207 protein-coding genes and 2 pseudogenes (2 of these 209 cut by a window edge) are annotated in these 230,686 nt (G+C 49.1%); 116 read left to right on the plus strand and 93 right to left on the minus strand.

Annotated elements, in window-relative coordinates:
- The 7 genes from NC981_RS06780 to NC981_RS06810 form a co-directional block, all read left to right on the plus strand.
- Window positions 1–1,604, plus strand: the 3' portion of a protein-coding gene (locus NC981_RS06780; RefSeq protein ID WP_348242175.1) for an iron uptake porin. 301 nt of this gene lie to the left of the window's left edge; 1,604 of the gene's 1,905 nt are visible here — the last part of the coding sequence; its start codon lies beyond the left edge, outside the window; its stop codon occupies window positions 1,602–1,604.
- 436 nt (window positions 1,605–2,040) lie between these two features.
- Complete coding sequence (locus NC981_RS06785) at window positions 2,041–3,267, plus strand: response regulator (protein WP_348242176.1); 1,227 nt, start codon at window positions 2,041–2,043, stop codon at window positions 3,265–3,267.
- Between the two features lie 16 nt (window positions 3,268–3,283).
- Window positions 3,284–3,649: a response regulator gene (locus NC981_RS06790; RefSeq protein ID WP_190379699.1), complete on the plus strand. Its 366-nt coding sequence runs from the start codon at window positions 3,284–3,286 to the stop codon at window positions 3,647–3,649.
- A gap of 14 nt (window positions 3,650–3,663) precedes the next feature.
- On the plus strand, window positions 3,664–4,233 hold the full coding sequence (locus tag NC981_RS06795) for a chemotaxis protein CheW (RefSeq protein ID WP_348242177.1): 570 nt from the start codon (window positions 3,664–3,666) through the stop codon (window positions 4,231–4,233).
- 31 nt (window positions 4,234–4,264) lie between these two features.
- Window positions 4,265–8,515, plus strand: coding sequence for a GAF domain-containing protein (locus NC981_RS06800; protein WP_348242178.1), 4,251 nt, complete (start codon window positions 4,265–4,267; stop codon window positions 8,513–8,515).
- 281 nt (window positions 8,516–8,796) lie between these two features.
- Window positions 8,797–11,814, plus strand: coding sequence for a hybrid sensor histidine kinase/response regulator (locus tag NC981_RS06805; RefSeq protein WP_348242179.1), 3,018 nt, complete (start codon window positions 8,797–8,799; stop codon window positions 11,812–11,814).
- Window positions 11,815–11,818: 4 nt separating this feature from the next.
- Entirely contained in the window at window positions 11,819–12,289 is a 471-nt protein-coding gene (locus tag NC981_RS06810; RefSeq protein WP_348242180.1) for a chemotaxis protein CheW, read from the plus strand.
- A gap of 2 nt (window positions 12,290–12,291) precedes the next feature.
- Here NC981_RS06810 and NC981_RS06815 read toward each other — a convergent pair whose 3' ends face one another.
- On the minus strand, window positions 12,292–12,534 hold the full coding sequence (locus tag NC981_RS06815; RefSeq protein ID WP_348242181.1) for an Asr1405/Asl0597 family protein: 243 nt from the start codon (window positions 12,532–12,534) through the stop codon (window positions 12,292–12,294).
- Between the two features lie 151 nt (window positions 12,535–12,685).
- Window positions 12,686–12,922 (minus strand): annotated as a pseudogene (locus NC981_RS06820) (IS1 family transposase); the annotation flags it as partial.
- 274 nt (window positions 12,923–13,196) lie between these two features.
- Here NC981_RS06820 and NC981_RS06825 point away from each other — a divergent pair.
- Window positions 13,197–13,727 carry a Dps family protein gene (locus tag NC981_RS06825; RefSeq protein WP_348242182.1) on the plus strand — a complete coding sequence of 177 codons (531 nt, stop codon included), beginning with the start codon at window positions 13,197–13,199 and terminating at the stop codon, window positions 13,725–13,727.
- A gap of 289 nt (window positions 13,728–14,016) precedes the next feature.
- Here NC981_RS06825 and hpsE read toward each other — a convergent pair whose 3' ends face one another.
- From hpsE to NC981_RS06845, 4 genes are all read right to left on the minus strand, one after another.
- Complete coding sequence (hpsE, locus tag NC981_RS06830; protein ID WP_348242183.1) at window positions 14,017–14,967, minus strand: hormogonium polysaccharide biosynthesis glycosyltransferase HpsE; 951 nt, start codon at window positions 14,965–14,967, stop codon at window positions 14,017–14,019.
- 119 nt (window positions 14,968–15,086) lie between these two features.
- Window positions 15,087–15,458 carry a hypothetical protein gene (locus tag NC981_RS06835; RefSeq protein WP_190379707.1) on the minus strand — a complete coding sequence of 124 codons (372 nt, stop codon included), beginning with the start codon at window positions 15,456–15,458 and terminating at the stop codon, window positions 15,087–15,089.
- Window positions 15,459–15,744: 286 nt separating this feature from the next.
- Window positions 15,745–16,593: a type II CAAX endopeptidase family protein gene (locus NC981_RS06840; RefSeq protein WP_348242184.1), complete on the minus strand. Its 849-nt coding sequence runs from the start codon at window positions 16,591–16,593 to the stop codon at window positions 15,745–15,747.
- A 38-nt stretch (window positions 16,594–16,631) separates the two neighbouring features.
- Window positions 16,632–17,045 (minus strand): AbrB family transcriptional regulator, encoded by a 414-nt coding sequence (locus tag NC981_RS06845; RefSeq protein ID WP_190379709.1) that lies wholly within the window; start codon window positions 17,043–17,045, stop codon window positions 16,632–16,634.
- Window positions 17,046–17,462: 417 nt separating this feature from the next.
- Between NC981_RS06845 and NC981_RS06850 the strand changes: the two genes are divergently transcribed.
- Both NC981_RS06850 and NC981_RS06855 read left to right on the plus strand, forming a co-directional pair.
- Window positions 17,463–18,452 carry a succinate dehydrogenase/fumarate reductase iron-sulfur subunit gene (locus NC981_RS06850; protein WP_348242185.1) on the plus strand — a complete coding sequence of 330 codons (990 nt, stop codon included), beginning with the start codon at window positions 17,463–17,465 and terminating at the stop codon, window positions 18,450–18,452.
- A gap of 15 nt (window positions 18,453–18,467) precedes the next feature.
- Complete coding sequence (locus NC981_RS06855; RefSeq protein WP_190379711.1) at window positions 18,468–18,641, plus strand: chlorophyll a/b-binding protein; 174 nt, start codon at window positions 18,468–18,470, stop codon at window positions 18,639–18,641.
- A 63-nt stretch (window positions 18,642–18,704) separates the two neighbouring features.
- On the opposite strand, the gene NC981_RS06860 is transcribed toward NC981_RS06855, so the two are convergent.
- Together NC981_RS06860 and NC981_RS06865 are read right to left on the minus strand one after the other, a co-directional pair.
- Window positions 18,705–19,400, minus strand: coding sequence for a Ycf66 family protein (locus NC981_RS06860; RefSeq protein WP_348242186.1), 696 nt, complete (start codon window positions 19,398–19,400; stop codon window positions 18,705–18,707).
- A 171-nt stretch (window positions 19,401–19,571) separates the two neighbouring features.
- Window positions 19,572–19,691 (minus strand): photosystem II reaction center X protein, encoded by a 120-nt coding sequence (locus NC981_RS06865; protein ID WP_348242187.1) that lies wholly within the window; start codon window positions 19,689–19,691, stop codon window positions 19,572–19,574.
- Window positions 19,692–19,841: 150 nt separating this feature from the next.
- Between NC981_RS06865 and NC981_RS06870 the strand changes: the two genes are divergently transcribed.
- The gene (locus tag NC981_RS06870; protein ID WP_190379714.1) at window positions 19,842–20,126 is read left to right on the plus strand and encodes a YggT family protein; all 285 of its coding nucleotides are present in this window, start codon (window positions 19,842–19,844) and stop codon (window positions 20,124–20,126) included.
- Between the two features lie 58 nt (window positions 20,127–20,184).
- On the opposite strand, the gene accC is transcribed toward NC981_RS06870, so the two are convergent.
- On the minus strand, window positions 20,185–21,540 hold the full coding sequence (accC, locus tag NC981_RS06875; protein ID WP_190379715.1) for an acetyl-CoA carboxylase biotin carboxylase subunit: 1,356 nt from the start codon (window positions 21,538–21,540) through the stop codon (window positions 20,185–20,187).
- A 72-nt stretch (window positions 21,541–21,612) separates the two neighbouring features.
- Window positions 21,613–22,302, minus strand: a complete 690-nt coding sequence (locus NC981_RS06880; protein ID WP_348242188.1) for a DUF2459 domain-containing protein — start codon at window positions 22,300–22,302, stop codon at window positions 21,613–21,615.
- A gap of 20 nt (window positions 22,303–22,322) precedes the next feature.
- Between NC981_RS06880 and NC981_RS06885 the strand changes: the two genes are divergently transcribed.
- Window positions 22,323–22,973 (plus strand): Uma2 family endonuclease, encoded by a 651-nt coding sequence (locus NC981_RS06885; RefSeq protein WP_348242189.1) that lies wholly within the window; start codon window positions 22,323–22,325, stop codon window positions 22,971–22,973.
- A gap of 23 nt (window positions 22,974–22,996) precedes the next feature.
- On the opposite strand, the gene mutY is transcribed toward NC981_RS06885, so the two are convergent.
- Together mutY and NC981_RS06895 are read right to left on the minus strand one after the other, a co-directional pair.
- Complete coding sequence (mutY, locus tag NC981_RS06890) at window positions 22,997–24,121, minus strand: A/G-specific adenine glycosylase (protein WP_348242190.1); 1,125 nt, start codon at window positions 24,119–24,121, stop codon at window positions 22,997–22,999.
- Entirely contained in the window at window positions 24,099–24,395 is a 297-nt protein-coding gene (locus tag NC981_RS06895; protein WP_347273460.1) for a DUF760 domain-containing protein, read from the minus strand. The genes mutY and NC981_RS06895 overlap by 23 nt, the downstream gene beginning before the upstream one ends.
- Window positions 24,396–24,786: 391 nt before the next feature.
- On the opposite strand from NC981_RS06895, the gene NC981_RS06900 reads away from it, so the two are divergent.
- The 3 genes from NC981_RS06900 (at window position 24,787) to NC981_RS06910 (ending at window position 26,947) form a co-directional block, all read left to right on the plus strand.
- Window positions 24,787–24,966 carry a hypothetical protein gene (locus tag NC981_RS06900; RefSeq protein ID WP_190379719.1) on the plus strand — a complete coding sequence of 60 codons (180 nt, stop codon included), beginning with the start codon at window positions 24,787–24,789 and terminating at the stop codon, window positions 24,964–24,966.
- A 134-nt stretch (window positions 24,967–25,100) separates the two neighbouring features.
- Window positions 25,101–25,745: a DUF3318 domain-containing protein gene (locus NC981_RS06905; RefSeq protein ID WP_190379720.1), complete on the plus strand. Its 645-nt coding sequence runs from the start codon at window positions 25,101–25,103 to the stop codon at window positions 25,743–25,745.
- Between the two features lie 122 nt (window positions 25,746–25,867).
- Window positions 25,868–26,947 carry a peptidoglycan-binding protein gene (locus tag NC981_RS06910; protein WP_348242191.1) on the plus strand — a complete coding sequence of 360 codons (1,080 nt, stop codon included), beginning with the start codon at window positions 25,868–25,870 and terminating at the stop codon, window positions 26,945–26,947.
- 112 nt (window positions 26,948–27,059) lie between these two features.
- Here NC981_RS06910 and NC981_RS06915 read toward each other — a convergent pair whose 3' ends face one another.
- The 6 genes from NC981_RS06915 to msrB form a co-directional block, all read right to left on the minus strand.
- A complete protein-coding gene (locus tag NC981_RS06915; protein ID WP_348242192.1) occupies window positions 27,060–28,787 on the minus strand; it encodes a succinate dehydrogenase/fumarate reductase flavoprotein subunit in 1,728 nt (575 codons plus the stop codon).
- A 69-nt stretch (window positions 28,788–28,856) separates the two neighbouring features.
- Complete coding sequence (locus tag NC981_RS06920; RefSeq protein ID WP_348242193.1) at window positions 28,857–29,420, minus strand: hypothetical protein; 564 nt, start codon at window positions 29,418–29,420, stop codon at window positions 28,857–28,859.
- A complete protein-coding gene (locus tag NC981_RS06925; RefSeq protein WP_348242194.1) occupies window positions 29,401–30,609 on the minus strand; it encodes a sulfite exporter TauE/SafE family protein in 1,209 nt (402 codons plus the stop codon). Before NC981_RS06925 ends, NC981_RS06920 begins: the two co-directional genes overlap by 20 nt.
- A 14-nt stretch (window positions 30,610–30,623) precedes the next feature.
- Window positions 30,624–31,397: a class II glutamine amidotransferase gene (locus tag NC981_RS06930; protein ID WP_348242195.1), complete on the minus strand. Its 774-nt coding sequence runs from the start codon at window positions 31,395–31,397 to the stop codon at window positions 30,624–30,626.
- 109 nt (window positions 31,398–31,506) lie between these two features.
- On the minus strand, window positions 31,507–35,073 hold the full coding sequence (locus NC981_RS06935) for a response regulator (RefSeq protein WP_348242196.1): 3,567 nt from the start codon (window positions 35,071–35,073) through the stop codon (window positions 31,507–31,509).
- 117 nt (window positions 35,074–35,190) lie between these two features.
- Entirely contained in the window at window positions 35,191–35,598 is a 408-nt protein-coding gene (gene msrB / locus NC981_RS06940; RefSeq protein WP_190379726.1) for a peptide-methionine (R)-S-oxide reductase MsrB, read from the minus strand.
- A gap of 124 nt (window positions 35,599–35,722) precedes the next feature.
- On the opposite strand from msrB, the gene NC981_RS06945 reads away from it, so the two are divergent.
- Window positions 35,723–36,814: an HhoA/HhoB/HtrA family serine endopeptidase gene (locus NC981_RS06945; protein ID WP_348242197.1), complete on the plus strand. Its 1,092-nt coding sequence runs from the start codon at window positions 35,723–35,725 to the stop codon at window positions 36,812–36,814.
- Between the two features lie 252 nt (window positions 36,815–37,066).
- Here the strand turns inward: NC981_RS06945 and NC981_RS06950 are convergent, their stop codons facing one another.
- The 4 genes from NC981_RS06950 to NC981_RS06965 all read right to left on the minus strand — a co-directional run bounded on the left by NC981_RS06950 (window position 37,067) and on the right by NC981_RS06965 (window position 42,190).
- Window positions 37,067–37,711 (minus strand): PIN domain-containing protein, encoded by a 645-nt coding sequence (locus NC981_RS06950; protein ID WP_348242198.1) that lies wholly within the window; start codon window positions 37,709–37,711, stop codon window positions 37,067–37,069.
- Window positions 37,689–38,129 (minus strand): hypothetical protein, encoded by a 441-nt coding sequence (locus NC981_RS06955; RefSeq protein WP_348242199.1) that lies wholly within the window; start codon window positions 38,127–38,129, stop codon window positions 37,689–37,691. Before NC981_RS06955 ends, NC981_RS06950 begins: the two co-directional genes overlap by 23 nt.
- 214 nt (window positions 38,130–38,343) lie before the next feature.
- Entirely contained in the window at window positions 38,344–40,026 is a 1,683-nt protein-coding gene (locus tag NC981_RS06960) for an AarF/ABC1/UbiB kinase family protein (RefSeq protein WP_348242200.1), read from the minus strand.
- Window positions 40,027–40,117: 91 nt separating this feature from the next.
- The gene (locus NC981_RS06965) at window positions 40,118–42,190 is read right to left on the minus strand and encodes a GAF domain-containing protein (RefSeq protein WP_348242201.1); all 2,073 of its coding nucleotides are present in this window, start codon (window positions 42,188–42,190) and stop codon (window positions 40,118–40,120) included.
- Between the two features lie 365 nt (window positions 42,191–42,555).
- Here NC981_RS06965 and NC981_RS06970 point away from each other — a divergent pair, with 365 nt between their 5' ends.
- Complete coding sequence (locus NC981_RS06970) at window positions 42,556–44,241, plus strand: DUF87 domain-containing protein (RefSeq protein ID WP_348242202.1); 1,686 nt, start codon at window positions 42,556–42,558, stop codon at window positions 44,239–44,241.
- 19 nt (window positions 44,242–44,260) lie between these two features.
- On the opposite strand, the gene NC981_RS06975 is transcribed toward NC981_RS06970, so the two are convergent.
- A complete protein-coding gene (locus NC981_RS06975; RefSeq protein ID WP_348242203.1) occupies window positions 44,261–45,100 on the minus strand; it encodes a hypothetical protein in 840 nt (279 codons plus the stop codon).
- Between the two features lie 148 nt (window positions 45,101–45,248).
- On the minus strand, window positions 45,249–45,989 hold the full coding sequence (locus tag NC981_RS06980) for a histidine phosphatase family protein (RefSeq protein ID WP_348242204.1): 741 nt from the start codon (window positions 45,987–45,989) through the stop codon (window positions 45,249–45,251).
- 118 nt (window positions 45,990–46,107) lie between these two features.
- Here NC981_RS06980 and NC981_RS06985 point away from each other — a divergent pair, with 118 nt between their 5' ends.
- The 7 genes and pseudogenes from NC981_RS06985 to NC981_RS07015 form a co-directional block, all read left to right on the plus strand.
- Window positions 46,108–46,443, plus strand: coding sequence for an NAD(P)H-quinone oxidoreductase subunit M (locus tag NC981_RS06985; protein WP_348242205.1), 336 nt, complete (start codon window positions 46,108–46,110; stop codon window positions 46,441–46,443).
- 195 nt (window positions 46,444–46,638) lie between these two features.
- A complete protein-coding gene (locus NC981_RS06990; protein WP_348242206.1) occupies window positions 46,639–48,015 on the plus strand; it encodes a cytochrome P450 in 1,377 nt (458 codons plus the stop codon).
- A gap of 102 nt (window positions 48,016–48,117) precedes the next feature.
- The gene (locus tag NC981_RS06995; RefSeq protein WP_348242207.1) at window positions 48,118–49,524 is read left to right on the plus strand and encodes an isochorismate synthase; all 1,407 of its coding nucleotides are present in this window, start codon (window positions 48,118–48,120) and stop codon (window positions 49,522–49,524) included.
- Window positions 49,521–50,186 (plus strand): Uma2 family endonuclease, encoded by a 666-nt coding sequence (locus tag NC981_RS07000; protein ID WP_348242208.1) that lies wholly within the window; start codon window positions 49,521–49,523, stop codon window positions 50,184–50,186. Before NC981_RS06995 ends, NC981_RS07000 begins: the two co-directional genes overlap by 4 nt.
- A complete protein-coding gene (menD, locus tag NC981_RS07005; RefSeq protein WP_348242209.1) occupies window positions 50,183–51,910 on the plus strand; it encodes a 2-succinyl-5-enolpyruvyl-6-hydroxy-3-cyclohexene-1-carboxylic-acid synthase in 1,728 nt (575 codons plus the stop codon). Before NC981_RS07000 ends, menD begins: the two co-directional genes overlap by 4 nt.
- A complete protein-coding gene (gene menB / locus NC981_RS07010; RefSeq protein ID WP_348242210.1) occupies window positions 51,907–52,740 on the plus strand; it encodes a 1,4-dihydroxy-2-naphthoyl-CoA synthase in 834 nt (277 codons plus the stop codon). Before menD ends, menB begins: the two co-directional genes overlap by 4 nt.
- Before the next feature lie 444 nt (window positions 52,741–53,184).
- Window positions 53,185–53,448, plus strand: a pseudogene (locus NC981_RS07015) (hypothetical protein); the annotation flags it as partial.
- A gap of 364 nt (window positions 53,449–53,812) precedes the next feature.
- On the opposite strand, the gene NC981_RS07020 reads toward NC981_RS07015, so the two are convergent.
- Window positions 53,813–54,319 (minus strand): pyridoxamine 5'-phosphate oxidase family protein, encoded by a 507-nt coding sequence (locus tag NC981_RS07020; RefSeq protein WP_190379740.1) that lies wholly within the window; start codon window positions 54,317–54,319, stop codon window positions 53,813–53,815.
- Between the two features lie 380 nt (window positions 54,320–54,699).
- Between NC981_RS07020 and NC981_RS07025 the strand changes: the two genes are divergently transcribed.
- The 4 genes from NC981_RS07025 to NC981_RS07040 all read left to right on the plus strand — a co-directional run bounded on the left by NC981_RS07025 (window position 54,700) and on the right by NC981_RS07040 (window position 63,211).
- Window positions 54,700–55,341, plus strand: a complete 642-nt coding sequence (locus tag NC981_RS07025) for a hypothetical protein (protein ID WP_348242211.1) — start codon at window positions 54,700–54,702, stop codon at window positions 55,339–55,341.
- Between the two features lie 48 nt (window positions 55,342–55,389).
- The gene (locus tag NC981_RS07030; protein WP_348242212.1) at window positions 55,390–57,414 is read left to right on the plus strand and encodes a hypothetical protein; all 2,025 of its coding nucleotides are present in this window, start codon (window positions 55,390–55,392) and stop codon (window positions 57,412–57,414) included.
- Window positions 57,415–57,484: 70 nt separating this feature from the next.
- Window positions 57,485–61,309 (plus strand): S8 family serine peptidase, encoded by a 3,825-nt coding sequence (locus NC981_RS07035; RefSeq protein ID WP_348242213.1) that lies wholly within the window; start codon window positions 57,485–57,487, stop codon window positions 61,307–61,309.
- Window positions 61,310–61,333: 24 nt separating this feature from the next.
- Entirely contained in the window at window positions 61,334–63,211 is a 1,878-nt protein-coding gene (locus NC981_RS07040; RefSeq protein ID WP_348242214.1) for a hypothetical protein, read from the plus strand.
- A 99-nt stretch (window positions 63,212–63,310) separates the two neighbouring features.
- On the opposite strand, the gene NC981_RS07045 is transcribed toward NC981_RS07040, so the two are convergent.
- The 5 genes from NC981_RS07045 to NC981_RS07065 form a co-directional block, all read right to left on the minus strand.
- Window positions 63,311–65,254, minus strand: a complete 1,944-nt coding sequence (locus tag NC981_RS07045; RefSeq protein WP_348242215.1) for an AAA family ATPase — start codon at window positions 65,252–65,254, stop codon at window positions 63,311–63,313.
- A 31-nt stretch (window positions 65,255–65,285) separates the two neighbouring features.
- Window positions 65,286–66,584: an ATP-binding protein gene (locus tag NC981_RS07050; protein ID WP_348242216.1), complete on the minus strand. Its 1,299-nt coding sequence runs from the start codon at window positions 66,582–66,584 to the stop codon at window positions 65,286–65,288.
- A gap of 231 nt (window positions 66,585–66,815) precedes the next feature.
- Window positions 66,816–67,772: a methylenetetrahydrofolate reductase gene (locus tag NC981_RS07055; protein WP_348242217.1), complete on the minus strand. Its 957-nt coding sequence runs from the start codon at window positions 67,770–67,772 to the stop codon at window positions 66,816–66,818.
- A gap of 129 nt (window positions 67,773–67,901) precedes the next feature.
- On the minus strand, window positions 67,902–68,912 hold the full coding sequence (gene trpS / locus NC981_RS07060) for a tryptophan--tRNA ligase (protein WP_348242218.1): 1,011 nt from the start codon (window positions 68,910–68,912) through the stop codon (window positions 67,902–67,904).
- Window positions 68,913–68,968: 56 nt separating this feature from the next.
- Window positions 68,969–69,556 (minus strand): Uma2 family endonuclease, encoded by a 588-nt coding sequence (locus NC981_RS07065; RefSeq protein WP_348242219.1) that lies wholly within the window; start codon window positions 69,554–69,556, stop codon window positions 68,969–68,971.
- 183 nt (window positions 69,557–69,739) lie between these two features.
- On the opposite strand from NC981_RS07065, the gene trxA reads away from it, so the two are divergent.
- Window positions 69,740–70,057 (plus strand): thioredoxin, encoded by a 318-nt coding sequence (trxA, locus tag NC981_RS07070; RefSeq protein WP_190379960.1) that lies wholly within the window; start codon window positions 69,740–69,742, stop codon window positions 70,055–70,057.
- Here trxA and NC981_RS07075 read toward each other — a convergent pair.
- The 4 genes from NC981_RS07075 to uvrC form a co-directional block, all read right to left on the minus strand.
- On the minus strand, window positions 70,054–75,063 hold the full coding sequence (locus NC981_RS07075; protein ID WP_348242220.1) for a translocation/assembly module TamB domain-containing protein: 5,010 nt from the start codon (window positions 75,061–75,063) through the stop codon (window positions 70,054–70,056). The two genes, trxA and NC981_RS07075, sit on opposite strands and share 4 nt — an antisense overlap.
- Window positions 75,064–75,384: 321 nt before the next feature.
- Window positions 75,385–76,128 carry a choice-of-anchor R domain-containing protein gene (locus NC981_RS07080; RefSeq protein WP_348242221.1) on the minus strand — a complete coding sequence of 248 codons (744 nt, stop codon included), beginning with the start codon at window positions 76,126–76,128 and terminating at the stop codon, window positions 75,385–75,387.
- Window positions 76,129–76,321: 193 nt separating this feature from the next.
- Complete coding sequence (locus NC981_RS07085; RefSeq protein WP_348242222.1) at window positions 76,322–78,076, minus strand: tetratricopeptide repeat protein; 1,755 nt, start codon at window positions 78,074–78,076, stop codon at window positions 76,322–76,324.
- 116 nt (window positions 78,077–78,192) lie between these two features.
- Window positions 78,193–80,139 (minus strand): excinuclease ABC subunit UvrC, encoded by a 1,947-nt coding sequence (uvrC, locus tag NC981_RS07090; RefSeq protein ID WP_348242223.1) that lies wholly within the window; start codon window positions 80,137–80,139, stop codon window positions 78,193–78,195.
- 121 nt (window positions 80,140–80,260) lie between these two features.
- On the opposite strand from uvrC, the gene NC981_RS07095 reads away from it, so the two are divergent.
- Window positions 80,261–80,461, plus strand: coding sequence for a hypothetical protein (locus tag NC981_RS07095; RefSeq protein WP_348242224.1), 201 nt, complete (start codon window positions 80,261–80,263; stop codon window positions 80,459–80,461).
- A gap of 38 nt (window positions 80,462–80,499) precedes the next feature.
- Here the strand turns inward: NC981_RS07095 and NC981_RS07100 are convergent, their stop codons facing one another.
- The 7 genes from NC981_RS07100 to NC981_RS07130 all read right to left on the minus strand — a co-directional run bounded on the left by NC981_RS07100 (window position 80,500) and on the right by NC981_RS07130 (window position 87,240).
- Window positions 80,500–80,898 carry a response regulator gene (locus tag NC981_RS07100; protein WP_348242225.1) on the minus strand — a complete coding sequence of 133 codons (399 nt, stop codon included), beginning with the start codon at window positions 80,896–80,898 and terminating at the stop codon, window positions 80,500–80,502.
- Window positions 80,899–81,082: 184 nt separating this feature from the next.
- Complete coding sequence (locus NC981_RS07105) at window positions 81,083–83,164, minus strand: cation:proton antiporter (protein WP_348242226.1); 2,082 nt, start codon at window positions 83,162–83,164, stop codon at window positions 81,083–81,085.
- Between the two features lie 60 nt (window positions 83,165–83,224).
- Window positions 83,225–83,887: an HAS-barrel domain-containing protein gene (locus NC981_RS07110; RefSeq protein ID WP_348242642.1), complete on the minus strand. Its 663-nt coding sequence runs from the start codon at window positions 83,885–83,887 to the stop codon at window positions 83,225–83,227.
- A 113-nt stretch (window positions 83,888–84,000) separates the two neighbouring features.
- Entirely contained in the window at window positions 84,001–84,195 is a 195-nt protein-coding gene (locus NC981_RS07115) for an NAD(P)H dehydrogenase subunit NdhS (protein WP_348242227.1), read from the minus strand.
- A gap of 110 nt (window positions 84,196–84,305) precedes the next feature.
- Window positions 84,306–85,583: a rod shape-determining protein RodA gene (gene rodA / locus NC981_RS07120; protein ID WP_348242228.1), complete on the minus strand. Its 1,278-nt coding sequence runs from the start codon at window positions 85,581–85,583 to the stop codon at window positions 84,306–84,308.
- Between the two features lie 16 nt (window positions 85,584–85,599).
- Entirely contained in the window at window positions 85,600–86,670 is a 1,071-nt protein-coding gene (locus NC981_RS07125; protein WP_348242229.1) for an Mrp/NBP35 family ATP-binding protein, read from the minus strand.
- Between the two features lie 63 nt (window positions 86,671–86,733).
- Window positions 86,734–87,240, minus strand: a complete 507-nt coding sequence (locus tag NC981_RS07130; RefSeq protein WP_348242230.1) for an SRPBCC family protein — start codon at window positions 87,238–87,240, stop codon at window positions 86,734–86,736.
- Between the two features lie 336 nt (window positions 87,241–87,576).
- Here NC981_RS07130 and hemF point away from each other — a divergent pair, with 336 nt between their 5' ends.
- The 4 genes from hemF (at window position 87,577) to NC981_RS07150 (ending at window position 91,883) form a co-directional block, all read left to right on the plus strand.
- Complete coding sequence (gene hemF / locus NC981_RS07135) at window positions 87,577–88,632, plus strand: oxygen-dependent coproporphyrinogen oxidase (RefSeq protein ID WP_348242231.1); 1,056 nt, start codon at window positions 87,577–87,579, stop codon at window positions 88,630–88,632.
- A gap of 171 nt (window positions 88,633–88,803) precedes the next feature.
- Complete coding sequence (locus NC981_RS07140) at window positions 88,804–89,196, plus strand: anti-sigma factor antagonist (RefSeq protein ID WP_190379963.1); 393 nt, start codon at window positions 88,804–88,806, stop codon at window positions 89,194–89,196.
- A 161-nt stretch (window positions 89,197–89,357) separates the two neighbouring features.
- Complete coding sequence (locus NC981_RS07145; protein WP_190379761.1) at window positions 89,358–90,692, plus strand: hypothetical protein; 1,335 nt, start codon at window positions 89,358–89,360, stop codon at window positions 90,690–90,692.
- A 3-nt stretch (window positions 90,693–90,695) separates the two neighbouring features.
- Window positions 90,696–91,883, plus strand: coding sequence for an MFS transporter (locus tag NC981_RS07150; RefSeq protein ID WP_348242232.1), 1,188 nt, complete (start codon window positions 90,696–90,698; stop codon window positions 91,881–91,883).
- 32 nt (window positions 91,884–91,915) lie between these two features.
- Here NC981_RS07150 and NC981_RS07155 read toward each other — a convergent pair whose 3' ends face one another.
- On the minus strand, window positions 91,916–92,503 hold the full coding sequence (locus NC981_RS07155) for a shikimate kinase (RefSeq protein WP_348242233.1): 588 nt from the start codon (window positions 92,501–92,503) through the stop codon (window positions 91,916–91,918).
- Between the two features lie 2 nt (window positions 92,504–92,505).
- On the minus strand, window positions 92,506–93,033 hold the full coding sequence (locus NC981_RS07160) for a hypothetical protein (protein ID WP_348242234.1): 528 nt from the start codon (window positions 93,031–93,033) through the stop codon (window positions 92,506–92,508).
- Between the two features lie 328 nt (window positions 93,034–93,361).
- Between NC981_RS07160 and NC981_RS07165 the strand changes: the two genes are divergently transcribed.
- Together NC981_RS07165 and NC981_RS07170 are read left to right on the plus strand one after the other, a co-directional pair.
- Window positions 93,362–94,975 (plus strand): iron uptake porin, encoded by a 1,614-nt coding sequence (locus tag NC981_RS07165; RefSeq protein WP_348242235.1) that lies wholly within the window; start codon window positions 93,362–93,364, stop codon window positions 94,973–94,975.
- 76 nt (window positions 94,976–95,051) lie between these two features.
- Window positions 95,052–97,127 (plus strand): thioredoxin domain-containing protein, encoded by a 2,076-nt coding sequence (locus NC981_RS07170; RefSeq protein WP_348242236.1) that lies wholly within the window; start codon window positions 95,052–95,054, stop codon window positions 97,125–97,127.
- Here NC981_RS07170 and NC981_RS07175 read toward each other — a convergent pair.
- Genes NC981_RS07175 through hisH form a run of 3 tightly spaced genes read right to left on the minus strand, consistent with a single transcriptional unit; the run spans window position 97,111 to window position 98,584 of the window.
- Window positions 97,111–97,416, minus strand: coding sequence for a hypothetical protein (locus NC981_RS07175; protein ID WP_348242237.1), 306 nt, complete (start codon window positions 97,414–97,416; stop codon window positions 97,111–97,113). The genes NC981_RS07170 and NC981_RS07175 overlap by 17 nt on opposite strands.
- Entirely contained in the window at window positions 97,413–97,946 is a 534-nt protein-coding gene (gene rsmD, locus NC981_RS07180; RefSeq protein ID WP_348242238.1) for a 16S rRNA (guanine(966)-N(2))-methyltransferase RsmD, read from the minus strand. The genes NC981_RS07175 and rsmD overlap by 4 nt, the downstream gene beginning before the upstream one ends.
- Window positions 97,943–98,584 carry an imidazole glycerol phosphate synthase subunit HisH gene (gene hisH, locus NC981_RS07185; RefSeq protein ID WP_348242239.1) on the minus strand — a complete coding sequence of 214 codons (642 nt, stop codon included), beginning with the start codon at window positions 98,582–98,584 and terminating at the stop codon, window positions 97,943–97,945. The genes rsmD and hisH overlap by 4 nt, the downstream gene beginning before the upstream one ends.
- A 34-nt stretch (window positions 98,585–98,618) precedes the next feature.
- Between hisH and NC981_RS07190 the strand changes: the two genes are divergently transcribed.
- Both NC981_RS07190 and NC981_RS07195 read left to right on the plus strand, forming a co-directional pair.
- Window positions 98,619–99,119 (plus strand): peptidase C15, encoded by a 501-nt coding sequence (locus NC981_RS07190; RefSeq protein WP_348242240.1) that lies wholly within the window; start codon window positions 98,619–98,621, stop codon window positions 99,117–99,119.
- Window positions 99,120–99,199: 80 nt separating this feature from the next.
- On the plus strand, window positions 99,200–100,972 hold the full coding sequence (locus tag NC981_RS07195) for a family 10 glycosylhydrolase (protein ID WP_348242241.1): 1,773 nt from the start codon (window positions 99,200–99,202) through the stop codon (window positions 100,970–100,972).
- A gap of 130 nt (window positions 100,973–101,102) precedes the next feature.
- On the opposite strand, the gene NC981_RS07200 is transcribed toward NC981_RS07195, so the two are convergent.
- From NC981_RS07200 to petG, 3 genes are all read right to left on the minus strand, one after another.
- Window positions 101,103–101,924 (minus strand): hypothetical protein, encoded by an 822-nt coding sequence (locus tag NC981_RS07200; protein WP_348242242.1) that lies wholly within the window; start codon window positions 101,922–101,924, stop codon window positions 101,103–101,105.
- A 32-nt stretch (window positions 101,925–101,956) separates the two neighbouring features.
- Window positions 101,957–102,670, minus strand: a complete 714-nt coding sequence (locus NC981_RS07205; protein ID WP_348242243.1) for a DUF1361 domain-containing protein — start codon at window positions 102,668–102,670, stop codon at window positions 101,957–101,959.
- A 130-nt stretch (window positions 102,671–102,800) separates the two neighbouring features.
- A complete protein-coding gene (petG, locus tag NC981_RS07210) occupies window positions 102,801–102,914 on the minus strand; it encodes a cytochrome b6-f complex subunit V (protein ID WP_017286270.1) in 114 nt (37 codons plus the stop codon).
- Window positions 102,915–103,148: 234 nt separating this feature from the next.
- Between petG and NC981_RS07215 the strand changes: the two genes are divergently transcribed.
- Window positions 103,149–103,523 carry a cytochrome c gene (locus NC981_RS07215; protein WP_348242244.1) on the plus strand — a complete coding sequence of 125 codons (375 nt, stop codon included), beginning with the start codon at window positions 103,149–103,151 and terminating at the stop codon, window positions 103,521–103,523.
- On the opposite strand, the gene NC981_RS07220 is transcribed toward NC981_RS07215, so the two are convergent.
- On the minus strand, window positions 103,518–104,417 hold the full coding sequence (locus NC981_RS07220) for a peptidoglycan-binding domain-containing protein (protein ID WP_348242245.1): 900 nt from the start codon (window positions 104,415–104,417) through the stop codon (window positions 103,518–103,520). The genes NC981_RS07215 and NC981_RS07220 overlap by 6 nt on opposite strands.
- Before the next feature lie 104 nt (window positions 104,418–104,521).
- Here NC981_RS07220 and radC point away from each other — a divergent pair, with 104 nt between their 5' ends.
- On the plus strand, window positions 104,522–105,247 hold the full coding sequence (radC, locus tag NC981_RS07225; protein WP_348242246.1) for a DNA repair protein RadC: 726 nt from the start codon (window positions 104,522–104,524) through the stop codon (window positions 105,245–105,247).
- 41 nt (window positions 105,248–105,288) lie between these two features.
- On the opposite strand, the gene psaK is transcribed toward radC, so the two are convergent.
- The 9 genes from psaK to glyA form a co-directional block, all read right to left on the minus strand.
- The gene (gene psaK, locus NC981_RS07230) at window positions 105,289–105,528 is read right to left on the minus strand and encodes a photosystem I reaction center subunit PsaK (RefSeq protein WP_348242247.1); all 240 of its coding nucleotides are present in this window, start codon (window positions 105,526–105,528) and stop codon (window positions 105,289–105,291) included.
- Between the two features lie 119 nt (window positions 105,529–105,647).
- Window positions 105,648–107,030, minus strand: coding sequence for an AtzE family amidohydrolase (locus NC981_RS07235; protein ID WP_348242248.1), 1,383 nt, complete (start codon window positions 107,028–107,030; stop codon window positions 105,648–105,650).
- Window positions 107,027–107,203, minus strand: a complete 177-nt coding sequence (locus tag NC981_RS07240) for a DUF4089 domain-containing protein (RefSeq protein ID WP_348242249.1) — start codon at window positions 107,201–107,203, stop codon at window positions 107,027–107,029. The genes NC981_RS07235 and NC981_RS07240 overlap by 4 nt, the downstream gene beginning before the upstream one ends.
- Window positions 107,204–107,587, minus strand: a complete 384-nt coding sequence (locus NC981_RS07245; protein WP_348242250.1) for a gamma-glutamylcyclotransferase — start codon at window positions 107,585–107,587, stop codon at window positions 107,204–107,206.
- Between the two features lie 10 nt (window positions 107,588–107,597).
- Window positions 107,598–108,038 carry a type II 3-dehydroquinate dehydratase gene (aroQ, locus tag NC981_RS07250; protein WP_348242251.1) on the minus strand — a complete coding sequence of 147 codons (441 nt, stop codon included), beginning with the start codon at window positions 108,036–108,038 and terminating at the stop codon, window positions 107,598–107,600.
- A 27-nt stretch (window positions 108,039–108,065) separates the two neighbouring features.
- Window positions 108,066–108,203: a hypothetical protein gene (locus tag NC981_RS07255; protein ID WP_190379782.1), complete on the minus strand. Its 138-nt coding sequence runs from the start codon at window positions 108,201–108,203 to the stop codon at window positions 108,066–108,068.
- 162 nt (window positions 108,204–108,365) lie between these two features.
- Window positions 108,366–109,613 (minus strand): competence/damage-inducible protein A, encoded by a 1,248-nt coding sequence (locus NC981_RS07260; protein ID WP_348242643.1) that lies wholly within the window; start codon window positions 109,611–109,613, stop codon window positions 108,366–108,368.
- A complete protein-coding gene (locus NC981_RS07265; RefSeq protein WP_190379783.1) occupies window positions 109,610–110,641 on the minus strand; it encodes an MraY family glycosyltransferase in 1,032 nt (343 codons plus the stop codon). Before NC981_RS07265 ends, NC981_RS07260 begins: the two co-directional genes overlap by 4 nt.
- 235 nt (window positions 110,642–110,876) lie before the next feature.
- On the minus strand, window positions 110,877–112,154 hold the full coding sequence (gene glyA / locus NC981_RS07270) for a serine hydroxymethyltransferase (RefSeq protein ID WP_348242252.1): 1,278 nt from the start codon (window positions 112,152–112,154) through the stop codon (window positions 110,877–110,879).
- 341 nt (window positions 112,155–112,495) lie between these two features.
- On the opposite strand from glyA, the gene glmU reads away from it, so the two are divergent.
- Window positions 112,496–113,860 carry a bifunctional UDP-N-acetylglucosamine diphosphorylase/glucosamine-1-phosphate N-acetyltransferase GlmU gene (gene glmU / locus NC981_RS07275; RefSeq protein ID WP_348242253.1) on the plus strand — a complete coding sequence of 455 codons (1,365 nt, stop codon included), beginning with the start codon at window positions 112,496–112,498 and terminating at the stop codon, window positions 113,858–113,860.
- A 143-nt stretch (window positions 113,861–114,003) separates the two neighbouring features.
- On the opposite strand, the gene NC981_RS07280 is transcribed toward glmU, so the two are convergent.
- Entirely contained in the window at window positions 114,004–114,549 is a 546-nt protein-coding gene (locus tag NC981_RS07280) for a response regulator (RefSeq protein ID WP_190379785.1), read from the minus strand.
- A gap of 298 nt (window positions 114,550–114,847) precedes the next feature.
- Between NC981_RS07280 and lipA the strand changes: the two genes are divergently transcribed.
- From lipA to NC981_RS07295, 3 genes are all read left to right on the plus strand, one after another.
- Window positions 114,848–115,774, plus strand: a complete 927-nt coding sequence (lipA, locus tag NC981_RS07285; RefSeq protein WP_348242254.1) for a lipoyl synthase — start codon at window positions 114,848–114,850, stop codon at window positions 115,772–115,774.
- 573 nt (window positions 115,775–116,347) lie between these two features.
- Complete coding sequence (locus tag NC981_RS07290) at window positions 116,348–117,394, plus strand: PEP-CTERM sorting domain-containing protein (protein WP_348242255.1); 1,047 nt, start codon at window positions 116,348–116,350, stop codon at window positions 117,392–117,394.
- 232 nt (window positions 117,395–117,626) lie between these two features.
- Window positions 117,627–118,286: a hypothetical protein gene (locus NC981_RS07295; RefSeq protein ID WP_348242256.1), complete on the plus strand. Its 660-nt coding sequence runs from the start codon at window positions 117,627–117,629 to the stop codon at window positions 118,284–118,286.
- On the opposite strand, the gene NC981_RS07300 is transcribed toward NC981_RS07295, so the two are convergent.
- Complete coding sequence (locus NC981_RS07300; protein ID WP_348242257.1) at window positions 118,283–118,861, minus strand: Npun_F5749 family FMN-dependent PPOX-type flavoprotein; 579 nt, start codon at window positions 118,859–118,861, stop codon at window positions 118,283–118,285. The genes NC981_RS07295 and NC981_RS07300 overlap by 4 nt on opposite strands.
- Window positions 118,862–118,918: 57 nt before the next feature.
- Between NC981_RS07300 and NC981_RS07305 the strand changes: the two genes are divergently transcribed.
- Entirely contained in the window at window positions 118,919–119,620 is a 702-nt protein-coding gene (locus tag NC981_RS07305; protein WP_348242258.1) for an alpha/beta hydrolase, read from the plus strand.
- Window positions 119,621–119,669: 49 nt separating this feature from the next.
- On the opposite strand, the gene NC981_RS07310 is transcribed toward NC981_RS07305, so the two are convergent.
- Window positions 119,670–120,332, minus strand: a complete 663-nt coding sequence (locus tag NC981_RS07310) for a hypothetical protein (RefSeq protein ID WP_348242259.1) — start codon at window positions 120,330–120,332, stop codon at window positions 119,670–119,672.
- Window positions 120,333–120,512: 180 nt separating this feature from the next.
- The gene (locus NC981_RS07315) at window positions 120,513–121,025 is read right to left on the minus strand and encodes a L,D-transpeptidase (protein WP_348242260.1); all 513 of its coding nucleotides are present in this window, start codon (window positions 121,023–121,025) and stop codon (window positions 120,513–120,515) included.
- Between the two features lie 171 nt (window positions 121,026–121,196).
- Between NC981_RS07315 and NC981_RS07320 the strand changes: the two genes are divergently transcribed.
- The 8 genes from NC981_RS07320 to NC981_RS07355 all read left to right on the plus strand — a co-directional run bounded on the left by NC981_RS07320 (window position 121,197) and on the right by NC981_RS07355 (window position 128,787).
- Window positions 121,197–121,490, plus strand: a complete 294-nt coding sequence (locus NC981_RS07320; protein WP_190379793.1) for a DUF2470 domain-containing protein — start codon at window positions 121,197–121,199, stop codon at window positions 121,488–121,490.
- Between the two features lie 122 nt (window positions 121,491–121,612).
- Window positions 121,613–122,722, plus strand: a complete 1,110-nt coding sequence (locus NC981_RS07325; protein ID WP_348242261.1) for a glycosyltransferase family 4 protein — start codon at window positions 121,613–121,615, stop codon at window positions 122,720–122,722.
- Window positions 122,723–122,797: 75 nt separating this feature from the next.
- Window positions 122,798–123,820: a formamidase gene (locus tag NC981_RS07330; protein ID WP_348242644.1), complete on the plus strand. Its 1,023-nt coding sequence runs from the start codon at window positions 122,798–122,800 to the stop codon at window positions 123,818–123,820.
- 5 nt (window positions 123,821–123,825) lie between these two features.
- Entirely contained in the window at window positions 123,826–124,509 is a 684-nt protein-coding gene (locus tag NC981_RS07335; protein ID WP_348242645.1) for an isochorismatase family cysteine hydrolase, read from the plus strand.
- 75 nt (window positions 124,510–124,584) lie between these two features.
- Complete coding sequence (locus NC981_RS07340; RefSeq protein WP_348242262.1) at window positions 124,585–125,784, plus strand: BMP family ABC transporter substrate-binding protein; 1,200 nt, start codon at window positions 124,585–124,587, stop codon at window positions 125,782–125,784.
- Between the two features lie 49 nt (window positions 125,785–125,833).
- Entirely contained in the window at window positions 125,834–126,649 is an 816-nt protein-coding gene (locus tag NC981_RS07345; RefSeq protein ID WP_348242263.1) for a HAMP domain-containing sensor histidine kinase, read from the plus strand.
- Window positions 126,650–126,670: 21 nt separating this feature from the next.
- The gene (locus NC981_RS07350; protein WP_348242264.1) at window positions 126,671–128,308 is read left to right on the plus strand and encodes a serine/threonine-protein kinase; all 1,638 of its coding nucleotides are present in this window, start codon (window positions 126,671–126,673) and stop codon (window positions 128,306–128,308) included.
- A gap of 227 nt (window positions 128,309–128,535) precedes the next feature.
- Complete coding sequence (locus tag NC981_RS07355; RefSeq protein WP_348242265.1) at window positions 128,536–128,787, plus strand: hypothetical protein; 252 nt, start codon at window positions 128,536–128,538, stop codon at window positions 128,785–128,787.
- Window positions 128,788–128,904: 117 nt separating this feature from the next.
- Here NC981_RS07355 and NC981_RS07360 read toward each other — a convergent pair whose 3' ends face one another.
- On the minus strand, window positions 128,905–129,204 hold the full coding sequence (locus NC981_RS07360) for a WGxxGxxG family protein (protein WP_348242266.1): 300 nt from the start codon (window positions 129,202–129,204) through the stop codon (window positions 128,905–128,907).
- Between the two features lie 245 nt (window positions 129,205–129,449).
- On the opposite strand from NC981_RS07360, the gene hemE reads away from it, so the two are divergent.
- The 3 genes from hemE to NC981_RS07375 all read left to right on the plus strand — a co-directional run bounded on the left by hemE (window position 129,450) and on the right by NC981_RS07375 (window position 132,633).
- On the plus strand, window positions 129,450–130,514 hold the full coding sequence (gene hemE, locus NC981_RS07365) for a uroporphyrinogen decarboxylase (RefSeq protein WP_348242267.1): 1,065 nt from the start codon (window positions 129,450–129,452) through the stop codon (window positions 130,512–130,514).
- Between the two features lie 119 nt (window positions 130,515–130,633).
- Window positions 130,634–131,575 (plus strand): NAD(P)-dependent oxidoreductase, encoded by a 942-nt coding sequence (locus NC981_RS07370; RefSeq protein WP_348242268.1) that lies wholly within the window; start codon window positions 130,634–130,636, stop codon window positions 131,573–131,575.
- 116 nt (window positions 131,576–131,691) lie between these two features.
- Window positions 131,692–132,633 (plus strand): ParA family protein, encoded by a 942-nt coding sequence (locus tag NC981_RS07375; RefSeq protein ID WP_348242269.1) that lies wholly within the window; start codon window positions 131,692–131,694, stop codon window positions 132,631–132,633.
- On the opposite strand, the gene NC981_RS07380 is transcribed toward NC981_RS07375, so the two are convergent.
- Entirely contained in the window at window positions 132,591–133,082 is a 492-nt protein-coding gene (locus NC981_RS07380; RefSeq protein WP_348242646.1) for an AAA family ATPase, read from the minus strand. The genes NC981_RS07375 and NC981_RS07380 overlap by 43 nt on opposite strands.
- A 10-nt stretch (window positions 133,083–133,092) precedes the next feature.
- Window positions 133,093–134,388, minus strand: coding sequence for a glucose-1-phosphate adenylyltransferase (locus tag NC981_RS07385; RefSeq protein ID WP_348242270.1), 1,296 nt, complete (start codon window positions 134,386–134,388; stop codon window positions 133,093–133,095).
- Between the two features lie 205 nt (window positions 134,389–134,593).
- Between NC981_RS07385 and gcvT the strand changes: the two genes are divergently transcribed.
- From gcvT to gcvP, 3 genes are all read left to right on the plus strand, one after another.
- Window positions 134,594–135,676 (plus strand): glycine cleavage system aminomethyltransferase GcvT, encoded by a 1,083-nt coding sequence (gene gcvT / locus NC981_RS07390; RefSeq protein WP_348242271.1) that lies wholly within the window; start codon window positions 134,594–134,596, stop codon window positions 135,674–135,676.
- Between the two features lie 32 nt (window positions 135,677–135,708).
- Window positions 135,709–136,098 carry a glycine cleavage system protein GcvH gene (gene gcvH, locus NC981_RS07395; RefSeq protein WP_190379805.1) on the plus strand — a complete coding sequence of 130 codons (390 nt, stop codon included), beginning with the start codon at window positions 135,709–135,711 and terminating at the stop codon, window positions 136,096–136,098.
- A 203-nt stretch (window positions 136,099–136,301) separates the two neighbouring features.
- Entirely contained in the window at window positions 136,302–139,232 is a 2,931-nt protein-coding gene (gene gcvP, locus NC981_RS07400) for an aminomethyl-transferring glycine dehydrogenase (RefSeq protein ID WP_348242272.1), read from the plus strand.
- An 88-nt stretch (window positions 139,233–139,320) separates the two neighbouring features.
- Here the strand turns inward: gcvP and NC981_RS07405 are convergent, their stop codons facing one another.
- Entirely contained in the window at window positions 139,321–139,836 is a 516-nt protein-coding gene (locus NC981_RS07405) for an SRPBCC family protein (protein WP_348242273.1), read from the minus strand.
- A gap of 142 nt (window positions 139,837–139,978) precedes the next feature.
- On the opposite strand from NC981_RS07405, the gene NC981_RS07410 reads away from it, so the two are divergent.
- Together NC981_RS07410 and NC981_RS07415 are read left to right on the plus strand one after the other, a co-directional pair.
- Window positions 139,979–140,158, plus strand: a complete 180-nt coding sequence (locus NC981_RS07410) for a hypothetical protein (protein WP_190379808.1) — start codon at window positions 139,979–139,981, stop codon at window positions 140,156–140,158.
- A 143-nt stretch (window positions 140,159–140,301) separates the two neighbouring features.
- Window positions 140,302–140,721, plus strand: coding sequence for a DUF2294 domain-containing protein (locus NC981_RS07415; RefSeq protein ID WP_190379809.1), 420 nt, complete (start codon window positions 140,302–140,304; stop codon window positions 140,719–140,721).
- Here the strand turns inward: NC981_RS07415 and NC981_RS07420 are convergent.
- Window positions 140,687–141,184: a response regulator gene (locus NC981_RS07420; protein WP_348242274.1), complete on the minus strand. Its 498-nt coding sequence runs from the start codon at window positions 141,182–141,184 to the stop codon at window positions 140,687–140,689. The genes NC981_RS07415 and NC981_RS07420 overlap by 35 nt on opposite strands.
- Window positions 141,185–141,660: 476 nt before the next feature.
- Here NC981_RS07420 and NC981_RS07425 point away from each other — a divergent pair, with 476 nt between their 5' ends.
- Both NC981_RS07425 and NC981_RS07430 read left to right on the plus strand, forming a co-directional pair.
- The gene (locus NC981_RS07425; protein ID WP_348242275.1) at window positions 141,661–143,028 is read left to right on the plus strand and encodes an NAD-dependent succinate-semialdehyde dehydrogenase; all 1,368 of its coding nucleotides are present in this window, start codon (window positions 141,661–141,663) and stop codon (window positions 143,026–143,028) included.
- An 80-nt stretch (window positions 143,029–143,108) separates the two neighbouring features.
- Window positions 143,109–144,746 (plus strand): acetolactate synthase large subunit, encoded by a 1,638-nt coding sequence (locus NC981_RS07430; protein WP_348242276.1) that lies wholly within the window; start codon window positions 143,109–143,111, stop codon window positions 144,744–144,746.
- Here the strand turns inward: NC981_RS07430 and NC981_RS07435 are convergent.
- Complete coding sequence (locus NC981_RS07435) at window positions 144,743–145,171, minus strand: hypothetical protein (RefSeq protein WP_348242277.1); 429 nt, start codon at window positions 145,169–145,171, stop codon at window positions 144,743–144,745. The two genes, NC981_RS07430 and NC981_RS07435, sit on opposite strands and share 4 nt — an antisense overlap.
- Before the next feature lie 7 nt (window positions 145,172–145,178).
- Between NC981_RS07435 and NC981_RS07440 the strand changes: the two genes are divergently transcribed.
- The 4 genes from NC981_RS07440 (at window position 145,179) to NC981_RS07455 (ending at window position 149,787) form a co-directional block, all read left to right on the plus strand.
- On the plus strand, window positions 145,179–145,838 hold the full coding sequence (locus NC981_RS07440) for a class I SAM-dependent methyltransferase (protein WP_190379813.1): 660 nt from the start codon (window positions 145,179–145,181) through the stop codon (window positions 145,836–145,838).
- Window positions 145,835–146,980 carry a cobalt-precorrin-5B (C(1))-methyltransferase CbiD gene (gene cbiD / locus NC981_RS07445; protein WP_348242278.1) on the plus strand — a complete coding sequence of 382 codons (1,146 nt, stop codon included), beginning with the start codon at window positions 145,835–145,837 and terminating at the stop codon, window positions 146,978–146,980. Before NC981_RS07440 ends, cbiD begins: the two co-directional genes overlap by 4 nt.
- 184 nt (window positions 146,981–147,164) lie before the next feature.
- A complete protein-coding gene (gene guaA, locus NC981_RS07450; RefSeq protein ID WP_348242647.1) occupies window positions 147,165–148,712 on the plus strand; it encodes a glutamine-hydrolyzing GMP synthase in 1,548 nt (515 codons plus the stop codon).
- A 145-nt stretch (window positions 148,713–148,857) separates the two neighbouring features.
- Window positions 148,858–149,787, plus strand: a complete 930-nt coding sequence (locus NC981_RS07455; protein WP_348242279.1) for a cation diffusion facilitator family transporter — start codon at window positions 148,858–148,860, stop codon at window positions 149,785–149,787.
- 73 nt (window positions 149,788–149,860) lie between these two features.
- Here NC981_RS07455 and ftsH3 read toward each other — a convergent pair whose 3' ends face one another.
- Window positions 149,861–151,702, minus strand: coding sequence for an ATP-dependent zinc metalloprotease FtsH3 (ftsH3, locus tag NC981_RS07460; protein WP_190379816.1), 1,842 nt, complete (start codon window positions 151,700–151,702; stop codon window positions 149,861–149,863).
- A gap of 176 nt (window positions 151,703–151,878) precedes the next feature.
- On the opposite strand from ftsH3, the gene NC981_RS07465 reads away from it, so the two are divergent.
- From NC981_RS07465 to NC981_RS07475, 3 genes are read left to right on the plus strand one after another with little or no spacing between them, the layout of a single operon-like run.
- A complete protein-coding gene (locus NC981_RS07465; protein WP_348242280.1) occupies window positions 151,879–153,063 on the plus strand; it encodes a glycosyltransferase in 1,185 nt (394 codons plus the stop codon).
- Window positions 153,057–153,851, plus strand: coding sequence for an aminotransferase class IV (locus tag NC981_RS07470; RefSeq protein ID WP_348242281.1), 795 nt, complete (start codon window positions 153,057–153,059; stop codon window positions 153,849–153,851). The genes NC981_RS07465 and NC981_RS07470 overlap by 7 nt, the downstream gene beginning before the upstream one ends.
- A gap of 53 nt (window positions 153,852–153,904) precedes the next feature.
- Window positions 153,905–154,771: a universal stress protein gene (locus NC981_RS07475; RefSeq protein WP_348242282.1), complete on the plus strand. Its 867-nt coding sequence runs from the start codon at window positions 153,905–153,907 to the stop codon at window positions 154,769–154,771.
- On the opposite strand, the gene NC981_RS07480 is transcribed toward NC981_RS07475, so the two are convergent.
- The 3 genes from NC981_RS07480 to NC981_RS07490 form a co-directional block, all read right to left on the minus strand.
- Entirely contained in the window at window positions 154,768–156,315 is a 1,548-nt protein-coding gene (locus NC981_RS07480; protein WP_348242283.1) for a serine/threonine-protein kinase, read from the minus strand. The genes NC981_RS07475 and NC981_RS07480 overlap by 4 nt on opposite strands.
- Before the next feature lie 79 nt (window positions 156,316–156,394).
- Window positions 156,395–156,853: a hypothetical protein gene (locus tag NC981_RS07485; protein WP_190379821.1), complete on the minus strand. Its 459-nt coding sequence runs from the start codon at window positions 156,851–156,853 to the stop codon at window positions 156,395–156,397.
- 45 nt (window positions 156,854–156,898) lie between these two features.
- Window positions 156,899–158,014, minus strand: a complete 1,116-nt coding sequence (locus tag NC981_RS07490; protein WP_348242284.1) for an anhydro-N-acetylmuramic acid kinase — start codon at window positions 158,012–158,014, stop codon at window positions 156,899–156,901.
- A 195-nt stretch (window positions 158,015–158,209) separates the two neighbouring features.
- Here NC981_RS07490 and NC981_RS07495 point away from each other — a divergent pair, with 195 nt between their 5' ends.
- On the plus strand, window positions 158,210–158,665 hold the full coding sequence (locus NC981_RS07495) for a PepSY-like domain-containing protein (RefSeq protein WP_348242285.1): 456 nt from the start codon (window positions 158,210–158,212) through the stop codon (window positions 158,663–158,665).
- 60 nt (window positions 158,666–158,725) lie between these two features.
- Here the strand turns inward: NC981_RS07495 and argJ are convergent, their stop codons facing one another.
- Window positions 158,726–159,982 carry a bifunctional ornithine acetyltransferase/N-acetylglutamate synthase gene (argJ, locus tag NC981_RS07500; protein ID WP_348242286.1) on the minus strand — a complete coding sequence of 419 codons (1,257 nt, stop codon included), beginning with the start codon at window positions 159,980–159,982 and terminating at the stop codon, window positions 158,726–158,728.
- Between the two features lie 347 nt (window positions 159,983–160,329).
- Complete coding sequence (acnB, locus tag NC981_RS07505; RefSeq protein WP_348242287.1) at window positions 160,330–162,921, minus strand: bifunctional aconitate hydratase 2/2-methylisocitrate dehydratase; 2,592 nt, start codon at window positions 162,919–162,921, stop codon at window positions 160,330–160,332.
- Between the two features lie 199 nt (window positions 162,922–163,120).
- Here acnB and NC981_RS07510 point away from each other — a divergent pair, with 199 nt between their 5' ends.
- Window positions 163,121–164,047: a LysR family transcriptional regulator gene (locus NC981_RS07510; protein WP_190379826.1), complete on the plus strand. Its 927-nt coding sequence runs from the start codon at window positions 163,121–163,123 to the stop codon at window positions 164,045–164,047.
- A 51-nt stretch (window positions 164,048–164,098) separates the two neighbouring features.
- Window positions 164,099–165,169, plus strand: coding sequence for an anthranilate phosphoribosyltransferase family protein (locus tag NC981_RS07515; protein ID WP_348242288.1), 1,071 nt, complete (start codon window positions 164,099–164,101; stop codon window positions 165,167–165,169).
- Here NC981_RS07515 and NC981_RS07520 read toward each other — a convergent pair.
- A complete protein-coding gene (locus NC981_RS07520; protein WP_348242289.1) occupies window positions 165,166–166,491 on the minus strand; it encodes a histidine phosphatase family protein in 1,326 nt (441 codons plus the stop codon). The two genes, NC981_RS07515 and NC981_RS07520, sit on opposite strands and share 4 nt — an antisense overlap.
- Before the next feature lie 126 nt (window positions 166,492–166,617).
- Between NC981_RS07520 and NC981_RS07525 the strand changes: the two genes are divergently transcribed.
- On the plus strand, window positions 166,618–168,123 hold the full coding sequence (locus NC981_RS07525) for a CPBP family glutamic-type intramembrane protease (protein ID WP_190379829.1): 1,506 nt from the start codon (window positions 166,618–166,620) through the stop codon (window positions 168,121–168,123).
- Here the strand turns inward: NC981_RS07525 and NC981_RS07530 are convergent.
- Window positions 168,120–168,542, minus strand: coding sequence for a hypothetical protein (locus NC981_RS07530; RefSeq protein ID WP_242027248.1), 423 nt, complete (start codon window positions 168,540–168,542; stop codon window positions 168,120–168,122). The two genes, NC981_RS07525 and NC981_RS07530, sit on opposite strands and share 4 nt — an antisense overlap.
- A gap of 154 nt (window positions 168,543–168,696) precedes the next feature.
- On the opposite strand from NC981_RS07530, the gene NC981_RS07535 reads away from it, so the two are divergent.
- From NC981_RS07535 to NC981_RS07550, 4 genes are all read left to right on the plus strand, one after another.
- Window positions 168,697–168,960, plus strand: a complete 264-nt coding sequence (locus NC981_RS07535) for a TM2 domain-containing protein (protein ID WP_190379830.1) — start codon at window positions 168,697–168,699, stop codon at window positions 168,958–168,960.
- A gap of 105 nt (window positions 168,961–169,065) precedes the next feature.
- A complete protein-coding gene (locus tag NC981_RS07540) occupies window positions 169,066–169,248 on the plus strand; it encodes a hypothetical protein (RefSeq protein ID WP_190379831.1) in 183 nt (60 codons plus the stop codon).
- An 89-nt stretch (window positions 169,249–169,337) separates the two neighbouring features.
- The gene (locus tag NC981_RS07545) at window positions 169,338–171,686 is read left to right on the plus strand and encodes a heavy metal translocating P-type ATPase (protein WP_348242290.1); all 2,349 of its coding nucleotides are present in this window, start codon (window positions 169,338–169,340) and stop codon (window positions 171,684–171,686) included.
- 169 nt (window positions 171,687–171,855) lie between these two features.
- Window positions 171,856–172,284, plus strand: a complete 429-nt coding sequence (locus tag NC981_RS07550; RefSeq protein ID WP_190379833.1) for an FHA domain-containing protein — start codon at window positions 171,856–171,858, stop codon at window positions 172,282–172,284.
- A 50-nt stretch (window positions 172,285–172,334) separates the two neighbouring features.
- On the opposite strand, the gene NC981_RS07555 is transcribed toward NC981_RS07550, so the two are convergent.
- The gene (locus tag NC981_RS07555) at window positions 172,335–172,682 is read right to left on the minus strand and encodes a hypothetical protein (protein WP_190379834.1); all 348 of its coding nucleotides are present in this window, start codon (window positions 172,680–172,682) and stop codon (window positions 172,335–172,337) included.
- Between the two features lie 285 nt (window positions 172,683–172,967).
- Here NC981_RS07555 and tmk point away from each other — a divergent pair, with 285 nt between their 5' ends.
- Both tmk and NC981_RS07565 read left to right on the plus strand, forming a co-directional pair.
- The gene (tmk, locus tag NC981_RS07560) at window positions 172,968–173,603 is read left to right on the plus strand and encodes a dTMP kinase (RefSeq protein ID WP_348242291.1); all 636 of its coding nucleotides are present in this window, start codon (window positions 172,968–172,970) and stop codon (window positions 173,601–173,603) included.
- Complete coding sequence (locus NC981_RS07565; protein ID WP_348242292.1) at window positions 173,603–174,088, plus strand: nucleoside deaminase; 486 nt, start codon at window positions 173,603–173,605, stop codon at window positions 174,086–174,088. The genes tmk and NC981_RS07565 overlap by 1 nt, the downstream gene beginning before the upstream one ends.
- A gap of 10 nt (window positions 174,089–174,098) precedes the next feature.
- Here NC981_RS07565 and NC981_RS07570 read toward each other — a convergent pair whose 3' ends face one another.
- Entirely contained in the window at window positions 174,099–174,458 is a 360-nt protein-coding gene (locus NC981_RS07570) for a cupin domain-containing protein (protein WP_348242293.1), read from the minus strand.
- Between the two features lie 3 nt (window positions 174,459–174,461).
- Window positions 174,462–174,734: a hypothetical protein gene (locus NC981_RS07575; protein ID WP_348242294.1), complete on the minus strand. Its 273-nt coding sequence runs from the start codon at window positions 174,732–174,734 to the stop codon at window positions 174,462–174,464.
- Window positions 174,735–174,862: 128 nt separating this feature from the next.
- Here NC981_RS07575 and NC981_RS07580 point away from each other — a divergent pair, with 128 nt between their 5' ends.
- From NC981_RS07580 to NC981_RS07605, 6 genes are all read left to right on the plus strand, one after another.
- Window positions 174,863–176,335: an HlyD family efflux transporter periplasmic adaptor subunit gene (locus NC981_RS07580; protein WP_190379839.1), complete on the plus strand. Its 1,473-nt coding sequence runs from the start codon at window positions 174,863–174,865 to the stop codon at window positions 176,333–176,335.
- Window positions 176,336–176,580: 245 nt separating this feature from the next.
- Window positions 176,581–177,954, plus strand: coding sequence for a 30S ribosomal protein S12 methylthiotransferase RimO (gene rimO, locus NC981_RS07585; protein WP_348242295.1), 1,374 nt, complete (start codon window positions 176,581–176,583; stop codon window positions 177,952–177,954).
- Window positions 177,955–178,154: 200 nt separating this feature from the next.
- Entirely contained in the window at window positions 178,155–179,588 is a 1,434-nt protein-coding gene (locus NC981_RS07590) for a DEAD/DEAH box helicase (RefSeq protein ID WP_348242296.1), read from the plus strand.
- Between the two features lie 75 nt (window positions 179,589–179,663).
- Complete coding sequence (locus NC981_RS07595; RefSeq protein ID WP_348242297.1) at window positions 179,664–180,440, plus strand: 3'-5' exonuclease; 777 nt, start codon at window positions 179,664–179,666, stop codon at window positions 180,438–180,440.
- Window positions 180,410–180,547 (plus strand): hypothetical protein, encoded by a 138-nt coding sequence (locus NC981_RS07600; protein ID WP_348242298.1) that lies wholly within the window; start codon window positions 180,410–180,412, stop codon window positions 180,545–180,547. The genes NC981_RS07595 and NC981_RS07600 overlap by 31 nt, the downstream gene beginning before the upstream one ends.
- A 232-nt stretch (window positions 180,548–180,779) precedes the next feature.
- Window positions 180,780–182,264 carry an N-acetylmuramoyl-L-alanine amidase gene (locus tag NC981_RS07605; protein ID WP_348242299.1) on the plus strand — a complete coding sequence of 495 codons (1,485 nt, stop codon included), beginning with the start codon at window positions 180,780–180,782 and terminating at the stop codon, window positions 182,262–182,264.
- Window positions 182,265–182,349: 85 nt separating this feature from the next.
- Here the strand turns inward: NC981_RS07605 and gndA are convergent, their stop codons facing one another.
- From gndA to NC981_RS07625, 4 genes are all read right to left on the minus strand, one after another.
- Window positions 182,350–183,867 carry an NADP-dependent phosphogluconate dehydrogenase gene (gene gndA / locus NC981_RS07610; protein WP_348242300.1) on the minus strand — a complete coding sequence of 506 codons (1,518 nt, stop codon included), beginning with the start codon at window positions 183,865–183,867 and terminating at the stop codon, window positions 182,350–182,352.
- 125 nt (window positions 183,868–183,992) lie between these two features.
- Window positions 183,993–185,636 carry an ATP-dependent DNA helicase RecQ gene (locus tag NC981_RS07615; RefSeq protein ID WP_348242301.1) on the minus strand — a complete coding sequence of 548 codons (1,644 nt, stop codon included), beginning with the start codon at window positions 185,634–185,636 and terminating at the stop codon, window positions 183,993–183,995.
- Window positions 185,637–185,766: 130 nt separating this feature from the next.
- Window positions 185,767–186,783, minus strand: coding sequence for an SDR family oxidoreductase (locus tag NC981_RS07620; protein ID WP_348242302.1), 1,017 nt, complete (start codon window positions 186,781–186,783; stop codon window positions 185,767–185,769).
- A 15-nt stretch (window positions 186,784–186,798) separates the two neighbouring features.
- Window positions 186,799–187,299, minus strand: coding sequence for a DUF6335 family protein (locus NC981_RS07625; RefSeq protein ID WP_190379847.1), 501 nt, complete (start codon window positions 187,297–187,299; stop codon window positions 186,799–186,801).
- 243 nt (window positions 187,300–187,542) lie between these two features.
- On the opposite strand from NC981_RS07625, the gene NC981_RS07630 reads away from it, so the two are divergent.
- The 5 genes from NC981_RS07630 (at window position 187,543) to NC981_RS07650 (ending at window position 192,431) form a co-directional block, all read left to right on the plus strand.
- The gene (locus NC981_RS07630; RefSeq protein WP_348242303.1) at window positions 187,543–188,640 is read left to right on the plus strand and encodes a DJ-1/PfpI/YhbO family deglycase/protease; all 1,098 of its coding nucleotides are present in this window, start codon (window positions 187,543–187,545) and stop codon (window positions 188,638–188,640) included.
- A gap of 62 nt (window positions 188,641–188,702) precedes the next feature.
- A complete protein-coding gene (locus NC981_RS07635) occupies window positions 188,703–189,416 on the plus strand; it encodes an SRPBCC family protein (protein WP_190379849.1) in 714 nt (237 codons plus the stop codon).
- A gap of 202 nt (window positions 189,417–189,618) precedes the next feature.
- Window positions 189,619–190,788 carry a zinc-dependent alcohol dehydrogenase gene (locus NC981_RS07640; RefSeq protein ID WP_190379850.1) on the plus strand — a complete coding sequence of 390 codons (1,170 nt, stop codon included), beginning with the start codon at window positions 189,619–189,621 and terminating at the stop codon, window positions 190,786–190,788.
- Between the two features lie 2 nt (window positions 190,789–190,790).
- Window positions 190,791–191,261: a hypothetical protein gene (locus NC981_RS07645; RefSeq protein WP_190379851.1), complete on the plus strand. Its 471-nt coding sequence runs from the start codon at window positions 190,791–190,793 to the stop codon at window positions 191,259–191,261.
- On the plus strand, window positions 191,262–192,431 hold the full coding sequence (locus tag NC981_RS07650) for a zinc-dependent alcohol dehydrogenase (RefSeq protein ID WP_190379852.1): 1,170 nt from the start codon (window positions 191,262–191,264) through the stop codon (window positions 192,429–192,431).
- Between the two features lie 251 nt (window positions 192,432–192,682).
- On the opposite strand, the gene NC981_RS07655 is transcribed toward NC981_RS07650, so the two are convergent.
- The gene (locus tag NC981_RS07655; RefSeq protein ID WP_348242304.1) at window positions 192,683–193,639 is read right to left on the minus strand and encodes an aldo/keto reductase; all 957 of its coding nucleotides are present in this window, start codon (window positions 193,637–193,639) and stop codon (window positions 192,683–192,685) included.
- A 135-nt stretch (window positions 193,640–193,774) separates the two neighbouring features.
- On the opposite strand from NC981_RS07655, the gene glyS reads away from it, so the two are divergent.
- On the plus strand, window positions 193,775–195,916 hold the full coding sequence (glyS, locus tag NC981_RS07660; protein WP_348242305.1) for a glycine--tRNA ligase subunit beta: 2,142 nt from the start codon (window positions 193,775–193,777) through the stop codon (window positions 195,914–195,916).
- Between the two features lie 147 nt (window positions 195,917–196,063).
- Window positions 196,064–196,597 carry a late competence development ComFB family protein gene (locus NC981_RS07665; protein ID WP_199298786.1) on the plus strand — a complete coding sequence of 178 codons (534 nt, stop codon included), beginning with the start codon at window positions 196,064–196,066 and terminating at the stop codon, window positions 196,595–196,597.
- 47 nt (window positions 196,598–196,644) lie between these two features.
- Here the strand turns inward: NC981_RS07665 and NC981_RS07670 are convergent, their stop codons facing one another.
- Window positions 196,645–197,988 (minus strand): ATP-binding protein, encoded by a 1,344-nt coding sequence (locus tag NC981_RS07670; RefSeq protein WP_348242306.1) that lies wholly within the window; start codon window positions 197,986–197,988, stop codon window positions 196,645–196,647.
- An 87-nt stretch (window positions 197,989–198,075) separates the two neighbouring features.
- On the opposite strand from NC981_RS07670, the gene NC981_RS07675 reads away from it, so the two are divergent.
- From NC981_RS07675 to NC981_RS07700, 6 genes are all read left to right on the plus strand, one after another.
- Window positions 198,076–199,713, plus strand: coding sequence for a cyclic peptide export ABC transporter (locus NC981_RS07675; RefSeq protein WP_348242307.1), 1,638 nt, complete (start codon window positions 198,076–198,078; stop codon window positions 199,711–199,713).
- 183 nt (window positions 199,714–199,896) lie between these two features.
- Window positions 199,897–202,488, plus strand: coding sequence for a GAF domain-containing protein (locus tag NC981_RS07680; protein WP_348242308.1), 2,592 nt, complete (start codon window positions 199,897–199,899; stop codon window positions 202,486–202,488).
- 287 nt (window positions 202,489–202,775) lie between these two features.
- Entirely contained in the window at window positions 202,776–202,958 is a 183-nt protein-coding gene (locus NC981_RS07685; protein WP_348242309.1) for a hypothetical protein, read from the plus strand.
- A gap of 252 nt (window positions 202,959–203,210) precedes the next feature.
- Complete coding sequence (locus tag NC981_RS07690) at window positions 203,211–203,900, plus strand: pentapeptide repeat-containing protein (RefSeq protein WP_348242310.1); 690 nt, start codon at window positions 203,211–203,213, stop codon at window positions 203,898–203,900.
- Window positions 203,901–204,224: 324 nt separating this feature from the next.
- Complete coding sequence (locus NC981_RS07695) at window positions 204,225–206,465, plus strand: FdhF/YdeP family oxidoreductase (RefSeq protein WP_348242311.1); 2,241 nt, start codon at window positions 204,225–204,227, stop codon at window positions 206,463–206,465.
- Between the two features lie 5 nt (window positions 206,466–206,470).
- Window positions 206,471–208,060, plus strand: coding sequence for a glycosyltransferase family 39 protein (locus NC981_RS07700; RefSeq protein WP_348242312.1), 1,590 nt, complete (start codon window positions 206,471–206,473; stop codon window positions 208,058–208,060).
- On the opposite strand, the gene NC981_RS07705 is transcribed toward NC981_RS07700, so the two are convergent.
- The gene (locus NC981_RS07705) at window positions 208,053–209,039 is read right to left on the minus strand and encodes an RNA polymerase sigma factor, RpoD/SigA family (RefSeq protein WP_348242313.1); all 987 of its coding nucleotides are present in this window, start codon (window positions 209,037–209,039) and stop codon (window positions 208,053–208,055) included. The two genes, NC981_RS07700 and NC981_RS07705, sit on opposite strands and share 8 nt — an antisense overlap.
- Before the next feature lie 794 nt (window positions 209,040–209,833).
- On the opposite strand from NC981_RS07705, the gene NC981_RS07710 reads away from it, so the two are divergent.
- A complete protein-coding gene (locus tag NC981_RS07710; RefSeq protein WP_348242314.1) occupies window positions 209,834–210,523 on the plus strand; it encodes a Bax inhibitor-1 family protein in 690 nt (229 codons plus the stop codon).
- Window positions 210,524–210,561: 38 nt separating this feature from the next.
- Here the strand turns inward: NC981_RS07710 and NC981_RS07715 are convergent, their stop codons facing one another.
- A complete protein-coding gene (locus NC981_RS07715) occupies window positions 210,562–211,584 on the minus strand; it encodes a LysR family transcriptional regulator (protein WP_190379863.1) in 1,023 nt (340 codons plus the stop codon).
- A 340-nt stretch (window positions 211,585–211,924) separates the two neighbouring features.
- Here NC981_RS07715 and NC981_RS07720 point away from each other — a divergent pair, with 340 nt between their 5' ends.
- From NC981_RS07720 to NC981_RS07785, 14 genes are all read left to right on the plus strand, one after another.
- On the plus strand, window positions 211,925–212,155 hold the full coding sequence (locus NC981_RS07720) for a hypothetical protein (protein WP_348242315.1): 231 nt from the start codon (window positions 211,925–211,927) through the stop codon (window positions 212,153–212,155).
- A gap of 17 nt (window positions 212,156–212,172) precedes the next feature.
- Complete coding sequence (locus NC981_RS07725; RefSeq protein WP_348242316.1) at window positions 212,173–212,658, plus strand: 2Fe-2S iron-sulfur cluster-binding protein; 486 nt, start codon at window positions 212,173–212,175, stop codon at window positions 212,656–212,658.
- 51 nt (window positions 212,659–212,709) lie between these two features.
- Entirely contained in the window at window positions 212,710–213,183 is a 474-nt protein-coding gene (locus tag NC981_RS07730) for a phycobilisome protein (protein WP_348242317.1), read from the plus strand.
- Window positions 213,184–213,357: 174 nt separating this feature from the next.
- Window positions 213,358–214,038, plus strand: a complete 681-nt coding sequence (locus NC981_RS07735) for a V4R domain-containing protein (protein WP_348242318.1) — start codon at window positions 213,358–213,360, stop codon at window positions 214,036–214,038.
- Window positions 214,035–214,349: a hypothetical protein gene (locus NC981_RS07740; protein ID WP_348242319.1), complete on the plus strand. Its 315-nt coding sequence runs from the start codon at window positions 214,035–214,037 to the stop codon at window positions 214,347–214,349. The genes NC981_RS07735 and NC981_RS07740 overlap by 4 nt, the downstream gene beginning before the upstream one ends.
- A gap of 16 nt (window positions 214,350–214,365) precedes the next feature.
- Entirely contained in the window at window positions 214,366–214,860 is a 495-nt protein-coding gene (locus NC981_RS07745; protein ID WP_348242320.1) for a hypothetical protein, read from the plus strand.
- Between the two features lie 2 nt (window positions 214,861–214,862).
- Window positions 214,863–215,519 (plus strand): V4R domain-containing protein, encoded by a 657-nt coding sequence (locus NC981_RS07750; RefSeq protein ID WP_348242321.1) that lies wholly within the window; start codon window positions 214,863–214,865, stop codon window positions 215,517–215,519.
- A gap of 145 nt (window positions 215,520–215,664) precedes the next feature.
- Complete coding sequence (locus NC981_RS07755; RefSeq protein WP_348242322.1) at window positions 215,665–216,291, plus strand: hypothetical protein; 627 nt, start codon at window positions 215,665–215,667, stop codon at window positions 216,289–216,291.
- Window positions 216,292–216,313: 22 nt separating this feature from the next.
- Window positions 216,314–216,586 carry a hypothetical protein gene (locus NC981_RS07760; RefSeq protein ID WP_348242323.1) on the plus strand — a complete coding sequence of 91 codons (273 nt, stop codon included), beginning with the start codon at window positions 216,314–216,316 and terminating at the stop codon, window positions 216,584–216,586.
- Window positions 216,587–216,617: 31 nt separating this feature from the next.
- On the plus strand, window positions 216,618–217,331 hold the full coding sequence (locus tag NC981_RS07765) for an NnrU family protein (RefSeq protein WP_348242324.1): 714 nt from the start codon (window positions 216,618–216,620) through the stop codon (window positions 217,329–217,331).
- A gap of 47 nt (window positions 217,332–217,378) precedes the next feature.
- On the plus strand, window positions 217,379–217,717 hold the full coding sequence (locus tag NC981_RS07770) for a thioredoxin family protein (protein ID WP_348242325.1): 339 nt from the start codon (window positions 217,379–217,381) through the stop codon (window positions 217,715–217,717).
- Between the two features lie 313 nt (window positions 217,718–218,030).
- Window positions 218,031–220,958, plus strand: coding sequence for a PAS domain S-box protein (locus NC981_RS07775; RefSeq protein WP_348242326.1), 2,928 nt, complete (start codon window positions 218,031–218,033; stop codon window positions 220,956–220,958).
- A 191-nt stretch (window positions 220,959–221,149) separates the two neighbouring features.
- A complete protein-coding gene (locus tag NC981_RS07780; protein WP_347273425.1) occupies window positions 221,150–221,590 on the plus strand; it encodes a histidine kinase in 441 nt (146 codons plus the stop codon).
- 51 nt (window positions 221,591–221,641) lie between these two features.
- On the plus strand, window positions 221,642–222,499 hold the full coding sequence (locus tag NC981_RS07785; RefSeq protein ID WP_348242327.1) for a Tab2/Atab2 family RNA-binding protein: 858 nt from the start codon (window positions 221,642–221,644) through the stop codon (window positions 222,497–222,499).
- A gap of 11 nt (window positions 222,500–222,510) precedes the next feature.
- Here the strand turns inward: NC981_RS07785 and NC981_RS07790 are convergent, their stop codons facing one another.
- The 4 genes from NC981_RS07790 to NC981_RS07805 all read right to left on the minus strand — a co-directional run bounded on the left by NC981_RS07790 (window position 222,511) and on the right by NC981_RS07805 (window position 226,163).
- Window positions 222,511–224,403, minus strand: coding sequence for a S9 family peptidase (locus tag NC981_RS07790; protein ID WP_348242328.1), 1,893 nt, complete (start codon window positions 224,401–224,403; stop codon window positions 222,511–222,513).
- Between the two features lie 92 nt (window positions 224,404–224,495).
- Complete coding sequence (locus tag NC981_RS07795) at window positions 224,496–224,795, minus strand: hypothetical protein (protein WP_348242329.1); 300 nt, start codon at window positions 224,793–224,795, stop codon at window positions 224,496–224,498.
- Between the two features lie 67 nt (window positions 224,796–224,862).
- Window positions 224,863–225,798 (minus strand): RluA family pseudouridine synthase, encoded by a 936-nt coding sequence (locus NC981_RS07800; protein WP_348242330.1) that lies wholly within the window; start codon window positions 225,796–225,798, stop codon window positions 224,863–224,865.
- On the minus strand, window positions 225,795–226,163 hold the full coding sequence (locus NC981_RS07805) for a Lin0512 family protein (RefSeq protein WP_190379975.1): 369 nt from the start codon (window positions 226,161–226,163) through the stop codon (window positions 225,795–225,797). The genes NC981_RS07800 and NC981_RS07805 overlap by 4 nt, the downstream gene beginning before the upstream one ends.
- A gap of 145 nt (window positions 226,164–226,308) precedes the next feature.
- On the opposite strand from NC981_RS07805, the gene NC981_RS07810 reads away from it, so the two are divergent.
- Window positions 226,309–227,160 (plus strand): alpha/beta hydrolase, encoded by an 852-nt coding sequence (locus NC981_RS07810; RefSeq protein WP_348242331.1) that lies wholly within the window; start codon window positions 226,309–226,311, stop codon window positions 227,158–227,160.
- A gap of 181 nt (window positions 227,161–227,341) precedes the next feature.
- On the plus strand, window positions 227,342–229,537 hold the full coding sequence (locus NC981_RS07815) for an EAL domain-containing protein (RefSeq protein WP_348242332.1): 2,196 nt from the start codon (window positions 227,342–227,344) through the stop codon (window positions 229,535–229,537).
- Between the two features lie 22 nt (window positions 229,538–229,559).
- Here the strand turns inward: NC981_RS07815 and mutS are convergent, their stop codons facing one another.
- Window positions 229,560–230,686 carry the end of a DNA mismatch repair protein MutS gene (gene mutS / locus NC981_RS07820; protein WP_348242333.1) on the minus strand. The gene runs 1,546 nt beyond the window's last position, so 1,127 of the gene's 2,673 nt are visible here — the last part of the coding sequence; the start codon falls outside the window, past its right edge; its stop codon occupies window positions 229,560–229,562.

Genomic DNA, 230,686 nt, shown 5'->3' on the forward strand with positions numbered 1-230,686 from the left:
GTCAAGTGACTTCCGTTTCGCAGCTATCGGATGTGCGACCAACCGACTGGGCATTTCAAGCATTGCAATCTCTAGTTGAGCGCTATGGGTGTATCGCTGGGTATCCAGACCGAACCTTTCGCGGCAATCGAGCCACCACTCGCTACGAATTTGCCGCCGGATTGAATGCGTGTCTCAATCGAATCAACGAGCTGATCGCCGCTTCGACCGCTGACCTGGTAAAGAAAGAAGACCTCAACACACTGCAAAAGCTGCAAGAACAATTTGCCACAGAGTTAGCAGCCCTGCGCGGACGAGTGGATGCCCTAGAAGCCAGAGCCACAACCCTCGAACGGCAGCAATTCTCAACCACCACAAAGCTAACCGGAAACGTCTTTTTTAACTTAACTGGGGCTTTTCCTACAGGCGATATCACCGCAGAGCGTAACCCCGCGACTCCTGGAAATGCGATCGCGCCCCCGGTTCGCCAAGGTGGAGCGCGAATTCCCTCAAGAGTGCTGCGTGGGCAGCCGAATATTACCTTCAGCTACTATGCATTTTTGAACCTCAACACCTCGTTCACAGGACGAGATCAGTTAGTCACACAGCTCGTCTCTGGAAACGGCAACTCTCCAGCAAACCAGCTTGTCTCTGCCGGATTTTTTAACTCTTGGGGAACTCCCTTTCTCGATCAGACCGGAGTGCTGACCACCGGATCGGTTTCAGTGCGTGAACTCTTCTACTCGTTTCCAGTCAATAACAGCGTTCGCATTGCTTTCGGGCCACGCTTGAATTTTTATCGCTACTTTGATCAAAACCGCTTTACCTTTTTTCTCACTGGTGCAGGCAGCTTTAACTCAAATGGCAGTACCCTCTCGAACGCAGTCGATCGAGGTTCCGGTGCCGTTGTAATTTGGAATATTACGCCCCAACTCCGCTTCACGACCGCATATCTTGGAGAAAACACCGAGTTTCTCAACCCCGCCGCCGGATTCAACACCTCAAGCGATCCAGCGCGAGGACTGTTCCGCGCCACAAACACGATTAGTGCAGAACTCGCCTACTCACCCACACCGAGCTTCAACTTCCGATTCTTATATACTCGATCGAACCTCAATCCCACCGCTGCTGGATTTATCGGGGGTTCGCCCGGCGAACCTGTGCCTTACGGCTATGTGGATGATGGATTTGGTGGAGCCTTGCAAGAGTCGGCATCGGATGCGTTTATTGCCAATTTTGACTGGTTGATCACACCCAGATTTGGCGTGTTTGGGCGCTACTCCTACGGGCGTACCGATGTGAATCCGGTCAACCCAGTCAGAGCAGGTGGAGATGTGCGAGTGCAATCCTTCCAGGTGGGTTTAGGATTTCCCGACTTGGGTAAAAAAGGTGCCTTGGGTGTCATTTCCTTCGTAATGCCATACGACTATATCGGCGGGCGTGAGTTTCTGCTCTCTGGTGGCGGCGATTGGGGAACGCAGTATGACTTAGAACTGTCTTATTTCTATCCCCTCAGTCCGAACGTCGCGATCGTGCCTTCGTTCTACACCATTTTCAACGCCAATAACTTTAACAGCAATTCCACTGTGTTTATTGGCAATATTCGGACGCAGTTTACCTTCTAGTGCTGCTGTCATTTCGGCAGTTTCCCCTTCTGATTTCCTAGAGCACCAGGAGGGGTTTTCCTGCGAGTTCTTTCTCTGGGCAGTATGCGAGCGAAGCAGTGCTTCTCGCAATTTTATTCTTCAAGAAGACCAGAACAGCGGGTATCTCTGCCGGACATTAATGTAATTTTGCTCAAATGTATTTTTCACTAGAATTGAATTTTTTAAAGAAGCCGAAATATCAGCCGCATTCACAAATCACTGTGTAACATTCACAAATCAAATTCAAGATTAATCACATAATTCTTATCTCTGCCTTTAGATAGATGCAAATTGAATCCTCCTCTGTCTTTCGGATGTTTCGTTTAACGGGAGTAAGTTTATTGCGGCGCTTGGGAAACCTATATAGAGAAAGCTTTGGGTATATGGTAAGACCCTGAATATGGGGAAGTCAGGTATGTTAGTTGATGATTCTTCAACCGATTCTCCTAGCGGTTTGCTTGGCATTCGCAGCCGAATGCACTTTAGTGGACGGTTAGATGTTTTTGGTAGTGGGCAACAGTGGAGTCTATACCTCTATATGGGGCGATTAATCTGGGCAACGGGTGGGCCACATCCTCACCGTCGCTGGCATCGCTATCTCACCCAGCATTGTCCCCACCTCAGTCCTAGCGCGATCGCGCTTCCCTCCACCACAGATACGCTCTGTCAGGACTATCAAGCTTTGAATATCCTGGCAAAATGCCAGCAAATCAATCCAGAACAAGCGGTTGCGCTGATCCGCAGCACCGTCAAAGAAATCCTATTCGACATCATTCAGCAGGAGGAAACCCGACCCGTCACCTTCAAAACCGATGCTCAAGACATGCCAGAAGCATCGTTGGCACTGCTCAACGCTGAACATCTTCTCAATGAAGTGCAGCAACAATGGAATACTTGGCGATCGCTGGGATTTGCAGATCATTCTCCCAACCTTGCACCTGTTCTGCGCCATCCGGAGCAACTGCAAGAACACACCCCAGAAAAACTCTATAAAATGCTCATTTCGCTCATCGATGGTCGGCGGACTCTGCGGGATCTGGCAATGTTGACCAAGCAAGACTTGCTGCAATTCATGCGCGTGCTTGTGCCCCTGTACCGCAAAGGACTGGTTGCCCTGATCCAAATTCCCGATCTGGCGCTTCCGGGAACAGCCCAACCGAGTACACCAACTTCTGGCTCTATCCAATCCAACCCCTCTAGCAACAGCGCACCCCAAAAAAGCCAACCCCAGCGGATTATCTCCTCACCGCCGATCGCAGGCTCAAACCGCGCCCCGCTAATCGCCTGCATCGACGACAGCAAGCGAGAATGCCAGCTCATGGAGCGCATTCTTACGGAGGCAGGCTATCAGTTTGTCGGCATCCAAGACTCGATTCAAGCATTGCCCGTCCTGCTGGAGAAAAAACCTGGCTTAATTTTTCTGGATTTGGTCATGCCGATTGCCAACGGATACGAGATTTGCGCTCAAGTCCGTCGGGTTTCTGCCTTTAAAGATATCCCGATTGTTATTTTGACGGGCAGTGACGGAATCATAGATCGAGTCCGGGCAAAGTTTGTCGGGGCATCAGGATTTTTAGCCAAGCCAGTTGATGCCGATCGGGTGTTAACCGTGGCGCGAAAAGCCCTGCCGATTGATAGTTAACGATGCGGAGAAGCGAATGAAAACGGTACTGCTAGTTGAAGATAGTGTGACTGAGATGCAGCTTTTGACGGTTTACCTGCAAAGGGCGGGACTGACCGTAGTGAGCGCTCAAAGCGGTGAAGAAGCCCAAACCAAACTGACGGCTCAAACTCCTGATTTAATTGTGCTGGATGTGATCTTGCCTGGACAAAGCGGCTTTGAACTCTGCCGCGAACTCAAGTCCGACCCTAAAACGAAGCAAATTCCTGTCGTGATTTGTTCAACCAAAGATACTGAAGTCGATATGATTTGGGGCAACCTGCTCGGCGCAAATGCCTATCTTCCCAAACCCGTTAATCCCGCTACACTGCTCAGCACGATTCGCGACCTCAAGGTAATTTAACGGAGGCGCGCAGTATGGTTGGTATGGCTGCTCCTTTGGAATGGGCACCATTGCGTGTCCCACAGCCCGCTTCGATCGCCAGCCTGGAATCGTTGCTGAATCCACCTGTCGAGATCAAACCGCTTGAGAAATTTTTGCGGTTTCACCTGAACCAATCTCACTCGATGCTGCTACCGCTAGAAGACATCATTGCCGTACAGGCCATTTCAATTCTGGATGTCTTGCCTGTACCGCAAATGAGCGCTTGTGTGTTGGGATTGTCAAACTGGCGCGGCGAAGCGCTTTGGCTTGTCGATCTGCTTTACCAGCTTGGATTCGACGAGATCTTACAGCCCGCACAATCCCTGACTATCTTGAACGCGATCGTCGTGCAGTTCCAAGGCAAATGGCTCGGTTTAACGGTTCAAGCGATCGGTGAAATTGAAGAACATGATCCAGAGAAACTGGTGCATCCCTCTCCGGATCTGTTTGCTCAGCCCCTCGCTGCTTTTATCAAGGGATATTTTGGGCATGACCATAGCATTGTCTTAAGCACTGCTGCCATTTTGCAAGATCCAGCTTTACATTCACAGGCTTCAATCTAACTTTTCTACCCCTAGCCTCCGGAGTCTTTCTATGTCTGCATCGCATCGTTCTGAACCTACCCTGGATTTGTCTTCCATGTTTTCCGCAGAACCCACGCTCGAAGAATTTACAGCTTTCCTCTCAGAGACTCCCGTTGAGGTGAATGGGATGAGCGGTAGAAATGCTGCGATCGAGCCTGCGCCAATGCCCGAATCCGTCGCTACCTACACAAACGGCAATGGCGCAAGTCAAACCAACTCAGAGGAGACAGGACGCGATCTCCAACAAGTTGTAACGGCGCTGACGGGATTGAAATCGGAACTCAAGCGGGCAGGACTCCTTGAGAAACCTAACATTCAAAATTTATTTCGCCAGGTTGCAGAATTTGCGGCGGTTCAGCCCAAGCAGCAGGGCGGGGTAAGAGAACTGCGCGATCACCGCAAGCAGCTTACGACGATCGCGGCTCAGATGCGCCTGATCACTGACATGGACGCTTTAATGAAGGTCTTTGTCAAAGTTGCCCGCGAAACCCTGCAAGCCGATCGCGCCCTAATCTATCGGTTCAACACTCAAGACACAGGATCGATCATTGCCGAATCGGTAGTGCGAGGATGGACACCCGCGCTAGGAGCAACCCCTTCACTGACTTGTTTTTGTTTTGATCAGCCCGAAGACTATGTGACGCATCAAGTGGTCGTTGTTGAAGATGTCAATCGTGTCGATTTGATGCCGTACCAACATCAACTGCTCGAACAACTGCAAGTCAAAGCAAGTCTAAGCTTACCGATTCGGGTGTCGGGTCAAGCTTGGGGTTTACTGATTCTGCAACAATGTTCCCGCTCCAGAGTGTGGCAAGAAGTTGAGATTAACCTCCTGCACCAGCTTTGTTTGGAACTCACGATCAATCTACAGCAGTCAGAGTTTTCCTCAAAGCTGACGCAGCAAAATGAAGCGGAAAAAGCGATCTTCAAAGTAATCGATCGCATTCGTCGATCGCTTGATCTCGACACTGTATTTCGGACGACCACGCAAGAAATCCGTCAGCTTCTCAAAGTCGATCGCGTCAGCCTTTATCGCTTTGAACCGGACTGGAGCGGTGAATTTGTGGCAGAATCGACTGCTCCGGGTTGGACTTCGCTGCTTCAAGAACAAATCGATAGTCCCATCCTCAAACAGAACATCAGTGAATGTAGCGCTAAGCAGCTAGGCAATAGTTCAGCCCGCACTACCGATACCTATTTCCAGCAAACGCAGGGCGGCAAGTTGTCGAATCCCACTGCTTTTCGAGCCGTAAGCGATATCTATGAGGCGGGCTTCTCACCTTGCTACATTGAGATGCTAGAACGCTATCAAGCAAGAGCTTATGTGATTGTCCCCATCTTGCAGAATCAGAAGCTTTGGGGCTTGTTGGCGGCGTATCAGAATTCGGCTTCTCGCGATTGGCAAGATGCAGAAATTTCGCTGATGTCCCGGTTGGGATTACAGTTAGGCGTGGCGATTCAACAAGCACAAAATCTTCAACAGCTACGATCGCAGACCGAGCAACTTGCAAAAGTATCTGAGCGTGAACGCGCTGCGGCACGAGTGATTGATAAGATTCGTACATCGCTCGATCTCAATACAATCTTTAAAACTGCAACTCAAGAAGTTCGACAGTTTCTCAACACCGATCGCGTCTGTGTGTATCGGTTCAGCCCGGATTGGAGTGGTGAATTTGTGGCAGAATCGGTTGTACCAGGCTGGATTTCACTGATGGAAGAGCAGCTTGAGAACGCCGTCTTCAAAGAAAATGCCAGCGACTGTGATATCAAAACAATAGGTAGAGCCAAATCGATCGACACCTACTTACAACAAACTCAAGGGGGTGCATACGCAAAAGGCACAAACTTTAGAGCCGTTTCGGATATCTACAAAGCTGGATTTTCGCCGTGTTATCTCGGTGTGCTAGAACGCTACCAAGCAAAAGCCTACATCATTGTTCCGATCATGCAAGGAGAAAAGCTGTGGGGCTTGCTAGCAGCCTATCAAAATTCAGGAGTCCGGCACTGGGATGATTCTGAAGTTAGCTTGATGATTCAGATTGGAACTCAGCTAGGGGTGGCGATTCAGCAAGCAGAATATTTAAAGCAGGTTGAAGCTCAAACGGAACAACTGAAAAAAGCAGCAGCACGGGAACGCAACTTCATTCGTGTGATCGACCAAGTGAATAAGTCAGTGCTGGAGCGGATTCGCCAATCGAGCGACATTGAGACAATCTTTGGACAGACCACTCAGCAGATTCGACAATTTTTGCAAACCGATCGCATCGCAATTTATCGCTTTAATGAGGACTGGGGCGGTGTATTTGTCTCAGAATCGATTACACCAGGCTGGTCGCGGTTAGTTGGGGCTGATTTTCAAACAACTTGGGATGACACGCATTTGCAGGAGACTCAGGGCGGACGATACCGCAACAATGAAAGCATTGCAGTCGATGATATCTATAAAGCGGGGCACTTGCCGTGTCACACCGAGAAGCTGGAACAATTTCAAGTTAAGGCGTACATGATTGTGCCCATTTTTGCAGGGCAGAAGCTTTGGGGACTAATGGGGGCGTATCAGAACAACGCTCCACGTCATTGGGAAGAGTCAGAGATTAATTTGCTGGCTCAACTTGGGGCACAGCTAGGGGTCGCAATTCAGCAGTCTGAGTATCTCTCGCAGATTCAACGGCAAGCTGAACGGGAAAAAATTCTGTCAAAGATCAGCGATCGCATTCGCCAGCCAATCGATTTGGAGCATCAGTCCTCGGATGTCAATTCGATTTTTCAGGCGATCACTCAGGATATTCGGCAATTTCTTAAAGTCGATCGAGCTGCTCTCTATCGCTTTAATCCAGACTGGAGCGGTGATTTTGTCTATGAATCGGTATCCGCAGGATGGAGCAAGCTGGTTGGCAGCGAGATTGGAACAAACGTGCAAGATACTCATCTGCGCGACACCAAAGGCGGGCGATACCGCAACCGGGAGAGCTTAGCGATCGATGATATTTACAATGCAGGTCACGATCCTTGCCACGTTGAGCTTTTAGAGAAGTTTGAGGCGCGGGCATATGTCCTGGTTCCCGTTTTTAGCAAACAAGAACTCTGGGGAATTCTAGCGGTTTACCAGAATAACGGCCCTCGTCAATGGGAAGACGCAGATGTCGCCTTACTCAATCAGATTGCTGGGCAGCTTGGCGTGGTACTAGAGCAAGTTAACTCCCTCGAAAGGCTGAGAATCCAGTCTGAACAACTTGCCGAAGCAGCACAGCGCGAGAAAATGGCAAAAGAACAACTGCAAACCCAAGTCATTCAACTTCTGACCGCAGTGAGACCTGTGTTCTCTGGGGATTTAACGGTTCGGGTTCCAGTCGTTGAGAACGAAGTGGGAACGATCGCCGACGCTTACAACAACACCATTCAAAGCTTACGCAAAATCGTGACTCAGGTGCAGACTTCTGCAACTCAGGTGACGAACACCTCTCATAGCAGCAGCACTGCGATTGCAAAGCTGACTGAACAAGCCGAGGAACAGCTACAGGAAGTGACACGCGCGCTCGATCAGCTTCAAGCGATGGTGAGTTCAACGCAAGCAGTCGCGGCAAATGCTCGACAGGTTGAAACGGCACTCCAGCAAGCCAACCAAACTGTGCGATCGGGCGATGCAGCGATGAACCGCACGGTTGATAGCATTCTGGCGATTCGAGAGACGGTAGCGGAAACGAGCAAGAAAATTAAGCGCCTGAGTGAATCCTCGCAGAAGATCTCGAAAGTGGTGAGTTTGATTAGCAATTTCACGACGCAAACGCAGTTACTCGCATTAAACGCTTCGATCGAGGCAACCCGCGCTGGTGAGTACGGGCGAGGCTTTACGGTGGTGGCAGATGAAGTGCGATCGCTGGCGCGACAATCGGCTGAGGCAACCCGCGAAATCGAAAAACTATCGCAGGAGATTCAGTCTGAAACAAGCGCGGTCGCAACTGCAATGGACACAGGAATTCAGCAAGTCGTCAACGGAACTGGACTCGTTAACGAGACTCGCCAACAGTTAAACGAGATCATCAACGCGACTGCGCAGATTAGTCAATTGGTCTACGCAATCACCGAGGCAACGCAAGCGCAAACTCAACAATCGAAATTAGTGACGCAGGCGATGACAGATGTGGCAGATTTAGCAAATAAGAATTCTGAACAGTCGAATCAAATCTCGACCTCGTTCCAGGAGTTGCTAAACACAGCTCAGCAGCTCCAAGTCAGCGTGACACAGTTCAAGGTGAGTTAGGGAGTGGGGGATAGCGTGCAGATGCCGCACGCTATCCCTTTAACGCTAGTTCGACGGATTTTTTCGTTTCGTTGATGCTCAGTCGTGCCCCCTAAATTCCCCATTTTGGGGAACTCTGAAGGTCGGAGAACTCCCCCAGATTTGGGAATGGCTTTGCTCTAAGTTCCCCATGAATGGGGGATTTAGGGGGCGACCCGCAGATTCAAACGCAGCCAAAAACTTTTGTCGAACTCACTTCCCTTTAGCATTCTGTTGCCCAACTTTAGTGCTTTGAGTTCCCTATGATGTCTGATGCTAAACTCCGTGAACAAACTTACTCGTACTTTCTGACAGAAGCGCAGGATTTACTGCAGTCGATCGAGCAACATTTATTCTCGCTGCGTCAAGATCGCTCTGCCGCTAAAGTGCATGAACTGATGAGAGCGGCTCACACGCTCAAAGGAGCCGCCGCCAGCGTTGAATTTGAGAGTGTCAAAACGATCGCGCACTCGTTTGAAGATGTTTTTAAGGCGTTGTTTAAGCCGGAGGTCACGATCGATGCAGAGCTAGAAGCTTTGCTATATGAAGGGTACGACTGTCTACGAATGCCCATAACGGCAGCGATCGCGGGAGTGAGTTGTCAAGAAGCAGAGGTACTAAATCGAGCAGAGGCAATTTTTTCTCAGATTCGCAAAAAGCTGGGTCGGCATTTTGATGCAGATGCTGCGATACCAACCTCGGCAGAGTTGGGGTTTGATCTCGTTCAGTCGATGTTTGAAACTGGAGTACAGGAACGGCTTGAGCAATTAGAAAGTGTACTCGCAGCAGGAAACTCAACCGCGATCGCCGAAACCCTACAAACGCAGGCAGAAGTATTTTTAGGATTAGCAGAATCGCTCAGTTTAAAGGGATTTGGCGCGATCGCTCAAACAGCTTTAACCGCACTCAAACGCCAACCCGATCGAGTGCAGGACATTGCTAAAGCGGCACTGATCGATTTTCGCCAAGGACAGAGTGCGGTTCTCAGCGGCGATCGAGTTTCAGGCGGTGAAGTGTCAACTGCACTCAAGCAGTTTGCAGGACTGAGCCAGAAGCCGAATGACTCTGTCCCCAGCGCTTGGACAAGATTAAAGCGGTTTCTCCGACGATCGCTGCTCAATCCTCCCACAGTCAAACCCGAACCTTCTCAAAATATTCCTGAGTCAAATGACCTCTTTACCGTTGATCCTGCCTTTGAACAACTTGCCACCGAGTTTGCGGCACAGGCCGAACTTCAGGATTTAGGCTTTCAGGATTTGAACTTCCAGGATTCAAACCTCCAGGATTCAAGTTCAAACATGGAATTCTGGGACGCAGAACCCGCTCTAAACGATGCGTCAAACCATGCTGCCCTAACCGTTTCTCCGCCTGTGGTAGCGGCTCCCCCGCAGTCCGTTGCTCAAAAAGCCACGCTCTCAGATACCATTCGGGTTGACCTAGCCAATTTAGAGTCGCTGAACTTGATTGCCAGTGAACTCCTGATCTATCAGAATCAGCAATTGCTTCAAGATGAACAGTTGCAAGTGATGCTGGTCGATTTGGTCGATCGGCTGAATCGGCATCAGCAGATGCTATCGCAGTTGAAAGACTGGGCATCTATTGCTCCGGAGCGCTTCGCTAGAGGAGGTCATTCTCTCGCAACAAACAGCGATTTGAAGCAGAAATTCGATCCGCTTGAACTCGATCGATACAATGAGTTTTATGTGCGCCTACAGAGAGCTGTGACAGAAGCAGAGCAGCTTGAAACCGTAGCAGAAGCGATCGGATTCCTAGCGCGAGAGTCTCGATTGACGCGGGGTAAGCAAGGGCGGCTGTTATCCAATCTACGGGATGATTTGATCACGGTTCGGATGATGCCGATCGGTACCATTTTCAATCGCTTGCCTGCTGTAGTGCAACAACTAAGCGAAACTTATGGCAAAACCGTGAACTTGCGGTTAGCTGGAACCGAAGTAATGGTCGATAAAGCCCTTGCAGAAAAGCTTTATGATCCATTGCTGCACTTAGTTCGCAATGCGTTTGATCATGGAGTCGAGCCTGATTCACTGCGATCGCAGCAAGGAAAATCGATCGGTGAAATCGAAGTTCGTGCTTATCAGCAAGGCAATCGGACGGTGATCGAAGTCAAGGATAATGGGCGCGGCTTAGATTTACAAAAAATTTGTCAGCGTGGATTTGAACAAGGACGACTGCCTTCTTGCTACGTCGATCGCTGCTCCGAATCTGAACTTCTAAACCTGCTGTTTGAGCCTGGTTTTTCGACGGCTGAGCAAGTCACAGACTTGTCCGGGCGGGGCGTTGGACTGGATGTGGTGCGATCGCAAATTCAAGCGATGCGCGGCACTGTGACGATTACCTCAGAACCCAACCAAGGGACAACTTTTTCATTGCAATTGCCGCTCACCCTGATCAGCGCGAGACTGCTGGTATGCCAAGCAGGACACGCAATCTACGGCATGATCTCTGAGGACGTAATCCGAATCGTGTCGCCCAGTAGCGCAGAGGTCGAACAACTGGGACAGCAGCGCGTTTTACATTGGCGCTATGAAGACGAGAAACAAACTGTTCCAATTCATTCACTCTCTGATGCTGTAACTTACACGAACCGATTAATCAGCCTCCAAGCGGCGCTACATTCAACTGAGGAGCTTAGAACTGTTCCGGCGCTGACCTCATCGATTCTGATTTGCAGGCATCAGAATACTTGGGTTGGGATCGAGGTCGATCGCGTACTTGGAGAACAAGAACTGGTACTACGACCTGTGGGAAATACGCTCACACCACCCAGCTACATCTATGGCTGTAGTGTTCTAGGCGATGGTCGATCGCTCTTGGCGATCGATGCGGTCGCATTAGTCGAGCGAAATCAAGCGAGGTCTAACGCTGTCCCAACTCAATCTACACTCATTGCAAAAACCGTATTAGTCGTTGATGATTCGCTCACGGTGCGGCAAACCGTTGCAGCAACACTCAACCGCGCAGGATATCAAGTGATTCAAGCACAAGATGGATTAGAGGCGATCGCGCAGCTACAGCAGCATCCTGAGATTCAACTGATTACCTGTGACATTGAAATGCCGCGTCTCAATGGCTTTGAATTTCTCAAGCGGTACAAGCAAGCGTCCCAGGCTCCAGTCGTCATGCTCACCTCTCGCACCAGCGAAAAACATCAGCAGTTGGCAAAGCAGCTCGGCGCGGCAGCCTATCTCACTAAGCCGTATGACCAGGGTGAATTACTTCAGCTAGTCGAACAGTTGATCAACGCAAAGGTGGTGCAGTAAGTCTATGAACACTTCTCAAACTCTGAACCAGAAACAAACGGTTCGATTGATAGTTTTTGAGATCGCAGGCTATCGATTCGGTTTACCGCTCCATCGCATTTTACGGGTTGTCAACTGTCCAGATGACTTGCGATCGCGCCCCGTAGAACCGCTTGAACTTTTTCCAGTGGGACAGCAGACGCTTTCGGTGCTGAATCTGCGATCGCAATTAGGTCTAGCTCCAACAGATCAGGCAGGTGACTTCTTGGTCATTGCGAAAATCAAAGCAGAACTCTGTGCAATTCGAGTGGATGCACCGCCGGATTTGATCGAAGTGGATGCTACCGCGATTCGACAGTTACCCGCGCCTTATCGCCAAGGTCATCCTCTCAGTATCGCCAGTCAAGTCGTCGTATTGCCCCAAGGAAAAGCAACACTCGCAGTCTTTCTGCTGGAAATTGAGCGGTTGTTTGCCTGCTTAGGCGCAAGTCGTTGAACTCAGAAGCGGCACTTCCAGCAGTCCTCTAACCAATCGACTAACACCTGACGTGGAATGATGGCTTGTCTCATCACGCTCCACAGTTGGACGAGCGCGATCGTGCTTTCGATATGAACGATTAGGGGTTGATGGGCAGCACAAGAACAGGAAATTTCGAGTTCGCAGAGGCGACGATACACTTGCCAGCGATCGCAGCCTTTGATCGTAAACAGGAACCCAGAGGATGCAGGATCTAAATTCATTCGCGGTTTTTCAATCAGGAATCTTTTTCGATAGTTACGAGATACAGGGTCTCAAAAATGCTGCAAGCTGCACACTTTTGTAAGGATATTGCCCAATGGCTGGAGTCTGTTTATCTATCTCAGGAGAATCGGGTGGGTCATCTGACTCTGTTTGCTTTACCCAATTGATGATGGCGTTATGACTGATCCCGGTGACGCGACCGATCGCCCTGAACCCGATGCCATCGCGATACATTTTCAAGCAAATCTGTTTGGCATCTTCTGAATAGCCTCGTGCTGAGCGCGATTCAACGAACTGACGACCACAATTTTTACATCGATAGTTTTGTTTACCGCGACAGTGCCCGCTTTTATTGATATGAGTAGAACCACATTGAGGGCAATTCATTACTTCAGTGTGCAACGTTATCTTTTACAGGGCTAATGTGCAGGAAAACAGTAATTTTGATGATTTGAATAAAACAAGATAATTTCTCATTTAGTACAAAGAATCGTTTAAAGCGATACCGTTTCAAACTTGCGTTTCATTGGAAAGTATGAGTCAATCGTGGGTAAGTAAGCCGCTCCTGTCTTTGCTGGTAATGTCCAGAAGAGGCAGACTGCATCCCTTTTGAGGTGTTGTGGTTGGTGTACCGAATTTTCTCATTGATCAGGAGAATAGAATGTTTGAAACTCAATTTCTAATGCGTCCTTTTGGTCAGATTGTTGATAATCCAATTTCTCTAGAGCGTACGGTGACTGAGCCTGTTTGTGAAGGGTTGAACGCGCTGTTGGCTAGTTTTCAAGCATTGTATTTGCAGTATCAAAAGCATCATTTTGTGGTCGAAGGGGCTGAATTTTACTCTTTACATCAATTTTTTCAAGAAAGTTACGAAGCGGTTCAGACACACGCCCACGAAATCGGTGAGCGGCTAGAAGGGTTGGGCGGCGTTCCGGTTGCGAGTTTTTCGAAGCTCGCTGAGCTGTGCTGCTTTGCGCCTGAGCCAGATGGAGCTTATAGCTGTCGATCAATGCTGGAGCATGATTTAGTCGGTGAGCAAGCGGTAATCGATCTGCTGCGTCGGCAAGCGGCTCAAGCGGAAAGCGTGGGCGATCGTGCAACGCGCTACCTGCTCGAAAAAATCTTGCTGACAACTGAAGACCGAGCCTTTCACATCTCTCACTTCCTCGCACCTGATAGCTTAAAGCGTTAGAGTGCTTGTTACGTTGGCTGTGTGTATTCCTCCTTGAATATCCATAATTTTGCGTAATTAACAAGTTGCGGTTCTACCGTCCAATGTGCCGCCTCTTCTCTATCGTTCGAGTAGGGATTGCAATTCCGTTACTCAAATGACAGGGAAGAGATTTTTTTTTGCGCTGTTGCAACTTCTTCTCAAGAAGTGAGAATAGGCTAATTGAGAACAAACGTCAAGACTTGTTTGAATAAAATTTGATCGCAAGCTAGGAGCCGCGACGAACTAGCTAAAGCCGCGATCGCGGGACTTACTTTCCCTGCGTCAGAAGTCGTGTCCAGATGTGGAACGGGCTAAGAAATCTACCGATTAGAAATTGCAACTCGCAAGCAGCAACCAGATCTTTAGAGCCGCGATGCTTCAGTTTGTGAGACACGATTTTTCGGAGATCGTTAAGCAGCAACAGTGGGAAGACCAAAGGACGCTGCCAAACCGGATAACCGAGCATTCGGAAGCGATGCTGGCTTAGTCCCGTTGATTTGAGAAACTTTAGTAAATATGCGGCTTCTAATCGCCACTTTGGAATGTAGTGATAGATGTGCATCTCTGGGTTGTACCATACTTCCCAACCTACATTCCTCATGTGGTGAAGCGCTTCAATATCCTCCCATTTGGTCGCTAATGATCCCTTGACCGGCCCCTGAAAAATCAAATTTTCTGGGACATGATCAAGCCATGCTTGCTTACGAATGGTTAATCCAGCGCCGGGGGGTAAGCCTTTTTTGTAGGTGTCGAAGTGAAGCAGGTTTTTGCGTTCGATGATTGGAAAGTACAACGCAATTCGACGGATATTTTGTGGAGGTTCAACTTCAAAGATGCCGTGAATCTGGCTTCCATAAGCTCCTACTTTTGGGTTAGCCCGTCCAAAAGCGGATGCAGTGGCGACCCAATCCTCCGCAGGAAGATTATCATCATCGAGAAAGCCGATGAAAGCGCCTTTTGCTTCTTGAATTGCACGCCAGCGAGCGATCGCGGCTCCCTGTTTTCGCTCAAGCACGTACCGCAGATCACAGGTTTTCCACTTTGACTGGTAGGCTTGCACAACTTCAGCGGTGTTGTCAGTGCTATTGTTATCGACAATCAGAACTTCCCAGCGGATTGATTCTGTATTTTGTTGCGATTGAAGCTTGTCGAGTAAGGCAGGGAGGCGATCGGCGGCATTAAACGCCCGAATTGCAACAGTAAAATCCAGTGGTAGCATACGGAGAGGCAAAATACAGGGACAAAGTGGATGTCTCCATAATGTGCCCAGAAGCAGTATAAAAAATAGGACTCGATCGAACTTCGCGATGGAGTCCTATGCTTCTTTAATTAAGAGATTTAGCCAGCAAAAATTGCAGTTTTCGCTTGCTTGTTCAGCAGGACTTGTCCTTTACCGTCCATACTAAAATCTTGTCCAGGCTGATAGCCCTGCGTAATCAAACGGCGATAAATCGTAACAGATGTAATTCGGCGAATTTCTCGCATTACATAGCCGGGAATTACATTCTCAACCGCCCAGCAGAATGCTAATTGGTCTGTCCACACTAAGCGCTCCAAGCTGACGATCACCATTCCTGCAACCTCTCGAAGAGTGAGGCGGCTTCTAAGGTTTGCGATCACGGCTTTGCCAATCTCAGTGTTACGAGTTGCAAATGCACAGGTAAGTCTGCTCAATTCTTGTTCGAGGTCTAAGCTGGTAGTGTCGTACACGGATTATTTCTTCTCCCAAAGATTCAGCAATGTGTCGTTACAACAAAGGTAAGTTTGTAAGAGTATATCCTGGGATAGATTTACGATGCTGGATAAATAACTAGCGCAACAAAACTTAACATTATTTGCTACCTTTAGGGCCTCATGCAGTACGGCAAAGCATTAGGTTTCTATGGGCAGAAAGGCGTAAAACACTACGCGCCAAAAGCGGGTAAGTTTGGGGTATTGCGTTCAATCCAGTCAGCACCGCACCGACAATGGTTTCACCCCTATCGAAGTTTGACGGCTAGAGCGATCGCCAGAACACTTCAATTCCCAACCCTGTCACCAATAGAAACGATAATCCCAACACTCCAGCCAGGGGTTTGCGATCGATCCCCGTTAACCACTCTGGGGCAGTTTCGTCATAGCTCAAAATCTCTGCTGCATCTAAACTCGCAATCATCCACACCCAGCCTGCATGAAGTCCCCAGGGTAGACCAATGCTGTTCTGGTTTTGAACGAACGCTAAGCACAGCACAACGCCCATTAGCGTTAGTCCCGGCAGTTGTGGGATATTTTCTTTGCCTTCCCAAATCAGGTGTAGGACTGCAAAAATCACACTGGAGACGATCGCACCCCACCAGAAATTAGAGGCGATTTGACCAAAGAAGAATCCTCGAAACACCAATTCTTCGGTAAATCCAATCCAGAGTGCAAGTAACAGCGTCGGTAAACTTGCCGTGAGCCATTTTCGCCAGTTCTCAGGGTTCCAATGAAGCCAACCGATCGCAGTTTGTACACCGAATAAAACCAGAATTCCGACCGCTCCGATGCCCAATCCAAGTGCAGTCGAAGTCAAAAGATCAGTATTCAAACTGATACCAAATGTAGAAAAGGGAACTCGCTTTAGCGCGGCAATTTTCCACAAAATTGGTGGCGCAAGCAGGTAAAGTGAAGCAACCAGCGGCAATTTTTGTTGCAGTTCTAGCGGCGCGAAAGGTCTCCACTTCACAAAGAACGCAATAGGGATCGCGATCGGCAACCACACCAATCCCCAAATCAGAAAAAAGAATCCTATCTGAATAAATGCAGGCGCTTGTGAAAGACTCTTAACAAACGCAGTTGCATCGATCAAGATAGGAAACAAGTTCATAATCAAACCCAATTGAAATGAAGTTGGAGGAAGAGCAATTAATTTGCCTCTCCTTCATCAACTGCACCATTTTTACTTGCTTTATCGCCATCAAGCTGAATCAAGTGAATGTGCTTATAGCCGAGTTTAATTTCAAACTCATCGCCAGGCTTTAGACCCATTGCTTTTGTATAAGCGGCTCCAATGACAATTTGCCCATTTTGATGAACACTGACGCGATACGTGGGTTCGCGTCCTCGACCATCTTTGGTGCCTTCTGGATCGAGAGGAAGCCCTTTCGCGACCAGCAAAGCATCGTAGAAATCGGTCAAATTGACTCGCGTTTGATTGTTCTTCGTAACGGTGTAGTAGCCACATCGCTTTGCCGTTTCTCGACGGGGCAGATGTGACAATTCTTTTACTTTTTGAAGTAGCGCCTTCCCAGTTAATGGGGCGGTTGCAGGTTCACTCATCTGCTACAGAATATCCCTTCGATTTCTGAAATGGGTATTAGCGTCAATCTTAAATGTTTGACTTAGTAAAATATATCCTCAAATGTTTGTTTTTGAACAGCGACCTGAAATAATTCGTTCTGGTATTAATCTTTTTGATTCATTCTTACAGTTGATCTGTGCCGTGCTTCTCGATCGTAATGAATTAAAGCATTCAGAAGACTAAACAATTCATTCTTCCCAATGTCAGAAAACAACTAGAGTTATCCCGCAGAAACTGTTCAGGTGTATCGAAGTTTTAAACAGAAATCTGAAACGGAAAACAAGTTTAATGCGATCACACCTGCCTTTAACGGCGGTGTTAAACTAGGTTTGGATCAGCCGTCTGTAAGCGTTCTGATTTGTGTCGCTCTTGGTTGTTTTTGCGAGGTTGGCAGAATGCAAGTCGTCTTTAAGATTGTCCGGCAGCATCAGAATGCCGCTCCACGGGTGGAATCATACTCGCTAGAAGTTGAGCCTGGAAATACAATTCTCGACTGCCTTAACCGAATTAAATGGGAGCAAGATGGAACGCTTGCTTATCGAAAAAACTGCCGCAATACGATTTGTGGAAGCTGTTCGATGCGAATTAATGGACGATCGGCGCTCGCTTGCAAAGAGAATGTCGGCAGTGAAGTGGCTCGATTTTCCCCGGATGCAGAAGTTCCAGAAATCACGATCGCGCCGATGGGAAATATGCCCGTGATCAAAGATTTGGTTGTGGATATGTCGAGCTTCTGGGCAAACTTGAAAGCGGTTGATCCGTATGTGAGTACGGCAGCCCGTCAAGTGCCAGAGCGCGAGTTTCTCCAGTCTCCAGAAGAGCGCGACAAGCTGAATCAGACCGGCAATTGTATCCTGTGTGGGGCATGCTATTCGGAATGTAATGCGCGAGAAGTGAACCCGAATTTTGTCGGGCCTCATGCCCTAGCCAAAGCGTATCGAATGGTGGCAGATTCTCGCGACGATCGCACCGTTGATCGCCTAGAGCGATACAACGAAGGAACAAGCGGTGTTTGGGGCTGTACGCGCTGTTATTTCTGCAATGCAGTTTGTCCGATGGAAGTTGCGCCAATGGATCAAATCGGCAAGATTAAAAACGCAATTTTAGACAGCGAAACAGTTCAAGAAAGTCGATCGATTCGTCATCGCAGAACGCTAATTAATCTGGTCAAACAAGGCGGTTGGGTTGATGAACGGCTGTTTGGCTTAAAAGTAGTTGCCAATAACTTCAGGGACTTACCCGGATTATTGAGTCTTGCACCGCTCGGATTGCGAATGCTCCAGCGACGGAAGTTTCCGCTTGGATTTGAAAAGTCGGAAGGAACGAAAACGATACGATCGCTGATTGAATCTGTCCAAGCATTTGAAGCACAATCAAGAAGCTGAGTTACAAACTAAACCATGACTGCTGAAACTCCCAAACCTGAAGTCCAAACCCCTGAAGAACAGCCAGCTTTCGGTTGGACACGCTATGCCGAATTGATTAATGGACGCTTTGCCATGATCGGGTTTGTTGCCCTGCTGATTTTGCAGTTTGTGACTCGTCAGGACTTCTTTACCTGGCTTGGCTTTTAAAGGTCAAGGCATTAAAAAAGGAGCGTTACATCAACGCTCCTCACTCTTTCTAATTCAGTTCAGCTACTCGCCCCATCCATCCTTGCGATTTGAATCGATCGGGCGGTATTCCACATACCCAGCCTCATCGGGCTGGTTAATATCTTCGATCGCATTATTGCGACGCGGACGAGCCGTATTTCTCGGAGAATTGCGACGAGTCGGACGGCTACCCAAATCCTCACGATCGCTAGAAGCTTCATTCCGGCTGCGCGTATTGCGGCGCTCCGCAGGGCCTAAGCGTGGCTCATCAGCGCGAGTAGGACGGGAACGAGCAGGACGATCGTCAAACTCATCGTCACGCTGCGGTCTTCTGCGACCTTCTCGAAGGGGTGTCCGGGTTTCGCGATTTGCGAAGCTCACCGTGTATTCATCTTCCTCGAATGCAGCACGATACTCTGGTGCGACCGGACGCTCAGTATCCACGATCGGAGTCGTGCGTTTTGCTTGCTCGGTCGAAATCTGCCGCAGCCTTAAATTCTCAAACACAAAATAAACAGCCGCCCCAGTCAGAAGCACCTGCCCAAACTGCATAATCGGGTCAAATCGCCAGCCGTAAAAAATCAAAATCAAACCGCAGAGCAAACCGACTGCCGAGAAGAAAATATCGGTATCACGGGCAATCTGCGGACGAAACGATCGGACTGCATAGAGCGCAGTTCCGCCCACCGCCAGGATGATCCCAGAGATACTTGCTAAATTGAACTGAAAATTAACCATGTCCGGTCTCCAAGGATAAGTCCTATGTTAGCGGCTTCCTTCCAATTTCTCCACGAAAATCCCGCTTTGGATCAGCAAAAACCTCAGTCTGATCCGCAAGCGTCCAGTCTCTGAGGTTTGACTCTAATATAACGGGTCGAATCAAATTGATCAGCAAGTGCGATCGCGACCTTAGGAGCGTTGGATTTTATCTTTTTGGCTGACAAAAATGAGAAAGGCGGAAGCAGGAACTACCACAATCACAACGCCTGCAAGCAAGCTGAGTAGAAAATTCATCAAAGAAGGAGTCATATTGCTTTGTCCTTATCAACAACACGCAAGTCTTCATAATTTTAATAGTTCGTCATCTATTTGTATAGCGGGGAGATCAAGAGTTGCGATCGCCGCATCCGAAGGGCGCTTCTCGATAAAATAAAGTTACAAAGCTTAAGGATTAAGTTTATGGATGTGACCACGATCGCGCTTGCCGCTCTTAGTATTTTGCTTGGTGCGATGACGTTTCTGTTTATTTTCAGAATCGTCCTGACTTGGTATCCCCAAGTAGAGCTACAAAAGTTTCCGTTTAATTTGGTGATGATTCCAACCGAGCCATTTTTAGCGCCGACCCGGAAGATGATTCAGCCGTTGGGTGGCGTGGATATTACTCCTATCTTGTGGGTGGGAATTTTTAGCTTGCTGCGTGAATTGTTGCTAGGTCAGCAAGGCATTTTGACCATGATGTTTTAGTCACACGGCTGAGCCGCCCTGAACCGGAGTTCGGGCGGATAGCGTATTCAATGCTCTATCAATCTTTGGGGGGCATCATGACTTTATCCACGAAGTTGGTATAAATGTCGCCTCTCTGAAATTCTGGGGTCTCCAGAATTCGCTGATGAAAGTTGATCGTCGTGGGTAAGCCTGTGACGGCGCATTCTCTAAGAGCGCGTTTCATGCGCAAAATCGCAGAGGGTCGATCGCTGCCCCACACGATCAATTTGCCGATGAGCGAATCGTAATAAGGCGGAATTTCGTAATCGGTATACACATGCGAGTCCATCCGAACGCCTGGCCCGCTTGGAGGGAGGTACCCGCTAATGCGTCCGGGACTAGGGCGGAAATTGTGATCGGGATCTTCAGCGTTGATCCGGCATTCGATCGCGTGTCCCCGCAGTTCAATTTCTTCTTGAGTAAAGCGCAGGGGTTCACCTTGAGCAATGCGAATCTGTTCCGCAATCAAATCAATTCCTGTGATCATTTCTGTGACCGGATGTTCCACCTGAATCCGGGTGTTCATTTCCATAAAATAGAAGTCACCGGAACGATCGAGCAAAAATTCCACGGTGCCTGCGCCGACATAGTTGATTGACTTAGCAGCCGCGATCGCCGCCGCTCCCATACGAACGCGCAACTCTGGTGTAATCGCCGAGCTTGGGGCTTCTTCTAATAATTTCTGGTGTCGCCGTTGGATCGAACATTCGCGCTCTCCCAGATGCACCACGTTGCCGTAAGTGTCGGCAAGAATCTGAAACTCGATGTGGCGCGGATTTTGCACAAATTTTTCAACATACACCCCTGCATTACCGAACGCCGCTTCGGCTTCTCCTTGCGCTGCGTGAAATAGCTTGTTAAGTTCATCGTCGCTAGGAACCAGCCGCATTCCTCGTCCGCCACCGCCAGCCGTTGCCTTGATAATCACAGGATAGCCGATCGCTCTTGCAATCTCGCGCGCTTCGTCTTCGCTCTGAACTAGACCCTTGCTTCCCGGAACTGTAGGAACTCCTACACGCTGCATGGTTTTCTTTGCAGTAGATTTGTCTCCCATCGCTCGAATTGAGTCTGGAGAAGGCCCAATAAACGAAATCTGATGGTCGGCACAAATCTCAGCAAATCGAGCGTTTTCTGCCAAAAAACCGTAGCCCGGATGAATCGCAGTAGCGTTACGAGTTAGAGCAGCCGCAATAATATTGGGAATGTTGAGATAACTTTTACTGCTAGCAGGTTCGCCAATGCAAACAGCTTCGTCGGCTAACTGAACGTGAAGCGAGTTGCGATCGATCGTCGAATGCACGGCAACAGTCGCAATTCCCAATTCTTCACAGGTGCGAATAATTCTTAGGGCAATTTCCCCCCGATTTGCAATCAAAATTTTTGAAAAGCGCATATCAATTAGCCTAGATCCCGTAAATTGTAGGATAAAGCCAATGGGGGTGCGTTGCGTAGATTTTTGCAAGGTTCAAGGACAATCGCAGGCTGGAATCTGCTGCATCACCGCAGGGGCAAGCGCTGACCACAAGGGTGTATTAATGCTTGCAGCGTCGAGCGCTTCGGCTGACCAAGTGTTACAAGTGCGTAATGCAGAGTAGTCTCCGAGCGCGGCATAAAATCCATCGGTGGTCGCGGCTCCGGGCTTGATGTAGATTAGTTTGTTCTGAGCGTCTCGCGCAAAGGAATTCTCAATAAATCGGACAAAGCTGAGGTATTGTTCGCGATCGAGTCCCACGCATCTTGTGCCTTCCGGTCGAGTCGCGTAGCCTTGAACATACATCACCGAAGCGTTTCCGGGTTTAAACAAAACCCTACCAATGTCTAATACATTCATCTGTGACCAGTCAGGAACCTCGGTATACCAGATGCGATCGCCCCAGCCCATTTTGAGATAGCGATAGTTTTCGTTGGTATCGCTGCCAATTTGCTTCAGATTAAGAAATTGCCGCCAGTCGTAAACGCCATTATCAACCTGCATAAGCAAGTTAACGTGCATCGCATCGCCTTCTACAAAAATGCGATAAGGTTGATCTTCGCAGTTGGCAGACGGAGTCCAGCGGCGGGGGGTAAAGTAGCCGATCGTTAACCCTGCCGCCAGTAACAAAACTCCACACAATACGCCCTTACTGAAGCGAACAAACGCAGTACGATACTTCATGAGACTTGAGGATAAACACTATGGGCAGAAAACCAACTCCCACTGAAAAAAGAGTGAGGCTATCGGGGGTGAGTTGGCAATCGTTTGAGGCACTGCTAGTCGAATTGGGGCAGAGCCGCACGGCACGTTTAACCTACGACCGTGGCAAGCTGGAGATGATGACTCCACTTGAAGAACACGATCGCTGTCTGCGGCTAATTGAGTCGTTGATTTTGGTTCTATCAGACGAACTGTATCTCAAAGTTTATGCGATCGGTTCTGTCCTGCTGACACTTCCTGATCTGGGCCGCGCTATTCAACCGGACGCAACTTATTCCCTCCAAGAAGTGCGGCTTCAGAAACGGGCAGAACTGGATCTGACTCAAGCCAATCCGCCAGATTTAGCGATCGAAGTGTCAATCGGCAGAGGATCACTCGATCGTGAGTCGATTTATGCTTCGATGGGCGTACCAGAGATTTGGCGTTACACTACGACCGTCGGCGATGATGTGCTGAAGGGAGAGTTGCAAATTTATCAGCTTCAGGGCGATCAGTACACCGCGACTACGCACAGTAAGTTATTTCCTGCCTTACCTGGAAGTCGAGTGCAGGAGTTTTTAGAGCAAAGTGATACGATCGGCTTAGCTCAAGCGCTAATCGTGCTGCGAGAATGGAGCAAAGAGCAACTTTAGCCGCAATCAAGCCGCAAATAGATTCAAGACTTTAAGGCTTCAATAATCTTGATGTTGGCTTTGGGGAATGGAAATTCAGGAAGTTGATCGACGGTCACCCAGCGAATTTCTTCGCACTCGATCGGCTGAGGTTCTCCAGAGACATAGCGGCAATGATGCACATTTAGGGTCACTCGAAAATGAGTGTAAGTGTGATCGACGGTGATTAAATGCTCGCCCACTTCGATCTCGATGCTTAGTTCTTCTTGGATTTCGCGTTTGATGCACTGTTCGATCGTTTCGCCGGGTTCAACTTTGCCGCCCGGAAATTCCCACAGCCCGCCAAGTAAGCCTTCTGCTTTGCGACGATCGATCAAAATTCGCTGCTCATTCCAAATCACCGCAACTCCGATCATCTTATGCGGAAGCGGCGCACGAGTTTCTGACATAGGAAGCTCCGTCTGAACTCCTCGATTGTACGCCTCACAGCGCGATCGCCACGGACAAATTAGGCAAGCCGGATTTTTCGGGGTGCAAACCGTTGCGCCTAAGTCCATCAACGCTTGATTAAAGTCGCGCCCGTTTTCAGGATCGATCAGCGCTTCGGACATCTCCCAAAGTTGCGACATTGCCCGACTTGGTGGAACTTCCAGCGCAATCAGTCGGGCTAAAACTCGTTTAACATTGCCATCCAGGATTGGCAAAGGCTGGTTGAAGGCTGCGCTGAGAATTCCGCCTGCGGTGGTACGTCCAATTCCCGGCAGTTTTAGCACCGTTTCCAAATCGGTTGGAAACTGTCCTTGCTGTTCGCGTAAAACTTGTTGGGCTGCACGATGAAAGTTGCGGGCACGAGCATAATATCCCAAACCTTCCCACGCTTTCAGAACGGTTTGCAGATCTGCATTGGCGAGAGATTCGATCGTCGGAAACTGTTTCATCCAGCGATCAAAATACGGAATCACCGTTTTTACCTGAGTTTGCTGAAGCATGATCTCAGAAACCCAGATTGCATAGGGATCACGAATCTCGCGCCAAGGCAACGATCGCCCCGATTCGGCATACCAACTCAGCAGCGACGATCGCAGTTCAGAAATAGCAAAACTCGGCAGAGGAATAATCCCTGCCGAGAAAACACGGTGCGATCGCTTATTCAGCATCAAGTGACGCAAGCGACTTCTCAAACGCTAAGCGCTGTTCTGCGCTCTTAAGGAAATAGCCGCTCATCATCGCCGAAGCCAACAGGCGGCCCAAAGCTTCGCGACTTGTAGTAATCGTCACTTCAAAATTCTCAGGCGGAAGACCACCCAACAATCCGATAATATTGCGCTCCATCACTTGCAGAACTTCCGGCGATGAAGGCTTTGAAAGTTGAGCGATCGTTTCAGGGTCAAGCGACTGCACATACTGTAAGAACTTACCGTTCGCTTCGCCGACTCCACCGATAAACTCAGGAAGTTGATTGGATGTCTCGTTCACGATCTTCTACCTCACAACTGAGGATTGATTCAATAAACATACTGTAACAAACGTTAAAGACCCGCACAGTCGTTAGAACCGTACCGCCCAAGTTCGGAAATAATCCCTAGAAGACTGGTGAAGCTTTCATGAAGATCACATCCATCCTCTGGTAGAGAAGGTAGAATTGCAGAGTATGAAGTCGCGCAACTGTATCAAAAAACACCTAGACAGTATTAATATTGTTTATGGATAACAGTTCATTCAGAAAAATCCGCTAAACTTTATTTATACGGTGAAGTCAATTCACTGTTCCCTGGGTTAACTAGGAAAGAATCAGGGCTTCCTGCTAATCCGTGTCGAATTGGTTAAATTCTATATGCACATCGGGAGTGAGACGACCGTTCCGGAACGATCGACCCCAGTTTCTACAAGTGTTATTGCAAACCTTGTTGGGGCAGCGATCGCGCTGATTACGCTTGTTCTACCACTGTTTGTAATCGCCCATTACGCGCCGGAAAGTCCACCAACACCGAGTCCCACCCGAATGAGCAATTAAACTCAGAGAAGATCGGTTCATACGACTTGCTTGAGAAAGCTTTCATCAGGCAGAATGAATTAACCTACCTTTAATCCGTGGAATCGCTAAGATCGTCCCCATATAAGATAGGAGTTCATTCTGAGGCTGATCACATGACATCTTATGCAACCTCGTCCGCTAGAGCCGACATGAGCGAGTTACGCCGCTTGAAAACCCTCCTGCCTCCAGAACTACAAAGCTGGGTGACGATCGAGACGACAACTGCTGTCAATCCCCCCTTGATTACCAGCGAAGAAATTGGTCGCGACGAGGTGGAGATTCAAATCGATATGCCGAAATGGGATCAGCTGGCGATCGACCAGCGAAATCTTCTGTTCTGGCATGAAGTTGCTCGGATTCAAGCAGACACAATTCCCAAGGACGGTTGGGAAATGGCAGCCCTGGCGATCGGGTTGGGTGGCGCAGTCGGTGAACTCTGGGTTCAAGACGGTCTGCTGTTGCTGCTAGCGATGGGGTTATCTGGGTTTGCAGGCTGGAGACTGTACCAGAAGAATAATAGCGAGAAGACGGTCAAGGAAGCGATCGAAGCGGATGAACGAGCGATTCAGCTAGCGACTCGGTTTGGTTATACCCTGCCAAATGCTTATAAGAGCTTGGGTAGTGCGCTGAAGACTTTGATTGACCAAACTCCGAAGAAGAAATTACGATCGCGCTATCAAGCCCGACTTGATGCTCTGAAGAAGAGCGCAGCAAAAGCCAAAGCAAAAATGCGATCGGCGGCTCCCTCGGATTTCTAATTCAACCGCTTTAAGTATCAACGGATGTAACAGGTGTTGACCAAGCGTTACATCCGTTTTTTGCTGCGATCGGTATGATGGATCGCGAGGCGTTCTGAAGTACGTCACCTTGAGGAGATAGCATGGCTTTTAATATCAATGCGCTTAATTTACCTGTCATTCAGCGTGGCTCAACCGGATCAATCGTGGGTGCATGGCAGCGATTTTTACAAGATCAAAATTACCCGATCGGGGCGGTTGACAATGGCTTCGGCAGTGTCACCGATAGAGTGACAAAAGATTATCAGCAAAAAAATGGACTGGTTGCAGATGGAGTTGTCGGTCGGGGAACTTACACCAAAGCCTTATCTCAAGGATTTATTTTTCGCGTTGCTAACCTGACAGCAGCAATGTTGCTGAGCTACTTAAACTATGGTGGGGCAGAAGTTCGAGATTTACAGGTTGCGCTGAACGTGATTGGGCGATTGAATCCGCCGTTAACGATCGATGGCAATTTTGGTCTTGGCAGTACCAAAGGCATGGCGGAAGCATACAAGATTCTCGATGTGAATTTTCGCCCGCGCTTGGATGCCCAGCTTTCAAACGCAACCAAGCAAAAACTTGGAGCCGATTATGCACCCGGATTGGCACTTCTCACCGAGTATGCGCGACGACAAAGAGTGCGATTGAGCGGGGCACAGTGGGTGAGATTTTTTCCGGCGAGTCGATCGATCGATGATTTGGCTTCTCCATTCCGCCAGAGAGTCCGAGCGTTTGAGAAAGCTTTGCGGGATGCAGGTGCTTCGATCGAGGTGACAAATACCTATCGCCCACCTCAGCGCGCTTACATGATGCACTATGCGGTGCAGTTAAACAATCGCAACATTGCTCCGTGGGATGTTCCGCCCATGATTGGAATGGATATTGATTGGGTGCATTACACGGATGCAGCCTCTTATCAAGCGGCGCGAGATATGGTGAATGCGTTTGATATTGGAGGCAATCCGGCGGCGCTAGTGTCTCGACATACACAAGCCTTGGCGATCGATTGGATTATCACTTGGAAGCCGCCGATGCAAATTCGGGATGGAAATGGTCGAACGATGACGATCGGGACTCCGGCTGAAGGCAATGATAATGCTAATTTGTGGGATGTGGGTGCAAGTTATGGCGTGTACAAGCTAGAGTACGATCCGCCTCATTGGTCGGTGGATGGATATTGAGAATTGGGGTAAGCGATTTCCTGTTTCCAGGATGCCGTAACGCTCGATCAAGCAGCATCGGAAATTCGGGCGAACTTGACCTGCTATTTATCCAGATGTTTTGTCCAGATGTTTAATACTTCCGCTCTTGAGGTTCAAACTGATTGAGGACAACAGGCATATAGTTAATATCAATGCCAGCCGTAGAATAGTACGCCAATGTATGTTTCAAGAAGTTAGGGTCATCACGCTGAGCATAGTCCTCACGGCAATGTGACCCTCGACTTTCTTTGCGGTTGATTGCAGAAAATAGAATCATTTCACCCACTACGAACAACGATCGCAGTTCCAACGCTTCAATTAATTCTGTGTTCCAAACGGTTCCACGATCGTCGAGCCGAATTTGACTGTATTTCTGCTGCAATTCCCGCAGTTTGATTAGTCCTGACTGCATCACGTCTTCGGTACGGAACACACCGCAATGCTCGGTCATACAGTCTTGATACGCTTGACGAATTTCTTGAATGCGGTATTGTCCTGACTGCTCAAACAAAGCTTGAATCTGTTGTTTCGCATCTTGAGTATAGCGATCGACGTTCAAATCCGGTAGCTTGCGATTTTGGACAAATTGAGCGATCGTGGCCCCAGTTCTACGCCCATAGACTACACATTCTAGTAGCGAATTACTGCCCAACCGGTTCGCACCATGCACCGATACACAGGACGTTTCCCCTGCTGCGAAGAATCCATCGACAAACTCATCGGCTCCTGCCCGAACCTGTCCATCTGTGTTCACGGGAATGCCACCCATACAGTAATGCACCGTTGGACGCACAGGCATCGGTTGAGTCACCGCATCGACTCCAACTAAGCGATGCGCTTCTTCCCAACAGAACGGAACGCGGCTCATAATTTTCTCTTTGCCCATGTGCCGCAAATCGAGATAGACATAAGCGCCGCCTGCACTGCCATCCGGGTTAATGCCGCGTCCCGCTCGGATTTCAGAGACGATCGCTCGTGAGGTAATATCACGCGGCGCAAGCTCCATTCGGCTCGGAGCATACCGCGACATAAACCGCTCTCCCTCACTGTTAATCAGATACGCGCCCTCACCCCGCACCGCTTCCGAAATCAACACACCGACCGGATACAATCCTGTCGGATGAAACTGCACGAATTCCATATCTTCGAGCGGTAGACCTGCCATTGCAGTCATCGCTAATCCGTCACCCGTCGAAGCGTAATCGTTGGAAGTGGTGTTATAAACGCGCCCATATCCACCTGTCGCGAACATGACCGCTTTTGCTCGAACTATCTCGATCTGTCCATCGAGCAAGTGATACATGACTACACCTTTTGCCTGTCCATCTTCAAGGATCAGACGCATTACGTACCATTCTTCGTAGATCTTGACTCCGTACTTCATCAAGTTGCAGATCAACTCATGCAGAATCGCGTGTCCGGTTTTGTCTGCGGCGTAACAGGTGCGATTGTGCGAATGTCCACCAAAAGCCCGTTGAGCAATGCGACCATCGGGAAGGCGAGAGAATAACACTCCCATGTGTTCGAGATCAATCACCACATCGGGAGCTTCTTGCGTCAGAATGGCGACCGCATCTTGATCGGCGAGATAATCTGAGCCTTTGACCGTATCGAAGGCGTGAGCTTCCCAAGAATCGGTTTCATCGACGTTCTTGAGTGAAGCTGCCATGCCGCCTTGCGCCGCGACGGAGTGCGATCGAATCGGGTGAGTTTTAGCAACCACCGCAACGCTCAAACCCGGATTCGTGCGGACAATCTCTAAGGCGGCACGACATCCCGCCAGCCCACCGCCAACAATAATGACATCGTGATCAATCATGGTCGCTCATCGGGGAATGTTTCGCATTTCCCATTGTGACGCGAATTGTGGGGCGAATCTGTGATTCTGTTAGTTTTTAACAGTTCTCTTTACAAACCAAGCTGCCACAGAGAGAGCGATCGCACCGATCGCGACAGGAAGTATCCAATTAGTTTGGGATTGAGGTGCGGGTGAGGCTTGTGGAGCTTGAGCGACGGGACTCGATTGTGGAGCGGCTCCAGCTTGAACGGTGACATCGTAGGCGAATTTGAAGGCGTTGAATTCGTTGTTCGCTTTCGGTGCGCCACTGATTTCTAGGGTGTAAATTCCCGCTTTGGGAAAAGTAATTTCTGCGCCTGGGATTCCTTTGTATTGTTCGGCGGAGATCGCTTTTAACGCAGGTTGAGCAATTGTTTGATTGTTCGATCGCACCATTAGCTGACAGTTACAACGATCGAGCGAAATGATTTCGCCGCCTGCTTTTGTCAATGCAAACCAGGCTTTTGAGGGTTCACCTGCTTTTGGGTTGTGATTGGGTTCAATGTGAAAATTGGAGGCGACATTGCCCTCGGTTTTGACATTGTGAGCGAGAGCAGGTGAAGCAAATAGTAAAAAAGGAATGAGATAAACCGATTTATTTTTTAGGTGCAACATACCATTTTTCCAACGAGAGCAGCGACCAGAAAAAGTGCGATCGCATCAACAATACGCTAATCACTGAAAAGAGAAGAACACCAACTCTAAAACGATTACCAAAGTCAACGCTAATTTCGCCTAAGTAATTTGAGCCAGATAAACTCGTATGAATCGCAGCTAGAACCAAAGCTGGAACACTCAACAAATGGATTTTTCGCCAAATTGCACCGAGTTTAGAAACCGCTTGATTAAAACTTGTTAATGCTGCGGGCAACATTAACCCAAATGCTGAAATTCCCGACCACATTCCTGCTTGTTGAGTTGGTAGCAGAAACGCGATCGCGTTTAAGTTCCAGTTAAACGTATGGTCGAGATAATGTCCGATATGGGCACAAGACAACACAAACGCCCCTACTCCTAACGCTCGTCGATACTGCAACGGAGCCGCCCAAATTCGGCTAATCGGTCGCGCAATCAGCGCTAACATTAGGCAAATCAGAGCTGCATGTCCGGTGTAATCGACCATATCGCTGCTTCTGAGTAATGTCAAAAGACCGATCGTCAAAGTCACCCAACCGCCCAATTTGAACAACTGGCTTCTACGATCGCGACTCAATGCCGACGCGAATAATCCGGTACTAACCATCATGGGCGCAGTTCCCAACCCGAACGCCAACATCGTCAAAGCACCTTCAGCCACAGTTCCGGTTTCAGCCGCTTTAATTTGGGCAGCGTAGAGAAAGCCACAAGGAATCAAGCCCCAGATCATTCCCAGCAGTGCAGGAGTCCATCCATTGTTCGATCGCGCCAATTCCGACATCAGCGAATTAAAGCGATCGTGTAATTTCCCCTGAATCGGATGCAAAATCGGCACACGCGGTAGCCAACTCGCATTAATATTCGACAACCCAAACCAAATTAAAAGCAATCCGGTAACGATCGCCAATCCTCGTCTCAGTCCACTATCGATCCCCGCAAGTTGTCCACCTGCAATTAGCACCGATCCCAGCGCTCCGATCGTTGCTCCCACGATCGTGTAACTCAAGACTCTACCAAAATTCAGCAGTAGATTAAACCGAATTTGCTGCCATCTGGAACCGCGTTCGCGAGATAGCGAAAATGCCACGGTCAACGGGCTACACATCCCCAAACAATGACCGAAGCTGCCTAAAAATCCGACACTCGCAATCAACAGTAAATCAAGCATTTTTTCATGCTATCTCATGCGAAGCGCACAGGTAAGCCATCTTGAAACGCTAGCAATTCTCCCGGCTCGATCGTTGTCCACACTTCGTTATCGGTTAACGGAGTCGTCGCGATCACGGCAACACGATCGCTCTTGTTCGTCAATTCCTGAAAATCCACCGTTAAATCCGCATCAATTAGATGTGCGGCTGCAAACGGAGCTTGCCGCACAATGTAGCAAAGCTTGGTTGAACAATGCACAAAAAAAGTTTCACCGTCTGAAAATAGATAGTTAAACGTGCCATATTTTGCGATCTGATCCGTGACCGATCGCAGCACCGGATACAACTCGGTTGAACTCGGTTTCTCGATCGGAAAGGTCTGCCGCAACGTATTCAAAATTAAACAAAACGCCCGTTCACTATCGGTTTGTCCCACAGGGCGATATATTCCGTCGGCTTCTGGCTCGAAGTTTGGCAAATCTCCGTTGTGTGCGAATACCCAATAGCGCCCCCATAATTCTCGCTGGAACGGATGGCAATTCTCTAACGCCACTCGACCGAAAGTGGCTTTACGAATATGAGCAATCACATGAGTCGAATGAATCGGATATTTACGAACTAACTCAGCTACCGGAGACGCGATCGCAGGCTTGATATCGATGAACGATCGCACTCCCGCTCCTTCAAAAAACGCAATCCCCCAGCCGTCCTGATGCTCATCGGTTCGACCGCCCCGCGCAGAAAATCCCTCAAACGAGAAGCAGATATCTGTGGGAACATTGCAATTCATTCCGAGTAATTGACACATACCTCGCGTTCAGAATCCCCGTAAAGTTGTTGGAATAGCACAGCGGTTTGCGATGCAATCGAGCTAGATAGTGTCTCAAGCGCGTGGCAAGTTAAGTTCGGACTGTGCTTCAACGATAAAGCCAAACGCGCAGCAATGACAATAATTGCTCAGTATCAACAGGCTTCGTAATGTAATCAGATGCGCCTGCTTCGATACATTTTTCTCGATCGCCCTGCATTGCTTTTGCAGTGAGCGCAATGATCGGCAGGGATTTAAATTGCGGTTGTTCTCGAATGGCGCGGGTTGTCTCATAACCATCCATTTCTGGCATCATAATATCCATCAGAACGACATTTGTATCGGGATGGGCTTGCAGCGTTTCAATGCCTTCGCGCCCATTCTCAGCGTAGAACACTTCCATCTGCTGACGCTCTAGCAAGCTTGTCAACGCAAAAATGTTCCGCATATCATCATCGATAATCAAGACTCTCTTGTTTCCTAAGACAGAATCGGCTTGATGCAGGTCTTCGAGGATTTGGCGTTTGGGCTGCGGTAGGTTCGCTTGCACACGGTGGAGAAACAGTGCAGTTTCATCAAGTAAGCGTTCGGGCGATCGTACATCTTTGATGATGATTGTCTCTGCAAGGCGTTTTAGCTGCGTCTCTTCTGGGCGGGTTAGTTCTTTGCCGGTGTAGATGATGATGGGAATTTTAGATAAAGCATCGTCTTGCTTGATCTGTTCGATGAGATCGAAACCGCTCATATCCGGGAGTCCCAAATCCATTACAACACAGTCAATTTGCTGTGAGTGTAATGTTGATAACGCATCTTTTGCTGTGTAAGCAGCAATGCTATTGACATCTCCGTTGCCAATCAGATCAATGATGCTTTGAGCTTGTACGGTGTCATCTTCAATGATTAGCAAGTTTTTAACGCGCCGATCGATAAAGCTTTGAATCTCACCGAACAATTGAGTTAAGTCGTCAGAAGAAACAGGCTTTTGCAGATAAGCGATCGCGCCCAATTGCAATCCGCGTTGGCGCTGGTCGTCGCTCGATAGAATGTGAACCGGAATATGACGCAGTTCTGGATCACGCTTTAAGCGATCGAGGACTGCCCAGCCGTCCATATCGGGCAAATGTAAATCTAGTAGAATTGCACGCGGTTTGAATTGTTGTGCCAGTGCCAATCCCGATTGACTCCTCAAGGCTGCAAGTACCTTAAAGCCCTGCCGTCGTGCAATATCTGTGAGAATTTTAACGAAGTTCACATCGTCTTCGATGATCAGTAGCACACGATCTCCCCCGTGAATCGAAGCACGATCGTCTGGAACTTCTGAAGTCAGATTGAGCGTTGGTGCAGGACGAGACACCGGAGGAGTAACGGTCTCTGGAGTCGTCGCAATTGGATCTTGAGTTTGAGGAAGGTAGAGTGTGAAGGTACTCCCGCGATCGGGTTCACTGGTCACTTCAATAAAGCCACCCAGTCGATAGGCTAACTCTCGACTAATCGACAGTCCTAAGCCTGTCCCCCCAAACTTACGGCTTGTTGTGCCATCAACCTGCTGAAATGCTTCAAAAATTAGCTGCTGCTTCTCACGCGGAATGCCAATCCCGGTATCCTGCACTGCAAAAAAAACTTTTTGATCCTGAGTTGAACCAATCCGAACGGTGACGCTTCCTTGTTCCGTGAATTTGAAAGCATTGGCGAGTAGATTCTTGAGAATCTGCTGAAGACGTTTGCTATCCGTTGAGATGACTTCTGGTGCTTGAGGATCACGCTCGATCGAGAACGCGAGTTCTTTACTGCTGGCAATCTGGCGGAAGGTGCGATCGAGACTCCGTTGCAGATCCGTGAGGTTAAGCGGTTCAATGTCGATCGCAATGGTTCCCGATTCAATCTTGGCAAGGTCGAGAATGTCATTGATCAACGTCAGCAAGTCATTACCAGAAGAGTAGATTGTTTTGCTGTATTCCACCTGCTTGTCGGTTAAATTCTGGTCTGCGTTGTCACTGAGGATCTTTGCTAGAATCAGCAAACTGTTGAGTGGTGTTCTCAACTCATGCGACATATTCGCCAAGAACTCCGACTTATACCGGGATGAAACTTCTAACTGCTCTGCTTTTTCTTGCAGTGCCAGCATCGCTTGATCAATCTCACCGTTTTTCTGTTCAACTTCGCGCTTTTGTGCAGCTAAGAGTTCTGCTTTTTCTTCAAGCTCCTCGTTAAGTTGCTGTAGCTCTTCGTTGGAGACTTTTAGCTCCTCTTGTTGTTCTTGCAGACGGAGTTCTGATTCTTCTAGAGCACGGGTTTGATCCTGAAGCTGTCGATTGCTTTGGTAAAGTTCTTCTTGCTGACTTCGCAGTTCTTCTGCCAAAGCTTGTGACTCTTTGAGTAACTGCTGCGTTTTTGCATCCGATGCGATCGCTTTTAACACAACCCCGATCGTTTGTGCTAATCGCTCTAATAAGGTGAGTTGAACCTCTGTGAATCGCTGAAATGATGCTAATTCGAGCACCGCAACGACTTCGTTTTCAAACAGCACGGGCAAAACAATCACATTGATTGGGCTTGCATCTCCTAAGCCCGATCGAATCCGAATGTAATCGCTTGGAACATCCGTTAAAAGAATGCGTTGCTTTTCTAGCGCACATTGTCCGACTAATCCCTCGCCTAAGTGAAACTGATTCGATAGCTGTTTGCGCTCTTGATACGCATAGCTACTTAACAGTTTGAGTACAGGTGGCGATAGTTCTGTATCCATCATGTAAAATGCGCCATGCCGAGATCCCACTAACGGAGCAAGGTGCGATAACATCAATCGCGACACCGTTTCTAAGCTCCGCTCTCCCTGAATCAAGTGGGAAAATTCTGCTAAGTTAGTCTGTAACCAAGTTTGGCGATCGCTCTTTTGCAAACTATCGCGCAAACTGTCTACCATTTGCCGCAAGGTGCGCGTTAGGATGCCAACTTCGTCTTGGCGATCCAGCCTGGGCAGTTGTGCTGATAAGTCGCCGTCAGCAATTCTTTCAGCACTCCGTGAAACTTGGGTTAAAGGGGTTGAGATATGGCGATTGAGCAAAACACCCAAAATTGCCAGCAGCGTAAACGCAAGCGGCATCCCGATCGCAATGCTATCCAGCGTATTCTGTGCGGCAATATTGGCATTTCTGGATCGCTGATCCAGTAGCCTTTGTTCTCGCACTTTCATCTGATCAATGACTCGTCGAATCTGATCGGTAACAGGCTTGCCGCGCCGTACACTATCATCTTGTATGACTGCTTGTAGCCCTCGCGCTCGTCTGAGGGCAATGCGCTCCTTCATCAGTTCGATGCGTTGATCAACTAGACCCGCTAACTGCCTTATATCCTGTTGTTGAGTAGGATTATCTATGGTTAGCTGGCGAACATTATCAATCCTTTGCTGAACCGTACTGATCGCGAGGTTGTAGGGCTGCAAATACGGTGTTTCACCAGTTAATAGATAGCCCCGCTGTCCGTTTTCAGCTTCAACGATCAAGGATAGAATGTCTTCGAGTTCTCCTAAGACCTGATAAGTATGAGTGACCCAGCGTGAGGTTGCGATCAATTCACGGGTTCCACTGTATGAGACAATTCCGATCGCTGCGAAAATGGAGAGTCCGAGTCCAAATGCCGCTCCGATCTTTGTCCCAATTCGCAAGCGCTTCAACATTTTTTACCCAGTGCGATCGTGCATTCAGCGATCGATTGTCTGACGGTTAGAAGAATTGCCACATCTGACTTTGGGTAGAGAGGCGAGAGAGAATTGCTTGTCTCTCACCCCTTGTTTCTATTCTGGAACGAATTCTAAAGCAACACCATTCATGCAATATCTCTGTCCGGTTGGACGAGGGCCGTCTTCAAACACATGACCTAAATGCCCACCGCACTTAGCACAGTGAACTTCAACGCGAGTCATGAAGAACGATCGATCAACTGTGGTCTCGATCGCGTTTTCTAAGGGTGCATAGAAGCTGGGCCAACCTGTACCGCTATTGAACTTAGTTTCAGATGAGAATAATGGCGTTCCACAGCCTGCACAGGAGAAAGTACCCTTGCCGTATTCCTTATCGAGTGGGCTAGTTCCGGCTCGTTCTGTGCCGTGTTTGCGTAACACTCGAAACTGGTCTGGGGTGAGCGAAGCTTTCCATTCTTCTTCGGTTTTGTTGATTTCAAATGAATTGTTTTGAGTGTTCATTACAGCAATGTTGTTTCTAGTGTTCTTAGTTTATTTTAACAAGTCCTCTAAATTTCCCTCGCAAGCATGAAGTCAGGAAAACGGCGATCGCGCTTGATTTGAGTGGTTTACTTCAAGTATGGCTATGATCAAGCGACTTCTGGGATATGTCAGTGTGTTAGTGCTGAGTTTGGGATGGCTGCTGCCTGCTCAGGCGGCTCCGTTTGGGCAGGGCGATAACTTTGTCACAGCGGCGATCGATAAAGTTGAAGCGGCAGTGGTGCAGGTGAATGTGTCGCGCAACTTAGGCGGTGATGTGCCGGGTGCTTTAAGGCCGTTTTTGGGCAATCCGCAAGCCGGTTCTTCTTCAAGAGTGCTGCGGGGATTGGGATCAGGGTTTGTGATTGATCAAAACGGTAAGATTCTCACCAATTCGCACGTCGTTGATAATGCGGATACAGTCACCGTTTCATTTCAAGATGGACGCGTGCTAGAAGGCAAAGTGCTGGGTAAAGATCCGGTGACAGATGTAGCTGTGATTCAGGTGCAAGCTGAGAACTTACCTACGGTAACGCTGGGGAATTCTGATGAGGTACGGCAGGGACAATGGGCGATCGCGATCGGGAATCCATTGGGACTTCAAGAAACCGTAACGGTCGGGGTGATTAGCGGGACAGAGCGATCGAGCGTAGATATTGGTGTTCCCGATAAGCGGGTGGGATTCATCCAAACCGATGCAGCAATTAATCCAGGGAACTCCGGCGGGCCGCTGTTAAATGCAAACGGTGATGTAATTGGAATCAATACGGCAATCATTCAGGGTACACAAGGATTGGGATTTGCCATTCCGATTAACACAGCACAAAATGTAGCACAACAATTGATCGCAACAGGAACTGTGACGCATCCCTATATTGGAGTTCAGTTAGTTGCGCTTGATCCGAATGTAAGAGACTTTATTAATCGCGCTCCCAACAGTCGCATGAAGGTTGAGGACGATCGCGGAATTCTGGTGGTTGGGGTCGGTCGTGGAACGCCTGCGGCAAAGGCAGGACTCAAAGCGGGAGACGTGATTCAAGCTGTGAATGATCAACCGATTCAAAACGTAAAAACGATTCAGCAATTGGTCGATCAAGCAGGAGTCGATGGCAGTTTGAGTGTCAACGTGAAGCGGAGCGATCGCACAGTTGCATTGACGATTTCACCGGAGCAATTACCTGCGGTTGAGGCACAATAAAATTGAGTTGTAGCGACGCGATTAATCGCGTCGCCCTACAAATTCCGCAGTGGTCATCAGGCGCAACATTCAGCCATCAAATTGGTATAAAAAGACTCCTGTAGAGCGATCGCTCACATTGCAGCGATCGCTCTGAAATCTTGAATTCTATCTTGCTCAACAACTGCCTTAAACTTCTGCTGTAATTCGATCAGCTGCAAGAAGAAATCCTAAACACTCTTCTTGTTTCGGAAGCTCAACACCGATAGTTTCTCATTCAGTCTTCAATTCTTGCTGTAGCCAGCCCAGAAAGTTCTTCGTTCTTGTAAAGCGTTGACTTACTCCAGCGTCTAATAGTGCTTGCTTAGCAGGATTCGGTTGACCAAATATCTCATCCTTCCAGAACGCTGCATCATTCGTCAATAAGACTTTTTGCTCAGTGAAGTGTTGTCGAGCATGGTGCAGAATACATTGCAAAACTAAATTATCTCGACGCTGTTTCTGCTCTGGAAGAAACCGTTGATTCAGTCCACTGACTAAACTTTCAGGAGTCAAATGCACCATTTCAAATCGATTAGACATCGCTTGTACGGCTACCTGAAATCGTGCTTCGACATCATTCAGCAGATTGCTATAACGCACCAAGGCATCATTCAAAACAGACACTAATACTTCGCTACCCTGTGCTGTTTTATCTCGTCGTGCCTCGCTCAATTGCTGATCCAGTGTTTTCCTAAAGCTTTCTCGTCTTTGTCGATCCTCTTCAAAAGCAACCAAAGCTTCCATATAACAAATACTAGGAATGCCAATTCTTACCGACTCGCACAGCGAATCTTGCAGCAGTTCTGTTGCCTCTGGATCTTGCCCTTTTGCAATCGCCAAAATTAAGTTCGTCTCAACGTACAGAATCAAGCTCAACCTCTTCTTCCGTCGTACCGTCTGCCAAGTGATGCAGCAACCCGATTTCTTCTATCGCAGCCGCCGCAGGAGGATTTGGAGATTTCCAATGATAGGCTAGGTCGCGCAACCACGCTTCTACTAAAGTCGTTAAGTAACTCTCAAAAATTTGTTTTTGTCCAAACTTTGGCTCATAAAACCGCAACACATCCTCTGTGTTGAGCACTTGAATTGGCTTTGATAGTTCTTGTCCATTCCATCGGAAAATCTGAATGTTTTCGCTATTAACCGTCATGCCAAAGGAAACGTTGCCATGATACTGACTGAGATAATGCCTTAAATTCTTCTTTGAATCGCCTCCTAAGCCGCTTGTTTTCACTTCACCAACTAAGATGATGTTTCCGTCTTTATCTTTTGCTACAAAGTCGAACTTGTCCATTGTCATCTCCTACCCTCATTCTTTGCTTTGGTCATCATCTGACATTTCCTAGCTCAATGAAGACCAAAAATAAACCAGCAGGTTCAACCCGACTTGCTTTCACTTATTGATACCCTCACTCCGTTCTCGTCGTCGAGTTGCGACAAATTCACGCTCGTAGATCGTGAAAGTCAGCCCAAATAAGCTCACTCTCGGCATTAAGAGAGCTTCACCTCTAATCCAGCATTCGATCGACGCGATCGCGCAACATCAACCGAATCAGCGATCGGAGCAAAAACACTCCCGTCACTGCCGCGATTGCAAACGCAAAAACCGCGCCGCCGCTGATCTGACCAATCAGTAAAATGGCTCCAGTCAATCCCGCAAATCCTGAAATACACGCATAGAGCAGTGCTCTCACCGAAAGATTAAGCGTTTTCAAGGCGCGATCATGCTTCAGAGAATCGACCTGAACGCGGAATTCCCCTTCTTGAAGCCGGGTTTCGATCCGCTCGATCGCGCTCTGAGTTGGATTCGGTTTAGTCAATTGATACGCTAGAAAACTCTTCGCTTGCCGCGCTAACTCACCGACCCCACTCCCCTGCCGCGCTGGAAGCGTCGCTAAACTCTTCACAAACGGCTTTGCCGCAGACAACAAGTTATATTGCGGATCAAGATCCCGCGCCACCCCATCCAACGTAGTCAACGCCTTGATAATAAAAGTCATTCTTGCAGGCAGTCGGAAGGGCTGCTGCTCAAACACGGCGTAAAGCTCATTGCGTAAGCTCTTGAAGGCTTGCATTTCAACGGGCTTATCCGCGAAGCGCTCGACCAGCACATTCACAATCCGCTTCACCGGGGTCATATCTGCCATCGGCTCAACCAAGCCCATATCGACTAGGGTACTCACCACCTGATCCGTATCTTTCTTCAAGACGGCAAAAAAGGTCTGTACCATCTGGTTACGATTAATCGGCTGCACTTCCGCCATCATGCCGAAATCGTAAAAGATCAGCTTGCCGTCGTGGCTCACTGCCATATTGCCAGGATGCGGATCGGCTTGGAAAAAGCCATCTTGCAGCAATTGTTTTAAGTAGGCACAAATGCCCAAATGGTTAATCTCGCGTGGATCAAGCCCAACAGCAAGCAACCCTTGACGGTCGTTCACCTTAATTCCCGGCACATATTCCATCGTTAACACGCGACGAGTCGTGTACTTCGGATAAATCCTTGGAACGACAATGCGATCGTGATTCGCAAAATTATGCCGAAAGCGATCAGCGTTCATCGCCTCCTGAATGTAGTCGATTTCCCGACCGAGAATTTCTGAAAACTCTGCATGAATCGCCTGAACGTCATAGTGTCGCGCACTGGGCGAGATGCGATCGATCCAGCGAATCAGTCGCCCGACAATCTGAAAGTCCATCGCGAATAGCTGATCTAAGCCCGGTCGCTGTACCTTAACAACGACTTCTTCACCGGTATGCAGTCGCGCCCGATGCACTTGTCCTAAACTAGCAGCCGCGATCGGAGCGCGATCGAACTCCTGATACAGCAGGTGCAACGGATAACCGAGTTCGGATTCGATAATCGAGATCGCCTGGTTTGAGTCAAATTCAGGCACTCGATCTTGAAGCTGTCCCAATGCCTTGACATACTCCAACGGCAGCAAGTCTGCCCGTGTTGAGAGCGACTGCCCAATTTTGATGAAGGTGGGTCCTAAATCTAACAGCGTCCCCACCAGCCACTGAGCGCGGCGATTGCGGTGATGCGCGGACTGCTTGGCAATCTGCCGATCCCACCACAGGTAAAACGTCAACTTTGCAGCCGACACGGAAATATCCACTTGTCGCGCCAGTGGAGAAGAAAGTTGCCGTTGCCAGCGTAGGGATTTGGGAGGGACAGCAGTTTGTAACATAACTTCAACCCATTATACCCATAGTGCCCGCACAAGCAGAAAAGCAATCCTGCCCGCTTTTCCAGATTCTAGACAGGAACGCGAAGAAAATCTACGCTCCAGCAATTTCTAAATTCTGCGGCAGCATGATCGTAAAGCAGGTTTCGTAAGATTGGGAGTCTGGAGCCGCCACGCTAATTGCCTCGATCGTGCCATTGAGATGCTGTACTAGACTTTTAACCAGCGCTAGTCCCAATCCAGTTCCAGGCACGGCGTTTTGAGTCATCCCCTGACACCGACGAAATTTATCAAAGATGTGCGGTAGTTCTTCCTCGGAAATGGGCGAACCCGTATTTGATAGAGAGAGCTTAATTTGCTGACCCGGCTCCAGCGTCACCTCTAGCCCAACTGTGCTATTCGGCTCGGCGTATTTGCCTGCATTCGTCAGTAATTCCAGCAAAATTCGCTGAAAACTGGCTAAATCCGTATGAAAAACAGGCGATCGAGCAGGTAATTTCACATCCAGCGTCAATCCTTTTGCTGCCCAGCGTTGATTAAACGACTGCGACAACTCCTCGATCGCGTGTGGTAATTCGACCCGCTGAAGCTGAAAGGCAACCTGTTTAGTTTCTAGTTCCTGTAGCGCCAGTAGATCGTTGATCAAGCTAGTTTCTTGAGCACACTGCTGCTCCAGAATATTGAGATACTGATCACGTCGCTCAGGAGTCAGCGTCGCCTGCCGCAACATCCGAATCGCCAGCATCATGCTCGTTAAGGGTGTCCTTAGCTCGTGGCTGAGCGTGCTGATGAACTCGTCCATCCGCTGATTCATTTCTCGTAGCTTCTCGATTTGTCTGCGGGTGATTTCGTACAGTCGCGCTTGTAGCTCTAAACTTTGCTGAAGCTGCGCCGTTCGCTCTTCAACCAGCGATTCTACCTGACGTAGGGTTTCGGTCTGAATGATTGCTGCACTAATTTGAGCGCTCAAGAGTTCAACCAGCTCAATCTCTTCCGGGAGCCAATTGCGCGATCGACTCTGCTGGACGGCAATAAATCCAAGCAAGCGATTTTTGCTTTCTAAGGGTACAAGCAACAGTGCAGGCATTTTCGTGGGATCGAAAATTGCGGCAACCCCCGCCGCTTCTTCCGTCGCGATCGAAAATGCTGCACCATCTCTAAACACAAATGATTTTGCTGTACTGCGAAGTGCGGCTTGGCAAACACCGCAATCGTTCACCCAAAACGACTGGCTCAACGGTGTCTCGGTCTCTAAGTCCAGGGGCTGCCGCCACTCGCTGTCGATCATGACGCGCATTTTCGGCACTCGATTGCTGTTCGATCGCAGACTCTGCCGCGGGTCCCAAAACTTCGCCCTCAGCACAAACGCTCGATCGATTTCAAGCGATTCGGCTAATCCTTCCAGCGCTAATTGCTGAACTTGTGGCAGATCCAAAGAATTCTGAATTGCCATTGTCACTCGGCGGAGCAGCGCTTGATATTGCGCTTGTTTTGCAACTTTTTGTTGCAGCAGAATTTGTGAAATCGCGATCGCAACCTGGTCAGTAATCTGAGCTAAGGTGTCAATCTCAAGATCGCTCCACTGATGCGCCTGAGTCCACATCAAGCTCACAACACCATTGATCCGCCCTTGAAACCGAGTCGGCAGACTAACTACCGATCGAATTGGCAACGCTCTTGCAGCGTAATCAATTTCGCTCAGGGTCAAGTCGGAGATCAATAATCCTGCGCGTTCTAGAGTCGCAGATTCAAGGATTACGGAGTTTGACACAATCTCTTTCTGCTGGCTGGCTGTGAACTGCGAGTGGGCAAACCAAGCCATGAGCGATCGATCCAAAGATTCAGACTGAATTGAAATCAAGCAAGCTTGTGCGCCATAAGCTTCACCTAACAGCGCCGCTACTTCAGATAAAACGGCATCGGGCTGAGTCGCACGACTGAGCGCCTGAACTAGCTTTCGTCCGATCGTGGCTTCCACTGTGGCGAGAGCCGATTGAAAGGCATGAGAATGCGACACAGTTTCGAGAGAATGGGTAGACGCTGAGGCAAGCCGATCCGAATCAATCCGAATCATCTCATCTCTTCTTGTAGTGTTGACAACATCCATGACCTGCCCCACAATTTCCTGCGATTTTACTGTTTCCGATCGCGAAACTTTTGCTTGCATCTTGTCACATGCCTGCTTGCGTCACGTTAGAGAAGGTTCCTTCACTAAGTTACCGTTGCTTAGTAAGGGAAACCGTGTTGCCCTGCATTGAAAAGGGAGATGGTCATTGCTTACCCCTGTCGCAATTCGCTTACTGCTTTATTGCACCATTGCTTTCAGATTACAATCTGAAGACTTTAACAGTATCCGTAAATTCCCCTGATTGCTCCCTCTAAATTGTTAAGTTCTCAAAACTCTATACGTGACGAAATCAAGCATAGATGAAGTGCGGGAGGTATTGTACCTGATGAATTGTGGATTTACGATTGATCTTCTCATTTTAATAGTACACTTGAACGAAATTCGCACTGACTTTCTTCCCAACTATGAGCCTTAAGCCTGCTTCAAACCCGATGAGCGTTGTAGGTACAGTCAAGGGACCCGGTGAGAACGGCAACCAGTACGTTTTCATCACTTCTGATAATCGCCATGTCCGAATCGGTGAATATGTCTATTACGAAGTTCGCGAGGCGGGAGCAGTCCGTAAGATCTTGGGGAAAATCTCCGATCGCCGGCTGATCGACCATTTGCCCGACCGCATTTTTGCGGATACCGAGATTAGCCCAGAGGCGATCGCGGCTTTGGTCGGATTTACCTACGACAACCCAGAGATTTATGAAGTGAGCGTGGATGTGATCGGATATTTCGATCCATCGCTTGGCTTTATGAATCCGCGAAAAAGTCCTGACCCCGGTGCAAAAGTGGTGTTGGCAGACGATGCCATGTTGCAGCAAATTCTCAATCGTCGGCAACCGCAAACGGTGGGATCAGCGCATATTGGGTCGCTGCTGCTGCGGGAAATGGGGGCAGTGCCGATCGCGCTTGATGTGAAAGAGCTTGTCAGTACCCATATGGCAATTCTGGCAGGAACAGGATCAGGAAAGTCTTATACAGCAGGCGTTTTAATCGAAGAGCTGCTGTTACCGCACAATCGCGCTGCGGTTTTGATTTTTGATCCTCACGGAGAGTACGGAACCCTAGCAGAAATGCGGGGACATCCTGCGTTTGAGGCGGCAGATGGATACTCGCCAAAAGTCAAAGTCATGACTCCAGAGGAGGTGAGAATCCGCATCTCTTCGCTCGATTATTACGATATTTTGGCGCTGCTGCCGGAAATGAGCGATCGACAACAAGCGATGCTGAGTAAAGCATTTCGGATTTTGCAACGTCACAAGCGCGGCGACTATCGCTGGGGGATTCAGGACTTGATTGCCGCCGTGCGAGAGGCGGATGTTCAAGTGGATGACGACGGCAACGAGAAAACCGGATCGTCGGCTCCCGCGCTGGAGTGGAAATTAGAGAAGATTGAGCGATCGAGCTACTTTCATACGCTAGAGCATACGGTTAGCCCAAAGGAGCTATTTGAACCGGGACAAATCACAGTTCTTCAAATGAACGAGATTAGCCAAGAAGAACAACAGGTCATTTGTGCAGCCGTGCTGCGGCAAGTAAATCACGCTCGAATGAGTACCGAGAAAGAGCTAATTTCACCTCAAGATGAAAATTTCTTACCTTATCCCGTGTTTATCCTGATTGAAGAAGCGCATCGTTTTGCGCCTGCCCATGAACCGTCTCGCTGTAAATCAGTGCTACGAACGATTTTGAGCGAAGGGCGGAAGTTTGGGGTAGGCATGGGATTGATTACACAGCGCCCCGGAAAACTGGATGCGGATGTGCTATCCCAGTGCATGAGCCAGTTTTTGATGCGAATTGTGAATCCGGTCGATCAAGAAAGCTTGAAATATGGTGTAGAAGCAGCGGGAAGAGATTTACTCAAAGAATTACCCGCCTTGACCAAGGGACAGATTATTATTTCTGGAGCTTGTGTGAATACGCCTGTGTTATGTAAAGTTCGCCAGCGTTTAACCAAGCACGGCGGGGAAACCTTAGATGCTCCGGCACTTTGGCAAAAGCACTTTGAGAGCCATCGGATTCAAGAACGTCAAATCGAGCTTGCTCCCGTTGCGGTTCCGCGTCGATCGCAGACTGTTCGCGGTAGAAGCATTGATTAATAGCGCAGCGAGCGTGGCTCTACTTCACGTTCTTTAACGCAATCTGTTGATTCTTACGGTAGAGGTCTGCGCGATTTCGCGCCACATCTGCACGCGGATGATTATCGGGCACTTGAGACATCAGCCGGGATGCTCCTCCCCACATTTCTGCGACCTGTTGCCATTGAACCGGAGTTTTTGCCTCTTTCGCGCTGTTTGCGGCTTGTTCTGCAACTCGCACCGCTGTTGCAAAGGAGTCACCATCCTGCTTCACGTTTGCAGTCCACTGGGGCGGCTTGGGTGAGACTTGCGGCTGCATCCGCGGGGTGGCAAAGAACTTACCTTGGCTCCAAGCATAAACTCCCCAACCTGTGAGCAAAATGCCTGCGCTGATCACGATACCGCCGAAGATGCCTTTGGTGAATTGGCGTTTCTCGCGCACGGCTTGGGGTGAAAGCGTCCTTGGTAAGTCATCGCGATCGCTGAAGGCTTCTCGTAGATCTTGCAGCATTCCCCGAATGAAATTTGGTCGCTTTAGAAGGATCTCTTGCGACCAGAGTAATTGTCCATCGGGATCGCGGTTGATTTCTTCAAACCAGAGCAGTTGCTGTTCTCGGACAATTCGGCTGTTAATGTTTACTCGTCGAATATGGCGGGGTGAAATCGATTCGAGAATTTTGCGGACGCGCTCAGTGAGCGCTGCGCGATCGAGCTGGTCGGAGGTGGCTGCCTCGCATAAAAGTTGTAGCACTCCATTGGCAAAGATAGCGCGAGTTCTCACGCCAGAGTCTGCCAATTTATCATTCAGAATTTGAATGATCGCGGCGACGCTGCCTTGATGGGCTTGCTTGTAGATATCATTGACCGCATTCACAATCATGAGATGAGTAGTTAACGAGAAACCCTGACTTGGAATTTACTACGTTAATATATCGCTTGTTTTGCATTTCAGAGCAAGTTTAACTGTCAGAAAAGGCGGATTCCTTAGCAAAAATTTGCTTTTTTACGAGAAATTGACCTCAGAATTTTTAATGTAAATGCCGAGAATCATTAAATCTACGAATCTGCCACAGATCGGTATTAAAACGATTTTGATTTTGCAGTTCCCAACGCGATCGATCGACCCAGAATTCAAACAGGGCAGTATTGTGGGCGCGTAATCTCCAGGATCTATCGCTTCCGAGTAATTGAGCGATTAAATGTTGCAAAATCCAACTGTGACTCACAATCCAAACTTGGTCTCCGTCGCGGTGGCGCTGCATAATTCGAGCGATAAATCGATGGGCACGATCGCGAGCATCATGTAGGGTTTCGGCTTCGGGGATCGGAATCCAATCGGGAGAAGTTTCTAATTTTCGGCAAAGATCGGGATAGCGAGATTGCGCTTCTGCCCAGGTTAATCCTTGAAAAATTCCGTTCTGAAATTCTTTTAATTCTTCGGCATATTCAAGCGGGATTTTTCGTGGGGTGGGTTCATCTTCGATCGGGCTTTCTAAATCGGAATCGATCAAATCGCTCACTGCAGCAGGTAGATGCGGTTCTTGAAAATAAGACAGCAGAATTTCAGTCGTTTGGGCAGCGCGTTTGAGGGGGCTAGAGTAAACGTGGGAAGGTCGCCAAGACTCAGCGCGCAGGTGTTTCGCGAGTTTTTCGCACTGTTGGCGACCAAGGGGAGATAATTCGTAATCGCCGTGACCTTGCATTCGTTTTTGGATATTGCCGATCGACTGGGCGTGACGGATAAAAAGGAGTTTGAGGACTTTAGACATGAGAAAATCAATCTTAGAGATGGGAAAGGATTGATGGGTAAATTGGGCGCGATCGAGAAATTTGGCGACCGAGTACAATTACAATTTCAAAAGTAAGCTACGGAATCCAGGTCAGTTTATGTTACTCAAATCTACGACTCGCCACATTCATATTTTCTCGGCAGAAGTACAAAATAATGAGTTGATCGAAAGTGATAAGGTTCTGACGCTGGATGTTGATCCAGATAATGAATTGGTCTGGAACCAAGATGCGCTGCAAAAGGTGTATAGCAAGTTTGATGAGTTGGTTGAGTCTTACAGTGGTCAAGCACTGACAGACTACAACCTGCGACGAATCGGGTCGGATTTGGAGCATTTGGTGCGAGCGCTGCTTCAGAAGGGTGAGATTTCTTACAACCTAGAGAGTCGGGTTTTGAACTATAGTATGGGATTGCCGCAGGTGAAACCGGAGTAGAGCGATCGAGCTTGCGCGGAAAGTTTCGCTTCGTTTCAGTAGGTTGCAGCTCCCTAAATCCCCCATGAATGGGGGGTTTTGAGTGTATAGGGGCTGACTTAAGCGAGTGTAGACCGTTTGAAGAATTTGAAACTTCTCACATAGAGCTGATCTAAATTCTCTAAACTAGAGACAGCGTGTATTACCAGTAATCTGATGACGTTGCCGCCCGGATTGCGTTCTCCTGCTCTTGTTCAAACTCTGTCGCTTGTCGCTGATCCGATCGCGTTTTTCGATCGTGCGTCAGCTCGATATGGGGATACTTTTACCACGCGAGTTTTGGGGCTGAACTCCCCGCCTGTGGTCTTTCTTAGCAATCCTGATGCGATTCAAGCAGTATTTACGACACTGGCAGATGCGTTTGAGTTTGGTAAGGTCACGCACGTTTTTCGACCGTTGGTGGGCAATGAGTCGCTGATTATGCAGGAAGGTGCGCGGCATCAGCGACAGAGACAGTTATTGATGCCTGCATTGCATCGGGAGCAACTGCACAGTCAGGGACACTTGATTTGTCAGTTGACGCAGAAACGCATGATCGAGTGGAGCGTGGGAGAGACGATCTCCATTCGCTCTGAAATGTCGGAGATCTCGCTGCAAGTGATTCTTCAAGTTGTGTTTGGGTTAGTGCCCGGAGTGCGCTACGAGCGTTTGAAGCAGCTCCTCGCGCAATTGTTAGAAGCCATCACATCGCCGCTCTATTCGACGCAATTCTTTTTCCCGATGCTTCAGCAGAATTTGGGGCGCTGGAGTCCTTGGGGACAGTTTTTAGAGCAAATGGCGCAGATTGATGAGTTGATCTATGCGGAGATTGTCGATCGCCGATCGCAATCGCTGCAAAATCGTACCGATATTCTCTCCGTGCTGATGATGGCGCGAGATGAACAGGGCGAATCGATGAGCGATCAGGAATTGCGCGATCAGTTGATGACTCTGTTGCTCTTGGGACATGAAACCACGGCATCGGGTTTAACGTGGGCGTTTTATTGGTTGCATCGGAATCAAGAATCGCTCGATCGCTTGCGTCAAGAATTAGAAAGCTTGGGCGAAAATCCTGATCCGGTCGCACTTTCACAAGCGCCTTATCTCACCGCAGTTTGTAAGGAAGCGCTACGGGTTTATCCGATCGCGCTGATCTCACAGCCGCGTAAGGTGAAACGAACGATCGAGATTGAAGGTTATACCTACGAGCCGGGAACGATTCTGATTCCGTGTATTTATCTGGCGCATCGGCGCGAGAAAACCTACGAACACGCCGATCAATTTAATCCCGATCGCTTCATCAATCAGAAGTTCTCGGCGTATGAGTATTTGCCGTTTGGGGGTGGGAGTCGCAGTTGTGTGGGAATGGCGCTGTCAATGTTTGAGATGAAGCTGGTGCTGGCAACGGTGCTCTCTTGGTACGACTTTGAAACGACGCTCGCTCGCTCAGTGCATCCAGCGCGGCGAGGAATTACTTTCGTGCCACCCGATACGTTTCGGCTGAAAGTGGTGCGCGATCGGGCAATAATCCCCGAATTGCTTCACAATCCGTAATAAACACGACGGAAATGCTTCACTTCATTACAAATTACAAAGGATGAATCCCTAAGTGCTTTAAGATCGGCTTAATGGTTGCCGACGTTTAGGACAATTGTTATGCCTGCGATCCAGTATCAGCTTCAGTCACAGCTTGATCCTCAAGGTCTCTATCAGTTTCTTCTCAGGTGTAAACAATCTATCTCTCAAACGGTTAATTCTTGCATTGCCAGCATTTCTTTGAGTGTTGAAGAGATTGATCTGCTTGCAGTTCTGGAAACATTGGTCAAGCCGGATCAAAAGCATTTTTATTTTGAGAACACAGAAGCAGTTTTAGCATTTGATCCGGTTTTAGAATTTCAGGCTGAAGGAGGAGATCGATTCACCCAAGTTAAAAGATTCATCCAAGCGACGTTAGATCAAACTCATCAAATTGGAGCGCTCGATACCGAATTTGCTGGAGCGCATTTTTTTTGTAACTTCTCTTTTTTCGAGCAAACAGCCGATCCATTGTTTCCAGCAGCGAATGTCTTTCTTCCTGGATGGCAAATCTCACGCGCTCAGGATCGATCGACGATCACAGCAAATCTAAAAATTTTAGAGACTTCCGACTTAGAAACAACCGTAGAGCAAACGTTTCAAACCATTCAGAGAATTCGATCGATTAAACATAATGTGATTCGCTTGGCGATTGATACACCGAAACCTTTTTTCAAACGGCAATCCGTTTCGCATCCTGGGCACTATCAAAAATCTGTTGCCGCAGCGTTAAAACTGATTCAGCAAGAGCGATTTAACAAAATTGTTTTAGCCGATGCTTTGGATGTCATCTCGCCATTACCGTTTGATTTAGTTGGATCGCTGAGTAACTTACGATCGCGCTATCCCAACTGCTATATTTTCTCGGCAAGTAACGGAAAAAATGCAGCCTTTATCGGTGCAAGTCCAGAGCGGTTAGTTAAGATTCAGCACGATCGTTTACTCACTGAAGCTTTGGCGGGTTCCGCTCCACGGGGTAAAACTCGCGCTGAAGATGCTCGACTGGCAGCAGCATTACTCAACAGTCAGAAGGAAAAGCGTGAACATCAAGTTGTGATTGATTCGATCGCTCAACACCTCAGAAATCTAAATCTCACACCGCAATTTTCACCGCCGCGATTGCTGCAACTCCCCAACATTCAGCATTTACAAACCCCAATTCGGGCTGCGATTAAATCTGATGTGCATCTGCTTGATGCAGTCGCAGAACTTCATCCGACACCCGCCGTTGCAGGTGCGCCGAAACTAATTGCCTGTGAACATCTGCGATCGTTTGAGGCATTTGAGCGATCGTGGTATGCGGCTCCGATCGGTTGGATCGATGCTCAAGGGAACGGTGAATTTGCAGTCGGAATTCGCTCTTGTATTTTGCAGGGGAATCGGGCGCGATTGTTCGCAGGCGCGGGAATTGTGTCAGGATCAGATCCAGAGAAGGAATTCGCTGAAGTTCAACTCAAACTCAAAGCTCTGCTGAATGCCCTTGTATGAACACTCCTGTAAGTCAAATTCCGCCGCTTGAGAATGGCGATCACTTAACTCGCGCAGAGTTCGAGCGTCGCTATGCTGCCTCTGATATCAAAAAAGCTGAACTGATAGAAGGAATTGTTTACGTAACCTCTCCTTTACGCTTTGAATCTCATGCTGAACCGCACAGCAATCTTGGCGGTTGGGCAGGAATCTATAAAACATTTACTCCTAAAGTTCGGCTAGGCAATAGCCCAACATTGCGGCTTGATCTGGACAATGAGCCTCAACCTGATTTAGTGATGTTTCTTGAACGAGAAGCAGGGGGGCGAGTGACGATTAGCGCAGATGGATATTTAGAAGGTGCACCAGAATTAATTGTTGAGGTTGCAGCCAGTAGTGCAGCGATCGATAGTGGAAGCAAAAAACGGGTTTATCGCCGGAATGGAGTCCAGGAATATATCATCTGGCAATCCTACGAGAAGCGTGTGGACTGGTTTCAATTGGTTGAAGGTGAATATCGATTGATGCTGCCAGATGAAACAGGGATTATTCGATCGCAAGTGTTTCCCGGTCTGTGGCTCAGCGTCGATGCCTTGTTATGTGGAGATATGATCACAGTATTAGAAACTGTTCAGGCAGGAATTCGTTCGCCAGAACATCAAGCTTTTATTAATCGGCAATGAATTTAGATTTTCGGAATGTGAATACGCTTTGGGCTTCGGTTTTAGTCGAAACTTTAGCCCGATCAGGCTTAAAAACTGCAATTATTTGTCCAGGATCGCGATCGACTCCCCTCACGGTTGCATTTGCTCGTCATCCTCAAATCGAAGCGATTCCAATCTTAGATGAGCGATCGGCTTCTTTTTTCGCACTTGGAATTGCTCGAAGAACTCATAATCCTGTGGTTTTAGTCTGCACCTCCGGATCAGCAGGCGCGAATTTTTATCCCGCAGTGGTTGAAGCGCGAGAAAGTCGAGTGCCATTGTTAATTCTGACCGCAGACCGCCCGCCGGAATTGAGAAATTGCAACGCAGGACAAGCGATCGATCAGCAAAAACTATTCGGTTCCTACGTCAATTTCTACACAGAGATTGCAATTCCTTCAACAGAATTATCAATGCTGCGATATTTGCGTCAAACAATGCTCAATGCAATGCAGCAAACTCAATATCCGATCTCCGGAGTTGTTCATCTCAATTTACCGTTTCGCGAACCTTTAGCCCCGATCGAGCAACCGGGAATGTCGATTAATTTTCCTAATGATTTCTTCGATCACATTGCTCCTGAAGTGTCGGCAAAATCAAAGTCCCCCATTCATGGGGGATTTAGGGGGCAAATCAACCCTGCCAGCCAACGCGGAATTATCATTGCTGGAGTCGCTCAACCAGAGTCACCCAACCAATATTGTGAAGCGATCGCTCATCTCGCTAAATCGCTCTCAATGCCTGTTCTGGCGGAAGCACTCTCACCGGTGCGAAACTATGCCAGCCTCAATCCGTATCTAATTTCAACTTACGACACGATTCTGAGAAACAAAACTCTGGCTAAAAATCTTGCGCCTGAAGTTGTGATCCGAATCGGAGAAATGCCAACTAGCAAAGAATTACGGCTCTGGCTTAATGCAATTCAACCGACGCAAATCGTGATTGATCCGAGCGATTGTAGTCTCGATCCGCTTCACGGCAAAACCATTCATTTGCAATGCTCGATCGAATCCCTCGAATCACTTCCAAGCATTGAGCCATCGGATTTTCTGCACGATTGGCTTAGTGCAGAATCGAAAATGCGAGGAACGATCGATCAGTTCCTGGCAAAAGAAACCGCTTTATTTGAGGGCAAAGCGGCTTGGATATTGTCACAATCTCTTCCGGCTGAAACGCCGCTATTCATTGCAAGCAGTATGCCTGTGCGCGATGTGGAGTTCTTCTGGAAACCTGGAAACTCGCAGACTCAGCCGTTCTTTAATCGAGGCGCGAATGGCATTGATGGAACCCTTTCAACCGCTTTAGGAATCGCGCATCATCAGCAAGCAGTCATGCTTACAGGAGATTTAGCGCTATTGCATGACACCAATGGATTTTTAATCCGATCGCACTTCAAAGGACATCTAACTATTGTTTTGATCAACAACAATGGTGGCGGCATTTTTGGAATGTTACCGATCGCGCCCTTCGATCCCCCGTTTGAAGAATTCTTTGCCACCCCACAGAACATTGATTTCTCCAAACTTTGTCAAACATACGACATAAAACATGAAATCATCGAACATTGGGAGCAATTGCGCGATCGCATTCAATCGCTTCCCGATCATGGCATTCGGGTACTTGAACTGAGAACCGATCGCCATCATGATGCCAACTGGCGCAAAACCAACTTCAGAACATTCGCGGACTCAATAGAACTATGACGATTGAATGGCATAGCGTAAAAACTTACGAAGATATCCTTTATCACAAAGCCGACGGCATCGCCAAAATAACCATCAACCGCCCCCACAAGCGAAATGCCTTTCGCCCAAAAACCATTGTTGAACTGTATGACGCTTTCGCCAACGCCCGCGAAGATAGCCGCATCGGAGTCATTCTCTTTACAGGTGCAGGACCTCACACCGATGGGAAATACGCCTTCTGCTCCGGCGGGGATCAAAGTGTTCGGGGTCATGCAGGCTATGTTGATGAAGCAGGTGTCCCGCGATTGAATGTGCTGGATTTGCAACGATTGATCCGATCGATGCCCAAAGCGATCATTGCGCTGGTTGCGGGATACGCGATCGGGGGCGGTCATGTGTTGCATTTACTGTGTGATTTAACGATCGCGGCGGATAACGCCATTTTTGGACAAACAGGTCCGAAAGTGGGTAGCTTTGATGGTGGCTTCGGGGCAAGCTACATGGCGCGAATTGTTGGACAAAAGAAGGCGCGGGAGATTTGGTATCTTTGCCGCCAGTACAATGCTCAAGAAGCTTTAGAGATGGGATTGGTGAACACAGTTGTTCCAGTGGATCAACTCGAAGCAGAAGGCATTCAGTGGGCGCAGGAAATTCTGGAAAAAAGCCCGATCGCAATTCGTTGTCTTAAAGCAGCGCTGAATGCAGACTGCGATGGACAGGCTGGACTCCAAGAACTCGCAGGAAATGCCACCATGCTTTATTACATGACCGAAGAAGGCTCAGAGGGTAAACAAGCCTTTCTCGAAAAGCGCAAGCCCGACTTTCGCAAATATCCCTGGTTGCCTTAACTTTTCTTTGAGCTACCACAATTTGGAGTTTTAACGATTCTGAACATTTAAGAGTTTCTTCACAGTCTTCCATAGCTCTGATTGCTCCCTAATCTTTTACTTCAGGTAACTATACGGTGGTAAAAGTAATCAACTTGTAGCGGGATGTGATACCAAATTGATTTTTGAGTGCTACAGATCTTGGAAGCCCCCTAAATCCCCCACGTGTGGGGGACTTCAAGCCAAATCTGTTTCGGATTCTCAAAGTCCCCCAGTATGGGGGATTTAGGGGGCGAAGGATCTGTCGCATTAATAAATTGATTCGGTATGAAATGACTAGGATGGAATTGTTGAGTCATTCAACCTGAATCTGTCGAGTCTGGCAGATTCTGTAAGTGAGTTTGTTGGGAGACTGTGAGAATGATTCGTTTGTTAGTTGGTATTTTGGCGTTCGTGATTAATCAGGTCTATATCAATTACTACCGAGATGGCAATCTGTATATGTTTGATGAGTTCCAAGCCAGCAGAAAGCCTGAAGAGCGCCGTCCCAAGATCGACAATTTGTATGATGTCTTCATGGCAATTCGAGATGATGAATCAGAGCACGTTAAAACCATGATTGCCCGTCAGCACCCTGATGCACAATTGATGCTACAAAGTCCGCATACGGCTTGCGCGATCGGGGGCACTGCATCCAATGAAACCAACGATGAAGCTTTTGCTGCTTAACTTCAGGGCAGAGCTTCGCTGACACTAGCAGACTGTGAACAAACTATTTCCTTAACGATCGTCTGCATTGCTGCTAGCGTTACTTTTCAGCTTTTGAATGTGTTGCTTGCTAAGTATCTGCCGAAAGACGAGGACGGCGGTGAACTTTCTCCAGACGGTCGGGTGCTGGAAATGCTGAGTGAACACACCTTATACCGAATTAAACATAGAGTGCGACAGATCATACTCAAAGTCCCCCATTCTGGGAGATTTAGGGGGCGAGAATCTGTCGCATCCACAAATCAATCTGGTGTTAGAAGGCTAGCTCCTCACAGGGCGGCATGGATTCTTCTCAACCTATGAAGCATTCATTCATGTGATTGATTCAATTTAACGTGAGCTTCACGTCCTCAGTTAAATCCTCAGTTTTGCCTGTCGTTGCCGCCTTGACAAAGCCATAAGCTTTCGCAACCCAACCCGCAGGAGCATCCCAGTATTCTGCTTTCGTCGCACTCACTTTTAGCAAAGCAATATCAGGCTCATCGAGTTCCTTCGGAAACCAAGCTTTGAGTTCTGGTGTCCAGAGTTCTTCCATTTTGGCGCGATCGCGCACCAGTTCCGCCGTTCCTGAGAGCGACACATAACGCTGTTTGTCTGGAGCAGAGAAGCTAACATTCACCTGATGATGGTGATTCACTTCAGTGACTTTGTGTGAACTCGCATAGGTAAAAAACCAGAGATCACCATTCGCTTCGACTTCACTATTGACAGACATGGGGCGACTGCGAAGGCTGCCATCGTCATCGATCGTGGTTAACATACAGAAGTTAATGTCTTTGATGATGTCGCGCAGCTTTTGTAAAGATTGATCAGAGTCGGTTGCAAGCGTCATTTTGTTGGTTCCTTCTTAGCATCATTTCTCACAATGCCGTAATCGAAAGATTTTTTCTCAAACCTTTAGAGAGGAGTTTGGCTCTATCAATTGGCAGAGGTTGCGTTGGGATCGCTAGTTTTGGCTAAATACTGAGCAGCTTCTTGAAGCTTCGACATCTTACTTTCTCCACAAAGATATGTTTGCAGTGATGTATTTGCAGTGAGTAACCTAACAGTATCCAGAGGCTTGAGAAGCTGACAGAATATGCTTGTATTTGGCTATCTGCAACAGTACCCGCGTGGGTGATGCCAGAGCAACTTTCGATCGGCCACTTTAGATACAGTTGAAGCAAGCGAACTGCTCACTATTGACCGAATCCCTGCTATGAGGTCACTGGAATGGAAACCACAATTCCTATCTCCATCACGATCGTTGGGCATCCATTGATTGAATCAGTAACGGTGGCATGGTCGGCGAACACTGGCATGGTTCCGCAAGCGCTTTCTTTTCCACCAGAAGGAGGGACGGCGGAAGCTGAACTGACAAGCGAGAATCCTGCGATCGCTAGGATTCATTGTCAAGCTCAAGTGAACTTTGCCCTCGCAAATTGGGAGGTCATTCACTGGGACGTGAGCCAATCGGTGCAACAGGGCGGCGATCGTATTGTGATTGATCCGGGACAGTGGATTCAATCTCTCAATCTGCAATTTGAGATTGAATCCATTGAGACCATGGATTCAGTTGAAAGTGTTAATCGCAATCATTTGGTGGTTAACCTCAATTGGCAGTCTCCTCATCTTTCCCGTCCGGTCAAACTCTCACACCGACTGACACCCAATCAGAACTGGGACGTGCCGTATCTGCTATTTCCTGAAGAACAGACGGTCTTTACCATTACTGCATTTGGTGTTGTCAATCAGCGCTTGGTGAAGATGTCGGCTCAGTCGCTTGAGGTTATGCGATCGCAAAAGCTCCCTTCAACATTGATCTTGCTTGCCAAAGATCAAGAGCTTCAATTGTTCGATGCAATGTCTGTATAAAGTCGCTTCGTTTTAGATACTTTACTTACCACAAACCCAGGAGGTTTTATGGTTTCTAGCCTGTCTTCCCAATATTGCGTTGCTTTGTCTGGTCAGAAATGGGATGTCGGTAACTTCACGCTTTGGCAAAGCTCAGATGATGATGTCATTCTGTTCAGTCCCAAACAAGCAACCCTGGCGCGAGATTTTAGAACGGGACGCTATCAAGCTGCAATTAGCCAATTTCGAGTGCAGAAAGATGGAGCTTACAAAACTGTTGGAGGTGGCGCACTCTTTACGCTCTCGACAGGGATTGAATTTGATGCAGATACCTATAAGCAAATCGAACAGCAATGGCGTGAGGAAGTTGTTAAATCAGGACGCTCTAAATCAACCAATCCTCGCTTTGTTCCCTTGGTCACTCGCAAAGGAACAGTGGAATTGTTGATTCCTGAAGTGATTGGTAAAGCGAGCCAATCGACGATCGACAACAAAGAATTCGGCGTGATTGGTTCTAAGGTGTCTTTGCTGGCAAACTTGACGGCTGAGGGGGCGCAAGCCTTGGCGCAAGCTGTTCGGAATCGGGAAAATACACCGATCGGCGCAATGGTACGGTATGAGTATCTGCAATCGATTCCAGAGTGTATTGTCGAAGTGGATGTGAATGGAAGCCGTGTGTTTAAGCATCTGTCCGCTCAGTTGAAAGCGAGCTACGACGGATGGTTCTACGGTGGCAGCATCGACTTGCAAGCACAATGGGAAAGCATGGTGCGGAATGGTGCCATTTCTGTAAAAGTGCAAGGCTTGGATAAGTTGCCAGATGGCATGGAGGAAGTCAAACAAAATCTGCTGAATACCTTTATTGATCAGGCATTTAAGAACTTCTTCCCGATGCTGTTTGAGAAAAAACCAGATGTTAAACCTGCTGAGGCGGGTAACACTTCTGGATGGTTTGGCGGTGCCAATTTCGCGCTGAAATGGCGGAAAGAGTCCGACGTGACCAATCTTTCCTTGAAGATGGAGTTTAACGGTTTCTCCTGGCTGAAAGGGGCAATGGATACAGGCGCAACGTTCCTTTCTGAGTTGGATGCAAGCTATCTCAATGAAGTGAACACCGAGCTAACCTTCCCGTTACTTCTGAGTGTTTCTCCTGATGAGATGGTGAAGTCGGTTGCACTGTCTTGTTCTGCAATGGAAGATGGTCGTCCGGTAATGATTCCGGCTTCTGATGTGTTTGGTGCGGATGTTACTTCTAAGCAATATCTACTCACCAGTCAAAAGCCTGATAAAGTGCGGATTAACTATCAGGCACAAATTGACTTCAACAATGCGAAGTTTCCAATCATCACCGAGAAGGGTTCGACCACGGGGGCGCAGCCTTCTATCACCATCAAACCGTCTGCTCGTCTGGGTCGAGTGAATATCTATCTCTACACCTTTGACAGCGACAATCAGATTAACTTAATGCCGGGTGACAAGGATGAATTAGTAGTTAACGTTTCGGTTGCAGGAACACATCTGAAGAATCCGATCAAGGAATCTGCTCGGATTAAGCCGTTCCCGAATGGAGAACCGATTACATTCACGTATCCAATGCCCCTTGATGGCACTCAGCCAGTCGTCACCTTCAGCGCTATGGGTGTTATCGGCACCAAGTTAGTCCGCGCCAAAGAACAGCCCATTACTTTAACCGAAGAGTCAATCTTCATCGTGGTGGATAAGAACGGGGTGCGACTGATTTCTAAAGAAGCTGACCTCCCCGAAAGCGATCCGATCGCCGATCGCCTCCTCACAGCGGGAACCAATCCGGTGATTCACCTGAGCGAATCTGAGAACAAAGAGCCTGAGTCTGAAAAGACCGAACCCAACGGTAATGGAAACGCGAACAAAAAAGCGATCGCAGGAACATTAACCGCAGTGGAGTACGGCAAATTTGGCCCAGCACTGTGGATCGAGGAACTCAGCGGCAGCAAGCAGCGTGTCATGTTGCATGATGTGGAAGAAGCTGATCCGTTTGATGATGAAGGTCGCAAGAAGGTAAAAGTTCTGGTCGATGAAACGGGTTACGCAGAATCGATCGTCGTTGAACTGTAATCCATAACTGGTCTGGATGAAAGAATTGCTTCTTTCATCCAGACCCTTGAGAATAAATGGTGAGCAACCTATGTCTGATGAACGAACAGTCTTAGTTCCTTCAAACTGCAAAATTCTCAGTCATGCGAGTACCGAGATTTTGCATACCTATCGCAACGGTGAAGTCTTAGTCCGAACTGCCGCACCGATCGATTCAACAGAAACCTTAATCAATTCGGGTGTGTGTTTAGACAGTCATTTAGACAGTCAAACTAATCGTCTCCTCGAATCTAGTCGATCGTGCTTAGACGCATTCAACGCTCGTGACATCATCACTGCCTATCTTGAATTAATTGGTCCGCTTGATCCAGATTGGTTATTGATTCTTCAACAATTAGAAATCGAATTACTTCAATTTCAGCCTGAACATAGCTTTTTGAGCCGAGGTTCTATCCAAGCTTTTCGGCAGGCATTGAAGCAATATTTTGTGATAGATGTTGTGCCGATCAGCGCTGAAACGAAGCCTCAACCGCCCGCACCCGAAAGCGGAGAAGAAGAGGTTTGGATTGTTGTGCAGGATCAGCCCGATCGCGCTGCTCTGATTCAAGAACTCAATGCGATTTCTGAAGTTTCAATTGATCCAGAGCAGCCGATCGAGAGTGTTGGATTTTATCTACGTCTGCGGGGTCGGGTTTCTGCTCAAGGACAAGCCGCTCTACTCCAGCACCCTCATGTGTTGGCTGTAGAACCTTACAGTCCTGTGCAGCCTGAAGACGAAGTGGCAGGACTGATTTTGGCGGGACAATACAACAGTTTGGGACAACCTCAAGGATCATATCTGCGATGGTTGGAAGATCATGGCATCAATGGTGCAGGAGTCACGATCGGAATTGTAGATGCAGGGGTTGAAGCAAACCATCCCGCATTTACGGGGCGAATTAAGCAACTGAATCCTGATCGCAAATCCTGGCACGGTACGTTTGTGGCGGGTCATGCCGCAGGATGTTATCTAGAAGAAAAAGATAGCAATCAATTTATCTATGGATTAGGCATGGCTCCCAAAGCGGAGATACTCATTCAAGATAACCAATCGACTCCGATCGCACTCTGCCGCGAAACCGTCACCGAGAAAAGCCCATCCGGTCAAACCGGAAGCGTCCAGAATAACTCCTGGGGGGCGGGAACTAAAAATCCAATGGATTATGGTTCACAAGAGGCAACCTACGATCGTTTAGTCCGCAATGCTGATCCAGATAGTGCGATCGCAAAACCCTTAACCATCTGTTTTTCGGCAGGTAACTCTGGTATCAATGGTTTAACCCGCCCAAAAGCTGCAAAAAATATCATTGTTACAGGAAATTCAGAGAACTATCGCCCCGCGATCGGCAAAGAACAAAGCGACAATATCGGGCAGCTTTATCAAGGCCCACGAGGCAGCAGTCACGGTAATTGTGGGGATGGTCGCATTGCGCCTCATCTTGTCGCACCCGGAGAATGGACAGCTTCTGCAAACTATGATTCTAATCCGGGCGATCGTGAATATATTAGTTCACAGTTAACTTGGGGAAGCGGCACCTCTGCGGCAAGTCCCAAAACGGCTGGAGCGTGCGCCCTTTTGATTCAATGGTGGCGACAACATCACTACAATCAAGATCCATCGCCTGCGCTGCTAAAAGCGATGTTAGTTAATGGTGCTGAACCTTTGAAAGCAGGCGGATTTATCCCCAATATGCAGCAAGGCTGGGGCAGACTGAATTTAGAGAATGTACTGCGTCCAGATATTCAACACATCTATGTTGATCAATCTATCCGACTGAAGCAGCGCGGCGACAATCAGACCTGGAAGATTCGAGCTGCAAATCCGAATCTTCCAGTGAAAGTAACTCTATGCTGGACTGATCCACCAGGAGCATTGGGAACTGGAACAAGCACTGCTTCTGCGATCGTCAATAAGTTAGCTTTACGATTAGAAGCAAACGGCGAAACCTATCGAGGCAACCAATTCCAAAATGGATGGTCTTATCAGGATGGAAGTCGCGATCGTGAAGGGTGGGATAATCTACAAAATATTTTTCTAGCGCCCGGAACTGCAACAGGCACGTTACGGGTCACAGTGACTGCACTGGAAATTACAACGAATTGCCTCACTGGGAAAATTGATATTCCGCAGCAAGACTTTGCTTTAGTGATTAGCAATGCAACGATCGAGACTGACCAGACTAGCGTCTTCGTGAGTGTCGATCCAAATACAAACACTCAAACTAAGCCTAAAGATTCAGGAGATTATTGGGCAGGAAGAAACCAAGATCGCCAAAGCGTAGACTATGACTGGTGGCAGAAGATTGACAACAATACTAAACCCAAGCCAAAACCTGCAACCCAACAGCAGATCGAAGCTTGGTGGATGAGAGAGGATATTGGATCATCTAAGCCGGAAAGCGATCGCGCACTTCCGCCTGCGATCGTCGAATCTTTAGAAGCAAGCATCACGGTCGTTACAGCAGATCAATCGCATCAGATTGTGATGGCAAATCGAACCGAATCAGAAAGCAGTCGGACGAACTCATCAGAAGGGCTTGTGACCATTGGAGGTGGCAAAATTGCTGAAAGCACAAAGGATATTACTTCACTCCTTCAGTATCCAGTCGATCTAAGCCCTGCATTGCTTCAATTGATGCAGAATTGGACTCAGTTCGGCTCACTTCAGCAGAAGCAAGTTGCAGTTCTACTGGTCGGAGCAGGAACACGAGTCACCGCAGATGACCTTTTCGCATTACGACGACTCGCACAGTTAGGACAACTCTATCTAATTTCAACAGATGCTCAGTTGCTATCGTTTCTAGTACAACGGGTACATTACTCTCCTAATCTATTCTGTCGTCTTGCAAAAGATGAGAATGCTTTACCCACTTTACTGCGTGATACGATCGTCGAAGCCAGTGGAGGACAGCAATGTGAGATCGAGATGAATTCCATTGTGATTGAGAACAATCGGCTCAGTTACTACAGCTTCAACGTTACACATCTCGATCGTCATCTAACAATCCGATTGCAATTCCCACTTCAGCAAGCGCTACCTAAAATCGCACTTTACCGACCTGGACAAGAGACGATCGAACTCTCCTCCAGCATTTCAGGCATTCAGGTCACATCGGGTGAGGATTTTTTACAGATAGATTGCGATCGCTCATCTATCAGCGCAGGAGCATGGAAATTGCTGCTCCAACAAGCGACACCCGATGATACTTACCGGATTAGAGTTTGGGCATGGACTGATCTCGGTATTTCCATCGACCAAAAAATGCTAAGTGCCTCTGATCAGGAACTTGAGTTTCTTATGACGGTTCGGGGTGGTGAGGGAATTACATTTCATCGGCTACAAGGACAACCTCGATTGATTCAGGAAACCACAAGCTCTCGTGAAGTAGAGTCCGATCGTTTCATCGAAGCAACTGCGATCGAGCCACGGGAGGGACAGCGGCAACCTGAGTCGAGCCGCACCGTTAATGCAGCAGAATTGGGAACTGTGATCCGGGTGATGCCCTCTCAGCCAGGAGCCATTGCTCTGGATGTCCCGATGTGGGTTGAAGGCACAGATCCGCAGGGCGTTCAATTCACACGGTTAATTCGCCAGAGTTTGCTTCATCTTGAACCACGATCGCAGTGGCGACAGCGCCTTGTAGAAGAAGCAGAACTCTTTTTCACGTCAGCCCGAATGATTGGCGTAGAGCGAGAAGCGGAAGCCATTGTTCGCTTGAGGCTTCAACGCGGCGATCGTACTCGATGGGTTTCTGTTACTTCACCTTCTCTCAAAACTCAATTGGAGTGGATTTTAAAGCAATCTTGGTCTACGCAGGAATGTTTAGTAGGCATTACAGGTGATGAATTGTTCGGACTCTATCGGGCTTTGAAATAAAACACACTACTTTTGGATAAACCTATGTTGAAGAACGGCTCACTTACAGAATCAGACTGGATTGCTTATCTTTCAGAAAACCTAACGTCTTCGGATACTGTTCCGACAGTTGAAGGCGATCGTCCATCTCCGATGCTTGATCGAATTGCTGTCGATAGAATTTCTCCTGTTCCAAGCAAACCGATTACTGAAGTGGTCACATCTCCGATTTCATCGGGGCTGATCAAAGAGCGATTCCGCGAAGGAATCATTGATCGATCGATATTGACCGACTTAACAACAGCAAATCTGGCAAAGTCTAATTTAGCGATTCAAGCGAAGCCAGAATGGACAGTGGCGGCTCAGCAAGTCTATCGGCAAGTTCCACCTGTTCCAATGCTCGGTGATCCAATCCAAGTTGGAAATTTCTTGCTCTGGGCTGATCCGCAAGCGGATACCATTGAGGTCAAATTACCGGAGCGATTTGTTCAACTTGACCCACGCTACATTAAGCCTTTACCAAAACCAATCTTAATCGACCAACGAATCAATCCCGTCGATCGCATCATTGCTCCCCCAATGCTGACTGCGAATCTACCAACAATGGTCGATCGAGCAACAATGATCGATCGCGTCATTCTCCGTCCCGATATCATCGATGCGCTTAAAGTTCAGAAAGTTAGAGTTCCAGTCCGGCGTGCTTTTTTTACAACCGTTGCACCAGAGCTTCAATCCTTCCGATTGATGGTGCAACAAGGTCAACCTGGACAAGCCACAGTCGGCACAGCGCTATTAACCGTTAGTCTGTACACCAAAGATTCAGCAGAACTTTTAGAAACCCATCGATTAAAGTGGACAGATGCCTTAACTCAAGCAGGCTATGGCGCTCGAATCTGGAAATTTTTGCCGATTAACTTACAGCAACTCCAACCCTTCCTAGATATTGATGCTCAACAGCTACGATCGCCCATTCAAGTTTCCACCAATGCAGGTGCAGGTACAGCAACCTTCTTACTGGAACTTTCTGAGATTGGGACTCAGATTTGGAGGCAAGCGTTAGAACGCCGTCAGCCTGAGCAAATTACTGGAGTTGCAAGATTCACGGCTAAGTTCTATGCCCGCACTGACGATCGCCTACAAATCCGGGAGCAGAACTTCTCTGCGACTTTAGCAACCTTACTCTCTGGTTGCGGTTCAGAGCACATCGAAATCCTCAATCCGACCTTAGCCTTAACAACTTCAATTCTTGCCCAGCGACACGCCTTTGTAGACTCAACGACTGTAACTTGGGATATCGATCGATCTGAACACAGTTTTTCCGGCACTGAGGATGGAGTTTTAACGGGTGTGATTACAACAGACAATTTAGAAGGGGTACAGGTCAACTGGAAAGCACAAGTGAAGTATCGTTTCTCAAGCTGGTCGATCGGAGTTCAGCAAGGGAAACTATCTTTGCGAAACTCAATCGGAATTATTAAACCAGGCTCAACTGAATGGATTCGAGAATTCACGGTTTACACAGTGATGATGGCAAGCCCGACACAAGTTGCAACGGATCTCATTGATTTTGAAGACCTCGAAGTAGAAGCGGTTCTAACCTTTAACGCGGATTATCTCACTCTGCCACTCGCCACAACATTCAAACCTCGACATCTAGATGTTACAGAAGTTCCCTTTCCCGTCCAACCCGGACAGGCACCCAAGCAGGTTGGAATTACAGTCGTCGTGCGCTCGAAGTCCAGCGATCGCATCCTAGCCGCTCCTCCCCCTCGAATCTTGGCTCCTTCGTCCTCTTTAATCAATCTCAAAGTCTTTCGGGATGGCACGATCGATGTGGTCACAAACATCGATCCAATCTCAGAAAGCTCGATCGATGGCGATCTATTCGATTTGGTTCACAACCTCAAAGCATCCGATAACTAAAATTTGACAGCAGTTTGAGTGATAAGCGCTCTGCATCTTCAAACTGCTCGACGATACACTCAGGACTGCTCGGTGGAACATTCAAAGTCTCTCCCGAACTTACTGCTTCTCATTCTCATTCTGGTGGGAGATTGTTGCACTGACTGAATCCACAAAATCAGTGACCGCTTGCACCAGTGACTTGGGTAAGTGATTACGGAACCATTGATACATATACAGCAAGGTTAAACCATTCACTTTCTTCTGGGTAAATAGCTCCTCCTGCAAATCATTCAAATGCTCTAGAGCGCGATGTCTCACTTCTTTTGGAGCTTCTGCACTCACTTGAGCGCGGAGTTGCTTGAAGTTCTGCTGCAATGAACTGAGATCCGATCGATCCGAAGAAAGCGCCGCGATCGAGGAAATGTAGCTGCCATTCATGCTCGTAATCGGAAGCACTTTCAGGCGTTCAACGAACTGCTCTTCCCGTCGAATCTGCTCGAGTAAGCGCTTCACCTGAGCATTGTTCGGTTCGATCGCATACGCTTCTTCGAGCTGCGCGATCGCTTCATCGTTTTCACCTAGGTTGTGCAGTTCTTCAGCATAGTCATACAATGCTTCAACATAGTTATCTTGCACCCGTACTGCATCGACTAGGTAAGCTCTGCGGTAATGTTTTAAAGCCTGGGGAAACTCTCGCAGCTCTATCAAGCTATCTGCAAGCTCAAACAATGCTTCAAAGTGATTCGGATTGTGTCTGAGCGCTTCATTTAACAAGCCAACAATCTTTGGCGTTGTGCCCCGACGACGCGCCGCTTTTGCCGTTTCGTACAAGGTTTTTGCTTTGACATCCAAATCCTCTAGTTCGCGTAGTTCACGGCGAATCGGATGACGCTGCACCAGCCAACGACGCACCAGTTCGATCGACATGCGATAGGTTGCAACGCTAGGCGGCATCGAAGTGCGACGGACTCCCATCCCAGAGCGGCTTCCAGTCGTCCGAAGAAATCGCCAATCGACCAGATTGATCACTCCATTGCGAATCGGCTCCGTGAGTTCAACTCCGCATTCGCGCAACAGTTCTAGCGGCTCAGCTTCGCTAAAATCTAAGCTTGAGAGTTCCGGGTACTGCAATTGACGAGCGCGAGGCACTTCCGCCGCCGCAGAAAATACAACTCGTTCCGGTAGGGGAATCCCTTCCCAAAACCAGCCCAAGCCGCCTTCTCCAAGCTCGATTGCTCGATCGACATTTGCTCTGACATCCGATCGCGTGACTCGCCAGCGATTCTCACTCCGGGCATGAGTAAACAGCGTGAAGCAGATCACCTGAGTAAAGTAGGGATGTCCCGCAGATAGTTCTAAAATGGCATCGATCGCCTCTAAGTCATACTCCAAAATCCCTTGTGCTGGAACCGTCACCAGTTGTTCTGCACTTTGACGATCGAGCAATCCCACTTCCTGGTTGGGTGCTTCTCGAAACAAACTCAGCATCGCGGGTAAATCATCTAATTGCCGCCCAACTACCGGAATTAAATAAAGATGCGGATAGTTATACACTCCCGCTTGCAGAAAGTGAAACAGATTTCCCGCCGCTTGATCAACCGTTCGATTGTAAAGCGCGTCAAATTCGTCTAAGAGCAGCACCACATTCTCAACGGCTAACTCTCGTCGCAGATTCGGGATAAACTGCCGCAAAAATAGACTCGGATCACGCTGAAACTCCTCGATCGTCGGGATTTCCATGTGCCCCTTAAGACAATCAAACTGCTGCACCGCATCCCGCGCTAACTCGTAAACCACTTCACCGATCAATTTGCGGCTATCTCCTTCGAGCGACAAGGGCACAAACGCAAACTGCGGCAGGTTAACCGATCGTGGAATTTGCGCTAAGACCGACGACTTGCCGATGCGTCGCTGTCCGTGCAGCAAAATCACCTGCGCTCCCTGAAGCAAATTGTCTGTGATGAACTCAAATAAACGATCGCGCCCAAAAAAGCAGTTGGGTTCGGCGATCGGACGACCGATAATGTATGGATTTCTGCGTTGCTCGATTAAGTAGCTCATAGCAGCAATTCGCTTAACCCGCTTTTGATTATCACAAGATCAATCCGGTGGATAGGGCAGCAGTAATTTTTCCTAACCAGGTCAGAATAGTCGGCACCTCGTCTTTGTTTTGCCACAGCCAGCGAATTGCGTTTGTGACCGTTTCCGCTTGCCGACGGCTCATCAGATTGAGAAAGGTGCGCTGTCTCGCTTGCAGTGCTTCCTCGTCACTGTTTTCGATCTCCTTGATCACCCACCATTCCATCAGCGAGGACGCAAAGCGATAATACTTTTTGCCTTCTTGAAATTGACAGAGGACGATCCCGCGTTCTTCGAGATCCCTTAATTCTCGCTCTTTTTGACTAAAGATTACATCCGTATCACCCAAGTCATAGCGTTTCTTCAGTAACCGCCCTTTGAGGTGAGTCAGAGCGAGCAGCATCATCAAGCTTTGCTCGATTTCACTGGAGAAGTTCCAGTTGTCCTCGAAGTAGTGTTCGGTGGCGCGACGAAATTCCGCAACAAAAGCATTGGGATCGGGCAAGCGGTTGGCGCGAAATTCTCGGAATAAAAGGTAGCCCGCAACTTGCAGGAGCGTTGGACTGCCATCGGCAATGTCTCGAATGCCTTCTTTGATCGCGGGCGTGAGCGGCAGTCCGCCTAAAAGTGCGGCTGCCTCAGTTTCACTAAACGGTTTGAGCGGCTGAAAGAGGTAATGGTTATACCAGGGGGATTCATTTGGTTTGAGTTTGATCCCGGCTTCATTCAGGCGACGCAGTGAAGTGACAATGCTGGCAAGATGCTGGCTTTCTTTTGAGTGGGAGGCAAGATTGCGACAATCATTGAGGAAGTCAGCCGCATCTTGTTCGCTGTAGTCCTCAGTCGGCTGAAGCGCGACATCATAATCATCAATCAACAGCAGCAAAAATTTCTCTTTCTTGCCCAACAGCCGCAGAATCGATCGCAGCGCATCTTTACTCGCTGTAAGCCGCTCCAGGTGGCGATCGACTTCGGTTTGAATTTCCGGTTCATCGGTCAGGGCATCTTTCAGAATGAGAAAAACTTCTCGCCAGAAATTTGCCGCCGTAAATGGCGTAACTCCCAAGCAACTGAGCAGCACAATCACCGCTTTTGACGGATCGTGTCCCCGAAATGCCCAAGTCTGCGGAGCCGCGATCATTTGGAGAAACGAGGTTTTGCCGATCCCAGACCCGCCCCAAACTGCCAGATGTCCTCGAATGAGAATTTGATCGAATGCAGTTTCGATCTCGTTACCGCGCCCGATAAAGGCAAGCGGCGACACAGGTTTACCAGGCACATAGGGATTTCGTAAAAATAGGGAATCGGTCATGGCAATATCTAGGGGCGATCGTCGATAGCAATCCTAAGCGAGAGTCTTTCGTGCCCTCATCCCCAGCCCTTCTCCCCCAGGGAGAAGGGAGCTAGAATTCTTGTCCCCTCTCCCTGAGGGAGAGGGTGAGGGTGAGGGTTGACACGCTAGGCTTTCACAAATTTATAGCTTTCACAAATCAATGAGGATTTTTATAGCTCGATCGTAGCGACGATCCCCAAAATCTGCGACCTATACGTTAACCACTTCAACCCGGGGTTTCTCGATCGCTTTGATCCCCGCCAAATCAAGAATTTCTGGGATCAAGTCTTCGCGTTTGACTGCCATCATGTGAACACCCTCACACAACTCTTTTGCCAGCTTCACTTGTTCCGCCGCGATCAGCATTCCTTCTCGGAGGGGGTCAGCCGCTTTTTCTAGGCGATCGATAATGTGCTCTGGAATATTTACACCCGGAACGGCGCGATTGATAAATCTGGCATTTTTAGCAGATTTGAGTAAGAAGATTCCTGCAAGCACAGGCTTACCGCAGTTTGAGGCAATCTGAGTCATAAATTTTTCCAACCGATCGAAATCGGTAATTAACTGACTTTGGAAAAACTGTGCGCCTGCTTCGACCTTGCGCTCAAATCGCTTTTGCAAACCTGACCAACTGCCACACTGCGGATCAACTGCCGCACCCACGAATAAATCAGTTTCACCATCGGTTAGCGCTCGATCGTTCCAGTCCAACCCGCCATTCAGCTTGCCGATCATCTGCAACAACCGCACCGATTCCAGCTCGAACACTGCTTTTGCGTCAGGATGATCGCCAGCTTTGACCGGATCACCTGTGAGCGCTAGCACATTCCGAATGCCCAAGGCATGAGCGCCGAGCAAATCGGCTTGTAACCCGATCGCATTACGATCGCGGCAAGCGACTTGATAAATCGGCTCGATTCCCTGCTGCAGCAAAAGCGCCGCCGAAACCAGCGACGACATTCGCATCACCGCCCGACTACCATCGGTAATATTCACACCATGCACCCGTCCTTTGAGCAACTGCGCCATTTGCAGCATATGCGTCGGATTAGTCCCCTTGGGGGGTGCGACTTCTGCGGTGACGAGGAATTCGCCTTTTTTGGCGGCAGTGCGAAGAGCAGATAGAGGGGCGTGACCAAGGAAATTCGAGAATTGCGGATAGGTCATGAGCGATCGTTAGGGTGCGACTTCTTGATTTAGCGTATCGGGGGAGATTGAGAATTTTGAAGTCACTTGCCGAAACCTTTAGAAAAAGCAGTGAATTCAGAAGAAATTCGTGAAGTTACGGTTGATCTGTTAGCCAGGTAGCGTGTAGCCCATCGCTTTTTTTGCCTTGGTTAACGTTTGGTTCGCCACTTCGGATGCCTTTTCTCGACCCGATCGCAGTACGGATTCAAGATAGCCTTGGTCGGCTCGAATGGCGTGATATTTCTCCTGAATCGGTTTGAGGGCTGCGATCGTCGTTTCGGTGAGCAACGGTTTGAACTGTCCCCAGCCCATGTCCTGACATTCGGCAGCAACTTCATCTTTTGTTTTACCCGACAGCAGCAGATAAAGCGTCAGTAGATTGGTACATTCTGGACGCTGGGGATCACCAAAGGTTAAGCCGCGAATCGGATCAGTTTTACAGCGCTTGATTTTGTTTTGAATCACATCGGGCGGGTCGAGCAAATTAATCCGGCTCAGTTCCGACGGGTCAGACTTCGACATCTTTTTCGTGCCATCGGTCAAGCTCATGACTCGCGCACCGTCAGCCCGAATCAGCGCATCGGGACGTTTGAGAACCGGAGCATCGGGAGTCGTGAATTTGAAGTTGAAGCGATCGACTAAATCCCGCGTTAGTTCTAAATGCTGCTTTTGGTCTTCTCCGACCGGAACTTTATCCGGTTCGTACAGCAGAATATCCGATGCCATCAGCACTGGATAGGTGAGCAGACCTGTGCCGACATCTTGACCTTGCTTGATCCGTTTTTCTTTGAATTGGATCATGTCTTCGAGCCAGTTGAGCGGCGTAATGCAGCTTAATAACCAGGAAAACTCAGCATGAGCGGGGACATGAGATTGTACAAAAATGGTCGTGTGTTCTAAATCGAGTCCACAAGCGAGATAGAGTGCAGCAACTTCATAGGTGTTTTCTGCCAGCGTGGTGCGATCGTGCGGCACCGTAATCGCATGGAGATCAGCAAGAAAGAAATAGTTGTCGTACTGGTCTTGTCCTTCGACCCAGTTGCGAATTGCGCCCAAATAATTACCGAGATGAAGGTTTCCGGTGGTTTGAACGCCAGAAAGAACCCGCTGCTTAGCCATACCGTTTGTCAAATCGTCTGTGATTTTCTCTTTTGCCCATCATAGATGAGAGGCGACTATCTCGCTCTGCCGATTTGTCGAAAGAACTTTTGTACAGGAGCGCGAAATCCAGGGAGTAGCGGCGAGGTGATTTCGTCTTGGGCTTTGTACGTTGCAACTCGCTTAAGCGCAGCATTCTCGCGACGATAAACTTCGACCTGCTGGAGTTCGCGGCTGACAATCCAGTATTCCTCAACGCCTTGGGTGGAATAAAGTTTAAGTTTGGCTTCACGATCGCGTCTTTCGTTCGTTGTGCCCGGAGACAAAACTTCGACAATGAGTTCGGGGGCAGCAGTAAAATGTCCAGCTTCGTCAATGATTTGAGTCAGACGATCAACGCTTACCCAAACAACATCCGGAATGACGCTATCTGCTTCACTAAAAATGATGCCAGGAACTGGAAAAGCCTCGCCGAGTTGAGTCTCATCCGACCAGCTTTGTAATTCACCGCAAATATTACGAATGACAGATTGATGTCTAAGATGCGGCGCTCTCGTCACAAATAATTCTCCATCAATGATTTCATAGCGTTTCCATTCATCGTTGGAAAGCAGCTCAAGATCCGCAGTTGTCCAGCAGACGCGCTCAGGCAGAGTTTTACTCATGAGAATTCTCCACAGCCTTGATTTTTCTTATTTTCGCGCACTTTTCGTTAACCTCAGTTGGACAATTGTTAAGACGCTTTTAACAGGTTTCACAGACATTAACAATTCTCCATCGGGCTAGTTGAGACGGTTTTGCAGGGACGCGCTAGTGTAAGAGAACACGATATGGAGGCAACTGTAAAAATGGCAACGAAACAGCAATTCAACAGCTTTGAAGAGCTACTTTCTGGCTCGGAAATGCCAATCTTGGTAGACTTTTACGCGACTTGGTGCGGGCCTTGCCAAATGATGTCTGGATTTCTTGATCTCACTGCTGATAGCCTCAGAGACAAGCTCAAAATTGTCAAAATTGACGTAGACAAATATCCCGAAATTGCCAGCCAATACGGAATTTCAGCGCTACCTACAATGGTTCTGTTCAAAGAGGCTAAGCCCGTCGATACGATCGAAGGCGTAATCCGACCGCAGCAACTGATTGATCGCGTTCAGCCGTTCCTCTAAAACCGGAATTCGTATTCAAATACGCCTTGCGTGTCGCCGGAGAAATCCGTTGAACCCCGGAACAATAAGCGATCACTAAATCGGTAGCGCACTCCAAATTGAGTCGGTTGATCCGCCGTTAACACTCGCAACACTGATGCAGATAGGTTGCGAGTGATATCGACCCCAACTTCTGCGGCTAATCCTAGCGTTGAGCCGCGCTGCTGACCCCGATCGAGCAGGGTTGGAAACAGACGAAAATCACTCAGACCAAGCGCGTTACCAATAAATCCTTGAATGTTGGTGAGCAATGCCGACCCCGCTAGGTTAGCAATGCCTAAAGCACTATCGCCCCGTCCCAGCGTGTTGACAAATCCGCCGCCGATTAGGGAAACGATTTCACTCCGGCTACGGCTCGGACTGCTAGTGAGTTCTAAATTTTGAAGCAGTTGACTTGCAGGGCCTGTTGCTTTTGCCTGAATTCGCACGGTTCGGAGTGAGCCTAGATTCGCGATCGAGGCGGCAGAAACCGGGCTATCTGACACTTCTGCGGTTCCGGGAGTCGCAATCCGACTTCCAGTAACTTCTGGAACAGAAGCAATCAAGCGGACATCTAGCACCGGATCAAGTCCTCGATCGCGCACGAAGGTTGCAGTCTGCGGATAGCCCCTTTCCAGCACAAACTGGGTTGTGAATAGATTCACCTGCCCGCTTCTAAGACGAATCGTTCCTTCGGGGCGAAGCGCATCAAGTCTGCCGTTCACAGTCAGAGTACCAGAAGCGACAAAGTTAATCAGCGGTGCGCGGACAATCTGCACCCGATTGCCTAAGACGAGTTTCAGATCGTTTAAGCTGGCGCTGAGTTGAGGAGCCTGGGAATTGGTGCTACCTGATGCAGCAGGAGGCATTGCTCCACCTGTGGCTTCTGTATCGGGCAATTGAATTTGTCCGTCTGCGAGTTCGACCTCTCCGCCAATTTCGGGGGCAAATGCAGTTCCCAATACTGTAATGTTGCCTGTCACGCCGCCTTGATACAAGCCTTTGCGGTTGATTGCTAGACGATCGAGCGTAATTTGTAGGGGATTGTTTGGATCAGCGTCCGCCGCGACCAGAATTGGTAGCGTTCCTTTGGCGATTACCTGTCCGCGATTGAACTGTCCTTGGAGGCTCTCAACTGAGATGCGATCCCGGTTAAACAAGATCGTGCCTGTGATGTCGGTTAGGGGTTCTTGTAAGGCCGTGGATTCGATCGTCGCACCTGCAAGAACGATCGAGCCTGTGACTTCTGGGCGCAGTAGGGTTCCTGCGACGTTGAGCTTGACGGCACCTTGTCCGTCGCGCCACGCGAGTTGAGGCACTAGCACGTTTAACACAGATAGTCCTTCGTTCTTCACGTCAAGATTCAAGCTAATTTGATTGCTCTCCGGGCGAACACTATCAGGCAGGAGTTGGTAGGGGAAGCTGCCTTCGATCGTAATCGGTTCGTTGGTTGACAGGGCGATGTTGCTGCCGAAATTGAGACGCGAGTTGGTGTAAGTGAAGTTGCCTGTGGCGGAGTTGATTGCTTTGTCATTCAAAAAGCCATCAATGACTCGGATTTGTCCTACGGCAGATGGATTCGTGCGTGTACCGCTAATCGTGACTGTGGTGTTGAGTTTGCCATCGATACCGAGGGGGAGGGGGTAAAAGCGATCGATTTCGGCGATCGGTAAGTTCTGCACTTCTAGCTGTCCGAATTGAGTTTCGCCGCCAAACTGCCCAGTCAGGTTAATCTGGGATTCACCGGATTGAATTCTGAGGGGTTCGAGGGAAACCACACCATTGTTGAGGCTACCAAGGGCGATCACCTGCTGAGCGGTGAGGACACGATCGTTCACCGGTTGGAGTTTGCCGTCGCGCAATCGAATTTGAGATTGATAAGGACGGTATTCCACATCTTGTGCGCGTAAATCGAAGTTTGCTTGAACGCCTTGAGCAGCGGAAGCACTAAGCGTAATTTCACCGCCAAAGTTACCGCGAATATCAGCAGTTTGAGGAATGCGATTGTTGGCGATCGCTTGATTATTCAGTCGCAGTAACGCATTGATTTCGGCAAAGCGACGGAGTTGATCAAACAATAAAGCTTGGGGATTACCGACTGCGACTGGGTTCAGCGCATCGGCGCGGTTGTAGGTCGGTGGTTTTGCTCCACGGGTAAAGTCTTGCAGATCAAAGAACTGTAATCCGCCTAAGACATCTTCGATTCTGCCTTGAGCGATCGCGATTTTGCCGTTGAATTTGGGCTGCGATCGCAAATCGACATTGCCTGAGACAGTGTATTTGCTTTGTCCCCTAGTCAGCACTGTGTCGCCAAATTCAAAGACATTATTGCGATTTACAAAGCTAGTCGAAGCGACATCTGTGCGGAATGATCCAAGCCGGAAGTTTTGCACCGTTGCAGTCCCATCAATCACTCGCAGTCGATCGAGATCAATGTCAAGGTTGCCAGCCAGTGTGCCACCGATGCCACCGTAACGAGAGACATCGACGCCGGGCAAAATAAACCCATCGATCGGGAATTGGCGCACCGCAACCTGGAAGATATTACCCCTGGTTTGTCCAATCAGGCTAGCTTCTCCGCGTTCGACGTTGAGCGATCGGGGTCTGAAGCTGGGCGCGAGATCGAGCGCAATTCGATCCTGAACGCCTGCCACTTTCAGATCAAAGCCTTGTGGTAGCAGATTTAGGGTTCCATTTAGCACTGGATCGAAGGTGATGCCATTCAGCGAGAGTCCCCGCACTGAAACGGTACTGACGACGCTTGGACGATCGGGCGTTCCGGTAATGCGTCCGACGAGATCCACGACACCGGAAAGCTGAGTCACAGGGGGACGAGGAATCGGCAGATTCGAGAGCGCGTATCCGTTGGCTTGAATGGCTAAATTAAGTCCAGTGATTTGTGGCGTTCCGCTCAGGTTTGCCAAAATTGTGCCATTTGCTCGGAAGCCCGAAGAGGTTGCCTGCGGAATGTTGAGTTTCTGACCATCCCAGTTAATCTGCGCGACTAAGGGCGTAGTGACCAACGAGATTCCTTGAGACAGTCTCACTTGTCCATTGGCTCGAACCGTCTCTGGACGTAGAGCATTTAACGCTCCTGTCAATCTCACATTACCGCTCAAGTCTCCGCGTAGTTGTTGAGAGAATTGATTCAGTGCAATTCCAGCGATTTGTGTATCGGCTTGCCAACGTCCTGCGATCGCATTGAAGTTTGCGTTCACAAAACTATTTCCGTTCGTCAGTCTGGCTTGTCCGCTTGCCTGTATATTTTCCAGTTGCGGTGAACTTAATGATCCAGCTACCTGAGCACTGCCGTTAATGATTCCTTGTACTTGTGACGAGAATTGACTAGCTTGAACATTGGAAGCTTGAACTGTGCCACGGAATCGATCGCCGATCGTTTGTCCCTGAGCGGTAACGGTTCCGCCTGCGACTTGAAACACTGCGTTTCTCAGCGCAACGTTTCGACCTGTCACTACAACTTCACCTGTTCCTGGATAAGTTGCTTCTGGCGCTTGGAATTGGGCGATCGTTTGGACGCGATCGAGCCGTCCGATTACTTGTCCTCGTGCATTGACGCGCCCCACGGTGACGGGTAGTGTTCGATTGTTGTAGAGAGCTGCGATCGTATCTCCTGGAATGTTCCGGGCTTGATAGTTCACTGCGATCGACTGAGGCGCATCGAGGTTGAGGTTGCCACTGGCGACAACTGTTCCACCCACTTCGGGCACGGCGCGAACATTCGATAAGGCTAAGTTAAGTGTCTTTGTATCGAGGCGAAAATCACTGCTGACTTGGGACAAATTGATGCGATCGACTCGTGCCGTTTTGGTATTGCGAACGCTGCCGGAAATAATCGGGCTTTGGGTTGCACCTGTAACCCTAACATTTGCGGTCGCTTCTCCGGTAGCTGCAACCGGGAGATTAACTTTGAAGGTACTGAAGAAATCTTCGACTTTGACCGCTCGGACATTTGCCGTGAGGTTAAAGCCTTTTTCAGTGTCGATCGTTCCGTTAGCGGTGAGGGGAATCTTTCCGAGTTGCGAAGAAACTTTCTCAAGCGTAATTAAAGTATCATCGATCTGTAAATTTCCCGATGACTTTGCGAATGTCTGAGGTAATCGCGGAATTTCTACCGTAACATCCTTAAAGTTTGCAGTTCCTCTGACAACTGCACGTTGATCCGGTCTGATTTGAACGTTGACGTTTCCATTCGTGCGACCTTGTTTTAAGTTGATCGGCAGTTTGACTAAACGATCGATTTCCGCAACTAAAAATCCTTGTCCTCGAATATTCAGATTAGAATTCAAACCATTATTAACAATGGTTTCGCCTTGAAGATCGAGCTTGCCTTCTTTAGTGGATTCAGCATCAAGCGTGTAAGCAATCTGCCGATTGTTATCAAAAAAGTTTGCTTCCCCCGCGCCCTGTCGTAACGTGACTGGAATGCGCTTTTGGTTCGGTTTCGGAAACGCATCGAGTTCGATATTGGCATCTTTGAATCGAATTCTCTGGAGTTCAGTTTTGATCAATCCTTCTTGTTCCTGCGCTTTAATCTGCGTTTTGACCCAAACGCCGTCTTTTTCCTGATCCAGATAAACATCCGGTTGCAGCAACGTTATATCCAAATTTAATCGGCGCGTTAACAGCAATTGCAGCAAATTAAATCCGACTTCAACACCTTCCACTGAAGCTCGATCGCGATCGTTCGGGGTTGCGGGGATTGCACTTTTACCAAACCGCAATCCGGTCAGCGAGGCACTTTCAACCTTGCCGAGTTCCACGGGTCGATCGAGCAGTTCGCTGAGATTTCGCTCAATTAAGGGGGCAAGATCTTGCTGTACAAATTTTGATCCGTACCAAATCCCCCCTGCAATGCCCAACGCACCAAGCGCCGCGATCGGGAGTCCGACGCGACCGAGCAGCATCAGCCATAAGCGGCGACGAGTCGGAGTTTCAGGGCGATTGTTGGGGTCAGGAGATTGGGTCATCGACTGGCGGGGGCAGATAGAAAGACAATCTATAGTTACCACACCCGCGAATCTCTAGTGCAAAGAATTTGACAGAATCTATCAATTGATCGCGGTCATTCTATTGATATCCAATAAAAAACGCGATCGTCCGGATAAACGATCGCGAGTCATACCAAATTGATCTTTAATCGCTACAGATCTTGCAAGCCCCCTAAATCCCCCAGGAGTGGGGGACTTCAAACCAAAGAAGGACTGGATTCTCAAAGTCCCCCAGAATTGGGGATTTAGGGAGCACGACGGGCATCAACAAAGTGAAAAATCCGTCGAACTCACACCAATTTATGCTTCAGCGGTGCTTTTCGCTTGTTGGGATTTGCTTCTTGCCCGCTTCACTCCCCCAATAATGCCCGAAACAATTAGTCCAGGAATCGGCGAGAACGCAAATGGGACGGGTGTGATCTCACTGGCATCGATTCTGAAAGAGTTACGTATGCCGTCCCCTGCGCTCCAGGTCGGGCTTCCCGTTCCTTGAAATCTATAAGTAGCAGTAGGCGATGATGACCAACCAGAGCCGTTCTGTGCAACTGGAAGATCATTGTTGATGGTGTTTGCCCAACTGAAGCTGTTTCCCGTAACGACGAGCCAGTAGGTTGTGTTTGCCAACAAGGTTGAACCTCCTGGAGCGGTAAACACAAAGTTGTTAGTTGCTCCATTCCCTGGCACAGTTGGATTGATCAACGTGTACAGGATTGTATCGGACGGATTATCGGTATCACTTGGGTTGCTTGGATCTTCGGGAAGATTCGTTCGGATTTGCATGGCGGCTGTATCCGCAGAAGTGAACTCCCTCAAGGATAACGCCACTGAATTGAGTGTCCAGTCTCGATTATCCGTTCTAAAGCTCACCGCTTTGAGCTGTGTCGGATTGCCCGTATTAATGCCTGAGCCGTTGTCGGAGTTGATTGGCACGTACAGTGTGTTGCCGTACACATCCAATGCTTGGCTCGGCACAGCCCAACCCATACCCACGATCGTCGCTCCCACCGTACCGAGCGGTAGAAGTCTTGTTGCATTCCTTATCATCGTCTTTAGTGTCTCAGAGAGATTGCTTGCATCGTACAAGTAAAGTTTTCCCTGGTCGCTCGAAAAAACGCTTAACTCGATCGCTAAATCCCCCTAGTTCTCAGTAGAAACACGAATAGGGCGCGATCGTCCCTGATGAAACAAATTCACACTTACGCAGAAGTCGATCTTCTCCTAGTCATGCAGGCACAGTTTACGGATTCACCCCTCGCAGTGCCCGAATTCCCTCCTGAGCGGCTCGCTGTCCTTCTGGATTGTTTTGTTGTTGATACAGTCGAACGGCTGAGCCATAGTCTTTGATTGCACCTGAACGATCGCCGCGTTTAGCCACAAGATTCGCCCGATTGAAATACGCATCCGCTAAGGCTGGATCAAGTCGAATCGCTTCAGTGTAATCAGAAATTGCTTGCTCGATGTTGCCATTGTTAGCGTATTCGATGCCGCGATTGTAGTAGAGATTTGCCGCTCGATTCGCTGGAGTCGGGCTGAGATTTAGCCCCTGAGTGTAAGCCTGGATTGCCGCATTGCGATCGCCCGCCTGCGCTTTACGGATGCCTTCATTAAACCAACCTTCTGCATCGGCAATCTGAGGGCGCGATCCGGGAAACGGTTGGAACAATGACCAAAGAATGGCACCAAACAGCCCCAAAACGAATAAACTTCCGAGTCCAAGCACCAACGGCAGGGGAATGTTGCGCTCTTGCAGATATTGCGAAATCCGATCGTTCGCAGGCTCAATCTCTGAATCCGACGATCGCAACAACCGCCGATTTCTCAGAAACTGAGTCAATCGATTGCCTGAAGTTTCAAGCTGAGTCTCCGTCTCGACTTGCGGCTCAACTGGAACGATTTCAACCGGAGGCAGTGTCTCTGGTGCGGTATTTTGTGCCTCCTGCTCCATCACAGTTGCGGGTAGGGGTGCAGTCGCAAAGGGGTTTTCCGACAGTCCCAATACTTGCCGAAGCTGCAATAGCTCTGCTCGCATATTATCGCTAAGCGGCGACTGACTAACTTGTTCGAGGATGCGATCGTACTGTCGCTGTTTCTCCATCTGCTGACGATGCGGCAAGAGTGCATCTTCTCGAATGGCAATGGCGATGCTTTGAGGAATTCCCTGTCTGATGCGTTGTTCTTCCAGAATGTTGTGTCCGACTAGCGAAATTTCGCCCTGTTCCGCCAAGCTCCTGACCTGTTTGCGGAAGTCCAGATACGGCGCATAGACGACCACAATTCGGTAGCCGTCTGCTGTGCTGTAAAGGTTTGGAGCCAGTGCAGGCGATGTATCTTGCAGATGAGCAGTGATATAAGCGTGAAGTTCAGTCACATCGACCGTACCATCCAACGGACGATTGGCGCTTCCATCTGCCATTCCAGTTTCCAAAGCATCGAGTAAAAGCTGAGTGTAGGTCGATCGCGCCTTAAGTTTGTGCTCGGTTGAATAGTCGATCGAGGTAGGGGAAGTGAGCAAGGCGCGACGATTGCTGCTGAAGTCTTGAGCGATCGCATCAAAGTCCTGAGCGGCAATCATGCCTTGAGTAAAGGTGCCGCTAAAACAACAATCGAGAATCACGACTTGTTTTTGCGATCGACAAGCTTCGAGTTCAGCTTTGAGTTCACTCAATGGATAAGCAGTTTCCTCTAAGTGGGATTGCTGAGTGTTACGGCAGGGAAAAAACAATGCACCTTGATCATTCACGATCGCATGACCCGAAACATAAATCAGAGTAGTTTCATCCGGATCGCGTAGGGTGCAAAAGGTTTCGATCGTTTCTCTCAGTTGTTTGAGCGTCGGATGCTGAAGCTGCATCACATCATACGCCCGACTTGCACCAATGTCTGGTCGACGCAGCAATTCTTGGAGTGCTTCTGTATCTTGTGAAGGCGCTGTGAGTGAGGGAAAGCTGGGGTCATCATACTGCCCCATTCCAATCAGTAATGCTTCTGTCATCTGCGTCTCCCCAACTCAGTGCAATCGTGCCTGCTTATTTACCAGCAATTATCTGTAAGCAAAGACAACTTTTCAAGCAATCTTACCCATTTTTGGAGGCGAGACTCGTTCCCGCACTAAGAAACAGCTTCAGAGTTTGTCGGTTCTGGAATATTGTCGATCGCATCCTCATCGCCCGGATGAAAATAGCGATAAATCTGTTTCGCAATCTGCATTCCAATGCCGGGGACTGTCGCTAACTGCTCTGGACTCGCTTCACGAATGTAATCGATCGACCGAAATTCCGCGAGGAGTAGCTTTTGGCGGTGATGTCCTAAGCCGGGAATCTCATCTAAGCTCGATCGACGCATCCGCGTGGTACGCTGCTGACGATGGAACGTGACCGCAAATCGGTGTGCCTCATCGCGCAAACGGCGCAGCAATTGCACTCCAGCCTGTTCGGCATCGGTTTCCAGCGGGAAAGATTCACCCGGCAGGAAAATCTCTTCGCGCTGTTTTGCCAAACTCACAACCTTGATATCTTCGAGCAAGTTCATCTCGCGCAGCACATTCACCACAGCAGAAAGCTGACCTTTACCGCCGTCGATCATCACTACATCGGGAAAATCTGAAGACTTAGCATTTCCTGGAACTAACGGTTCTCCTTTCGCTTTCGCGGCGGCATACTTGCGGAATCGACGCGAAATCACTTCTGCCATACTGGCAAAGTCATCCGATCGTCCCGATCGCACCTCTGGATTTTTGATTTTGTAGTGCCGATAATGCTGCTTCGCTGGCAATCCATCAACGAACACGACCTGAGAAGCGACCGCATCCGAACCCTGAATGTGCGAAATGTCGTAGCCTTCAATCCGACGCGGCAACTCTGGCAAATCGAGAATCTCAGCGAGGTCTTGCATCGCTTCGGCATTGCGATCGGCAAACTTCTGCGTCCGCGCTAACTCAATTCCCGCATTGCGCTCGACCATCTCGATCAATTCGGCTTTGGTCTGACGCTGGGGAGCGACGATCGACACCTTCCGCCCTTTCGCCTGACTGAGAAATTCCGCCAGCATTTCACCATCCGGTAACTCATGCTGCACCAGAATCTCTGCCGGAATTTCAACCGGATCAACCGTCTGATAATGCTCTTCGAGAACGCGCTGAAGAATTGCACCATACTCACCTGACTGAGCATCCGCGATAAATCCCAAGCGTCCGACCAGCCGACCTGCACGAATTTGAAACAACTGCACACAGGCATGATGTTCATCGGCAGCAAGGGCGATCGCATCGCGTGAAATCGTATCGTCCGGCAATGCTACCTTTTGATCTGCGCTCAAGCTCTTCAGTCCAGCAATCTGATCCCGCAGTCGGGCAGCGTGTTCAAAGTTGAGGTCTTCAGCCGCTTTCTCCATCTGCGCGGCTAACGATTCCTCTAATTCCCGCGTCCGTCCCTGGAAAATCATCGCCACCTTTTGCACCGTCTTGCGATAGTCCTCCGACGAAATCATCGTCTGACAGACCCCCGGACAGCGCCCAATATCGTAATTCAAACAAGGACGATCCTTAAATAACGGCTGTGGACGCTGACGCAAGGGAAAGATGCGCTTGACTAAATGTAGCGTTGTGCGAAGGGTGCGGCTATCGACATACGGGCCGTAATAACGATCGCGCTCCTTTGCCATACGCCGCTTACGGGTAATGAAAATCCGAGGATACGACTCCGACCAAGTAATACAGAGATAGGGATACTTCTTATCATCTTTCAGCAACACATTAAAGTGCGGCTGATGCTGCCGAATCAGATTCGCTTCGAGCGCCAGTGCCTCTGCTTCGGTATCAGTCACGATCACTTCAATTTCGACCACCTGACGCATCATCAGCGTAATTCGGGGTCGAGTATCATGTCCGTTGAAATACGATCGTAAGCGCGATCGTAAGCGCTTCGACTTGCCAATATAGAGAATTTGATCTGTGCGATCGCGCATATAGTACACCCCTGGCTCTTGGGGAATTTCCTTAAGCCGAGCTTCTAAGCGCTCTGGATCATCGATCAGCGACAAAGTTTGAGGAGCAGTCACTTAAAACTTTATGTAAAAGACGGATATTTAAATCTTAAATCAATCTCCACAGACAGGGGTGACGATCACCGAACCGGAATGACTATAGTGCTAAATATTCAGTACCAGACTTGTCTAAGCTATGAATCTACAAGAGTTTGAGAGCCAAACTCGCATCAGTATCGAACGAGCGCTCAATCAACTTCAAACCGCAACTCTATTACTTTCCGCGCTCGAAATTCAAATTCAAGAGTCTGGTGATACTGTCAAGAGCCTGAGTCTCACGATCGAGCAATTCATTAATACGCATCCAGACTATGACTCGATCAGATCCAGACGCTAAGGTTGGCAGGATTAAAGCTTCACGAATCATAGTTTTCTTTACTCGATTAGTTCGGCTTGAATTGCCTGAAGCAACTCAGCCAAGCGAATCGGCTTCACCAAATAGCGCCGTGCGCCGAGGCTGAGCGCATTTTGTTGGTCAGTCATAAAGGCGCGAGCTGACACCACAATCACGGGAACTCTGCACCACTCTGAATGGCGCTGCATCTGCTCTAGAATCTCGCAGCCGTCAATATCGGGTAGCCTGAGATCGAGTAGTACGACTTGAGGCTGAAACGTTTCTAAGGCTCGATCGAACCCTATGCCTACACCCAAAGCCAATACGCTGTAGCCTTGATAGATTAGATAATCTTCAAGCAGACTTCGGTTTGCCTCATTGTCTTCAATCAGTAGTATTCGGCTCGGAGCCTCCGATCCTGTCTCTTGATCACTTGTCATTACATCTGCACCCTTGTTGACTTCCATTTTCCGGTCAACGTGGAGAAATTGCGAGAGGAGTCTTACACCTAATCTCGCGGATGTCCCGGCTGAATTTTGCAGCCGCCTTTATGCGACAAATTTCACACGGTTATCTGCGTAAAGCAAGCAAATCTCAAAAACTTTGCGTATGTTAAGTATTCATTTATGAAGAGGACGACAATAGAACCGAACGATCGACCGATTGCGGTTCACCTACCAGCACGATCGAGCATTGAATCTGCGGCAAGATCTGAGCCGTGCGACTATTTAGCGCCAGTCCTCCTGCACTAAGCAAGCGCTCCGGCGATCGCAAAACCAATAAGTCAGAAGATTTCGCTGCCATTGCGATCGTCCGAACCACATCATCATCTGGGACGATTTGAATATCGGTCTTAAGGGGTGGCAGCTTTGCAGCGAGGAGCGTGATTTGTGATTTGATCCAAGCAATCTTACTGGGAGAGGTCGCTCGATCACACACATGCAGGATTGTAATTTGTCCTCCTGTCGCGGTGGCGATATTATGAGCGAGCTGTAAGGTTGAGATCGATCGCGGGGTAAGATTTTCGACAGGGAGCAAAATTTGCTGAAATTCGCTTGGAGATTTCACTAATCGCGCAACGGCAACCGGGCAAGAAGCCGCGTATAAAACACTGTTGACGACATTTCTAAACAACCGCTCTCTAATCGCGCTTTTGCGTCCCCAACCCATCACAATCAGGTCAGCGCGATATTCTCGACTGGTGCGAGCGATTCCTTGAGCAACGTTGTCATCAATTCGCAGCAGGGGGGTCACTTTAACCCCAAATCCTTCGGTCAGTTCTGTTGCACGCACTAACCGAGATTCGCTGTCATCAATGCGTTCTTGCATCGACGGTGAGTTTAAATGGGCTTGGGACAGGGCGATCGCTAACGGAATTAATTGACCCGCGTGGGAGCGAGCAATGAGAGCTGCAAGTTCAAGAAGATTCGCTTCGGTATTGGGATTGTAGATTGGGACAACGATCGTGGTTTGGTGTGTCCAGGTCGAATCGGGAATTGTCGGTGCGATCGTGGCGGGAGTTTCGGGTCGAAGTTCATTCGCAAATCGCGCCGTTAAGATCGGCCCTAATGTCGAAGTCACTAGCATCAACACAATCACGCTATTGAGAACGCTCTCGGTGAGCAATCCTGCCCGATAGCCGACCAGCGTTGCAGCCAACGTTGCGGCCACTTGAGGCAGGGAAAGCGATCCCATCACCATCATTTCTTGCCAGCTATAGCGATAGGTCAGTTTTGCCAGCACCGCCGCCCCAAATTTACTAGCGATGAGACCGAGCACGATCGCAACAGTCAATCCCAACAACTTCGGATCAGTCAAGCTCTGAATAAACGCCGGAATCCGAATTAGCAACCCCATATCCACAAAGAAGATGGGAATAAACAAAACGCTGCCGACAAATACGACTTTCTCTTTAACAGGGCTGTTTCCGACAACGCGATTTACTGCAAGCCCGGAGAGAAACGCACCCACGATTTTTTCAACCCCGATTAACTGCGCTCCAACCGAAGCCAGAAACACCGCTAATAGAACGAACAGGAATTGATTGCCTTCATCGTCTCCCGATCGTCGAAAAAATTCTCTTCCCGCTCGATCAAACCCAAAGAGAACCACGATCGTATAAACAACCAGCGATCCCAACAGCGTGATCAGCTTGATGAGTGTAAAATCGCCTGCATGAACCCCGACACAAATCGCTAAGACTAACAGCGCCCCAACGTCAGTAAAGATCGTTGCGCCGATCGTCACCGTAACGGCTTCATTTCCCACAACCCCTAGGCGACTGACGATCGGATAGGCCAAGAGCGTGTGAGACGCGAACAGCGATCCGATCAAAATCGCGGGATTCCACTCAAACCCAAACATTCGCCCAACGATCGTTCCAGTAATCAATGGCACTAAAAACGTATAAGTTCCAAAGCCGATCGAGCGATTTCGTGTCCGAGTAAATTGGTCAATATCAATTTCCAAACCTGCCACAAACATCAGATACACCAGTCCGATGTCTGAGAGCAAATTCATGGTCTCAGAGTCATTTTGAATGATCCCCAATCCATTCGAGCCGAGTGCAACTCCCGATGCCAGCAATCCTACCAGTCCCGGTAGCTTTAACCGCTCGAATACGATCGGTACAATCAAAATGACCGCTAGCAGAATCACAAAAGAAACGATTGGTTCTTGAAACAAGCCAGCGGTTAAAAACAACATGAAGCAGCGCCACTCAATGCGATCTAACAATTACCAGGTCAAATTGAGCACGAAATCCACCTAGAGATGAATTTGACTCAGGATCACCCGTAGTCGATCGTAGTCATCTTTCAGCAGCAAGCTTAGCATTCGACCCGCTTGCACCAACCAAGCACGATCGGCTTTCCTCAGTTGATAGATTTCTCGAATTGCAGCCGCCGTCAGCGCATCAACCGGAGCACTGCCCACTTGCAGTAAGGTTCTCAAAAAATCAAGCTGATCGCTAAATTCAACAATTTCTTCTGCATCACAAGCGTAAACGGCTTGATGAATTTGGGGCGGACGGGGCGGTAAATGTTGATAAAGCGTTCCACCTGCCGAGCCATTCTTTTTATTTCCGCCCGCACGATAGCCAACGATCGCCGATCGAAATTCTGTTCTCAGCATCGCGAAAATTTGCGGCTGTTGTTCGCGCAGTTCTAGCAGCGACATTCCTAATGCTCTAGCCCGATGCACGGTATCGATCGGGCTAGTCGTCGCGTGGTAAACGACTGCATAGATTAAGTTTCCTGATTCTTCGTCGATCGCTTTGACCCAGCTTCCAAACGGCGGCATCACCGGAAACGATAGATCTTCCGGTTCCAGGCATTGTGAAAGAAATTCTGTCGTCGCTGTTTCGATCACCTCGGCAATGTGATTGGCAGGGCGATTCTGAGCAGAAAACTGGGGAAGTGGGAGGCGCATAAGCAAATTCATACCGACGATCAAGCCGACGATCGCACCGGTGCAATGTCGTACAGACGTTTCGTGAAAACGTCTCCATCCCACAATCTACCGCATTCAAACCCTGAACGTGCTTATTTTGCTGCCTTTTTCTTGGCAGTTTCGACAATTTCAAGCTCAGACATTCTGAACGTGATCAACTTGTCCCAGTTGCCACCCTCAAATAAAACTGCAACTTTTCCATCAGTGATACGCTGTACAAGTCCTTGGAACCCGTAGTAAGTATCATTCACATTCATCACACGGACGGCTGAACCTGGTAAAAACATAATTGCTGCAAGATAGCTTCCCTATCAGTTTACAGGCGGTGTCGAACACTCTGTTATCGATTGTGATCGATAGCGCGATCGCGTCTTTCCAATTGTTCAAATCCAATCGTTTAGAATTTCGGCTTTTGGCGGGCGTTTGCCACGGACTGAACCAAGCCGATCGCGATGAAATTCATCAACAGTGCCGCATTGCCGTGACTCAGCCACGGCAAAGGAATTCCAGTCACAGGCGACAGATTAATCGTCATGCCAATATTGACTGCCATCTGAAACAGAATCATCGAAAATACACCCACTGTGATCAGTGCGCCAAACTCATCTTTGGCGTTTTGGGCAATAATCAGCAATCGGTAGCAAATCAGCAAATAAGCGGCAAGCACAAAGATTGCGCCGATAAATCCTAATTCTTCACCAACCGCAGTAAAAATAAAGTCTGTATTCTGCTCAGGAATAAAGTCGAGCTGTGTCTGAGTGCCCCGAAATAATCCGCGTCCTGTGAGTTCTCCCGCCCCGATCGCAATCCGCGATTGAATCAAGTGATACCCCGCTCCCAGCGGATCTTGGTCAGGGTCAATAAACATCAGAATTCGCGCCTTCTGATAATCGTGCAGCACAAATTGCCACAGCACCTGTCCCAGTCCACCTGCAACTAAATTAATCACCACTGGAACCAGCGTTCCATAAGTGCGCCAAGGCAGCGTTCTCCAAGCGATCAGACCGATCGTCGCAATCCACAACCCGATCGCCGAGATGCCGAACGCTCCTTTGCTGATTAGCGTGGTAAATAAAATCGCGGATACGACCGGAGACAGCAGCAGCAGCAACCAGCCGGGATTGGCATTGCCCCAATACAGCATCCCGATCGTAATTGCCCCAAACACTAGAGAAGTCCCTAAGTTCGGCTGCAAAAACACCAGTGCCCAAGGCAAAGCTGCAACCCCAAGAATCTTCATCATCATCGCGATCGTCGATGCCGATCGCTGATGCAGCATTCCCGCTAGCACAACAATGATCCCAAGCTTGGCAAACTCTGACGGCTGAATTCCAAACCCGAAAAATCCGAGCCAACGCTGTGCTCCCTTTGCCTCTAGCCCCATGACCATCACGAGCAGCAGCGAGGCATTGGTCACACCATAAATCCACCACTTCCACCGCAGCAGGACATCGTAGCGCATTCGCGCCAGCGCCAGAATCAGAAACGTTCCTAGCCCACCAATGCAGAGGTGATAGATCCAGTCTTCGCGCTCAGTGTGCGTCAGTTGAACGCTAAACAGCATCACGCTACCCAAGAGCGTCAGCGCGAGGACTGCTCCGAACAAGTACCAGTCCATTCCTTGCCAGGGTTGGAGCCACGGTCTGAGGGGGGAAGGAGATTTTTTGCGAAACATAGATTTGAGAAAGGCGTTAAGCGAGGGCTGCCACGGATACTTTAGCAGCAATTTGCTGAGCAATCCGAGTTAGCGCTTTTGCCGAGGCAGAATCGGGTTCACCCACGACGATCGGCACTCCTCGATCGCCCCCCTGACGCAACGGAATTTCGAGCGGTACACAGCCCAAGAGCGGCACGTTTAATTCTGCTGCGGTTTTTTCGCCACCTGCTGATCCGAAAATGTCGTACTGACGATCGGGCATATCCGGTGGAATAAAGTAGCTCATGTTCTCAACAATTCCTAACACTGGCACGTTTAGCTGCTGGAACATCTTTAAGCCGCGTCGAGAATCAAGCAATGCAACCGATTGAGGCGTGGTGACGATGACTGCTCCTGCCATCGGAACGGCTTGTGCCAGCGTCAATTGGGCATCTCCGGTACCGGGAGGCATATCAACGATGAGATAATCCAAGTCACCCCATTGCACCTGATAGAGAAATTGGCGAATCACACCGTTCAGCATCGGGCCTCGCCAGATCACAGGCTGGTCTTTGTCGATTAGAAATCCCATTGAGACAAGCTTAACGCCGTGATTGAAAGCAGGTTCTAGGATCTCGCCTTGAGCCGTTTGGCGCACCGCAACGCCTGATCCTTCCAGACCCAACATCATTGGAGCATTAGGCCCGTAGATGTCAGCATCGATCAACCCCACTTTTGCGCCGGCTTGGGCGAGTGCCACTGCCACATTCACAGCGATCGAGCTTTTACCAACTCCCCCTTTACCGCTCGAAATCGCAATGATGTTTTTCACGCCATCAATTCCAGTCCGATCGGGCAATCCTTTCTGCTGCGGCGTTTCTGCCGTGACTTCCACCTCCACCGATTCCACGCCAGGGAGGGTCTTGACGGCGCGTTCACAGTCTTCGACGATGAACTGGCGCAATGGGCAAGCAGGAGTCGTTAGAACCAGGGTGAAGCGCACCTTGCCGCCGGAAATCGACACATTCCGAATCATGTTTAGTGCGACCAAACTTTTTTGCAGTTCGGGATCTTGAACAGGCTTAAGGACTTCTAAAACAGATTCTGCACAGAGGGTATCTAACATAGAGGGTAGAGAGCGATCGCTTGGGTTATCCGTTTGATCTTACCGCTCGGAGACGATCGCTTGTTAGAAATCGAAACAGCTAGCTTGAGTGGATTTGGAGTCGATCGGCTGTTCGGCTGCATGTGCGAGATCCTCTGCCACTCGCGCCGCGTAAGGCTTGATGATCGACCAGATTAACGGCGACAACCAGCCTTGCAGCGTTACCGAATAAGCGATACTGGTTCCCGACACCATCGATTTCACTTCATATCGAATTCGTTCTTCGATGCCTGGAATCGCCATAATTCTGATGCTGAGCAACTCTCTCGGCTCAACTCGCTCCACAAAAATCCGAATTGGAAAGGGGCCGAGGCGCGTCACTGCTTCGTAAATCAATCCTGGTTTTGCCACCTGTCCACGCGGCACATTCGTTTTGGAGATTAACGGATGCCAAGAGACATCTGCCAAATCAATCACTTTCTTCCACAAATCGTCTACAGAGGCTGAACTAATCGCTTGATAGGTTCGAGCCAGAGTGGATTGCACCCGTCGCCGCCTGCGATTAACCAATCTCCAAGGAAAGTTCAGCATCAGTACGTCTCCTAAGTAAGGGAATCGGTTTGACCCGCACCCTGAATCCGGGGTGTTCGATCTTAGCTAGATTTGTGCTGCAATTGTCATCTTTCTTGAGACGGCTAACCAGATTACACCAGTCGTTACAGCACGTTATAAACATTTACGATCGTGCTTTTCCGCTCAGGATGCACCATCCTGGGCTTGACAGCCGAGCAAGTCACCTTCTAGCTGCCGTTTCGCGATAGTCTAAATGAACCGACTGGTTTCAGCAATTCTAATGCTTGAAGCTAGTCGGAAACTTTAAACTCCTCCACTGCATAGTAAGAAGACTCGTTCCAGGAATCGACGTTTATGACTGCCTTCTTTACCTCTAACCCCACCGAAACGACACAACCGCTTCCTCCCAGTGATTCTAGAGAGCGGGTCAGCCAATGGTTAAAATCTTTTCAAGATCAAGTTTGTGAAGGACTAGAAGCCGCAGACGGAGCATCGCAGTTTCGCGAAGATAGCTGGACAAGAGAAGAAGGCGGCGGCGGTCGATCGCGGGTGATTCGCGAAGGTCGAGTGTTTGAGCAAGGCGGTGTGAATTTCTCAGAAGTCTGGGGCAAGGATTTGCCACCTTCGATTTTGGTGCAGCGACCGGAAGCAGCAGGTCATAGTTTCTATGCGACTGGAACTTCGATGGTGCTGCATCCCCGCAACCCTTACATCCCAACGGTGCATTTAAACTACCGCTACTTTGAAGCAGGCCCTGTCTGGTGGTTTGGCGGTGGAATCGATTTAACGCCGTATTACCCGTTTGAAGAAGATGTGATTCATTTCCATCGAACCTTGAAGGAAGCGTGCGATCGTCATCATCCCGAATACTATCCCACGTTCAAACTTTGGTGCGACGAGTATTTCTATCTCAAGCACCGTAAAGAAACTCGTGGGGTGGGCGGCATCTTCTTTGATTACCAGGATACTCGCGGCGATTTGTATCCCATCTCTTATCCCGGATCTCAGAGTAATACCTCTGCGGCGCTGCGCAGTAAAGAAGTGGGAGCAGTACAAAATCGCACCTGGGAAGACTTATTTGCGTTTGTGCAATCCTGCGGTGATGCGTTCTTGCCTGCTTATCTGCCGATCGTGGAGCGTCGTCAAGATACTGAGTACGGCGATCGTCAGCGTCAGTTCCAGCTTTATCGGCGGGGGCGCTACGTGGAATTTAACCTGGTGTACGATCGTGGCACGATCTTTGGGCTGCAAACGAATGGGCGGACTGAATCGATTCTGATGTCGTTGCCGCCGTTGGTGCGTTGGGAGTATGGCTATGAGCCAGAAACAGGCAGTCCAGAGGCGCGGCTGTACGAGATTTTCCTAAAACCACAAGATTGGATCAATTGGTCAACAAACGGGGCACACTAAGCCCAATGGTGATGAACCATTGACATCCATTTGTTAAGCCTTGCACTTCGGGGGAAGCATTCAACAGACGCTTCCCTTTTTTGATCTTAAAATCTTAAGAAATCGTTATCTTCCTCTATCTTTGGGCATAATTTAGAGAGGTGATCACCAAAAGACTGCATGAGGCAAGTCATGGTTTACATGGAGCAGAAGACTTTCAATACCCCAGACGGCACGACGATCGTCGTGTTCAGTCCGAGCGGGCGGCTAGATATTACGACAGCATGGAAATTTCGCACCAAACTACAGGACTGCATTGCTAAACAGGGAAATCATGTTGTTGTGAATTTAGGACAGGTGAATTTCATTGATAGCTCTGGCTTAACTTCATTAGTTGCAGGGATGCGGGATGCGGATAAGGCAAAAGGTAGCTTCAAGCTGTGTAATGTTCATCCGGAGGCGAAGCTAGTTTTTGAAGTGACGATGATGGATTCTGTTTTTGAAATTTTTGAGAGTGAGGAAGAGGCTTTATTAAGTAGTAAAGCGACTTTGCAAAATTCTGTTCCTCAAGGTTTAGCAAGTTAGCTTGAGAGCAGGACAACTGAAGAGTTTGTACCAGAAGCGATCGAAGTCAGGTTTCGATCGCTTTTTAATTGTTTAAGGCTGTTGTAACAAAATCTATCCCAGGATGCTTTGGGATGGCTAAAGCAAAGGCTTAAGGTATCCAAGGACGATCGAGGTGACTTATGGTAGATGCAATTTTGGCGCGATCAAAAGAACTGAAGCAATCGCTAACGGATTTTGTTTACGATGCGGAAGGGGAATTAGCAACGGCTTTTGAAAAGTTTGTCGCAGAGAAGTTAGCGCAATCGCAGTCAAAAGAGAGTAAGCACCGGGATACGATCGTTGATATATTTTTGACTCACGGACAAGTTGGAACGAAAACCCCGTTAGAGCTATTCATTGAAAGCGAACCAGAATTGTCGGAGGACGATCGACAACTGATTCTGAACTGGAAGCGTAATTTTTCAGGACTGTTTGCGATTCAAGAAATCTTACCCGACGGCTTCAAACTGATGAATTGGCTAACCACAAAACTATACATTGTGAAGCCGAATGATTCAGAAACACTAGAAGCAATGTCGCGATTAAAGCTTGGGGAAATGCTCGTCACGCGAATTGCACCTGTTGAGGATTACTGGACAATCTTTAGTCCCTATGTGCAGTTAGGAAACTTAGGGAAACCCAAGTTAGCGGTGGCGATCGGTAACTTTAGACAGAATTATAAATCTGATTTGTACGGGGATGCTCCAGAATTACTCGAAGAAGCCTGGAAATCGGTTGAGCGCTATCACCAAGATTTTCTCGATTTTTTCGGCACCGATCAGATGACGTTATCGGGTTATCATCTGGGTAAAAAGATTGCGGAATTTCAGGACTTTCTCACCCAGCGTCGAATGGATGAAGCAGGACTTGATCCGAATAAATCCCTTGCAGAAATGGCGCAAGAAGCAGGCGTGAGCGATGAAGAACTCACCGAAATGGCGGAAGCAATGGGACTCGACGAAGAAGCGGCGGCAAAAATGATGCAAAACAAAGCAGCCGCAAAAATGGTGACACCTCAGATCGAGCTACCGCCGGATTTGAAAAAAGCAGAAGAAGTGACGATTCTGGCGCATCCACGTTGGGGACAAATGTTACTGACAACCTATACTCAGTTTGAAGCGCTGCTGAAAGCGGAAGATTGGCAGTCGGTCAAAGGTGCGGATAGATTAGTGCGGAAGTATCTAACAGATGCTGAAGTGAATCCGTTTGTGTGGCATCAACTTGCAGAACAGTATCCAACTCAATTGGAGACTGTGTTGCGATCGTTCCTCGATCGCCCAGATTTCAACCTGCAAACAGACCTTGACCCACTGTTGCAGGAGCATCATAAACCCCTAGAGCCAGAACTACCGGACATCGCCAGTGTGCCAATACATTTACACAATCTATTTCAAGAAGCTTTGGCAGAAGTGAGCAAGACGAAAGCCAAAGAAAAAGCGGATAAGAAGCCAACGAAAGGATTCAAGCGGAGTTAGACTGTGCGATCGAAACCGCGTTCACGATTGAACGATCGATTGTGGATTGGTGTTGCGCTCATCTTTTATTCGTTTGTTGCGATCGGGATTGCAGAAGGTGGATTAGGTGTGATTCTGCCATCGATTCTCGAAACTTACAGTCTCACACCTGCAACAGTGACATTTTTGTTTATTAGTCAGGTGTCAGGGTATGCGATCGCAGCCACAGCTAGCAGTTTTCTAACCCATCGATTCGGTTTAGCAAAGACAATTCTGCTCGGCTTGCTCTTACTGACCAGTGCATTAAGCCTTTATGCTTCCACGACGCACTGGATTGTCATGATTGCAACAGGATCACTGTTAGGGTTTGGGATTGGATTGATTGATGCAGGCGGTAATACGTTTATTGCACATGAGCAACAGAATGCTAATTTGATGGGATTGCTTCATGCGTTTTATGGAATTGGCGCACTTTCGGGGCCTGCGATCGCAACCGCATTGCTCACGTTTGGCGTGCATTGGCGGCAAATTTACGCTGTGATTGCAGGGATTGTGAGCGTGTCAATTGTAGGAATGCTTTGGGCAGTTCTACACCAATATTCCCCTTTACAGCAGCGCTTTACTGGTGAGACGACCGCTCGATCGAACTTTGCCGCCGCGCTCAGAAATCCGATCGTGATTGTTTCTGCATTGTTGTTATTAATCTATGTGGGAACTGAGGTCTCGATCGGGAACTGGGCCTATACTGTGCAACACGTCGGTCGAGGCATTTCGACACAGATTGCAGGATACAGCGTGTCGGGCTATTGGGTGGGGCTGACGATCGGGCGCTTGAGCTTTGGTCAATTGATGAATCGATTGGGTGCAAATCGCACGATCGTGTTTTCACTGCTATTGCTGATTGTGGGCTTGCTGATTTGGTGGCAAATACCGAGCGCATGGCTTATTCTGCCCGTTTTAGGATTTGGGCTGGCAATCATCTTTCCCGCAATGATTTGGTTGACACCGCAACGAGTCGATCGAGCAATGGTTCCAACGACGATCGGTTTACTTGCCAGTATGGGCAGTGTCGGAGCGGCGACGATTCCTACAGGAGTCGGTTGGGTTGCAAATCGAGCGGGGATTGGAATCATTCCTGCATTGATGTTGCCGTTAGCGATCGTCATGTTAGGTTTGCACAGTTGGCTAATGTCCCGTTTGGCTCAACGCTAACACCTTCCTAAAATCGCCTACCCTAAAATCGCCTACGAGTTCATGTGAAACGGCATTTCCTGATTCAACCGTTGCACCGATTGATCGATTTGGCGTTTCTGCTCACAGGCTTGAGCGATCGCCGCAATCACCCGTGCTGTAACCTGCTCTGGAGTTTCATCCGGCATGACCTGAATGTGAATATCCGCTTGGGCATAGCGCGATCGACGTTCATCCGCAAGCTGCGTTAATCGAGCCGTGAGATCCTGGTTCTGCAGCAAAGGTCGCGTTGTATCTTGGCTGAGTCGTTCCCGCAACTGTTCTATTGGAACATCGAGCCAGACAATTACCCCATGCTTCAGATAGCTCCAATTTTCCTGTGCCAGCACAATTCCACCGCCTGTTGCCACGACTCGCCGCAACCGTGCTGAAACTTGCGCCAAGGTAGCCGTTTCGAGTTGGCGAAAAATTGCTTCTCCTGACTCGGCAAAAATCGCACTCACCGTCTGTCCGGTTGCCTGCTCAATAAACTGATCGACATCAAGAAACTCATAATCGAGCTGTTTTGCCAGCAGTTGTCCGATCGTGGTTTTGCCAACCCCCATCATGCCGATCAGAAACACACTCACCCCGTTTAGCATGACTATTCCTCCTCATCTAACTTTCGTACCGGGGGGCGAATCACACGGTAGTCTGCGTCCACGACATCCGGCTTTTTCGGTTCTGGTGCTTCGCGATAGGTGTAGGAATACGTCGAACCTGATCGCGTGGTCGAGGTGGGTTCCTGTCTGGTTTCAAAGTCTCGCTCTGATCGATTTTTGGGTTCAGTTGCCCAATCGTCGCTATCGTCGCTAAACCAATCGTCCGCATCAGGGGTGCGGGGTGCAGTGTTACGCGGCGTTTCCGTGTAGGCAAAGCCGGTCGATTGAGGTCGGGTGCCTTTGCGCTCAGAGCGCCGCGCCGTAAATCCAGTGAGTCCAAACAGCGCCGTAATAATCAGCGTTGTCGCAGCACCTAGCCCGATCGCACCGCCGATCCAGATGGGTAACGGCAAACTAGGCGACGGAACCCCAAGGAATACAAGCGACATCGACACGCCCCAGTTCGAGAGCGCGAAGATTACACCAAACCCAACGATCGCACAGAGCAGAACAAAACGCAGAAGAGCCATAAGAAAACCCCCGGTTAAATTCACCCGATCGGGTACTTTACTTCAGCTTAGCGTATTGCCAGACCGTACAGAAACGCAACGTTACGACGAATGCTGAAACAATCAATTGTTGCAATTGATTAAATCTTTGATTTCTCAGTCTTTAGACAGTCGAGAGCTAAGAACAGAGACCAGTAGTGTGGCTCTATCTAAGGATTTGAACGATTCATAACTCCCGCTTCCCAGGACGTGAGCTTCAGCTTTAGTAATTTTTGAGCTTCAGTGTTTTAGCTTCGTAGCAATGCGAGGTCTGCATCTATAAATATTGATTGATAGTGAGGAATGACGAATGAAATTCGCTTCATTTACCTGTTTGGTGACGATCGCGGCAAGTTCTTTACTGCTTGCACCTTTGAGCGTTCGTGCGGCTGAACCTGAGATTGTTCCTGCAAATCCACAAATTCAAAATAGTTTAGATCAAGTTACTTCTGTCTCACAGCTTTCGGATGTGCGCCCGACAGATTGGGCATTTCAGGCACTCCAATCTCTAGTTGAGCGGTATGGTTGTATTGCAGGGTATCCCGATCGTACCTATCGCGGCAATCGAGCATTAACCCGCTTTGAGTTTGCAGCCGGATTGAATGCTTGTCTCAATCGAGTCAATGAACTGATTGCCGCTTCTACCGCTGATTTGGTCAAGAAAGAAGACCTTGCCACGCTCCAGAAACTCCAAGAACAATTTGCGGTAGAGCTGGCAACGATTCGCGGTCGCGTGGATGCCTTGGAAGCCCGCACAACAACTTTAGAACGCCAGCAATTTTCAACGACTACGAAGCTGCAAGGTGAAGCGATCTTCGCTGGTGTCAGCGTTTTGGGCGGTGATAATGCGGTGACGAGCACCAGGGCTGAACGCAATCCCACGCTATCTTATCGGGTGCGATTGAATCTCAACACAAGCTTTACAGGACGGGACTTACTCACGGCGCGGCTCCAAGCCAATAATGTGACACCGCTCGGCGAAACAACCCAAGACCCAACTAGCGTAACGGGTGTTCGTGGTTTGGGGGTGTTAGGCACGAATATGGGACGAGTTGAATTTGATGGGGATAGTGGTGGACAGGTTGGACTTGCACTCCTGCGCTATCGATTTCCATTGAGCGAGAATACTGATGCGTTTCTTGCAGGGACAGGAAACGGGTTTGTTGATTTGGATGCGTCGTCCCAGCTTAACCCTTATTTTGACGGGGGTTCTGTTTCTCTGTTTGGGTTACGGAATCCGATTTATAACTATTCGTTTGGTGCAGGGTTTGGAATTCGGCACCGGATTGGGACGGCTGCGGAGGTTAATTTAGGGTATTTGGTTCCGAATGCTTCCGACCCAGCAAACAAACGCGGCTTGTTTAATGGTCAATATGGAGCCTTAGCACAAGTCATTCTCAATCTGAGTCCAAGTTCTCGCATTGGTTTTACCTACATCAATGCGTATGCTCCATTTGGTGCAGAGCTTCAACCTGATGATCCGTTTAACCTGAGTGCGACGGGTAGCAACTTGGCAAATAGTAACTTTGGTGCTCCGGTTAGTATTAATGCGTATGGGGTTTCTGGTGTCTTCCAAATCTCTCCAAACTTTGCGCTAGGGGGTTGGGTTGGTTATGCAAATCATAATTACATCGGTCGGGGTCGAGGAGATGTGTGGAACTGGGCGGTTAATCTAGCCTTTCCTGATTTGTTTAAGAAGGGTAATTTGGGCGGATTGTTGGTGGGGCAGGAGCCGAGATTAACGCGTAGTGATTTAGGATTTCGCGATCGCAACAACTCCTTACACTTAGAAGCGTTTTACCGGCATCGCATCAATGACAACATTTCGATTACTCCTGGAGTCATTTGGATCACGAATCCTGACTTCAATGAAGACAACGAAGATGTTGTGGTGGGTGTGATTCGGACAGTGTTCTCGTTCTAGCAAGTTGAAGGCTCTGAGCAGTTGAGAAACGGCTTTAAGGTCGCTAAGGTTATGGAATCAGTATGAACTTTTTCCTATGCCAAATCGTTTAATTCAAGCTCAGAGTCTTTATTTGCGGAAACATGCTTATAATCCGATCGAGTGGTGGGCATGGGGCGATGATGCGATCGAGCAAGCCCGCCGCGACAATAAGATTATCTTTTTATCAATTGGTTACTCTTCTTGTCACTGGTGTACGGTGATGGAGGGAGAAGCGTTTTCAGACCCGACGATCGCGCAGTATCTGAATGAAAACTATCTGCCGATTAAGGTCGATCGCGAGGAACGCCCCGATATTGATAGCATCTATATGCAGGCGCTTCAGATGATGACGGGGCAAGGGGGCTGGCCCTTAAACATCTTTCTGACACCGGATGATCTTGCACCGTTTTATGGTGGAACTTACTTTCCAGTTGATGCAAAGTACGGTAGGCCCGGATTTCTGCATGTGTTGCAGACTTTGCGGCGATTGTATGATGACGATCGTGCTCGATTGGATGCCGTAAAAGCTGAGATTTTGACGAACTTACAAAACTCGGTGCTGCTCCCGACTCAAACCCTGAGTGAAGCATTGTTAAAAGAGGGGTTAGAGTACAGTACCGGAATTGTTTCAGCTCAGATGCCGGGAACGCGATTTCCGATGATTCCCTACGCAGATGCGGCGCTTCATGCGGTGCGGTTTGGGTTTGAGCAATACAATGCCCGTGAAGCGACTACACAGCGCGGTTTAGATCTGGCTCTGGGTGGCATCTTTGATCAGGTTGCGGGCGGTTTTCATCGCTACACCGTTGATCCGACTTGGACAGTTCCGCACTTTGAAAAGATGCTGTATGACAACGGGCAGATTGTTGAGTATCTGGCAAATCTCTGGGCATCGGGAGTACAAGAGCCAGCATTTGAAAGAGCGATCGTCAAAACAGTCGAATGGCTCAAACGCGAGATGACTGCACCGGAAGGTTATTTTTATGCTGCACAAGACGCAGATAGTTTTGTCACTCCCGAAGATGCAGAACCCGAAGAAGGAGCATTCTATGTTTGGAGCTATGAGGAATTACAGCGATCGCTCTCTTCCGAAGAGTTAACTGCGCTTTCAGAACAATTCACGATCGAGCCTAGAGGCAACTTTGAAGGGAAAATCGTGCTTCAGCGTCAGCATCCCGGTCAGCTCTCGGACACTGTAGAGACTGCATTCGATAAGTTATTTGAACTGCGATATGGTGCTTGCATCGGTGAAACCTTTCCGCCTGCGCGAGACGCTGAAGAAGCGAAATCCATTGCGTGGTCAGGTCGAATTCCAGCCGTCACCGACACAAAAATGATTGTTGCTTGGAATAGCTTAATGATTTCGGGATTGGCGCGATCGTACGCAGTATTCCGCGATTTAGAAGCATTAGAATTAGCCACTCAAGCTGCAACATTCATCTTGCAGAATCAATGGATCAACGATCGCTTTCATCGAATTAACTACAATGGCTCAGTTGAGGTTCTCGCACAGTCCGAAGATTTCGCATTATTCATCAAAGCATTGTTAGATTTGCATCAAGTCACCCGGAGCATTCAATCCGAAGCGCCGGAAAATCAAATTGATTGGTTAGCTGAAGCCATTCGGATTCAAGCGGAGTTTGATCAGTATCTTTGGAGCGATGGATTAAGTGGTTATTACAACACTGCTAAAGATGCCAGTCGAGACTTACTGATTCGAGAAAGAAACTATGTAGACAACGCCACACCTTCTGCAAATGGAATTGCGATCGCGAACTTAGTCCGCTTGTCTCTGCTAACTGAGAATTTAGATTACTTCGATCGTGCCGAACAAACGTTACAAGCTTTTGCCAGTGTGATGGAACAATCGCCCTCGGCTTGTCCGACCTTGTTTACTGCACTCGATTGGTTCCGCAATCAAACCTTAATTCGGAGTACAGCCGATCGAATTGCAACACTAGAAACACAGTATCTCCCAACAACCGCATTTAGGGTGATGGAGACATTGCCGGAAGATGCGATCGCGCTTGTCTGCCAAGGTTTAAGCTGCAAAGAACCTGCCCGAACTCAGGAACAATTCATTCAGCAAATCCAGCAAAGCCAGAATAGATACGCTACCGGATTGGGATAAAGGGAAAGACAGTTTTGATGAATCTTCGCAGGCGCAGAAGTCCGATCGTTCTTCTCACTTGCGGCGAAACTTGATCACGCAGATTTACAGGCTGACCTTCTTGAAGTTGAGCTTGCAGCGCGGCATATTCCGCAGCATTTAACGGCTTGTTATCAATCGGCGATCGAGCTTCTGTAATGATTTCTGTCCGTGCTACTTCTTCGGGTTGGTCTTCCGGGGGTGGAAGCGCCATTGCAGGTGCAGCAACAGTCAGCGCTAGAAAAGCAATAAACGGAGATTTCCAAGTCATGATGTTTGATAGAACGTGAGTGCAGTGTTACCGTATCGTTTTTGACGAACAATCGTTAAAGGAGTGTCAAAGGTAGCACCCGGACGATGTTCGACTGCCAGTTCACCGTCTTGAGCAAGTAGGTTGAGTGTTGCGATCGCATTCAATACCGGAACATACAATTTACTATCGTAGGGCGGATCGAAATAGATGCGATCGAACTGTTGTCCAGATAGATTCGCTAATCGCTTGACCACATCCCCACGCGACACTTGATAAGACTGCTCGGATTGAGCCACTTGTTTCCAATTTTGCTCAATAATTCGACAAGCAGGCGCAGATTGTTCGATACCAATCACCAATGAAGCGCCTCGACACAAAGCCTCGGCTCCCATCGATCCACTTCCTGTACAAAGATCTAGCCAGCGACATCCCTCGATCGACCCTTGCCAGATGTTGAACACTGCCTCGCGCACTCTTGCTAAAGTCGGGCGAGTGTCTTGACCTGGAAGAGTTTTTAGAGGTCGATTGCCGTAGATTCGTAAGCTCATAGCTTTAATAGCTGACGTTGATTCACCAACTGAACAAAGTTCGATAGAAGCTGTAATCCAGCCGTTGAAGATTTTTCTGGGTGAAATTGAACCGCCATCAAATTCTCACGGGCGATCGCGGCTGTAACCGTTTGTGTTCCATGTGTAATTGTTGCGGCACGAACGCTTGGATCACTCGGTTCAACATAGTAAGAATGCACAAAATACACCCAAGGAGCTGCGCCTAAGTTCTGCCACAGAGAACAATCCGGTTGTGTGAATTGAAGCTGGTTCCAGCCCATGTGCGGAATGGTTAATCCAGGTTCCGGCTTGAAGCGTTTAACAGTTCCAGGAACAATGCCTAATCCGGGTTCTTTGCCTTCTTCGCTCGATTCAAAGAGAATTTGCAATCCTAAACAAATGCCTAAAAAGGGTTTACCACTGTCGATCGCATCTTTGATCGGTTGCACTAAATCCCGCGATCGCAAGTGCTGAACGGCTGGATCGAATGAACCCACACCGGGAAGCACCACCGCATCGGCTTGCTCAATTTCTTTGGCAGAATCCGTGATGAGCGTGGCTGCGCCTGCGTTGTCTAATCCTTTACAAGCAGAGTGCAAATTCCCCATGTCATAATCGACAACAGCGATCGTCGGCATCTTTCAATCCTCTAGTCTGGTATCTAAATTCTAGATGAAAATCTTATTGACTTCGTTTACAACTTGGATGGAGCATCAACGATCGAATGCTTCCGATGATTTGATTCAAGCCATCTTAGATCGAGAGCGCTTTCACCCAAATTGCCATTTTCTTAGACAGCTTCCGGTTGATTTTGAGCTTGCACCGAAGCAAACGATCGCGAAAATTAATGAGATTCAACCTGACGTTACGATCTGTTGTGGAATGGCAGAATCTCGACAGTGTTTATCGCTTGAATCAAATGGAAAGTTTCAGAGTGAAATTCTACGATCGCGACTTGATCTAAAGCACTTGATGGAATCAACGATCGCCACCGAAATCAGTCATGATGCTGGAAATTTTGTCTGTAATTATCTGTATTACTGTGTTCTCAAACATTTAGAAAGCCTAAATCGACACTGTATCTTCATTCATGTGCCAGTTTTAACCACTGAGAATACAGAAATTATTGTTCAGGATTTTTTGAACATTCTCGATCGAATTTGCATCCAATAATCCATAACAAAATACGAAAAAATTGCACGATCGCGCCCAACAAGTGCGATGGTATTTGACTGAGCATTCTTAGGTGAACTATGCGACGCGCTTGGATTCTTGGATTGTTGATAGCTGTGTTAACGATCGCACCTTCGGCTTTCTCCCAGCCAAAATTAACCGACATTCAAAATCATTGGGCGCGATCGTGCGTTGAATCTCTGTCGCAAAAATCAATCATTCGTGGATTTCCGAACAATCAGTTCCGACCGGACGATCCAGTGACTCGATCGCAGTTTGCTGCAATGGTCGTGAATGCTTTTCCAGACCAAATGAGTGCTCCCACCCGCGCACCGATTCAATTCCGAGATGTACCCGCAAATTTCTGGGCGCAAGATGCCATTCAAAAAGCGTATCGATCGAACTTTTTCTCCGGCTTTGAAGACGGAACCTTTCGACCCAATCTAGAAATTCCTAGAGTACAAGCCTTAACCGCACTAGCCAACGGATTAAAGCTTAAGCCGACCAATGAAATCGAGCTAACAAACAAAACATTTGCCGATCTTCGGGATATTCCGAACTATGCGAAAAGCGCGATCGCAGCCACAACCGAGCGCAAGATCGCAGTCAACTTTCCCAATGTTCAACGCCTCAACCCCAATCGAACTGCAACCCGTGGCGAAATTGCAGCGTTCCTCTGCCAAGCTCGATCCGACACCAAAGGCTTGATCAGCGATCGCTATCTTCCCAACCCTGAACGACAAGCAAGAGAAATTCGCGGCGTTTGGTTAACCAACATTGATAGTGATGTGTTGTTCGATCAGAGTAAGTTGAGCAATGCAGTCAACGAACTTGCGCGATTGAACTTCAACACACTCTATCCAACCGTTTGGAACTGGGGTTATACGCTTTATCCAAGCCAAGTGATGAAGCGAGATGTTGGACTTGCGATCGACCCGCGCCCAGTTGCCGCAGGATTGCAAAACCGGGACATGCTCAAAGAAATGATCACCGAAGCGCACCAGAAAGGAATGGCTGTCATTCCCTGGTTTGAGTTCGGATTCATGGCTCCTAAAGATTCGGAGTTGGCGCAAAAACATCGCGACTGGTGGACACAAAAGCGCGACGGCTCAACCGATTACGAATCCGCAGCGCTCGATCGTGTTCAGATTCCTGTTTGGTTTAATCCCTTTAAACCAGAAGTTCAACAATTCATTCTCAATCTCGTTACCGAAGTTGTTGATAACTACGATGTCGATGGCATTCAGTTTGATGATCACTTTGGCTTACCCGTTGCATTCGGCTATGACGATTACACTGTGAATCTCTACAAGCAAGAACACAACGGAAAAGCTCCACCTGACAATGCTAAAGATCCAGAATGGTCGAGATGGCGATCGGACAAACTCCAAGCTTTCCTAGCGAAACTGTTTCAAACCGTCAAAGCCCGAAAAAACAAGGTTCTGATCTCGCTTTCACCGCTCGATCTGCCTTACGCCTACGAGAACTTTCTAGTCGATTGGGACAAGTGGCGACAAGCAGGACTAATCGAAGAAGTGATCCCGCAAATCTATTTTCAGGGGCAGAAATTCGACGATCGCATCAATCCCAACACTTGGAAGACCTTACGTGCTGCCCGTGATCACATTCCAACCGCAATCGGGATCTTAAGCGGATTGTCCAGCACCCCACGCCCGATCGACGAACTCCAACGACAAGTCAAAGCCGTTCGAGATCAAGGCTATGCAGGAATGTCGTTCTTCTTCTACGAAACGCTTTGGAACAAATCGCCTGAACCGATCGATCAGCGAAAATCAGGCTGGCAGAGCATATTCAAGCAGAAAGTTCAGCGAGTGAGTCTCGTTAATCCCTAACTTCATCCCAATTACTCGATACGACAAACTCCGCCTCAGTTCAAAGTCCCCCACTCGTGGGGGATTTAGGGGGCAGAAGCCGATCGCAACGAAGCCAACACCCAGCGAACTAACCTTTCTTCAATGCCGCTTACTTCTCGTAATCCGTTTTCTTAAAAAACTCCCGCAGATCGCTGAAAAACTTCTCTCGATCGCTCTCCTGATACGCCGCTCTCACCCGATTCCAGCCATCCTCTTGCTGCCCAAGCAAATACTTATCCGCCAAATAAGCCGCCAAAATTCCTTTGACCTCAGCGTCTTTCTCGGTTCTCACTTGCTGATAACCCTGCCACAGTTTGTAAGCATCGCTGTAAATCAGCTTCGGATATTGCCGCGTCACATCGATCATTTTTCCATTGTCAAACCGCCAAATCTGAACTGGAAACGCCGAAGCCGCATAGCTCGTAAACGCATAAGCAAAACGATCGTCCGCACTATAAAATTCCGTTTTGCCATCGCGATCGAGATCCCGCAGTTGATAGCCCAAATTGCCCCAATAGGCTTGCGATTCCACATACTGCTTCTGAGCAGAATCGTACTGATAAATCAATGAATACTCACAGCAATGCGCCCCACCTGTATACATATCTGCAATCACTTCGGGGTCTTTATCACCATTCAAATCCCGAACAACAAACCCACGATCGCCATCATTTCTCCCAAACGAAACCATTGGACGATCGTACTCAGAAATCTTGGGCGCTTGATCAAATACAGTCTGTCCCGATCGCTGAATCTTCAATCGCACATTCTTGACTTGGGGAAAGCCATCGGTTGAAGTCTGTTCATATGACAATTCAGCCTTCACCTCTCCTTGCTGTACTGTCTTTGTCAATACTTCCGCTCGAACTGGCAGCCCCACAAATCCCAACACTCCCAAACCCACTAAAGCAATCGCCCGAATGCTCATCATCGCAGTATTCCATCACTGCGTTTAACTACGCTTCAAGAGTGAGGAATTACGAAATCCCGTCGCTCCCGCTTTGGACGAAGTTTCCAGTAGTCTGACAATGCAAAATGAACAGGTTTCAGCAACGCATAAAGCACTGTGAGAATGATGAATGTTAACACCATTGTCATCAATGGTTCCTTTGCAAACATCGCATCAAATACGCTATCCACAACATCATTCCAATTCGTCAGCAGGTTCCAGCTATTAAACCGCAGAAATCGTCCTAGATAAATCCCGATCGCGCTCAGCAAATGAATCGATAGTTCAACCGGAAAAATATATTGTCTTAACCCTCGCTGCTTCAGGTAGTACCCCACATTCAGCAGCGACATCACATATGCCTCGAACCCCGCGAAAAGAAACAAAAAGAAGAGCGGCACATAAACCAGTGCAACCGTCCAGATCGACGAACCCGCCCGCACCCACCTGACAAAATGAATAATATCCGTGAGAATATAAGGCGCATTCGGCAGAAAGGCAATGAACACCGCAACCCCAAACCACCACAGAGGAGAGCGATGCCGACGCTCGATCGCGCCACCCGGCAAAGCTAGGGTCGAATTGCCAACCTGCACCTGCCGAAATAACCATACACTCAGGACTAGCGGAATGACGGCAAGAAACAGATTCCAGCCCATCCAATCGACGTTGTGATAGAGCGTATGCAGCGCTTGGGCGATAAGAGACTTAAGCGGCAAGTCCAGCATCTTAGACACTCCTCTAAAAAATACTTTCCTGCAATCTACTCAGCCCGTTTGTCGATCGTATGACAATGCCGTCTAAAAAAGTTGCCCTAGAAAATACTTTCCAGGGCAGGGTACGAGTAACACAATGAAATTAGAGGTTCAGTTGATTGCCGCGACGATATTGCGTGTAAGCAGCAACAAACAGACCCGCCAAGGTAACGGGCACAAGTCCCAATACAATACCTAGCAAAATTGGCTCAACCATGTTTGAATCTCCTCGGTTCGTAAGATTTTGAAACTTAAATCATGAAGGTCTCGTTATCTATTATCTTAGCCGTTCTTGTCCGCTCCACATAGAGCAACCCTTGTACATCAACCGAATCACAAGATTTTTTTGGCAAGATTACAGAATTTGCTGCGGCAGGAGGAGCTGAAATTTGTTAAAGTCTGTTTAGTATATGAGTGAACAAATTTTACAGTCCTTTTATAGAATCCTCTTTTGAACCAGCAGCTTGTCAAATCTGAAGGGTCGCCCCAAAAATTACTCACGATCGCGCTCCTCGTGTGTTTTGCGATCGTCCTGTCGCTTCTGGGTGCAAACCAACTTCATCGGACTGATCCCTATGTGCAGGAAGTCCTCTCGATCCCAGGGGATGCCATCCAGGGTCATGCCATCTTTCAAATTAACTGTGCAGGTTGTCACGGAATCATGGCAGATGGCAAAGTGGGGCCGAGTTTGAAAAATGTCTCTAGTCGCAAGTCGCGTACTCGCTTGATCGAGCAGGTGATCAGCGGACAAACGCCGCCAATGCCCAAGTTCCAGCCTAGTCCCCAAGAGATGGCAGACCTGCTGGAATATCTAGAAAGTTTATGACCCGCTCCTGATTCTGCGTGCCTCGGCATCAATTCGGCTGCGGACGGCTAAGCTAGCAATCCCGTTTACTCTCAAGCCGTAACGAGACTGAAATTGTTCAACTGCGGCACGAGTCGCAGCATCGTAATATTGAGCGATCGCAAAGTTACTTCTCAAAATCAGCTTCAGATTGTTGCGTAGATTTCGCATGACTCTAGACAACTGCTCTTCAGTGTCACGATTAATCGCACCCGTTTCAGAAAGCCCATACAGTCTCTGAAGATCCCGGATTGCCCGCACCGTTGCGGGATCACTGAGCGGTGCTTGCGGATTAATGTCATACCCAAACCCAGCCAAAATTGCTTTGATTTGAGGCTCAGTGTAGATGCTCAACTGCGATCGTTCAGCAGGAATCGTGGGAGTCGTAGGTGTTGAGGGAGTGGTCGGAGGGGTGAGAGGATCTTCATCATTGAGAATGGCATTTAATCGCCGCCGTGTTTCTAGCGTTGCAGTTCCCGTGATAGGTAAGCGATTTTGCTGCTGAAATTGTTTGACTGCCGCTTCAGTTTGCCTGCCGTAGAACTGACTTCCCGGAAGTTGGGGAGAGGGTTTTACGACACGATTTAATCCAGATTGCAGCGATCGTACAATCTCCGCTGCTTTGTCTTGCGTCGGATTGTTTAACGTTCCATCCACAGGTAAAGCGTACTGGACTTGAAAGTCTCGAATCGCCTGCTGAACCCGTGGATCAGTGATCGGAGCATCCAACTGCACCGCATAGCCCAGTCCATTCAGCACAGAGATAAATTGTGCTGGGGAATAGTCTTGCGATCGGGCTGCATTCGCGGCTTGAGCATAGGTGACGATCACGACACTTCCACAAACCACACCGGAAATTAACCTTGCGTTCCACATATCCAATTTATGATTTTTTCTGAGCAAATTATCGCGCGTTCTGCGGTGTTGCGCTGCATTTGCTAGAAGGGATTAATTGAGAAACGAACACTTTTTCCCACTTTATGACTTATTCGCTTCGCATTGCTGATCTTCCAGAGAGTGAACGTCCGCGCGAACGTCTGATCGCCCAAGGTGCAAGAACACTTTCAACGGCAGAGCTTTTAGCTATCTTGCTCAGCACGGGTTCAGGAAAGCTCTCAGCCGTTGGATTGGGGCAGTACATCCTCAAGGAACTAAGTCAGCATGAGCGCGATCCTCTGAGTGCGCTGCGTGAGGTGAGCATTGCAGAACTGACCAAAGTTCCAGGAGTGGGAACGGCAAAGGCGACGACAATTTTAGCGGCGATCGAGCTTGGCAAACGAGTGTATCAATCCCGCCCACCGGAAAAAACTGTGATTGATGATCCAAATGTTGCTGCTGCTGCGCTCAGTCACGAATTGATGTGGCAAACTACAGAGCGATTTGCAGTTTTGATTCTAGACGTAAAAAATCGGCTGATTGCAATGCAGGTAATTACGATCGGCACTGCAACCGAGACGTTAGCCCACCCCCGCGAAATTTTTCGAGAAGTGATTCGGCAAGGAGGAACGCGAGCGATCGTCGCGCATAATCATCCGTCTGGAAACACTGAACCTAGTACCGAAGACATCGCCCTAACCCGTCAATTACTCGAAGGCGCTCGATTCCTTGGCATCCCGATTTTAGATCACCTAATTTTAGGTAATGGCACACACTTAAGTTTGAGGCAAACCACTGCACTCTGGAATGAAGTTTCACAAGGTATATAAACCGTGTATACACAGCTTTTGCATACACGGTTCTCCTCTATCTACAAAACGCCAGCGTTACTAAGTCCAAGAATCACACCTGCACCAAGGACATGACCAAAGCTCATGGTTCCAAGCAGTTCAGGAACTCCAAACCCTTCAAACAAAGCGGGAGAATCGAGCGGCAATTTCGGACCCACGCCGCGATTTTTGATCGCGAAGCGCCCGATCGCAACCGAAAACAAACAGCACAGCGTCATGACCAAGCCAACCGCAGGTGTCCATTCGACGGTTCGGGGCATTGTGGCAAGTAGTGTTGAGTAAAGCAACGTTTTTCTCCTGAATCTTGCTAAGTCGAAACAATTCACAAGATCCATAGATACCTGTTCGCTGAATTCTCTGATCAAGATTGTTGAAAGAGTTAACGATCGACGACCGGAGCCTCAACGATTCCCTTCGCCTCTAACTCTGCCGCAACCCGCAGCACTAGCGCTTCTTGATATGGAGCCGCGATGATTTGGACGCCGATCGGGAGTCCCGCTCGCTTGACCGGAACCGAAACGATCGGCAACCCAATAAACGACAACGGCTGAGTAAACATCCCCAAATTCGGACGCACTAACATTTCCTGCCCGTCTAAGGTCATCGTTTGCTGCCCGATGCGGGGTGCAGCGCAGGGAGTCGCCGGAGCCAAAATAATATCCACTTCTTGAAAAATTTCGCGAACTTGATCGCGAAACCACTGCCGAAATCGCTGCGCTTGTACGTACCAGTGTCCCGGCACTAATGCCCCTGCAAGCAGCCGATCGCGCACGGCAAAGTCAAAATCCTGCGGTCGGGTGCGTAGCTCCTCAAAATGTAAATTTGCTCCTTCCGTTGCCGTAATCACAAAGGCTGCGGCTCGCGCTTGCCCTGATGCGGGTAAGGTTATACGACGAGTCACGCCTAGCGCTTGTGCAACTTGTTCGACAGCAGCAAACACCTCTGGTTCGCCGCCTCTGGCAAAATAGTCATCCGCGATCGCAATCCTCAATCCCTCACTACCTTTAGAAAGCTCCGGCAAGCAGAACTCCGGTGATCGCGCTGTACAAACCGGATCGCTCGGATCATGCCCCTGCATCACGTCAAACAGGAGGGCAAGATCTCGCACTGATCGGGCAAACGGGCCGACATGATCCAAGCTGCCCACAAACGGATAGGCTCCCGCTCTCGATAGCCGTCCATACGTTGGTTTCAGCCCAAAGATGCCACAAAACGACGCAGGAACCCGGATCGAACCGTTCGTATCAGACCCCAAGCTAAAGGGAACTAATCCGGCGGCGATCGCGGCGGCTGATCCTCCTGATGATCCGCCTGCGCTACGACCAAGATCGTGCGGATTGCGAGTTGCTCCGTAATGCGCGTTCTCGGTGGTGAAGCCGTAGGCAAATTCATCCATGTTGAGCGCTCCAACCAAGACGGCTCCCGCTTCCTTCAGGCGTTTGATTAACGCGGCATCTTGAGTGGCTGGAGGTTTCTCTGCATTAATTTTCGAGCCTGCGAAAGTTGGAATTCCGGCGACATCGAACAGATCTTTCACCGCAAAAGGAACACCTGCTAACGCACCTGGATCTTCTCCTGCGGCAATTTTTTGATCGATGCGATCGGCAGCTTCTAACGCCGACTCGGATAAAACCGTCGTGAAGCAGTTGTAAGTTTGGTTGTGTTCTGCAATTTGAGCAAGGGCGGCGGCTGTCACCGATTTAGCGGTGACTTCTCGGTTGCGGACGACGATCGCGGTTTGAGTCGCGTCAGGAATGTTCATGGTTCAAATACCGGGGCGGCTTCGATTTCTTCGGGTAACGGAAACTCTAGCACCAACTGCGCGACCGTGTGAATGCGTTCCATATTGGCAACCACGCTCTCACAGTACTCCGCTGGAATCGGCAAACCAACCGCTTCAGCCATGATTTCGACAAATTCACTTGCGTTGTTCATTTACTGACTCTCGATATACGCTCTCCAACCACCGTACTGCGTGATTTCGACCTGACCTTCGCACAAAAACGGCTCACCCAAAACTCCTAAAACCTCTGTACCGTCTGCGAGCTGAACTTTTCCAATACACAATCCAGGTGGCTCTTGCACCAATAAAGTTGCTAATCCACTTGCCGGAACCGCCCACACTTCAACCGCGATCGCAACTCCGCCTTCTTTCACTTTCAGCATCGCCGGATGACGATCGTGAATCGACCAAATCCGATAGCTCGGTTCCGTCTGATCCTCACGCAAAAACTGGGCATTGAGCGCCAATAAATTCTGATTCAGTTCTAAGCCGCGCATCAATGTTCCATTGACCGCCAACTGTACCGCGCCTTCCATAAAGTCATAACTAAGCTTGTCTCAAATAGTGTACAAGCGCATGTAACCCCAAACGGTAGCTATCGGCTCCAAATCCACAGATCTGTCCGATCGCAACGGGCGCAATATAAGAATGATGCCGAAATTCTTCTCGCTTATGAATATTGCTCAGGTGGATCTCAACCGTCGGAAGATCGACCGCAGCGATCGCATCCCGAATTGCCACGCTCGTATGAGTATACGCACCTGGATTGATTAAAATTCCTTGGTGTTCTCCGAGTGCCGCTTGAATCGCGTCCACTAGAACACCTTCATGATTCGATTGCAGCGCTGTAAGTTCAACCTGTAGCGATCGCGCTTCTTGCTTCAGGCGCTGATTAATTTCTTCCAGCGTAACCACACCGTAAACCCCAGGCTCTCTTTTACCCAGAAGATTAAGGTTTGGTCCGTGGAGAACCAAAATACTGCTCAAGCTGTTTACCCCGTCATGGGTGTAGGACTAACGGTGGCGATCGCGCACTGGAACTGGAATGGGAATAAGTTCCGCTTCTGGCTCTTCATCAGGACCCATCAGAGTCTCGATCACACGTCGCGCCCATTCTTTGAGCTTTTCCAATACCTTTTCAATATAATCCATCGGTCAGACGGCTCCTTTGATTGGGTTTAAGGGTACTAAAGTCAGAAGTACCTAAGCACTCTCTGATTTTAGCAAGGAGTTTTTCCAAACCATGACTCCCAAGTTAGGAGATCAGTATTCATTCATCATACCGAAAGATAGATTAAAATCAAGCGGCAAAGCTTAAGCGCCGCTTAATAGTATCCGTCGAAGCTGGTCGAGCGCACTGCAAGCACTGACTTGACGCACCCAATCACGTCCACGATCGCCAAACAGATAGCGCTGACTGGTTGCGCCTTCTGAGTTCGCTAAGCCAATATAGACCAGTCCAACGGGTTTTTCGTCGCTGCCGCCTCCGGGCCCAGCCACCCCTGTAATGCTAATTCCCCAGGTTGTTTCCAAACGCGATCGCACTCCGGCTGCCATTTGTTCTGCCACGATCGCGCTCACCGCTCCTTGAGTAGCGATCGCCTTTGGGTCAACGCCTAAAAGCCGTTCTTTGACTGAATTATCGTAGGAAACCACACCGCCCCAAAAGTAAGCAGAACTTCCAGAAACGCGGGTGAGCATTTGCCCTAAACCGCCTCCAGTACAAGATTCGGCGACGCTCAGAGTCGCTTGTCGCTCTTTTAGAAGTTCACCCACCACTGATGCCAGCGACTCTTCATCGGCTCCGTAACAATCAATGTCCGCAATCTGTCGCAGTTGCTGTTCAACAGGCGCAATTAACTCTTGAGCCACTTGCTCTGAGGCTGATTTGGCTGAAATTCGGAGCTTAACTTCGCCGTAGTTGGCGTAAGGTGCAACGGTCGGATTCTGCAAATCGAAAAATGTACCAACTTTCTCAGCCAGAGCTGATTCTGAAATTCCCCAAAAGCGCAAAGTGCGGCTGACAATAATTTCTTTTCCACAGCCTTGCTGTCTGAGATACGGAACTGCAATTTCATGCCACATCCGCTTCATTTCAGTAGGCACACCCGGAAAAGTAAGGATCGTTAGATGCGATCGCGGCTGCCAAATCATACCGGGAGCGCTCCCGATCGGGTTGTGCAAAATTTCCGCACCTTCGGGAATCAGCGCTTGCTTGCGGTTGTTGTCGGTCATCATGCGACCACGCTGAGCGAATTTTGCGGCAATGTCTTCAACAATCTCGGCTTTTTCAATCAGCGGCGTTGAGAAGAAGTCTGCGATCGTTTCGGTCGTCAAATCGTCCGGGGTGGGACCTAATCCCCCTGTGAACACTAGCAAATTGGCACGATCGCTGGCAATTTGAATCGCTTGCTTTAAGCGCTCCGGGTTATCCCCAACCACCGTTTGAAAATAATGAGGAATTCCGAGTTCAGCGAACTGTTGAGCGAGAAACTGAGCGTTTGAGTTGAGAATATTCCCTAACAGCAGTTCGGTGCCAACGCTGATAATTTCTGCATTCATCTTGCTGTCCGCCACACTTGCCAACTGGTTACGCTCAAGATGATGGTCGCGGCGATCGCATATCCAACTCCGCTCGGCATCCCGGAGACTGCCATCGCCAAACTTCCTGCCCATAGAGTCAGCGAATAGATAAACAGCACGGCTAAACGCTGAGACAATCCAGCTTTCAGCAATCGGTGATGCAGGTGACGTTTATCGGCAACAAACGGGGATTTACCGCGACGAATGCGATCTAAAATTACGGCGGACATATCCAAAATGGGCACTGCCAAAATCACATACGGAAGCAGCACGGCAACGGTAGTGACGCTCTTCACCAAGCCAATCACACCCACCCCCGCCAGCATAAAGCCGATAAAATACGCACCTCCATCACCCATGAAGATCTGAGCCGGGTTGAAGTTGTAGCGCAAAAATCCGAAGGTCGCTCCTGCAAGTGCTGCCGCAAACAGCGCTGCTTGGGGCTGCTGCATAAATAAGCAAGTCCAGAACATTACAAAGGCAGCGATTCCTGAAACGCCTGCTGCGAGTCCATCGAGTCCATCAATCCAGTTAATCGCATTTGCCATGCCGACGAGCCAGATGACGGTAATTGGCAAACTTGCCCATTCTGGAAGTGAAACCAGCCCTGCGATCGGATTGGTTAAGAAATCAATCTGCACCCCCGACTCCCAAGCTAATCCCGCAACTACAACCTGCAAAATCAACCGAGTTTTGGGAGACAGATTGAACAAATCATCCGCCAGCCCAATCAAAAAGAAGGCAATCCCGCCGATCGCCAAGCCCCAAACCTCTGATTCTTTCGTCGGTTTGAGCAGTCCAAAGCCACCTATCCACCAAACGATTAATAGAGCAATCACCACTCCCAGAAACATCGCCACGCCGCCGAGACGAACCATCGGTCGTTGATGAACTTTGCGGTGATTTGGCTGATCTACCAATCCTACGCGCTTACCAAAACGGTTAATGATTGGGGTTGCAACAAGAACAACCAGGAATGAAATCAGAAATGCGGCAAAAAACGGCATTAGAAATCGCAGGTAGGAAGGACAAAAGCTTCAGGCAGAGTTTACTACAGATTCGAGAATCCTTAGCAAAGAATTATGAACTATATTTTCTGTTTCATTCAGAAATTTATTGTCAGAATCATCATCTGTCTGAAGTTAGTTCTATGTCATTCCCAAAAATAAAGGCATCCATCAGTGGATGCCCTTACAGCAATAGTCTGTGCCTTGAAAACGAATCAGGGAAATTACCGAGGCTTTACACTAACGCCGGAACTTGAGTACTGAGATGGGGGTAAAGCGGGAAGCGATCGCATAGTGCGGCAACGCGACGACGACAATCTTGAGCAACGCTCTCGTCTTCAGGGCTAAGTAAGCGATCGGCGATGATATTCGCAATCTCCGTGAATTCTGCTGTACCCATGCCGCGTGTGGTCATCGCGGGCGAACCCAGTCTCAGACCGCTCGTGACAAATGGAGAAGCGGGATCAAAGGGAACGGTGTTCTTGTTCGCGGTAATGTTCACGCCACTGACGAGCTGATCTGCCACTTTTCCGGTCATGTTGATCGATCGCAAATCCACCAGCATCAAATGGTTGTCAGTACCATCAGAAACCAGCTTAAAGCCGCGATTTTGAAGCTGAGTTGCCATTGCTCTTGCGTTCTCAATCACTTGACCTGAATAGGTCTTAAATTCCGGCTTCAGTGCTTCTCCAAAGGCGGCTGCTTTACCCGCAATCACATGCTCCAAGGGGCCGCCTTGGCTACCGGGGAAGACCGCTTTATCTAACTGCTTACCGAGTTCGGCATCGCGGGTGAGAATCAATCCACCTCTAGGCCCGCGTAGGGTTTTATGCGTGGTGGTCGTGACGACATCACAGTAGGGGATTGGACTCGGATGATGTCCCGTTGCGACTAATCCTGCAATATGAGCGATGTCGGCTAACAAGTAGGCTCCGACTTCATCGGCGATCGCTCTAAATTTCTCGAACTCGATCACACGCGGATACGCTGAATAGCCGCAAATCAGCAGTTTCGGGCGATGTTCCAGTGCCAGTTCTCGAATTTGGTCATAGTCTAAGCGCTCGGTGGTTTGACTCACGCCGTAATGTTTAACGTTAAACCACTTACCAGAGACATTTACAGGCGATCCGTGGGTCAGGTGTCCACCGTGCGACAAATCCATGCCCATGATCGTGTCTCCGGGCTGGAGTAGCGTCAGAAACACGGCAAAGTTTGCTTGTGCGCCGGAGTGGGGCTGCACGTTTGCGTGTGCGGCTCCGAACAGTTCTTTTGCCCGATCGATTGCGAGTTGTTCAGCGCGATCGACAAATTCACAGCCACCGTAATAGCGTTTTGAAGGGAGACCTTCGGCGTACTTATTGGTCAAGACTGATCCTTGAGCCTCCATCACCGCAGGAGAGGTGAAGTTTTCGCTGGCAATCAGTTCTAGGTGATCTCGCTGGCGTTGCAGTTCTTGTTGCAGCATTTCAGCAAGAGCGGGATCGGACTGAGCAAGAAAATTTGAATGCGTCACAGTGCTTGTTCCTTTAATTCGTCGATCGGAGTTTCGTAATTTTCAGTCGTGCGATTGAGCTAAAGACGGAACCGCATGGCTAGGGTAGGGCAATCTGAGACGACTCAATCACGAATTACGAATGGGGTATCCGGGATTTTTGATCATAACGCTGTTCGATCGAGACTTTGATTGAATCTCTGGATTTTTGGAGAAACTTTGAATTCCGACGCAGAGCCGAAGAAAAAAACCTAAAGCGATTATATGTATTCGATAAAGTGCTTCAGCAGATTCGATCGAGGGGTGAACGATGAAACCGACTCAAGGTATACTCCCTCTCGTATTGAGAGATTGAAAAACCTATGGTAGCGGTTGCAATTCTGGCGGCAGGTCGTGGAACGCGGATGAAATCGGATTTACCCAAGGTGTTGCACCGCTTGGGAAGCCGATCGCTCCTTGAGCGAGTTTTAGGCAGCGCAAGCGCGATCGCGCCATCACGTCGATTGGTGATTGTGGGCTACCAATCAGGGTTAGTCCGTCAGTCGCTCACTGAGTATCCGGAGTCGATCGAGTTTGTTGAACAACCTGAGCAATTGGGAACAGGACACGCCATTCAGCAGTTGATCCCCCTTCTTGAGGGATTCGATGACGATTTGATTGTGTTAAACGGCGATTTGCCGCTTTTGCGTTCTGAAACGCTGACCTTGCTGCTCGAAACTCATCGATCAAAAGGCAATGCCGCAACGCTTCTTGCCGCTCACGTTCCTGACCCAACAGGATATGGGCGCGTGTTTTGTGACGAGAATCAAATTCTGACTGAGATTATTGAAGATCGCGACTGCACGATCGAGCAAAAACAAAATCGCCGGATCAATGCGGGGGCTTACTGTTTTCGCTGGAAAGATCTCGTTCAAGTGCTCCCGAAGCTGACCCCGAATAATCAGCAGAAGGAGTATTACATCACTGATGCAGTGAACCATTTCGATAAAGTTACAGTCGTCGATATCGCGGATTATCAGGAAGTTTTGGGAATTAACGATCGCGCTCAACTGGCTCAGGCTTACTCGATTCTGCAAACGCGGATTCGCGATCGCTGGATGAGGGAAGGCGTGACGATCATCGATCCAGCCAGCGTCACGATCGATGATACGGTCGAGCTTGAGGCAAATGTAACGATCGAGCCGCAAACTCACCTACGTGGGAATACTGTGATCCGAGCAGGGAGTCAGATCGGCCCAGGCAGCTTAATCGAAGACAGCCAGATCGGGAAAAACGTTACCGTGTTGTTTTCTGTTGTCAGAGGCAGTGTGATTCACGCGAACGCCCAGATTGGCCCCTACTCGCATCTGCGATCGCCCGTTGAAATCGGTGAAGGCTGCCGAGTCGGAAATTTCGTTGAACTAAAAAACTCGAAACTAGGCGAACGAACGAATGCAGCGCATTTGTCGTATTTGGGCAATGCCACGATCGGCAAGCGCGTCAATATCGGAGCAGGCACGATTACCGTCAACTACGATGGCGTGAAAAAATACCCAACCACGATCGGCGATCGTACAAAAATTGGCTCCAACAATTGTTTGATTGCCCCCATTACGATCGGTGAAGATGTCACCACTGCCGCAGGCTCAACCATCACCGAAGATTTACCGAACGATTGTCTGGCGATCGCGCGTGCCCGCCAAGTTGTCAAACCCGGATGGCGCAGAAAGGAAACTCCAGATCAATAACGTCAACCAGAGAGAGTTTAGCTAAGCAAAAGCGCTACGGTAGCAGGGTGTTTCTGCTGCTGTAGCGCTTCAAATCGCTTGCTCGATCGCGAACTGTCTTATCTCAGTTCCCAAATCTGTAGCGAGTATTTAGAGATGTGGGATTACTTCAACTTCTGCTTCACAAAGGTTAAGAGCTGACCCATCTGCTTCTTCAAGCCATCAATCTCAGCCTGCATTTTTGCAACTTTCTGATTCAGCGCTTCAATTTGAGCCGCTTCAGACGCGGTCGCAACTGGAGGCGCTTGCGGCGAAGGCAACGGCGCTGGACGGCGTTTCGCCTTTGCCATTGCAGCCTTGATTGCCTCAATTAGACCCTTCTGGTCAAACGGCTTCTGCACAAACTCAAAATACTCAAACGGCTCTTGTAGCTTCTCTGCTACTTCTTCTTTGCGCCCGGACATCAGCACCAAAGGAATTGTTTGCAGTTCAGCGGTACCCTGGATTTGCTGATAAACTTCCCAACCGCTCATTCGAGGGAGCAAGAAATCCAGCATGATCAGCGTCGGACGCTCCTGCCGGATTAAGTTAATTCCTTGCAAACCATCCTTGGCTTCCAACACTTCAAAATTACCTTTCGGCAACATATCTCGCACCATGTTCCGAATCACGGCGCTATCATCGATGACTATGACTTTGTGACTTGCCACAACTGAACTCCTCTAGGGTGATCTAGAAAATCGCAATTGAATCGGGGAAGATTCGCCGGAAAACGATGCAATAGAAACCTCACTGCACTCCTAATCGAATCATTACAGAAAGAAGCAGGGTTGCAATCCTGCAAACTCCGTGCCAAATGTTACTCGATTTGGTGAAATACGGACGGCTTTAGTACCCGACTCCGCTGAATTGCTCCCTTATAATGGCGATAGGTCAAAAAACTTCATATTTTTTGCTGCTGGCTTGCGCCAACTTTAGAACGAACTGACCCTTAGCATTCCCTTGTTTATGTCACCCCAAACGAATCGATCTGCAATTTCTGAGCGTCGTGCGATCGTCTCTGCCCTGCCTGATTGGCTACGCCGTTCGATCGGGAATGCCAGTGAAATTTCGACGGTGCAGCAAATTATTAAACAGCGGCAGATTCACACGATTTGTGAGGAAGGGCGCTGCCCCAATCGGGGAGAATGCTATGCCCAAAGGACTGCCACGTTTTTACTGATGGGGCCTACCTGTACACGATCGTGCGCGTTCTGCCAGGTGGATAAAGGACACGCACCGATGCCGCTCGACACGGAGGAACCCCGAAAAGTTGCGGAATCGGTACAACTTCTGGGATTGCGATATGTCGTGCTGACCTCAGTAGCGCGAGATGATTTAGCCGATCAAGGCGCGGGTTGGTTTGCGGAAACGATGCGGCAGATTCGCGTGCTCAATCCACAAACTCAAATCGAGGTCTTGACTCCGGATTTCTGGGGTGGACGGCAAGACGGCACTTCACCTGAAACCTTACAGCAGCAGCGAATCGCGACGATCGTGGCCGAAAAGCCCGCTTGCTACAATCACAACATCGAAACGATCAGGCGGCTACAGGCTCCGGTGCGACGCGGTGCTAAGTACGATTGCACACTCCGAGTCTTGCAAACAGTGAAGGAACTCGATCCTACGATCCCGATAAAATCTGGCTTGATGTTGGGACATGGAGAAACGGAAGCAGAAGTGATCGAAACGCTGCAAGATCTAAGAACGGTCGGCTGCGATCGCGTCACGATCGGGCAGTATATGCGTCCATCGCTAGAGCATCTCCCAGTGCAGAAATATTGGCATCCTGACGAATTTGAGCGTTTAGGCAAGATTGCACAAGACATGGGGTTTTCTCATGTGCGGTCGGCTCCGCTAGTTCGCAGTTCATACCATGCTGGCGAGGAAGCCTAAACTGCTGATTAAACCCTAATGGATGCCTACCCTTCGATAGAGGTTAAGAGGGATGTATCAGTTCTAATTTAGGAAATCATCGGGACTCCAGTAAGCGCGGAAAATGCAGGGTGTAAAGATTAGCCGCGTGAGGAGTAATCAAATGCAGGATTGCTGATTAGCCGCATACTTCGACCAACATTTACAACAGCGGTGAAGCTGATCTAATCAGATCGATTGCCGCTTACAGAGTTGGAGTGCTGCACAAAAGCAATCGGCTGCAATTAAAACGAATTGCATGGGTCAAATGGCCCATCTCTTTGACATGCCCAGCTCTATTTAGCTACTCAGATTGACTTGGATGTTTCTAGCGACATAATTCCCGCCAAAATTTCGCTCCTCCGCAAGGGTGATGCTGTTATTACACAAACGTTTTTACACTGAGCGGAAGTTAAAGTCGCGCTCCTCATGACTCCTTGGCAGATTTAGCTTGCAGCGAGAATTGCAGTGAGCGCTTCCAGGGCGTTAATCATAGTCCTTTCATAGAGTCAGCTTTAGATGGTGTCAGAACAAAGTCCTACTTCAAGGCAGTGTGTGAGGAGGCAGCCTTTATTCCGCTGTACTCCACCTGAAAATCCGGATCGGCGTAGAAATCGTCTTACCACGATCGCATTTACGCTCTCATTAGGATGGTTAACCAGCAGTTTAGTGCTGCCTGCACGGGCTGCGGATCTGTCGATCGGCAACCAAGGTATCCGAGTCAATCGAAATGCAACTTTAGAAACCGATTTTGTCGAGTCTCACGGCGCATATCAATCCACGTTCGGCGTGATCAACTTGACCACGAATGAGAAAACGCCCCTGCTGATAGAAACGAAACCCTCGGATAATCCCGAAACAATTTTCCGACCGTCTACCAAAATTGATGATGTCGGCAGTCAGCAAGACTTCAGTGGAACTCCCGGAAATGCGGTTCCCCAACCCAGAGGGAAGTACACATTCCAACCGAATAACGATTACGTTTTCTACCTAGAGTCTTCATTTAACGGCAGACCTACAGGTATTCTCTATTCCACCGATCGCTTAAATCCCAATGCCGAACAGCACGTTCGGTTCACAGGCAATATCACGGAGTTATGCCAAACTGGAGGAATGCAGATTGGATGGGATGATACGGGGTCAAGAATTGTGCGAAACCGTCCAGCACAAGACCGCGACTATGATGACTTTATTGTGAGGCTGCGAGATACTGCCTGTCCCGTTGGAGGGGGTGAACCCCCTCCTGTGGTATCAGGTGCTGGGACACCTCCGGTGGCTCAAATTCCCCCTGTTGCACCGATCGCTGGCGGCGGTGGCGGTGGATTCTTAACACCGCTCCTGATTGCAGGCGGAATTGCAGGATTAGCCCTTGGGCTGAGCGGCGATAGCGACAGCGGCGATTCCTCTCCCCCGATCGACATTGGCGGCGGTGGCGGCGGCGGTACTGGCGGCGGCGGCGGCGGTGGCGGTACTGGCGGCGGTGGGGGTGGCGGTCCCACAGAGCCAATTCCAGAGCCGATGACGATTCTTGGATCAGGGGCAGCGATCGGATTTGCAACCCTAATGCAGCGCCGCCGCGCTAAGAAAAAGAAAAAAGACTAACAGTCAACTCAATGATAGAAGTCCCTTGCTGAAGGGGCTTTTTTTTGCTTAAATTCAGCCATCGAGAAAGTGGCTTGTTTCCGTAAATATTCCCATACACGTTTGAAGCTTTCATCAAGAAAGGGGAATCCTACTCGATCGCACGATCGTACTGTGCTAGAAATTAGCCATGTCTTCAGCTAGGAAAGGTGCAATGTTTGGCTTAATAAGATTGTGCGCGATCATTAGTGGAATGTCTGGGATTGTTCTGAGTAGTGCGCTGTTTCCGATCGTCACTCAAGCAAAAGAAGATTGGCTGATCGCTCAAGCACCCCTTCCTGCACCGGAATCCCCTGCTGCACCTAGCTCGGTGATTGCGCCTCCGGCGGTTCCTCCCGTCCCGCTTCCCAGAAGACCTGTCATTCGGACTCCCAGAAGACCTGTTCGCCCAACTCAGATCACTCCTGCTACCCGGACTCCCAGAGTTCCTGCTCGCCCGACTCGACGGATTCCGATCGAGCCATTCCCCATGCCGGGAGATTATCGCCGCCCACTTCCTGATTTACCTGCGCCTCCCGATATTCGCACCATGCCGCAATCAGGCGACACCATGCTGAGCGGAATTTCTGGCAGAGTTTCTTTCACACCGATTTGCTCAGTGGCAGCTCCTGCAAGCACTTGCGCGACTCGTCCCTATACAGGAGCATTAAAAATTTCCACAGCTTCTCGCGATCAATTCTTCCGCGTCACACCTGACGCGCAGGGCACTTTCCGCGCTCGCCTCGCACCTGGACTGTATGTGATTGAACCTGACGCGCCGAATTTCCCGATCGGCACCGGACAAACCTTTAGTGTGATTAGCAGTATTGTGCGTCAGGTGGAATTCAATTTCCAGGGAGTATTGCCCCGTTAAGGGTTGACTGCTTCAACAATCCAGTCTTCTGAGTTGAAGTGATACTGATAGCGATTCTGTGGATTGCCGCGTAATTCTAGATGATCCACATCAGTTGGATTCAGCAGAAGTAGACAAAACTGCTGGAGTGGATCACTTGGGCTGGGTGCAGGAGGGGAAAAGATTTCGTCTCCTGCGCGGGGCTGTCCTGGATGTGCCCAAGCAAACTGAGTTCTAGCGCTATCCGATAGCTCTTGCCATATTTGTTGTCGTGCTGTTTGCAGTCGCTGGTCTGAATTTGTATGGTCGATTAGGCTCAGTTTTCCCGCAATGCGGAACTGTTCGCGGGTGTTTGGAAAGTACCAGCAGACCTCAGCCCAAGGGCAATGTTCGATGTGCTTTGGCTTTTCGCTGCGATCGTCGCTGACAAATTTAAGCTGATTTGTGTCATCCAGGAAGCCGCGAAAGACGATCGTACGATTTGCAGGTCTGCCATCGGGTCGAACCGTTGCAAGTTGGACATACCGAGCATAAGGCAGAGAGCGATTGCGATGAAGCGCACCCGCCAGAATAGAACGCCAAGGAGCTAAGGACATAGGGGAATCAAATAAATGCTTTAAGATCCTACATGAAGCGTTTCTACTGATGAATTTATGGCACTGCCGACTGTGATTTTACCGGGGTATCTTGCGGGCGCAAACGATTACCGCGAGATGCAGCAAACGTTAATTGACCTCGGAATTTCAGCCGTGACGGTTCCCTTAGTAAAACGAGATTGGTTGCCAACCTTGGGCGGTCGATCGATACTGCCGATTCTAGAAGCGCTCGATCGTACCGTTCAACAAGTCCGGCAAACTTACGCCACCGAGAAAATCAATCTGGTTGGACACTCAGCAGGCGGGTGGATTTCGCGCATTTATCTGGGTGAGAACGCCTATGATGTGCATGGAATGAGCAGCGATCGCACCTATGTCTGGCAAGCGCATCAGTTTGTTTCAACGCTGGTGACACTCGGTACACCGCAAACGAGTTATGAACGCTGGACGCTAAAGAATCTGAATTTCGTCAATTTTACTTATCCCGGTGCGTTTTATCCGCAAGTGAAATATGTCTGTGTCGCGGGTAAATCCATTTTTGGAGCGCGGCGGTTGGGTAGTTGGCTTGCCTACAGCAGCTATCAACTCACTGGAGGACGGGGCGATACTTGGGGCGATGGCATTACGCCGATCGAAGCCGCTCATCTCGAAGGCGCGGAGAATTTGGTTTACGAAGGGGTGAGTCATTCACCGCGATCGCCCGGACGCTGGTATGGCTCTGCGGAAATTGTCAAACAGTGGGCAACGCATCTCAATTGACGCAAAAAAGAGGGGTGTAATCGCACCCCTCTTTGAAGGCTATACCGTTCTACCAGAGTGCGCGAACACCGCCAGAGGTGCCGCTGCTTCCCGAATCACTCTCAGAGGGAGTAGAACTCGGAGTGGTGGATGAGTCAGGAGTCGTGGTACTCGGTGCCGTTTGAGTCGAATCAGGAGTCGTGGTACTCGGTGTCGTTTGAGTCGAGTCAGGAGTCGGTGTCGGAGTGGTCTCCGTCGAGCCAGAGGGTGTAGTTGGTACGACTACATCACCAGAGGAACCTCCCGGAGTGGTGGTGGGTGAAGTTGGGCTAGTGGTTTCTGGAGCAGGTGCGACTTGACCCGGTCGGTTAGTCGGTGTGACGGTTGAAGGAGCTGTTTGAGAAGAGGAAGGCGTTGAACCCCCTGCTTCACTAGGACTCGCTTCCACGGGCACCGACGAAGGGTTCGATCGCGGTGAAACCGGTTGCTGTGTTGTCGAACCGCCCGAAGTCGAGCCACCTGTTGTTGAATTTTGTGTTGAATTTTGTGTTGAATTCTGTACTGTTGAGTTTTGGGTTGTCGTTGAAGACTGAGCCGCCCGATTGTAGGGGGCTTCGTTAAAAATACTGGGGTTCGGATTTAGCGGGGATTGCGCCATCACAGGCAGCGACATCAATGATCCAAAGCCAGCAATGCCGATCGTACTCGCTAATTTCTTGATCTTTCCGTTCATCGGTACTCTCCCTTTTGCTTGATGTTGACAAGTTCGGTTGACTGATTGGAACTCACCGAATGGGCGGAAGCGAAATCCGAAGTTGGACTCACAACCATAGGTTGCAGTTTAGGCACTATGAGGGATCAAGGCTCTCTGCCTATGGTTCGATTTATCCCTAGAAGAAATTTCATAGATTGCTTAGTTTTTGACGACTACCTCTGTCCCCAGACCGACTTTACCGAAGAGTTCTTCAACATCGCGGTTGTACATCCGAATACAGCCATGAGAAGCCGCAGTGCCGACGGATTCTGGATTGGGAGTCCCGTGAAATCCGATCCAGTTTTTTCCGTCTGTCCAAAATCCAATCCAGTATTGTCCGAGTGGATTTTCTGGATCGCCGCCCGGAACCTTTGAGCCATTTAAGGGATGAATCCATTCGGGATTGCGGATTTTTTGCTTCACCGTATAGGTACCGATCGGGGTTTCCCATCCCGGACGACCGACGGCGATCGGGTAGGTTTTGACTCGACGATCGCCCTGATAAACATTCACCCGCCGTTGTTTCAGCCGAATTTCTAATCTCAAAGGTTGTGCGATCTGCTGTGATTCTGGAACGGGTTCAGTAACAGGTTTCGAGAAACTCGGTTGGGGACTTACTAGCGCTGCACAAGCAAGCAAAACTCCTACACACCACACTGTTTTTCGCTGCATCGGTTGTTAGGACAGAACTACACCCAAGACGAAACCAGATTGCGAAACACCGATTCATCTGCCGAAGGCGTGAGATCGGCTTCGTAGAACCTGAAGAAAAGCCGCCTGCTAGCGAACAAGACTCCTCATTTCGCAGTACGGTATCATCGAATCAGTGCATAGGAGGGAGTTATGTCTGAATCCGTCAGTGAAGCCTTTTCGCCTGCGGTGAGCGATCGCATTTGTAGCCACATGAATAAAGATCATGGCGATGCGGTGCTGGTTTACGCGCAATATTTTGGCAAGGTCAAGGATGCAACGACTGCTGAAATGAAGTCGATTGATGAAAAAGGCATGGATCTTTTGGCACAGGTAAACGAAGAAACGGTTCCGGTGCGCGTGACGTTCGATCGCACTCTAAAAGACGCAAAAGAAGCGCACATTATTCTGGTAGAAATGCTGAAGCGCGTTCGACCGAGCGACTAGAGGACGCACAGAAACTTCTTTAGTTCCTGAAATTGTGTGATCACGCTCACGATTTGGGCATTTAAAGGAAGGGTAATCTGATGCTCTTCTGGGCGGACTGCGGTTCGCCCTTTTTCCTGCTTATGCCCCAGAATCATGTTTTTGTTTTTCTCGAAATCTTCTCTTGCGAAGGCGGAATTCAGTCTTATGTCAAAGATATTCTGCGAACCTATTCGCAAATCGATACCCTGAGCGCTGATATCTTTCTTCTACGAGATCGCGCATCCGTCGGAAATCCGTTTGCATCAGAGCGATCGCGGTTTCATTACTGCAAAGATCGATCGCCCAGGTTGGGACGAGTAAAGTTAGCGATCGCTCTATTCACGCATCTTTTAAAGCACCGTCCGGACCGAGTTTTTTGCGGTCACATTCTCCTTGCTCCTTTAATTCAAACGCTCTGTAAACCGTTGGGAATTCCTTATACTGTGTTGACCTACGGGAAGGAAGTTTGGGAACCGTTACCGAGTGGAAAACAACGCGCTTTGCAGAATGCCGATCGCGTTTGGGCAATTAGTCGGTATTCGTGCGATCGAGCTTGTGCAGCGAATGGAATTGAGCCTAATAAAGTTGATTTCCTCTTTTGTGCGGTGGATGGTTCCGTGTTTCAACCTCAAGCAAAAGACTCAGAATTGTTGCGGAAATACCAGCTTGACAATTGCAAGGTTTTAATGACTGTTGCCCGCTTGTGGTCGGGCGATCCCTATAAGGGTGTAGATGTCACAATTCGCGCTTTGCCACAAATTCTCCGAGTGTTTCCCGATGTGAAATATTTGGTGATTGGGCGAGGAGACGATCAGCCACGATTAGCAAAACTGGCGGAAGACTTGGGCGTGAGCGATCGCGTTGTGTTTGCCGGATTCGTTGCCGCTGAGGAACTTCCGAAACATTATTGTCTTGCAGATGCGTATGTGATGCCGTCTCAAGAAGGCTTTGGCATTGTGTATTTGGAAGCAATGGCGTGCGGCGTACCTGTGCTTTCAGGGGATGCAGATGGATCGGCAGATCCATTGCAAGATGGGCGCTTAGGGTGGCGAGTTCCGCATCGTGACCCGGATGAAGTGGCGATCGCCTGCATCGAAATGCTCAAAGGCGAGGATCAGCGCTGCGCGGCAGAGTGGTTACGCCAAGAAAGCCTTGCAGCGTTTGGTAAACCTGCGTTTGTTCAGCGCTTAAAGGAACTGACAGGTCTCTAACCGTATCGTAAGGCACGAATTGCCTTCGGAAAAGTGTGATAAAGCTGACACACAAACAATCTTGAGGGCAGGATGATGAGTGGACTAGGTGGCCTAAGCAAGACTCCAAACGGTGTGGTTTTGGGGTTGGTGCAGTTGCAGCTTCCGAACGTGGTAACACCCGATGATCTGGCGACACAGACCGATCGTATCTGTCAAATGGTCGGCAAAGCGCGACGAAATATGCCGACGATGGATCTGGTGGTCTTCCCTGAATACTCGCTGCATGGCTTGTCGATGGACACCAATCCAGAAATCATGTGCCGCTTAGACGGAAAAGAAGTCCAAGCGTTTCAGAAAGCTTGCCGGGACAATCACATCTGGGGATGCTTTTCGATCATGGAATACAACCCCCACGGCAATCCCTATAACAGCGGTATCATCATCGACGACACCGGAGAACTGAAACTGTATTACCGCAAGCTGCATCCTTGGGTTCCAGTCGAACCGTGGGAGCCTGGAAACTTGGGAATTCCTGTGTGTGAAGGCCCGAACGGCAGCACGATCGCGCTCATCATTTGTCACGATGGGATGTTCCCGGAAATGGCGCGTGAATGTGCCTACAAAGGTGCAGAAATCATGATTCGTACCGCAGGCTACACCGCTCCAATCCGTCACTCTTGGCAAGTCACCAATCAAGCGAACGCGTTTTGCAATCTGATGTACACTGCCTCGGTGTGTATGTGCGGCACCGATGGCACGTTTGACTCGATGGGTGAAGGTATGTTTGTGAACTTCGACGGTGCGCCGTTGGTGATGGGTAGCCATCGCCCAGATGAGATTATCACCGCAGAGTTACGCCCGGATCTGGTGCGTGAAGCCCGGAAGCATTGGAGCGTTGAAAATAATATCTATCAGTTCGGGCATCGCGGCTACGTGGCGGTAAAAGGTGGAGCGCAAGACTGTCCTTACACTTATATGCAAGATTTAGTCAATGGCAGTTATCGCTTGCCTTGGGAAGACGAAGTGATTTACACCGACGGAACCTCTTGCGGATTCGCGACTCCGACACGATCGTACCGTGGCGAAGAACTCCCGACCTCTGTGACCGGAGGTTAAGCATGATGTTCGTCGAGGCTGATCCGTATCCCTATCCGTTTAATGGCGATCTGCGTCCTGAAAACACGGCGCTGATTGTGATTGATATGCAGACGGACTTCTGTGGCAAGGGCGGGTATGTTGACAAAATGGGCTATGATTTGTCGCTGACCCGCGCTCCGATCGAACCGATCCGCAATCTGTTGACGATCCTGCGATCGCTCAACTACACGATTATTCACACCCGCGAAGGACACCGCCCGGATTTGTCAGATCTACCGGAGAATAAACGCTGGCGATCGCAGCAGATCGGTGCTGGTATTGGTGATCCAGGGCCTTGTGGAAGAATTCTGGTGCGGGGCGAACCTGGATGGGAAATCATTCCTGAACTGGCACCCTTGTCCGGAGAAGTGATCATCGACAAACCCGGAAAAGGATCGTTTTATGCAACCGATCTGGATTTGATTCTGAAACGCAAGAACATTCAGAATTTGATTCTCACCGGAATTACAACCGATGTCTGTGTACACACCACGATGAGAGATGCCAACGATCGCGGCTACGAATGCTTGCTGCTGTCTGATTGTACTGGCGCAACCGATTATGGAAACTACCTTGCAGCGCTCAAGATGATCAAAATGCAGGGCGGTGTCTTTGGGGCAGTCTCCGACTCGATCGCGCTCATCACCGCCCTAAAAGCAGGATTGTGACAGATTATACAATCTGATTGGAGGAAACAGACTTCAATCGATCGCGTTTATTAGTATCCGAAAAAGGAATCAACGATGAGCAAGAATGATGAGCGTCATTCACGAGTTTCCCGCCGTCAGGTTGTGCGGGGACTCCTGGCGACCGGAGCCTTTGGCGCAACCTCGAAACTCTGGACAGGATGTACGCCGGCTAACAATACAAACACCGCAACAACGACCCCAGGTACAAGTCCAGCGGCAGGAAAAGAGCTTGCCATGGGGTTCATCTACGTCGGACCTAAAGATGACTTCGGCTATAATCAGGCGCACTCTCAGGGCAAAGAAGGGTTGAAAGCCCTGAATGTTAAAACAGTCGATCAAGCCAGCGTTCCTGAAACGACTGAAGTCCAAGAAGCCATGCGGAACATGATCGAGCAAGATCAAGCTACGGTCTTGTTTCCAACGTCATTCGGCTACTTTGATCCGCACATTCTCAAGCTTGCCGCTGATTATCCTGAAGTGCAATTCTTCCACTGTGGCGGACTCTACGATGCTGCAAAACACCCAAAAAATGTGGGAAGCTACTTCGGCTACATCGACGAAGCTCAATATGTGGCAGGTGTTGTTGCAGGGCACATGAGCAAAACAGGCAAGCTTGGTTTCGTGGCAGCAAAACCCATTCCGCAAGTGCTTCGTAACATCAACAGCTTTACGTTAGGTGCACGCAGCGTTAAGCCGAACATTACTACGCAGGTGATTTTCACGGGGGATTGGTCGCTCCCGGTTAAAGAAGCTGAAGCGACAAACAGCTTAGTTGACCAAGGCGCAGATGTGATTACTTGTCATGTAGACAGTCCTAAAGTGGTGATGGAAACCGCAGAAAAACGGGGTGTCTTTTCGTCGGGCTATCATGCAAACCAAGCGTCACTGGCACCCAAAGGCTATCTAACAGGTGCAGAGTGGGATTGGACGAAAGTGTATAGCGAATACGCCAAGATGATTCAAGAGGGCAAAACCCTGATGAATGGAGGTATTCCTCATTTGCTCAGAGGTGGATACAAGGATGAATTTGTGAAAATTTCAGCGTTTGGACCTGCGGTGTCTGATGTCGCGAAAAAAGATGCAGAAGCAGCAAGAGACAAAATGCGAGCTGGATCGCTGGTAATTTACAAAGGCGGACTGAAAGACAACACTGGAAAAACAGTTGTTCCAGCAGGTAAAGATTACGGGGCAACCGCGATCGAGCTTGAATCGATGAGCTGGCTGGTTGAAGGTGTCATCGGGAAAACCGCCTAGAAACTTACCGCCACCGCTAAACTCATAGACGTGGTTAGCGGTGGCGAGTATGAATTGGGTCTATTTAATTTTGGGATTGAGTTTCGGTTTTGTCGGGGGTTGGTTGGCAAACCGAAAAGCGCCCAAGAACAATCAGGAGCTTGAATTGGCGAATCGATCGCTGCTCGAACTCAGCCAATTCAAAGCGGGATTTCTGGCGCGAACGTCTCATGAATTGCGATCGCCCCTCAGTGGATTGATTAGCGCACATCAGCTCATTCTTGCCGATTTGTGTGAATCACCCGAAGAAGAACGCGAGTTTATTGAACAGGCGAATGAGTCTGCGCTCAAGCTAGTCAAGCTACTCGATGAAGTTATTCATATTTCTAAAACTGAATACGGAACAGGCAAATTAGACCTACAACCTGTTTCTATTTCTGATGTGTTTGATGATGTATATTCTTTAACACATCTATTATCGGAAAATCGGAATCTACCCTTTCATTTAGCCTCACCCGATCCAGACCTTAAGGCTATTGCCGATCGCAAATCGCTTTTGCAAGTGTTAACCAGTTTGATTAGCAGCGCGATCGCGACGATGCAGGAAGGCTCGATTAAACTTTCGGCACACGCAGATGCGAATTTTGTGTATATCGATTTGGAAGACGAACGCCCGATTGAGGTTTGGCAAGAAGCGATCGACTTGCTCAAACGAGAAGCGCCACCCGATTTGGAACCGCCCTCGTTAGGATTTAGTCTATTGCTGAATCAGAATCTCATGGAGTTTATGAAGGGTCGGTTAGAATTGGTCAAGCTGCCAATGAACTCAGCAGAAACTATCACTCAACTCCGATGCACTCTGCCTCGAAATGCGGTTCAATCATAAAGCGGTCAGGCTTGATTTGGCATGGATTCTCTCGTTGGTACAACGCTCTCAAATGGTAAATACACCCTGCAAGCGATTATTGGTCAGGGTGGATTCGGTGTGACTTATAAGGCAATTCATCACTTTTTGCATCAAACTGTAGTGATCAAAACGTTGAATGAGTCCCTACGATTCGAGCGAAATTTTGCCGATTTCGAGCGCAAATTCCAGGATGAAGCGCGGCGGTTGGCGCTGTGTGTGCATCCGAATATTGTGCGCGTGAGTGATTTTTTCATCGAAAGCGATCGCTCGTACATGGTGATGGATTACATTCCCGGCAAAACCCTGGAAGAGATCGTTTTTCCGAATCGACCGCTATCGGACGCGATCGCAATTCACTACATCCGGCAAATCGGCTCAGCGCTGCAAGTGGTTCACCGCAACGGATTGCTGCATCGAGATATCAAACCTGAAAACATTATTATTCGTGAAGGTACCCAAGAAGCCATTCTGATCGATTTTGGCATTGCACGGGAATTCACACCGAATTCAACGCAAATGCATACCCAAATGATGTCGGTCGGATATGCACCGATCGAGCAATATTTCGCTCAGCAAAAACGCAGTCCTGCAAGCGATGTTTACGGTTTAGCCGCAACACTCTACGCATTAGTTACGGCAACCGTTCCGATCGCAGCGATTCTACGAGATCATGAACGAATGCCCGAACCGCGAGAACTCCAACCCTCGGTTAGTCCGGGTGTGAACCAGGCAATTCTGCGGGGGATGGCAATGAACGCCGCCATGCGCTCTGCCAGCGTTGAAGAATGGTTATCCCTTCTGCCACAGGATGCCGTCCCGCCGTCACAAACTTTCACTGCTCCTGTAACGCAGGCTCCCAAAGTTTCGACTGCAACTGCCGCAACGATCGCGTATGCCCCAAGCACCGAAGAACCGATCGCAACGACAAAGCCAAAATTGCGCCTAGCTTGGCTGCTTGCCGCTTTAACCGGACTCACCTTAACTGGAGTGGCGATCGCACTGCTCTCGCCGCGATCGCGCCAAACATCTGAACCCGCCGTAACGCTGAATTCTCCGAGTCCACTCCCTTCGATTTCGCCTACGCCGTCTGAAGCCCCGAGTCCGTCTCCCGTCCAAATCGACCCGCCCCAACCCAAACCTAGCGCTTCGATTCCGCCATCTCCCAGCCCTGAAGCAACTCCGATCGCGCCGTCCACCCCAGAACCCTCTCAAACAAAAACTCAATCAACGGGTCGTGTTCCTGGTTTCGCGGTTGGCACGTCGGAACAGGAAGTGCGAGCAATTCTGGGAGAGCCTGCACAAACAGGGCGCGGCTATTGGCAAAATACTCGCAGCGCTTTGTATGAAGTTGTACCCGATCGGATTACGCTTGCCTATCTGTACGACCGATCGACAAACCAAATTCGGCAAACTGAGGCATCATTTGCTCAATCGGTTGATGATTTAACGCTGCAAGTGACCGTCAATGGAATGCTAGGTAGCCGTGCCACATCGGAAGTCATCAACGGGTTGAAGCAAGTTTATCGACGAGAACGCAATCGCTATCGATTTCAACAAGGCAATCTCAAAGGTGTCATTGAGCGGAACGAGCGCGATCGGATTTATGTCGGGGTTTGGGACTCAAATTTACATGATTAGACCTTAAGCGGGTGGTATTTCATTCTACTGTCCGAGCTTCTTGCACTTCAGAAGCTACGGCAAAATTAAAGAAGCATTATTTACGATCGCTCCTCATACCGAATTAAACATAGAATGCCATACTCAAAGTCCCCCATTCTGGGGGATTTAGGGGGCGAGAATCTGTCGCATCCACAAATCAATCTGGTATCAGGACTGAACTGAAACTCATCTCTCAGTATCCCAATTTGCGATCGCTGATTGAAGCTGTGATCGCCGAATCACTTTCGTCGGTTGAAGCTGGAATTCAACGAACTCAAACACGACTTGAAGCTTTTGAAACTCAATACCAACTCTCAACCGAAGAGTTTCTGAGGCGTTACGAAAATGATGAGCTTCAAGAAACACTTGAGCTTGATGAATGGATCGGTGAATCTCGAATGCTCAAGCGATTACAAGAAAAAGCGACCCGATTAAAAGAGGTTGAATTTGCAGATTGAGCTTTATTTTCAGCAAATTCAAGAAATAATTTCCGTTTATGTAGTATTAAACACCAATAAACGGCATGAAAGGCTTCTCTGCTTCCATGCCGTTAAGCTTTTGAGTTGTCTAACCGATTAGTAGCGATCGCGGGTTCCCGATACATCTGCCGGATCACGATATGCAGTTGCACCCGTCGAAGAATGCTCATCGCGGCTGCTCTTGCGTCCCATCAAACCGAACAATCCGAGCAAGCCCAACAGACCCCAGTAACCGTTGCGTCCTTCTTGGTGATAACCTGCATCTTGAGTGGTCGTGCCGGTTCCAGTCCCGGTTCCAGTTCCGGTTCCAGTTCCGGTTTGGCTCATTGCAGGCAGCGACATCGGAGCCAAAATCAAAGCAGAAGCTAATGCGAGTTTTGCAGCAAATTTAGTCATTGTTTTTATCCTTTTATCAACTTTGAACAGCTTCAGAATATAAACTTCAAACTCCAAATTAATCTGACTAAAGCTTGAGAAGTGACTCTGTTGTTAGAGCTATTTCGTGGTTACAAACATCGGCCGTTCGAGCGATGGAATATTTCAAAACCGTTACATTCATTGGGATTGCGGCTATACCAGATCCCCTCCAGTGATAGGCTAAGAAACGTAGAAAACAAAAGGTTTTATCAAGAGGCTTCTGCATGACGGGTTCTTCGCAACTTCCACTTTTGTTACGGGCAGCACGGGGCGAAGTGTTAGATCGTCCCCCAGTTTGGATGATGCGACAGGCTGGTCGCTACATGAAAGCCTATCGAGATCTGCGCGATCGCTATCCGTCGTTCCGCGAACGCTCTGAAATTCCAGAGGTCGCGATCGAGGTGTCGCTGCAACCTTGGAGAGCTTTCAAGCCCGATGGCGTGATTCTGTTTTCCGACATTGTGACTCCGCTTCCCGGTCTCGGAATCGAGATGGACATCGCTGAGGGAAAAGGCCCGATCATTGCTGATCCGATTCGCACTCAAGCACAGATCGATCGACTGCATCCGCTCGTTCCCGAAGAAACGATGCCGTTTATCAAAACGATTTTGAAGTCTCTGCGCGAAGAAGTCAAAAATGAAGCAACGGTTCTGGGATTTGTTGGCGCGCCTTGGACATTAGCGGCTTACGCCGTTGAAGGCAAAGGATCGAAGACCTATTCGATCATCAAAAACATGGCATTTTCTGATCCGGCGATTCTGCATCAATTGTTGTCAAAGCTGGCAGATGCGATCGCGACTTATGCTTGTTACCAAATTGATTGCGGCGCACAAGTAATCCAAATGTTTGACTCTTGGGCAGGACAACTCAGCCCCCAAGATTACGATACATTTGCGCTGCCGTATCAACAGCAAGTGTTCCGCAAGATTAAGCAGGTGCATCCGGACACGCCGCTCATTCTGTTGGTGACAGGAAGCGCTGGACTCCTAGAACGCATGGCAAAAGCGGGAGCGGATATCTTGACGATCGATTGGACGGTCGATATGGCGGATGCTCGCGCTCGACTCGGTAAAGAGATGAAAGTGCAAGGCAACCTTGATCCGGGTGTGTTGTTTGGATCGAAGGAATTTATCCGCGATCGCATTCTCGACACGATTCGCAAAGCAGGCAACCGTGGTCACATTTTGAACCTCGGACACGGCATTCTCCCCAATACCCCGGAGGAAAATGCAGCCTACTTCTTTGAGACGGCGAAGCAAGTGGATCAGCTTCTTGCTGCTGCACATTGATGAAATTTCGACGATGAAAGGCATTGAGCGGATCAGAATTGGGCAGAACCGTTTATTCTGTTAATTCATAGGGTTTCCTCCTGCACTTTGTCTTTCATCATTCATCCCTGAATTCCTCAATGAGCAAGCGAATCTTCGTGACAGGTGCAAGTGGTTGCATTGGTCACTATCTTGTCGAAGCCCTGATTCAAAACACTCGACATGAACTGTTTCTGCTCGTTCGTGATGCTAGCAAGATCAAGATTGATCTGACGGCGCGATCGGGCATTACTGTAATTGAGTCAGATTTGCGTGAGATTGAGCAACATCGAGAACTTCTAAGCACGATCGATTGTGCGATACTAGCGGCGACGGCTTGGGGCGGAGAAGGGATTCAAGAAGTCAATGTGCAAAGCAATCTGCAATTGCTCTCGATGCTTGATCCAGAGCGCGTCGAGCAAGTGATTTATTTTTCGACCGCTAGCATTCTCGATCGCAACAATCAACTGCTGCCTGAAGCATTTACGATCGGCAACGATTATCTGAAATCCAAGTATATCTGTTACGAGAAGTTAGCCGGGTTGGCGATCGCACCTAAAATTACCAAGCTGTTCCCGACCTTAGTGATCGGCGGTGGAGAGCGTTATCCTTACTCGGCGGTGACAACTGGAATTCCAGAGGTGGCAAGGTGGGCGAAGCTGATTCGCTTTTTCCGTGCTGATGGCAGTTTTCACTTTATTCACGCTCATGATATTGCTCAAGTGGTGCGGCATTTTGTGGATCACCCGCCGAAGGAAAAGAGTTTTGTAGTGGGCAATCAGAAAATTACGGTCAATCAGGTATTTGATGAGCTTTGTTTCTACCGGGGTCTAAAGCCGATGCTAGGCTTTCCGTTGCTTCTACTTGCGGATCTGGTGATTTTTCTGTTTCGGATTCAGATGGGCGAGTGGGATCGGTTTGCGTTGCGCTACCGTCACTTTATCCATCAAAATCCGATTAGTCCCGCGACGTTTGGTATGGAGAACTATTGCTCAACGATCGAAGATGTGTTGAAGCTGAGCGGCGTTCGCAGAAAGCGATGAATTTTGGTTGTTGGGATGAATGTGCTTTAAAATTTGATTTGATCAACTTAAATCAGAACGCTGTATGATGACCCAAATGTTAGGGTAGCGATTTTGACGCATCATCGGAGGCGAGCATGACATATACGATCGCGATGACGAACATGAAAGGCGGAGTCGGTAAAACAACTCTATCCGTCAACTTGGCAGCTTGTTTGGCAAAGTATCACCAAAAGCGAGTTCTTCTAGTCGATCTGGACACTCAAATCAGCGCAACTCTGAGCTTGATGCCGCCCGCAGACTTCGCGAGACTGCGTAACGATAAGCGCACCTTAAGACACCTGATTCAAAGCGCAATCACTTCAGACCCAAAACTGCCGCAAGTCGTTCCGGATGCGATTCACAAATATGTGTGTCAGCTAAAAGGTTTTGATCTGCTGCCAGGTGATATTGATTTATATGATGAATTTCTGGTTTCCCAGATGCTGCACAAAACAGCGCTACAAAAGCAGGAAACTGATTTTGAGCACGTTTGGAATGTGTTTGAAAAGAACCTGATTCAGAAAGTCCTTGTGCCGATCGCGAACGATTACGACCTGATTTTGCTCGATTGTGCTCCAGGATATAACCTGATTACTCGGAGTGCCTTACTTGCGAGTCGTTTCTACTTAATTCCCGCAAGACCTGAGCCACTTTCGCTCATCGGAATTCAGCTTCTAGAGCGCCGAATTAACAAGCTGAAAGAGATGCACAAAACAGATTTAACTCAGGTCGATTTAGATCTACTTGGAATTGCCTTCTCGCTGTCTGGAAATATCTTGACCAGTCGCTATTATGGGCAAGTGATGAAGCGATTGAATGAAGATTTCAGCGAAGCGAAGTTATTCAAAACGCGCATTCCGTCGGATGTAAATGTTTCAAAAGCGATCGATAGTTTTTCACCTGTGGTACTGACCAATCCCGGAACTGCGGGATCGAAGGCGTTTGTGATGCTGGCTCAAGAAGTGCTGCAAAAACTATCGACGTTGACGCGCAGTCAAGCCTTAGAGAAGAAAATGTCGCTGTCGTCTCTGAATTGAGCCGATTCAAGCAGGATGAGTTCATCAAGTCCCTCGTCGAGTGCGGGGGGCGCTCCGTATAATCGACGCGCCATTCGATGAATTACTGCATCGGGAACTTGGCGATCGCGCATTCGATTGCGCTCTAAGCAGACCTCGATCGGTGGATTAATCCAAACTCCAGTGATATGAGTGAAGCCGGATTTTCGAGCAAGCGCGATCGCGGCTCGTCTCTGTTTTCTCACGGCATTCGTGGCATCGTAGATGGCGAACTCAATTTCACCGAATTGAATCGCGCTGACGGCTTGCTGAAACTGCGATCGCACCTCTAGCCAAATTTTGAGCCAACTTCCCTGAACGGCTTCGTCTCCGAACAGTTGAGCGCGGATAGTATCGGTTGAAATCATGCACGAACGCAGGGAGCGGGCGTAAGTTGATTTCCCGCTCCCTGGTAAGCCAATGAGTAGAATTAAGCGAACCTTAGATGATGGTTCCGTCGGGAATCACCGCACCTTTTAATGTCACAACAATTCCACTGCGAATGTAGAAACCGAGATTCTCGCGATCGGCTTCTTGAACTCGATCTTTATTCACGATCTGCACATTGCAGCCGATGTGAGCGTTTTTGTCGATAATCGCTCGACGGATAATCGTGTCCGATCCAATCCCAAGGGGGACTCCGGGACTGCTGCAATCGAGTCCCGACTGGCGCTCAGCCTGACCTTCATAGAAGTCAGCCCCCATAATTAACGAGTCCTCGATTACCGAATTGGCTTCGATTCTTGATCGCACTCCCAATACCGAATGATGCACCCGACAGTTCTTTAAGATGCAGCCCTCACCGATGATCGATTCGGTGACGTGCGAATCGAGAAACTTGCTCGGCGGTAAAAAGCGCTGACGAGTGTAGATCGGTGCGGTTTCGTCGTAGAAGCTAAAGGGTGGGCGGGGTTGCTGCGTGAGTGCCAAATTGGACTCATAGAACGCTTCGATCGTCCCAATGTCTTCCCAGTAGTCGTTAAACAGATAGGCTTGAACGTTGTAGTTCTGAGCAGAACTCGGAATAATCTCTTTGCCAAAGTCTGTTTGGCTGGGAGCTTCCTTCAGCAGTTGTTCGAGCACTTCTCTCTTGAAAACGTAGATCCCCATTGAAGCAATGTAGGGGCTTTGACGAGCTTCTTCGGGCGTTAGACCCAGCACTGTTGTATCCACCTGCATTGCTTTGAGAGCATCGCCTTTGGGCTTTTCGCTAAAGTCGATCACTCGTCCATTCTGATCAATCTTCATCAAGCCAAAATCCGAGGCGCGAGCTTCATCAATCGGCACAACCGACAGGGTAATATCTGCACCCGTATCGCGATGGCGCTGCACGAATTCGCGGTAATCCATTCGGTACAAATGATCACCAGAAAGGATCAAATATTCTTCGATATCCCATTCTTGAAACAGCCAAATATACTGGCGTACAGCATCAGCAGTCCCCTGGAACCAGTTCGGGTTTTCGGCAGTTTGTTGAGCAGCAAGAACCTCAACAAATCCTTCGCTAAAGCTAGAGAAGTTATAGGCGCGGCTCAAGTGGCGATTAAGAGAAGCGGAATTGAATTGAGTCAGAACGTAGATCTTAAAAATTTCGGAATTGATACAGTTACTAACGGGAATATCAATTAATCGATACTTTCCGGCTAATGGGACGGCTGGTTTTGCCCGTTGTTTGGTCAACGGATATAAACGGGTTCCAGCACCCCCTCCCAGGATAATTGCTAATACCTTCTTCACAGATTAACCTCGCAGTTCCACTTCGACTCCCATCCTTAGTGTCTGTCTGGATGGCAAAGTTGACAAGGGGTTTCGGTCAGAGAATTGCAATTGGGGATCGATCAAGGAAAATTTTTTATCGGTTTGCAATCTGCGATACATCCGCTAATCGAAAATTGAGAGAAATGGTAACTTTAGAGTGATGTAAAGTTCTGCGAGACCTCCCTTGAATTCTCTGCGCCGCACCCCTTTGTATGAGTTAGCGATCGAGCTAAATGCCCGCATGACCGGATTTTCGGGTTGGGAAATGCCTGTGCAATTTAGCGGAATTACCCAGGAGCATCATGCGGTGCGATCGGATGCGGGAATGTTCGACATTTCGCACATGGGCAAGTTCACGCTCACGGGTAAAAGTGTGCTGCCCCAAATTCAGAAGCTTGTTCCCTCGGATTTAAGCCGCCTACAGCCGGGGCAAGCCCAATACACGGTGCTGCTGAATCCACAGGGCGGAATTATCGATGATCTGATTTTTTATTTTCAAGGGGACGATCGCTGGGTTGTAATTGTGAATGCGGCAACCACTCAGAAAGATCGCGATTGGTTGTTAGCGAATCTAACCGATGTTGAGTTTCAGGATCTTTCCGATGCTCAAGCGCTGATTGCGGTGCAAGGAAAGAAAGCGGTTGAGCATTTGAACGCGATCGTGGATCAAGATCTTTCGCACGTCAAACCGTTTGGACATCTAGAAACATCCATTCTGGGTCATCGTGCCTTTATTGCACGAACCGGATATACCGGAGAAGATGGATTTGAAGTCATGCTTGATCCGCAGGGTGCGATCGATCTCTGGCGATCGCTGCTGGAAACGGGTGTCACGCCTTGCGGATTGGGAGCGCGGGATACGTTGCGATTAGAAGCAGCAATGGCGCTTTACGGGCAGGATATCAACGATTCGACGACTCCACTCGAAGCGGGGTTGGGATGGCTGGTACATTTTGATACGAAGGGCGATTTTATTGGGCGATCGATCCTCGAAGACCAAAAGCAAAACGGGGTCAAAAAACGGCTCGTCGGCTTACAAATGCAAGGGCGAAATATTGCCCGTCACGATTACCCGATTTTTTCAGACGGAGAAGCCGTGGGAATCGTCACCAGTGGAACCTTAGCGCCGACCGTCGGACAAGCGATCGCCCTGGGTTACGTCCCGACTGAATTATCAAAACCAGGACAACTGCTCGAAATCGGCATTCGCGGGAAAAACTATGGCGCGATCGTCGTCAAGCGTCCGTTCTACCGCGCAACGAAATAGAATAAGAAGTGCAATTTGACCCCTGATCGCTCATGGCATTTGAATATCCTGACACTCTGAAATACACCGACTCCCACGAATACGCCAAAGTTGACGACTACACCGTTACGATCGGGATTACGGCGTTCGCGATCGATGAGCTTGGCGATATTGTGTTTCTGGAATTGCCGGAACCAGGGGACACGGTTGAAAAAGGCGAAAGATTCGGCACGATCGAATCCGTCAAAGCGGTAGAAGATTTGAAAGCTCCGGTAAGCGGTACGGTGCTGGAAGTCAACACCGAGATGATGGACGCACCGGAGAAATTAGTTGATGATCCCTACGAGGCAGGTTGGCTGATCAAAGTGAGTGCAAGCGATGTTTCGGAGCTAGAAGATGCGCTGTCTGCCGATGAATATCGCAGTATGGTCGAGGGAAGCTGAGATTCTCTCCGTAATTTCCGAAATCTACTCCGTAAATTCACGATAGCTTTACACCCGCTAGTTTCGCTAGCGGGTTAATTATTGCAGAATGTTTCTAACTAATTTTGATATCTTTAACGTTCATGGTATTGACGCTCCACGTTTTTAGTTTCAAAGCCGAATTCTAGAAGCTCCACTTTGTCACCCTAAACCGCTCACCCTCTATGTCTGAACCCACAGTGACTGCACCTTTTGACTATGATCGCGCTTCTTTCGATCTCGATGCTTCTGAATCTTCCGATCGCACTCCCGCACAAACTGAATTAACTTACACCGATCGATTTGTCGATCGCCATATCGGGGTGCGGGGTGCGGGAATTCAAGCGATGCTTCAGGTGTTGGGCTTGAACTCGATCGCAGATCTAATCGATAAAGCTGTTCCTCAAAGCATTAGGATCAAACGTCCGCTCCAGATTGAATCGGGACGAAGCGAGTATGAAATGCTGAAAGAACTCAAAGCGATCGCCGTCAAAAATCAGGTGATGCGATCGTTTATCGGCATGGGCTACTCGAATTGCATTACACCTCCGGTGATTCAGCGCAACATTTTAGAGAATCCCGGCTGGTACACGCAGTACACGCCGTATCAGCCCGAAATCGCTCAAGGTCGTCTCGAAGCGCTGCTCAACTTTCAGACGATGGTGATGGATTTGACTGGACTGGAAATCGCTAATGCCTCGTTGCTGGATGAAGGAACGGCAGCCGCCGAAGCGATGGCAATGAGTTTTGGACTGGTCAAAAACAGTGCAAAAACTTTCTGGGTGTCGAGCGCGTGTCATCCGCAAACGATCGAAGTCATTCAAACTCGCGCGATTCCGCTTGGGATTCAGGTCATTGTAGGAGATCACCGCACGTTTGAATTTGATACGCCAATCTTCGGGGCATTGCTGCAATATCCAGCGACCGATGGCGCAATTTATGACTATTCCGAGTTTGTCGATCGCGCTCATCAAGCGGGTGCATTGGTCACGGTTGCGGCGGATTTGCTTAGTTTGACGCTGCTAAAACCACCTGGAGAATTTGGCGCGGATATTGCGATCGGAAATACTCAGCGTTTCGGTGTTCCTCTGGGTTACGGAGGCCCTCATGCTGCTTACTTTGCGACCAAAGAAGCTTACAAGCGCCAGCTCCCCGGAAGATTAGTCGGAGTGTCAAAAGATCGAAATGGTCAACCTGCATTAAGACTGGCGCTGCAAACTCGCGAACAACATATCCGACGCGACAAAGCGACGAGCAATATTTGTACCGCGCAAGTTTTACTAGCAGTGATTGCGGGAATGTATGCCGTTTATCATGGCGCGTCTGGATTGAAACAGATCGCTGATCGCGTTCACCGCCTGACCGTACAGTTGGCGATCGCCCTTCAACAAGCTGGCTTCAAACTCGGAACTGAGCCTTACTTTGATACCTTACGCATCGAAGTTCCGGGTAAGGCGGATCAGGTCTTGGCGCAGGCTTTGAAGCAAGGCATTAACTTACGCAAGATCGACGCAGATACGATCGGAGTTTCGATCGATGAAACCGTTTCGCAAACCGATTTGATCAATATTCTGAGGAGTTTTAGCGATCGCGCAACCCTGCGCGAAATTCCCGCCGCTCGGATTCCCACTCAATTCGTGCGAGGCTCAGACTATCTGACCCATCCGACGTTTTCGGCTTATCGATCGGAAACCGAATTGCTCCGCTATATGTATCGCTTGCAGTCGCGAGATTTATCACTCACTTCTGCGATGATTCCGCTTGGTTCTTGTACGATGAAACTGAATGCGACGGCGGAAATGGTGCCCATTACCTGGGCAGAATTCGGACAACTGCATCCGTTTGCACCGATCGACCAAACGCAGGGTTATCAGGAACTCTTCAAACAGCTTGAATCCTGGCTGTCTGAAATCACCGGATTTGCAGGAATCTCACTGCAACCGAATGCGGGATCTCAAGGTGAATATGCTGGACTCTTGGTAATTCGGCAATATCATCAAAGTCGTGGGGATACGCATCGCAATATCTGTCTGATTCCACAATCGGCACATGGAACGAATCCGGCGAGTGCAGTTATGGCGGGCATGAAAGTAGTGGCGATCGCCTGTGACAGCGAAGGCAATATCGATTTAGACGACCTCAGAACCAAAGCCGAACAGCATCGCGAAAACCTTGCCGCCTTGATGGTGACGTATCCTTCAACGCATGGTGTGTTTGAAGAAGGCATTCGGGAGATTTGTACGATCGTGCATGAAAACGGCGGACAAGTTTATATGGACGGCGCAAACATGAATGCACAGGTGGGATTATGCCGTCCTGGTGATTTTGGTGCGGATGTCTGTCATTTGAATCTGCATAAAACCTTCTGCATTCCGCATGGGGGCGGCGGGCCGGGAGTGGGGCCGATCGGCGTTGCTTCCCATCTTGTGCCCTTCTTGCCGAATCACTCGATCGTTCCCACCAGCACAGACCAAGGAATCGGAGCGGTATCGGCGGCTCCTTGGGGCAGTGCGAGTATTCTGCCAATTTCGTGGATGTACATTGCGATGATGGGCGGGCGCGGCTTGACCGAAGCCACCGAGATTGCGATTCTCAACGCCAACTATATTGCCAAACGCCTCGAAGGACATTATCCGGTGTTGTACAAAGGCAAAAATGGCTTAGTGGCGCATGAGTGCATTCTCGATCTGCGGGAGTTCAAAAAGAGCGCAGAAATCGAAGTCGATGACATTGCCAAACGGTTAATCGATTACGGATTCCATCCGCCGACCGTCTCTTGGCCCGTTGCTGGAACCGTCATGGTTGAGCCGACCGAGAGCGAATCTCAAGCAGAACTCGATCGCTTCTGTGATGCCATGATTGCGATTCGCGAAGAGATCCGAGAGATCGAAACCGGAAAGGTCGATCGCGCCAATAATCTCCTCAAGAATGCACCGCACACCGTTGCTGATCTGACGGCTGATTGGGATCGCCCCTATTCCCGTGCTGAGGCAATCTTCCCGACCGCTTGGACTCGTGCAAACAAGTTCTATCCAGCAGTCGGGCGAATTGACAATGCGTATGGCGATCGCAATCTAGTCTGTTCCTGCTTACCGATGGACGCTTACGAAAGCTAGATCACGAAAACCCTATATCAGCGCCCTCGTAAAGACGCGATATATCGCGTCTTTACGAGATCTGTCGCAAGTACTTAGAGATCTGGTATTACTTCCCCGCACAGATCACCGATCGCATCTGTCTCAAATTCACAGGCAGATCCAACCGGATTGCCTGCTCGATCAAAAAACTTGGAACTGGAATCGTCGGAGTCGCCTGCACTGCATAAGTCAGAATCGTTCCTTCCGCATATGACTGTAGCTGCAAATCGGCAGTAAAATCGCTGAAACTTCCAGATTCCAAGAAGAACTGAACTCGCTGCTGATGAGTTTCGAGAACATTCAGTGTGATTTCAACTTGAGCCGTAAAGATCAAAAACGCTTTACTTGCGGCTTGATAAATTCGCTTGGTGCGCTGTGAAATCACTTGCCGCACTTCGCTGCGCGTCACCTCTGGAAAATACTGCGTCCAGCGCGGATAATCCGTCACCTGCTCCCAAACTAGAGTCGGCGCGATCGGTAAATACATCTGTGCAGTAACAGCCCCTCCCCAAGCAGAATGCGGCTTTGTTTTCAGCAAAATCTCACCTTGCATCAAAGCAGACTCGCGTACCAAGGTCATCATGTCTAAACACTCCTCATTCACACGATCTGATCAACCGACACAATAGCAAGCATTCCGTAAAACAATTGTATTCAACTGATGAAGATCTGAGAAAGTCTGCCTATAGTGATAGAGACTAATTGAGAGAAGCATCGATTACCTTATGAATCAACCCAGCAATTCCAGAGCAATTGTTTATATTGTTGTCCTCGCCCTCACCGCGATCGTGTGGATTTTGCGCGGTGTCGGATTGCTTACATTTTTGCCTGGTTTTATCTTATGGATATTGATTGGTTTATCGATTGTACTCACGATCGTCAATGGCTTAATTGAAGTGCGTTAATCATAAAAATGTTACTTCCGTTACGCTGAGAACAATGCAGGAGAAAACCTTTCTCTAGGGAGATTGGTCACAGAATCAAGACCGCAATAATAACCGTATCTGAAATCCTATGACCGGACTTGATTCTTAATTAATTTACTATTATGACCTCTACTGCTTTACCGACCCGTGGACAACTGGAGCGGACACTTTCGCAGCGCGTACAAGCCTTTTATCGGACTCAACTCGGACACCAACCGAGTCGCGTCAGTTGCCATATCGCAGACGGCAAAGTGATTATCGTGCTAGAAGACGCAATTACTAAGCCTGAAAGATTACTACTTGAAACGGGACAAGAAGAACTTGCAGAGAAGGTGCATGACGATCTAGACAAAGCGCTGCACCCACAATTGACAGTCCTGATCGAAGAAGTCGTCGATGTCAAGGTGATTGATATTCTCAGCGATGCTACGTTTGACACGGGACGCAGCGGGACGATCGTAGTGCTGGAAAAAGCCCCCCAAGTGCGCGAATCTCACTCCCGTCGCCTTAGAGACGACAACACTGAGGTAGATGACGATTAACCACGGCTTGTAGCTCATCTAAATCGTAGGGTTTAGCCAGATAATCATCGCAGCCAGAGTCAAGAATGCGATCGCGGTCTTCGGTTCTGGCAAGTGCAGTGAGAGCAACGATCGGAATTCCAGCCGTACTGGGAGCTTGCCTCAATCGCTGAATCACCTCAATTCCATTGATGTCAGGCAGCAATATATCTAGCAGAATTAAGCTTGGCTGGTTGTGTTGTGCAAGGTGAACCGCAGCTTCGCCTGTTTCAGCGGTGACGACAGCACACTCGGTCAGCCTGGTAAGCTGATACTCTAACAAAACGAGGTTATCAACACTATCATCCACTACAAGCACGATCGGTCTACTTAAGGAAGTGCGTAAATCCATATCTAATGAGTTCATATTAAGGCTATGTCCGATCCGTTCTACAACTTCCAACTCACTACGAGAAGGTAAAGCATTTTCAAGAGCGGCAGACATCGCTCTTAATTTGATCCGTGTTGACAATTGGGCTAATGTAATTGGGCTAATGTAGGCGACTTTCATCCTAGCGGACGACTTCTCTGGCTAGTTGCGAATGCAAGAGATGCGGCTCAATTGCTACCATATGTTGCTTCGGTCGCGTACCTCTTATGATATAGCAAGCATTTTTTGTATCTGAGCTTACCGAAAAAACTTAACCTTTCTGAAATATTTGCCGATCTCGTCATCAGGGTTAATCTTTCTCTACAGCTTGAGCAGCACGTTAATACTTTAACGATCGCGAACAATTGCAAATTTAATCATAGTTTACTGATCGTTTTACACAATTGTTGGGAGAATTGTAATAGAGATATTTGCTAAAACAAAGTAGCGATCTACACGGTTTAGACTCTAATTATAAAGAAATGATTAACTTAAGCTTCAATCCGTGCGATCGCATTCTGTAGATTCCTAAAAATTAGGGAGGAAGGGCTATGGCGATCGCAACCGTAAACCCCACAACCGGAGAAGTGGTAAAAACGTTTGAAGCGCTCTCGACTGTAGAAATTCAGCAGAAAATCGAGGCGGCGCACTCCCGGTTTTTGCAGTATCGTTCTGTTCCGCTGGAGCAGCGTGCACGCTGGCTTTCCGAAGCAGCAAATATTTTGGAAAGAGAGCGAGATCGCTTCGGTGAATTAATCACTCTAGAAATGGGTAAGCCGCTGAAAGCCGCGATCGCAGAAGTCGAGAAATCTGCGTCGGTTTGTCGGTTTTATGCAGAACAGGCTGCCGAATTTCTAGCCGATGTGCCGATTCAAACTCAAGCTGCGTCTAGTTTTGTGCGCTATCAACCGCTGGGCGTGATTTTAGCGGTGATGCCGTGGAATTTTCCGTTTTGGCAAGTGTTTCGATTTGCGGCTCCGGCTTTGATGGCGGGAAATGTGGGACTGCTCAAACACGCCTCGAATGTGCCGCAATGTGCCGTTGCGATCGAGGAAGTGTTCGTTCGCGCTGGCTTTCCGGCTGGCGCATTCCAAACGTTACTGGTGGGTGCGGATAAAGTGGCGATGATTGTCGAAGACGATCGCGTTAAAGCAGCAACCCTAACTGGAAGTGAACCCGCTGGAGCGAGTCTTGCGGCGATCGCGGGCAAGCACATCAAAAAAGTCGTTCTAGAGCTTGGCGGCAGTGATCCGTTTATTGTGATGCCGAGCGCAGATTTAGACCAAGCAGTCAAAACGGCGGTCGCGGCTCGAATGCTCAACAGTGGGCAATCTTGCATCGCAGCAAAGCGCTTTATCGTGGCCGACGCGATCGCCGATCAATTCCTCGATCGTCTAGTTGAGCAGTACAAAGCGCTGAAAGTCGGCGATCCACTGTTGCCGGAAACCGAAATTGGCCCCTTAGCAACCCCAGGCATTCTGCAAGATCTCGATCAGCAAGTTCAGACCTCGATTCAGCAGGGCGCAAAAGTGCTAATCGGTGGGGAACCGTTGCGCGATCGGCCCGGAAACTTCTATACCCCCACGATTCTGACTGACATTCCCAAAGGCTGTATTGCGGAGTATGACGAGTTTTTTGGGCCGGTTGCGCTGGTGTTTCGGGTGCCAGATTTAGACAGTGCGATCGCTCGTGCGAATGATTCACCGTTTGGATTAGGGGCAAGTGCTTGGACGCAAGACGAAACGGAGCGCGAACGGTTAATCGAAGAAATTGAATCTGGCTCAGTGTTTATCAATGCGATGGTGAAATCCGATGTGAAGCTACCGTTTGGTGGCATCAAGCGATCGGGGTTTGGGCGGGAACTAGGGCGCGAAGGCATCCACGAGTTTGTCAACATCAAAACTATCTGGGTGCAATAGATAGAAAGTCTTTTAGATCATTAAATCTGGGCTATCACTATACGAAGCGAATCCCTAGCCCTTTACTTTGGAGGACGAGCATGAACACGGCAGAACTATTAGTCCGGTGTTTGGAAGCAGAAGGCGTTGAGTATATCTTCGGTCTACCCGGAGAAGAAAATCTTCATGTGCTAGAAGCGCTGCAAAACTCATCAATCCGGTTTATCACCACGCGACATGAGCAAGGTGCAGCATTTATGGCAGATGTCTACGGGCGGCTCACCGGAAGGGCGGGGGTTTGTCTTTCCACGTTAGGGCCTGGGGCCACGAATTTGATGACCGGCGTGGCAGATGCGAACCTCGATCGCGCTCCGTTAGTTGCAATCACGGGGCAGGTGGGCACCGATCGAATGCACATCGAATCGCATCAATACCTCGATTTAGTGGCCATGTTTGCGCCTGTTACCAAGTGGAACACACAAATCGTGCGACCCAGTAACACGGCTGAGATTGTTCGCAAAGCCTTCAAGATTGCTCAAACTGAAAAGCCCGGAGCGGTTCACATCGACTTACCGGAAAACATTGCAGCGATGCCTGTAGATGGAAGGCCGCTCACCTCTGACAACATTGAGAAGACCTTTGCTTCGTTCCGCAGTATCGAGAAAGCTGCTAACGCCATCAATGATGCAGCCAATCCATTAATTCTGGTAGGAAATGGGGCAATTCGCAGCAATGCAAGTGAAATGCTGACTAAGTTTGCGACTCGATTAAACATTCCGGTTGCAAATACGTTTATGGGCAAAGGAGTCATTCCTTACCCGCATCCGTTGGCGCTTTGGGCGGTGGGGTTACAACAGCGAGATTATATTAGCTGCGGATTTGATCAAGCCGATTTAGTCATCGCGATCGGCTATGACTTAGTAGAATACTCGCCGAAAAAGTGGAACCCAGGCGGCAGAATTCCGGTGATTCACATTGGCAGTACGCCTGCTGAAGTCGATAGTAGCTATATGCCGATCGCAGAAGTTGTCGGTGACATTTCCGATTCGCTGCAAGAGATTTTGTATCGTTGCGATCGCGATGGCAAACCCGACCCACAAGCGCTCGGCTTACGTCCTGAGATTCGCAGCGATTATGCTCAATATGCGAATGATGATGGCTTTCCGATCAAGCCGCAGAAGCTCATTTACGATTTACGGCAAGTGATGGGTGCAGATGACATTGTGATCTCGGATGTGGGCGCTCATAAGATGTGGATGGCGCGGCATTATCACTGTCATCGCCCGAATACCTGCATTATCTCGAATGGATTTGCGGCAATGGGAATTGCGATTCCGGGCGCGATCGCGGCGAAGTTAGTGCATCCCGATCGTAAAGTGGTTGCAGTCACCGGAGATGGTGGTTTTATGATGAACTGTCAGGAGCTTGAAACGGCGCTGAGAGTTGGAACTGCCTTTGTGACGATTATCTTTAACGATGGCGGCTATGGCTTGATCGAGTGGAAGCAAGAGAACCAGTTTGGACACTCATCGTTTATCAAGTTCGGCAATCCAGATTTCGTCAAATTTGCCGAAAGTATGGGGCTGAAAGGCTATCGGGTTGAATCGGTGGCGGATTTGATTCCAACTCTTAAAGAAGCGCTCGAACAAGACGTTCCCGCAGTGATTGACTGTCCAGTAGACTATCGAGAGAATCTACGATTTACACAGAAAGCAGGCGATCTGAGTTGCCCAATTTAGCCACGCTTCCGAGTGGGGTCGATCGCGGTTAAGTTCCATTCGTCTCCGCTCTGTTGGGCTAATCGCCAAGTTTGAGTTTTTCCTTCGATTTGACGCTGCAGATACAGATCGAAGATGTTATCCACTTGTTTGTCCTGGCGCTTCGACTGCTTCAGGGTGAAATCATACTCGCCTTTAACGTGATACCCATCAAATCCTTCGATTTTGAGCGGAGTTTGATCCGTGATTTTGACGCGATCGATCGTCACTTTCGGAGCGGAAGTGAGTTTAAGCTGCTGACTAATTTCTTGTTGGGTGCGATCGACTGTAATTGCGATCGCTTTTTTCAACACTGCACCCGGAACCGAGTAGCGCCCACCGCAGGCAGTCAAGCCAACTGCAAGGACAATCGCTAGGATAATTTGTATCGCTCGTTTCACGGTCATAGCTCCTATGTTTAAGCAGGCGTTTGGTGTCGATGAGTCTCTCTACCGCTATATTCTCTCAAACTCGCTGCAAGAATCAGACATTCTCGCGCAACTTCGCGAAGAAACGGCACAACTGCCTCAAGCCCGAATGCAGATTTCACCCGATCAAGGTCAACTCATGGCGCTGCTGGTGCGATCGATCCAAGCGAAAAAAGCTCTAGAAGTCGGAGTCTTTACCGGATACAGTTCGCTTTGTGTGGCAATGGCACTTCCTCCCAATGGAAAACTGATTGCTTGCGATGTGAGTGAGCAATATACAACGATCGCCCGCCGCTATTGGGCAATGGCAAATGTTTCAGACAAAATCGAATTGCACCTCGCACCCGCGATCGACACGCTCGATCGCCTGCTTCAAGATCAAACAGAAACTTTCGATTTTGCCTTCATTGATGCGGATAAAGGCAACTATGCAAACTACTACGATCGAGCGATTCAACTGGTGCGCCCTGGTGGATTAATTGCGATCGATAATGTGTTGTGGTCGGGTCGTGTGGCAGACGAAACCGATCACGATAAGATTACCAACACCATTCGCGCCTTTAATGCCAAAGTGGCGCAAGACGATCGCGTCTGGGTCAGCTTATTACCGATCGCCGATGGATTAACGTTAGCCCTGAAGAAATGAAATCTGGATATACCTTACCTGTTTTTGCTTGTGCCTCTGCGATCGCCGCTCTGCACCATCTTCGACACGGAATCGCGATCGATCAGGTTGAGCTTGATTTAATTAATCCGGCTCAAATTGTTCAGATCACGATCGAGCAGGTTGCGAAATTAAGTAAAAATTCTGCGTTAGCAATCACTCGCAGCGATCCGGGTGACAATCTCGACCTCACCCGCAATACGCCTGTTTGGGCAATGGTGGAATTAGAGCCAAGTGCTGCGATTGGGGATCTCGGAGGCCCCCTAAATCCCCCACTCGTGGGGGACTTTGATGTTTCCGATAATGTAGAGAGAATTACGATCGTCGGCGGTGAAGGCGTTGGACAGCGATCGGATCAACAAGCTGCCATCTACGCTTACGCTCAACAGCTAATTCTCACCAACTTAAATCGGTTGCTTCATGCTGGAGAATCGCTGCGCGTCACCTTAATCTTGCCTGAAGGTCGGCAACTGGCAAAACGCACCTCAAACGAAGCGTTCGGAGTCGTTGAAGGCTTATCGCTGCTTGGAACTTCGGGCATTGCTCAACCGCTCAGCGCTCCCGACCAGCTCGAACAATTTCGCGCAGAACTTCAGGAAAAATCAAAGCGATTTGACACCCTCGTTTTTTGCATTGGAGAGAATGGTTTGGATCTTGCCGCAAAATTGGGCATCGATCGCGATCGCACCCTCAAAACTGCGAATTGGATCGGGTCTCTCTTAGTCGAGGCGGGAATTCAGCAAGTGAAATCAATCCTCCTATTTGGCTATCACGGTAAATTAATGAAACTTGCAGGTGGCATCTTTCATACCCATCATCATGTTGCCGATGCTCGACAAGAAATTCTCACCGCTCATGCTGCAAAAGTGGGAATCGATCCAGCAGATTTGCAAGCCATTCTTGCCAGCGCTACGGCTGAAGACGGATTGAAATACTTAAGAAATTTAGGAAAAGAAATCGAAGTTTATACCTCGATCGCCCAAACGATCGACGATCGTGCTCAGCATTACATCTTTACCCACAGTGAGGCAACCGTTGAGGTCGGTAGCATTTTGTTCGATCGTGCTCGGCAGATTTTGGTAAAAAGCAGAAAAGCAACCCAACTGCTTGAGTCCGTTTGCTAATGTGATTAGAATAGCCAGAATATCTAAAACGATTCATTTTTTACCGCTCTTCAAAACGCCCGTTTATCGTCGGTTTGACTCTCGTTCATTTCATCAGGAAACTCCCGTGACTCCACACACTGACCCGTCTGTTCTGGATACCCCGATCGTATCTACTTCAGATTTGGATGCGCTCGATCGTCAAATGATCGTGATTCTCGATTTTGGGTCGCAATATTCAGAACTGATTGCCCGCCGCATTCGCGAAACCCAAGTCTATTCTGAAGTTCTGTCGTATCGCACCACGGTTGAACAGTTGCGCCAACTCAACCCCAAGGGCATTATCCTATCCGGTGGCCCAAATTCGGTTTATGACAATGGCGCACCGCATTGTGATGCGGGAATTTGGCAGCTTGGCATTCCCGTTCTGGGAGTCTGCTACGGAATGCAACTGATGGTGCAACAGCTTGGCGGCAATGTCGAACGCAGCGATCGCGGCGAATACGGCAAAGCAAATCTCGCGATCGATGATCCGACCGATTTGCTTACCAATGTCGAAGATGGCTCGATCATGTGGATGAGCCACGGTGACTCAGTGACGCAGCTTCCATCCGGATTTGAGATCCTCGCCCACACGGCGAATACGCCTTGTGCTGCCATTGCCGAACACGATCGTAAACTCTACGGCGTACAGTTCCACCCGGAAGTGGTGCATTCTCAATACGGACAAGCTTTAATCCGTAACTTTGTCTACCACATCTGCGAATGTGAGCCGACCTGGACAACCGATGCGTTTGTCGAAGAAGCGATTCGCGAAATTCGTGCCAAAGTTGGGGATAAGCGAGTGCTGTTAGCGCTGTCTGGCGGCGTGGATTCCTCAACGCTGGCATTCCTGCTGCATCGAGCGATCGGCGATCAACTCACCTGTATGTTTATCGACCAAGGCTTCATGCGAAAGCTAGAGCCAGAACGCTTAGTGAAGCTGTTTCATGAGCAGTTTCATATTGATGTTGCCTATGTGAACGCTCGCGATCGTTTCTTGGCAGCGGTCGAGGGTATCACCGATCCTGAAGAAAAACGCAAACGCATCGGGCACGAATTCATCCGCGTGTTTGAAGCAGAATCGAAGCGGTTAGGGCCGTTCGATTATCTCGCTCAAGGGACGCTTTACCCGGACGTGATTGAATCTGCGGATACTAACGTTGATCCAAAAACTGGAGAACGAGTCGCAGTCAAAATCAAGAGCCATCACAATGTCGGTGGACTGCCAAAAGATCTGCAATTCAAGCTGATCGAACCGTTGCGGAAACTGTTCAAAGACGAAGTACGAAAGGTTGGTCGATCGATCGGTCTGCCTGAAGAGATCGTCAATCGTCAGCCCTTCCCTGGTCCTGGTCTAGCGATTCGGATTTTGGGTGAAGTGAACGAAGAAAAGCTGAACATTCTGCGAGATGCCGATCTAATTGTGCGTCAGGAAATCAATCGTGCAGGCATTTACCACGATGTATGGCAGGCTTTTGCCGTCTTGCTGCCTGTGCGAAGCGTCGGAGTGATGGGAGATCAACGCACTTATGCTTATCCGATCGTGCTGCGCTGCGTCAAGAGCGAAGACGGCATGACCGCAGACTGGGCGCGAATTCCCTACGATTTGCTTGAAACCATTTCCAACCGCATTGTGAACGAAGTCAAGGGTGTGAACCGTGTGGTTTACGACATCACCTCGAAGCCACCGGGAACGATCGAGTGGGAATAAGTAGAAACGGCACGATCGCCCTTGATTAATTGAGGGCGATCGGACGGTTGCACACGATTGATCATTGCAGAATTTCTCGTAGCGGCGCGATTAATCGCGTCGCTACAATCTGAACCTAGAATTGAGAAGCTGCATTCGACTCGATATGGCACCCCACCACAGGCATCCCCCCGGTCACGGTCATACCCACCGGACTAATTCTTACAATCGCGCTTTTATTGTCAGTGTCACGCTGAATGCTGGTTTTGTCGTTGCTGAAGTGGTGTATGGACTTTTAGCTAACTCTCTAGCGCTGCTTGCGGATGCAGGACACAATCTCAGCGATGTTTTAGGATTATTACTGGCTTGGGGGGCGAGTATTTTAGCGCGTCGTCAACCGACTCCCCGACGCACGTTTGGATTTCGCCGATCGTCAATCTTAGCCGCTTTGCTCAATGCAACGTTTCTCCTCATTGCCTGTGGTGGCATTGGCTTAGAAGCGATCCAACGATTTCACACTCCAGCACCCGTTGAAGGTGGAACGATTATTTTGGTAGCAGCGATCGGGATTGCGGTGAATACGATCAGTGCGTTGATGTTCGTGTCGGGACGCAGCTCTGATCTGAATATTCGCGGCGCATTTTTGCATTTAGCCGCCGATGCGCTGGTTTCGCTGGGCGTGGTGCTAACTGGGATTGCGATTCTGATGACTGGATGGCAGTGGCTTGATCCGATCGTCAGTTTGGCAATTACGATCGTGATTGTGATCGGGACATGGCAACTGTTTCAAGAATCGTTTAATCTCATGCTGGATGCAGTTCCAGAAGAGATTGAACCGCTTGCGGTGCGAACGTACCTTGCAGAGCGTCCTGGTGTCGCTCAGGTGCATGATTTGCACATTTGGGCGATGAGTACAACCGAGGTGGCGCTAACGGCTCATTTGATCACCCCGGCTGGGCATCCGGGAGATGCCTTCTTAGCTGAACTCTGCCGCGAGTTGCATGATCATTTCGGCATCGAACACGCCACAATTCAAATCGAGCTTGGTGATCCAAGTACAGCTTGTGCTGTAGCTTGTGAAGATGCCATCCAATAAATAGAGGGATGCCCCGGTGGAACATCCCTCAAAAAGATTCTATTGGGTTAGAAACTAGGCGAGTATTCAGCGCTTACGCGATCGCTGCAATCTTCACATCACTGGTGCTGAGCAGTTCTTGCAGTTCGTCTGAATCCACCGTTTCTTTCTCAACTAGCATTTCAGCCAGTTTGTCGAGAACCGGACGATTTTGAACCAGAACCGCTTTAGCGCGACGATACGCTTGCTCGACCAAGTTCCGCACTTCGTCATCGATCGCGGCTGCGGTTTCTTCCGAGAAGTCGCGTTCTGCGGCAATGTCCCGACCGAGAAACATATTGCCTTGCTGACGACCAAGCGCTACCGGGCCTAAACGATCGCTCATTCCAAAGCGTGTCACCATCTGCTTCGCCACTCGTGCCACTTGCTGAAGGTCATTCGATGCGCCTGTGGTCACTTCTTCTTCACCAAAGACGATCTCTTCAGCAATCCGACCACCGAGTGCAACTGCCATCTGGTTTTGCAGGTAGGAGCGGGAGTATAAGCCCGAATCCATCCGGTCTTCGCTCGGTGTGAACCAAGTTAAACCACCTGCACGACCGCGAGGAATGATGCTGATTTTTTGAACTGGATCGTAATCGGGCATTAACGCACCGACTAATGCATGACCTGCTTCGTGGTAAGCGACTAGCTCTTTACGCTTTTCGCTCATGACGCGATCTTTCTTCTCAGGTCCAGCGAGGACGCGATCGATGGCATCGTTAATTTCGTCCATCGAAACTTCGGTCAGATTGCGACGAGCCGCCAGAATCGCGGCTTCGTTCAGCAAGTTCGACAAGTCTGCTCCGGTAAATCCAGGAGTCCGACGGGCGATCTTTTCAAGATCAACATCTTTCGACAGGGTTTTGCCGCGAGCGTGGACGTTGAGCACTTCCAAACGACCTGCGTAATCAGGACGATCGACCACCACTTGACGGTCAAACCGACCCGGACGCAAGAGCGCAGCATCCAGCACATCAGGGCGGTTCGTTGCCGCGATGATGATGATTCCGGTGTTGCCTTCAAACCCGTCCATCTCGGTAAGAAGTTGGTTCAGGGTTTGCTCCCGTTCATCGTTTCCGCCACCGAGACCTGCGCCCCGTTGACGACCAACCGCATCAATTTCATCAATAAAGACGATACAAGGTGCGTTGGTTTTTGCTTGCTCAAACAGATCGCGGACGCGGGAAGCTCCCACACCGACGAACATCTCAACGAACTCAGAACCCGAAATTGAGAAGAACGGTACACCTGCTTCACCTGCAACTGCTTTTGCCAGCAAGGTTTTACCGGTTCCGGGAGGGCCGACAAGCAGGACACCCTTGGGAATTTTTGCGCCAATTGCGGTAAAGCGATCGGCATTCTTCAAGAAGTCCACGACTTCATTGAGTTCGAGTTTTGCCTGGTCAATCCCTGCCACATCATTAAATGTGACTTGGGTTTGAGGTTCCATTTGAACTCTAGCTTTGGATTTGCCGAAGTTCATGGCTTGGCTACCCGGCCCGTTTTGAGCACGGCGCAACAGGAAGAATAGACCCACAAGCAGCAAGATCGGGAAGAACAGGCTGCTGACGGCGCGGAGCCAGAAGTCGTTGCCATCGGTTGCAGGCAGGACAGAAATATCGACGTTGTTGCGGGTCAGAATGCTAATGAGTTCGGGGTCGCTGGGTAGATTAACTAGAATCCGGCTACCGTCTTGGGACTGCACCAAGGCGCGCGAGCGATCGGAACTCAAACTTACTTTATTGACGTTATTTTTTTCAACTTCTTGAATAAACTGGCTGTAGCGCCAAGTTTCACGTGTTTGGGGTTGCTTATCAAAGACCGCCGTTGCTAAGGCAATCACGACGATCGCTAAAAGCGCATATAGCCCTGCATTTCTCCACCGCTTGTTCACCGGGGTGTATCCTCCTGAAAATAGGAATGAAAAGGGATCTCAGATTTGTATTGTTAATTTATATTACTGCTTATTAAGGCAGCTTGCATGGATCTGCAAGAAATCTGAGAATCACTGGTTTATCCAATTTAACGTAATGATTTGATAATGGACTTCGATTTCTGGGGCAAATTGCGATGCAGCTAAGCTTTTGTATCATTGTCAAAAATGAAGAGCAGAATTTGCCGCAATGCTTGAGGAGTGTGCAGGATTGGGTCGATGAAATGATTGTGTTAGATACGGGATCGAGCGATCGTACCGTTGAAATTGCTCGATCGTTTGGGGCACAAGTTCACTCTTTTGATTGGTGTAATGATTTCTCAGCAGCGCGGAATGCGTGCTTGAAGTATGCTCAGGGCGATTGGGTGTTAGTGCTGGATGCAGATGAAACTCTAGTGGCTGAAGTTGCGCCGATTTTGCGAAGCGCGATCGAGCAGGAGGAGTATTTAGTCTTTAATTTAGTTCGGAGGGAAGTTGGAGCTGCACAATCTCCGTACTCGCTAGTTTCTCGATTGTTTCGGCGGCATCCTGAACTTTGGTTTTCTCGTCCCTATCACGAGATGATTGACGATCAGGTGCTGTTGTTGTTGCAGCACGAACCGCACTGGAAAATTGGAGCAGTTTCAGAAGTTGCAATTCTGCATGAAGGCTATCAGGCGGACGTGATCGCGGGGCGCGACAAGGTGAATAGAGCACGATCGACCATGGAAGCCTTCCTCGCTGCTCATCCGAATGATCCTTATGTTTGTAGCAAGCTGGGTGCGCTCTATGTTGGAGTGGGTGAAACTGCAAAAGGAATCGAGCTTTTAGAGCGGGGATTATCGGCGGTCGAAGATGCTTCGACAAAATACGAACTGCATTATCATCTGGGTGTTGTGTATTCAGAGCTAAATGAGATAGAGAAAGCGGCACAACAGTATCAGGAAGCGATTCGGCAGGCAGTTCTACCAAAACTTAAGCTAGGAGCAATCAATAACTTTGCAAGCCTGCTGAAGGACTGTGGTGATCTGCAAAATGCAGCGCTTCTTTATCAACAAGCTTTAGACATTGATCCAACTTTCGCGATCGCATATTGCAATTTAGGTGCAACGCTCAAAGCAATGGGACAGTTCACCACCGCGATCGACCATTATCATCAAGCCATTGCACTCAATCCGAACTATGCAGAAGCTTATCAAAATCTCGGTGTGGTGTTGCTGAACCTGGGTCGAGTTCCTCAAAGCTTAGAGGCATTCCGAACTGCGATCGCGCTACATCAACAACAAAATCCTTCTGAAGCTGAAAGACTCAAGCTTGGTTTAAGAGAGATGGGACTATGGTGAAACATTGGTACAACGGCAGCGCGATCGAGGGCGACCAAATTCAACTCTCAATCAATGATCCAGGCTTAATTTATGGTGCAACGACGTTTACAACATTGCGAGTGTATCAATCCCTGGATCACGCTTTAACTCAGTGGGATGAACATTGTGATCGATTGAAGACCACGATCGCAGCCTTTCACTGGCAAGATCCAAACTGGAACAACATTCGCTCTGGTGCAGAATGGATGGCGCTTCACTATCCAACGCTGAGAGTTGTTGTGTTTCCAGATGGGCGAGAATGGATTACGGGTCGATTGCTCCCTTCTGATTTAGCTCAGCGTCAACAGCAAGGCATTACTGCTTGGGTAGCAGAATCAGAACTGAGTCGATCGCTGCCTCAACATAAAACCGGGAACTATCTCGCGCCTTGGCTTGCACTGCAAACCGCGCAGCAATTGAATGCTCAAGAAGCAATTTTGATTGATCAGCATGGAAACTGGCTCGAATCAAGCACGGGGACGCTTTGGGGCTGGAAAGACGATCGCTGGTGGACACCACCTTTAAGCACGGGCATCTTACCCGGATTATTGCGCTCGCGCTTAGTTCCAGAACTATCACCGATCGAGGAAGCTTGGACTGCTGAAGTGGTGAAGGGATTTGAAGCGATCGCCTATACGAACTGTGTGATGGAACTGATTCCGATTCATACGGTGATCGATCGCGACCAAAAGTATCACTACAATTCGGCTCATACAAAATTTCAGCAAATCAGAAATCTCTTTCTGACCAACTCTACCGACTTGTAGGAAGGCGCGGGATGTTGCACAGTTAAGGAAGAATAGCGCGTTATCTAAATTCTATGTTTTACCGGATTTTAATCTGTACTGACTTCAACGATGGACTCCAACGACTGGTACATTTTGTCCCTCAGTTTGCCGCCAGCGGAATGCAGCAAATTGTATTTCTTCATGTCGTGCCGCTCTCAGAAGATCTCGGAGTGCCTAAGGCCAATGCCGAAAAAGTCGCTCGTGCTCAAAAACGGCTTGCTTCTGCACTAGAACAAATTCCCGCAGGAGTCGAAGTCAAAGTCGAAGTACAACCCGGACGCGCTGTAGATGTGATTCCCCGCATCGCCAAAACCTATCAATCCGATGTGATTTTGATGGGAACCCAAAGCCGTAACCTTTTCACCGAAACTCTATTTGGTAGCACCACCGCAGAACTTTCGCAGCGATCGCCCACTCCCCTCATGACAGTGCGCCCTCAACTGATCTCAGCCCTCACCACCGAAGAACTGACCCTGCGCTGTCAGCATCTATTCCGGGGACTGCTGATTCCCTACGACGACAGCAATGCTTCAAAGCACACGATCGCTCAAATTGTTCAACATGCCCAACCTGAAATCCCTCAGACTTGCTACCTTTGTCGCGTCATTGAAGAAGGCGGCAGATTTGCTCCCTCGCCTGCGGAAGAACAACGTTTAATCTCAGAAACCTTAGCGCCTGCTCAAGCCCAACTGCAAGCCGCAGGTATCAAAGCCGAACTCGAACTGCGTCGAGGAAACGCGATCGCTCAAATCCTACAGGCTGCTCAGGATAAAGATGTCAGCGCGATCGCAATCTCCTCTAACAGCAGCAATCGTGGCTTCTACTCTGTTCCTAGCTTTGCAGCAGAACTCTTACGACGAAGTTTGCATCCCGTTTTATTTTTTCCGGCTCCGCGTTAAGCCGTACTTCTGTCGGAATGAACCTGGGTTAAATCCGACAAAACTTTCGGCTTCATCCGCTCAAATTCAGCTTTGAGCAAATCTTTACTGACGGCTGCTTTGCCCACAGATGCCCAGGCTTGGCTGGCAAGCATCCACTCGCGAATTTGCGATCGTTGGGTAGCTGTGGTCTGTACGGGTATCACATAGGCGCAGTGGTGCGGATCTTCGATCGCGAAAAACAGAATGTAATAACTTTCCTTTTCGATCAGGAGACGAGTTAGTTTTTGACCTTGTTCGGTTTTCAAATCCAGAAAACACTTTAACCAGCGCGGGTTGCCGTCTTTATGCTGAATCTGATTGTAAAGCGCTGTCACCCAGAGAACCACAGGATGCGGCGATTGAATGCACAGAAACGTTTTGAAAAACTGATTGTATAGCCGACCGATTTGAATGTTCTCAATTTCCTGCTGAGGTAGCATCACCCATATCGTTGCTGAAGTGTCCTGCTTGGTTTCGAGAACGTGGGGAAAGACAATTTGCGCGATCGGCTTATCTTTGGGCCAAGCGGTGAGTTGGCAAGCATCATCCGCAGAGAGGCGATGTGTACTGCGAGTTAGTGTTGTAACGGGTCGTTTCAGCAACGCCTCACCAATGCGATGACTAATTTGGCGATTGGCATCGTAGCGCTGTTCGAGCGGCTCTAAAGCTTTGAGAATTTCTTCGACCGTTTGAGGACGATCTTGTGGCAGTTTGGCTAAACACCGCATGACCAGGGCTTCTAGTACCTTCGGAACTCTTGTGGAGGGATTTGCCTCGGCAAAACTTTTTGGTTGCTGAAAATGATGCGTTTTGTACCAACCGCCAAACGAATGGGTATCCGCTTGCAGCGGCATTCGTCCGGTTAGCATTTCATAAAACATCACCCCCAAACTGTAGATATCCGATCGCGAATCGAGTTCGCGTCCTTCCATTTGCTCTGGGGAAGAATACGCCAAAGTTCCCATGTAGGAACTGGTTTGACTGCTGTCGGCTTGCATCAATTTGGAAATCCCGAAGTCGAGAACTTTGAGCAATTCTCCGAAACCCGTGTCCTGTGTTACGAGGATGTTGCTAGGCTTGATATCTCGGTGAATGATTGGACAAAGAGCACCCTCGATCGCAATGCCCTGATGAGCGCAGTGTAATCCCGCACAAAGCTGACGCGCCAAACTGAGAAAGCGAGGAAGCGGTAGATTTTGAGCGCTAATCATTTCGCTCAAGCTATTGCCCTCTAAGTATTCCATTACGTAGTAGGGCACTTCTTGGTCATCGACTCCGTAATCCATCACGCGGACGATGTGCATACTTTTGGTGCTGAGGAGCGCACAAGTCCGGGCTTCACTCCGAAAGCGATCGCGCATTTTCCGCGTTAACAGCGTTTGCGACAGAAACTTGACTGCGACGATCACGCCGCCGAGTAGGACATCTTCCGCTTTGTATACCTGCCCCATCGCACCACGTCCGATCAGCTCGATCAGTTGATAGCGATTGGAGAGCAATTGTCCGATTCGAGGGTCAGTCATGCGGCGAGAGATTCAAGCAACGGATAACTTCAGTATGGACACTTGCGTCTTTGAAATAACTTGATGAAGCGGGGGCTGCCTACGTAAGTGGAGCAGCTTGTCGCTCTAGGGTGGCTTCCATCATGTTGGTCAGCGCGTGTCCAGTAAGCATCGTGCTGGCAAGGTAATAGCGATCGTCGCTCAGGCGGTAGAGTGTTTCAAATCCGCTGCGTCGCTGGCGATCGCCCAAAACCCAGTGCCGTTGAACGAGCGATTCAGGCGCAACCCACCCTTCGCCTTCGATGCGTCCCAGAATACTGTGCTGCAACACAAAGGTATAGCGGCGATCGCCCTGGTCAAGCCGTCCTCGATAGTGCAGGGTCATGTCTTCGCGATCGGGTGCTTGAGGAAACGTGAGTTTGGTAATCAGAGTGAACCAGTCATCACGGCTCCAAGCGACGATGAGTTTTCCTTTCATAGCGATCGGGAGTCCGTCACGCTCTAGCCAATTTCCCTGGAGCGTCCAGCGTCCTGGCTCCATTAAAAACGTGTGGTTCACGGCGGTTCTAGGCTAAGTGGCTCCCCATGCTACCATGCAGCGCTCTTAGGCTACGTGGTAGATTTCCCCTAAAAGTACGGGTTGCGGTGCGCCTGTGACCTCCGGGAGATTACCGGGAATTCCGCGATAGCGCCAATATGCCAGGATTGCAAATGCGATCGCTTCTTTAAAGTCGGCGTTCAGTCCAGCTTCGTCGGTTGTGGTAATAATGCTGTCGGGCAGGAAGGCTTGGAGGCGAGCTTTGAGGTAAGTGTTATGACTGCCACCCCCGCAGACTAGGACGCGATCGGGCAGTTGCGGCAGGAATGTTTTGTAGCTGTGGGCGATCGAGGCAGCGGTGAATTCGGTCAGGGTTGCCAAAATGTCAGCCTGACTTAGACCTGCGGCATCGGCTAAACAAGCGTTGAGATAGTCTTGTCCAAAGTGTTCTCGTCCGGTAGATTTGGGCGGCGGCTGCTGAAAAAAGTCTTGCTGTAACCAGCGATCGACGAGTTCTTGATTTGGGGTGCCGCTAGCCGCCCAAGCGCCATCGCGATCGTAAGTTTGATCGGAGAACTGTTGGACTGCCAGGTCGATCAGCATATTTCCGGCTCCCGTGTCCCAACCCCGAATCGGTAGTCCTGATTTTACTGGAGGTAAAAAGGTGACATTGCCAATGCCGCCGATGTTTTGCACACAGCGATATTCGATCGGGTGTCTGAGTAAAGCGGCATCGATCGCGGGAACGAGGGGTGCGCCTTGTCCGCCGATCGCGATGTCTGCTGTGCGGAAGTTGCTGATTGTGGCGATTTTTGTTTGATGCGCGATCGTGGCTCCGCGTCCAAGTTGCAGGCTGTAGCCTAAGCGCTCGGATGGGGGACGATGAAAAACGGTTTGACCGTGTGAACCGATCAGAACGGCTGGCGTTTGGTTGGTTTGAATTCGCAGGGCGGCTTGGGCAAATTGATCAGCGATTTCGTCATCGAGTTCGGCAAGTTCCGCCATTGATAAAGCGGCTCCACTGCAAACCGATAGAATGCGATCGCGTAACTGTGCTGGATAGGGATAGGTTTCACCTGCGATTAGAGTTGCTTGCAAGTCATCTGTAGAGCCAGAGATCTCAACTAGAGCGGCATCAATGCCATCGACGGATGTACCACTCATCAAGCCAGTTATACGCATGGGGTTTGCTGCTTAAAGGTCAGGATTTATTGTGGAGTTGAATGGTTGAAACCGCAATCATTTGCAGAATTGATTCCAGTTTGAAACACAAATTCCGAAATGCTCAATTCCGAAATGCTCAATTTGTAAACGTCTACAAATCAAATTGAAATCAGTGCCTGGGCAGACTAATTTAGAAATCACCTGTCATTCATTATGCTATTCAACTTTTCGGCAGTGCGTCGATCGCATAGATACCCAATTCTGATCGCATCTTTAGCGCTTGCTGGTTGTAGCTCCAGTTATGCAGTTCCAAGCTCTGTTCAGCAAGCTTTCAATCTGAAGTATCCCGGCATAAATGCAAGGTGGGAAGAAAAGCCTTACGGTTATGAAGCAGTTTTTGTAAAGGATGGCAGGGAGTATGAGGCGGAGTTTTCTCGATCGGGGCAGTGGCTCGAAACGGAATACGAGGTGGGAGCTGATCAGTTTTCTGCGATCGTGCTAGAGCGGGTGAGACAGCAATATCCAGAGTATGCGGTGACAAAGCACGAAATTGAACTGACTCCGAACGGTACATTTTATGAGGTTGAAATAGAGCGCGGTAATGAAGAAATAGAGCTTTATTTTGACGAGCGCGGTAATCTGATCAGCAATGCCAACGAGGATGCTTAGGATACGAGAGCGATCGTATGAAGGACGATCGCTCTTTACAGGAGCAGTAATTTGAATGCGCTAAGTTGTATACTCTGCGTTGATTTTCACATAGTCATAACTTAGATCGCAGCCCCAAGCTTTCCCACTGCCTGAACCGTTACCAATGCTTACAGAAATGATCACTGGATGATCTAACGATTGTCGATCGCCTTCTGTACTTCTTGCAGCTTGTTGCTTCAAATATCCACTCGCTGCTGCACGATCGAACGGTTGTGGTTGTCCGTTCTGCATCATCAAAAATTCACCCAGCTTAATTTGCAAGCCTGCTTGATCGAAGGTGACATCTGCTCGTCCGGCTGCACCCGCAATTCTGCCCCAGTTCGGATCGCGTCCAAAAATCGCCGATTTTACCAGCGACGACCCTGCGATCGTTCGCGCCACTCTCCGCGCCGATGCGTCATCGGCTGCACCCGAAACCTGCACTTCAATCAGACAGGTTGCTCCTTCGCCGTCTCGTGCGATCGCTTTTGCCAAATACATACAAACTTCTGTCAGCATCGCTTCGAGCTTTTCTGCTTCGGCTCCCGCTTCGGTAATGGCAGGTGTTCTCGATTGTCCATTTGCTAAAGCAATCAAACAATCATTCGTACTGGTATCGCCATCGACTGTGATTTGGTTAAAACTACGATCGGCTGCCCGACTTAACATTTGCTGCCATAGAGGAGGAGAAACCGCCGCATCGCAAGTGACAAACGCTAACATTGTCGCCATGTTGGGGTGAATCATGCCTGAACCTTTAGCAATGCCACCGATGCGAACCGGACGATCGCCGATTGTCGTTTCGAGCGCGATCGATTTGGGGACTAAATCTGTGGTTGTGATCGCTTTGGCTGCCGCATCGTTTCCGGTTTCGCTCAGGCTTGTGACGAGAGTTGGCACTGCCGATCGCAACGCATCCATTTTGATGCGCTGACCGATGACTCCGGTGGAAGCGAGCAGAATTGTATCTGAAGCTAGATTGAGCGCTTGGGAAATCAGTTGGGCGCTTTCGAGCGCATCAATCATGCCTTGTGCGCCTGTTGCGGCATTCGCTTGTCCTGCGTTGCAGAGAATGGCGCGACAATTTGATTTCGTTTGCAGGCGTTCGCGGCAGTAATCGACCGGAGCAGCGCGGACTTGAGACGTGGTGAAGACTCCAGCTGCGATCGCATCGACTTCGGAGACAATCAGGGCGAGATCTGGTAAGCCAGAGGGCTTGAGTCCAGCCGTGATTCCTGCTGCTTTGTAGCCTTTCGGGGCTGTAATGCCGCCTGCGATTTGCTGCCAGTCTGCCATGATATCTCACCTATGTTCCTGAATCGCGATTATATCGGCAGTCGGGATGAGGGGCTAGAGGTTTAAACAAGAAAAAAGGAGGGTCGCAGTTCGCGAGTCCCCCCATCATCAGGGTGCATCTACTTATCACAGTATGACATTGACAGGGTAAGGGGTGAAACCCCTTCAGTGCAACTTCGTAAAATTTACACCTTATTTTGAAGCAGCTTCACAAAGATCAGTAATCTTACGCTGGGAAAAGCGGTGTCTATAAACTTGTAGGAAAACTCCATTTTTCCAGCAGTTCAGTCGAAAAGCAGATGCCATCGCCTTTTGAGCAAGATCGTAGACACCCTCTTCCCCCCTAGCTAGCTCACACTAGCGATGAGTTTTGCTTCTTCTTCTTTCGATAGCACTCGTCCTTCATCCTCGAAACCGGAAATCCGATCGAAGTTCAAATACTGATACAAGTCTGACGCAAACGGGTCAATTTTCTCCTGTACCACGCTCATGTACTCCTCGATCGTCGGAATTTTGCCCAACAGCGCACAGACTGCCGCCAGTTCCGCAGAGCCAAGATAAACCTGCGCCCCTTTACCCATGCGGTTGTTGAAGTTACGGGTGGAAGTTGAGAACACCGTGACACCATCCTCGACTCGCGCCTGATTGCCCATACAAAGCGAGCATCCAGGCATTTCTGTCCGCGCTCCGGTGGCTTGGAAGATTTCGTAGACTCCTTCAGCGCGTAGCTGTTGTTCGTCCATGCGGGTTGGCGGGGCGATCCAGAGTTTAGCTTTGGCGACTCCGGCTCCTTCGAGAATTTTCGCAGCAGCGCGGTAATGTCCGATGTTGGTCATGCAAGAACCGATAAAGACTTCGTGGATTGGGTCGCCTGCACATTCGGACATCAGTTTGATATTGTCGGGATCATTGGGAGCGGCAACGATCGGCTCCTTAATCTGATCGAGATCAACTTCGATGATGTCTGCGTATTCAGCATCTGGATCAGCTTGTAATAAATGCGGATCAGCCAACCATTCTTCCATCTTGCGGACGCGGCGGAGAATGGTACGAGCATCACCGTAACCTCGTGCCACCATATTTTTGAGTAGGGCAGTATTGGAGCGTAAGTATTCAGAAACGGTTTCAACCGAGAGTGCGATCGTGCAGCCTGCTGCCGATCGTTCAGCCGTGGCATCGGTGAGTTCAAAGGCTTGCTCTAACTGCAAATCGGGCAATCCTTCCATCTCGATAATTTTGCCAGAGTAAACGTTCTTTTTGTTTTCTTTGGCAACCGTGAGCTTACCTTGCTGCATCGCGACGTATGGAATCGCGTTTACCACATCGCGCAGGGTGACTCCGGGCTGTAGTTTGCCTTTGAATCGAACCAGTACCGATTCAGGCATATCAAGCGGCATTGCACCGAGCGCAGCGGCAAATGCAACGAGACCTGAGCCAGCCGGGAAAGAAATTCCAAGCGGGAAACGAGTGTGTGAATCGCCGCCTGTGCCAACGGTATCAGGAAGCAGCATCCGATTCAGCCAGGAGTGAATGATGCCATCTCCCGGACGCAGAGAAACGCCGCCGCGAGAATTAATGAAATCAGGCAGCTCGTGATGGGTTTTGATGTCTACAGGTTTCGGATAGGCCGCTGTGTGACAGAAGCTTTGCATCACCAGATCTGCGCTGAATCCGAGACAGGCGAGTTCTTTCAGTTCGTCGCGGGTCATTGGTCCTGTGGTATCTTGCGATCCAACCGTGGTCATGATGGGTTCACAAGAGGTTCCGGGACGAACACCGGGAAGCCCACAAGCTTTACCCACCATTTTTTGAGCCAGTGTAAAACCTTTTCCGGTATCGGCTGGCATTTGCGGACGCACGAATAGATCGGAAATCGGTAATCCCATTGCCGATCGAATCTTGTCGGTTAGCGTCCGACCGATCAGCAAGGGAATCCGTCCCCCAGCTCGGACTTCATCCAAGATCGTGTCCGGTTTCAGCGTGAAAGTTGAAATAACTTCACCGGATTCGTTGGTGATTTCACCTTTATAGGGATAAATCGTGATCACATCGCCTGTATTGAACTGCGTGACATCACATTCGATCGGCAATGCTCCCGAATCTTCTGCCGTGTTGAAGAAGATCGGCGCAATTTTCCCACCGAGAATGTAACCGCTCGATCGCTTGTTCGGCACAAACGGAATATCCTCGCCAATGTGCCACAGCACCGAGTTGATCGCCGATTTCCGCGATGATCCAGTTCCGACTACATCGCCTACATAAGCAAGCGGATGCCCTTTTTGTTTGAGTTCAACGATCGTTTCCAGCGATCCAGGTTGGCGCGTTTCCAACATTGCCAGCGCGTGAAGCGGAATGTCTGGGCGCGTGGTGGCGTGAGTTGCAGGTGATAAATCGTCAGTATTGGTTTCGCCCGGAACCTTGAACACCGTAACCGTAATTGCTTCTGGCAAAGGAGCGCGATTGGTAAACCATTCTGCCTCTGCCCAAGACTTCAACACGCGCTGAGCATAGGCGTTCCCGCTCTCCGCCAGTTCTTGCACATCATGAAACGCATCGTAAACCAGCAGCGTTTTACTCAGAGCCGCTGTCGCTGTTTCTGCAATTTCAGGATTCGGTGACTTGAGCAATTCGATTAGCGAATGCACATTGTAGCCACCCATCATCGTGCCCAACAGTTCAACCGCTTCTTTCGGTGAGACAAGTGGACTGGTGATTTCTTCTTTCGCGATCGCGCTCAAAAATCCTGCCTTAACGTAAGCCGCTTGATCGACTCCCGGCGGAATACGATCGCGTAACAACGAAAGCAGAAACGCTTCTTCACCCGCAGGTGGAGCCTTGAGCAATTCACACAGGTCTGAAGTCTGCTGCGGACTAAGCGGCAGGGGTGGGATTCCTAAAGCCGCCCGCTCAGCAACGTGTTGACGGTAAGATTCAAGCATATTCGGGTTGATTCGGTGTAGATCAGCAGCGTTATCACTCTATCGCGAACTTCTAGTCTAAAACTTCAGAGGAAGGATGCGGTAGAATGACTGCACTTCAAATCCTTTTCTGAACCTAAATTTTCTCCTGTATCAGTCCTTACGAAAGTTCTTTCACAAATCCGCTAAGGTCACAAGAATGTGACTCAGGTTACACCCTATGCGCCTAGAGCAGCTACAGGCATTTTTAGCGATCGCAGAAACCGGAAGTTTTCAGCAAGCCGCCCGCAAGTGTGATGTGACGCAATCGACGATCAGCCGCCAGCTTCAATCGCTGGAAGCTGATTTGGGAATGTCTTTGCTGCATCGGACGGCTCAGGCAAAATTGACCGTTGCAGGTGAGCGGTTTCTGCCTCGCGCTCGGAAGATCTGTCAAGAATGGCGCAACGCGATCGCTGAGCTTGAAGAACTCCGACTTGGAAAGCAGCCTGAACTCTGTATTGCTGCAATTCATTCGGTCTGTGCCTTTCATTTGCCGCCTGTGCTGCAACGCTTTTGTCAGGACTTTCCCGAAGTGCAGTTGCGCGTGACTTCGTTAGGAAGCGATCGCGCCTTGAAAGTCTTGAAAGATGGATTGGTGGATCTAGCGATCGTCATGAACAACCGCTTTCTCACGGCAAGTCCAGAGATGGTGGTGGATGTGCTTTACGATGAACCTGTACGGGTGTTAATGGCAGCAGCTCATCCTTTGGCGCAGTATCAAATGGTGCCGTGGTCGGAGCTAGTTCACTATCCACAAGTCGTGTTCAAGGATGGCTATGGAATGCAGCGCTTGGTGCAAGAACAATTCCAGCGCCAAGGTGCAACGCTCAAAGCGGCTTTAGAACTGAATACTCTGGATGCGTTTCGAGGCGTGGTCAGGCAGGGAGAATTGATTGCACTCTTACCTCAAAGCGCCATTCAAGACATTCATCTCGATCCAACCCTAGCAGTACGATCGACCACTGACCCAACGCTAATTCGACAAGTCGTTCTGGTGACGACGCACGATCGACTTCAAATCCCGCCCATTCAGCGATTTCGGGCACTGGTTCAAGAACTCATGCAGCCGTCGTTGTTGGTACAGCTTCCAAAAGCGCTCGTCTGATATGATGTAACACCTTGCAATGTGCAGCCATTCATTTCTTGGGTAGAAGCTATGAGCTATGAGTTTCGGGACTTGCTAAAAAAGGTCGGCAGTGGAACCCACACAAACGAGAACTTGACTCGTCAAGAAGCAGAAACCGCAACTCGACTGATGCTGCTGCAAGAAGCAACTCCCGCCCAGATTGGCGCGTTTATGATTTCGCACCGGATCAAGCGCCCCACCGGAGAAGAACTGGCTGGAATGCTGGATGCCTATGATGCTCTAAGCGATCGGTTGCCTGCGATCGCATCCAAGATTCCCGTTACGGTGATGTGCAATCCTTACGATGGTCGATCGCGCACTGCTCCATTAAGTCCGTTGATTGCGCTGGTTTTAGCGGCGGCAGGCGTTCCGGTGGTGCTACACGGGGGCGATCGAATGCCGACGAAAGAAGGTGTTCCCCTGATTGAACTCTGGGATGGATTAGGCGTGAATTGGAAGCCCTTGTCGATAGCTCAAGTGCATCAAGTTCTAGAAAATACAGGCTTAGGATTTGTCTATTTGCCGACGCATTTTCCCTTAGCTCATGGTTTGGTTCCGTATCGAGAGCAGATTGGCAAACGTCCGCCGTTTTCGACGCTGGAATTGATGTGGAACCCTTATGCGGGTGAATCGCATTTAGTTTGCGGCTATGTCCATCCACCAACTGAAGGAATGTTCCGGGATGCGTTTGCAATGCGGGGAACGACGAACTTTACAACAGTGAAAGGACTAGAAGGCAGCTGCGATTTACCTCGCGATCGTACCGCGATCATCGGCATTGGTATGGGCGAAAAGTTTGAGCGCCTAACTCTAGTGCCGCGTGATTATGGATTTGCCGCAAGAGAGTTACCCCTCACCCCGCTCGATGAACTTTTCACTGAGATGCAGGCAACTCTTAAAGGCGAATTCTCTGAACTGTCGCAAGCGGTGATTTGGAATAGTGGGTTTTATTTGTGGCGATCGCACATCTGCACCAGTCTAGAAGCGGGATTTGCTCAAGCAAAAGCGATTTTAGAACTAGGGCAAGCTGAGCGGAAGTTGCAGCAATTGATTGGAGCGATCGCGAACCTGCGATCGCCCGCCCCGGTCAATTCGATCTAGAGTGCGCCTGCTGCGGTCTTATCCAAAACGCCACCTAGATGAGTTGTGATATTCATTGCCATCAACAAGGGAGTTGCATCGGCTCCCTTGACATAATCAATCACGCTCACCGCGCCGTTACCTTGCTTGAAGTTCCAAAAAGCAGCCGGAGTTAAGCCTGCAATGTAGCAAAGGATAGCTTTGTTAATCGCATCGTGAGCAACGACGAGAATCGTTTCTCCGGGATGAGCGGACTGAACGATCGCATTCCAACCCACAACGGCACGATCCCAGACTTGCTGTAAGTTCTCGCCTTCTGGCATTTGAACCGCTTCCGGGTGTTGTTGCCACTGATGCAGCAATCCAGGGTAATCGGCTTCAATCTCAGATTCAAATTTGCCTTCCCAAAGTCCATGGCTGATTTCGCGCAGATCATCGCGCAGCTTCAGTTCAACTTCGGAATGATATTTGAGAATGATTTCTGCAGTTTCTTTTGGGCGTGCCATTGAGCTACTCACGGCAGAATCAATTTGCACAGATTTGAGAAATTCTGCGGCTTGACTCGCTTGAACTCGTCCGTTGTCGTTGAGCGGTACATCAATTTGACCCTGAAATCGTCCCTGCCGATTCCACTCAGTTTCGCCGTGTCTCACAAGCAACAGACGAGCACCTTTGTGATTCGGTCTCGTTTTAGGAATCGTTTCGCCCAGATGTGAGGTGACGTTGAGCGATTCGATTTGAACTTGATCCCCCAATTCACCAGAGAAATTGAGAACGCTGATTCCACAGTTAGAAATATGGAAGCGCTGATAATCTGCGGGTTGAAGCCCGATCGCAGTATTAATCAACGCTCTATTAATCCCACTATGCGCGACGATCAAGATGGTTTGATTGCGGTGTTGAGGAATCGTCGATCGCCAAAATCGCTCTGCCTGCTCATATAAATCCAAAACAGGAGAAAGTTCAGCCCCATCCGGTAGCGGCATTCTGACCTTGTGCGGTTCCGAGTGCCAGTGAGCATACATTTCCGGGTATTTCTCTGCAATTTCCGTAAACAGCAAGCCTTCCCAAATCTGAATATTAATCTCTTTGAGATCATCAGTCGTTTGAAGCGGAGGCGGATTGTCAAGACCTGCAAGAACAATTTCAGCCGTGCGTTTAGCGCGTTGTAAGGGACTGCTGTAAATCGCATCGAACTTCAAATCTTTCAGGGCGGTTGCAACTTGGGTTGCCATCTTTTCGCCCTTCTCGGTCAGCGTGGAGAGATCACAATGCCCCTGCGCTCTTTTTTCCACGTTATAGCTGCTTTCACCGTGGCGCACGAGAATTACACGAGTCGTCATAGAAGTTGTTTAGGGCAAAAAGTCAGCCTGATTTTATCGTGTTCGGGTGGCGAAAGTACGATCGCAATTCAGCGCGATCGACCCTGAGTTCCCTAGAATAACGGGAAGACACTTTAAGGGACTGGCATGACACCGAAGCGGATTTTATTGTGGGGTTTGACCTTAGTTGCAGTCGCGGCGATCGCGCTTGATCTAATTGGCAGTTGGAATCAACCTCAATTCCAGAGCCGATTAGAACTTTCTCAGACGGACTTACTTCTTCAAGCAGCGCAGTACCAAGGCGATTCCAATACAGCCGCACTCACCGATCGCAACCCCCAAAAAACCGCGCTGGAAGCGTATCAAAAAACGCGATCGTCGGTCGAAAAAGGAATTTCCACGGCTCAAACCCAAATTGAATCAGATTCCGATTCTGCTAAGGCCTTAACGACGGAACTTGCAAAACAAGTGACATTGCGCGATGAGCTTGATGTCAGAATTGGCATCCTTCAGGCTCAACAAAATCAAGTTGATGCGGCACTCAAAAGCTGGGCGAATCTCACCGCTCCGCAGACTCAAAAAAGCCGCAATCTCAAAATAACGGCGGATACCTTAACTGCACTGTGGCAGAATACATTGCCACCCAGAGCCGAATCGATTCTGAAGCAAAATCTGACAGGCTGGTTCCGCAACCGATCGCTCGAAAAACTCTACACGTTAGAACAGCGATCGGATGCCTTAACTGACCTTCGCAATGCAGAACAGCAAACCTCTCAACAGGCTTTAGTGAAGTGGGTCAGCGCTAATGCAGTTCCAGCGATCGCGCTGATCGTTGGCTTTGGGGTGCTGCTCATTCTAGGAGGACAATGGCTGCTCAAGCGCGACCAGTCCTTACTGTTGGGAACGAACGCAATCCGATGGGCAGTGCCTTGGGATTTTGAGATTACTTGGCAGGTGTTAGTGGTTGGTTTCTTCGCTGTTGGGCAACTGTTAATCGGACAGGTGATTGTCCCGCTCGGATTGTTGGCGGCAAGAACAGCATTTCAGCTTGATCCGACGACCTTTACCGTGCGCGATCGAGCGTTTCTCGCTTTCTTCACTTATCTATTGCTGGCAGCAGGTGGACTTAGCGTTCTGTACTTCTCGATTCGGAAGTTTTTGCCGCTTGAGAACAACTGGTTTCGCTTCAGCCTAAAGGGTCGCTGGTTACTTTGGGGTGTGGGTGGATATGCAGCAGCTTACCCGCTAGTTGCAGGAATCTCCTGGATCAATGACAAAATTTGGCAGGGTCGCGGCGGCAGTAATCCGCTCTTGTCGATCGCGCTTGAAGGTCGAGATTCGATCGCGCTCGTTCTATTTTTTGTCACGGCAGCGATCGCGGCTCCGTTGTTTGAGGAAACGTTTTTCCGGGGATTTCTCCTGCCCTCGTTGACGAAGTATTTCACGACTTGGCAATCAATTTTGATCAGCGGCTTAATCTTTGCGATCGTGCATCTCAGCTTATCCGAAGTCCTACCTCTAACTGTGTTGGGCGTGATCTTAGGATTTGTCTACACGCGGACGCAAAATCTGATGGCATCGGTGCTACTTCATGCTTTATGGAATAGCGGCACCCTATTGGCATTGTTCCTACTTGGTAGTGCAGCAACCTAACCTCGCTTCCACCTCAGCTTGATTATCGCGATCGCCCCTAAGAACAGCACAGAAAGGGCGATCGCGACGATCGTTTCTTCAATTCTTGGCGACAGAATTACGATGAAATCTTGTCCCTTCGTTAGCGCTGCGAAACTCGAAACACAAAATGGCATCAGATATAGCCTGAATGTTTGCCAGCGATCGCGCCTGCTTTGAGGGGACACGCTTAAGAGCAACCCTGTTCCAATCACGGCGCTGATGCCGATCGAGTTGATCCAGAGCTTAGGTGACGGATCGAAGTAAAAGTAAACCGTAACTAGATACCAAATGAGGTAGCACCAGAGAACCGCTTTACTGGGTTTAATTTTATAAAGATATTGAATCAATCCCTTCATTGGCACATCTTGGTGGGCAAGCGTCGGCGATCGTTTTAGCAAATTATCTCACCAATCCTGCTGTTGAGTCGTTCACAAAACTTCTCAGTAATATCACGGCTGTGTCTGTAAACTTTGTTGAGTGTTCCTGTATAAGTATTTTCTGGGGTTGGGGTACACTGCCAGCAGATAGACATGAGCTTCAAAAGGAGAAAGTATGACAAGTGGAACTTCTGGTGATGCAAGTAAGAAGATTGCAGCAGGCATCTGCGGTATTTTGCTAGGAAGCCTTGGTGTACACAAATTTATTTTAGGTTACACAACTGAAGGGCTAATTATCTTAGCTTCAACCTTTCTAACCTGCGGAGTTGGTGCAATGGTGACATCAATTATCGGAATCGTAGAAGGCATCATTTACCTTACCAAGAGCGATGATGAATTTGTCAGTACCTACATCGCCAGCAAAAAAGGTTGGTTCTAACAGTTGGTTCCAACAAAAGTAGCCTTAACACAAGGGTAGCTTAGTAATGCAGTCTAGTTTTGACGATCAACATTAGGCTGCATTTGATTCTCTTTGGTCTCGACAATGCAGAAACTTTCAAAATCTTCGCTGCTGTTCTTCTACGGTGTTCTGGGAATGGGCTATTTCAATGCCTTTTCCTCACTCGACATTAATCCAATTCTCAGAAATTACCTCATTCTCGTCCCGGTTCAGATTGGGCTAGTCGTCTATTTTCTCTGGTTCCGTCGCGACACTCTGAAAGACTAAACCCTAACGAGATTCAAAAAAAATGACCAATCCGGCAAAACATCTTCTACGCTCAAGAAAGGAGATGTCTTTGATCGGAGCGTTGGATCTTGTCGCAAACCGTTTTACCCCCTACAGACGAATCAATCGAAACGATTACCCTTGATGTCACCGGAATGAAATGCGCCGGATGCGTCAAAGCGGTCGAGAAACAACTGACTCAACAACCGGGAGTCAAATCTGCCACGGTCAACTTGGTGACAGAACTCGCTACAGTCGAATGCGATCCGTCGATCGACCCCGATAGCCTCGCTCTCAAACTCACTGAAGCGGGCTTCCCAAGTCAGCCACGCACCGCAGAAAGTTCCAACACTCCTGATCTTGCAGAACGCCGTCAAGCAGAAATGCAGCGGCAAACCAAACAACTCGCGATCGCCATCTTACTGCTCGTCTTCTCAACGATCGGACATCTCCACATTGGAATTCTTGGACTGAGTAATGTTTGGTTTCACTGTGGGTTGGCGATCGCCGCGCTGATTTTTCCCGGTCGATCGATGATCGTAGACGGTTGGCAAGGACTCCGCCGCAATGCACCGAATATGAATACGCTGGTGAGTTTGGGAACGCTCACAGCCTTTACCGCGAGTTTCGTTGCCTTGATCTTCCCGCAGCTTGGATGGGAGTGCTTTTTCGACGAGCCTGTGATGCTAGTCGGGTTTATCTTACTCGGACGAACCCTCGAACAACGTGCACGCGGACAAGCTGCCGCCGCCCTTCAATCCCTTGCCGCCCTACAACCGCGATTGGCAAGACTAATCGGCAAAAATGGCGCGACTCAACCAGGAATCGAGATTCCGATCGCTCATATTCGAGTCGGAGAATGGCTGCAAGTTTTACCGAGTGAACAAATCCCGGTTGATGGTGAGGTCGTTCTGGGTGAAACGACGATCGACGAATCCTTATTAACAGGCGAATCTATTCCCGTTCAGAAACAAGTCGGTGATCTCGTCGCGGCTGGAACGATCAATCAATCAGGCGCGATCGCTGTTCGAGTCACGCGAGTCGGCAAAGATACCACTTTGGCGCGAATTATCGATCTGGTCGAATCGGCTCAAGCTCGCAAGGCTCCGATTCAAAAATTAGCCGATACGATTGCAGGCTACTTTACTTATGGCGTGTTATCGATCGCGCTTTGCACTTTCTTATTCTGGGAGTTCATCGGCACTAAGATTTGGACAAATTTACCGCAGTGGACGATCGGTATCGAACATGCTCACGATATGGGCATGATGCCGCATCCCTCACCGATGCTGCTGAGTTTGAAGTTAGCGATCGCTGTCCTTGTCATCGCCTGTCCTTGTGCTTTGGGACTCGCAACGCCGACTGCAATTCTCGTCGGTTCCGGTATTGGGGCAGAGCGCGGATTACTGATTCGAGGGGGAGATGTCCTAGAGCAAGTGCATCATCTCGATACGATCGTCTTTGACAAAACTGGAACGCTCACGACTGGAAAACCGGTTGTAACTGATGTGATCGAATTTGAAAGCGGTTCAGTCTTGCAGCTCGCTGCCACGGTCGAAAGCGGAACTCGTCATCCGCTTGCTGCCGCAATTCTAAAGGCTGCTGAAAATCTACCCCTACTTCCGGCACAAGATTTTTACACGCAGGCAGGATTCGGAGTTTCGGCAAAAGTCGAAATTGATTCGGCTCAGCAGCAGGTCTTTCTTGGAACTGCAAAATGGCTCGAAAATAACCACATCGCGATTCCTGAAACTGCCCGATCGCAAGCTGACCAACTTGCAGCCGCAGGAAAAACGATCGTCTATGTTGGCTCCGAAGCGCTTATTGGCATTATCGCGGTTTCAGATGCGCTCAGACCGGATGCCCAATCGACGATCAAAGCGCTGAAAGATCTAAATCTGCGGGTCTTGATGCTCAGTGGCGATCGCACCTCAACCGCTCAAGCGATCGCGGCAAATCTTGGATTGTCTGATGTCTTTGCCGAAATTCCACCCGAAGGAAAAGCCAGCGCGATCGCCCAACTCCAAGCCGAAGGTTACTGCGTCGGCATGGTCGGAGACGGCATCAACGACGCACCCGCTCTCGCCCAAGCCGATGTCGGCATCGCGCTCAAATCGGGAACCGATGTCGCGATCGAAACCGCAGGAATCGTGCTGATGCGCGATCGTCTCAGTGATGTGGTTGAATCCATCCGCCTCAGTCGCGCCACCTTTGCCAAAATTCAACAGAACTTATTCTGGGCATTCGCCTATAACTTACTCGGAATCCCGATCGCTGCCGGTCTTTTACTACCTGCATTCGGTATTTTGCTCAGTCCCGCCGCTGCAGGCGCATTTATGGCATTTAGCTCTGTTAGTGTTGTCACCAACTCGCTATTATTACGACGTTTTTCAAAATCGTCAGAACGACCAGAATCAGTTACATTGAGTGAGGCATAAACGATTTAATCGTCGATCGTAATCAGCCTGATTCATTACAATGAAACACCGAAGCACACCAGCTTGAGCGAATATCGATACTCGTACTCTGTTGCTTCGCGTAAACTAGACTTATCTTTTTTAGGATAAATCCTTCCTGCCGTTCACCCAATCCTTAATTCGAGTGTCAATGCCCTCAGAACCGCATCAAAACCATCTCATCATTATCGAAGATGATAAGGGTCGCCGGGAGTTTGTGTTAGATGCCCCGGTTTATTCGATCGGACGTGATGCCAAGTGCGATATTCGCTTAGTGTCGCAGTTTGTTTCTCGTCGTCATGCGACCCTGCTTCAGCTCCCCAACGAAGACGGAACGCATTATTACCGAATTGTCGATGGCAACCTCAAAGGTAAGCCGAGCGCGAATGGGCTTTTGATTAATGGTCGTAAACTGCAACAATGCGACCTCCGTAACCAAGATGAGATTGTTTTTGGCCCTCAAGTCCGCGCCATCTATTACTTGTTGAAACGGGATGCGGTGCTGACGGTTCCACCCGATGAGTTTGATATTACCTTGATTAGTCCGAATATGGTTGGTGATCCAGAGGACGAAGAATAAAAAAACTCCGATCTTCTACTGGGGAGATCGGAGTTTTTTAGTTTAGAGAATTAGCCCGTTACTGTTTCAATCAAATTCCAGCCCTGATTTTCGCTGATCGCTTGGCTAACCAAGTTATACATTTTGCGACAGTGATTCTCGACTTGAAGCGGTAGCTCTTCGTTCTTAACAACAAAATTCATCCGAGTTTCTTGGTCGGTTGCCGTTGTCTTATCAATCAGCACCTCCACTGTAACCAGCTTTGGAAATGCCACTTTCCCTGGAATTTCACGCGCCATCATGTAGTCTTCTGTCGCGTAAATGACATCCAGGTTGCAGGACTTCAGCGTCTGATTCAACAGCGGCTGGAGATTCTGCATTGGGACTCCAACAGTGAATAGACAGGTGTAACGAGCCATAGCAAACCCCAATCTTGTGACAAGTGAATCTTCACTTTCTCCGTTACCAACCTACGCTAAAACGATGCTCTGGTCTAGGTATCTGCCCGTAAATTTTAATTCGGTCGCCAGACCAATACAGCCAGCAGCCTGCGTAGTTCTTGTCTAGAGCATGGCACTCTTGGTGACAAGTCGTTCTAGCCCCTTTATAGCGGATAACCTCAAAAGTGATCTATTCTGCGGAGATCGAATAGAAAGCATTTAATTTGAAATACGCTAGAGGATCGGAACTGACGTGAGTTTAAGATGAGTGGAAAATTGATTGTCTTTGAAGGAATAGAAGGCTGTGGCAAGACGACGCAGCTTGAACGATCGCGCCAATGGTTAACCCGCAGCATTCCAGTAGAGGTAATTTCAACCCGCGAACCTGGCGGAACTCGACTCGGTGGGGGCATTCGTCAGCTTTTACTGCACAATGACGAGGAATCAATTCACGATCGGGCTGAGTTGCTGCTGTATGCTGCCGATCGCGCTCAGCACGTCGAAACCTTTTTGCGTCCGCATTTAGAACGAGGCGCGATCATTTTGTGCGATCGCTACACTGATTCGACGATCGCTTATCAAGGTTACGGTCGCGGCTTGGATCGCACCTTGATCGACCAACTCAACCAAGTGGCAACCGGTGGATTACAAAGTGATCTAACCATTTGGCTCGATATTGATGTCGAAGTTGGATTCGAGCGGATGAAACAGCGAGGAAAGCGCGATCGTATCGAGCAAGCCAGTCTTGAGTTTCATCATCGCGTTCAACAGGGATTTGCAGCACTCGCGCAGGAGAATTCCGATCGTATCGTTCGCATTGATGGGAGCGGCAGCGAATTAACGGTGGCAGAACAAGTTAAAGCTGTACTGAGTCAGGCACTGAAGCGCTGGGGGATGTGATGGAAACACGCGATCCGACTGCTGAGGAAATACTGAAACATTTGCGGCGAGCAAATCAGATTGCCGTGCGATCGCGCTCCTTTGGTCATCATCCGTTCGGTGCGATTCTGGTTGCCCCGGATCACGAAGCCATTTTGTTCGAGCAAGGCAACGTCAATTCAGTTAATCACGCTGAATCGGTGCTTATCCGAACGGCGTATCAAAATTTGAGTCCGGAGTATTTGTGGGATTGCACCCTTTACACAACGGTTGAACCCTGCGCCATGTGCGCTGGAACGCTGTATTGGGGAAATATTGGGCGGTTAGTGTATGGAATTGCGGAGACTCGGTTATTAGAGTTGACAGGCAATCATTCGGAGAATCCAACGCTAAATTTACCTTGCCGATCGATCTTTCAACAGGGTCAAAAACCCATTCGAGTTTGGGGCGAAATTCCAGAGGTTGCAGAGGAAATTCTGGAAGTCCATCGCGATTTTTGGACTTAATACTTTGGACTTAATACACCGTTTCGTCTTCTTTGCGCCAAGCCGGATCAACGATGCAAATAAAAACGATCGCCTCATGCCCCACATTCCGAATGAACTGCCGCGCATTCGGTGGAATGTATACAGCATCGCCCGCTCGAACTACCTGCACCTCATCATCGATATGCATCTCACCCACGCCACTGAGAATGTAATACACCTCAGAAGTCTTGAGAGAATGCGGGATGGATACCTGACCCACCGGCACGATCGCATGAGCTAAACTGTAGCGCAGCTCAATCTCTTGCTTTTCTGGATGCAGCAATTCCCGCAGCAGCGTACCGTCTCCTGCGACAAACTCAGGACAATCCGCTAATTTCCTCACCAACATTAGTTAACGCTCGTAATAATCGGGGCAGGCGATCGCATCTTCGGAAAGCGCGGTCATCGGATGCACTGGACACTTGAGATTATAGTCTCCGGTGAAAAATTGGCAGTCCGCGCAGGGAATTTGGTGCATCTGCTTGGCTTGCTTCACCGTGTCTCGTGTGATCTCAAACGTCCGCCAAGCCATGCTCAAAACCAGCGCCCAAGCCGCAATAAAACAAGTCGGAACCAAGAAGGGTTGAAACCAATGAATCAGGCTCACTAAAACTTTAAAGAACATCTCACGAAATCAACCAGATTGTTATGGGCAATTTAGGTTAAATAATAGTAGACCCCTTGGCATCTGACCCCGGACTTACTTAAGGGTGATTTACCAAACTTGCGATTGCCCACTTAATCAACACCATCATGAGAGTTTCTCTGGCTGCTAGCCCCGCCCAATCCCAACAAACCCGCCATCAGCTTGCCAACCCTGAAGACTCCCTATCCTACGAGTTAGGCAAAGCGGTACAGGAGTTGCCGCCAGTCTATACCCGAGTCTTAGCAGGCAGCATCAGCGTTTTAGTGCTGGGAACGATCAACTGGGCGCACTTTAGCGAAGTCGAAGAAGTTGCCAACGCCACCGGGAAAATTGTTCCTTCGACCGAAGTTCGACCGTTTCGCGCTCCCAGCGTCGGCACGATCACAAGAATCAACGTCAAGCCAGGAATGACCGTTGAAAAAGGACAAACCCTGATGGAAATCGACCCAGGGGCAACCGAAACGAATGTCGATAGCTTGAAGCAGGACGCGAAAAAAATTCAGGAAGATATTCAGCGACTCGAAGCGGAGAGCCAAGGACAAGGCGCAACGGGAAATGCGCTACAAGATCAACTGACTGCCTCACGCCAGCGAGAATTTATCGATAAGCAAAATGCTGCAATTGCTGAAGCCAATCGTCAAAACGCCACGATCGGTGAAGCCCAAGCCCGCCTGGAGCGCTTCCAGGAAAACTTGGTCAATGCCCGCGCAACTTTGACAAACGCGACGGCAAGTAAAGCAGATGCTCGTAAAAACCTAGAAATTGCCCAAGAGCGACAAAGACGACTCAAAACGCTAGAAGATAGCGGAGCCGTTCCGCACTTAGAATTACTGAACGCAGCAGCACAGGTGACACAAGCTAGCCAACAACTGACAAGCGCCATCAACCAAATTAACGAAGCGGAAGGTCAAATCACTTCCCTTGAAAGAGAAATTGAAGCGCAACAACAGCGGATTAATCAGGCTCGACAGGCTTTTGAATCAGCACGCAGCACCGCACAAGGACTCACCCCTCAGCGTCAATCAGAGATTTTGACGCAGTTAAAACAACGCCGGGAAGAGTTGACCAAAAAACAAGGCGAAATTGCAGTTGCAACTCAGCAACGTAAAGACCGCGAATCGATCACGGCTCCTTTTGCGGGAATAATCTATAACCTCAAAGCTACAGAAGGATTGGTACAGCAGGGTGAAGAGCTCCTCTCGCTGCTGCCAAAAGACCGCGACTTGGTACTAGAAGTGAAAGTCTCTAACCAAGATATTGGCTTTGTGCGTCCGGGAATGAAAGCAAAAGTGAAGCTGGCAACCTTCCCGTATCAAGAATTCGGCGTGATCGAGGGAGAACTGATTTCGATTAGCCCAGACGCAGTGGTCGAAAGAGATGAAAACGGGCGCGAATTAGGACCTGTTTTTCCAGCAAAGGTGAGACTCGATCGTAATGCAATTCCCGTTCGGGGTCGCAATGTCGAACTTTCTCCAGGGATGGCAGGAACAGCAGATATTGTGACGCGCAAGCGATCGATTCTCTCTTTCTTGGTTGAGCCGATTACACGACGATTTAGCGAAGCCTTCTCGGTTCGATAGAGCGGAAAAAGATTGGGTGTTTTCGGACGCTCAATCTTTGCTGAAAAAATCTGATTTACACAACGTAATATTTCAGATATGCGCTATGATAGACCATAGTGTAGCGAAACGATTGCGTCTGACCACACCGCATCTTCGAGTGGTGAGTAAAGTGAGGAAACTCCGGGAGCGATCGAGCTAATTCTTTAGGCTTCGCTGCGATCGAAGATTTCTGTTTCACTTTCCTTACTTATCCGAAGTTCTACATGGGCAACAAGCCAACGATCGCCTTCTCTCATTTGGGCTGCGAAAAAAATCGAATCGATACAGAGCACATGCTCGGTCTTTTAGTCGAAGCAGGCTATCAGGTCGATGCAGACGAAGAGCTTGCCGATTACGTCATTGTCAATACCTGTAGTTTTATCCAAGCTGCCCGTGAAGAATCGGTGCGAACCTTGGTGGAGTTAGCCGAGTCTGACAAAAAGATTGTGATTACAGGCTGCATGGCGCAGCACTTTCAAGAACAATTACTCGACGAATTACCGGAAGCAGTGGCGCTTGTGGGCACAGGCGACTATCATAAGATAGTAGATGTGATTAAGCGCGCAGAATCTGGAGAGCGCGTCAAAGAGGTTTCCGAAGAACCGACTTATATCGCCGACGAAACCACTCCCCGATACCGCACGACGACCGAGGGTGTCGCGTATCTGCGGATTTCAGAAGGCTGCGATTATCGATGCGCCTTTTGTATTATTCCGCACTTGCGAGGAAACCAGCGATCGCGCACAATTGAGTCGATCGTCCAAGAAGCGGAACACTTGGCTTCAGAAGGCGTGAAAGAGATTATCTTAATCTCGCAAATTACCACGAACTACGGATTAGATCTTTACGGAGAACCTAAGCTTGCCGAACTGCTTCGCGCTTTGGGCAAAGTTGATGTTCCCTGGATTCGGATGCACTACGCTTATCCGACCGGACTCACCCCTAAAGTAATCGAAGCCATTCGAGAAACGCCCAACGTTCTACCCTACCTAGATTTACCGCTCCAGCATTCCCACCCGGAAGTGCTACGATCGATGAATCGCCCCTGGCAAGGTCGGGTGAACGACAGCATTATCGAACGGCTGAAAGCAGAAATTCCCAATGCAGTGTTAAGAACGACGCTGATTGTGGGCTTTCCCGGCGAAACAGACGAGCATTTTGAGCATCTCAAGCAGTTTATTGGGCGACACGAGTTCGATCACATTGGTGTGTTTACGTTCTCGGCTGAAGAAGGAACATCTGCCTACAGCTTGCCGAATCAACTGCCTCAATCGGTCATGGATGCGCGTCGAGATGCCTTGATGCAGCTTCAGCAACCGATTTCCCTCAAAAAGAATCGTGCTCAGATCGGCAAAGTTGTGGACGTGCTGATCGAGCAAGAGAACCCCCAAACCGGAGAGCGCATCGGACGATCGGCGCGATTTTCCCCGGATGTGGACGGACTTGTATACATCGAAGGCGATGCTCCACTCGGCACGATCGTGCCTGTGTTGATTGTCGATGCGGATGTGTACGACCTATACGGACGAGTTGCGAATGCTGCGGATTTGATCCAGCACTCCGCGATCGCCGTTCCTGCTAGTGCTGTGTTGAAATGACGATGTACCCCGTTTGCTCTGAATGTTAGACCCTCACCGCTTCTAATTTCTTACCCCTTTCCCGCGCCTTTAGTGGCAATGCTGTAGGAGCAAATTGCTTCTATGTCCGATTCAGACGGTTTGGCTGTGATTGCAAAGACCGTCCCTGAGTTCGAGATTGTCGCTCCGGCGCAAGACCCTTACTTTTACTAGGAGACTCAATGACCCTTTCTTTTCATAGCCTTGGACTGTCTGAAGACCGGATTCGCCATTTAGAAGACCTTGGATTTACAGCTCCGACTGCAATTCAGGCGCAAGCGATTCCGCATCTACTGGCGGGGCGGGATGTTGTCGGTCAAGCCCAAACCGGAACTGGAAAAACGGCCGCATTTGGTCTACCGATCCTGGAGCGCATCGATCCCAAATCTCCGAATGTCCAAGCGCTAATTCTGACCCCGACTCGCGAACTGGCAATGCAAGTTTGCCAAGCGATTCGATCGTTTACCGACGATCGTCGAGTCAAAGTCGTGACAATCTACGGCGGACAATCGATTGATTTGCAAGTTGATCGCTTACGTCGTGGCGCTCAAATCGTCGTGGGAACCCCAGGACGAGTGATCGATCTCCTCGGTCGCGGCGACCTCAGACTCAACGATCTCAATTGGCTTGTCTTAGATGAAGCCGATGAGATGTTGAATATGGGCTTTATTCAAGATGTTGAGAAGATTCTGAACCAAGCCCCCGCTGAACGTCAGACCACGTTCTTCTCAGCCACGATGGAGCCTTCGGTTCGCAAGCTGGTGACGAAATTCTTGCGATCGCCGATTACCGTGACGATCGAACAACCGAAGGCGGCACCCTCGCGAATCAATCAAGTGGCTTACACGATTCCACGGGGTTGGACAAAAGCTAGAGCCATTCTGCCGATTCTGGAACTTGAAGATCCAGAAGCAGCAATTATCTTTGTGCGGACTCGTCGCGCTGCGGCAGAACTCACCAGTCAACTGCAAGCGGCAGGACACAGCGTGGATGAATACCACGGCGACCTGAGTCAAAGTCAGCGAGAGCGCTTGTTGCTGCGGTTCCGTCAGCAGCAGATCAAGTGGGTTGTGGCAACTGATATCGCCGCACGTGGAATTCACGTCGATGACTTGACTCATGTGATCAACTACGACTTGCCAGATAGCGTTGAAAGCTATGTTCACCGGATTGGTCGGACGGGTCGTGCGGGTAAAGAAGGGACTGCGATTTCACTCGTGCATCCGCTCGATCGCCGCAAGCTGCGCGACATTGAAAACCATGTGCGTCAGCGCTTAGAAATCAAAGCGATTCCGACTCGTGCGGAGATCGAAGCTCGCTACTTGGATAAATTACAGTCTCAAGTACGTGAAGCCCTAGCAGGTGAGCGTGTGGCATCGTTCTTGCCGATCGTCTCTCAGTTAGCTGAAGATTACGAACCGCATACGATTGCGGCTGCCGCGCTGCAAATGATCTACGATCGCACTCGTCCAGCTTGGATTACGATGGGCACTGATCCAACTCCTGAAGAGTCGTCTGGTGGACGGATGAACGGGGGAGCTAAATCTAAGCCTGTGAAGCGATCGAGACCTTCGGGATCGTCGGGTCATCGTCGTCAGCCTGCTCAGTCTAAGTAACGCTTCGCTCCTTTGTATGATTAGAACTCCGACTTCTTTAAGAGGTCGGAGTTTTCCAGCTTTCGGACTCACACTATGCCAACTCTTTCAACAGATCTGCTTGCGTTTTATCGAGATATCTGTTCGCGTCCGCTGACGGTGGTTGATCTAGAGACTTCTGGACACAAACCGCCGCGGAGTCGAGCGATCGAAGTCTCTGTTTTGAACGCGAGCTTGAAAGATGGCATTCTCAATCAAGAAACCTATCTAATTAACCCTAATGTGGTAATTTCTCCGATTATTACCAACATTACGGGAATCTCTCAGGAGATGCTAGAAGATGCGCCTGCCCCCGAAGAGGTCTGGCTGAAGTGTTTACCTTTGCTAGAGCAGGGAACACTGACGGCGCATAATATTGGCTTTGACTATCCGTTTATTCGATCAGAGTATGCGCGATTGGGCATTTCGTTTTATCGATCGAAGTCAGAGCAGCTTTGTACAGTGAAGCTGGCGCGATTGATGCTGTCTGAGTTGCCATCGCGCAGCTTACCGAATTTAGTCAAACACTTTGAATTTCCGGTGGGAGAGTCGCATCGTGCTGAAGCCGATACGATGGCATGCTGGCTTTTAGCAGAAATGTTGCTGAAGCAGATTGCTAATGAAGACGATGAAACGGTTTTAACTAGAATCGGGCAGCAGCTTTTGTCGCTGGGCGATGCTGCAAAAATTATAGGGGGTTCCCACAAAACGGTGCGGACTCGGATGGATGTCGCAGGGATTGAACCTTATGTTTCTCGGACGGGTGCTCATCTGTATCGTCGTATTGATGTTGAGCGAATGTATTGGCAAAAGCATCAGCTTTCGCTCACTTAGTCGGTGAACTGAGTGCGATCGTAATGGCTTGTATTGGTGCAGGGCTGATGTGTAGCAAGTATTTAGAGATTTGGGATAAGGCACTATTTCCGCCTGAAAGCGTCTGAGCAATTGATCGGATTCCGTTGATCGATGGAGATTTCGCTGCGGTTTAGTTGGAGCGTGCCGCCTAAACTTTTCACTTATAGGACGCTTCGATCCGGTATCGTTCAAGGTTCCTCAGTATGAGGAATTTAGAAATTAGGGCTTCTTAAATCGCGTCGAAGCACTCTATCGTACTGACGCTGGGATTTTGCGTATCTACCGAGGTCAACATGATTCAGCTTAGCAACACTACACATGATATTCGAGTCGAATTGCTGCCCGGATTGCACGAATGTAGAGATTAAGTCCTGTAAACCATTCATCGTCTCAGAGCGAAAACGACCTGACGATCGTGCGGTTGCGCCAGAGCGGATGTCCCTGCCCGACTCAACTGGTGGTATTTCTAACAGACGCGATCGCCTCGAAACGATTCGACCTACAACTCAACCGACCAAGCGAGTATTTCTTGTTGTTAACTTAGCTGGATCGCCGCAATCCTCGATCGCAGCCAGCCTAACCCGTCTCCGGAGCCAAACGGCAGCGGCGCTAAGAACGCAAGGTTTTACGGTTGTAGAGGTTCCGATAGGGCTTCCACCAGAAACCGCGATCGCTTGGATCAATCGACGTGCGGCTCCTGGAGATACAGCTTTATCGATCCAAACTGACGCATTTTCTAATCCTGATGCGCGAGGCATTGCAGCGTTCTACCGGGCAGGAAGTTTGGAGCGCCGTCAACAGGCGGAGCAACTGATTGATCAAATTTTAATGAACGTGCCGAACTGGATCGATCGCGGAGTCAAACCTGATACTGAAACCGCATTTGGTAGCCTTCCGTTTGTGCGCCAAATGAAGATTCCGGCGATCGCGCTCAGCGTCGGGTTTGCCACGAGTCCGCAGGATCGAGCGATCGTTCGGTCTCGCTCCTTGGCGATCGCTCAAGGCATTGCGACTGGATTAGTGCGTTGGAACCAAACTCCAAAGCCGATCAATCTCAGCATCAATGGCAAGGTGTTCGATCGCAAAGGGGCGATTATTGAAGGCAGTGCTTATCTTCCGATCGAGGTGTTAAATCAGCTCAAGATTGATGCCCAACGCTCTAAAACGGCGCGGCTGATCACAAGCAACAATAGCACTTATATTCGAGCGAGTGATTTACGAGCCTTGGGCGTTTTAGTGGGCTGGAGTTCTAGCCGTCGAACGGTTGTTTTACGAACAACGCCGCTTTTGACCTCAAATAAACTAAGCCGCATTATGGGACGCGGTTATTTGTCAAAAAATACCTTAAAAGCATTTCTTCAGCAGAACAATCCCCAAGCATTTAGAGCCTTTCCCGAAATTGCCGATGTGTATATCGAAGAAGCGACGATCGAAGGCGTGAATCCGGATATCGCATTTACGCAGGCTTTAATCGAAACTAATTTTTTTCGCTTTGGAGGTGTGTTTCAGCCGAGCCGGAACAACTTTGCTGCCCTCAAGGATGTGGGGAGTGCTTCAGACGGCGCGGTTTTTCCCAACACTAGAACCGGAGTACGTGCCCATATTCAGCTATTGAAAACTTACGCCAGCTTAGAGCCACTGAATCAAGCGATCGTCACGCCGCGATTTCGGTTTATCGAACGCGGAATCGCACCTCAAATCGAGCAGTTAGGACAGTATTACTCGGATGATCCTTTTTATGCAGAGAAGATTCTAGGATTGCTGAGGCAGCTTTATGAATATCAACTAACTCGAACCGTGTGAATTGATCGAAAAGGTCGATCAAGAAAATTCCCCGATCGACCTTTTTATGTAAACGTTCCCAAGCTAGTGGCTTAAGTGTAGCTGACTAACGATTCGTCTGCACTTCTTTTATCTCAACATCTTCTGCATGAGGACGCGGTTGGTCTGCCACAAGCTTCTGCGGAGTCGAGAAGCTGGAGGCAGATTCTTGCGCCAAAGTCGTCCATTCCGTGTGGAATACGCCTTCTTTGTCGGTGCGGAGATAGGTGTGTGCGCCAAAATAATCGCGCTGCGCTTGGGTTAAGTTTTGTGGCAAGCGATCGCGGCGGTAGCTGTCGAAGTAGTCGAGCGATGCGCTGAATGCAGGAACCGCAATTCCGTGACGAGCAGCAGCCATGATCACTTCACGCCATGCCCCTTGACGATCGAGAATCGTCTGCTTGAACTCAGGAGCCAGGAGCAAGTTCGGTAGCGTTGGATTATCGATAAACGCGCTTTGAATTTTGCCCAAGAAATCTGCGCGGATAATGCAGCCGCCTTTCCAAATTCGCGCACATTCTGCCAAGTTCAACTCATAACCGTAGTTTTGAGATGCCACATTCAGCAGCGCCATCCCTTGAGCATAGGAGCAGATCTTCGAGCAGTAGAGCGCATCGCGAACCGCGTTGATGAAAAGCTTGCGATCGCCCTCAAACTTCGGACTCTGGTAGCTCAATTGCTGGGAGGCTTCGATCCGCTCGGATTTGTACGAAGACATAATTCGAGCATTCACCGCAGCGATGATGGTGGGGATCGCAACGCCTTGTTCCAGTGCATCGGTCACTGTCCAGCGTCCGGTTCCTTTTTGCCCCGCAGCATCGAGAATGAACTCGACAAGCGGCTTTTGCGTATCGGGATCAAGAATCTTGAAGATATCTGCGGTAATTTCGACTAGATAAGAGTTCAGTTCTGGAGTCGTGTTCCATTCGCTGAAGACTTCATGCAGTTCGTTGTGATTGAGTCCACCGACATTCTTTAACAAATCATAGGCTTCTGCGATTAACTGCATATCGCCGTATTCGATGCCGTTGTGAACCATTTTGACGTAGTGACCTGCGCCACCCGGGCCAATATAGGTTACACAAGCCCCATCATCGACTTGCGCCGCGATCTTTGTGAAAATCGGCTCTAAAAATTCGTAAGCGGACTTAGTTCCACCGGGCATCAAGCTTGGACCATTCAGCGCACCTTCTTCACCGCCGCTCACCCCCATTCCAATAAAGGTAAATTTTGCGGCTTCAAGCTCACGCGCTCGGCGGGCGGTGTCGCTGAATAGCGAGTTACCGCCATCGATTAGGATGTCGCCTTCATCGAGGAGCGGTTTGAGTTGTTCGATCATGGCATCCACAGGCACACCTGCTTTCACCATGATCAGGATTTTGCGGGGACGTTCGAGTGAGGCAACGAATTCTTCGATCGTATACGCTGCCTTGACATTCTTTCCGCCTGCTCGATGCTCCATGAAAGCATCGGTCTTCTCGCGGCTTCGGTTGTAGACAGCGACGGGAAAGCCATTGCGCTCGACGTTTAACGCAAGGTTCTCGCCCATTACGGCGAGACCAATTACACCAAAACTTTGTGCCATATAAATTCTCTGCTAACTCTGTAACGGCAAGGAAGCGATCGTTTCTTCAAGGTAGCTCGATCGTCTCAAGGTAACGTGGAAGATTACATTAAGACTCTGGCTATAGAGGGAAGGTGAGAAATCGTTTAAGTATTGAGGCGCTGGAGTAAACCTCGCAGGAGTGCGGCTTCTAGGCTGATGGTTTTGTAGCCAACTTCGTCAAACAGAATCACGATTTTGTCACCTTCGTAGCGCATCACCGTGCCTTCACCCCAGGATTTATGCAGGATTCGGCTGTTGAGGGGGTAGGGTTTGCGGGAATCGTTTTGTTGAGCCGCAATTCCGGCACAGCAGTTGTCACAATTTCCACACAATTCTTCACGGGGATCACCGAAATAGTTCAGGAGAAACTTGCGGCGGCAGTCTTGCACTTCAGCATAACTCCGCATCATTTCGAGGCGCGATCGCTCGACTTTAATCTTACGCTCTTGTGCTTGTAACACTTCTTGCGCGACTTGTGTTAAGTCTGTTGCGTTCTCGCTGATGTTCACTTCTCCGGTTGGAAGCGTTTCAATCACACCTAAAAATTCTAGATGGCTTAAGGTTATCTTTAACTTTGTCTGAGATAGGTTGATTAGGGGTTTTAAGGCTTTTGGATGAATGGGTTCTGATTGTTGTCGAACGATGTTAGCAAGCTCAATAATCTGATCGATATCAAGCTTTCCACCTCCTGAAAAGAACTTGCGTAAGTTCAAATCATGAGGCGTATAAAACAAAATAATGTTTGCGGGATCACCAGCTCGTCCGGCGCGTCCGATTTCTTGGTAGTAACTATCGATCGAATCACTAATGTTATAGTGCAGCACAAATCGAACATTCGATTTATCTACACCCATGCCGAATGCAGTGGTTGCCACAATTACTTCTGCTTCGTCGGACATAAACGCATTTTGAGCTTGTTCGCGCTCTTTGGTTTTGAGTCCGGCATGGTAAGCGATCGCTCGAACTCCCACTTGATTCAGTGCATCCGTTAATGACTCAGTTGCTTTGCGAGTCGCAACGTAAACAATCCCCGGCTTTGTTAATTGTTGAATGCGTTTGACAAAGATTTCTTGCTTTTCGTCTTCATCATCATAGTTCTCAACGGCTAAGCGCAGATTCGGACGATCGAAGCCTCGAACAATAATTCTCGGATTGTTCATGCCTAAACGTTGAATAATTTCTTCACGCACAGGCGGTGATGCAGTTGCGGTTAAAGCTAATGTTGTGGGATGTCCTAATGTTTCGATCACCGTTCCTAATCGAAGATAATCCGGACGGAAACTATGTCCCCACTCACTAATACAGTGGGCCTCATCAATCACAAACAGCGAAGGTGGAGCCGCTTGTAGATGTTCGATCGTGTCTATATTGTTGAATTGTTCGGGTGCAAGAAACAGGAATTCAAGCTTGCCATTGTGCCAGCGATCAAAGATTTCAGCCCGCTCTGATGCTGTGATCGTTGAATTGATCACTGCTGCATTCCCAACATCAATATCTTCTTTGTCGATCGACTCCACTTGGTCTTTTTGTAGCGCTAACAGTGGAGAAACAACAATGGTTGATCCAGGAATCCTTGTGGCGGCAAGCTGATAGATTGCTGATTTACCTGATCCGGTTGGCATCACAGCTAGAGTATCGCAATGTTCTAGGACGGATGCGATCGCAGCTTCTTGTCCGGGTCTGAGGTCATCGTAGCCGAGATGAGTTTGAGCGAGTTTTTGGATTGAGACAGAGCGTTTTCTTGCCATTGGTGTGATAGTTAGAAAAGAAAATGCAGGACAAGTTAGACTTGTCCCACATTCGAGAGGTTGAACAGCATGAGAACTTGAACGCTTAACTCTTGAACATCTAACTCTTGAACATCTAACTCTTGAACATTTAACTATGGTCGTTGAATCCGCCGAAGAATGCTAATCCGCCGAGAACAGCTGCCGCAAGTACGCCGAGCGAGAACAATGGAGTTTTATCAATGTGGTCGAGGAAGCTGGGAATTTCAAGATTGCTGTAGTCGCCATTGACGCGATCGTATCCCGGTTCTTGAATTGCTTCGTACAGATTGTTCGGATCGTCCTCGCCCTTTTCTTCTTTGGTGCGTTGTGAAACGAATCCGATCGCTAACAATGCAGTATCGACCAAACCTGGAGAAATCCGTTGAACAACATCTAACACCTTGCCAACATCACTCACAATGTAATCGCGAACGGGATGTTCAGCAGCATATAGAATTGCATCTGTCACTAAGCTGGCATTGTAGAAAGGGGGTGTTGCCATTGGTTTAACACCAAGTTTTGTCTTGCCTTTAGTGTAGAACGGAGTATTGATTACTCCGGGCATAATGTTGGCAACATTAATCGGATAGCCTTGATGCTTTAGCTCTAATCGGAGTGAATCAATCATTCCCATGGTTCCGTGCTTTGAAGCAGAATATGGGCTTTGATAAGGCAGCGATCGACGTGCTTCAACCGAAGTAATATGAATCAGCGATCCACGTCCTTCTTTTTTCAAGTGCGGCAACGCGACCATTGCTCCATACACTTGACCCATCATGTTGACATCAATCACCCGCTTAAACTCTTCGGGTGTGATGCGATCGAAGGTCGAAAACAATCCGGTTGCGGCAGTATGAACCCAAGTATCAAGCCGACCAAAGCGATCGACTGCTTTATCTGCGATCGCTTTGACTTGCTCGTAATCTGCCACATCCGCGATCACCGCGATCGCTTCACCGCCGCGCTGATGAATCTCTTCGACCAAGCTTGCTAAGCCCTGTTGACTCCGTGCAGCCACAATGACCTTAGCACCCCGTTCTGCAAACTTCAGAGCCGCGTCGCGACCAATACCACTAGAAGCTCCAACGACTGCTACAACTTGTTGATTAATCGGTTTTAAGTTCATTGTTTTTTAAAAGAATTAAATTTCATCGTTTCTACGGTCTTCGTAGTCTTCGGAAGAAGAAGGCTCAAGCTCCCATCTGCGGTCATCGCGCCCTTCTAAAATCTCATTGGTGTGCAGATAGTTGTAGTCACTCATCTCCAAACCGACTGCACGTCCTATCTCGTCCACAATGTCCATATCAGGGGTCGATACTGTTCCGCCAACAGATTCGTCTCCAACCGCGTTGGCTTGCTCATAGTTCGCATCAATATCGCCACCCGTTAACACCGCAGAGGCTTCATTCAGCTCACTTTCGCGATCGCGCATTGTTCGACCGCCAATCGTGTAACCTGGCATTTCTACAACACCCGTACCATAAGACTCGGTGTATTCTTGGGGAACATCGCCAAAGTCTTGCTCTTCTTCGAGGTCATCCTCCTCGTCGTAGACATCGCCGCCTAGATTGTGTAACGCTGCCTCTAGATCGGCATCATCAGAGATGTCTTGATATCCTGGATTGCTTTTGTTGTAAGTCATCGTGTTCTCCCGCTCGTAAGGCATCGCACAATTGTTAAGTTAACGAATTGCAATCTGAGCAGTCTCCCCATATAGAAAGTTCCTTGATCCACCTCAGGAGGGACTTTTGCCTCTGTCATTTGAATGAGGAGCGATCGAGAATTTTTCTTTAGCTTGTAGAAAGCCTGTTTAAGCCGAGAATTGCGAATTTTTGGGACACAGAAGTTTAGGTAAAGGCAAGTCTAGACACAAGGAGAAGCGGCAATGGTGATGGACACGCAGCCAAAGCGGGTTGCAATTCTAATCGAGCAAGGGGTTGAAGATGCCGAATTTCAGCTTCCCTACAATGCGCTGAAAAAAGCAGGAGCCGAAGTGGTGGTACTCGGTTCGCGGGTGAATGAAGAATACAAAGGCAAGCAAGGCAAGCTCAACATCAAAGCCGATGCGACGACTACGGAGTCGATCGCAACTGACTTTGATGCCGTCATCATTCCTGGTGGTCATGCACCCGACAAGATGCGGACGAATCTAAAAACAGTTCAGTTTGTCGAAGATGCACTTGAGAATGGTGTGTTAGTTGCCTCGGTCTGTCATGGTCCTCAAGTTCTGATTGAGGGCGATATGTTAGATGGCGTTCGGGCAACTGGATTCCGTGCAATCCGCAAAGATATGCAAAATGCGGGTGCTGAGTTTGTTGATGAACCCTTGGTGATTGATGACAATCTCATTACCTCTCGTCGTCCGGGTGATCTACCAATTTTTGTGACTGCAATTCTTCAGCAGTTAAATCTCAACATTCCCGATACAACATTGCCTCCGGTTAGCGATATGGATGCGGGCTGGTGGAAGCTCGGCGAAGAATGGGGCGGTTCTAGCAGAAGCGAGATTGTGCAGGCTCTGAATACTGCCATTCAAGGAGAGCGCTACAGCTTGGAAACATTCCAGCACTATTCGGATAATGCCACCGATGATGCCATGAAGGAACTGTTTCAAGAGATTTTGCAGCACAAACAGCAACACATCCAACAGTTAGAAGCAAGATTAGGGCTGTTTAACGAAACTCCTTCGCTTCCTGCTGCAGTCAGCAATCTGTATGCCAGCGTCAAATCATTCTTCCAAAATGATCAGACCGATGTTGAAATCTTGCGGCGTGCATTAGGTGATTTACAAACGGGTGTGGTTGATACTTACAATCTCCGCAATAAGCTAACTGATCCAGCAACGGTTGAGATTTTCGATCGAATGGAAGTGACTTTGGCAAGAGATGAGCAGCGAATTGCGAATCTCTACAAAGACCGACTGGGCGATCGCACTCCTGGATCTCCTAAGCCTTCTAGCCGCCCTGCTACAACAGGCGCATAGTTCTACCGAAGTCGAAGGTTTCACTACTTTCGACTTCACTGTTTCAATCTACGTGAGTCTTTATGGAAACTGAATCAAACAAAACAATCAATTCTTCTGAATCTCAACCGCCATCGTTGACCGATACCGAAAAATGGGCATCGATCGTCGGCGGTAGCGCAATGGTGCTATTTGGTCTGCAAAAACGATCGCTTCGAGGCGTATTGACGGCGATCGCAGGCGGAAGCCTTGCTTATCATGGCGCAACGGCTGAGAAAAGCTTAACCGACAAAGTGAGTGATGCAGTCGGACTCAATAAAGCCATGAAAGTTGAGAAGACTGTCACAATCAATAAGCCCGCAGAAGAGCTTTACAGCTATTGGCGTAACTTTGAAAACTTGCCAACTTTCATGAAGCACGTCAAGTCGATCACCGTGAGCGAAGGCGGCAAGCGATCGCACTGGGTTGCAAATGCGCCCTTGGGTCAAGAGGTCGAATGGGATGCAGACCTGATCAAAGATGAACCGAATCATTTGATTGCTTGGGCATCGATTGAAGGTGCAGATGTCGATAATTCGGGATTTGTGCGGTTTACGCCTGCACCGGGCGATCGTGGGACTGAGGTGAAAGTGGTGATGGAGTATGAGATTGCGGGTGGTCGATTGACTGCTGCTTTAGCAAAGCTGTTCGGTGAGGAGCCAGAGCAGCAAGTTGGAGATGAACTTCGCCGCTTTAAGCAATTGATGGAAGCAGGCGAGATTGCGACCACTGAAGGACAACCTCGCTGTCACGGATAGTTTTCTAAGTTGTTTAGCTTCGTTTGGATCTGCGGGTAGCCCCCTAAATCCCCCATTCTGGGGGACTAAGAGAAAAAGCAGTTTCCTTTGCTGAGGAAGTTCTCCGACTTTCAAAGTCCCTCAGAATGGGGGATTTAGGGGGCAAGAAGCCGCCCCAACCGAAGCAAACCCATCTCTCAGTTCACTTAACACACAATTCACGATGAAAGCTGTATGTTGGCATGGCGCGAATGATGTTCGCGTTGATAATGTCCCTGATCCAACCATTCTGAATCCAAGAGATGCCATTCTCAAAGTAACCGCAACCACCATCTGCGGATCAGATTTACACATCTATGATGGCTATATCCCCTCAATGCAGCCCGGTGACATCATTGGGCATGAATTCATGGGCGAAATCGTCGAAACTGGGCGCGAAGTGAAGAAGCTAAAGAAGGGCGATCGTGTCGTCGTCTCTTCGATCATTGGTTGCGGTCAGTGTCACTTTTGCTCACACCAACAATGGTCGCTCTGTGATAACTCCAACCCAGGTGGCGCACTGCAAGAACCTATATTCGGCTATAGCACCGCCGGAATCTTCGGATATTCACATCTCTTTGGTGGATATGCTGGCGCACAGGCTGAGTATGTTCGCATTCCGTTTGCCGATCATGGCTGTGTTAAAGTTCCCGATGGCATGACTGATGAGCAAGCATTACCGATTTCGGATGCTTTCCCGACTGGATACATGGGTGCAGATATGTGTGATATCAAGCCCGGAGATGTCGTTGCAGTTTGGGGATGTGGCCCGGTTGGATTGTTTGCGATTAGAAGTGCATATCTGTTGGGCGCAGAGAAAGTGATTGGGATCGATCGCTTCCCCGAACGCTTAGCAATGGCAAAAGTCCAATGTGGTGCAGAAATCATTAACTACGAAGAAGTTGATGCAGGCGATGCACTGAAAGAAATGACAGGCGGACGCGGGCCGGATGCCTGTATCGATGCGGTCGGGCTAGAAGCGCATGGAACCGGATTGATGGGACTGTACGACGAAGTGAAACAGAGCGTTCGGCTGGAAACCGATCGACCCCACATTCTGCGCCAAATGATTGTTGCCTGCCGCAAAGGTGGCGTGATTTCGGTGATGGGTGTGTATGCCGGATTTATCGATAAGCTACCGATGGGAGCCGCCTTTAACAAAGGTCTCACCTTCAAAATGGGACAAATGCACGGACAGCGCTATATGCCCAAGCTGATTGATCACGTCCTCAAGGGTGACATTGATCCAGCATTTGCTTTCTCACATCATATGCCGCTTACCGAAGCGAAGCAGGCTTATGAAATGTTCAAGCACAAGACCGATAAATGTATCAAGATTCTTCTGAAACCGTAACAATGAACTACCTACGCAAGATTTTCTCAACTATTATTCTGAGTGTTGTCCTATCACTAACACTATTCTTGGTTCCGGCTCAGGCTGCGATCGCACCTCAAGAAGCTCAAAACATCATGCGCGATGCGAATAGCCTGCAAGAAGCCGGACAAAAGCTTAGAGAAGCAGATTCTTCCGAAAAGCTTCGCAACAATGAAGCGCTGAACACGGCGAAAGAAGTCCGCAAAGGTAGCCCCGCGATCGATGCCAAAGGTAACACGAATCCAATCGCGGATATCAAAGAAGGCATCAAAGACGCGGCTGAAAACGTCAAAGAAAAGCTGAATCTAGATGAACCGCTTGCGCCTTCGACCAAAGAGTTTCTCGGAAAGCGCCAAGAAACCGTTGAACCCGACGGAAAAGTTCTCGTTAAAGAAGAGCCTGGATACTATCAGCGCGGTCGTGAAACCAAAGTTTTTGAAGAGGACAGATAAATGAGAGCTTTGTGCTGGCATGGCGCGCTCGATGTTCGCGTTGATAATGTTCCTGATCCAAAGATTTTGAATCCGCGTGATGCGATCGTGAAGATCACCTCAACTGCGATCTGTGGCTCTGATCTCCACCTCTACGATGGTTTCATTCCCACCGTGCAATCTGGTGATATTCTCGGTCACGAGTTCATGGGTGAGATTGTTGAACTAGGGTCTGCGGTCAAGAATCTCAACATTGGCGATCGTGTCGTAGTTCCTTTTACGATCGCCTGTGGCAATTGCTACTTTTGCCAAACCGATCTGTGGTCGCTGTGCGATAACTCAAATCCAAACGCCTGGATGATTGAACCTTTGTATGGAACTTCTCCGGCTGGATTGTTTGGTTATTCGCATTTCTTTGGTGGGTATGCAGGTGGACAGGCTGAGTATGCACGGGTTCCGTTTGCTGATACCGGATTGTTCAAAGTTCCGCCAGAACTGACCGATGAACAAGTGCTGTTCTTGACTGACATTTTCCCAACCGGATACATGGCAGCAGAACATTGCGACATCAAACCGGGACACACCATTGCGGTTTGGGGCTGTGGCCCTGTGGGTCAATTTGCGATTAAGAGTGCGTTTCTGTTAGGTGCAGAGCGAGTGATCGCGATCGACCGAGTGCCCGAACGCTTAGAAATGGCGAAAACTCAGTGCGGTGCGGAAGTGCTGAACTATGAGGAAGTTGATGTCGGGGACGCGCTGAAAGAAATGACAGGCGGACGCGGGCCAGATTCAGTGATTGATGCGGTGGGCTTAGAGTCACACGGAACCAGCATCGATTACTGGGCAGATCGAGTCAAGCAAGCCGCTCGCCTGGAGACCGATCGACCGATCGCGCTGCGTCAAGCGCTGGTTGCTTGTAGCAAAGGTGGAACAGTTTCGATTCCGGGTGTGTATGGCGGTTTCCTCGATAAAATTCCGATGGGAGCGGCGTTTAACAAAGGGCTAACGTTCAAAATGGGACAAACCCATGTGCATCGTTATCTCAAGCCTTTGATTGAACACATTCAGCGCGGCGACATTGATCCGTCCTTTGTGATCACACACACGCTACCTTTGGATCAAGCTCCGCATGGTTATGAGATCTTCAAACAGAAGAAAGATAACTGTATCAAAGTGGTGCTGAAGCCTTAGTGGGCGGTTTGCTGTCTAATCGAACAAGCATCTCTAAATGGGGCAGAGCTTCTCTAGTGAAGCTTCTGCCCCTCGTTGTATGTCGCAGCCTTTACACCAAATTGATCTTTGAGTGCTACAGATCTTGGAAGCCCCCTAAATCCCCCACGAGTGGGGGACTTCAAGCCCAAACTGGTTCAGATTCTCAAAGTCCCCCATTCTGGGGGATTTAGGGGGCGAAGGATCTATAGCATTAACAAATTGATTCGGTATTACTTCTGATACGATCGCGTCAACAAATCAAGCTGCGTTACTTCTTCTGGCTCCAAATCCCAACCGATCGCGCCTGCGTTTTGTTTTGCCTGACTCGCATTTTTCGCGCCCGGAATTGGAATTACATTTCCCTGAGCAATCAACCAATTTAAGGCAACTTGCGCCGGAGTTCGATCGTGCTTCGCGCCGATTTCGGTGAGACGATCGATTACAGGCATCAGTTTTTCCAAGCCCTGACGACTAAATTTCGGATCAAGCTTTCGCGCTCCGGTGACAGAATCAGCATTTTCGGGCTTATATTTTCCAGTCAGTAAGCCTTGTGCGAGTGGACTATAGGCGAGAATTGTTACGCCCAACTCTTTAGCGGTCGCCAGAATTCCGTTGACTTCAATTCCTCGGTGTAGCAGGGAATAGCGCACCTGATTTACCGCTAACGGAACCCCTTTTGCCGCGAGATATCCTTGTGCCTCCCGCATTTGATCGGCGGAATAGTTGCTCACCCCGATCGCGCCAATTCTTCCTTGCTTGACTTCCTCGGCGAGTGCTTCCATCAGCGTCTTCTTCCCCATGAAAAAGTCAAACGGCATATGCACTTGATACAGTGCGACCGAACTGACTCCTAAGCGCTTGAGGCTTTCTGTCACCGCATCATGTACGGCTTGAGCGCTAAACCGCCAGGGTAATGGCATATATTTGGTCGCGATTTGAGCAGGCTGATCAGTCTGCCGCATAAACTGACCTAAAAATTGCTCAGACTTACCTAACCCGTAAATCTCAGCCGTATCAAAGAAAGTCACACCTGACGCGATCGCATTTTCAAATGCCTGCTTCAGATCGGCTTCGGTGTAATCTTTGCCATAACTCCAGAACAGCGAATCACCCCAAGCCCAAGTTCCAATACAGAGCGGCGGAACCGTCAGACTCGTTCTGCCTAATGAAATCGATTCAGTAGCCACGAGAATTCCCCTTGTAACATTTCTTTAAGTCTAACGAGGGCGATCGATTCTGACATTCTTCTTGCGATTGACTCATCTCGATTTCCTGTCCCACGGTAAACTGGTGAAATTGATTATTGCGATCGCGCTTTTGTTATGCCGTCATTTTTACTCGAAGTTGGAACCGAAGAACTCCCCGCAAGCTTTGTCGATGAAGCATTGTCGCAATGGCGATCGCGCATCCCCAAACAGCTTAGCGAGTTAAATTTGGCATCTGATTCGATTCAGTTTTATGGCACACCGAGACGATTAGCGATCGTGATTGGAGGCTTACCTGCTCAGCAGCCGGATCAAGAAGAAGAAATCAAAGGGCCTCCCGCACAAGCCGCATTCAAAGACGGCAAGCCGACCAAAGCCGCAGAAGGATTTGCTCAGAAACAAGGAGTGTCGATCGACGCATTCGAGATTCGTCCGACTGAAAAAGGCGAATTTATCTTCGTCAAGAAAACGATTAAAGGTCGCGCCATTGCAGAAATTCTCACAGAACTGATTCCGCAATGGATTACGCAGCTTGAAGGAAAGCGCTTTATGCGGTGGGGCGATGGCGACCTACGCTTTTCGCGCCCGATTCGCTGGCTGGTGACATTGCTCGATCGCGAAGTTCTCCCGCTCGAAATCACCAGCAATTCGATCCAATACAAGAGCGATCGTATTTCCTGGGGTCATCGCGTTCTGCATCCCGATTCGATTTCGATTCCGAATCCAGAATCTTACGTTTCAGCGTTAAAGTCTGCGTTTGTGGAAGTGAATCCAGACGATCGTCAAACTTTGATCAAACAGCAAGCGGAAGATGCTGCAAAACGAGTCAATGGTGTTGCCATTATTGATCCTGATTTGTTGCGCGAAGTCACTAACTTAGTGGAATATCCTTCTGCTGTTGTCGGTAAATTCGATGCCGACTTCTTAGAACTTCCCGCAGAAGTGATTACAACCGAAATGGAAAGCCATCAGCGCTATTTCCCGGTTCGCAAATCGGATAGCTCTGAACTCTTGCCTTATTTCATTACTGCTTCAAATGGTGATCCAAAGAAAGCAGACATCATTGCATCTGGAAACGAGCGAGTTATCCGGGCGCGGCTCTCAGATGGGAAATTCTTTTTTGATGCCGATCGCAAAATTCCCCTCGAAGCCTATCTTCCCAAACTCGAAACCGTAACCTTCCAGGCGGATCTCGGATCAGTGAGATCCAAGGTTGATCGCATCATCGGCATTGCGGCTCAACTTTGTACTCAGCTAAACGTTGCCGATCGTGCCTCAGTCGAACAAGCTGCACTCCTTTGCAAAGCCGATCTCGTCACTCAGATGGTTGGCGAATTTCCAGAGCTACAAGGTGTAATGGGGCAAAAATACGCGATCGCCTGTGGTGAATCTGAAACCGTAGCAACTGCAATCTATGAACATTACTTACCGCGTGGCGCAGGCGACGATCTACCACAAACTCTAGCAGGACAGATTGTAGGAATTAGCGATCGTCTCGATACCTTAGTCTGTATTTTCGGCTTAGGTCTGATTCCAACTGGCTCATCTGATCCGTTTGCACTCAGACGGGCAGCAACTGCGATCGTCAACATCACCTGGGCAGCAAACTTAGAACTCGACCTCAATCAGCTACTAGAGCAGACTGTTTCTAGCTTCAGTGCGAACTACGCCCAAGTTCAGAAACTTCCAGCAGCAGACCTACTCAAACAGCTAAAAGACTTTTTCTTACAGCGAATTGAAACGCTGCTGAAAGATGAGCGAGGCATTGATTACGACCTGGTGAATGCAGTCTTGGGTGAAAACGATCCAGATTACACCGCACGAGCCTTACAGAATTTATTAGATGTGCGCGATCGAGCCGAATTTCTGCAAGCAATCCGCACCGATCAACGCCTCGCTGCTATCTACGAAACTGTCAATCGTGCTTCTCGTCTCGCAGTTCAGGGAACCCTGGACAAGCAGCAGCTTGATCCGGTTCCAGTCATTCGTCCTGAACTGTTTGAGAAAAACTCAGAGGAAGCCTTCTTTGCTGCACTTCAGCAGTTAAATCAAACGATGCAAGGTCAAGCCGACTATACCAAACTGGTTGAAGCCTTGAGCCAAATTGCGCCCACAGTCAGCGCATTCTTCGACGGTGAAGACAGCGTACTGGTGATGGACTCTAATCCTGACATCAAACAGAATCGTTTAAACCTGTTGGGAGTGCTGCGAAACCATGCAAGAGTGTTAGCGGACTTTGGAGCGATCGTCAAAAGCTAGCTGCACGGACTATTAATTTTCCGTTGTCAACATTAATACTTTATCAAGCCAGCCTCGCAGATAAAAATTCTGCAAGGTTGGTACACCTGTTGTTGTTTCAATCGCGATTGAGAGTAATGCTTTATACATACTACTCAATCCATCATTATGCCCGGTCTATCGAATTCTCACACTGACCCTGCTCCGACTAAACCTCCTTCTTCTCGCATCGAAGCTTCAGTTAACGTCATGGAAATCTTGGTTGCCGAAGAAGTTACAAATCAGCTCGGCTCCCTTCCGTACAAGGTTGCTCGCCAAACGAACCCCTCTGAAGTTGCCGCTTTCGCCCTCAATCGGCTCCCAGCCCTGTATGCCACAAGCAAGCGGGGATGGCAGCGCCAGTGGAAGCGAGGCAAAGGAGAAATGCAAGCGCAAATTGCCACTGCTGTCCGTCAGGGAATCGTGGCAGTCCAGCGCGACCCTCTCTATGCAGATAGTCCCCTCGCCTTTGACAATCCCTCCGAAACAGCGCTACAAGAACTCAGGCAGCTCCTCCGCTGTGAGGATTTGTCCTGGCAAAATCTATCCAGCGTCGTCAGACTAACCTTGATGGATACGCTACGCGGCAAAATCACTTGGGCTGCACCTCAGCGCAATGAGGGCTTCGATTGGGAGAATCATCCCCATCATCAACGAAGCTAGCGATCGCTCTCACTCTCCTATGCCCCTTGAGAACGCGCTCCACTCTCTTAATTCAGGGGCAATAAGATCTCAAACACCGTCCCGCGGAACTCTGGCTCAATACTAGAGTAGACGCGGAACTTCCCGCCATGTCTGCCTGTAACGATGCGGTAGCTCATCGCCAAGCTGGTTTCTTGTGCCAAATCTGTTGAAAACGCATTCAATAATTGATTTTGCGTCTCGATCGATATCTCAGGATTGCTGTCGGAAATCTGAACCGAAACCCAGCGCTGTCCCGATCCGTCGAGCGAACACACTTCGGTCAAAATTGTAATTTTCGGGGATTCGCAAGACTCCAGTTCACATCGAGCCGCTTGATTGAGCAGAGCATCGATCGATCGGTTCAAAATATTCATGAACACCTGGCTAAGCTGACTGATAAAGCAAGGAATCGGCGGGAGGTGTCCGTAATGCTTCACAACTTGAATGCTACTCGTCAGGCGGCTCTTCAACAGAAGTAACACCGAATCCAGACAATCATGTAAATTTGCGGGGCGCGGATACACCTCATCGATGTGACAGAAATTTTGTAGACTATTTGCCAATCGAGAAAGGCGTTCTGCCCCTGTTCTAATGCTGTCAAGCGTTTTCGGCAAATCCTCGCAAATGTAATCGAACTCGATCTCTTCCTTCAAATCCGTGATCTTTTGCGGAACTTGAATCACATATTTCTCATACACCTGGATAATCTCAAGCAAACTCCGACTGTACTCGGCAATGTGGCTCAAGTTCCCCCAGATAAAACTCACTGGATCGAGAATCTCGTGCGAAACTCCATCGACAAGCCGCCCCAAGCTTGCCATCTTTTCACTCTGAACCATCTGAAGCTGGAGACGCTCAATTCTGACCTGCGTCTCAATTCCCCGCAATTGCCAGTAAGCAATATTCAATTCGTGAACATCGAGAATGCGGTACTGATCAGAATCGAGATGCACAACGATCGGATCACTCAAGCGATCAAACGGACGACGCAACGCTTGCTGTGCTGCACTCAAAATCGGAGTATCACCGCTCAGAATCAGGAGTACAGCGCGATCGTAGCTATGCAAAACCCGAAGCGGCTTATCGAGAAAAAGATCAACTCCGTAAGGACGCAGCAAATATTCCAGCAGTCGTTGGCGCGGTAACATTCCCACAAAGCGCCCTTGTTCGGTTAAAATGACCCCCGGAAGTAGCGAATGCTGCTCGAAGACTCGCGCTACCTCCGTTCCCAAAACGTCTAATTCTGCCGCAAAATCATACAGAGGCAGATCCTTCAGTGTCGATTCAAGCTGGATCGATTGCGTGTTCCCACGAGTCAAACTGGGAGCGTTCAGGGGCGATCGAGCAGTAGAGGTTGGTTTTGTAAACACAAGGGCAGTCGTCCAAGTTACAAACTTGCTGAATCTACACTGCCCAAATTTGCGTCTACTTCATCAGCCTTACCCGAACCTCCTGCTATGCAATTGATTTCTTTCTTGCTCCGGTCTTCTCCCAAATTAGTCGCGATCGCGATTTTTATGGGGCTTCTCAGTGGGGTGAGTAGTGCGGGATTAATTGCATTAATCAGTCGGACGCTGGGAAGTCCGAACGCAGCGATCGGGCAAATTGCAGGAGCGTTTGTTGGGCTGGCGATTCTATCCCTAGTGACGAGCGTTATTTCTCAAGTAGTGCTGATTCGTTTAGCACAAGATGCAGTATTTCATCTGCGATTGCAGCTAAGCCGCCAAATCTTATCGTCTGAGCTGCGGCATCTAGAACAGCTTGGCAACGCTCGGATGATGGCAACCTTAACCGAAGATGTGCAGGCGGTAGCAACGGCTGTTTCGTCGTTCCCGTTTCTTTGCATTGAGCTGGCAACTGTTGTTGGCTGTTTTGTGTTCATCGGCTCATTGTCTTGGGTTGTGTTTGCAATGGTAATGGGCTTGTTTGCATTCACATTTTTAACTTGTCAATGGTTACTCAATCAAGCGCGTCGTCGGATGGTTGATGCGCGTGAAGATCAAGACGCTTTGTTTCGACATTTCCGATCGATTACCGATGGCATCAAGGAACTAAAGCTGCATTCTCCCCGCCGTCAAGTCTTTCTCAATCAAGAACTAGAAACGACTTCAGCCTCTTTTCGTCGCCATAACATTTATGCACTGATTCTGTATGCGTCCGCCGGGAGTTGGGGCAAACTGATTTTCTTCTTTGCGATCGGCTTTTTGCTGTTTGCGCTTCCTAGTCTTTTATCGATTCCGATCGAAACGCTGTCAGGCTATGTTTTGACGTTTACTTATCTAACGTTGCCGTTGGATAAGTTAATTCTAAAGCTGCCAATTCTTAGCCAAGCGAGTGTTTCACTTCAGAAAATTGAAGCTTTGGGACTATCACTCAAAAATCGTGCAGAAGCCGCAAATAATCCAGCGGCGGTCACGTTTGCAGGTGAAGCCAGCGCCCAGAACTGGAGACAGATTAAACTTCATAACGTGGCTCACAGTTACTATCAGTCCGCAGATACACAGTTCAAACTAGGGGACATCAATCTCACGCTAAATGCAGGCGAAATTGTGTTTATTGTGGGTGGAAACGGTAGTGGTAAATCAACCTTAGCAAAGCTTTTAACTGGATTATACGCACCAGAATCAGGAGCTATTTTGCTCGATGGCACTCCGATTACAAACGAGAATCGAGAATGGTATCGGCAGCACTTCTCGACTGTGTTCGCTGACTTTTATCTCTTCGATCGCCTACTTGGTTTAGATGCTACAGATCAAGAAGCACAGAACTATCTGCAACAGTTGCAATTAGATCATAAAGTTCAGATTCGCAATGGTCAGTTTTCAACCACTGAGCTTTCTCAAGGACAACGAAAGCGACTGGCGTTGTTAACTACATATCTTGAGGATCGCCCCATCTATCTGTTTGATGAATGGGCATCGGATCAAGATCCTACGTTTCGTGAATTGTTCTACACCGAGTTCTTACCAAAGCTAAAGCATCGGGGTAAGACGGTGTGGGTGATTAGTCATGATGATCATTACTTTGGGTACTGCGATCGTCTGATCAAACTCGATTATGGGCAGGTTGAGTACGATCACCGCAATGAATCCTGAATCGGAATGATCGTTCTTTAAGATACAAATGTAATTCTTTTGAGAAAATTCGCCCTTAATCGCATCAAATTTTCAGCTTTAGGGAACTCTGAGCACAGTTGCTGATTGTGATTTCGCGTCGGTTCATTGCGTTTTCCGAAACCATGAGCCTGTACAAGTTCCTCTAACAGATCCCCCCGTTCTATGACCTCTTTTTCCTCGCATCTACCCGATTCGCCCCGCCCCGTAACGATGCAGCCTGATGGTCGTGACCGCACGATCACGCCCCACCCTAGCGAATCGCGGCTTGTCGTCGCCTCAAACCATGCCTTAGCTCCCAAAGGAAGGTTTTCTTCATTTCTCGCACCGTTGACTCAGGAGAAGTTCAAAGAAGTTGTTCACGAGGTTGAACACAAGCTCAAAATCGTCAATCAAACCCTATCGATGCTGGATATGCAGGGGTTTGACACAATTTTGGAGGAGATGCTGAATTCGATCACCGCAAAAACCGGGGAATTGCTCAACGCCGATCGCACGACAATTTATTTGCTCGATGAGGAAAAGCACGAACTTTATACAACTGTGACAGAGGGATCAGGGGGACGTTCGATCGAAATCCGTTTTCCCGCTGATCAAGGGATTGCTGGAGAAGTGGCAACCTTTAAGCGCCCGGTGAATATTCCCTATGATTTTTTTGATGATCCTCGATCGACCCAATCTAAAATTCAGTTCAGCAAAACGGGCTATCGAACTTACACGATGCTAACGATGCCCTTGCTGAACGATGAAGGGGGCTTGGTTGCAGTAGTTCAGTTAATTAATAAGCTCCGATCCCGCTGCGATCGTGCTCTTCCACTCGATCAGCGAATTGCGCTCGAAGGCTTTACCCCGCACGATGAAGAACTATTCCGAGAGTTTGCACCTTCGATTCGACTGATTTTAGAATCTTCGCGATCGTTCTACCTTGCAACCCAAAAACAACGGGCTGCCAATGCCTTGATCAAGGCAACTCAATCGCTGAGTCAGAGCAGCTTAGACCTCGATGACACTCTCAAACGAGTGATGGACGAGGCAAAAACTTTAATGAACGCCGATCGCAGTACGCTTTGGTTGATTGATCGCGATCGTAATGAAATCTGGACGCGCATTCCCACCGTAGAAGGCGCAATGAAAGAATTGCGCTTGCCGATCGGCGTTGGATTTGCGGGACAAGTCGCGGCTTCGGGTGAAGTCATCAATATTCCTTTTGATTTGTACGAGCAAGCAGGAGCCGAAACGGCTAAAAAAACCGACCAAGACAACGGCTATCGCACCTGTAGCCTGCTTTGTATGCCCGTTCGTAATGCTGACGGTGAACTTATTGGTGTCACTCAGTTAGTCAACAAAACCAAGCAAGGCGATTTCCCCTCCTACGATCCTAAAGACTTCCCCAAAGCACCGGAGCGCTGGAAAGCAAGCTTCAACCGCAGTGATCAAGAATTTATGGAAACGTTCAATATTCAAGCTGGAGTTGCCCTGCAAAACGCTCGACTGTTTGAAACCGTCAAGCAGCAGGAACAAATGCAGCGCGACATCTTGCGATCGCTAACCAATGGCGTGATCTCCACCGATAAAGAAGGTAGGATCATTGCCGCGAACGAAAGCGCCAAAAAACTTCTGGGACTGAGTGAAGAAGACGCGATCGAAGGACACCTGATTACTCAACTGATCCAACTCGAAAAAGGCAGCTTCTACAACTGGTTCAATCAAGCCATTACAGGCAACCGTCAGCAATACTATCCGGATCAAACCCTACAACCCGTTAGAGGCGAGGAACAGCACAGCATCAACTTATCGATCAACACGATCGCCGATGCCAATGACCACCATCGCATATCGGGTGCGCTCGTTGTGATGGACGACATCAGCGACGAAAAGCGGCTCAAAAGCACGATGTACCGCTACATGACCCAGGAACTCGCAGAACAGCTCCTCGAAAATCCTGATGCCGCAAAAATGGGCGGCGATCGCAAAGATGTCTCTGTGCTGTTCTCGGATATTCGCAGCTATACAACGCTGACCGAAACGCTCAAAGCCGAAGAAGTCGTCGAGATGCTAAATCAGTATTTTGAATCGATGGTCGAAGCGGTCTTCATGCACAAAGGCATTCTCGATAAATACATCGGTGATGCGATTATGGCGGTGTTTGGATCGCCCTTACCCTTAGACGATCACGAATGGATGGCAGTCCAAACCGCACTAGAGATGCGCCATCGGTTGACGGCATTCAATCGCGCTAGAAGCGCCTGTAATCAACAGACAATCTCGATTGGAATTGGCATCAATTCAGATACGGTGATTAGCGGCAATATTGGATGCAGTAAACGCATGGAATTTACCGCGATCGGTGATGGAGTCAATCTCGGTTCTCGGCTCGAAGGCGCAAGCAAGCTGTATGGAACCGATATCGTCATGAGCGAGACTACTTATCGCCCTTGCGCCGATCGCGTTTGGGCGCGAGAACTCGATTTCATCAAAGTCAAGGGTAAAAACAAGCCTGTTGCCGTTTACGAACTGGTGGGACTGCGATCGGACAAAATTTCCGACGAGAAGCAGCGCATCATCGACCACTATCACAACGCCCGTCAGCACTATTTGAACCGTAAATTTGCCTTCGCTGTGGCAGAATTTGCAACAGTTCTAGAAATCGACCATACGGATAAAGCGGCATCTCTGCACATGGAGCGCTGCCAGCACTGGCTCAGAACGCCGCCGTCTGATGACTGGGACGGCTCCTGGTCACTCACCGAGAAGTAAGCTTCACAATTAAATTAAATTTTCATATACAGGTAGCACACCTAGAAAGACGATGCTATCCTTAACCCAGGAATTAGCAGACAGCTCAAAATACTTACCGGACACTACGCCCGCGGGGATGCGATTTCGCAGTTGCGAAAGGTATACTAGAAGTATTAAGAGCATAATGCTCACGCCATCACTGACCTCGATGTGTCGAGCCACCATTGACAGGGCCTGTATTGCTCCTGCTTGTATTGCTCTTGCTTGTATTCCCTCTACTGTAGTTATTCACCCCCACCCTACTCATGTCTTCCCTCCACCACAACGGTCAAGCTGCTTCTATCGCTACAGCAAGCCCAGTGCATCAGCAGTCACCGGATCTATTCAGCGATCTTCAAGCGCTGATTCCGCAGAATTTAAGCAATAACAAGCGTGCTGTGATTAATGCCCTAATCGCACGTCATCTAAAGAACTCTAGCGATCGCTAAATCTTATTTCTCCTAAAGCAGTGGGTCGATATTGTCTTGCCCCAAGCGAGATATAAGAGATTTGGCTATACTATATTATAATTCCTAACTTTTCGCGAGCTTGGGGTTGTCTTTACCATTACTGAAACGGGCGACCCTTCACAAATCTTGATAGACTTTCTAAGCTTTGTGCGAAATGCACGAGAGTCGTTTTGTATTCCTAACTGTGCAACGTCCTGTGTCCCCAGATGGTCTCAGTTAGGCAAGGCAAATATGATGACCAAAGAGCAATCTCTTCAACTTCTCTCGGACTTAATTGAACGAGTTACAAAGGCTGACACCGATGACTTCTTAATTCTTGCGGAAATCGCAGGACTAAACCCGCTTCAAGACTTTTCAGGAATTGATTTGAGCGGGGTCGATCTTCGATCGAAGAATATGGCACGGGCAGATCTAATCGAAGCAACGCTGGTGAGAGCCAGCCTGATTAGCACGGATTTAACCGACGCGCGGCTCATTAGTAGCAATCTGGCACATGCAAATCTGACCGATGCGACGCTGACAGGGGCAAACTTAATCAATGCAGATTTAACGGGTGCGGTCTTGGTGAACGCCACTTTAGATGGTGCGAATCTGACGGGTGCAATTTTGACCGAGGCGAAGTTGAGCTATGCAGATGTACGACGATCGACATTAACGAGTGCAGACTTGAATGGAACGAAGCTGAGTGAGACGAACTTAAGCTACGCAACGCTGCGGCGGGCACACTTGATCAATGCAGACTTGAGTGGGGCAAGTTTGTATGGAGCCGACCTGACTGGAGCAGATCTACGAGGCGCAGTATTGTCTGATACGAATCTTGTGGGCACAAAGGTTGAGAGAACGCGGTTTAATGATTCCCGCTGGTTTTCGAGAGATGCAAAGCGGGATTTGATCCAACGCGGCGCGATGTTTGAAGCTTAGATGTTTGAAGCTTAAAGGTGCCAATGCACCGCTTCTTGTCCGGCAGGCAGCTGAACTTCCTTTGCCTCAACTGCCTACAGCCCCACCGACTCTGGTAGCTTATAGGGTGAGAGTGCAGTTGCTTCATCATGACGAACTTAGCTGGAGAGAGGCTATTGAGGGTTGCGAGCAACAGAAGAGGGGGTAATGTAGCTTGCCGTAAGGCGGAGTCGATCGAATCGATATAGTGAGTATGTCTCATGATAGAGGCTTCTAGCTTCAGCAATGAGACCGCTTAAAAACACGCTAGGATCAAGGACACACCTCGATTTCGAAAACTTGGTCATGGCGCAAGAAAAACCTCCTCAGTCTGGCGGTGGAATGGCAGTCGTGCAATATTGGGCGGAGCAAACGTTATCGCCGGATGGAGCCAAGATTTGGCAAACGCTGTTTCATAAAAGCGCGTGTTTGTCCTGTGCCTGGGGAACTGGCGGACAGAAAGGTGGATTTGTCAACGAAGACGGGGAAGTGTTGCAGCGATGTGCCAAAAGTGTGGAAGCGATCGCGTCTGAGCTACAACCTGCCACGGCTTTTGAGCAAGAGTATACGATCGCTCAATTGCAAGCTTTAACTTCCCAAGAAGCAAACAATCTAGGGCGCTTAAGTCATCCCCTGATTCTGAGAAAGGGTAGTAACCGCTATGAGCGCATTAGCTGGGATGAAGTCTATCAGATTGCAGAAGCAGCCTTTCAGAAAGCTCCAGAACGAGTGGCATCTTATAGTTCAGGACGATCTTCAAATGAAGCTGCCTATCTATTGCAATTGATGATGCGAGCTTTGGGATCGAACAACTTAGCCGATTGTTCCGATTTGTGTCATTCTGCTTCGACAGTAGGGCTGAAAGATATGTTTGGCTCCGGCACATCAATGGTGAGCTTAGAGAGTCTGAAAAAAGCGGATTGTGTTGTGTTGATTGGATCAAATGCGCCTGCAAACCATCCGCGATTGATGAATGAATTGATTCAACTGCGCGATCGTGGCGGTAAGGTGATTGTGATCAATCCTACGATCGAGGTTGGATTGGTTAAATTCGGTTCTCCTGCATTTCCGATTAAATCCATGTTGAAGGGCGGCTCTGACATTTCTTCACTATATCTACAACCTATTCCCGGAAGTGATGTTGCATTGTTCGTGGGGTTGCAAAAAGCACTAATCGAGCAGAATTTAGTGAAACAAGACTTTCTTGAAGCCTATACAGAACAATGGCAAGCGGTGATTGACTATGCCCAATCAACTTCTTGGGAAACCATCACCGAAGTCTGCGGAGTGTCTAAGCCTGAAATTGATCTCGCTGCAAATTTCATTGGCACTTCAGAAGGAGTCGTTTTCGCCTGGGCAATGGGTGTGACTCAACAAGAAAATGGAGTCGATAACATCTATAGCATTGCCAATACAGCCCTGATTAGTGGCAATGTGGGGAAAGAAGGGGCAGGAACCATGCCGATTCGGGGACACTCGAATGTGCAGGGCTTTGGATCAATGGGTGTCACCATTCACCTGAAGAAAGAGATTCAGCAAGCATTAGAGAAATTATTGCAAAAGCCTTTGAGCCGGATTCAGGGCTATGATACTCGCGCCTTGATTGAAGCCGCAGATGCAGGTCAGATCGATACTTTAATCTGTTTAGGTGGTAATTTATATGCTGCAAACCCTGATTTAACTCAGGCAAAACGCGCTCTCGGCAGCATCGAAACTATCTTCTATGTTGCAACTAAGCCAAACTTAGGACATTTTCACGGACTCGCTCGCCACAATACGATCGTCATTCCTGTGCTCACTCGGTTTGAGAATCCTCATAAAACGACGGCTGAATCCGGCAACAACTTCGTGCGCCTAAATGATGAGGGTCACACTCATCTGAAAAATGCGGAGTTGATTTCTGAAGTGGGATTTTTAACGGAGATTGCCGATCGCGTCCTCCAAGATTCTCCAGTCCAGTGGCGCAAGCTTCAAGATACAAAGTATGTGCGGCAGTTGATCGCTCAAACGATTCCAGGCTATGAAAAGATCGGTGAAATCGATGACACCGAAGAAGAGTTTACGATCGCCAATCGCGTGTTTACAACGCCGAAGTTCCCCACAGCTAGCGGAAAAGCTTCAATGTTTGTCGCACCTTTACCAAGGCTCTCAATTCCAACAAAACAAGACTTTGGTCTACCAGACTCAATTCCCGGATTGACACTGATTTTAGGTACAGGACGCAGCTACGCACAGCACAATACTGTGGTGTACAAGCCTGGAGATAAATATCGCGCTATGCCGCACCGTAATTGTATTTTGATGAATCAAGCAGATGCAGAGCGGGCAGGATTTCGAGAGCATCAGCGCGTCACGGTGCAGGGCGATGCAGGTAAGCTCGAACAAGTTGAAATCATCTACGGCATGATTCGATCGGGTGCCGCGATGATGTTTTATCCTGAGGTTAATGCTATTTTCAAGGCTAAGATTGATCCACGATCGGGAACGCCCGCTTATAAACGAGTTCCCGTTGTCGTTTACGCACCTGAAGCAGTCTCGACTAAATAGAGCGAATGAGAAGAGAAGCCTCTAGAGCAGCAACTTACGGATTGATTGCAATCCTACTGATGGCAGCAATTCTTCGGTTTTATAAAGTTGATCAGCCCTTTATTGATGCAACAAGTTGGAGACAGTCTGATACTGCCACGATCGCGGATAACTTTTACAGAGGAAACTGGAATATCTTTTATCCGAAAATTAGCTGGAATGGGCCAGGAGATCAAGTTGTCGGATATGAGTTTCAGACGATCAGTTATCTTGCGGCGTTGTTGTACCGCATTGTCGGGCAGCATGATTGGGTTTGTCGCGCGATTGCAATCGTCTTTGGCGTGTGGGGCATTTTCGCGTTTTACCAACTGTTGCGCCGCGTTTGGGGTCAGAACTATGCCGTTGTCGGGGCCGCAGTCCTAGCGCTGTTACCCGGTGCAGTTTATGTCGATCGCTCCTTTCTCCCCGATCCAGTTATGCTATCGCTGGTGATTACGAGCGTTTGGCTACTTGTCGCCTACCTGCAAACAGAAAAACTGCATTACTTACTACTCGCAAGCTTGGCTGGGATATTCGGCTTTCTGACCAAGATCTCCGGCTTGATTGTAGGAATCCCGATGCTTTATGCGATCGTTACCATTCTAGGCCAGAAACAAAATCGACGCTTAAAGCAGCTTACTTTAATTGCGGGTGCTGGCGTTGTCACTCTAATTCCGGTCATTGCCTATTACGCTTGGGCACTCCACCTTTTTCGCACCCAGCCGCCTTACTATGTAGCCGCTGGCGAATACTGGGTTTGGAAATATGGGCTATCGCGGTTTCTAGAACAGAATTACTTTTTACCAAAACTTTTATATCAATTGCGCTGGTTCTGGACATTGCCCGTCATAGTTCTCGCGATCGTTGGATTGTTTCTGCGTCCACCGTCTCACAACGAGTATAAAGCGCCTTGGCTATTTCACATTTGGATGCTTGCATTTGGGTTTTACTACGCGATCGCCGCTCAAGGCTTAGTGAATAATCCGACAAACCTGAACCTATCAAATCCTGCTACAGCGGCTCTCACCGCCCATAGTCTGATTAAAATCGCTGCATGGATTCGAGCAAAACTGGGAACACGAGCATCATTAGCGTGGATGGCTGTGGTTTTACTCTTGATTGGTGGACTTGGGCAAAGAGCATTGCACCGATTTGCGCTGCGACCTTTTGCCGAACAGGACTTCAAACTCGGACTCGCTTTACGCCAGGCGGCTCAAACCAATGAACTGGTTGTCACTGCGACTTCAACACCTGGGGATGCTGTTACAGTTTATTACAGCCAGCGTCGAGGATGGGTGTTTCCTCCGCTTTATGCTTGGTCTTCGTCACTCTCTCAGTTGGAGGATGAAGAAGGAATTCGATTGTTAAAAGAGCTTGCAGGCAAAGGAGCAGATTGGTTTGGACTGGTTAAACCCGAGCAGTTTGCGAGCCAGCATCCTCAGCTAATGGAATATCTCGATCGCAACCTATCTCACTATCAAGCTAGTCCGGAGTTCACAATCTACCGCATTGGGCCAAAAAAAGGGACATCGATCGATGCCCCTTTTTCATCTAATGTGAGAAACGAAACTAACTAGCAATATACTCGCGAACGTTTGCTTTGCGACGACGTAGATGATCCAACGCTTGCCGCTCAAGCTGACGAACCCGCTCACGGCTCAGATTCAAACGATCGCCCACCTTCGCCAGCGATAGCTCGTACCCATCCTGCAAACCATAGCGCAGGCTCAGAACTTCGCGCTGCTGCGGAGTCAAGTCAGTCATCAACGTCTCAAGATCCTGGCGTAAAAGCTCCTGAGTCAAGTGCATATCCGGCGAAGGGCCGTTATCCTCTAACAACTCCTGAAGCTCGGTATCTTGGTTGTCCCCGACACGCAGATCGAGCGAAACCGGCTGACGTGACATCATCAGAAACTCACGAATCTGATCCGGCTCAAGCTCTAACTCGGTGGCAATCTCAGCCGCAGTCGCAGCCCGTCCAAGCTTCTGCGCTAGCTCACGCTGAACACGCTTGATCTTGTTGAGCTTCTCGGTGATGTGAATCGGTAAACGAATCGTGCGGGCTTGCTGAGCGATCGCTCTCGTAATCGCCTGACGAATCCACCAGTACGCATAAGTCGAGAACTTATAGCCGCGAGTCGGGTCAAACTTCTCAACCCCGCGCTCTAAGCCCAGCGATCCTTCTTGAATCAGATCCAGAAACTCAAGATTGCGCTTCTGATACTTCTTGGCGATCGACACCACCAGGCGCAGATTCGCTTCGATCATCTTCTGCTTAGCACGACGACCCCGCGTAAAGATGCCAGTCAACTCAGCATCGCTCAGATGAACGTGCTCAGAAAACTCTTGCTGCGTCGGCTCGTGACCGATCTTCTTAGCAAGCTTCTCTTTCTTCTCTTGCAGCGTCATCATCTGCTGCACTTGCTTGCCGTAGAGAATCTCTTGCTCGTGGGTCAGCATCGGCACACGACCAATCTCATGCAGGTAAGTACGCACCATATCGGCGCTGTAGGTGGACTTGGGAGCGGATTTAGATTTGGTGTTGGCAGTAGCCATGTGCAGTCAACTCCATGAAATGAAAACGATTGGGGCGGCGAAACTCTGATGGATCGAGGGTAAAGACTAAGAAGCAGGTGCGCTCAAAACTGAGGCATCACAAAGGCAATCACTTAAACACAGAATGTGGAAGAGAACAACCTGAACTGAAGGGAAATAGGGTAAAGGTCTACGCTGTAAACCTGACGACAAAAGTAAGAGCTGGGTTCCTATGTCGAAGTCAATTCGACTTTAATTTAATAATAGGACGAACTCGAACAAAAGTAAAGAGCCTCGCAGGACTTTCTGGGAAAATCTCAGAAAATATATCGCTTGAGAGAACAGAACGCGAGGCATAGAGCGATCCAAAATAGAACTGAAGGTCGGTTAAATTCTTCTTTTATCATGACGGGTCTGTGAGGGAATGAATAGACGATCGCGTGGGGGATAACCGTACCATTTTTAACAATAGGAGTTGTGATTTCTACCAGTTAGATTCTTTAGTGATTCTAAACGCTCGGAAGCCTTGCCACGTGCCACTTTTGAGAGTTCGAGGAAATTTGCTCTAACAGTTTCAGGACAGCTTTATGTTTGTTAGATTGTGGCTGTTCTAACCTAGTTTTTAAATGTGAAAATGCAGTGACATTTAGATGACGATCGCATAAAAAAATAACGATCCTTAATACTTTCAATCATATGTAGATTGATTGATCCATCGTCCTCAATTTGATAGAAATGGCACTTATACTCAACGCGATTTTGTATGCGTTCGTTAAGCTGACAGGTAAGTTGTTTCAACATGAGGAAAAAGGCTTATGCTGACTGTCGCTCAATCTCGACCGACAGAGCGTGCCCAGTTTATCCAGAAGACCTATCTACACTTAGCTGGAGCCGTGGGCGCGTTCATTGTTCTTGAAGTGCTGCTGTTTCAGTCTGGAATTGCTGCCGCCATTACTGGGTTTATCGCATCGAGTCGATTTACCTGGCTGGCGATTTTGGGAGCGTTTGCGCTGTTGGGCTGGCTGTCTCGATCGCTCGCTGCAAAAGCGGATTCTGTACAAACGCAATACACAGGTTTGGCAATCTACGTTATTGCAGAAGCCCTGATTTTTGCGCCGATTCTTTACATCGCCGCGACCTTTTCTGATCCCAGCGTGATTCCGACTGCCGCAATTTTGACCTTGCTCTTGTTTGCAGGTCTGACGGCGGTTGCCCTGACGACAAAAAGAGATTTCTCGTTTTTGGGTGGTGTTTTGACGATCGGTGGATTTATCGCGCTGGGTCTGATTCTGTGCAGCGTAATCTTCGGCTTTACGCTGGGGCTGATCTTCTCGGTTGCAATGGTGCTCTTTGCCTCGGTTGCGATCCTGTATGACACCTCAAAAGTCATGCACCATTACGCGACGCACCAATATGTCGCAGCCTCCCTAGAGCTATTTGCATCGGTAGCATTGCTATTTTGGTACGTGCTGCGGATTGTCATGTCGCTATCTTCGCGCCGATAGGTTCGGAATGCTCAAGCGTCGATCGCCTGAGCACTTCCTTATTCCAGTTCAGAAATCGCTCGATTACTCGCGGCTTGCAGCATCGCTTTCAGGCTTTGGGGTTCTGGATAGGCAGGAGTCGGGCGCTCGAACTTCAGCGGCAGATTTGTGAATTTTGGCAAAATTTCTCGGCAGAACGCATCCGCAGCTTTCGATCGATAGCGGGTCGGGTTAATAATCACCGAGAGATTGCGCTTCACGACTACATCTTCAATTCTGGCGCGATGCAGCATTCCCATTTGCAACTCTTTCTCAATCGCAGACACCGACACAAACGACGCGCCTAAACCCGACTGAACCGCGTTTTTAATCGCTTCGATCGAATTCAGCTCCATCTCAATTTTGAGGCGGCGGGTTTCAATGCCACAGCGTCCTAAAACTTGGTCGATCACCTTGCGAATCGTCGATTGAGAGTCGAGAGCAATAAACTGCAAACGATACAAATCGTCTTTCTGGATCGTTTCTAGGCGGGATAAAGGGTGAGACGGAGGCAAAATCAGCGCGAGTTCGTCTTCGGCATAGGGAATAATTTCAAGCGAGTCTTGAAGTTCAGGAGAAATCTCACCGCCAATAATCGCCAGATCGATCTGACCATTCGCCACGCTCCAAGAGGTTCGTCGTGTGGAGTGGACGTGCAACTGAACCGCTACATCCGGATACTGCTGTCGAAACAACCCAATCATGCGCGGCAACAAATAGGTTCCTGTCGTCTGACTTGCGCCAATAATCAGCGTCCCGCCCTGGAGATTCTGCAAATCTTCGATCGCGCGGCAAGTCTCCTGACAAAGCGTTAGGATTTTCTCCCCATAATTTAGAAGCAAATGTCCTGCTTCGGTCAATTGCGCTCGTCGTCCACCACGATCAAATAAGGGCACGTCAAGCTGGCGTTCTAAATTCTGAACCTGTAGACTTACCGCTGGTTGAGAAACGTATAAGCTATCAGCAGCCCGCTTAAAGCTGCCCTCAGACGCGATCGCCTTCAAAATACGTAACTGATCGAGAGTGAAAGGAAGGTCAGACATACGGCTAAGCCTAAAGTGTGAGGAGCTTGAATTACACCGGGAGATCAATGCGTTCACTCTAAACTGGGAAGCCAGCTAGAGAGTGTGAACAATTATGAAGAACAATCAAAAATGGAAAAAATAGGCAAGCTTTAGTTGCGCGATCGCGCTGAGTCAAATTTCCTCCAGCGATTGATGTGGCAAGTATTGTACAAAACGATGAGCAAATCAGCCTATGAACCAGGAAGTTATTCAGGACTTTCTGAATGTACCAGGAATCACGGGAATCGCCCTATTTAGTAGACAGTCTGAGCCAGTTTTTTACAGCAGTCATCCTGAGATTTTTCAAGGGTGATCGCAATTGCTGGCTGAAGGCATTCTACGAGTTGTCGAAACTATCCCAACTGAATATGAAGTGCTTGAGTTTCAGTGCGCTCAAACTCAAGTGGTGCTGCACGACTGGTTTCGCGCTTGGGTGGCTCAGTTTATTCGTCGCTGTTCTCAAGCGGTGAGCGATTATGCCGTCCTCGTCGAACAACACGCCCTCACGGATACCCAAAAAGCTCTTTTAAAAGCTCTTTTATTGCCCTAAACACTATTGCCCTAAATATGGTGAAAACGGTACGCCTTGAACCGATTGCCCAAGACAGCGCGATCGAAACAATGGGGAATCTCCTCTCGGTGCTTCTCAACAAAGATTTAGATGTCTTAAAAGAATGTGGCGGGCATGGAAGGTGCGCGACTTGTCATATCTACGTCAAGGATGGAATGGCTTCTTTGACTCCAATCGCTCGACGTGAGCAGCGCACTTTGGAAGTGATCACCTCTTGTAAGCCGAATTCACGATTGGCGTGTCAAGCGAGAGTTATCGGGAGTGGAGTCGTCGTGGAGCTACCTCCAGGAATGTATGTCAACTCGATCAAAGACATCGAAGCGCTAATTGGTCGCAGAGCTGAACAGGATCTCCTGCATCCTTTGACCGGGCAAGTTCTGGTGGAAGCGGGAAAATTAATTACCCGATCGATGCTGAAAAAAATCGAAGACACGACCCCTTTCAATCCGTCAAATTACTTCTCGAATTCGTCTAGCGTTTAGATTCACAAAGAAACAGGGAACGCTTCAAACAACTCTAAATCGATAACGCTTATGTTGAGTCAGATCCAGCGGTTAACGCAAGAAACCGAAGGACGCTACGCCACCGATGAGGAACTCCGTTTTCTAATTGAGTATGCTCGATCGTATGAGTTGCGCGTCCAAACCTATCAGAAGCTGCAAGCCTGTGAAGCGGTAATCATACAGCAGGTACAAGCGAAAATGAGAGCGATCGATCCGATGTTGTTTCGTCAGGGCAACGAGGATTTAACAAATAAATGGAAGCGCGATACAGTGCGAGTTCTGCGCTACTCTGCCGCTACGATGCTGATTGACGACCCAGAGTCGATGCGGGAACGGTTTCTCTTTTGGTTTCAGACGATGATGCGGGCGTTTAATGCTCAGAAAAGCTGTGGTGTCACTTACACAGTAATGCAGGATGTGATTAAACAGGTTTTAACGGTCAATGAAGCGAATTTGATTTTACCGATTCTAGAATTGAATCGCCGGATGCTTGGAACAGTTTAGCAGCCAGCTTTTCGCTTCGTTCTAGACAGAGAGATGCTCCTAATTTCCCCATGAGTAGAAGACTTGAAGCAGGAAAGTTTCAAAACTCCGAATCTGGGCACACTGAAACCCATCAGCGCATCTGTTGTCGCTTCACTGATTGGCTACTTATTGCTTGACCCCCCTAGAAAACTTATGCCCATTGCACTTTCTCATCAAACCTCAGCAAAGCTCAAGAATCCGAAAAAACATAACCACTACGGATTCAAAGACTTTTATCAATTCAATTCGGATACAGGCACGATCGTTGATTGGAACAACAGTCAAAACATTCTCACATCTGAAGATTTCATCATTGGTTTGGTTGAAGGACTCGAAGAAGAAGTGGGTGATGCTTCAGCGGCAACGATGTACACGATCGGCTGCGAGTGGGGTCAAAAAGATGCGTTCTTTTTCGAGAAATGGTTTGAAAAAGAATACGATCGCCCGATGCGTCAAACCAATCTAATGTTCTTGCTTGAAACTTGGTGGTGGTCGTTTACCGCCCAGGGTTGGGGACGCTGGGAAGTGGATTTGGGCGATCGCAAACAAGGATTCATGTTCATCAGTGTGTTTGACTCAGCCGTGGCGCGGACGCTGGGGGATGTGGGTAAACCGGTTTGCTTTTTATATGCTGGATTGTTTGCTGGCTTTTTTACGGAATTGGTGAAAAAACAGCTTAGCTGCATCGAAATTCAGTGCTATTCGATGGGCGAAACCTACTGTAAGTTCCTCCTTGGCGGACAAGAACGGATTGATGCAGCATCCTTTTGGCTGAATGAAGGCGCGACTGCAAGAGACATCGAAAAACGGCTCAGAGCAGGAGAACTCCGATGACTCTCATGCTGGAACAGAACGACCTCCAAGGTACTCAGAATTGGCTATATTCTTCGGTTCAAACGTTTTTCACAACCTGCAATTGGGAAGATCAACCTATTGCTCCAACGCCGCAGGTGGTTCAACAGTTGGAACAAGCCGCCGCGATCGAGCCATTGACAGAACTTTCATTCAACTTACCAGTCGGTCAATTTTTCGCTGCAATTCATTGGGAAGGAACCGCAGCCCGACTTTCCCTAGTTGAACCTCTCGAATCTTCTTCAGAACCGACAGATGACTTTACCTTGACTGATTTTTCTGATTTGTTTTAATGTGACAGGAACGCTTATGCAATCTCCCATTCACGAAATTTTTGATGAAGCCGAACACCGCTACCTCAAACCCGAAGAACTTCAATTAATCGGGCACTATGTTGGCTCAATCACAGACCGCATCCATGCTTATCGAGCCTTGCGCGATCGAGAGCTTGACTTAATTCAACAAGCTGCCGATCAGCTCCAATTCGATCTGCCTGATGCAGAACTCGCCGTGTTAGAGCGAGCAATTAAAAACGGAATGTTAATCTTACGCCACTGTGGAATGGCGATGCTGCTAAATGACCCGAACTTTGTGCAGTCTCGGCTGCTAGATTGGCTCAAAGACTCGATCGAACTGCATCAAGCACAAGGTGCAGATGCTGCTTTCTTTGAATTGATGAAACAGCAACTGCGTCTGTCACTGGCTCCACAGCAGATGGCGCTTCTACAACCGTTTCTCAATCAAGCCGAAGCGATCATGCCAGCGCAGCCCGAAGAAATGCTCACCGTCGCAGGGATTTTCTAATCATGATTTCTGTTAGCGATTTATTGATTCGCGATCGTCTGCCCGCGAACTACTACGCCAGCGATATCTATGTGCGCGGCGATCTAGAAATGGGGTTGCTTGAAAGTCGACGGGGAGATCGATTGCTCTCGCTGCCTGAAGCATTCATTCAGGGGATTTACTCTGGGCTGAACAAAGAAACAGGTCAAGCTTCGCGATTGGTTTTATTTAACTGCGGTCGCTGGTGGGGGAGAAATTTCTTTAATCGCTTCCGGGATGAAATGAGCGATTATTATAGAGCGCCGCTAGTTGAAATGCCAATGGCAGACTTTTTGCAAGCTTTGAAGCAATGCTGGATGACTTACGGTTTAGGCAAACTGAGCTTAGATCAGACCTATCACGATCGCGGATTTCTCGTTGTGGAGACAACAAATTCGCCGTTTGCGCGAGTTGCGATCAATCCTGAGCTGCCATCTTGTCATCTAGAAGCAGGAGTGTTTGCGGCAATCTTTAGTCAGCTTGCAGAGCGAGAGCTACACTGTGTGCAAACGCGCTGTGAATCTTTGGGAGCTGCAAGTAATTTGTTTGTGGTTGGGCTGAAAAAGCGGCTAGAGCAGGCTGAGAGTTTGGTGGAAAAACAGCTTGACCACGAATCTATTCTGCCTCGTTTATTGGTCTAGCGTGGGATCGATTGAGAGGTGTCTACGCTATCAGACGCTAAGTTCAAGCCATTCAAGTATCGCATTCTAGGATTGGTGGGTCGGGGGCAGTTTGGGCTTTTCGGGTCTGCACACAGAAATCATAGCGGCGCATCTCAATCAACCTGTGCGTATTCCAGCGCATACTCCAACATCGCTGCAAACTGCGATTTCTACAGCGCTTGAGAAGTTAAAGGCGCGAAGATTTCAGTCTGCGGCTCAAATGCGGGCTGCGCTGCAGTCTGCGGCTGCACAGACATTTCAAGTAGGTGCTCAAAATCGAACAACTCCGATCGCTCCGCTATTCTATCTGCCTGAGATTTTGCGGAACGAACGGTTGCCCGCTCAAGCTGGGCAGATTGGAGTCGTAGAGACGGCTACCCTTCCCCAGTACGATCGCTATGTTCGTCGATCCGCCTTAATTTTTCTCAGTCACGTCGAAACGCTGCAAGCTCGTTCGTATCCGATGGGATTCGTCGATCGCCGAAGTGGAAAAGCTTTACCCATTGCTACCCTTGCAGAGCCAATTCGGGAATTAACTGTGCGATCGCAAGGCTGTTTTGCGGTGACAGAGCGATCTGTTTACCGGCTTTCTGAGCAAGCGCCGCAATTGATAACTCGACTGCATCACCCATCGCGAATCGCGATCGAGCCACAAGGGCGCTGGATGGTAGTTGCAACGTTGAGAGACCAGGAGAGTGCAAAGCTTTTGAGCTTTTGGACGCTGCCGCAGCCTTGCTGCAACCGAAGTTGAACATGAACGATCGCTGCTGTTAGTGCATCTCAAACCGTATCGGTTAATTCGGCTTACGATCGCAATTCGTCCTCAATTTGTTGCGGCTTTTCCTTGGGGAGTGGTTGTTTGCGACGAGGAGCAACTAATTGCAATGGATTACAACGGGCAGCAAATTGGACAATCAGAAATTCCGCAAGGCATTTGCGCGATCGCGGCGCATGGAGAAACGGGACTCGCGATCGCAACGTGGCATCAAGCGGAAAGCGCACTTTACAGCTTGAATCTTGAAGCGATGCGCTCCGCGAGCTTGTAAGCTAGATTTATTCTTCAAAGTTCGGTTAGGTATGGCTTTTGACTGGTTGACTTCCAGCCATTTCATTATGTTTGGATGGCTCGTCGGGTTCGCGATCGCGCATAGTGGGCTGGCATCACTGCGAATGGTGGCAGAAAAACGGATCGGGGCACGACTGTATCGGGTGATTTTTGCGCTGGTGAGTCTGAGTATTGCGGTACCCATGCTGATCTACTTTTTCAATCATCGCTATGACGGCTTACAGCTTTGGAATGTTCAGGGCGTTCCAGGCGTTTCTACGATCGTTTGGATTTTGTCAGCAATTTCGTTTTTGTTCCTCTATCCTGCGACGTTTAATCTGTTAGAAATCGCGGCGATTCAAAAACCGCAAGTGCATCTATATGAAACGGGCATTATTCGGATTACGCGACACCCGCAAATGGTCGGACAGATTATCTGGTGCGTTGCCCATACCTTGTGGGTGGGCAGCAGTTTTATGGTTGTCACTTCGATCGGGTTAATTCTGCATCACTTGTTCGGAGTGTGGAACGGCGATCGGCGGTTGACGGCGCGATATGGTGAAGCGTTTGCAGCGGTGAAAGCGAGAACCTCGATCGTGCCGTTTGCCGCGATCGTCCAAGGTAAGCAGACGCTTGAACTCAAAGAGTTTTTGCGGGTTGCTTATGTCGGAGTGGGGGCATTCACTCTATTATTTTGGTGGCTTCACCCAATCGTAATTCGTGCATCTGGGAACGTAGGCTGGTAGCATGATCCCAAGCCTTAGTAAAAGCAAATAATAATTTTTGGAGAACTATGCAAGCAGGAATTAGCGAAGGGGCGTTTAACCAAGAAGTTCTTGAATCAACGACCCCGGTTCTTGTGCATTTCTGGGCACCTTGGTGTGGGATCTGTCGCTTGATCGAGCCATCGCTGAATTTACTCTTGAAGCAGTATGGCAATCGACTCAAATTGGTCGGAATCAACGCAGATGAAAATTTGAAGCTGGCAAGTCGCTATCGAATTACCACACTGCCAACAGTATTGCTGTTTGAAGGGGGTCAGGTGCTGCATCGGTTAGATAGTTATCAGCGGCGTGAAGAGCTACGATCAATTCTCCAAGAACTTCTGGTTGCGCCTGCGAGATCTCGGTAAAGCCGCGATAAATCGCGGCTTTGCGAGGGCACTGGTACTAATCCAAAGGCGCTTCCAACTTGACTAGAATTCTGCAACTCGTGACGATCGTCTGCGCTTAGAAGCCAAATTAGATTTTTCCTTGAAATTCTAAAAATTCGATCGCGTCTTCCAACTGGTAGATGCGAACTTGTAGACCTATGTTCTTTGATAGATGGAAACGGCTCGACTGGGACGAGGCTCTCATTAGCGTGTAGATCGGGTAAGAATTACCCAATTGGGATCGACTCATCACACGTAAAGGAGAGAATCGCCGCTGCAAAGTGCAGAGTGCATGAGTTGGAACACCGCCCATGATGACTTTGAGTTTGCCTGTATGACCCATAACCTCATGCGGAATCTGTCCTTTGATCCTCAGCCATGTAATCTGTTACCCAATCCGACATCTTATACAGCGAGCGGAGTGCTGCAACTGGCAAGAGGCAGAATTCAGGGATGCGATGCGATCGCGGCTCAGCTACTCGGTTACTCAGTGGAAGCGTTACTTGGTCGCCGATTGTTTGATCAAGCTTGGCAGATTACGCATCTAGATGGATCACCCTTGCCGCTCGACACCGCGATCAACTGCAAGTATCACCGTGAGATCCGGCTAGGGTTAAATCGACCTGATGGCAAACGCCTCTGGCTGCATCTCGCCCTTACCCCCTTATTCCAAGCGACGACAACCGATACTGTCATTGCGACCCTTACTCCCATCACTTCACCTCAACCCCTAACCGAGCAGCAACCGCAGTTTCAGCACCTAATTCAGCAGATCGCCGCTACAGTTCCCGGCATGCTGTATGTGTATGACCTGATTGAGCAGCGCAACGTTTATATCAATCGCCAAGTTGGTGAGATTCTAGGTTACACACCCGAACAGTTCGAGCAATTGGGCGATCGCGTACTTGCGCTACTGATTCATCCGGAGGATTCAGTGCGATTAATAGATCACTTGGGTCGGTTTCAAACGGCGATCGATTCCGAAGTGCTGGAATTTGAATACCGAATGCGCCGATCGGATGGCGAATGGTGCTGGCTGTTGTCGAAAGAGACCATCTTCAGCCGAACTGATGCAGGTGCGCCCAGACAGATTCTCGGTGTAGCTCAAGAAATTACCGCTCTTAAGCAGCGAGAAACCGAACGCCAACAAGCAGAAGCAAGTTTACGCGAGAGTGAAGCGCGATTTCGTCTCATGACTGAACTCTTGCCCCAAATCTTCTGGACAACGACGATCGACGGCTCGTTTGATTACTTTAGCCCGCGCTGGGAGGAGTATGTCGGCATCGATCAAACTCTGACGATGGGATGGAATTGGAGCCCGGTCGTTCACCCAGACGATTTGCAAACCACAGTCGATCGCTGGACAGAAGCCCTGCAAACCGGGCAGTTTTACGAATGTGAACACCGACTGCGACGCTATGACGGTGAATATCGCTGGCATCTCAGTCGCGCCATGCCCCTGCGCGATCAGGCTGGGCAAATCATCCAATGGTACGGAACCGCGATCGACATTCACGACCTGAAACAAACGACAGCCGCGCTGCACCAAAGTAACGCAATTTTAAACACGATTAACGAATCGACTCCGACGCTAGTTTATGTTAAAGACCGAGCCGGACGAATGCTGGTGGTCAATCCGGCAGTTCTCGCTCTCATCGGCAAACCCGCAGAAAAAATTGTGGGTAAAACTGCGCTGGAATTTGTTGAGCCGATCGACGAAGCTGAGAAAATCATGGACAACGATCGCGTTGTGATGCGGACTGGAGAGCCACAGCAGTTTGAAGAAATTGTCGAAGTGGTTGGGGGGCGAAGAGTCTTTCTCTCAGTGAAAGCGCCTTACCGGGATGAGCGAGGCGAGATTATCGGCATTATTGGGGTTTCGAGCGATATCACCGATCGCAAGCAAGCGGAACTAAAGCGAGAACAGCTTTTAGCCCTTGAACGACAATACACGAACCAATTGCAAGGGTTGACCGCAGCCTCGATCGCGATTAATTCTGCGTTTTCGGTTGAACAAGTGCTGCAAACCATTACGGATCAAGCGGCAGCGATCGTCGGGGCGCATCAATCAGTAACGAGTTTGACGAGCGATCAAAACTGGGCACAGGCAATTACTGCCGTTTACCTTTCGGAAAAATACGCGCAGTGGCGGGACTATCACGCCCCATCTGATGGCGCTGGCATCTATAGCTGTGTGTGTCATAACCAACCCATGCGAATGACTGAGGCTGAACTCGAAGCCCATCCCCATTGGAAAGGATTTGGTAAAGAGGCAGAGCATCATCCGCCGATGCGGGGGTGGCTGGCGGCTCCCTTGGTTGGGCACAACGGGCAAAATATTGGCTTGATTCAACTTTCGGACAAACTCGACGGAGAGTTTACCGAAGCCGACGAAGCAATTTTGGTGCAACTGGCGCAGCTCGCGTCGATCGCGGTTGAGAATGCTCGCCTCTACGAAGCCGAACAACAAGCGAGATCGATCGCAGAAGCGTCTCGTGAAGAAGCGCAAGCGGCAAACCGAATCAAAGATGAATTTCTGGCGGTCTTATCTCACGAACTCCGCACTCCCCTGAATCCAATTCTGGGCTGGATTAAGCTGCTGCAAAACGGGCGTTTAGATGCGGAAAAATCTAACGCAGCGCTGGCAACGATCGAGCGCAATGCTCGATTACAGTCGCAACTGGTCGAAGACTTGCTCGACATTTCTCGTATCATGCGGGGCAAGCTCACCCTAAACAAAAGCAGCATCAACCTCAAGGCGATCGTCGGCGCGGCGATCGAGACGGTGCGGTTAGCGGCGGAGGCAAAGTCAATCCAGCTTCACTCAATCCTTGACTCTAATCCACAGGGTGCGATCGGCGATGCGGTGCGGCTTCAGCAGGTAGTCTGGAACTTGCTCTCGAATGCGGTAAAGTTCACACCAGGAGGCGGGCAGATTTGGGTGCAGTTAGCTCAGGTGGGTGATCACGCTCGCATTCAGGTCAGCGATAACGGCAAAGGCATTGATCCTAACTTTCTGCCGTATGTGTTTGACTATTTTCGCCAGGAAGATAGTTCGACCACCCGCAAGTTTGGTGGACTCGGCTTGGGACTCGCGATCGTGCGTCAAATTGTCGAGCTTCATGGAGGAACAGTTGCAGTAGACAGCAACGGAGAAGGGCGAGGAGCAACCTTTACCGTGAGATTACCGTTGCAGGTGAAGTTTGATTCTAATCACTAAGTGTTGTGCGCGATACTGCTGACGTGACTCTAGCGTTTTACAGCAAGATGAATCAAGACTCAATTGAGAAGAAACGAACGGGTAAGGACATAGGGCGCAGTGGGTTGTAATAGGTATACCCAACATTCTGTGAAGGGGGATTAGGCTTTAGAGCCGCATATTTCCCGAAATCGATCGTTGAATTTAGAAGAGTGCAAACAGATAGCATCGGTGAGGCTTATGCTAGAGGTGATCTTCAGCCTCTGATGTTTATGCCTACTCCCTGTCACATCGTAGTCGAAGGAAATCCAGCGATCGTTTATGCCAGTCGGAACGGTGCGCCGGAGAAGATGCTGCCGATTTTGGAATCGTTTCTAGATACGTTTTGGCAAGAGCGGGATGCGTTGGGTGAAACGCAGGATACACCCGAATGCCTGGTGGCTCAGGTGGTCGTGCGGTTTGGGTTTGAGATTTGCGAGGATGATTTCTCGAATCTCAAAGTGGGCTTGAAATATGATCCGAATGCGGCATATCTCTATTTCATCTCGACGGAGCGGCAGTTGAGCGTGTGGATACCGAGCGACGATTATCGATCGAACCCTACTTTGGGATTAAGAGGGTGCCATCAACTGAGAACCGTGTCGATCGGGTGACGAAAAGGTGTTAGGAGTTAAATAGCTCATGCGATCGCACGATTAAATTTTATGGCAACGATTTGGGAACTTGACTACTACTCACGTCCAATTTTGGACGAGCAAAATAAAAAGGTTTGGGAAGTGCTAATTTGCGAAAGCCCAACTGCTGTGGATGTTGAACCGGAGAAGCTGTTTCAGTTTTCCAAATACTGTCCGAGTACAGAAGTGAATTCCGGCTGGTTAAAAGATGCGATCGAGGCGGCAATTGCGAACGCACCGAATCCCCCGGACAAAATTCGCTTTTTTCGGCAGGCGATGTCGAATATGATTACGACCGCCTGCAAGGGATTGGATGTGCCTGCTGTGCTGAGTCGCCGTACTTTTGCGCTAACGGCTTGGATGCAGGATCGCGCTCAGAACGTCTATCCAAAAGATCCGGGGTATCAGCCGTCGATTAATCCTTCGGTCGTGTTTCCAGTGCTACCGCCGCAAGTCCTGCCCGATGCGTTACAAGGTCAGAAATGGACGTTTGCAACCTTGCCGCTAGAGGCGTTTGCGGATATGGGCGAATGGTCGATCGATTTTGGGGAAGCATTTCCCTTGAGTTTGACGCAGCTTGAACCGGATACGCCTGTGCCGGGGCTGATTATTTTCACGAAACGCGCGACCGCAATGGCGGCTTGGATGTCGGGATTAGAAATTGCTACGGTTAAATATGATCCAGCGTTGCCGAATCGGTTGTTGTTGGAAACTGGGGTGAACGATCGCTGGTTTTTGACCACCTTGGATCAAAGAGCGGTTCCAGAAGCGCAGCAATTTGAAGCAGCAAAGGAGCGATCGAATCAAGTTCATTTTCTAGCAATTCAGGAAAGTCCCGATGTCGAGGCGTTTGCAGGATTTTGGCTGATGCAGGAGATTGGGTTTTAAGGTGACAATGCTCATTTCAAAAGTGTCTCTTTGATAAACATGATGGTGGAATAGAACTGAAAGTCAATGTTTTTCTTCTTGGAGAATCCGTGTCCTTCATCTTTTGCCATCAGATACCACACAGGAACACCATTATCTCTCACGGTTTTAACGATCTGTTCTGCCTCGTTCAAGGGAACACGCGGATCGTTTTTACCGTGAATGACAAACAAGGGCTTTTTGATTTTTTGGGCATTGTTAAGCGGCGAAATTTTTAACAGAAACTCGCGCATTTTTGGATCGCGTTCATCTCCGTATTCAACGCGGCGCAAATCTCGACGGTAACTCTCAGTGCGCTCTAAGAAGCTAACGAAGTTTGAGATTCCCACAATGTCGATCGAAGCGCGAATGCGATCGCTGTAATTTGTTGAAACTGCCAGCGACATGTAGCCGCCATAGCTTCCACCTGTGACCAAAATTCGGTCTTTGTCCAAATTTGGTTGAGTCGCAATCCAATCGAGTAATGCACCAATATCTTTAACCGAATCTTCTCGCAAAGCACCGTTATCAAGCTGCAAAAATGTTTTACCGTAGCCCGTAGAGCCGCGCACATTTGGAAACAGAATTGCAACACCTAACTCATTTAGGTAATAGTTATTGCGTCCTAAAAAGCTCGGTCTAAATTGTGCTTCAGGCCCACCGTGGATATTGATAATCACAGGGCGCTTACCCTGAAATTTTGCAGGAGGACGATAGAGAAATGCCGAAATTGTTCGATCGTCAAAACTCTTCCACCGCACTAATTCAGGTTCAGAAAAGTTAGTGGTATTTAATCCGCCTGTTTCGCTTTCTGTCCAGCGATCGATCTGATTTGTCACCACATTGAGCGAATACGCATCCGCCGTCGATCGAGCTGAAACGAGCGTAAATCCTAAATCCTGACTGTTCCGATGCCAGCTAATGCCGCTAACTTGTCCGATCGGTAATTTTGGTAAAGGCTTCTCCTGATTCGTTGCCGTATCAATCAAATGCAGAACACTAATTCCATCTTCATTTGAGACATACGCCAGGGATTTCCCATCTTCTGAGAGATCAAATTCTTCAACATCCCAAGGAATTTGACTGGTCAAATAAGTGTGCTTGAAAGTGGCAAGATCAATATAGGCAAGTCGTTGAAATTCCGAGTCGCGATCGGTAACAACGTATAAACCTTTTCCGTCTTTACTAAACACGCCGCCTTGATAAGAGACTTTCTCTTTTCCATCTTTTGGCGTAATCAGTTTCTTCTCACCGGAATTCGTGTCAAATATCCAAAGATAACTCTCGTTTACAGAAACGAACTCCATCACCAATAGCTGTCGATCGTCTGGCGACCAGCTCATGCCACCCCAACCGCCTCCTTCCACCTGAGCCAGTAAACGATCGCTCTTTGGATTCGTCGGATCAATGCTGTAAAAATCGTTATCTTTTCCGGTGCGACGAGTCGAATTGTAAATCATGCGATCGCCTTTATTCGACCACACCCCGCCACTGTTGCGCGATTTTCCATCGCTCAGCAGCGTTACATCACCTGTCGCCAAATCATAGCGATACAGTTGATTAAATTCATTGCCACCAATGTCTTTACTAAAAACAAAGTAATCGCCTTTTGTCGGTTGATACGATGCCCGAAACACAGGTTCACTAAAGAAGGTCATCTGCTGTCTGCTGCCGAGCGGAAACGCGACGCGATGCACTTGAGCTACATCGCCGAACCGAGTTGTAATCAAAACCTCTCGACGCTGGGGATGCCAGCTTAACAGGCCCGCCGATCGAAATTGCGTGTAGCGATCGACCGTTTGCGCTAATGCTGCGGGAATCGGCGGAATGCTTTCGACGACAAGATTATCGCCCGGAGTGATGTCTGCTGCTTGTGCGACTGTCATAAGCCCTGAAAGAAGAAGAACCGCGAAAACTGTGGCAAGAAAACGGGTAAAAAATTTCATTGTCTAAGTGTAATCCGTTCGGACAATCGTGCTTAACGCTTTAAATTTCTTGTTAATGATCGCGATCGTACGGTCAATTTGTCGAAATCGCGAGTTGCGGGCTCAATCTTTAATAAGTCCTCTTGCTGCACTTGCGATCGACGTTCCAACAATTGGATCTCATAGATCTCACGCTCGAATTGTGCTTGTCCCTGCTTAAAGAAGTCCTGAGCATTCGTCGGGGTTAAATCGCGGGTGAGGCATTGACGATCAACAATCGGTAAGCTCGGAAGCGACTGAGCAAACGCCGGAAAACTTGCCATCAACACAACACCAGGAACAATCAGGAACATAGGTCTAAACATAGATCTAAACATTGCGACCTCAGCAAGTACAATCAGCAAGTACAAATTGATGCTTTTAATCTATCGAATCTTCGTGTCCTTGCACTTCATCAGGTAGGCATAACAATGCTGGAAGATGCGATCGTACCCTGATCGAATGTCCTTCCGTCGGGTGAGTCAAACACAGCTCATAGCTGTGCAACAAATACCCACAATCACTCGGAATCGAAGTCTGATTGATCGGAATTCCACCCGTCCCATAAAGCGGATCGCCCCAGAGTGGGTGTCCTGCTGCTGCTAAATGAATTCTGATTTGATGTGGTCTACCTGTTGGAATCGTCACCTCTAGCAAAGTTGTATTTGAACAACGATCGCGCCTCAGCACAACACAATGACTCATGGCTTCTTTTCCGGTTTTTGTTGCTGCGTACAAATAGCCCAACTGAGGATAAGCCACCTTGCCAATCTGAGCCGTTACTGTGAAGCGATCGGGTTCTGGAATACCTGTTGCTAGAGCACGATAGCGTTTTTGCAGTGTGCGATCGCGCAAATCCTTCGAGAGTTGCGATCGAGCCTTCTCCGTTTTCGCAAGTACCATCACTCCCGATGTTCCTCGCCCTAATCGATGAATGGGAACTGGAGGAATCACATACTGCCGTCTTAGCCATCCCCACACCGTATTCTCAAGAAAGCGTCCTCCCGGTAATACAGGCAATCCAGAAGGCTTATCAATGATCAATAAATCATTGTCCTCGTAGAGTGTAATCACATTAAATGGAACATCCGGTTCAGCCCAGGGCGATCGCTGATAAGCAAGTTGTTGTCCTGAGTCAAGCAATGTCTCTGGATCAGTAACCGGAACATCATTGATCGAAATCGCTCCAGATTGAATGCGATCGCGCCATTCCTGCTGAGTCGAATGCGTATAGCGCTGAGTGTAATACTCCAGCAACGTTATTCCTGACTGACTGACTCGATCTGTATAAATCCAGCCTTGATTCAAATGGCTCATTCTGGCTGTTCAACAAACACCGTCACCGCTGCAACCGCAACATACATATCGTCGTTTTTATCGTTGAACTCTGCGATCGCTCGTCCCTGCACAATCATGCCTCCCGATTCGAGCTTGAGCGTTTTACGCCCAAACGGTAGAACTTGTAACACCTCGTCTTCTCGCACCTGTTCAGGATGAGGAACCGCCACCTGCACTTCAATCACCATCTCGCTCGGATGCTCCAATTTAGCAACTTCCCAAATTCCGGGTAAGGCATTGTGCGCGATCGCATTTCTCACGGCTCTTGCTGCCGCAACGGTCGGATCTTGTCCATGCTGATCCACACCCATTCCCATCTCGATCACAAACCGTTTTAGCGCCATTTCACTCTCGAAACACAGCCTCTTGATCGTATCAATCGATCGCGTTCAACGATTCACTAAGTTATCAACGTATGGAACATTTGGGGACTACTTAAATACCCAAATGAAGCGAACGTTTTTGATTGAACTCACGCTAAATTAAAGGGTGAAGTATCAGATTGACGATCGCTTGCTACAAAAAAAGATTCTCCAAGTTCAGCTTGATTTCGATGACTTAACCACTGTTCCTGCTGCGTATATTGAAGTCGGATCAGGGATTCCATTGCTAATGCTACATGGATTTATGGGGAATGCGTCCTGCTGGGTGCCACTCAGCGATCGCCTAAAATCCAATTTTCGCTGCATCAGTTTAGACTTATTGGGATTTGGAGAATCGGCACGCCCGACAATTCGCTACGACATTGCTAAAGAAGTCGCCTTTTTGCGGCAAGTCGTCGAAGCCCTGCATTTAAACTCGTTTTACTTGATGGGGCATTCCTTTGGCGGATGGGTCTCTGCGGCTTATGCACTGAAGTACCCGGACTCGCTCAAAGGATTGATTCTCGCGGCTCCCGCCGGAATTCGCGACGACAGTTTTGTGGGACGATACGATCACCTCCGCCCGATCTTGTGGCAGACTCCGGTGATCGACTGGGCGCTAGACTTAATTAAACCGATCGCACCCCTGATCGCCCAAGAAAAAACGATCGCCCAAATCGCCTGGATACGCCGCGAGCTGAATACTCAACCCGCCGCCCGATCGTTTCTCGTCGATCGGATGCGTCCTGAAGACGCGATCGACACGGTGGAAAAAGAGATCGATCGCTTAACTGTTCCGACTCTGGTGATTACAGGCGACCAAGACGAAACAATCCCGCTCTGGCATAGTCAGACCTACGCCAATCAAATCCCCAACGCCCAGTTGGTGATTCTGCCCAATGCTGACCACAGCCTACCGCAGAAATTTGCCCCTGAACTCGCTGCACAGCTATCCGCCTGGTGTCTGTCCCTGACGTAACCGTTTATCCCGATACGATTGTGGGCAAGATAAATACAGTACCGTCGCATTTCCTGTATTCTGGTGCAGAATATTGCGATCACGCTTTATCAGTTGACGTGAAAAATCGAACTCATTCACACAACAAATTTAATAAGGTGTGTTTCCTTCTGAATTGCATTATCTCTTCAAGGTAGCAGGCATGGCAAAGTTGATCGATCCGGAGCCCTCTAACCAGCCCGCAGCAACCGATCCCAGCCCTGCATCCGCGCTGATTCAAGAATCTGAGTGGTTGCTGCAAACCGTCGTGGAAAATCTCAGCGACGGAGTTGTGATCACCGATTTGCAAGATCAGGTACTCTACGTCAACTCACGTCTTGCCAAACTGGTGGGATGTTCCGCCGCAGAAATGGTGGGTAAACCTGCCCATGACTTTTTTCATGAAATTGAAGGATGGCGCGATTTTCAGGACGCTGCCGAACCACAACCGTTCTATGGCTGGAAAGAAGGACAGTTACGCCGCAAAGATGGTCGCAAGTTCTGGGCAGAAGTAAACGTTACCCAACTCGAAGATGCAGCCGGATCAGCGACCGCAACCCTGATTACCGTCAAAGACATCACTGAGCGCAAATGGCTTGAAGAATACCTGCGCCTGTTGGAGTCGGTGGTGGTGAACGCAAATGAAATCGTGATGATTTCGCAGACTGAAGAAGCGGTCGCTGACCCACTCAGCTTAAGAATTATCTATGTCAATGATGCCTTCTCACGCACCACAGGCTATTCCTCTGGCGAAGCGATCGGGAAATCAGCGCTGGTGCTGCTGGGCGAAAAAACCTCAATGGCAGAAGTGAATCGCATCCGTACAGCCTTAAGAAGCTATCAACCTGTACGGGCTGAAGTCGTTCTCTACCGCAAGAACGGCACTCATTTTTGGGTCGATGTCAACATGGTGCCGATTCGCAATGAGCAAGGACAGGTGACCCACTTTGTTTCGGTCATGCGCGAAGTCACCGAACGCAAAATTGTCGAAGAACAACTGCGCCGCAATGCGTTTCACGACTCGCTGACCGGCTTGCCGAATCGGTTGCTGTTTATGGAGCGTTTAACCCAAACGGTTGAGCGTGCTCATGAAGATGAGTCTTATCAGTTTGCGCTGCTGTTTTTGGATCTCGATCGCTTCAAGGTGATCAACGACAGTCTCGGACATATGCTGGGGGATCAGTTGCTAGTTGCGATCGCTCGCCGGCTCGAAGGCTGCCTCAAACAGGAAGATATGGTCGCAAGGCTCGGCGGCGACGAATTCACGATTTTGCTAGAGAACATTCAGCAAGATAGCGATGCGGAAAAGATTGCAGAACGAGTTCAACAAGCCCTTTCAGCGCCGTTTAATCTGAGTGGGCATGAGGTGTTTACTTCTGCGAGTATTGGGATTACGCTCTCTTCAACTGAGTTCGATCGTCCAGAAGATTTGCTCAGGGGTGCAGATATTGCCATGTATCGCGCCAAAGCACAGGGGAAAGCGTGTCATGAAGTGTTTGACACTGATATGCACACGCATGTCGTCGCGCTGATGCAGCTTGAGAATGACTTACGCAAAGCGGTCGAGCGGCAGGAATTTGAGTTGTATTATCAGCCGATTATCGAGCTTGCCAATGGGCGGATTACGGGGTTTGAGGCGCTAGTGCGGTGGCAGCACCCGGAGCAAGGCACGATTTCTCCGGCAAAATTTGTGCCGATCGCCGAAGAAACTGGACTGGTGATTCCGCTGGGACAGTGGGTACTGCGCGAAGCTTGCCGGCAACTGAAGCAATGGCAAGACCAATTTGCATCAGAGCCACCGCTGAGCGTTAGCGTTAACCTTTCGAGCCGACAGTTTTCACAGCCCTATTTGATCGACCAAGTGCGGAAAATTTTGGCTGAAACAGGAGTCGATGCTCGCTGCTTAAAGCTCGAAATTACCGAAAGCGCGATCATGGAAAACACCAAATTTGCTATGGATATGCTGTTGCAACTCAAAGCAATGGGCATTCAGCTATCGGTGGATGACTTTGGCACCGGATATTCTTCACTGGGATATCTCTACCGCTTCCCAATGGATGTGCTGAAAATCGATCAGTCTTTTATCAGTCGGGTCGATGTGGATGGAGAGAAGCTTGAACTGGTTCGCACCATTATTACCCTCGCGTGGAATTTGGGCATGGATGTGGTTGCGGAAGGGGTAGAAACCATGAAGCAACTGACACAGCTAAAAGCGCTGAAGTGTGAGTATGCTCAAGGGTTTCTGTTTTCGGAGCCAGTACCTCAGAGGGATGCAGAAAAACTGATTGTGCAGTCCCAACCTTTTTTGCACCTGAGCCAGACTTTGCCTACCAGCAGCCGATTAGCTGAAGATGCTTAACGCGATCGTTTCGGCGCGTTTATCAAAGTTCGCTAAAGATATCGAGTTGTTGGGTGGGATCTTTCACGGGTTCATTCGGTTTCGCTTTGCTTTTTCGCAGACCGATCGCGATTTTGCTGTGTTTTTCAATTTGTGCCATGACTTGCCGCGCTCGATCAATCACCGAACTGGGTAAGCCTGCGAGCCGTCCGGCTTCGATGCCATAAGAGCGATCGGCTCCTCCGGGCTGGACTTTGTGCAGAAAGATGATCTGCTCTGGCATTTCACGTACCGTAACTTGATAGTTTGCCACGTTGGGCAGGATCGAGGCGAGTTCGTTGAGTTCGTGGTAGTGCGTGGCAAAAATGGTGCGGGCGCGGATTTCGGCGGCGAGATGTTCGGCGACTGCCCAGGCGATCGACAATCCATCAAAGGTGGCTGTCCCGCGTCCGATTTCGTCGAGCAGAACGAGCGAGCGATCCGTTGCGTGATTGAGAATGTTTGCGGTTTCGTTCATTTCCACCATAAACGTGGATTGTCCGGTCGCGAGATCATCAACTGCACCGACGCGGGTAAAGATGCGATCGCAAATTCCTAAACGGGCGGATTCTGCCGGGACGAAGCTTCCGGTCTGAGCTAACAGTTGAATTAAGCCGATTTGCCGCAGGTAACAACTTTTACCGCTGGCATTGGGGCCTGTCAGGACGATTAGATCGGGTGCAGGGGTTCCGAGTTCTGCCGAGTTGGGGACAAAGAAGCCCGCAGGAATCGACTGTTCAACGACGGGATGGCGACCTTCGACGATCGAGATCTCCCGCCCCGGCAAGAGTTTGGGACGACAGTAGTTTTTGAATACAGCTAGTTCAGCGAGTCCCGTAAGGGCATCGACTGCCGCGACTGCGTGAGCGACTTTGCGAATCAGTTCTGCGTGTTCTCCGACTTGCGATCGCAGTCCGACAAAAATCTCGTATTCCAGTTCGCTGATTTCTCGCCGCGCATTCATGATGCGGTTTTCGCGCAGCTTCAGTTCGTCGGTGGTAAAGCGTTCTTCGTTGGTTAAGGTTTGCTTGCGCTCGTAGCCTTCCGGGGGGTGTCCGGCTTTGGCGCGAGAGATACTGATGTAGTAGCCAAAGGCTTTGTTGTAGCCGACTTTGAGCGTTTGAATGCCGG

This window comes from Leptolyngbya sp. DQ-M1, assembly GCF_039962505.1.
Lineage (GTDB): Bacteria > Cyanobacteriota > Cyanobacteriia > Leptolyngbyales > Leptolyngbyaceae > Leptolyngbya.

Bases quoted from the DNA above. Each gene is read 5' to 3' on its own strand.
- NC981_RS06785 (WP_348242176.1), top strand. From the start codon at position 2,041: ATGTTAGTTGATGATTCTTCAACCGATTCTCCTAGCGGTTTGCTTGGC.
- NC981_RS06790 (WP_190379699.1), top strand. From the start codon at position 3,284: ATGAAAACGGTACTGCTAGTTGAAGATAGTGTGACTGAGATGCAGCTT.
- NC981_RS06795 (WP_348242177.1), top strand. From the start codon at position 3,664: ATGGTTGGTATGGCTGCTCCTTTGGAATGGGCACCATTGCGTGTCCCA.
- NC981_RS06800 (WP_348242178.1), top strand. From the start codon at position 4,265: ATGTCTGCATCGCATCGTTCTGAACCTACCCTGGATTTGTCTTCCATG.
- NC981_RS06805 (WP_348242179.1), top strand. From the start codon at position 8,797: ATGATGTCTGATGCTAAACTCCGTGAACAAACTTACTCGTACTTTCTG.
- NC981_RS06810 (WP_348242180.1), top strand. From the start codon at position 11,819: ATGAACACTTCTCAAACTCTGAACCAGAAACAAACGGTTCGATTGATA.
- NC981_RS06815 (WP_348242181.1), bottom strand. From the start codon at position 12,534: ATGAATTTAGATCCTGCATCCTCTGGGTTCCTGTTTACGATCAAAGGC.
- NC981_RS06825 (WP_348242182.1), top strand. From the start codon at position 13,197: ATGTTTGAAACTCAATTTCTAATGCGTCCTTTTGGTCAGATTGTTGAT.
- hpsE (WP_348242183.1), bottom strand. From the start codon at position 14,967: ATGCTACCACTGGATTTTACTGTTGCAATTCGGGCGTTTAATGCCGCC.
- NC981_RS06840 (WP_348242184.1), bottom strand. From the start codon at position 16,593: ATGAACTTGTTTCCTATCTTGATCGATGCAACTGCGTTTGTTAAGAGT.
- NC981_RS06845 (WP_190379709.1), bottom strand. From the start codon at position 17,045: ATGAGTGAACCTGCAACCGCCCCATTAACTGGGAAGGCGCTACTTCAA.
- NC981_RS06850 (WP_348242185.1), top strand. From the start codon at position 17,463: ATGCAAGTCGTCTTTAAGATTGTCCGGCAGCATCAGAATGCCGCTCCA.
- NC981_RS06855 (WP_190379711.1), top strand. From the start codon at position 18,468: ATGACTGCTGAAACTCCCAAACCTGAAGTCCAAACCCCTGAAGAACAG.
- NC981_RS06860 (WP_348242186.1), bottom strand. From the start codon at position 19,400: ATGGTTAATTTTCAGTTCAATTTAGCAAGTATCTCTGGGATCATCCTG.
- NC981_RS06865 (WP_348242187.1), bottom strand. From the start codon at position 19,691: ATGACTCCTTCTTTGATGAATTTTCTACTCAGCTTGCTTGCAGGCGTT.
- NC981_RS06870 (WP_190379714.1), top strand. From the start codon at position 19,842: ATGGATGTGACCACGATCGCGCTTGCCGCTCTTAGTATTTTGCTTGGT.
- accC (WP_190379715.1), bottom strand. From the start codon at position 21,540: ATGCGCTTTTCAAAAATTTTGATTGCAAATCGGGGGGAAATTGCCCTA.
- NC981_RS06880 (WP_348242188.1), bottom strand. From the start codon at position 22,302: ATGAAGTATCGTACTGCGTTTGTTCGCTTCAGTAAGGGCGTATTGTGT.
- NC981_RS06885 (WP_348242189.1), top strand. From the start codon at position 22,323: ATGGGCAGAAAACCAACTCCCACTGAAAAAAGAGTGAGGCTATCGGGG.
- NC981_RS06900 (WP_190379719.1), top strand. From the start codon at position 24,787: ATGCACATCGGGAGTGAGACGACCGTTCCGGAACGATCGACCCCAGTT.
- NC981_RS06905 (WP_190379720.1), top strand. From the start codon at position 25,101: ATGACATCTTATGCAACCTCGTCCGCTAGAGCCGACATGAGCGAGTTA.
- NC981_RS06910 (WP_348242191.1), top strand. From the start codon at position 25,868: ATGGCTTTTAATATCAATGCGCTTAATTTACCTGTCATTCAGCGTGGC.
- NC981_RS06915 (WP_348242192.1), bottom strand. From the start codon at position 28,787: ATGATTGATCACGATGTCATTATTGTTGGCGGTGGGCTGGCGGGATGT.
- NC981_RS06920 (WP_348242193.1), bottom strand. From the start codon at position 29,420: ATGTTGCACCTAAAAAATAAATCGGTTTATCTCATTCCTTTTTTACTA.
- NC981_RS06925 (WP_348242194.1), bottom strand. From the start codon at position 30,609: ATGCTTGATTTACTGTTGATTGCGAGTGTCGGATTTTTAGGCAGCTTC.
- NC981_RS06930 (WP_348242195.1), bottom strand. From the start codon at position 31,397: ATGTGTCAATTACTCGGAATGAATTGCAATGTTCCCACAGATATCTGC.
- NC981_RS06935 (WP_348242196.1), bottom strand. From the start codon at position 35,073: ATGTTGAAGCGCTTGCGAATTGGGACAAAGATCGGAGCGGCATTTGGA.
- msrB (WP_190379726.1), bottom strand. From the start codon at position 35,598: ATGAACACTCAAAACAATTCATTTGAAATCAACAAAACCGAAGAAGAA.
- NC981_RS06945 (WP_348242197.1), top strand. From the start codon at position 35,723: ATGATCAAGCGACTTCTGGGATATGTCAGTGTGTTAGTGCTGAGTTTG.
- NC981_RS06955 (WP_348242199.1), bottom strand. From the start codon at position 38,129: ATGGACAAGTTCGACTTTGTAGCAAAAGATAAAGACGGAAACATCATC.
- NC981_RS06960 (WP_348242200.1), bottom strand. From the start codon at position 40,026: ATGTTACAAACTGCTGTCCCTCCCAAATCCCTACGCTGGCAACGGCAA.
- NC981_RS06965 (WP_348242201.1), bottom strand. From the start codon at position 42,190: ATGCAAGCAAAAGTTTCGCGATCGGAAACAGTAAAATCGCAGGAAATT.
- NC981_RS06970 (WP_348242202.1), top strand. From the start codon at position 42,556: ATGAGCCTTAAGCCTGCTTCAAACCCGATGAGCGTTGTAGGTACAGTC.
- NC981_RS06975 (WP_348242203.1), bottom strand. From the start codon at position 45,100: ATGATTGTGAATGCGGTCAATGATATCTACAAGCAAGCCCATCAAGGC.
- NC981_RS06980 (WP_348242204.1), bottom strand. From the start codon at position 45,989: ATGTCTAAAGTCCTCAAACTCCTTTTTATCCGTCACGCCCAGTCGATC.
- NC981_RS06985 (WP_348242205.1), top strand. From the start codon at position 46,108: ATGTTACTCAAATCTACGACTCGCCACATTCATATTTTCTCGGCAGAA.
- NC981_RS06990 (WP_348242206.1), top strand. From the start codon at position 46,639: ATGACGTTGCCGCCCGGATTGCGTTCTCCTGCTCTTGTTCAAACTCTG.
- NC981_RS06995 (WP_348242207.1), top strand. From the start codon at position 48,118: ATGCCTGCGATCCAGTATCAGCTTCAGTCACAGCTTGATCCTCAAGGT.
- NC981_RS07000 (WP_348242208.1), top strand. From the start codon at position 49,521: ATGAACACTCCTGTAAGTCAAATTCCGCCGCTTGAGAATGGCGATCAC.
- menD (WP_348242209.1), top strand. From the start codon at position 50,183: ATGAATTTAGATTTTCGGAATGTGAATACGCTTTGGGCTTCGGTTTTA.
- menB (WP_348242210.1), top strand. From the start codon at position 51,907: ATGACGATTGAATGGCATAGCGTAAAAACTTACGAAGATATCCTTTAT.
- NC981_RS07020 (WP_190379740.1), bottom strand. From the start codon at position 54,319: ATGACGCTTGCAACCGACTCTGATCAATCTTTACAAAAGCTGCGCGAC.
- NC981_RS07025 (WP_348242211.1), top strand. From the start codon at position 54,700: ATGGAAACCACAATTCCTATCTCCATCACGATCGTTGGGCATCCATTG.
- NC981_RS07030 (WP_348242212.1), top strand. From the start codon at position 55,390: ATGGTTTCTAGCCTGTCTTCCCAATATTGCGTTGCTTTGTCTGGTCAG.
- NC981_RS07035 (WP_348242213.1), top strand. From the start codon at position 57,485: ATGTCTGATGAACGAACAGTCTTAGTTCCTTCAAACTGCAAAATTCTC.
- NC981_RS07040 (WP_348242214.1), top strand. From the start codon at position 61,334: ATGTTGAAGAACGGCTCACTTACAGAATCAGACTGGATTGCTTATCTT.
- NC981_RS07045 (WP_348242215.1), bottom strand. From the start codon at position 65,254: ATGAGCTACTTAATCGAGCAACGCAGAAATCCATACATTATCGGTCGT.
- NC981_RS07050 (WP_348242216.1), bottom strand. From the start codon at position 66,584: ATGACCGATTCCCTATTTTTACGAAATCCCTATGTGCCTGGTAAACCT.
- NC981_RS07055 (WP_348242217.1), bottom strand. From the start codon at position 67,772: ATGACCTATCCGCAATTCTCGAATTTCCTTGGTCACGCCCCTCTATCT.
- trpS (WP_348242218.1), bottom strand. From the start codon at position 68,912: ATGGCTAAGCAGCGGGTTCTTTCTGGCGTTCAAACCACCGGAAACCTT.
- NC981_RS07065 (WP_348242219.1), bottom strand. From the start codon at position 69,556: ATGAGTAAAACTCTGCCTGAGCGCGTCTGCTGGACAACTGCGGATCTT.
- trxA (WP_190379960.1), top strand. From the start codon at position 69,740: ATGGCAACGAAACAGCAATTCAACAGCTTTGAAGAGCTACTTTCTGGC.
- NC981_RS07075 (WP_348242220.1), bottom strand. From the start codon at position 75,063: ATGACCCAATCTCCTGACCCCAACAATCGCCCTGAAACTCCGACTCGT.
- NC981_RS07080 (WP_348242221.1), bottom strand. From the start codon at position 76,128: ATGATAAGGAATGCAACAAGACTTCTACCGCTCGGTACGGTGGGAGCG.
- NC981_RS07085 (WP_348242222.1), bottom strand. From the start codon at position 78,076: ATGACAGAAGCATTACTGATTGGAATGGGGCAGTATGATGACCCCAGC.
- NC981_RS07095 (WP_348242224.1), top strand. From the start codon at position 80,261: ATGAATCTACAAGAGTTTGAGAGCCAAACTCGCATCAGTATCGAACGA.
- NC981_RS07100 (WP_348242225.1), bottom strand. From the start codon at position 80,898: ATGACAAGTGATCAAGAGACAGGATCGGAGGCTCCGAGCCGAATACTA.
- NC981_RS07105 (WP_348242226.1), bottom strand. From the start codon at position 83,164: ATGTTGTTTTTAACCGCTGGCTTGTTTCAAGAACCAATCGTTTCTTTT.
- NC981_RS07110 (WP_348242642.1), bottom strand. From the start codon at position 83,887: ATGCGCCTCCCACTTCCCCAGTTTTCTGCTCAGAATCGCCCTGCCAAT.
- NC981_RS07115 (WP_348242227.1), bottom strand. From the start codon at position 84,195: ATGTTTTTACCAGGTTCAGCCGTCCGTGTGATGAATGTGAATGATACT.
- rodA (WP_348242228.1), bottom strand. From the start codon at position 85,583: ATGTTTCGCAAAAAATCTCCTTCCCCCCTCAGACCGTGGCTCCAACCC.
- NC981_RS07125 (WP_348242229.1), bottom strand. From the start codon at position 86,670: ATGTTAGATACCCTCTGTGCAGAATCTGTTTTAGAAGTCCTTAAGCCT.
- NC981_RS07130 (WP_348242230.1), bottom strand. From the start codon at position 87,240: ATGCTGAACTTTCCTTGGAGATTGGTTAATCGCAGGCGGCGACGGGTG.
- hemF (WP_348242231.1), top strand. From the start codon at position 87,577: ATGACTGCCTTCTTTACCTCTAACCCCACCGAAACGACACAACCGCTT.
- NC981_RS07140 (WP_190379963.1), top strand. From the start codon at position 88,804: ATGGTTTACATGGAGCAGAAGACTTTCAATACCCCAGACGGCACGACG.
- NC981_RS07145 (WP_190379761.1), top strand. From the start codon at position 89,358: ATGGTAGATGCAATTTTGGCGCGATCAAAAGAACTGAAGCAATCGCTA.
- NC981_RS07155 (WP_348242233.1), bottom strand. From the start codon at position 92,503: ATGCTAAACGGGGTGAGTGTGTTTCTGATCGGCATGATGGGGGTTGGC.
- NC981_RS07160 (WP_348242234.1), bottom strand. From the start codon at position 93,033: ATGGCTCTTCTGCGTTTTGTTCTGCTCTGTGCGATCGTTGGGTTTGGT.
- NC981_RS07165 (WP_348242235.1), top strand. From the start codon at position 93,362: ATGAAATTCGCTTCATTTACCTGTTTGGTGACGATCGCGGCAAGTTCT.
- NC981_RS07170 (WP_348242236.1), top strand. From the start codon at position 95,052: ATGCCAAATCGTTTAATTCAAGCTCAGAGTCTTTATTTGCGGAAACAT.
- NC981_RS07175 (WP_348242237.1), bottom strand. From the start codon at position 97,416: ATGACTTGGAAATCTCCGTTTATTGCTTTTCTAGCGCTGACTGTTGCT.
- rsmD (WP_348242238.1), bottom strand. From the start codon at position 97,946: ATGAGCTTACGAATCTACGGCAATCGACCTCTAAAAACTCTTCCAGGT.
- hisH (WP_348242239.1), bottom strand. From the start codon at position 98,584: ATGCCGACGATCGCTGTTGTCGATTATGACATGGGGAATTTGCACTCT.
- NC981_RS07190 (WP_348242240.1), top strand. From the start codon at position 98,619: ATGAAAATCTTATTGACTTCGTTTACAACTTGGATGGAGCATCAACGA.
- NC981_RS07195 (WP_348242241.1), top strand. From the start codon at position 99,200: ATGCGACGCGCTTGGATTCTTGGATTGTTGATAGCTGTGTTAACGATC.
- NC981_RS07200 (WP_348242242.1), bottom strand. From the start codon at position 101,924: ATGATGAGCATTCGGGCGATTGCTTTAGTGGGTTTGGGAGTGTTGGGA.
- NC981_RS07205 (WP_348242243.1), bottom strand. From the start codon at position 102,670: ATGCTGGACTTGCCGCTTAAGTCTCTTATCGCCCAAGCGCTGCATACG.
- petG (WP_017286270.1), bottom strand. From the start codon at position 102,914: ATGGTTGAGCCAATTTTGCTAGGTATTGTATTGGGACTTGTGCCCGTT.
- NC981_RS07220 (WP_348242245.1), bottom strand. From the start codon at position 104,417: ATGTGGAACGCAAGGTTAATTTCCGGTGTGGTTTGTGGAAGTGTCGTG.
- radC (WP_348242246.1), top strand. From the start codon at position 104,522: ATGACTTATTCGCTTCGCATTGCTGATCTTCCAGAGAGTGAACGTCCG.
- psaK (WP_348242247.1), bottom strand. From the start codon at position 105,528: ATGCCCCGAACCGTCGAATGGACACCTGCGGTTGGCTTGGTCATGACG.
- NC981_RS07235 (WP_348242248.1), bottom strand. From the start codon at position 107,030: ATGAACATTCCTGACGCGACTCAAACCGCGATCGTCGTCCGCAACCGA.
- NC981_RS07240 (WP_348242249.1), bottom strand. From the start codon at position 107,203: ATGAACAACGCAAGTGAATTTGTCGAAATCATGGCTGAAGCGGTTGGT.
- NC981_RS07245 (WP_348242250.1), bottom strand. From the start codon at position 107,587: ATGGAAGGCGCGGTACAGTTGGCGGTCAATGGAACATTGATGCGCGGC.
- NC981_RS07255 (WP_190379782.1), bottom strand. From the start codon at position 108,203: ATGGATTATATTGAAAAGGTATTGGAAAAGCTCAAAGAATGGGCGCGA.
- NC981_RS07260 (WP_348242643.1), bottom strand. From the start codon at position 109,613: ATGAATGCAGAAATTATCAGCGTTGGCACCGAACTGCTGTTAGGGAAT.
- NC981_RS07265 (WP_190379783.1), bottom strand. From the start codon at position 110,641: ATGCCGTTTTTTGCCGCATTTCTGATTTCATTCCTGGTTGTTCTTGTT.
- glmU (WP_348242253.1), top strand. From the start codon at position 112,496: ATGGTAGCGGTTGCAATTCTGGCGGCAGGTCGTGGAACGCGGATGAAA.
- lipA (WP_348242254.1), top strand. From the start codon at position 114,848: ATGTCACCCCAAACGAATCGATCTGCAATTTCTGAGCGTCGTGCGATC.
- NC981_RS07295 (WP_348242256.1), top strand. From the start codon at position 117,627: ATGTCTGGGATTGTTCTGAGTAGTGCGCTGTTTCCGATCGTCACTCAA.
- NC981_RS07300 (WP_348242257.1), bottom strand. From the start codon at position 118,861: ATGTCCTTAGCTCCTTGGCGTTCTATTCTGGCGGGTGCGCTTCATCGC.
- NC981_RS07305 (WP_348242258.1), top strand. From the start codon at position 118,919: ATGGCACTGCCGACTGTGATTTTACCGGGGTATCTTGCGGGCGCAAAC.
- NC981_RS07310 (WP_348242259.1), bottom strand. From the start codon at position 120,332: ATGAACGGAAAGATCAAGAAATTAGCGAGTACGATCGGCATTGCTGGC.
- NC981_RS07315 (WP_348242260.1), bottom strand. From the start codon at position 121,025: ATGCAGCGAAAAACAGTGTGGTGTGTAGGAGTTTTGCTTGCTTGTGCA.
- NC981_RS07320 (WP_190379793.1), top strand. From the start codon at position 121,197: ATGTCTGAATCCGTCAGTGAAGCCTTTTCGCCTGCGGTGAGCGATCGC.
- NC981_RS07325 (WP_348242261.1), top strand. From the start codon at position 121,613: ATGCCCCAGAATCATGTTTTTGTTTTTCTCGAAATCTTCTCTTGCGAA.
- NC981_RS07330 (WP_348242644.1), top strand. From the start codon at position 122,798: ATGAGTGGACTAGGTGGCCTAAGCAAGACTCCAAACGGTGTGGTTTTG.
- NC981_RS07335 (WP_348242645.1), top strand. From the start codon at position 123,826: ATGTTCGTCGAGGCTGATCCGTATCCCTATCCGTTTAATGGCGATCTG.
- NC981_RS07340 (WP_348242262.1), top strand. From the start codon at position 124,585: ATGAGCAAGAATGATGAGCGTCATTCACGAGTTTCCCGCCGTCAGGTT.
- NC981_RS07345 (WP_348242263.1), top strand. From the start codon at position 125,834: ATGAATTGGGTCTATTTAATTTTGGGATTGAGTTTCGGTTTTGTCGGG.
- NC981_RS07350 (WP_348242264.1), top strand. From the start codon at position 126,671: ATGGATTCTCTCGTTGGTACAACGCTCTCAAATGGTAAATACACCCTG.
- NC981_RS07360 (WP_348242266.1), bottom strand. From the start codon at position 129,204: ATGACTAAATTTGCTGCAAAACTCGCATTAGCTTCTGCTTTGATTTTG.
- hemE (WP_348242267.1), top strand. From the start codon at position 129,450: ATGACGGGTTCTTCGCAACTTCCACTTTTGTTACGGGCAGCACGGGGC.
- NC981_RS07370 (WP_348242268.1), top strand. From the start codon at position 130,634: ATGAGCAAGCGAATCTTCGTGACAGGTGCAAGTGGTTGCATTGGTCAC.
- NC981_RS07375 (WP_348242269.1), top strand. From the start codon at position 131,692: ATGACATATACGATCGCGATGACGAACATGAAAGGCGGAGTCGGTAAA.
- gcvH (WP_190379805.1), top strand. From the start codon at position 135,709: ATGGCATTTGAATATCCTGACACTCTGAAATACACCGACTCCCACGAA.
- gcvP (WP_348242272.1), top strand. From the start codon at position 136,302: ATGTCTGAACCCACAGTGACTGCACCTTTTGACTATGATCGCGCTTCT.
- NC981_RS07405 (WP_348242273.1), bottom strand. From the start codon at position 139,836: ATGATGACCTTGGTACGCGAGTCTGCTTTGATGCAAGGTGAGATTTTG.
- NC981_RS07410 (WP_190379808.1), top strand. From the start codon at position 139,979: ATGAATCAACCCAGCAATTCCAGAGCAATTGTTTATATTGTTGTCCTC.
- NC981_RS07415 (WP_190379809.1), top strand. From the start codon at position 140,302: ATGACCTCTACTGCTTTACCGACCCGTGGACAACTGGAGCGGACACTT.
- NC981_RS07420 (WP_348242274.1), bottom strand. From the start codon at position 141,184: ATGTCTGCCGCTCTTGAAAATGCTTTACCTTCTCGTAGTGAGTTGGAA.
- NC981_RS07425 (WP_348242275.1), top strand. From the start codon at position 141,661: ATGGCGATCGCAACCGTAAACCCCACAACCGGAGAAGTGGTAAAAACG.
- NC981_RS07430 (WP_348242276.1), top strand. From the start codon at position 143,109: ATGAACACGGCAGAACTATTAGTCCGGTGTTTGGAAGCAGAAGGCGTT.
- NC981_RS07435 (WP_348242277.1), bottom strand. From the start codon at position 145,171: ATGACCGTGAAACGAGCGATACAAATTATCCTAGCGATTGTCCTTGCA.
- NC981_RS07440 (WP_190379813.1), top strand. From the start codon at position 145,179: ATGTTTAAGCAGGCGTTTGGTGTCGATGAGTCTCTCTACCGCTATATT.
- cbiD (WP_348242278.1), top strand. From the start codon at position 145,835: ATGAAATCTGGATATACCTTACCTGTTTTTGCTTGTGCCTCTGCGATC.
- guaA (WP_348242647.1), top strand. From the start codon at position 147,165: ATGATCGTGATTCTCGATTTTGGGTCGCAATATTCAGAACTGATTGCC.
- NC981_RS07455 (WP_348242279.1), top strand. From the start codon at position 148,858: ATGGCACCCCACCACAGGCATCCCCCCGGTCACGGTCATACCCACCGG.
- NC981_RS07465 (WP_348242280.1), top strand. From the start codon at position 151,879: ATGCAGCTAAGCTTTTGTATCATTGTCAAAAATGAAGAGCAGAATTTG.
- NC981_RS07470 (WP_348242281.1), top strand. From the start codon at position 153,057: ATGGTGAAACATTGGTACAACGGCAGCGCGATCGAGGGCGACCAAATT.
- NC981_RS07475 (WP_348242282.1), top strand. From the start codon at position 153,905: ATGTTTTACCGGATTTTAATCTGTACTGACTTCAACGATGGACTCCAA.
- NC981_RS07480 (WP_348242283.1), bottom strand. From the start codon at position 156,315: ATGACTGACCCTCGAATCGGACAATTGCTCTCCAATCGCTATCAACTG.
- NC981_RS07490 (WP_348242284.1), bottom strand. From the start codon at position 158,014: ATGCGTATAACTGGCTTGATGAGTGGTACATCCGTCGATGGCATTGAT.
- NC981_RS07495 (WP_348242285.1), top strand. From the start codon at position 158,210: ATGCTATTCAACTTTTCGGCAGTGCGTCGATCGCATAGATACCCAATT.
- argJ (WP_348242286.1), bottom strand. From the start codon at position 159,982: ATGGCAGACTGGCAGCAAATCGCAGGCGGCATTACAGCCCCGAAAGGC.
- acnB (WP_348242287.1), bottom strand. From the start codon at position 162,921: ATGCTTGAATCTTACCGTCAACACGTTGCTGAGCGGGCGGCTTTAGGA.
- NC981_RS07510 (WP_190379826.1), top strand. From the start codon at position 163,121: ATGCGCCTAGAGCAGCTACAGGCATTTTTAGCGATCGCAGAAACCGGA.
- NC981_RS07515 (WP_348242288.1), top strand. From the start codon at position 164,099: ATGAGCTATGAGTTTCGGGACTTGCTAAAAAAGGTCGGCAGTGGAACC.
- NC981_RS07520 (WP_348242289.1), bottom strand. From the start codon at position 166,491: ATGACGACTCGTGTAATTCTCGTGCGCCACGGTGAAAGCAGCTATAAC.
- NC981_RS07525 (WP_190379829.1), top strand. From the start codon at position 166,618: ATGACACCGAAGCGGATTTTATTGTGGGGTTTGACCTTAGTTGCAGTC.
- NC981_RS07535 (WP_190379830.1), top strand. From the start codon at position 168,697: ATGACAAGTGGAACTTCTGGTGATGCAAGTAAGAAGATTGCAGCAGGC.
- NC981_RS07540 (WP_190379831.1), top strand. From the start codon at position 169,066: ATGCAGAAACTTTCAAAATCTTCGCTGCTGTTCTTCTACGGTGTTCTG.
- NC981_RS07550 (WP_190379833.1), top strand. From the start codon at position 171,856: ATGCCCTCAGAACCGCATCAAAACCATCTCATCATTATCGAAGATGAT.
- NC981_RS07555 (WP_190379834.1), bottom strand. From the start codon at position 172,682: ATGGCTCGTTACACCTGTCTATTCACTGTTGGAGTCCCAATGCAGAAT.
- tmk (WP_348242291.1), top strand. From the start codon at position 172,968: ATGAGTGGAAAATTGATTGTCTTTGAAGGAATAGAAGGCTGTGGCAAG.
- NC981_RS07565 (WP_348242292.1), top strand. From the start codon at position 173,603: ATGGAAACACGCGATCCGACTGCTGAGGAAATACTGAAACATTTGCGG.
- NC981_RS07570 (WP_348242293.1), bottom strand. From the start codon at position 174,458: ATGTTGGTGAGGAAATTAGCGGATTGTCCTGAGTTTGTCGCAGGAGAC.
- NC981_RS07575 (WP_348242294.1), bottom strand. From the start codon at position 174,734: ATGTTCTTTAAAGTTTTAGTGAGCCTGATTCATTGGTTTCAACCCTTC.
- NC981_RS07580 (WP_190379839.1), top strand. From the start codon at position 174,863: ATGAGAGTTTCTCTGGCTGCTAGCCCCGCCCAATCCCAACAAACCCGC.
- rimO (WP_348242295.1), top strand. From the start codon at position 176,581: ATGGGCAACAAGCCAACGATCGCCTTCTCTCATTTGGGCTGCGAAAAA.
- NC981_RS07590 (WP_348242296.1), top strand. From the start codon at position 178,155: ATGACCCTTTCTTTTCATAGCCTTGGACTGTCTGAAGACCGGATTCGC.
- NC981_RS07595 (WP_348242297.1), top strand. From the start codon at position 179,664: ATGCCAACTCTTTCAACAGATCTGCTTGCGTTTTATCGAGATATCTGT.
- NC981_RS07605 (WP_348242299.1), top strand. From the start codon at position 180,780: ATGATATTCGAGTCGAATTGCTGCCCGGATTGCACGAATGTAGAGATT.
- gndA (WP_348242300.1), bottom strand. From the start codon at position 183,867: ATGGCACAAAGTTTTGGTGTAATTGGTCTCGCCGTAATGGGCGAGAAC.
- NC981_RS07615 (WP_348242301.1), bottom strand. From the start codon at position 185,636: ATGGCAAGAAAACGCTCTGTCTCAATCCAAAAACTCGCTCAAACTCAT.
- NC981_RS07620 (WP_348242302.1), bottom strand. From the start codon at position 186,783: ATGAACTTAAAACCGATTAATCAACAAGTTGTAGCAGTCGTTGGAGCT.
- NC981_RS07625 (WP_190379847.1), bottom strand. From the start codon at position 187,299: ATGACTTACAACAAAAGCAATCCAGGATATCAAGACATCTCTGATGAT.
- NC981_RS07630 (WP_348242303.1), top strand. From the start codon at position 187,543: ATGGTGATGGACACGCAGCCAAAGCGGGTTGCAATTCTAATCGAGCAA.
- NC981_RS07635 (WP_190379849.1), top strand. From the start codon at position 188,703: ATGGAAACTGAATCAAACAAAACAATCAATTCTTCTGAATCTCAACCG.
- NC981_RS07640 (WP_190379850.1), top strand. From the start codon at position 189,619: ATGAAAGCTGTATGTTGGCATGGCGCGAATGATGTTCGCGTTGATAAT.
- NC981_RS07645 (WP_190379851.1), top strand. From the start codon at position 190,791: ATGAACTACCTACGCAAGATTTTCTCAACTATTATTCTGAGTGTTGTC.
- NC981_RS07650 (WP_190379852.1), top strand. From the start codon at position 191,262: ATGAGAGCTTTGTGCTGGCATGGCGCGCTCGATGTTCGCGTTGATAAT.
- glyS (WP_348242305.1), top strand. From the start codon at position 193,775: ATGCCGTCATTTTTACTCGAAGTTGGAACCGAAGAACTCCCCGCAAGC.
- NC981_RS07665 (WP_199298786.1), top strand. From the start codon at position 196,064: ATGCCCGGTCTATCGAATTCTCACACTGACCCTGCTCCGACTAAACCT.
- NC981_RS07675 (WP_348242307.1), top strand. From the start codon at position 198,076: ATGCAATTGATTTCTTTCTTGCTCCGGTCTTCTCCCAAATTAGTCGCG.
- NC981_RS07680 (WP_348242308.1), top strand. From the start codon at position 199,897: ATGACCTCTTTTTCCTCGCATCTACCCGATTCGCCCCGCCCCGTAACG.
- NC981_RS07685 (WP_348242309.1), top strand. From the start codon at position 202,776: ATGTCTTCCCTCCACCACAACGGTCAAGCTGCTTCTATCGCTACAGCA.
- NC981_RS07690 (WP_348242310.1), top strand. From the start codon at position 203,211: ATGATGACCAAAGAGCAATCTCTTCAACTTCTCTCGGACTTAATTGAA.
- NC981_RS07695 (WP_348242311.1), top strand. From the start codon at position 204,225: ATGGCGCAAGAAAAACCTCCTCAGTCTGGCGGTGGAATGGCAGTCGTG.
- NC981_RS07700 (WP_348242312.1), top strand. From the start codon at position 206,471: ATGAGAAGAGAAGCCTCTAGAGCAGCAACTTACGGATTGATTGCAATC.
- NC981_RS07705 (WP_348242313.1), bottom strand. From the start codon at position 209,039: ATGGCTACTGCCAACACCAAATCTAAATCCGCTCCCAAGTCCACCTAC.
- NC981_RS07710 (WP_348242314.1), top strand. From the start codon at position 209,834: ATGCTGACTGTCGCTCAATCTCGACCGACAGAGCGTGCCCAGTTTATC.
- NC981_RS07715 (WP_190379863.1), bottom strand. From the start codon at position 211,584: ATGTCTGACCTTCCTTTCACTCTCGATCAGTTACGTATTTTGAAGGCG.
- NC981_RS07725 (WP_348242316.1), top strand. From the start codon at position 212,173: ATGGTGAAAACGGTACGCCTTGAACCGATTGCCCAAGACAGCGCGATC.
- NC981_RS07730 (WP_348242317.1), top strand. From the start codon at position 212,710: ATGTTGAGTCAGATCCAGCGGTTAACGCAAGAAACCGAAGGACGCTAC.
- NC981_RS07735 (WP_348242318.1), top strand. From the start codon at position 213,358: ATGCCCATTGCACTTTCTCATCAAACCTCAGCAAAGCTCAAGAATCCG.
- NC981_RS07740 (WP_348242319.1), top strand. From the start codon at position 214,035: ATGACTCTCATGCTGGAACAGAACGACCTCCAAGGTACTCAGAATTGG.
- NC981_RS07745 (WP_348242320.1), top strand. From the start codon at position 214,366: ATGCAATCTCCCATTCACGAAATTTTTGATGAAGCCGAACACCGCTAC.
- NC981_RS07750 (WP_348242321.1), top strand. From the start codon at position 214,863: ATGATTTCTGTTAGCGATTTATTGATTCGCGATCGTCTGCCCGCGAAC.
- NC981_RS07765 (WP_348242324.1), top strand. From the start codon at position 216,618: ATGGCTTTTGACTGGTTGACTTCCAGCCATTTCATTATGTTTGGATGG.
- NC981_RS07770 (WP_348242325.1), top strand. From the start codon at position 217,379: ATGCAAGCAGGAATTAGCGAAGGGGCGTTTAACCAAGAAGTTCTTGAA.
- NC981_RS07775 (WP_348242326.1), top strand. From the start codon at position 218,031: ATGAGTTGGAACACCGCCCATGATGACTTTGAGTTTGCCTGTATGACC.
- NC981_RS07785 (WP_348242327.1), top strand. From the start codon at position 221,642: ATGGCAACGATTTGGGAACTTGACTACTACTCACGTCCAATTTTGGAC.
- NC981_RS07790 (WP_348242328.1), bottom strand. From the start codon at position 224,403: ATGACAGTCGCACAAGCAGCAGACATCACTCCGGGCGATAATCTTGTC.
- NC981_RS07795 (WP_348242329.1), bottom strand. From the start codon at position 224,795: ATGTTCCTGATTGTTCCTGGTGTTGTGTTGATGGCAAGTTTTCCGGCG.
- NC981_RS07800 (WP_348242330.1), bottom strand. From the start codon at position 225,798: ATGAGCCATTTGAATCAAGGCTGGATTTATACAGATCGAGTCAGTCAG.
- NC981_RS07805 (WP_190379975.1), bottom strand. From the start codon at position 226,163: ATGGCGCTAAAACGGTTTGTGATCGAGATGGGAATGGGTGTGGATCAG.
- NC981_RS07815 (WP_348242332.1), top strand. From the start codon at position 227,342: ATGGCAAAGTTGATCGATCCGGAGCCCTCTAACCAGCCCGCAGCAACC.